This window comes from Pseudomonas sp. AN3A02 (assembly GCF_011765255.1).
GTDB lineage: Bacteria > Pseudomonadota > Gammaproteobacteria > Pseudomonadales > Pseudomonadaceae > Aquipseudomonas.
On record NZ_JAARNI010000012.1, the window covers coordinates 1 to 164,390 of the forward strand.

Annotated in this window: 161 protein-coding genes, 2 tRNA genes, 1 rRNA gene and 3 pseudogenes; 74 read left to right on the plus strand and 93 right to left on the minus strand. The window is 60.9% G+C overall.

Annotation, left to right across the window (positions count from 1 at the left end):
• The first annotated feature begins 110 nt into the window (after window positions 1-110).
• The 4 genes from rrf to HBJ59_RS27565 all read left to right on the plus strand — a co-directional run bounded on the left by rrf (window position 111) and on the right by HBJ59_RS27565 (window position 3,962).
• Window positions 111-226: ribosomal RNA gene (gene rrf / locus HBJ59_RS27550) — 5S ribosomal RNA — on the plus strand.
• A gap of 170 nt (window positions 227-396) precedes the next feature.
• Window positions 397-1,056 carry a paraquat-inducible protein A gene (locus HBJ59_RS27555; protein WP_063033189.1) on the plus strand — a complete coding sequence of 220 codons (660 nt, stop codon included), beginning with the start codon at window positions 397-399 and terminating at the stop codon, window positions 1,054-1,056.
• Window positions 1,043-1,666 (plus strand): paraquat-inducible protein A, encoded by a 624-nt coding sequence (locus tag HBJ59_RS27560; protein WP_003214366.1) that lies wholly within the window; start codon window positions 1,043-1,045, stop codon window positions 1,664-1,666. Before HBJ59_RS27555 ends, HBJ59_RS27560 begins: the two co-directional genes overlap by 14 nt.
• Complete coding sequence (locus tag HBJ59_RS27565; RefSeq protein ID WP_167665392.1) at window positions 1,659-3,962, plus strand: PqiB family protein; 2,304 nt, start codon at window positions 1,659-1,661, stop codon at window positions 3,960-3,962. The genes HBJ59_RS27560 and HBJ59_RS27565 overlap by 8 nt, the downstream gene beginning before the upstream one ends.
• A gap of 172 nt (window positions 3,963-4,134) precedes the next feature.
• Here HBJ59_RS27565 and mksF read toward each other — a convergent pair whose 3' ends face one another.
• Genes mksF through mksB form a run of 3 tightly spaced genes read right to left on the minus strand, consistent with a single transcriptional unit; the run spans window position 4,135 to window position 8,961 of the window.
• Window positions 4,135-6,975 (minus strand): Mks condensin complex protein MksF, encoded by a 2,841-nt coding sequence (mksF, locus tag HBJ59_RS27570; RefSeq protein ID WP_076014909.1) that lies wholly within the window; start codon window positions 6,973-6,975, stop codon window positions 4,135-4,137.
• On the minus strand, window positions 6,972-7,679 hold the full coding sequence (mksE, locus tag HBJ59_RS27575) for an Mks condensin complex protein MksE (protein WP_076014910.1): 708 nt from the start codon (window positions 7,677-7,679) through the stop codon (window positions 6,972-6,974). Before mksE ends, mksF begins: the two co-directional genes overlap by 4 nt.
• Window positions 7,669-8,961, minus strand: a complete 1,293-nt coding sequence (gene mksB, locus HBJ59_RS27580) for an Mks condensin complex protein MksB (protein WP_063033185.1) — start codon at window positions 8,959-8,961, stop codon at window positions 7,669-7,671. Before mksB ends, mksE begins: the two co-directional genes overlap by 11 nt.
• A gap of 206 nt (window positions 8,962-9,167) precedes the next feature.
• Between mksB and HBJ59_RS27585 the strand changes: the two genes are divergently transcribed.
• A complete protein-coding gene (locus HBJ59_RS27585) occupies window positions 9,168-9,905 on the plus strand; it encodes an energy transducer TonB (protein ID WP_076014911.1) in 738 nt (245 codons plus the stop codon).
• Window positions 9,898-10,350: a ribosomal protein S18-alanine N-acetyltransferase gene (gene rimI, locus HBJ59_RS27590; protein ID WP_003214382.1), complete on the plus strand. Its 453-nt coding sequence runs from the start codon at window positions 9,898-9,900 to the stop codon at window positions 10,348-10,350. Before HBJ59_RS27585 ends, rimI begins: the two co-directional genes overlap by 8 nt.
• Window positions 10,351-10,470: 120 nt before the next feature.
• On the opposite strand, the gene HBJ59_RS27595 is transcribed toward rimI, so the two are convergent.
• Window positions 10,471-10,875, minus strand: a complete 405-nt coding sequence (locus HBJ59_RS27595; RefSeq protein ID WP_076014912.1) for a serine kinase/phosphatase — start codon at window positions 10,873-10,875, stop codon at window positions 10,471-10,473.
• A gap of 152 nt (window positions 10,876-11,027) precedes the next feature.
• On the opposite strand from HBJ59_RS27595, the gene can reads away from it, so the two are divergent.
• On the plus strand, window positions 11,028-11,672 hold the full coding sequence (gene can / locus HBJ59_RS27600; protein WP_003214385.1) for a carbonate dehydratase: 645 nt from the start codon (window positions 11,028-11,030) through the stop codon (window positions 11,670-11,672).
• On the opposite strand, the gene HBJ59_RS27605 is transcribed toward can, so the two are convergent.
• From HBJ59_RS27605 to acpA, 3 genes are all read right to left on the minus strand, one after another.
• A complete protein-coding gene (locus HBJ59_RS27605; RefSeq protein WP_167665393.1) occupies window positions 11,669-12,193 on the minus strand; it encodes an SET domain-containing protein-lysine N-methyltransferase in 525 nt (174 codons plus the stop codon). The two genes, can and HBJ59_RS27605, sit on opposite strands and share 4 nt — an antisense overlap.
• A 171-nt stretch (window positions 12,194-12,364) precedes the next feature.
• Window positions 12,365-13,534: a hypothetical protein gene (locus tag HBJ59_RS27610; RefSeq protein ID WP_076014914.1), complete on the minus strand. Its 1,170-nt coding sequence runs from the start codon at window positions 13,532-13,534 to the stop codon at window positions 12,365-12,367.
• A 122-nt stretch (window positions 13,535-13,656) separates the two neighbouring features.
• Entirely contained in the window at window positions 13,657-15,357 is a 1,701-nt protein-coding gene (acpA, locus tag HBJ59_RS27615) for an acid phosphatase (protein WP_167665394.1), read from the minus strand.
• A 158-nt stretch (window positions 15,358-15,515) separates the two neighbouring features.
• Between acpA and HBJ59_RS27620 the strand changes: the two genes are divergently transcribed.
• Both HBJ59_RS27620 and HBJ59_RS27625 read left to right on the plus strand, forming a co-directional pair.
• Window positions 15,516-15,806 (plus strand): nucleotidyltransferase family protein, encoded by a 291-nt coding sequence (locus tag HBJ59_RS27620; protein ID WP_076014916.1) that lies wholly within the window; start codon window positions 15,516-15,518, stop codon window positions 15,804-15,806.
• Window positions 15,803-16,147 (plus strand): DUF86 domain-containing protein, encoded by a 345-nt coding sequence (locus tag HBJ59_RS27625; protein ID WP_076014917.1) that lies wholly within the window; start codon window positions 15,803-15,805, stop codon window positions 16,145-16,147. The genes HBJ59_RS27620 and HBJ59_RS27625 overlap by 4 nt, the downstream gene beginning before the upstream one ends.
• A 23-nt stretch (window positions 16,148-16,170) precedes the next feature.
• Here HBJ59_RS27625 and HBJ59_RS27630 read toward each other — a convergent pair whose 3' ends face one another.
• Window positions 16,171-17,589: a short-chain fatty acid transporter gene (locus HBJ59_RS27630; protein ID WP_076014918.1), complete on the minus strand. Its 1,419-nt coding sequence runs from the start codon at window positions 17,587-17,589 to the stop codon at window positions 16,171-16,173.
• 189 nt (window positions 17,590-17,778) lie between these two features.
• Between HBJ59_RS27630 and HBJ59_RS27635 the strand changes: the two genes are divergently transcribed.
• Complete coding sequence (locus HBJ59_RS27635; protein ID WP_063033178.1) at window positions 17,779-19,062, plus strand: MFS transporter; 1,284 nt, start codon at window positions 17,779-17,781, stop codon at window positions 19,060-19,062.
• 106 nt (window positions 19,063-19,168) lie between these two features.
• On the opposite strand, the gene HBJ59_RS27640 is transcribed toward HBJ59_RS27635, so the two are convergent.
• Window positions 19,169-20,539, minus strand: coding sequence for a gluconate:H+ symporter (locus tag HBJ59_RS27640; RefSeq protein ID WP_023659163.1), 1,371 nt, complete (start codon window positions 20,537-20,539; stop codon window positions 19,169-19,171).
• 217 nt (window positions 20,540-20,756) lie between these two features.
• Between HBJ59_RS27640 and HBJ59_RS27645 the strand changes: the two genes are divergently transcribed.
• Window positions 20,757-21,662 (plus strand): cation diffusion facilitator family transporter, encoded by a 906-nt coding sequence (locus HBJ59_RS27645; RefSeq protein ID WP_167665395.1) that lies wholly within the window; start codon window positions 20,757-20,759, stop codon window positions 21,660-21,662.
• Between the two features lie 3 nt (window positions 21,663-21,665).
• On the opposite strand, the gene HBJ59_RS27650 is transcribed toward HBJ59_RS27645, so the two are convergent.
• Window positions 21,666-22,340, minus strand: a complete 675-nt coding sequence (locus HBJ59_RS27650) for a heavy metal response regulator transcription factor (protein ID WP_008437506.1) — start codon at window positions 22,338-22,340, stop codon at window positions 21,666-21,668.
• A 160-nt stretch (window positions 22,341-22,500) separates the two neighbouring features.
• Between HBJ59_RS27650 and HBJ59_RS27655 the strand changes: the two genes are divergently transcribed.
• The 3 genes from HBJ59_RS27655 to HBJ59_RS27665 are packed head-to-tail and all read left to right on the plus strand — an operon-like array spanning window position 22,501 to window position 28,040.
• The gene (locus HBJ59_RS27655; RefSeq protein ID WP_167665396.1) at window positions 22,501-23,724 is read left to right on the plus strand and encodes a TolC family protein; all 1,224 of its coding nucleotides are present in this window, start codon (window positions 22,501-22,503) and stop codon (window positions 23,722-23,724) included.
• A 17-nt stretch (window positions 23,725-23,741) separates the two neighbouring features.
• Complete coding sequence (locus HBJ59_RS27660) at window positions 23,742-24,860, plus strand: efflux RND transporter periplasmic adaptor subunit (protein WP_076014921.1); 1,119 nt, start codon at window positions 23,742-23,744, stop codon at window positions 24,858-24,860.
• Window positions 24,861-24,878: 18 nt separating this feature from the next.
• Complete coding sequence (locus tag HBJ59_RS27665) at window positions 24,879-28,040, plus strand: CusA/CzcA family heavy metal efflux RND transporter (RefSeq protein WP_167665397.1); 3,162 nt, start codon at window positions 24,879-24,881, stop codon at window positions 28,038-28,040.
• Window positions 28,041-28,179: 139 nt separating this feature from the next.
• On the opposite strand, the gene HBJ59_RS27670 is transcribed toward HBJ59_RS27665, so the two are convergent.
• The 4 genes from HBJ59_RS27670 to HBJ59_RS27685 all read right to left on the minus strand — a co-directional run bounded on the left by HBJ59_RS27670 (window position 28,180) and on the right by HBJ59_RS27685 (window position 32,223).
• Complete coding sequence (locus HBJ59_RS27670) at window positions 28,180-29,583, minus strand: heavy metal sensor histidine kinase (protein WP_076014923.1); 1,404 nt, start codon at window positions 29,581-29,583, stop codon at window positions 28,180-28,182.
• Window positions 29,580-30,254: a heavy metal response regulator transcription factor gene (locus HBJ59_RS27675; protein WP_076014924.1), complete on the minus strand. Its 675-nt coding sequence runs from the start codon at window positions 30,252-30,254 to the stop codon at window positions 29,580-29,582. The genes HBJ59_RS27670 and HBJ59_RS27675 overlap by 4 nt, the downstream gene beginning before the upstream one ends.
• Window positions 30,255-30,472: 218 nt before the next feature.
• On the minus strand, window positions 30,473-30,658 hold the full coding sequence (locus HBJ59_RS27680; protein ID WP_167665398.1) for a hypothetical protein: 186 nt from the start codon (window positions 30,656-30,658) through the stop codon (window positions 30,473-30,475).
• A 236-nt stretch (window positions 30,659-30,894) separates the two neighbouring features.
• The gene (locus HBJ59_RS27685; RefSeq protein ID WP_167665399.1) at window positions 30,895-32,223 is read right to left on the minus strand and encodes an OprD family porin; all 1,329 of its coding nucleotides are present in this window, start codon (window positions 32,221-32,223) and stop codon (window positions 30,895-30,897) included.
• Window positions 32,224-32,461: 238 nt separating this feature from the next.
• Here HBJ59_RS27685 and HBJ59_RS27690 point away from each other — a divergent pair, with 238 nt between their 5' ends.
• From HBJ59_RS27690 to HBJ59_RS27700, 4 genes and pseudogenes are all read left to right on the plus strand, one after another.
• The gene (locus HBJ59_RS27690) at window positions 32,462-32,794 is read left to right on the plus strand and encodes a DUF2790 domain-containing protein (protein ID WP_076014927.1); all 333 of its coding nucleotides are present in this window, start codon (window positions 32,462-32,464) and stop codon (window positions 32,792-32,794) included.
• A gap of 107 nt (window positions 32,795-32,901) precedes the next feature.
• A pseudogene (locus HBJ59_RS32115) lies at window positions 32,902-33,678 on the plus strand (PAS domain-containing protein); the annotation flags it as partial.
• A 108-nt stretch (window positions 33,679-33,786) separates the two neighbouring features.
• Window positions 33,787-34,218: pseudogene (locus HBJ59_RS32120) on the plus strand (methyl-accepting chemotaxis protein); the annotation flags it as partial.
• Between the two features lie 54 nt (window positions 34,219-34,272).
• Window positions 34,273-34,851: a flavin reductase family protein gene (locus tag HBJ59_RS27700; protein WP_076014929.1), complete on the plus strand. Its 579-nt coding sequence runs from the start codon at window positions 34,273-34,275 to the stop codon at window positions 34,849-34,851.
• 174 nt (window positions 34,852-35,025) lie between these two features.
• Here HBJ59_RS27700 and HBJ59_RS27705 read toward each other — a convergent pair whose 3' ends face one another.
• Window positions 35,026-35,910, minus strand: a complete 885-nt coding sequence (locus tag HBJ59_RS27705) for a LysR family transcriptional regulator (protein WP_167665401.1) — start codon at window positions 35,908-35,910, stop codon at window positions 35,026-35,028.
• 121 nt (window positions 35,911-36,031) lie between these two features.
• Here HBJ59_RS27705 and HBJ59_RS27710 point away from each other — a divergent pair, with 121 nt between their 5' ends.
• A complete protein-coding gene (locus tag HBJ59_RS27710; RefSeq protein WP_167665463.1) occupies window positions 36,032-37,402 on the plus strand; it encodes an MFS transporter in 1,371 nt (456 codons plus the stop codon).
• Window positions 37,403-37,524: 122 nt separating this feature from the next.
• Here HBJ59_RS27710 and HBJ59_RS27715 read toward each other — a convergent pair whose 3' ends face one another.
• The gene (locus HBJ59_RS27715) at window positions 37,525-38,328 is read right to left on the minus strand and encodes an AraC family transcriptional regulator (protein ID WP_076014932.1); all 804 of its coding nucleotides are present in this window, start codon (window positions 38,326-38,328) and stop codon (window positions 37,525-37,527) included.
• Between the two features lie 203 nt (window positions 38,329-38,531).
• On the opposite strand from HBJ59_RS27715, the gene HBJ59_RS27720 reads away from it, so the two are divergent.
• From HBJ59_RS27720 to ddlA, 4 genes are read left to right on the plus strand one after another with little or no spacing between them, the layout of a single operon-like run.
• Window positions 38,532-39,086, plus strand: a complete 555-nt coding sequence (locus tag HBJ59_RS27720) for a DUF2975 domain-containing protein (RefSeq protein WP_167665402.1) — start codon at window positions 38,532-38,534, stop codon at window positions 39,084-39,086.
• 7 nt (window positions 39,087-39,093) lie between these two features.
• Window positions 39,094-39,309: a helix-turn-helix transcriptional regulator gene (locus HBJ59_RS27725; protein ID WP_010177071.1), complete on the plus strand. Its 216-nt coding sequence runs from the start codon at window positions 39,094-39,096 to the stop codon at window positions 39,307-39,309.
• Window positions 39,310-39,349: 40 nt separating this feature from the next.
• Complete coding sequence (locus HBJ59_RS27730) at window positions 39,350-39,988, plus strand: LysE family transporter (protein WP_076014934.1); 639 nt, start codon at window positions 39,350-39,352, stop codon at window positions 39,986-39,988.
• Between the two features lie 43 nt (window positions 39,989-40,031).
• On the plus strand, window positions 40,032-41,126 hold the full coding sequence (gene ddlA, locus HBJ59_RS27735; RefSeq protein WP_076014935.1) for a D-alanine--D-alanine ligase: 1,095 nt from the start codon (window positions 40,032-40,034) through the stop codon (window positions 41,124-41,126).
• Here ddlA and HBJ59_RS27740 read toward each other — a convergent pair.
• From HBJ59_RS27740 to ggt, 3 genes are all read right to left on the minus strand, one after another.
• Window positions 41,116-41,271: a hypothetical protein gene (locus HBJ59_RS27740; RefSeq protein WP_256670912.1), complete on the minus strand. Its 156-nt coding sequence runs from the start codon at window positions 41,269-41,271 to the stop codon at window positions 41,116-41,118. The two genes, ddlA and HBJ59_RS27740, sit on opposite strands and share 11 nt — an antisense overlap.
• Window positions 41,272-41,566: 295 nt before the next feature.
• On the minus strand, window positions 41,567-42,295 hold the full coding sequence (locus tag HBJ59_RS27745) for a polyphenol oxidase family protein (RefSeq protein WP_167665403.1): 729 nt from the start codon (window positions 42,293-42,295) through the stop codon (window positions 41,567-41,569).
• Window positions 42,296-42,318: 23 nt separating this feature from the next.
• Window positions 42,319-44,145: a gamma-glutamyltransferase gene (gene ggt / locus HBJ59_RS27750; RefSeq protein ID WP_167665404.1), complete on the minus strand. Its 1,827-nt coding sequence runs from the start codon at window positions 44,143-44,145 to the stop codon at window positions 42,319-42,321.
• Between the two features lie 139 nt (window positions 44,146-44,284).
• On the opposite strand from ggt, the gene HBJ59_RS27755 reads away from it, so the two are divergent.
• Window positions 44,285-45,229 carry a bifunctional helix-turn-helix transcriptional regulator/GNAT family N-acetyltransferase gene (locus HBJ59_RS27755; RefSeq protein WP_167665405.1) on the plus strand — a complete coding sequence of 315 codons (945 nt, stop codon included), beginning with the start codon at window positions 44,285-44,287 and terminating at the stop codon, window positions 45,227-45,229.
• Window positions 45,230-45,271: 42 nt separating this feature from the next.
• Here HBJ59_RS27755 and HBJ59_RS27760 read toward each other — a convergent pair whose 3' ends face one another.
• The 3 genes from HBJ59_RS27760 to HBJ59_RS27770 all read right to left on the minus strand — a co-directional run bounded on the left by HBJ59_RS27760 (window position 45,272) and on the right by HBJ59_RS27770 (window position 49,212).
• Entirely contained in the window at window positions 45,272-47,680 is a 2,409-nt protein-coding gene (locus HBJ59_RS27760) for a TonB-dependent siderophore receptor (protein WP_167665406.1), read from the minus strand.
• A 75-nt stretch (window positions 47,681-47,755) separates the two neighbouring features.
• Window positions 47,756-48,700, minus strand: coding sequence for a FecR domain-containing protein (locus HBJ59_RS27765; protein ID WP_076014940.1), 945 nt, complete (start codon window positions 48,698-48,700; stop codon window positions 47,756-47,758).
• Window positions 48,697-49,212 (minus strand): sigma-70 family RNA polymerase sigma factor, encoded by a 516-nt coding sequence (locus HBJ59_RS27770; RefSeq protein WP_167665407.1) that lies wholly within the window; start codon window positions 49,210-49,212, stop codon window positions 48,697-48,699. Before HBJ59_RS27770 ends, HBJ59_RS27765 begins: the two co-directional genes overlap by 4 nt.
• A 161-nt stretch (window positions 49,213-49,373) precedes the next feature.
• Between HBJ59_RS27770 and HBJ59_RS27775 the strand changes: the two genes are divergently transcribed.
• Window positions 49,374-49,925 carry a hypothetical protein gene (locus tag HBJ59_RS27775; RefSeq protein ID WP_178124298.1) on the plus strand — a complete coding sequence of 184 codons (552 nt, stop codon included), beginning with the start codon at window positions 49,374-49,376 and terminating at the stop codon, window positions 49,923-49,925.
• Here the strand turns inward: HBJ59_RS27775 and rimJ are convergent.
• Window positions 49,922-50,476: a ribosomal protein S5-alanine N-acetyltransferase gene (gene rimJ / locus HBJ59_RS27780; protein ID WP_167665408.1), complete on the minus strand. Its 555-nt coding sequence runs from the start codon at window positions 50,474-50,476 to the stop codon at window positions 49,922-49,924. The two genes, HBJ59_RS27775 and rimJ, sit on opposite strands and share 4 nt — an antisense overlap.
• 145 nt (window positions 50,477-50,621) lie before the next feature.
• Here rimJ and HBJ59_RS27785 point away from each other — a divergent pair, with 145 nt between their 5' ends.
• Window positions 50,622-51,662: a DMT family transporter gene (locus tag HBJ59_RS27785; RefSeq protein ID WP_167665409.1), complete on the plus strand. Its 1,041-nt coding sequence runs from the start codon at window positions 50,622-50,624 to the stop codon at window positions 51,660-51,662.
• 80 nt (window positions 51,663-51,742) lie between these two features.
• Here HBJ59_RS27785 and HBJ59_RS27790 read toward each other — a convergent pair.
• Window positions 51,743-51,819: transfer RNA gene (locus tag HBJ59_RS27790), tRNA-Met, on the minus strand.
• Between the two features lie 268 nt (window positions 51,820-52,087).
• Complete coding sequence (locus HBJ59_RS27795; RefSeq protein ID WP_063033154.1) at window positions 52,088-52,408, minus strand: DUF6124 family protein; 321 nt, start codon at window positions 52,406-52,408, stop codon at window positions 52,088-52,090.
• Window positions 52,409-52,834: 426 nt separating this feature from the next.
• Between HBJ59_RS27795 and HBJ59_RS27800 the strand changes: the two genes are divergently transcribed.
• Window positions 52,835-54,052: an MFS transporter gene (locus HBJ59_RS27800; protein WP_008430708.1), complete on the plus strand. Its 1,218-nt coding sequence runs from the start codon at window positions 52,835-52,837 to the stop codon at window positions 54,050-54,052.
• A 108-nt stretch (window positions 54,053-54,160) separates the two neighbouring features.
• On the opposite strand, the gene HBJ59_RS27805 is transcribed toward HBJ59_RS27800, so the two are convergent.
• On the minus strand, window positions 54,161-54,712 hold the full coding sequence (locus HBJ59_RS27805; RefSeq protein WP_076014944.1) for an RNA polymerase sigma factor: 552 nt from the start codon (window positions 54,710-54,712) through the stop codon (window positions 54,161-54,163).
• Window positions 54,713-54,976: 264 nt separating this feature from the next.
• Between HBJ59_RS27805 and sctW the strand changes: the two genes are divergently transcribed.
• Genes sctW through sctU form a run of 11 tightly spaced genes read left to right on the plus strand, consistent with a single transcriptional unit; the run spans window position 54,977 to window position 65,110 of the window.
• Window positions 54,977-56,071 carry a type III secretion system gatekeeper subunit SctW gene (gene sctW, locus HBJ59_RS27810; protein WP_167665410.1) on the plus strand — a complete coding sequence of 365 codons (1,095 nt, stop codon included), beginning with the start codon at window positions 54,977-54,979 and terminating at the stop codon, window positions 56,069-56,071.
• On the plus strand, window positions 56,068-58,164 hold the full coding sequence (gene sctV / locus HBJ59_RS27815; RefSeq protein ID WP_076014946.1) for a type III secretion system export apparatus subunit SctV: 2,097 nt from the start codon (window positions 56,068-56,070) through the stop codon (window positions 58,162-58,164). The genes sctW and sctV overlap by 4 nt, the downstream gene beginning before the upstream one ends.
• A 10-nt stretch (window positions 58,165-58,174) precedes the next feature.
• Window positions 58,175-59,074 (plus strand): FHA domain-containing protein, encoded by a 900-nt coding sequence (locus HBJ59_RS27820; protein WP_178124300.1) that lies wholly within the window; start codon window positions 58,175-58,177, stop codon window positions 59,072-59,074.
• Complete coding sequence (locus tag HBJ59_RS27825) at window positions 59,071-60,429, plus strand: FliI/YscN family ATPase (protein WP_167665412.1); 1,359 nt, start codon at window positions 59,071-59,073, stop codon at window positions 60,427-60,429. Before HBJ59_RS27820 ends, HBJ59_RS27825 begins: the two co-directional genes overlap by 4 nt.
• Entirely contained in the window at window positions 60,416-60,856 is a 441-nt protein-coding gene (locus tag HBJ59_RS27830; protein ID WP_167665413.1) for a YscO family type III secretion system apparatus protein, read from the plus strand. Before HBJ59_RS27825 ends, HBJ59_RS27830 begins: the two co-directional genes overlap by 14 nt.
• On the plus strand, window positions 60,828-61,286 hold the full coding sequence (locus HBJ59_RS27835) for a type III secretion system HrpP C-terminal domain-containing protein (protein ID WP_076014950.1): 459 nt from the start codon (window positions 60,828-60,830) through the stop codon (window positions 61,284-61,286). Before HBJ59_RS27830 ends, HBJ59_RS27835 begins: the two co-directional genes overlap by 29 nt.
• The gene (locus HBJ59_RS27840) at window positions 61,283-62,296 is read left to right on the plus strand and encodes a FliM/FliN family flagellar motor switch protein (RefSeq protein ID WP_167665414.1); all 1,014 of its coding nucleotides are present in this window, start codon (window positions 61,283-61,285) and stop codon (window positions 62,294-62,296) included. Before HBJ59_RS27835 ends, HBJ59_RS27840 begins: the two co-directional genes overlap by 4 nt.
• A complete protein-coding gene (sctR, locus tag HBJ59_RS27845; protein ID WP_076014952.1) occupies window positions 62,293-62,946 on the plus strand; it encodes a type III secretion system export apparatus subunit SctR in 654 nt (217 codons plus the stop codon). The genes HBJ59_RS27840 and sctR overlap by 4 nt, the downstream gene beginning before the upstream one ends.
• 7 nt (window positions 62,947-62,953) lie before the next feature.
• Complete coding sequence (gene sctS, locus HBJ59_RS27850; RefSeq protein ID WP_010177045.1) at window positions 62,954-63,217, plus strand: type III secretion system export apparatus subunit SctS; 264 nt, start codon at window positions 62,954-62,956, stop codon at window positions 63,215-63,217.
• A gap of 10 nt (window positions 63,218-63,227) precedes the next feature.
• On the plus strand, window positions 63,228-64,016 hold the full coding sequence (gene sctT / locus HBJ59_RS27855) for a type III secretion system export apparatus subunit SctT (protein ID WP_167665415.1): 789 nt from the start codon (window positions 63,228-63,230) through the stop codon (window positions 64,014-64,016).
• Window positions 64,013-65,110: a type III secretion system export apparatus subunit SctU gene (gene sctU / locus HBJ59_RS27860; RefSeq protein ID WP_076014954.1), complete on the plus strand. Its 1,098-nt coding sequence runs from the start codon at window positions 64,013-64,015 to the stop codon at window positions 65,108-65,110. Before sctT ends, sctU begins: the two co-directional genes overlap by 4 nt.
• On the opposite strand, the gene HBJ59_RS27865 is transcribed toward sctU, so the two are convergent.
• From HBJ59_RS27865 to HBJ59_RS27955, 19 genes are all read right to left on the minus strand, one after another.
• Window positions 65,107-65,469, minus strand: a complete 363-nt coding sequence (locus tag HBJ59_RS27865; RefSeq protein WP_076014955.1) for a transcriptional regulator — start codon at window positions 65,467-65,469, stop codon at window positions 65,107-65,109. The two genes, sctU and HBJ59_RS27865, sit on opposite strands and share 4 nt — an antisense overlap.
• Before the next feature lie 5 nt (window positions 65,470-65,474).
• Entirely contained in the window at window positions 65,475-65,678 is a 204-nt protein-coding gene (gene hrpT, locus HBJ59_RS27870) for an HrpT family type III secretion system protein (protein WP_167665416.1), read from the minus strand.
• Entirely contained in the window at window positions 65,675-67,813 is a 2,139-nt protein-coding gene (sctC, locus tag HBJ59_RS27875; RefSeq protein ID WP_167665417.1) for a type III secretion system outer membrane ring subunit SctC, read from the minus strand. Before sctC ends, hrpT begins: the two co-directional genes overlap by 4 nt.
• Before the next feature lie 15 nt (window positions 67,814-67,828).
• Window positions 67,829-68,233 (minus strand): hypothetical protein, encoded by a 405-nt coding sequence (locus HBJ59_RS27880; protein WP_076014958.1) that lies wholly within the window; start codon window positions 68,231-68,233, stop codon window positions 67,829-67,831.
• Complete coding sequence (locus HBJ59_RS27885) at window positions 68,220-68,456, minus strand: hypothetical protein (protein WP_167665418.1); 237 nt, start codon at window positions 68,454-68,456, stop codon at window positions 68,220-68,222. The genes HBJ59_RS27880 and HBJ59_RS27885 overlap by 14 nt, the downstream gene beginning before the upstream one ends.
• A 104-nt stretch (window positions 68,457-68,560) precedes the next feature.
• Window positions 68,561-69,187 (minus strand): type III secretion system stator protein SctL, encoded by a 627-nt coding sequence (sctL, locus tag HBJ59_RS27890; protein ID WP_306109874.1) that lies wholly within the window; start codon window positions 69,185-69,187, stop codon window positions 68,561-68,563.
• Entirely contained in the window at window positions 69,129-69,614 is a 486-nt protein-coding gene (locus tag HBJ59_RS27895; RefSeq protein ID WP_178106615.1) for a type III secretion protein, read from the minus strand. Before HBJ59_RS27895 ends, sctL begins: the two co-directional genes overlap by 59 nt.
• Before the next feature lie 88 nt (window positions 69,615-69,702).
• Window positions 69,703-70,482, minus strand: a complete 780-nt coding sequence (gene sctJ / locus HBJ59_RS27900) for a type III secretion system inner membrane ring lipoprotein SctJ (protein ID WP_076014962.1) — start codon at window positions 70,480-70,482, stop codon at window positions 69,703-69,705.
• A gap of 4 nt (window positions 70,483-70,486) precedes the next feature.
• Entirely contained in the window at window positions 70,487-70,858 is a 372-nt protein-coding gene (locus HBJ59_RS27905; RefSeq protein ID WP_178124299.1) for a hypothetical protein, read from the minus strand.
• A 78-nt stretch (window positions 70,859-70,936) separates the two neighbouring features.
• Window positions 70,937-71,104, minus strand: a complete 168-nt coding sequence (locus HBJ59_RS27910) for a hypothetical protein (protein WP_159442634.1) — start codon at window positions 71,102-71,104, stop codon at window positions 70,937-70,939.
• A gap of 268 nt (window positions 71,105-71,372) precedes the next feature.
• On the minus strand, window positions 71,373-72,296 hold the full coding sequence (locus tag HBJ59_RS27915; protein ID WP_167665419.1) for a sigma 54-interacting transcriptional regulator: 924 nt from the start codon (window positions 72,294-72,296) through the stop codon (window positions 71,373-71,375).
• Window positions 72,297-72,716: 420 nt separating this feature from the next.
• Window positions 72,717-73,817: a redox-regulated ATPase YchF gene (gene ychF / locus HBJ59_RS27920; RefSeq protein WP_076014965.1), complete on the minus strand. Its 1,101-nt coding sequence runs from the start codon at window positions 73,815-73,817 to the stop codon at window positions 72,717-72,719.
• 23 nt (window positions 73,818-73,840) lie between these two features.
• The gene (gene pth / locus HBJ59_RS27925; protein WP_017475979.1) at window positions 73,841-74,425 is read right to left on the minus strand and encodes an aminoacyl-tRNA hydrolase; all 585 of its coding nucleotides are present in this window, start codon (window positions 74,423-74,425) and stop codon (window positions 73,841-73,843) included.
• A 165-nt stretch (window positions 74,426-74,590) separates the two neighbouring features.
• The gene (locus HBJ59_RS27930) at window positions 74,591-75,190 is read right to left on the minus strand and encodes a 50S ribosomal protein L25/general stress protein Ctc (RefSeq protein WP_076014966.1); all 600 of its coding nucleotides are present in this window, start codon (window positions 75,188-75,190) and stop codon (window positions 74,591-74,593) included.
• Between the two features lie 138 nt (window positions 75,191-75,328).
• Complete coding sequence (locus HBJ59_RS27935) at window positions 75,329-76,270, minus strand: ribose-phosphate pyrophosphokinase (protein WP_003208392.1); 942 nt, start codon at window positions 76,268-76,270, stop codon at window positions 75,329-75,331.
• A gap of 45 nt (window positions 76,271-76,315) precedes the next feature.
• Window positions 76,316-76,390: transfer RNA gene (locus HBJ59_RS27940), tRNA-Gln, on the minus strand.
• 36 nt (window positions 76,391-76,426) lie between these two features.
• Window positions 76,427-77,278: a 4-(cytidine 5'-diphospho)-2-C-methyl-D-erythritol kinase gene (ispE, locus tag HBJ59_RS27945; protein WP_076014967.1), complete on the minus strand. Its 852-nt coding sequence runs from the start codon at window positions 77,276-77,278 to the stop codon at window positions 76,427-76,429.
• Between the two features lies 1 nt (window position 77,279).
• A complete protein-coding gene (gene lolB / locus HBJ59_RS27950) occupies window positions 77,280-77,897 on the minus strand; it encodes a lipoprotein insertase outer membrane protein LolB (protein WP_063033130.1) in 618 nt (205 codons plus the stop codon).
• A gap of 4 nt (window positions 77,898-77,901) precedes the next feature.
• Window positions 77,902-79,626 carry a tetratricopeptide repeat protein gene (locus HBJ59_RS27955; RefSeq protein WP_076014968.1) on the minus strand — a complete coding sequence of 575 codons (1,725 nt, stop codon included), beginning with the start codon at window positions 79,624-79,626 and terminating at the stop codon, window positions 77,902-77,904.
• Between the two features lie 303 nt (window positions 79,627-79,929).
• On the opposite strand from HBJ59_RS27955, the gene hemA reads away from it, so the two are divergent.
• From hemA to HBJ59_RS27985, 6 genes are all read left to right on the plus strand, one after another.
• A complete protein-coding gene (hemA, locus tag HBJ59_RS27960; protein ID WP_076014969.1) occupies window positions 79,930-81,219 on the plus strand; it encodes a glutamyl-tRNA reductase in 1,290 nt (429 codons plus the stop codon).
• Window positions 81,216-82,298 carry a peptide chain release factor 1 gene (prfA, locus tag HBJ59_RS27965; RefSeq protein ID WP_003208405.1) on the plus strand — a complete coding sequence of 361 codons (1,083 nt, stop codon included), beginning with the start codon at window positions 81,216-81,218 and terminating at the stop codon, window positions 82,296-82,298. Before hemA ends, prfA begins: the two co-directional genes overlap by 4 nt.
• Complete coding sequence (prmC, locus tag HBJ59_RS27970; RefSeq protein WP_076014970.1) at window positions 82,299-83,129, plus strand: peptide chain release factor N(5)-glutamine methyltransferase; 831 nt, start codon at window positions 82,299-82,301, stop codon at window positions 83,127-83,129.
• Window positions 83,123-83,878, plus strand: a complete 756-nt coding sequence (locus tag HBJ59_RS27975; protein WP_076014971.1) for a molybdopterin-synthase adenylyltransferase MoeB — start codon at window positions 83,123-83,125, stop codon at window positions 83,876-83,878. Before prmC ends, HBJ59_RS27975 begins: the two co-directional genes overlap by 7 nt.
• Complete coding sequence (murI, locus tag HBJ59_RS27980; RefSeq protein ID WP_167665420.1) at window positions 83,871-84,665, plus strand: glutamate racemase; 795 nt, start codon at window positions 83,871-83,873, stop codon at window positions 84,663-84,665. Before HBJ59_RS27975 ends, murI begins: the two co-directional genes overlap by 8 nt.
• Window positions 84,666-84,776: 111 nt before the next feature.
• Entirely contained in the window at window positions 84,777-85,295 is a 519-nt protein-coding gene (locus HBJ59_RS27985) for an acyloxyacyl hydrolase (protein WP_076014973.1), read from the plus strand.
• Window positions 85,296-85,431: 136 nt separating this feature from the next.
• Here the strand turns inward: HBJ59_RS27985 and HBJ59_RS27990 are convergent, their stop codons facing one another.
• From HBJ59_RS27990 to HBJ59_RS28045, 12 genes are all read right to left on the minus strand, one after another.
• The gene (locus HBJ59_RS27990; RefSeq protein ID WP_063033124.1) at window positions 85,432-85,737 is read right to left on the minus strand and encodes a YkgJ family cysteine cluster protein; all 306 of its coding nucleotides are present in this window, start codon (window positions 85,735-85,737) and stop codon (window positions 85,432-85,434) included.
• Window positions 85,738-85,791: 54 nt separating this feature from the next.
• A complete protein-coding gene (locus tag HBJ59_RS27995; RefSeq protein WP_076014974.1) occupies window positions 85,792-86,283 on the minus strand; it encodes a DUF2878 domain-containing protein in 492 nt (163 codons plus the stop codon).
• The gene (locus tag HBJ59_RS28000; protein ID WP_167665421.1) at window positions 86,276-87,547 is read right to left on the minus strand and encodes a cyclopropane-fatty-acyl-phospholipid synthase family protein; all 1,272 of its coding nucleotides are present in this window, start codon (window positions 87,545-87,547) and stop codon (window positions 86,276-86,278) included. The genes HBJ59_RS27995 and HBJ59_RS28000 overlap by 8 nt, the downstream gene beginning before the upstream one ends.
• Window positions 87,534-88,340 (minus strand): DUF1365 domain-containing protein, encoded by an 807-nt coding sequence (locus HBJ59_RS28005; protein ID WP_167665422.1) that lies wholly within the window; start codon window positions 88,338-88,340, stop codon window positions 87,534-87,536. Before HBJ59_RS28005 ends, HBJ59_RS28000 begins: the two co-directional genes overlap by 14 nt.
• Complete coding sequence (locus tag HBJ59_RS28010) at window positions 88,337-89,584, minus strand: FAD-dependent oxidoreductase (RefSeq protein WP_167665423.1); 1,248 nt, start codon at window positions 89,582-89,584, stop codon at window positions 88,337-88,339. Before HBJ59_RS28010 ends, HBJ59_RS28005 begins: the two co-directional genes overlap by 4 nt.
• Window positions 89,581-90,363, minus strand: a complete 783-nt coding sequence (locus HBJ59_RS28015) for an SDR family oxidoreductase (protein WP_076014978.1) — start codon at window positions 90,361-90,363, stop codon at window positions 89,581-89,583. The genes HBJ59_RS28010 and HBJ59_RS28015 overlap by 4 nt, the downstream gene beginning before the upstream one ends.
• Window positions 90,360-90,782, minus strand: coding sequence for a nuclear transport factor 2 family protein (locus HBJ59_RS28020; RefSeq protein ID WP_167665424.1), 423 nt, complete (start codon window positions 90,780-90,782; stop codon window positions 90,360-90,362). The genes HBJ59_RS28015 and HBJ59_RS28020 overlap by 4 nt, the downstream gene beginning before the upstream one ends.
• Window positions 90,775-92,220 carry a deoxyribodipyrimidine photo-lyase gene (gene phrB, locus HBJ59_RS28025; RefSeq protein ID WP_167665425.1) on the minus strand — a complete coding sequence of 482 codons (1,446 nt, stop codon included), beginning with the start codon at window positions 92,218-92,220 and terminating at the stop codon, window positions 90,775-90,777. Before phrB ends, HBJ59_RS28020 begins: the two co-directional genes overlap by 8 nt.
• The gene (locus HBJ59_RS28030; protein ID WP_167665426.1) at window positions 92,221-93,150 is read right to left on the minus strand and encodes a MerR family transcriptional regulator; all 930 of its coding nucleotides are present in this window, start codon (window positions 93,148-93,150) and stop codon (window positions 92,221-92,223) included.
• A 3-nt stretch (window positions 93,151-93,153) separates the two neighbouring features.
• Complete coding sequence (locus HBJ59_RS28035) at window positions 93,154-94,125, minus strand: DUF523 and DUF1722 domain-containing protein (protein ID WP_256670914.1); 972 nt, start codon at window positions 94,123-94,125, stop codon at window positions 93,154-93,156.
• A gap of 112 nt (window positions 94,126-94,237) precedes the next feature.
• Window positions 94,238-94,453, minus strand: coding sequence for a TIGR02450 family Trp-rich protein (locus HBJ59_RS28040; RefSeq protein ID WP_003208432.1), 216 nt, complete (start codon window positions 94,451-94,453; stop codon window positions 94,238-94,240).
• Complete coding sequence (locus tag HBJ59_RS28045; protein ID WP_076014983.1) at window positions 94,450-95,436, minus strand: NAD(P)/FAD-dependent oxidoreductase; 987 nt, start codon at window positions 95,434-95,436, stop codon at window positions 94,450-94,452. Before HBJ59_RS28045 ends, HBJ59_RS28040 begins: the two co-directional genes overlap by 4 nt.
• Window positions 95,437-95,645: 209 nt before the next feature.
• Here HBJ59_RS28045 and HBJ59_RS28050 point away from each other — a divergent pair, with 209 nt between their 5' ends.
• Together HBJ59_RS28050 and hemH are read left to right on the plus strand one after the other, a co-directional pair.
• Window positions 95,646-96,545: a TIGR01777 family oxidoreductase gene (locus HBJ59_RS28050; protein WP_076014984.1), complete on the plus strand. Its 900-nt coding sequence runs from the start codon at window positions 95,646-95,648 to the stop codon at window positions 96,543-96,545.
• A 14-nt stretch (window positions 96,546-96,559) separates the two neighbouring features.
• Window positions 96,560-97,585 carry a ferrochelatase gene (gene hemH, locus HBJ59_RS28055; protein ID WP_167665427.1) on the plus strand — a complete coding sequence of 342 codons (1,026 nt, stop codon included), beginning with the start codon at window positions 96,560-96,562 and terminating at the stop codon, window positions 97,583-97,585.
• Between the two features lie 548 nt (window positions 97,586-98,133).
• Here hemH and HBJ59_RS28060 read toward each other — a convergent pair.
• The 3 genes from HBJ59_RS28060 to algW all read right to left on the minus strand — a co-directional run bounded on the left by HBJ59_RS28060 (window position 98,134) and on the right by algW (window position 102,240).
• Window positions 98,134-98,853, minus strand: a complete 720-nt coding sequence (locus tag HBJ59_RS28060) for a DUF4198 domain-containing protein (RefSeq protein WP_167665428.1) — start codon at window positions 98,851-98,853, stop codon at window positions 98,134-98,136.
• Window positions 98,854-98,865: 12 nt separating this feature from the next.
• Window positions 98,866-100,977, minus strand: coding sequence for a TonB-dependent siderophore receptor (locus tag HBJ59_RS28065; protein WP_167665429.1), 2,112 nt, complete (start codon window positions 100,975-100,977; stop codon window positions 98,866-98,868).
• A 108-nt stretch (window positions 100,978-101,085) separates the two neighbouring features.
• A complete protein-coding gene (gene algW / locus HBJ59_RS28070; RefSeq protein WP_017476007.1) occupies window positions 101,086-102,240 on the minus strand; it encodes a Do family serine endopeptidase AlgW in 1,155 nt (384 codons plus the stop codon).
• A 102-nt stretch (window positions 102,241-102,342) separates the two neighbouring features.
• Between algW and HBJ59_RS28075 the strand changes: the two genes are divergently transcribed.
• From HBJ59_RS28075 to cysN, 3 genes are all read left to right on the plus strand, one after another.
• Window positions 102,343-103,101: a Nif3-like dinuclear metal center hexameric protein gene (locus tag HBJ59_RS28075; RefSeq protein ID WP_010177002.1), complete on the plus strand. Its 759-nt coding sequence runs from the start codon at window positions 102,343-102,345 to the stop codon at window positions 103,099-103,101.
• A 289-nt stretch (window positions 103,102-103,390) separates the two neighbouring features.
• Window positions 103,391-104,308: a sulfate adenylyltransferase subunit CysD gene (cysD, locus tag HBJ59_RS28080; RefSeq protein WP_016971196.1), complete on the plus strand. Its 918-nt coding sequence runs from the start codon at window positions 103,391-103,393 to the stop codon at window positions 104,306-104,308.
• Window positions 104,309-104,317: 9 nt separating this feature from the next.
• Entirely contained in the window at window positions 104,318-106,216 is a 1,899-nt protein-coding gene (gene cysN / locus HBJ59_RS28085) for a sulfate adenylyltransferase subunit CysN (protein WP_167665430.1), read from the plus strand.
• A 174-nt stretch (window positions 106,217-106,390) separates the two neighbouring features.
• On the opposite strand, the gene HBJ59_RS28090 is transcribed toward cysN, so the two are convergent.
• Genes HBJ59_RS28090 through HBJ59_RS28100 form a run of 3 tightly spaced genes read right to left on the minus strand, consistent with a single transcriptional unit; the run spans window position 106,391 to window position 109,783 of the window.
• Window positions 106,391-107,284 (minus strand): acyltransferase, encoded by an 894-nt coding sequence (locus tag HBJ59_RS28090; RefSeq protein ID WP_167665431.1) that lies wholly within the window; start codon window positions 107,282-107,284, stop codon window positions 106,391-106,393.
• A complete protein-coding gene (pta, locus tag HBJ59_RS28095) occupies window positions 107,285-109,384 on the minus strand; it encodes a phosphate acetyltransferase (RefSeq protein WP_017476010.1) in 2,100 nt (699 codons plus the stop codon). It abuts the gene before it with no gap.
• A 60-nt stretch (window positions 109,385-109,444) separates the two neighbouring features.
• Window positions 109,445-109,783 carry a DUF3565 domain-containing protein gene (locus HBJ59_RS28100; protein WP_167665432.1) on the minus strand — a complete coding sequence of 113 codons (339 nt, stop codon included), beginning with the start codon at window positions 109,781-109,783 and terminating at the stop codon, window positions 109,445-109,447.
• On the opposite strand from HBJ59_RS28100, the gene HBJ59_RS28105 reads away from it, so the two are divergent.
• The 3 genes from HBJ59_RS28105 to HBJ59_RS28115 all read left to right on the plus strand — a co-directional run bounded on the left by HBJ59_RS28105 (window position 109,752) and on the right by HBJ59_RS28115 (window position 112,230).
• The gene (locus HBJ59_RS28105; protein WP_003208457.1) at window positions 109,752-110,237 is read left to right on the plus strand and encodes a peptidylprolyl isomerase; all 486 of its coding nucleotides are present in this window, start codon (window positions 109,752-109,754) and stop codon (window positions 110,235-110,237) included. The genes HBJ59_RS28100 and HBJ59_RS28105 overlap by 32 nt on opposite strands.
• Window positions 110,238-110,372: 135 nt before the next feature.
• Window positions 110,373-110,855 (plus strand): glutathione peroxidase, encoded by a 483-nt coding sequence (locus HBJ59_RS28110; RefSeq protein ID WP_076014991.1) that lies wholly within the window; start codon window positions 110,373-110,375, stop codon window positions 110,853-110,855.
• Window positions 110,856-111,126: 271 nt separating this feature from the next.
• Window positions 111,127-112,230, plus strand: a complete 1,104-nt coding sequence (locus tag HBJ59_RS28115) for an NADH:flavin oxidoreductase (RefSeq protein WP_167665433.1) — start codon at window positions 111,127-111,129, stop codon at window positions 112,228-112,230.
• A 64-nt stretch (window positions 112,231-112,294) separates the two neighbouring features.
• Here the strand turns inward: HBJ59_RS28115 and HBJ59_RS28120 are convergent, their stop codons facing one another.
• The 3 genes from HBJ59_RS28120 to cysZ all read right to left on the minus strand — a co-directional run bounded on the left by HBJ59_RS28120 (window position 112,295) and on the right by cysZ (window position 115,414).
• The gene (locus tag HBJ59_RS28120; protein WP_167665434.1) at window positions 112,295-113,038 is read right to left on the minus strand and encodes a hypothetical protein; all 744 of its coding nucleotides are present in this window, start codon (window positions 113,036-113,038) and stop codon (window positions 112,295-112,297) included.
• 377 nt (window positions 113,039-113,415) lie between these two features.
• Complete coding sequence (locus tag HBJ59_RS28125; protein WP_076014994.1) at window positions 113,416-114,594, minus strand: glycosyltransferase family 1 protein; 1,179 nt, start codon at window positions 114,592-114,594, stop codon at window positions 113,416-113,418.
• 64 nt (window positions 114,595-114,658) lie between these two features.
• Window positions 114,659-115,414: a sulfate transporter CysZ gene (gene cysZ, locus HBJ59_RS28130; protein WP_076014995.1), complete on the minus strand. Its 756-nt coding sequence runs from the start codon at window positions 115,412-115,414 to the stop codon at window positions 114,659-114,661.
• Window positions 115,415-115,707: 293 nt separating this feature from the next.
• Between cysZ and trxB the strand changes: the two genes are divergently transcribed.
• On the plus strand, window positions 115,708-116,670 hold the full coding sequence (gene trxB / locus HBJ59_RS28135) for a thioredoxin-disulfide reductase (protein ID WP_063033099.1): 963 nt from the start codon (window positions 115,708-115,710) through the stop codon (window positions 116,668-116,670).
• Window positions 116,671-116,852: 182 nt separating this feature from the next.
• Here the strand turns inward: trxB and HBJ59_RS28140 are convergent, their stop codons facing one another.
• The 6 genes from HBJ59_RS28140 to HBJ59_RS28165 are packed head-to-tail and all read right to left on the minus strand — an operon-like array spanning window position 116,853 to window position 119,790.
• Window positions 116,853-117,194 (minus strand): HopJ type III effector protein, encoded by a 342-nt coding sequence (locus tag HBJ59_RS28140; RefSeq protein ID WP_167665435.1) that lies wholly within the window; start codon window positions 117,192-117,194, stop codon window positions 116,853-116,855.
• Complete coding sequence (locus HBJ59_RS28145; RefSeq protein WP_008432302.1) at window positions 117,187-117,483, minus strand: DUF1244 domain-containing protein; 297 nt, start codon at window positions 117,481-117,483, stop codon at window positions 117,187-117,189. Before HBJ59_RS28145 ends, HBJ59_RS28140 begins: the two co-directional genes overlap by 8 nt.
• A 23-nt stretch (window positions 117,484-117,506) precedes the next feature.
• Window positions 117,507-117,878 carry a dihydroneopterin triphosphate 2'-epimerase gene (folX, locus tag HBJ59_RS28150; protein WP_003208474.1) on the minus strand — a complete coding sequence of 124 codons (372 nt, stop codon included), beginning with the start codon at window positions 117,876-117,878 and terminating at the stop codon, window positions 117,507-117,509.
• Between the two features lie 2 nt (window positions 117,879-117,880).
• The gene (folE, locus tag HBJ59_RS28155) at window positions 117,881-118,441 is read right to left on the minus strand and encodes a GTP cyclohydrolase I FolE (RefSeq protein ID WP_076014997.1); all 561 of its coding nucleotides are present in this window, start codon (window positions 118,439-118,441) and stop codon (window positions 117,881-117,883) included.
• A 20-nt stretch (window positions 118,442-118,461) separates the two neighbouring features.
• Window positions 118,462-119,172 (minus strand): dihydromonapterin reductase, encoded by a 711-nt coding sequence (gene folM / locus HBJ59_RS28160; RefSeq protein ID WP_167665436.1) that lies wholly within the window; start codon window positions 119,170-119,172, stop codon window positions 118,462-118,464.
• A 57-nt stretch (window positions 119,173-119,229) separates the two neighbouring features.
• Window positions 119,230-119,790 (minus strand): antibiotic biosynthesis monooxygenase, encoded by a 561-nt coding sequence (locus tag HBJ59_RS28165; RefSeq protein WP_167665437.1) that lies wholly within the window; start codon window positions 119,788-119,790, stop codon window positions 119,230-119,232.
• A 216-nt stretch (window positions 119,791-120,006) separates the two neighbouring features.
• Between HBJ59_RS28165 and HBJ59_RS28170 the strand changes: the two genes are divergently transcribed.
• Window positions 120,007-120,963 carry a MerR family transcriptional regulator gene (locus HBJ59_RS28170; RefSeq protein ID WP_372241510.1) on the plus strand — a complete coding sequence of 319 codons (957 nt, stop codon included), beginning with the start codon at window positions 120,007-120,009 and terminating at the stop codon, window positions 120,961-120,963.
• Between the two features lie 2 nt (window positions 120,964-120,965).
• Here HBJ59_RS28170 and HBJ59_RS28175 read toward each other — a convergent pair whose 3' ends face one another.
• Both HBJ59_RS28175 and HBJ59_RS28180 read right to left on the minus strand, forming a co-directional pair.
• Window positions 120,966-121,571 carry a hypothetical protein gene (locus tag HBJ59_RS28175; RefSeq protein ID WP_076015001.1) on the minus strand — a complete coding sequence of 202 codons (606 nt, stop codon included), beginning with the start codon at window positions 121,569-121,571 and terminating at the stop codon, window positions 120,966-120,968.
• Between the two features lie 58 nt (window positions 121,572-121,629).
• A complete protein-coding gene (locus tag HBJ59_RS28180; RefSeq protein WP_076015002.1) occupies window positions 121,630-122,097 on the minus strand; it encodes a PAS domain S-box protein in 468 nt (155 codons plus the stop codon).
• Between the two features lie 113 nt (window positions 122,098-122,210).
• On the opposite strand from HBJ59_RS28180, the gene HBJ59_RS28185 reads away from it, so the two are divergent.
• Window positions 122,211-122,666, plus strand: a complete 456-nt coding sequence (locus HBJ59_RS28185) for a flavodoxin (RefSeq protein ID WP_003208486.1) — start codon at window positions 122,211-122,213, stop codon at window positions 122,664-122,666.
• Here HBJ59_RS28185 and HBJ59_RS28190 read toward each other — a convergent pair.
• Complete coding sequence (locus HBJ59_RS28190; protein ID WP_076015003.1) at window positions 122,647-123,543, minus strand: LysR substrate-binding domain-containing protein; 897 nt, start codon at window positions 123,541-123,543, stop codon at window positions 122,647-122,649. The genes HBJ59_RS28185 and HBJ59_RS28190 overlap by 20 nt on opposite strands.
• A gap of 99 nt (window positions 123,544-123,642) precedes the next feature.
• On the opposite strand from HBJ59_RS28190, the gene HBJ59_RS28195 reads away from it, so the two are divergent.
• The 4 genes from HBJ59_RS28195 (at window position 123,643) to HBJ59_RS28210 (ending at window position 126,555) form a co-directional block, all read left to right on the plus strand.
• Entirely contained in the window at window positions 123,643-124,029 is a 387-nt protein-coding gene (locus tag HBJ59_RS28195) for a CidA/LrgA family protein (protein ID WP_167665438.1), read from the plus strand.
• Window positions 124,019-124,705 carry an LrgB family protein gene (locus HBJ59_RS28200; RefSeq protein WP_167665439.1) on the plus strand — a complete coding sequence of 229 codons (687 nt, stop codon included), beginning with the start codon at window positions 124,019-124,021 and terminating at the stop codon, window positions 124,703-124,705. The genes HBJ59_RS28195 and HBJ59_RS28200 overlap by 11 nt, the downstream gene beginning before the upstream one ends.
• 165 nt (window positions 124,706-124,870) lie before the next feature.
• A complete protein-coding gene (locus tag HBJ59_RS28205) occupies window positions 124,871-125,653 on the plus strand; it encodes a class II aldolase/adducin family protein (RefSeq protein WP_167665440.1) in 783 nt (260 codons plus the stop codon).
• A complete protein-coding gene (locus HBJ59_RS28210) occupies window positions 125,653-126,555 on the plus strand; it encodes an alpha/beta fold hydrolase (protein ID WP_167665441.1) in 903 nt (300 codons plus the stop codon). Before HBJ59_RS28205 ends, HBJ59_RS28210 begins: the two co-directional genes overlap by 1 nt.
• An 842-nt stretch (window positions 126,556-127,397) precedes the next feature.
• On the opposite strand, the gene HBJ59_RS28215 is transcribed toward HBJ59_RS28210, so the two are convergent.
• The 7 genes from HBJ59_RS28215 to HBJ59_RS28245 are packed head-to-tail and all read right to left on the minus strand — an operon-like array spanning window position 127,398 to window position 133,846.
• Complete coding sequence (locus HBJ59_RS28215) at window positions 127,398-128,429, minus strand: ABC transporter substrate-binding protein (RefSeq protein ID WP_167665442.1); 1,032 nt, start codon at window positions 128,427-128,429, stop codon at window positions 127,398-127,400.
• Window positions 128,430-128,446: 17 nt separating this feature from the next.
• Window positions 128,447-129,550 carry an FAD-binding oxidoreductase gene (locus HBJ59_RS28220; RefSeq protein ID WP_167665443.1) on the minus strand — a complete coding sequence of 368 codons (1,104 nt, stop codon included), beginning with the start codon at window positions 129,548-129,550 and terminating at the stop codon, window positions 128,447-128,449.
• Complete coding sequence (locus tag HBJ59_RS28225; RefSeq protein ID WP_167665444.1) at window positions 129,547-130,890, minus strand: NAD(P)/FAD-dependent oxidoreductase; 1,344 nt, start codon at window positions 130,888-130,890, stop codon at window positions 129,547-129,549. Before HBJ59_RS28225 ends, HBJ59_RS28220 begins: the two co-directional genes overlap by 4 nt.
• On the minus strand, window positions 130,887-131,177 hold the full coding sequence (locus HBJ59_RS28230; protein WP_076015746.1) for a (2Fe-2S)-binding protein: 291 nt from the start codon (window positions 131,175-131,177) through the stop codon (window positions 130,887-130,889). The genes HBJ59_RS28225 and HBJ59_RS28230 overlap by 4 nt, the downstream gene beginning before the upstream one ends.
• Window positions 131,177-131,971 carry an ABC transporter permease gene (locus HBJ59_RS28235; RefSeq protein WP_003218275.1) on the minus strand — a complete coding sequence of 265 codons (795 nt, stop codon included), beginning with the start codon at window positions 131,969-131,971 and terminating at the stop codon, window positions 131,177-131,179. Before HBJ59_RS28235 ends, HBJ59_RS28230 begins: the two co-directional genes overlap by 1 nt.
• 4 nt (window positions 131,972-131,975) lie before the next feature.
• Window positions 131,976-132,821 carry an ABC transporter permease gene (locus HBJ59_RS28240; protein WP_003218273.1) on the minus strand — a complete coding sequence of 282 codons (846 nt, stop codon included), beginning with the start codon at window positions 132,819-132,821 and terminating at the stop codon, window positions 131,976-131,978.
• The gene (locus tag HBJ59_RS28245; RefSeq protein ID WP_167665445.1) at window positions 132,818-133,846 is read right to left on the minus strand and encodes an ABC transporter ATP-binding protein; all 1,029 of its coding nucleotides are present in this window, start codon (window positions 133,844-133,846) and stop codon (window positions 132,818-132,820) included. The genes HBJ59_RS28240 and HBJ59_RS28245 overlap by 4 nt, the downstream gene beginning before the upstream one ends.
• Window positions 133,847-134,087: 241 nt before the next feature.
• Here HBJ59_RS28245 and HBJ59_RS28250 point away from each other — a divergent pair, with 241 nt between their 5' ends.
• Window positions 134,088-134,918, plus strand: coding sequence for an IclR family transcriptional regulator (locus tag HBJ59_RS28250; RefSeq protein ID WP_167665446.1), 831 nt, complete (start codon window positions 134,088-134,090; stop codon window positions 134,916-134,918).
• A 118-nt stretch (window positions 134,919-135,036) separates the two neighbouring features.
• On the opposite strand, the gene HBJ59_RS28255 is transcribed toward HBJ59_RS28250, so the two are convergent.
• Together HBJ59_RS28255 and HBJ59_RS28260 are read right to left on the minus strand one after the other, a co-directional pair.
• Complete coding sequence (locus tag HBJ59_RS28255; protein WP_008430557.1) at window positions 135,037-135,735, minus strand: response regulator; 699 nt, start codon at window positions 135,733-135,735, stop codon at window positions 135,037-135,039.
• Complete coding sequence (locus tag HBJ59_RS28260) at window positions 135,710-139,096, minus strand: ATP-binding protein (protein ID WP_167665447.1); 3,387 nt, start codon at window positions 139,094-139,096, stop codon at window positions 135,710-135,712. The genes HBJ59_RS28255 and HBJ59_RS28260 overlap by 26 nt, the downstream gene beginning before the upstream one ends.
• A 314-nt stretch (window positions 139,097-139,410) precedes the next feature.
• Between HBJ59_RS28260 and urtA the strand changes: the two genes are divergently transcribed.
• From urtA to urtE, 5 genes are all read left to right on the plus strand, one after another.
• Window positions 139,411-140,619, plus strand: a complete 1,209-nt coding sequence (gene urtA, locus HBJ59_RS28265) for an urea ABC transporter substrate-binding protein (protein ID WP_017475234.1) — start codon at window positions 139,411-139,413, stop codon at window positions 140,617-140,619.
• A 170-nt stretch (window positions 140,620-140,789) separates the two neighbouring features.
• Window positions 140,790-141,707 (plus strand): urea ABC transporter permease subunit UrtB, encoded by a 918-nt coding sequence (gene urtB, locus HBJ59_RS28270; RefSeq protein WP_063028859.1) that lies wholly within the window; start codon window positions 140,790-140,792, stop codon window positions 141,705-141,707.
• Window positions 141,708-141,717: 10 nt separating this feature from the next.
• Complete coding sequence (gene urtC / locus HBJ59_RS28275) at window positions 141,718-142,878, plus strand: urea ABC transporter permease subunit UrtC (RefSeq protein WP_167665448.1); 1,161 nt, start codon at window positions 141,718-141,720, stop codon at window positions 142,876-142,878.
• The gene (urtD, locus tag HBJ59_RS28280; RefSeq protein ID WP_017475231.1) at window positions 142,875-143,633 is read left to right on the plus strand and encodes an urea ABC transporter ATP-binding protein UrtD; all 759 of its coding nucleotides are present in this window, start codon (window positions 142,875-142,877) and stop codon (window positions 143,631-143,633) included. The genes urtC and urtD overlap by 4 nt, the downstream gene beginning before the upstream one ends.
• A 10-nt stretch (window positions 143,634-143,643) precedes the next feature.
• Window positions 143,644-144,333 (plus strand): urea ABC transporter ATP-binding subunit UrtE, encoded by a 690-nt coding sequence (gene urtE / locus HBJ59_RS28285; protein WP_167665449.1) that lies wholly within the window; start codon window positions 143,644-143,646, stop codon window positions 144,331-144,333.
• A gap of 784 nt (window positions 144,334-145,117) precedes the next feature.
• On the opposite strand, the gene HBJ59_RS28290 is transcribed toward urtE, so the two are convergent.
• Window positions 145,118-146,422 carry an ATP-binding protein gene (locus HBJ59_RS28290; RefSeq protein WP_167665450.1) on the minus strand — a complete coding sequence of 435 codons (1,305 nt, stop codon included), beginning with the start codon at window positions 146,420-146,422 and terminating at the stop codon, window positions 145,118-145,120.
• The gene (locus tag HBJ59_RS28295) at window positions 146,419-147,159 is read right to left on the minus strand and encodes a response regulator (protein WP_063028866.1); all 741 of its coding nucleotides are present in this window, start codon (window positions 147,157-147,159) and stop codon (window positions 146,419-146,421) included. Before HBJ59_RS28295 ends, HBJ59_RS28290 begins: the two co-directional genes overlap by 4 nt.
• A gap of 216 nt (window positions 147,160-147,375) precedes the next feature.
• Between HBJ59_RS28295 and HBJ59_RS28300 the strand changes: the two genes are divergently transcribed.
• From HBJ59_RS28300 to HBJ59_RS28335, 8 genes and pseudogenes are all read left to right on the plus strand, one after another.
• Complete coding sequence (locus tag HBJ59_RS28300; RefSeq protein ID WP_167665451.1) at window positions 147,376-147,621, plus strand: DUF2790 domain-containing protein; 246 nt, start codon at window positions 147,376-147,378, stop codon at window positions 147,619-147,621.
• A 10-nt stretch (window positions 147,622-147,631) separates the two neighbouring features.
• Window positions 147,632-147,811 (plus strand): hypothetical protein, encoded by a 180-nt coding sequence (locus HBJ59_RS28305; RefSeq protein ID WP_167665452.1) that lies wholly within the window; start codon window positions 147,632-147,634, stop codon window positions 147,809-147,811.
• Window positions 147,812-147,888: 77 nt separating this feature from the next.
• Window positions 147,889-148,407 (plus strand): annotated as a pseudogene (locus HBJ59_RS28310) (thioredoxin family protein); the annotation flags it as partial.
• Between the two features lie 86 nt (window positions 148,408-148,493).
• Window positions 148,494-149,531, plus strand: a complete 1,038-nt coding sequence (locus HBJ59_RS28315) for an isopenicillin N synthase family oxygenase (RefSeq protein WP_167665454.1) — start codon at window positions 148,494-148,496, stop codon at window positions 149,529-149,531.
• Between the two features lie 14 nt (window positions 149,532-149,545).
• Window positions 149,546-150,340, plus strand: a complete 795-nt coding sequence (locus HBJ59_RS28320; protein ID WP_076015734.1) for a MetQ/NlpA family ABC transporter substrate-binding protein — start codon at window positions 149,546-149,548, stop codon at window positions 150,338-150,340.
• Complete coding sequence (locus HBJ59_RS28325; protein WP_076015733.1) at window positions 150,337-151,083, plus strand: methionine ABC transporter ATP-binding protein; 747 nt, start codon at window positions 150,337-150,339, stop codon at window positions 151,081-151,083. Before HBJ59_RS28320 ends, HBJ59_RS28325 begins: the two co-directional genes overlap by 4 nt.
• Window positions 151,080-151,745: a methionine ABC transporter permease gene (locus tag HBJ59_RS28330; RefSeq protein WP_167665455.1), complete on the plus strand. Its 666-nt coding sequence runs from the start codon at window positions 151,080-151,082 to the stop codon at window positions 151,743-151,745. Before HBJ59_RS28325 ends, HBJ59_RS28330 begins: the two co-directional genes overlap by 4 nt.
• 99 nt (window positions 151,746-151,844) lie before the next feature.
• On the plus strand, window positions 151,845-152,924 hold the full coding sequence (locus tag HBJ59_RS28335) for a sigma-54-dependent Fis family transcriptional regulator (RefSeq protein ID WP_167665456.1): 1,080 nt from the start codon (window positions 151,845-151,847) through the stop codon (window positions 152,922-152,924).
• A 656-nt stretch (window positions 152,925-153,580) separates the two neighbouring features.
• Here the strand turns inward: HBJ59_RS28335 and HBJ59_RS28340 are convergent.
• The 7 genes from HBJ59_RS28340 to HBJ59_RS28370 form a co-directional block, all read right to left on the minus strand.
• Window positions 153,581-154,723: an LLM class flavin-dependent oxidoreductase gene (locus tag HBJ59_RS28340; protein ID WP_167665457.1), complete on the minus strand. Its 1,143-nt coding sequence runs from the start codon at window positions 154,721-154,723 to the stop codon at window positions 153,581-153,583.
• Window positions 154,713-155,705: an LLM class flavin-dependent oxidoreductase gene (locus HBJ59_RS28345; RefSeq protein ID WP_167665458.1), complete on the minus strand. Its 993-nt coding sequence runs from the start codon at window positions 155,703-155,705 to the stop codon at window positions 154,713-154,715. Before HBJ59_RS28345 ends, HBJ59_RS28340 begins: the two co-directional genes overlap by 11 nt.
• Before the next feature lie 159 nt (window positions 155,706-155,864).
• A complete protein-coding gene (locus HBJ59_RS28350; protein WP_167665459.1) occupies window positions 155,865-156,851 on the minus strand; it encodes an LLM class flavin-dependent oxidoreductase in 987 nt (328 codons plus the stop codon).
• Window positions 156,848-157,837: an LLM class flavin-dependent oxidoreductase gene (locus tag HBJ59_RS28355; RefSeq protein ID WP_167665460.1), complete on the minus strand. Its 990-nt coding sequence runs from the start codon at window positions 157,835-157,837 to the stop codon at window positions 156,848-156,850. The genes HBJ59_RS28350 and HBJ59_RS28355 overlap by 4 nt, the downstream gene beginning before the upstream one ends.
• The gene (locus tag HBJ59_RS28360; RefSeq protein WP_167665461.1) at window positions 157,834-158,751 is read right to left on the minus strand and encodes a 5'/3'-nucleotidase SurE; all 918 of its coding nucleotides are present in this window, start codon (window positions 158,749-158,751) and stop codon (window positions 157,834-157,836) included. Before HBJ59_RS28360 ends, HBJ59_RS28355 begins: the two co-directional genes overlap by 4 nt.
• Window positions 158,748-160,085 carry an LLM class flavin-dependent oxidoreductase gene (locus HBJ59_RS28365; RefSeq protein WP_076015725.1) on the minus strand — a complete coding sequence of 446 codons (1,338 nt, stop codon included), beginning with the start codon at window positions 160,083-160,085 and terminating at the stop codon, window positions 158,748-158,750. Before HBJ59_RS28365 ends, HBJ59_RS28360 begins: the two co-directional genes overlap by 4 nt.
• Window positions 160,086-160,143: 58 nt before the next feature.
• Window positions 160,144-162,582: a TonB-dependent siderophore receptor gene (locus HBJ59_RS28370; RefSeq protein WP_076015724.1), complete on the minus strand. Its 2,439-nt coding sequence runs from the start codon at window positions 162,580-162,582 to the stop codon at window positions 160,144-160,146.
• 306 nt (window positions 162,583-162,888) lie between these two features.
• On the opposite strand from HBJ59_RS28370, the gene HBJ59_RS28375 reads away from it, so the two are divergent.
• Complete coding sequence (locus tag HBJ59_RS28375; protein WP_167665462.1) at window positions 162,889-163,881, plus strand: P1 family peptidase; 993 nt, start codon at window positions 162,889-162,891, stop codon at window positions 163,879-163,881.
• Window positions 163,882-164,390 lie beyond the last annotated feature (509 nt).

Consider the following 164,390-nt stretch of genomic DNA (forward strand, 5'->3'; position numbering starts at 1 on the left):
TGTGAAGACGAAACGAACCGAAAGTTCGAGATACTCACAAACACCGAAAGCTATCACATACCCAATTTGCTGAAGCGAGACCAACTGGTCACGACTCAGTACCCGAATTTCTTGACGACCATAGAGCATTGGAACCACCTGATCCCATCCCGAACTCAGCAGTGAAACGATGCATCGCCGATGGTAGTGTGGGGTTTCCCCATGTGAGAGTAGGTCATCGTCAAGATTAAATTCCGAAACCCCTGATTGCTCACGCAATCAGGGGTTTTGTTTTGGGCGGTCGGAAAGTTTACCGACATGCTCGATATACAGCGGTACCCCGACAAATTTGCACAGTTATTTCTGAACCAGAACACTAGAATAGGCACCTAACCTTTTTTAGAGTCCGAGCCCTATATGCCCGACCCGGTTGATGCCCTCGAGGTGTCAGACTTACCGCTGGACGAACTCGTGGCATGCCATGAGTGCGACTTGTTGATGCGCAAGCCGGAGCTTGCCCGCGGTGAAAAGGCCCAATGCCCACGCTGCGGCTACGAGCTGTACGCTCACCGCCACAACGTCGTTGAACGAAGCCTGGCGTTAGTGATTGCCGCGCTGCTGTTGTACGTCCCCGCGAACTTTTTACCCATCATGCAGCTCAATCTACTCGGGCAGTCCTCGCAGGACACCGTATGGACCGGCGTGGTTGGTCTGTTCGACACCGGTATGCAAGGCGTCGCCGTGGTGGTGTTCCTCTGCAGCATGGGCATTCCGTTGCTCAAGCTCCTGTGCCAACTGGCGGTATTGCTGAGCATCCGCTGGAACATCGGCCGCAGCTACGGCCTACTGTTTTATCGCATCTACCACCATCTGAAAGACTGGGGGATGCTCGAGGTTTACCTGATGGGCGTGCTGGTGGCGATCGTAAAACTGGCCGACATGGCCACCATCACTGTTGGGCTGGGCCTGGCCTGCTTCGTAAGTCTGTTAATGGTCCAGATACTGCTGGAGGTGGTCATGTCACCTCACCAGATCTGGGAAGCGCTGTCAGGAGAGGATGCTCATGCGGGCGATTGATGCGGGCATTCTGATCTGTACCGAATGCCATGAACTAAACAAACAAGACCCGGACACCGATGAGCAAACCTGCACCCGTTGCGGTGCGCTGGTCCACGCCCGTCGTCCGAACAGCCTGACGCGCACCTGGGCGCTGCTGATCACGGCAGCCATCTTGTACATCCCGGCCAACCTGCTGCCGATCATGACCGTCAGCTCCCTGGGCCAAGGCGATCCGAGCACCATCATGTCCGGCGTGATCCAACTGATGCAGCACGGCATGTTCCCGATCGCCGCTGTAGTGTTCATCGCCAGCATCTTGGTGCCCACCTTCAAGCTGGTGGGCATCGGCTTGTTACTGTTCTCGGTGCAACGTCACCAACCACTTTCCGCGCAACAACGCATTATCATGTACCGCTTTATCGAGTTCATTGGCCGCTGGTCGATGCTGGATATCTTCGTGATTGCCATCCTGGTGGCGGTCGTAAACTTTGGGCGACTTGCCAGTGTCGAGGCCAATCTCGGTGCCGTGGCGTTCGCCAGTGTGGTGATCTTGACGATGCTTGCCGCAGTAACTTTCGATCCCCGACTGATTTGGGATAACACGGAGTCGGACGACGACCATGAGTGATTTGCCTAAGGCTAAAACCCGCCCAGCTTCCAACTGGTCGGCCATTTGGGTGCTACCCCTGATTGCCCTGATTATCGGCGGCTGGCTCGGATGGCGTGCCTATAACCAACAAGGTATCGAGATTCAGGTTCGCTTTGAAAGCGGCGAAGGCATCCAGGCCAACAAGACCGAAGTGGTCTACAAAGGCATGTCCGTGGGTAAGGTGAAAACCCTCGCCCTGGATGACGAAGGTAACAATCGCGGGGTGATTGCCACCATCGAGATGAACAAGGATGTGGAGCAATACCTCAAGACCAACACCCGCTTCTGGTTGGTAAAGCCGAGCGTCAGCCTGGCCGGGATCACCGGCCTGGAAACCCTGGTATCGGGTAACTACATCGCCGCCAGCCCGGGCGATGGTGAGCCGACACGCAAGTTCAAGGCCCTGTCCGAAGAACCCCCGTTATCCGACGCCAAGCCCGGCCTGCACCTGACGATCAAAGCCGATCGCCTCGGCTCGCTGAACCGCGGCAGCCCGGTGTTCTACAAGCAGATCCAGGTCGGCCAAGTCAAAAGCTACCTGCTCTCCGAAGACCAGACCACCGTTGAAATCAAGGTCTACATCGAACCGACCTATGCCAGCCTGGTGCGCAAACACACGCGTTTCTGGAACGCCAGCGGCATCAGCATCGACGCCAACCTTTCCGGCGTAAAAGTGCGCAGTGAATCCCTGGCCAGCATCGTTGCCGGCGGTATCGCCTTCGCCACGCCAGAGAACCGCAAGGACAGCCCACCGACGGATCCAAGCCTGCCGTTCCGACTGTACGAAGATTTCGACGCCGCCGCGGCGGGCATCAAGGTCAAGATTAAACTCACCGACTTCGAAGGCCTCCAGGCGGGTCGCACACCCGTGATGTACAAAGGCATCCAGGTCGGTAGCCTGAAAACCCTGAAGATCGACCCGGACCTCTCCAGCGCCAATGCCGAGTTGACCCTCGACCCACTGGCCGAAGACTACCTCGTCCAGGACACCCAATTCTGGGTGGTCAAACCCTCCATCTCCCTGGCAGGCATCACCGGCCTGGAAGCCTTGGTCAAAGGTAACTACATAGCCATTCGTCCCGGCGACAAGGGCAGCGCCCCACAACGGGAGTACGTCGCCCGGGCCAAGGCGCCGCCACTGGACCTGCGTTCCCCCGGCCTGCACATGGTGCTGTTCACCGACAACCTCGGTTCCCTGGACGTCGGTAGCCCGATCCTCTACAAGCAGGTCAAGGTCGGTTCCGTACAGAGCTACCAGTTCTCCCGCAAGAACAAGCAACTGGTGATCGGCGTCCACATCGACAAAGAATATGAAGGCCTGGTCAACGGCTCTACCCGATTCTGGAATGCCAGCGGCGTGACCCTGACCGGCGGACTCACCGGCGGCATCCAGGTGAAGAGTGAATCCCTGGCCAGCCTGATGGCGGGCGGTATCGCCTTCGAAACCCCGGAGCCGAATGTACCGCTGAAAAAGCGCATCCCGCGTTTCCGTTTGTTCCCGGACCGCGAAGCCGCCAACCAGCACGGCACGCTGGTGACCATCAAGGTCGACCGCGCCGACGGCCTGCGTCCCGGTACGCCGGTACGCTTCAAAGGCCTCGACGTCGGCAAGATCGAAAGCGTCGACTTGAGTGCCGACATGCAATCGGTCCTGCTCAGCGCGCGCATCACTCAAGTGGCCGATCGCATCGCCCGGGCCGGCAGTCAGTTCTGGGTGGTCAAGCCTGAACTCGGTCTGATGAAAACGTCGAACCTGGAAACCCTGGTCACCGGTCAGTACATCGAAGTGCAGCCAGCGGTGAAAAACGCCGGCCCGCAAAAGAGCTTCGTTGCCCTCGACCAACCGCCGGAAGCTGTCCATCAGGAAGCGGGCTTGAGCCTGGTGCTCAGCGCTGCGCGTCGTGGTTCGCTGAAGGAAGGTGTGCCGGTGACCTATCGAGAAGTTACGGTAGGCAAGGTCACAGGCTACGAGTTGGGCCAGACCGCCGACCGCGTGCTGGTCCACATCCTGATCGAGCCCAAGTACGCGCCGCTGGTGCGCAGTGGCAGCCGGTTCTGGAACACCAGCGGTTTCGGTCTCGACTTCGGCCTGTTCAAAGGCGCGACGGTACGCACCGAATCCCTGGAGACCCTGGTCGCCGGCGGAATCGCCTTTGCCACGCCAGACGGCGAACGCATGGGCAGCGCTGCACGGCCCCAGCAAACCTTCCCGCTGTTCGACAAGTTCGAAGACGAATGGCTGACCTGGGCCCCTAAAATCCCACTCGGCAAATAGACCGAGGCGCGGCCTTCGCGAGCAAGCCCGCTCCCACATTTGACCCGGTTCCCCCCCTGAAGGAACCCGATTGAATGTGGGAGCGGGCTTGCTCGCGAAGAGGCCCTCAAGAACACCAAAAAAAGGCCGCGATCCAGAAGATCGCGGCCTTTTTGCATTTCAGCGCAGTTGATTAAACCTCATCCAACTCCGGCTCATCCGCCTGCACATTCACCGTCGCCTTCACCACATCGTGACGACGGATGTATTTCCAGTCCGCCTCATCAATGTAGATCCCGTTCGGCCCGCTGCCGCCTTCCAGGTCAATCGCCACCTGGGCGGAAACCTGTGGCTTCACACTGGCCAGAATCGGCACGAAGCCCAGTTGCAAGCTGGTTTCCAGCAACGCCGCCTGGTTCTTCTCATCGATATCCGCCGCCTCGTCGAGGTAGTAAGGCAAGCGCACGCGCCCGGCCTGGTCGCGGTCCATCAAGTGCAGCAACAAGTACATGTTGGTCAGCGCCTTGATGGTCATGGTGGTGCCGTTGGAGGCGGCGCCATCAATGTCGGTGTGAATGATCGGCTGACCGTTGACCTTGGTGATCTCGAACGCCAATTCGAACAAGTCCTTGAGGCCCAACTGGTTATGGTTGGCCGCCACCAGGCGCGCCAAGTACTCCTTGGCTTCCTCGTTCTTGTTGTCCTGCTCGGCGCTCTGGCTCAGGTCGAATACCGACAGGGTTTCGCCTTCTTCATACTGACCGGCACTGTGGATGATCTGGTCGATATGCTTGAGGGCTTCCTTGTTCGGCGCGAGCACGATGCGGAAGCTCTGCAGGTTGGACACCTGGCGCTTGTTGATCTCGCGGTTGAACAACGCCAACTGGTGCTCAAGGCTGTCGTAGTCGCTGCGGATATTGCGCAAGGTGCGCGCGATATCTGTGACCGCCGCACGCCGTGCCTTGCCCAACGTCAGGGCTTCATCGGTACGGTGCGCGTAAGCGTTGATCAGCAGGTGCAGGCGGCGCTCCATATCGTCTTCACTGTCGAACTTGGCCACGCCCTTGAGGCGCACCTGTGCATACAGCGCGTCGATCTGGCCGTCAGCCCGCAGCAAACCCTGCCAACTGTCCTGATAGTCATTAAGCAGTGGCAGCAGGTTTTCCATGGAGTCGTCGACCGGGTCCATGAACGGCGTACCAAACGGCAAGTCCGCCGGCAGCAGCTGGCGACGACGCAACGCGTCATCCAGCGTGCGCTGCTTGGCTTCCATATCACCAATCTGGCGGCCTACCAGTTGCAGCTTGGCCGACAGTTGTTGGACGCGTTCGGTAAACGCATCGCTGGAACGCTTCAACTCGTCCTGGGCCGCTTCCATCTGCGCCAGGCTTTCCAGCTTCTCGCCTTCTTCTGCGCTCAGGGTTTGCGAGCGGCGGAAATCTTCCAGCGCCTTCTGCGCGTCCAATACCTGTTGGTACAGCGCTTCAGTCTGGGTCTTGCTCGCCGCGCGGTCAGACGCCACGGCGTGCTGGGTTTTCAGTTGCTTGAGTTCTTTTTCCAGACGCTCTTTCTGGTCACGCAATGCAGCGCGGTCAGCCAGGGCCTGCAATGCCGGCGGCTCGATATGCGAGATGTCGATGGCCAACCCCGGCACTTCAAAACGCTCGCCCTTGAAGCCGTCGAGAATCTGCTCCAGGGATTTCACCCACAGGCCGTCTTCATCCAGGGTGATGCCATGCTCACCCAGCGGCAAGCTGAACAGCGAACTGTTGAACAAGCGCATCAGACGCTCGACATCCTGCTGCGAGAATTCTTCCCGCAGCTTGGCGTAGCTGTTGTTGTCGGCGTGATCGAGTTGTTGCTTCACCGACTTCAGGCGTTTTTCCAGGTCCCGCAGACGCTCGTCCAGATCCTCGGCGCTGAACTGACGCGACTGCGCCAAGGCACCGGCCAATTCATCGTGAGCATCCTTGGCCGCCAGCAGTTGCTGCTCGAGCACCTTGACGTCATCCACCAGGGCGAAGCGATGCTTAAGTACCGACAGTTCACCGAGCCAGCGCTGAATGCCGCTGATTTCCCGCTCCAGGCGCATCAGCTCCTGAGTGCCGCCGCGCTGGTCGTTCTGCAGTGCGTCTTGCTCGTTGCGGTAATGCTCGGCCTGGATCGTCAGCTCTTCCTTGCGCGCACTGGCGTAGTCCGACCAAGTGCCCAACAACGAATCCAGCAGCGGCGACAGGCGATGCAGTTTGCCCCGCAGGATTTCCCGCTGTTTCACGCCATTGGACAGCGCTTCCACCAGCGGCCCGGCGGCTACCAATGAGTTGTAGTCCTGCTCCATGCGTCGTACATCACGGAAGGCTTCTTCACACGCCGCGATGTAATCGACACTGCCGGAACGCAGGCTGTGTTCGAAGGCATCCAGGAACAGCTGCTTCAACTTGGCCGCGGTAATTTCCCGCATGTGCAGCAAGTTGATAAACAGCGCCCGGAAGGTCTTCAGGCTCTGCTCGCTGGTGGAGCGCAGCGGAATCAGGGTCAGGTCCAGCGGGATCGACGTGTGGCCGCCCACCAGCAAACGCCGCAGTTCATCCGGCTTCAGCTCGTAGGCCTTCAGGCCTTCACGCTCAAGGTTGGTGAACAGCTCTTTCTGGCGCAGGCAGGTGTCGTTCTTCTGGTAGTGAGCCAGGTCCAGCTTGCCCGCATAGGCAAAGAACTGGTGACCGAAACCACCGCCCGGGCCGCGACCGACCACGCCGATCACGTGCGGGCCATGGGGCAGGGCCACTTCCACCAGGATGTAGCTGGTGTCGGTAGCAAAGTAGAAACGCCGGGATTGCTCCAGGGTGTACTTGCCGAAACTCATGTCCGACATGCGCGCCAGAATCGGGAACTGCAAGGCGTTGATCGACGCTGATTTACCGAGGTTGTTCGCGCCATACACCGACAACGGTTCTTCCAGCGGGAACAAACCCAAGCTGTAACCGGCAGTGTTCAAAAGGGCGAAGCGGCGAATGCCGTAGCGTTCCTTGCTCATGCATCGGTCTCCTGTTCTTCGGCAATGGCACGGGCCATGGCGTCTTCTTCGCTTTCTTCTGCGAAGTCACTCAAGTCCAGCGGGTCATCGGTCTTCAGCAGTTTTTCATCGCTGTCTTCGTCGATGATCACCGGGGCCGGCAACGGCAACACGCTGTGGATACTCGCGGCGAGGTCACGGTCTTGCTGTACCGAGAGACACACATCGAGGAAGCGGTGCATCGGCGGCAGGAAGCGGTAGATACCGTTCTCTTCACTGGCAAAACCGAGCTGGGTCATGCGACGCATGATTTTTTCTTCCAGTTCCTCAACGGTTGTCACTTCAGCCTGGATAAACAGGTCGCGGTACTTTTCCAGCAACGACGGCAGCTCATCTCGGCCCAGGCTGCCACCGTCAAGCACAGCGATCGGGTCGCGGCCCTGGTCGGCCAGGTGCTCGACGATGATGAAGGTGAACAACGCCAGGCGCTGGGCGGTCTTGTTGACCTGCGCGGCGGCCACGGCCGAGTCCGGTACGAAGTAGTAGAAACCCCGGGTATCGCACACCAGCTCGAAGCCCAGGGCTTTGAACAGCGTGCGATATTGGTCTTGGAAGTTCGACAGTTGGGCGTACAGCTCCGGGTCGCGGCGGCTGACGTGGTAACCCTTGAACAGCTCGCGAAAGATCGGCGCCAACTGGGACAGTTCGGATAGATCAAGTTGCATGCGAAGTCCTTACATAAGCAATGCTCGCAGAATTCTCGGCAGAGTCAGGCGTGGCCGGGAGCAGGGCGAATGAGCGCAGGCTGACCTGGTGCTCGTGAGTGTGGTAATCCCGTCGTTCCAGACGTTCGCGCTTGAAGCGTTTCTCCCGCGAGAGGCGTGAGAACCAGTACAGCAACTCGTCGGTTGCGCCGTCCGGTTCCTGCTCCAGCAGCCAGGTCATCAGGTCGGGCATCGGCAGCGCGTCTTCGCAGCGTTCGAGCATCTCCTTGACCGTGCGCGGTGCGCGAGGGGCTTCGCCCTTGTGGGACTTGTGCGCCTTGGGAAAACGCGCCGGTTTCGGCTCGAAATTGGCCAGGGCGTACACGTAGGCTTCGACCTGGCTGGCACTGCCAAGGAAGGTGCTTTGCGGCCGGGTGAACATCGGCATCGCCGCTTGCGGCACCGCGTCCAGGCCCTTGCGGCGAATCGCCGACAAGGCCAGCGCCGCGCCACGGGTCACGGCGTTGTGTCGGCGCGCTTCTTCACGCAGCGGTAGCAGCAGTTCCCGGGCGTGACGCAAGGTCAACTGGGCGCTGGTTTGCATTTCGAGGATGCGCGCGTGGGTGCGCAGCAGCATGTCGTCGTCCACCAGGTGGCCGAGGCGCTGCTGTTCGGTAAGCATGCGCAACAGCACGTTCTCGACCTTGCGCACGCCTTGTTCGAAGGCGCCGTCGGCATTCACCAGTTGAATCATCGGTTCGACGTATTCGTCCCAGGTCGCGAGGACTTCGGCGTAGCGCTGGCGCAACGGGATCTGCCGGTCGCTGGTCTTGGCGCGGTCGGCCACGGCCGCGAGGGCTTGTTCGTCGTTGGCGAGTTTTTTCAGCACATCGCGCACGCGCATGTCCAGCAGGCGCAATTGGCGCGCCAGGTCATGGCCATCACGGATGTCGAAGGCGTCCTGGATATAACCCGCCAGGCGCTCAAGGTGGCGCAGGTAGGCTTCGATTTCCAGGCACAGGCCTAGCCGGTGCTCCTTGCGAAGATAAGCCAGGAAGTCGTGGATCTGCGCATTGAGCTCGAAACGGTTCGGGCTCTTGGCGACAGGCACCAGGATATCCAGGCGAATCCACACGTCCAGCAGGCTGGTGATGTCCTGTGGCGTGCTGTCCAGTTGTTGGGCGGCCAGTTGGGCGCGCAGTTCGCTGAGGCTCAGAGTGCCTTGGTCGAAGTGTTCGCACAGTGGCTCAAGCAGGGCCCAGTGTTCGGCGAGGGCGCGCAAGACGCGCTTGGGTTCGATCATCGGAATGGCCGGCTGGTTAGCGATTAAAAGCAGCGATTGTACTGCATCGGTGGTGGGATTTATCCACAGCCGGTCGTGAGGCACCCACTTGCACGATCAACTGCGGGCGATCTTCGTCGAAGGGCGGTAGAATCCCCGTTCTTTAGTTATCCACAAGTGGCCGACCTTTGCTTATCGAGTCCCGACGTCGCGCTTACTTGACCGCCATGCAGGTGGTCAACTGGCTGCCGCGCACTGAATTACCGTTCGCCGCCCCCTCTCGGCCCGAGCTGCTGGAGGCCCCGGAACCGTTCGAGGCTTTCGAGCCTTCGGGTGAGGAGGCGGCGGCGCCCGTGCCGCTGGTCAAGCCTGTGGCTGAAACCCCGGTGGTTCGGCCAAAGGTCGAAGTCCCCCGCCCGTCGCCGGTTGCCAAGCCGGTCGTCGCCGAGGACGCGCCTGCCGTGGCCAAGGCCCCGGTCGTGCCGCCGCCGCGCTTTGCCCTGCAACTGCTGCGGGCCGGGCGTTGCCTGTTGCTGGTGGAGTTGCCGACCGGCGAGCGCTTCCAGACCCGTGACCCGGCCTATCTGCTGCTCAAGGACATGTTGCGCGCCGCCGGCCTGCCCGACAGCCCGCAAATCGTCGGCGAGCCGGTACGCTGGCCGCTGCTGGCTCGGGGCACCATGGACCAGGGGCCGGAAGCCGCGCGGGATTTTGTGCAAGGTTTCGTCTCGGCACGGCTGGAAGACGAACCCTGCGTATGCCTGTGGCTGATCGGCCTGCCCGCCGTGCGTTTTGCCGGCGAAGCCGACGCCGAGGCCTGGTACCGCGAACTGCAGGTCGAAGGTCTGGGCTCCGTCTGGGCCTTGCCGGGCCTGGAACTATTAATGGAAGAGCCACAGCGTAAGGCTGATGTCTGGCAAGCCATGCGCCGGCTGATGGCGCGCTGGAAAAGTACCGATGAGTGAAGCTTTATCCTTCCGCCCGATGACCGAGGCGGACCTCGACGCTGTACTGAAGATCGAATACGCAGCGTTCAGCCACCCCTGGACCCGCGGGATTTTTCTCGATGGGCTGGGCAAGTACCAGATCTGGCTGATGTTCGAAGGTGAGCAGCAGGTGGGCCACGGGGTGGTGCAGATCATCCTCGATGAAGCGCATTTGCTGAACATCACCGTCAAGCCGGAAAACCAGGGTCGTGGCCTGGGTTTGAGCCTGTTGGAACATCTGATGTCCCGGGCCTACGAGGCCAAGGCGCGGGAATGTTTCCTGGAAGTGCGCGACAGCAATACCGGCGCGTTCCGGCTGTATGAGCGTTACGGTTTCAACGAAATTGGCCGCCGGCGGGACTATTACCCCGCCGTCGGTGGTCGTGAAGATGCGGTCGTGATGGCCTGCACCCTGGTCGACTAAACACAGGGCCCAATGTGGGAGCGGGCTTGCTCGCGAAGGCGGTGGTTCAGTCGCCCGATGTATTGACTGACACACCGTATTCGCGAGCAAGCCCGCTCCCACATTTAGTTCAGCAGAGTGTCAGCGGTTGCCGTCTACGGGATCGATATCGGCCAGCTCGGCCTCATCCAGGCCATTGCCGCCGCCAATCTCGTCTTCATCGACGATGCTCAGGTCCCAATCGGCCTGTCCATCTTCACCTTCTTCCCGCGCATCCCGCGCACCATCTTCGCGGATCAGCGTTTCCGGGCTCATGTCATCATCGGTTGATTCATGATCAGCGGTGGAAGCCCCGGTCATCCCGGCTTCGCGTACCCGTTCGTCGGGCATCAGATGCTCGCGTTCGCGAGGTGGAATCTCGTCGCCGATCTCCGCCGTCGGCTCTTCCTCGTCAAAATCCAGTTCGTGCATCGAACCCATGCGGTCTTCGTTATCATCAATCGGCTCGGGTTGGGTGGCGCCGAAAGGACGTCGTGAATCAGTCATGGCGATTCCTCATACTGTGGGGCTTATAGTGTGTGGACAGGCATGGCTCCCCAAGATTCAAGTAATTGCCCGCCGGCTATCTTTAATTTCCGGCGTGACCCGGATGGGCGGTCGTCTGTCAAAGCTGCGCATCATTCCTGAGGCTTTCCCTGATGAACGAACTACAAGACCTGCTTGATAACAACGAACGCTGGGCGGATGCGATCAAACAGGAAGATCCCGAATTCTTCGCCAAGCTCGCCCGCCAGCAAACCCCGGAATACCTGTGGATCGGCTGTTCCGACGCCCGCGTACCGGCCAACGAGATCGTCGGCATGCTGCCAGGCGACCTGTTTGTGCATCGCAACGTGGCTAACGTGGTGCTGCACACCGACCTCAATTGCCTGTCGGTGATCCAGTACGCGGTCGACGTGCTCAAGGTCAAACACATCCTGGTCACTGGCCACTATGGCTGTGGCGGTGTGCGCGCCTCGATGCAGGACAACCAGTTGGGCCTGATCGACGGCTGGCTGCGCACCATCCGTGACCTGTACTACGAAAACCGCGACGTGCTGGCCCAGTTGCCCACGGAAGAGGAACGCGTAGACCGCCTGTGCGAGCTGAACGTGATTCAGCAAGTGGCCAACGTCGGGCACACCAGCATTGTGCAAAACGCCTGGCACCGCGGGCAGAGCCTGTCGGTTCACGGCTGTATCTACGGGATCAAGGACGGTCGCTGGAAAAGCCTGAACACCACCATCAGTGGTTTCGAGCAGTTACCGCCGCAATACCGCCTGCGCCCGCTGGGTGCGGTTTAAGGGCTTTTGCGTTTGCGCCACTGCTCCATGAACTGTTGACCCTCGGTGTTCAGCGGCTCGTTCATGCCGGTGATCCATCCCCGGCAGTTGAGTTCGCCACATTGGCAGCGAAACTGTCGGAACAACACTTCCTCGGTGTGGGCGTAATCCATGGTCAGCAGGACGCCTGCGGGCACTGGCTGAACGGACCACAGTTCCAGGTACGTCATGTCGAGAAACACGTTCGGGTTGCACGAGTGCGACAGCAGACCGCTGAACCACGGGTCGTACAAGTGGATTCGCGAGGATATCTGCACCGTATGCAGGCGCCGCTCACTCAGGGCATAGCCGGACACCTTGGCGATGCACAGACGGCTGTCAAAGGCGACGCGGGTCTTGATGCCATCGCCTGAGCCGTCCCGGGCACGCACCACTTCGTAGTCGCGGGCGCGGGGGTAGGCGTGTTCGGCGAGCACGGTCGCAAACGGGTAAAGACAGTCACTCACAACGGTTTTAGCCTGATCCATGGCTTGAGTTTTCATGACTCTCCAAGAGGGGCTGCATCGACCTGCCGAGGGTGTCTGGACTGCCAGTCTTGCAGCGGATGGGCACGGCTCAAGCCTCGCCTAAGCGGGAGCCGATTTCTACTGTCAAATCTGACAGTAGAAATCGGCTATTTTTTCTGTACGAAAACGCCCTCCTTGCAGCTTGTGTCAAAGCGCCGGTGCATCAACCGACGATGCTGGCACTGTGCCCTTCAATTGCCTTAGCTGAGTTTTGATCGCCGGTTGGGCGCACTTGGCGTTCGCTTGTTCGGGCGTCAGTTCGCGGATCGAGGTGTAGAACAGTTCGCAGGTCTGCTCTTTGCGTGTTACCTGCCAGGTGTTCATGCAGCCCTTGAGCTGCACATTCGGATCGCTGGCGGGTTTCTGGCCCATGGAGGCCTGCCAGCAGGCGGCGCTCAAATCCTGGCCCATCACCTTCAAACCGGCCTCATCGGCCTTTTGCTCGTCACCGTCATAAGTGTCGGGGTTGGCGGCGTACCAGATGTAGCTCGGGTGATTGGCCCCCAGCACGGCGACCTTGCTGCCATCGACCGGACTGATCTGCGCCAGGCCCAACACACCTACGGTTTGCCCGTATTGCTGCTTGATCCAGCTGCGCACTGGCGCCCCGAAGGCCACCATCGGCAGTGCGCCGCCCGCGTGCAGGCTCAGCTCCTTGACCATGCGCGTCTGGTAGTCGGTGAAGTAACCGTACACGCCTTCCAGGTCCTTGCCCGCGGTGGCGGGGGCGGCGATCGGGGCGATATCGATGATGGTCTGGTATTCCGGCGTCTGGGTTGCCGGGATGCCGTTGGCCGTGAGCAGGGTCGCCCAGCGGTCGGTGGTGGCCGACTCCAGGTAGTCCTGGAAGTGGGTCAGTGAGTAATCCGGCGGGAAGTGCAGCAGTTCGATGCTCTTGCGGTTTTCCAGGGCCATGCCCAGCGGCAGGAACAGGTACCAGTTGAACTGCCACTTGCCATCGCCATTGAGTTTGCTGGCGCCCTGGTAAGCCAGGTCGGCGGTGTCGAGCAAGGTGGTCAGCGGCTGGCCATAACCGTCCGGTACGCCGCTGAAGGTGGCAAGCACCTGGTCATGCTCGGTTTTTACGCTGACTTTGCCTCGGCTGTAACCGTCTCGTTGCAGGCTTTGGTTCAGGTAGTGCTCGACGGTCTGCTCCAGCGTCCAGGGACGAAAGCAGATGACGTTGCAATTGTTCGGGTACGCGAACAACTGGGTGACCCGTTGCGGGGTACCCAGCGGTACGGTGACGTCAGCGTGTACGACCGCACTCAAGGTCAGTGCGGCCAGGGTGAAGGACAACCTGGTGAGTTTAAACATGGATGGTTCCCTGTCAGCGAAAGCCCGTCTGCGCGGGGTGAATGCCCACCCTCACACAGTAGCGGTTGACCGGGAAAAGCGCGTAGAAAAACTGCGCGCTTGTCGCTTTTGAGCAAGAGCGTCTACACCTTGAAGTGCAGCGCGTTGGTCAGGTCACCCATAGGTTTCTGGCCACGTGCGACCATCGATTCGTCCCGCAGCTTGATGCCATCGAGTTTCTCCAGCTGGAACACCCGGGTGATCAGGCGCAGGATCGACGCCGTGTCATACACCGTATGGTCCACCGTGCGCTTGCGTGCGAACGGTGAAATCACCAGCGCCGGAATGCGCGTGCCCGGGCCCCAGCGGTCGCCTTTTGGCGGTGCCACGTGGTCCCACCAGCCGCCGTTCTCGTCGACGGTGATGATCACCACCATGTTTTTCCACTGCGGGCTTTCCTGCAGCATCTTCAACGTACGGGTGATATGCCGGTCGCCCGAAGCCACATCGGCGTAACCGGCGTGCATGTTCAGGTTGCCCTGGGGCTTGTAGAAACTCACCGCCGGCAGCGTGCCGGCCTGGGCGTCGGCCATGAAGTGGTTGGTGCTCGGGTCGTCGCCCAGGCCACCATCGCGCAGGCGTTTCTTGCGCTCTACCGGGTTTTCCGGACCTTGTTGCTTGAAGTAGTTGAACGGCTGGTGGTGGTACTGAAAGCTCGGGATCTTCGGAATCGCTACCGAATCCTTGTGCTCATCAATCGTCGCCTGCCACGCGCCGCCGTACCAAGCCCAGTCGACGTTCTTCTTCGACAGCTTGTCGCCGATGTGCTCGTGGGATTGTGGCACCAGTACGCTGGGCAGGTCCGGCTTGGCGTAGTCCGGACGTTCCGGGTCGCGGATCCAGGTGGGCCAGTAGGGCGGCGCCATGGTGTTAACTGCATAGCCATCCGGGGTCAATGCGCTCGGACCGAATTGCGGCGGGCCGGTCATCGCGCTGGCCGGGGATTTGTCCAGCGGCTTGAGGCGTGTGTCGGTCGGGTCATCGCTTTGCAGCGTAGCGATCTGCGACTTGGCCACCGAGTTGGCGGCGTCCGGGTAAAACGGCACCTGGGCGCTGATCAAGTACTGGTGGTTGAGGTACGACCCGCCAAAGGCGCCCTGGAAGAAGTTGTCGCACAGCACAAATTCCCTGGCCACATCCCACAGGCGCAGGGAATAGCGGGTTTGCGGGTAATGGCCGAAGGTCAGCGCGCCCGAGTCGGCCCAGGCGACGAAACGGTCGTTCTTGCCGCCGTTGATCTGCATCTGGTTTTGATAGAACACGTGCCACAGGTCGCGGGTGACCAGGGCCAGCGGCAGGTCTTCACCGTCCGGGCCTTTCAACGCGAAAGGCGCGTTGGGCAGGTGTTGCTGATATTGGGTGGCGCTGGGGTAGATCACCCCGTCGATGGTCTGCGGGCCCAACTGGGTCACGCCTCCCCACACTTCAGGCAAGGTGTCCAGCAGGCTGCCGTCACGGTCGTGTTGCTGGTAGTCGGCGGGCTTGAGCGCGGAGAGCGGGCTCTCCACGCCGGGGAAGTCGGCAAAAAGATTATTGAAGCTGCGGTTCTCGCCGTAGATCACCACCACGTTTTTCACGTTGTCGTGCAGGGCCTTGTCCAGTTCTGCAGGAGTCAGTTCGCGGTCGACCGGCGGGCCCGGCTGCTCAGCTGTGCCGCCGCAGGCGCTCAGGGTGGCTCCGACCCCCAGTACCGCCGCACCACCCAGAAAACGCCGACGGCTAGTGTCTATTGGCGGCTTTTCAGCATTATCGGAAGAAGGGCGATCTTGGTGCTCGTCACTCATTACTGGGGATCCCTACTGGATAGTTGTTGCAATATGTTTCGCGGAAACGGTATCAGCGGATTGTGACGGATGGAAGACACGAGTGGGATGACGCCAGCATGTTTACCCATCCCAAGCACTGCTAGACTGGCACGATATTGCATGCATCGAGGTGAATCATGAAACCTTCAACCGCCCTTGATCTCAAGAGAGTGGCCGTGCGTGAAGTGGTCGGGCGCTTTCGCACCTCCAATCCCAGGGTATTCGGCTCTGTTTTACTCGGTACCGACAAAGAGGGCAGCGATCTCGATTTGCTGGTTGATGCACTTCCGGGTACCACGCTTTTTGACCTTGGCGGGCTTCAAGTTGAGTTGGAGGATTTGTTGGGGGTCAACGTTGACTTGCTGACGCCTGGCGACCTGCCATTGAAGTTTCGTGCCCAAGTCTTGGCAGAGGCCAGGCCTGTATGACGTCAAATCGTATTGGTGATTACCTGGAGCACATACGCCAGGCATCATCTGACGCGATTACCTTTGTCGACGGTTTGAGCAAGCCTGAGTTTTTTGAAGACAAGCGTACTCAGCAAGCCGTGATCATGAGTTTGGTCATCATCGGCGAAGCGTCGACCAAAATAATGGATCAACATCCAGAGTTTGCAGCTGCCCAACCGCAGGTGCCTTGGCGCAGTATGCGAGGGATGCGCAACCGGATTGCCCATGGTTACTTCGATATAAATCTTGAAGTGGTATGGGACACGGTCCAGCACGCGCTACCTGAGCTGCTGAGCAACCTGCCAGCCGCACCCGCCTGAAGAGCGGGTGCAGCTTCGGAAAATTAAGGCATCACCGGCGGCAAATATTTAAGCGTCGTGCCCAACGCCCACAGCAAAAACAGCACCAGCGGCGTATGCACCAGCAACTGCACGAACGAAAAACCGATCAAGTCCCGCGCCTTCAACCCAAGCACGCCCAGTAGCGGCAGCATATAGAACGGGTTGATCAGGTTCGGCAGCGCTTCGGCGGCGTTGTAGATCTGCACCGCCCAGCCCAGGTGATATTCCAGGTCATTGGCGACCTGCATCACGTACGGCGCCTCGATGATCCACTTGCCGCCGCCCGACGGGATAAAGAAGCCCAGCACCGCCGAGTACACACCCATCAACAGCGCGTAGGTGTCGTGGGACGCAATCGAGGTGAAGAAGGTCGAAATATGATGCGCCAGGGTCGCGCCGTCACTGCCTTTCACCACGGTCATCAGCGCGGCAATCGAGCCATATAGCGGGAACTGGATCAGCACCCCGGTGGTGGTGGGTACCGCACGGGCCACTGCATCGAGAAAACTGCGCGGACGCCAGTGCAGTAGGGCACCGACCATCAGGAACAGGAAGTTATAGGTGTTCAGCCCCGAGATTGCGCTGATCGCCGGCTTGGTCGAGAACTCGTGGAACAACCACCCGGCCGCCAGCAACGCCAGCAGGATGGTCAGCAACGGGCTGTGTTCCAGCCATTCGCCCGGGCGCGTCGGCGGTTGCGGCTTGGGCAGGTTGAAAGCCGGGTCGACACCGCAGGCCTTGGCGTCACGGGCGGAGTTCGGCCCGGGCGCGGTGGCGTAGGCGATGATTAGCGAGACCACGATCAGCGCCAGCAACAGCACGCCGGACTGCCACAGAAAGATGGTGTCGGTGAACGGGATCATCCCGGTAATCGACAGGATCGACGGCGGCAAACTGGCCGGGTTGGCCTGCAACTGCGCCGCCGACGACGACAGCCCCAGCGCCCAAACGGCGCCGAGACCGAGGTAGGCCGCAGCACCGGCCGCGCGATAGTCCATGCGCAAATCCGTACGACGGGCCAGTGCACGCACCAGCAAACCGCCGAACACCAGGGACAATCCCCAGTTGAGCAACGAGGCGACCATCGAAATCAGCGCCACCCACGCCACCGCAGAGCGGCCGTTCTTCGGGATGCGCGCCAGGCGGTCGATGAGTTTCACGGCGGGAGGGGAGCTGGCGACCACGTAACCGCCAATCACCACAAAGGCCATTTGCATGGTGAACGGGATCAAACTCCAGAAACCGTCACCAAAGGCCTTGGCGGCCTCGGTCGGCGCGGCGCCCATGCTCAGGGTCGCCACCGCGACAATGATCACGGCGAGGGCGGCAAACACCCAGGAGTCCGGAAACCAGCGCTCGGCGAAGTTTGAACAACGCAGGGCGAATCGGGCGTAGCGGCTGTCTTCGATAGCATCGGCCACGTTCAGTACCTCTATTTGTATTTATTATGGGGGGCGGCAGTTTTGCTGCATGTTCCTCTACGGCTATTCATTTGGGAATGTAGTTATCTTCATTGATCAATGAGTAAAGCAAATATATCCAGCGTGATTGCCATCACTCGGCCCAGCTCATAACCTGCATTCCATTTCGTTTGTCTGCCGAGCTTTCACATGACTGCCACCTCTTATCCACAGGCGCAGCGTTTCTCCCGCTCCGACTACAAAACCCTGGGCCTGGCCGCCCTGGGCGGGGCCCTGGAAATCTACGACTTCATCATCTTCGTATTTTTCGCGCTGACCCTCAGCCAGCTGTTCTTCCCGCCGGAAATGCCCGAGTGGCTGCGCCTGCTGCAAAGCTTCGGCATCTTCGTCACCGGCTACCTCGCGCGCCCGCTGGGCGGGATCCTGATGGCGCACTTCGCCGATCACCTGGGGCGCAAGCGGGTGTTCAGCCTGAGCATCCTGATGATGGCGCTGCCGTGCCTGCTGATCGGGATCATGCCCACCTATGCACAAATCGGTTATTTCGCGCCGTTGATCCTGCTGGCGCTGCGCATCCTCCAGGGCGCGGCAGTGGGCGGGGAAGTGCCCAGCGCCTGGGTGTTTGTCGCCGAACACGCCCCGGATAACCATCGCGGCTATGCCCTCGGCTTCCTGCAAGCCGGGCTGACTTTCGGCTACCTGCTCGGCGCGCTGACCGCGACACTGCTGGCGCAAGTCTTCACCCCGGCAGAAATCCTCGACTACGCCTGGCGCTTCCCGTTCCTGCTGGGCGGCGTGTTTGGTGTGATCGGTGTCTGGTTGCGCCGCTGGCTCAGTGAAACCCCGGTATTCCTCCAGATGCAGGCTCGTCGCCAGGCAGGCGCCGAACTGCCCCTGCGTACCGTCTTGCGAGAGCACCGCAGCGCGCTGCTGCCGGCGATGATCCTCACCTGCGTACTCACCTCGGCGGTCGTGGTGCTGGTGGTCATCACCCCGACCATGATGCAGAAAACCTTCGGCATGAGCCCCAGCCACACCTTCGCCTTGAGCGCGCTAGGCATCGTGTTCCTGAACATCGGTTGTGTGCTGGCCGGGCTGCTGGTGGACCGCATCGGCGCCTGGCGCGCGGTGTTGGTCTACAGCCTGTTGCTGCCGGTGGGGATTGCCGTGCTGTATGCCAGCCTGATTGCCGGCGGCGTATGGCTGGGCGCGGCGTATGCGATTGCCGGATTGAGTTGTGGGGTGGTGGGCGCGGTGCCGTCGGTGATGGTCAGCCTGTTCCCGGCGCAGGTGCGGGTGTCGGGAATCTCCTTCACCTACAACATTGCGTATGCGCTGTGGGCGAGTACCACGCCGCTGATGTTGATCGCACTGATGCCCACCAGCCCGTGGATCTGCGTGGGATATTGCGTGGTGATGGGCGCGGTGGGTGCAGTGAGTGCGGCGCATTTTGGCAAGCGCCAACCCACCTGATCGTTCCCACGCTCTGCGTGGGAACGCCTCCCTGGACGCTCCGCGTCCGCTCTTGTGACGCGGAGCGTCACGGAATGCATTCCCACGCGGAGCGTGGGAACGATCATCAGGTCAGGAAGTGCCACATCAGCAGCGTGCCGACCAAACCGACCACCGACACAATGGTCTGCAACACCGACCACACCCAGATCGTCTGCTTCAACTGCAAGCCGAAGTACTCGCGCACCATCCAGAAGCCGGCGTCGTTGACGTGGCAGAAGAACACCGAGCCGGCACCAATCGCCAGGGCAACCAGTGAGCTTTGCGTCGCCGCCAACCCCGCCATCATCGGCGCCAGAATGCCCGCCGTGGTGGTCGTGGCAACGGTCGCCGAACCGGTGGCCTGACGCAGCGCCACGGCAATCAACCAGGCCAGCAGCAGGTACGGCATGTGTGCGCCTTCGGCCACCTTGCTGATGGTCTGGCTCACGCCGGCATCCAGCAGGGTTTGCTTCAACCCGCCGCCCGCGCCTATGGTCAGCAACAGCACCGCGATCGGCGCCAGCGCCTTGCGCAAGGTATTGCCGACATCGGCCCGGGGCATGCCGCTGGCCCAGCCCAGGCAAATCACTGCGGCAATCACCGCCAGGCCCAGCGCGATCAACGGCTCACCGAGGAATTTCAAGGTCAACGCCACCGGGCTTTCCGGCGACATGGCGACCTTGGCCAAGGTGCTGCCGAGCATCAGGATCACCGGCAACAGAATGATCAGCAGCGACACACCAAAGCTCGGCTGGCGCGGGGCCTTGGGCGGTGCACTGAACAGCGCGCCAATGTCGGCCGGCTCGTCCACGTGCATGCGCTTGGACAGCCAGTTACCGTACAACGGGCCCGCCAGAATCACGGCCGGTACCGCCAGGCAGAAACCCAGCAACATGGTCAGGCCCAGGTCGGCGTGCAACGCGCCCACCGCAATCAGCGGGCCCGGATGCGGCGGCATCAACGCGTGCAGGGTGGTCATGCCCGCCAGCGCCGGGATCGCGATTTTCAGCAGCGGTTGGTTCGAACGCTTGGCCATCACAAAGATGATCGGCACCATCATCACCAGGCCGACTTCGAAGAACAGCGGCAAGCCAATCACCATCGCCACCAGCGCCATCACCCAGGGCAACGACTTGCCCTTGCCCAGCCCGAGCAGGGTGGTGGCGATACGGTCGGCAGCGCCGGACTCGGCCATCAACGCGCCGAGCATCGAGCCCAGGGCAATGATGATCCCGGCTTCACCGAGGATCGCCCCAGCGCCTTTGCTGAACGCCTTGGCCACTTCTTCCGGCGGCAAGCCGGCGCCGACACCGGCGATAAACGTGCCGATCAGGATCGACAGGAAGGGCGGCAGCTTGGTCGCGCTGATCAACACAATGATGCTGGCGATGGCCAGTAATACGCAGAACATGAGGCGGGTGTCGTGAACCATCCACGCGGCAGTCGATAACTCCAAAACGGGACTCCTTATCGAACAGGTTGGCTAATATGTTTCTTTTTGTTTCCTGCTCGAAAAGCATACCTGATACAACGGTTCCAGAGCGTTCATGTTCAATTTTGGTGCGCATGGCGTAACGTTCGGCTGACGGCGGGATGACAATTTCGCAACCCATGCCGGTGGTTTTGGCCTATAGCTCTATGATCAACCAGACCACGACCCACGAGGACATTTCATGAGTGCAGGACACAGCCACGCCCAAGTACGCGCCGGCCACGAACGCAAGTTATGGATGGCCCTGGGGCTGACCTCAAGTTTCATGATTGCCGAGGTGATCGGCGCCTTTATCACTGGCAGCCTGGCGCTGTTGTCCGACGCCGCGCACATGATGACCGACGCCCTGGCCCTGGCAATTTCCCTGGTGGCGATCCAGGTGGCCAAGCGCGCCGCCGACCGCAAGCGCACGTTCGGCTATGCGCGTTTCGAAATCCTGGCGGCGGCGTTTAATGCGCTGCTGCTGTTCGCCGTGGCGTTCTACATCCTGTATGAGGCCTATCAACGCCTGCAGGCGCCCGCTGAGATCCAGTCCACCGGCATGCTGGTGATCGCGGTGCTGGGGCTGATCGTCAACCTGATTTCCATGCGATTGCTGAGTGCGGCCAGCGGCGAAAGCCTGAATGTGAAGGGCGCGTACCTGGAGGTCTGGAGCGACATGCTCGGCTCCGTCGGCGTGATCATCGCGGCGCTGGTGATCATGTACACCGGCTGGGGCTGGGTGGATTCAGTGGTGGCGGCAGCGATTGGCTTCTGGGTGTTGCCGCGCACCTGGACACTGCTCAAGGAAAGCATGAACGTGCTGCTGCAAGGTGTGCCGGACGGAATCGATATCGACAAGGTGGAACAGGCGATTCGCGGCGTTCCCGGCGTCAAGGACGTGCACGATCTGCATATCTGGGCCCTCACCAGCGGCAAAAATGTGCTGAGCACTCACTTGGTGGCGGATTCGGCGCAAGGCACCGAGCAACAGATCCTCAGCCAGGTGACGGAGTTACTGCATGAACAATTCGATATTTCCCACGCCACGATCCAGATCGAAGGCGAAGGTTTTCAGCATGACGAGCACGACGAGGTGCACGCCTGACCGTCATTCACGGTCTTCCAGCACATAACCCACGCCGCGCAAGGTATGGATCAACTTGCGCTCGAACGGGTCATCGATCTTCGCCCGCAGGCGGCGGATCGACACTTCCACCACATTGGTGTCGCAATCAAAGTTCATGTCCCACACGAACGAGATGATCTGCGTGCGGGACAGCACCACGCCGCTCTGGCGCATCAGCAGGTGCAGCAGGGCGAATTCCTTGGTGGTCAGGTCGATGCGCTGCAAGCCGCGAAATGCCCGGTGGCGGCCCTGATCCAATTCCAGGTCAGCCACCCGCAACACATCCGGCACCGGCGAGTGCACGCTACGGCGCATCAAGGTACGCACTCGAGCGAGCAATTCGGGGAATTCAAACGGCTTGACCAGGTAATCATCGGCGCCCAGGTCCAGACCCTTGATCCGGTCGGCGAGGCGGCCCTGGGCGGTCAGCATCATGATCCGCGTGCTGCTGTTCTGGCGAATGCGTTGCAACACATCCCAGCCATCCATCAGCGGCAGATTGACGTCGAGCATCACCAGGTCATAGGCGTGCTGGCGGGACAAATGCAAGCCGTCGGCACCGGTGGCGGCACAGTCGACGATATAGCCACTTTCACTCAATCCCTGATGTAAATAATCGGCGGTTTTAGGTTCGTCTTCGATGACCAGAATACGCATGTCGGGGATCCCGCTGGGCAGTGGAAAGTTGCCGGGAGCTTAAAGCAAAAGCCCGCGCCAGAGCCGTTGCTAACGGATTTGTAATGTTCTGGCCACTCCTCTGATAAGTACTGAAAGTTACATTGCCCACCTGTTAATTCATGGGCATGGAACTCTGGTTATGCCAACTTTTATAAGCACGTTCATTGGGCCCGCCGTTCTATTGCTGATGACGGTTCAGGGCGTCAATGCGCAAACCCTGACCCTAGAATCGGCCCTGCAAACCGCCTTCGCCAACAACCCGGATATGGCCGCTGCACAGTGGGAAATCGACATCGCCCAGGGCGGTCGCCAACAGGCCGGTTTGATCCCGAACCCGGTCGCCTCCTGGGATGCCGAAGACACCCGTCGCAATTCGCGCACCACCACCGTCAAGCTGAGCCAGACCCTGGAACTGGGCGGCAAGCGCGGCGCACGGATTGATGTCGCCACCCGCGCCCAGGAAGCCGCCGCACTGACCTTGGAGCAGCGCCGCAACGGGCTGCGTGCGGATGTTATCGACGGTTACTACGGCGCGCTTCGGGCCCAGGAACGTCTCGACCTGGCTCAGCGTTCGCTGGCGCTGGCCGAGCGCGGCCTGGTGGTTGCCAACGGTCGCGTCACTGCCGGCAAATCGTCGCCAGTGGAAGCTACCCGGGCCCAGGTGCAGCTCTCGGAAATCCGCCTGGAATTTAACCGCGCGCAGATGGGCCTGACCGACGCCTATCGCCGCCTCGCTGCCAGTACCGGCGCGGCCAGTACCGACTTTCAGGCGGTCGCCACCCAAGCCCAGGCGGCACCTGAACTACCGCCGACCGCGCAGTTGCTCGGGCGGCTTGAGCAAACCGTCGAACTGCGTTTGGCCGAGCTGCAAATCGTCCAGGGTGAAGCGGCTTTGGGCCTGGAAAAAGCCCAGCGCATTCCCGATCTCGACGTGTCCATCGGCAGCCAGTACGACGCCGGCGTGCGTGAGCGGGTCAACGTGGTGGGCGTGTCGATGCCCATCCCGCTGTTCAACCGCAACCAAGGCAACGTGCTCGCCGCCAGTCGCCGTGCCGACCAGGCCCGCGACCTGCGCAACGCCGCCGAACTGCGCCTGCGCACCGAAACCCGCCAGGCCCTGGACCTCTGGCAAACCGCAAATACCGAAGTGCGCTCGTTCAACCTACAGATCCTGCCCGCCGCCCAAAGCGCCGTGGACAGCGCCACCCGTGGCTTCGAAATGGGCAAGTTCAACTTCCTCGAGGTGCTCGACGCCCAGCGCACCTTGATTGCGGCCCGCACCCAATACCTCGCGGCGACCGCCCAGGCCACTGAAGCCTGGGTGCGTATCGAACGGATTTACGGCGACCTCGCCCGGTTTTGAATTTCCAGGAGCATTCCATGAACAACACACAAAGTAGGGCACTGGCGATTGCGCTGGGGCTGATGCTGGCGTGGCCGGCCATCAGCGGTGCGGCAGAGGCGGAAGAAGAAGGCAAACTCGAGCTGACCGAACAGCAGATCCAGGCCGCCGGCATTCAACTTGCCCCGGCGCAATCCCGGCAGATCAGCACCGTGCTTTCACTGCCGGGCGAGGTGCGTTTCGACGAGGACCGCACCTCCCACATCGTCCCGCGTGCCGCTGGCGTAGTGGAGTCGGTGAAGGTCAACCTCGGCCAATCGGTAAAGAAGGGCGAGCTGTTGGCGGTGATCGCCAGCCAGCAGATTTCCGATCAGCGCAGTGAACTGGCAGCCAGTGAGCGCCGGGTTGTGCTGGCCCGCACCACCTTCCAACGCGAACGCCAGTTGTGGCAGGACAAAATCTCTGCCGAACAGGATTACCTGCTGGCGCGCCAGGCGCTGCAAGAGGCAGAAATCGCCCTGAACAATGCTCGGCAAAAGATGAACGCCCTGAGCGGCAGCGCCGTATTGGTCGGCGGCAATCGCTACGAATTACGCGCGCCATTCGACGGCGTGGTGGTGGAAAAACACTTGGGCGTCGGCGAAGTGGTGAGCGAGACCAGCAACGCCTTCACCCTGTCGGACCTGTCCCAGGTGTGGGTCACCTTCGGCGTGTTCCCCAAGGATTTGAACAAGGTCCGAGTCGGCAAACCGGTGAAGGTCACCTCCTCGGAAATGGGCACCGAAGTGCTCGGCACCGTGGCCTATGTCGGCAATTTGCTGGGCGAGCAAACCCGCACGGCCACCGTGCGCGTCACGGTGCCGAACCCCGACGCCTCGTGGCGCCCTGGGCTGTTCGTCTCCGTGCAAGTTGCCACCGACACTTACCAGGCCAAGGTCACGGTTCCGCAGGAAGCGATCCAGACCGTCGAGGACAAACCCTCGGTGTTCGTGCGCACCGGCGACGGCTTCATGACCCGGCATATCGAACTGGGCGTCAGCGAAAACGGTTTCGTCGAAGTCCGCCAGGGCCTCGACGCCGGAGCGCAGGTGGCCACCGTCGGCAGCTTCATCCTCAAGTCCGAGTTGGGCAAGGCCTCGGCCGAGCACGCCCATTGACCCTGCGAGTGATTTCCCATGTTTGAGCGCCTTATCCAATTCGCCATCGAGCAGCGCATCATCGTGTTGCTGGCGGTGCTGTTGATGGCCGGTGTCGGCATCGCCAGTTATCAGAAATTGCCCATCGACGCGGTGCCGGATATCACAAACGTCCAGGTGCAGATCAACTCGGCGGCGGCGGGGTTTTCGCCGCTGGAAACCGAGCAGCGCATCACCTTTCCCATCGAGACCGCCATGGCCGGGCTGCCGGGTTTGCAGCAGACCCGCTCGCTGTCGCGCTCAGGCTTGTCCCAGGTCACGGTGATTTTCAAGGACGGTACCGACCTGTTCTTCGCCCGCCAATTGGTCAACGAACGCTTGCAGGTGGCCCGCGAGCAATTGCCGGATGGCATTGAAACCATGATGGGGCCGATTTCCACCGGGCTCGGGGAAATTTTCCTGTGGACCGTGGAGGCGAAGGACGGCGCCCGCAAGGAGGACGGCTCAGCCTATACGCCGACTGATCTGCGGGTGATCCAGGACTGGATCATCAAGCCGCAACTGCGCAATGTGCCGGGCGTGGCCGAGATCAATACCATCGGCGGCTTTGCCAAGGAATACCAGATCGCCCCCGACCCCAAGCGCCTGGCGGCCTACAACCTGACCTTGGGCGACCTGGTCACGGCGCTGGAGCGCAACAACGCCAACGTCGGCGCCGGTTACATCGAGCGCAGCGGCGAGCAATTGCTGATCCGTGCGCCGGGGCAAGTCGGGTCCATCGACGACATCGCCAACATCGTGATCACCACCTCTGACGGTACGCCGATTCGGGTGCGCAACGTCGCTCAGGTCGATATCGGCCGTGAGTTGCGTACTGGCGCCGCCACTGAAAATGGCCGCGAAGTGGTGCTGGGCACGGTGTTTATGCTGATTGGCGAAAATAGCCGCACCGTGTCTCAGGCGGTCGCGAAAAAACTCGAAGAGATCAACCGTTCGCTGCCTGAAGGTGTGGTCGCCGTCACCGTCTACGACCGTACCAACCTGGTGGAAAAAGCCATCAGCACCGTGAAGAAGAACCTCTTCGAAGGGGCACTGCTGGTGGTGGCGGTGTTGTTCCTGTTCCTGGGTAATATCCGCGCCGCGCTGATCACCGCGATGGTGATTCCCCTGGCGATGTTGTTCACCTTTACCGGGATGTTCACCAACAAGGTCAGCGCCAACCTGATGAGCCTCGGCGCGTTGGATTTCGGGATTATCGTCGATGGTGCGGTGGTGATCGTCGAAAACTCCATCCGCCGCCTGGCCCATGCCCAGCAGCGCCACGGGCGATTGTTGACCCGCAGCGAGCGCTTGCATGAAGTGTTCGCGGCGGCCAAGGAGGCGCGGCGCGCGCTGATCTTCGGGCAACTGATCATCATGGTGGTGTACCTGCCGATCTTCGCCCTCACCGGGGTGGCCGGGAAGATGTTCCACCCGATGGCGTTCACCGTGGTGATCGCACTGCTGGGTGCGATGATTTTGTCCGTGACCTTTGTACCGGCAGCGATTGCGCTGTTCGTCACCGGTAAGGTCAAGGAAGAAGAAAACCTGGTGATGCGCACCGCACGTCGCGTCTACGCGCCGGTGCTGGATTGGGTGATGGCGCGCCGCCCGTTGGTGTTCGGCCTGGCGGTGCTGACCATCGTCGTGTCGGGGGCGGTGGCCAGTCGCATGGGCAGCGAATTTATCCCCAGCCTGAGCGAAGGTGACTTTGCCCTGCAGGCCATGCGCGTTCCGGGCACCAGCCTCACGCAATCGGTGCACATGCAGCAACAGTTGGAAAAAACCCTGATGGCCGAAGTGCCGGAAATCGAGCGGGTATTCGCCCGCACCGGCACCGCGGAAATCGCCTCCGACCCGATGCCGCCGAACATCTCCGACAGCTACGTGATGCTCAAGCCCAAGGACCAGTGGCCGGATCCGAAGAAGTCCCGCGAGGCGATCATCGCCGACATCCAACGTGCCAGCGCGATTGTGCCGGGCAGCGTGTATGAACTGTCGCAACCGATCCAGCTGCGCTTCAACGAGCTGATATCCGGGGTGCGCAGCGACGTCGCGGTGAAGGTGTTTGGTGATGACATGGCGGTGCTCAACAAGACCGCCGGGGAAATCGCCGAGACCTTGCAAACCCTCAAGGGCGCCTCGGAAGTGAAGGTGGAACAGACCTCCGGCTTGCCGGTGCTGACCATCAATATCGACCGCGACAAGGCCGCACGTTTTGGCCTGAACGTGGGCGATGTGCAAGACACGATTGCCGTCGCCGTGGGGGGGCGCCAGGCCGGGACGATGTACGAAGGCGACCGGCGTTTCGACATGGTCGTGCGTTTGTCCGACGCCCTGCGTACCGACATCGAAGGCCTGTCGCGGCTGTTGATCCCGATTCCGGCATTGGCGAATAACGCGGCGGGGCAGTTGGGGTTTATCGCGCTGTCGGAAGTCGCCAGCCTGGACCTGGTGCTCGGCCCCAACCAGATCAGCCGAGAAAACGGCAAGCGCCTGGTGATCGTCAGCGCCAACGTGCGTGGGCGGGATATCGGCTCGTTTGTCGAGGAAGCCGGGACTGCCATCGGCACCCAGGTGAAAATTCCTGCGGGCTACTGGACCAGCTGGGGCGGCCAGTTCGAGCAGCTGAAGGAGGCCTCCGAACGCTTGCGCATCGTGGTGCCGGTGGCGTTGCTGCTGGTGTTCGGGCTGTTGTTCATGATGTTCAACAACCTCAAGGATGGGCTGCTGGTGTTTACCGGGATTCCCTTCGCGTTGACCGGTGGGATCATGGCGCTGTGGCTGCGGGATATTCCGCTATCGATCTCGGCGGGCGTGGGCTTTATCGCGCTGTCGGGGGTGGCGGTGCTTAACGGGCTGGTGATGATCGCGTTCATCCGTAGCCTGCGGGAGGAAGGGCGCTCACTGTCGGTGGCGATTAACGAAGGCGCCCTGACGCGCTTGCGCCCGGTGTTGATGACGGCACTGGTGGCGTCGCTCGGGTTTATCCCCATGGCCCTCGCCACCGGCACCGGCGCCGAAGTACAGCGCCCGTTGGCGACGGTGGTGATTGGCGGGATTATCTCGTCGACGCTGCTGACCCTGCTGGTATTGCCGGCGCTGTATCACTGGGCGCATCGGCGTGAGGAACCGGAAGACCGCGTGATGTCTGACCAATAACCTGTGGCGAGGGAGCTTGCTCCCGCTGGGCTGCGCAGCAGCCCCAACACTGGTGACCTATTTTCAGCTGAAAGAATGCGGTGGGCTTTTTAGGGTTGCTGCGCAACCCAGCGGGAGCAAGCTCCCTCGCCACAATGATTTATTGGCAGATAGCGTTGGTGTGAAGAGGAAACACCAGTCGAAACTCAGTGAAACTTTCAGGCAAGCTGCTGACTTCAGCCCGCCCCTGATGCAGCACCATGATCGACCGCACAATCGCCAGCCCCAGCCCGGTGCCACCTTCGGAGCGGGCGCGGCTGCTGTCGACGCGGTAGAAGCGTTCGAACAGGTTCGGCAGGTGTTGCGCTTCAATCCCCGGGCCGGGATTGCCCACCGACAGCGATACTTGCTCGGTGTGAGTCTCTACCTGCAACGAAATATTGGAGGCTGGTGGACTATGACGAATGGCATTGGACAGCAAATTGGAAATCGCCCGCTGAATCATCAAACGGTCGCCATGCACGAAGGCATCGCCGTCGAGGCTCAAGGTCAATTGCTTGTCTTCGGCACTCAACGCAAACAGCTCCATCACCCGGCGCGCTTCAGCGGCCAGGGACACCGGCGCAAACGAAACCCGCGCCGCAGGGTGGCTGACCTGCGCCAGGAACAGCATGTCGGAGACGATCCGCGCCAGGCGTTCCATCTCTTCAGTGCTGGATTCCAGCACCGCTTTGTATTCCTGCGGCGGGCGCTCTCGGGACAACGTCACCTGGGCCTTGCCCATCAAATTGGTCAGCGGCGCGCGCAGCTCATGGGCGAGGTCATCGGAGAACTGCGACAGCTGCTGCACGCCGCCGTCCAGGCGCTGCAACATGAAGTTGATGCCTTGCGCCAACTCGCCCAGCTCCTTGGGCAAGTTATCCACAGCCAGGCGGTGGGTCAGGTCCTGCGTGGTGACTTTTGCGGCGACGCGGCTGAACTGCTGCAGCGGCGCCAGCCCGCGTTGCACCACCCACCAGGCGCCGATGCCGATCAGCAGCAACAGCAGCGGCAGGGCGATCACGGTGGAACGCAGGTAGGCACTGAGCAGCGCCTGATCGTCCCTGCGATCCAGCGATAACAGGACCCGCACGCGCTCGCCACTGGCCAGGCGCATCAGGCTGGAGGCACTGAGTACTTGATTGCCGTTGCCGTCGTCCCAGTTCAGGTAACCGAGGTTCTGGGACGGGGCGAAGTCGGTCAGCAACGGTTCCTGGGGCTTGGCGCCGATGCTGAGCAGCACCGCTTCATTGGGCGCAGTGCCAACGATGGTCAGGTAGAAATTATCGTGCCCCATCACCAGGTCCATCAGCGAGTGCGGGCGGGCTTGGATGTCGCGGGTGTCCAGGCCGAGGGCGAGGCTGTGCTGGATCTGTTCCATCTTGCTTTCCAGGCCCTTGCGCGCCAGTTTCTCCAGCTCGTGAGTCAGCGCCAGGTACGCCAACGTTGCGAGCAACACCACCAGGCCGGCGCCCATCAGGCTCACCGTCAGCCCAAGGCGCATCGACAGGCTGCTGGCTTTCATTGACGGGCCTCCAACACATAACCCACGCCGCGAATGGTGTGGATCAGCTTGACGTCACTCTGGTCATCGACCTTGGCCCGCAAGCGGCTGATGGAGACTTCCACCACGTTGGTGTCGCAGTCGAAATTCATATCCCAGACCAGGGAAATAATCTGCGTGCGGGTCAGTACTTCGCCGGACTGGCGCATCAGCACGTGCAGCAGTGCAAATTCCTTGGTGGTCAGGTCGATACGTCGGGTGCCTCGGTACGCGCGGTGGCGGCGGGGGTCAAGTTCAAGGTCCGACACCTGGAACACTTCCGGCACCGGTATGTGCTCACTGCGACGCAGCAGGGTGCGCACCCGGGCGAGCAACTCGGGAAACTCGAAGGGTTTGACCAGGTAATCATCGGCGCCCATGTCCAGGCCCTTGATCTTGTCGGCCAACCGGCCACGGGCCGTCAGCATCATCACCCGCTGGCTGCTGTCGCGGCGCAATTGCTCAAGCACTTCCCAGCCATCCTTGGCCGGCAGATTGACGTCGAGAATCACCAGTTCATAGGCGTGTTGCGCGGCCAGGTGCAGGCCGTCTACGCCGCTGGCTGCGCAGTCGACCACGTAACCGCTTTCGGTCAGGCCCTGCTGCAGGTAGGCGGCGGTTTTTTGCTCGTCCTCAACCACAAGGATACGCATGGGAATTTACCTTTTATTGATAGAGAGAGGCTGCGATTCGGATTTTCGAAGCCTGAAGGCTGAAGTAGCTACAGGGTCAACCGGGCAGTTTGTGACTGCTTGTTGCGCTGCAAAACCGGCAGGCAAAAAAAACGCCCCATGCGGGGCGTAAAAAATTCATCTCTTTCCAAAGGAGCTACACAAAAGCTTCAGAGATGAATGTGCTCGGTGTGCGCCGTTCAGATCGACTGCTTCTGTGCGTCGGCGGGCGCGGTCTCGGCCACGGACTGTTCGCCGTGGACCTGCTGCTGTTGCTGGCGGAACTCGGCGAGGAACTCCCGGGAACGGTCGGCACCGTCGTCGGCCAATGCGAGGCTGGAAGTGGCGCCGAGAAAACTGATCAATAACAAGTGAGATGGCTTCATGACGTGTCTCCAAATAAGGCGGGTGCCGTTAGTTGTAGCCAGTATAAGAAGCGCAACTTAACGAGAAGGTGAGGCGCATATTACAGTTCTGACAGGCTTCAAATTGTGAACAGATGTTATTCTATTGTAGGAGCGAGCTTACTCGCGAAAGTCGTTAACGATAACGCGGGGCTTCTGGTTTAACGCAGCGCTCTCAGGTTCTTCGCGAGCAAGCTCGCTCCTACAAAGGGCGTCGTTTAGAGAATTGCCAATGGATATTCGACAATCAGCCGAACTTCTTCCAGGTCCGACTCAAAGGCACTTGAACGAACCGTCGCCTGGCGCAATCGCAGTGACAGATCTTTCAAGTTGCCGCCCTGCACCACGTACTTGGCCTCGATATCCCGCTCCCAGCGGCGTTGATCGGTCAACGGGTCGCCGGCCGCGTCACGGCGCATGTATACCGAGTTGGCGTTGCTGTAGTCGGCGCCGGTGCCTTTGCCGTAGCGGGTCATGAAGGTCAGCCCGGGAATGCCGAAGGCCTGCATGTCGAGGTTATAAGCGAGCATCCACGAGCGTTCCTTGGGCGAGTTGAAGTCGCTGTACTGGATCGAGTTGTTGAGGAAGATCGAGTCGGACATGCGCAGGTAGTCAAAGTCGTCATCACCGTTGTTGCGCTGGTGGGACAAGGCCAGGCTGTGGGCGCCCACCTTGACTCCGACCCTGGCGCTCCAGATGTTGTTATCGAACTCGCCCAGGCGTTTCTTGCCCTCGTCCTCCGCCTTGTAATAGTTGAAGTCGCCAAACAGCGACACATCATCGTTCAGCGGGTAGCTGGCGGCACTGCCGAAGTAGTACTGGTCCCAGGCATCCTTCAGGCGGCTGGTGTACAGGCTGACGCTGAAGTGTTTGTTCACCTGGTAGTCACCACCGGCATAGCCGATCCAGGGTGAATCCACCTTGCCCGCATAAAACGTCGCAAAGCCTTTATCCATGCCGCTCTGGGTGGGCTGGCTCATGCCGCTCAGGTGTCCGCCTTGCAGGCTCAGGCCTTCAATGCTGGTGTTTTGTGCGGTGACGCCACGAAAGCTTTCCGGCAATACCCGCGAGTCGCCATAGGCCACCACCGGGGTCAGCGGGAACACATCACCGGCCTTGATCACGGTATCCAGCAGGCGCACTTTTACCGCGCCGCCGAGCTTGCTGTAGCCGTCCTCCGGGTGGTTGTCGCTGTCTACCGGCAGCACGCCGAACGAGCCCTTGCCGCCGCTGCGGCCGGTGCCGGAGTCGAGTTTCAGGCCGTACATCGCAAACGCGTCCAGGCCGAAACCCACCGAACCCTGAGTGAATCCGGACTCGAACTTGCCGATAAACCCCTGGGCCCAGGCTTCCGAGTAGCCATTGCCGGTAGGGCTCGACTGGCCCTTGCGATCGTCCCGGTTGAAGTAGAAGTTGCGGGCCAGCACGTTCAACGTGCTGCCTTCGATAAACCCTTCAAGTTTATCTTCCACGGCCATGCTTGAAAGCGGGGTAAGCCCCGCGAGTGCGGCAATCATGGAAAGCGAAAGTGTGCGGTGAGTACTCATGTAGCGCTCCTCGGTAGTGGCAGCTATTAGCTTCTTATCGATGGGGCATTCTTGTTTTAGTGGTGCCCGCGCAGATAGTTGCAAACACGAGATAACGACGAGGTGGCGCACAGATTACAATTTTGGAATTTCAACAGAACATAACGGATAAGTAATCGTTCGGTGAACTTTGCGACAGGCTTGGTTAGTTACTCTTGCTCTGAACTTTCAATCAATGAAATCAGACGAGGACGCCCTCATGAACACCCTGAAAACCACTGTCGCTGCATTGGCCCTGATCTTTTCCGTCGGCGCGATGGCGGAAGGCGGCGGTGATCGCACCTTCGCCCAGTTGATGCAAAACAACGAGCAAGCCATGGCCGCCTATGCCGCGAAAAAAGGCAAGGCGATGCCCGTGGTCCAGGACTATCGCTACGGCATGAAGCTGGACATTGCCAAGGTGGTCAACGTTACGCCGCCGATCCGTTCGTGCAACGCGGTGCCGTCGCGCATGACCTATGAAGATTCCACCGGCAAGCTCAACACGCTCCAGTACCAGGTCATGGGCATCTGCCGTAACAACGGCAGTTGAGGGGCCGCAAAAATATAGTTGAGCAACGCACTAAAGCACTCTTCAGAAAATGCCGGCAGCGCCGATGCAGGTCAGACCCACGTCCTTACTTGCCCACCGGTGCCTCCATGTTCAACACCCGTCTCAAGCAGGAGCTGTCTGCTCTTCGCGAAGAATTGTCCAGCCTGCAGCAAGTGAGAGAGAGCCTGGAAAGCGAAATGATTGCCCTGACCCTGGATCCCGAAGGGCGTATCGAGTCGGTCAATGCCATCTTTCTTCAAGAGATGGGTTACCAGGGCAGCCAGCTGCAAGGCCGCTTGATCGAAGACCTGGTACCGGCGCACGTCAAGCAGGACGCGTTTCAACTGCGCTTCAAAAACGCCCTGGTGCGTGGCGAACATTTCGCCGGCACGGTGCGCCTGACGCGGGGCAACGGCAACGAGGCGTGGTTGCGTTCCATCGTGCAACCGGTGCGCAGCAGTGACGGGCGTATCAAGCATATTTCGATGTTTTCCAGCGACCTGACTCGCACCATCGAGGCCTCTCGCGAGCACGAAAACCTGATCACCGCGCTGGTGCGCTCTACGGCGGTGATCGAGTTCGACCTCAACGGTAATGTGCTGACGGCCAACGACCGTTTCCTCAACGGCATGGGATACAGCCTGGCGCAGATCCAGGGCAAACATCACCGGATATTTTGCGAACCGCAGGACGCCAACAGCGTCGAGTACCAGCAGTTCTGGAAACGTCTGAACGCCGGCGAATTCGTCGCCGGCCGCTTCAAGCGTGTGGACAGCCACGGGCGGGTGGTGTGGCTGGAGGCCTCGTATAACCCGGTGCTCGACGCCAATGAGCGGCTGTACAAAGTGGTCAAGTTCGCCACGGTGATCACCGACCAGATCAACCAGGAACAGGCCGTGGCCGAAGCGGCCAACATCGCCTACAGCACCTCGCTGCAAACCGACAGCAGTGCCCAGCGCGGTACCACCGTGGTCACCCAGGCGGTGGACGTGATGCGCGACCTGGCCAAACACATGCAACAGGCGGGCGAGGGCATCGAAGCGCTGAACGCCCAGTCCCAGGTGATTGGCAGCATCGTCAAGACCATCAGCGGCATCGCCGAACAGACCAACCTGCTGGCGCTCAACGCCGCCATCGAAGCCGCCCGCGCCGGTGAGCAAGGCCGTGGTTTTGCGGTGGTGGCCGATGAGGTTCGGCAACTGGCTTCGCGTACCAGCAAGGCCACTGAAGAAATCGTTGGCGTGGTGCGCCAGAACCAGGACATGGCCCGCGATGCAGTGGCGCTGATGACCGATGGCCGCCTGCAAGCCGAGCAAGGCCTGGCGTTGGCGGCCGAGGCGGGCACGGTGATCGTCGAGATCCAGGACGGTGCCCAAAAGGTGGTCAGCGCGGTGGGGCAGTTTGCCAATCAACTGAGCAGCTAGTCACCGGGGCTCATGCTTGAGGTATCGTAGGTTTTTTTTCCGAGCCTTTCGTCCATGAGCCCTAACCATCGCCGTCCCGTCCCGCTGTCCAAGGCCTACCGCTTGCTCAACCACGGCCCGACCGTGCTGGTCAGCGCTGCGCACAACGGCCAGCGCAACATCATGGCGGCGGCCTGGGCCATGCCGCTGGATTTCGAACCGCCCAAAGTCGCCGTCGTACTCGACAAGGCCACCTGGACCCGGCAACTGCTGGAAAGCGCCGGCACCTTCGTGCTCAACGTGCCGTGCGCGGCCCAAGCCGATATTGTGCAGACCGTGGGCAACACCACCGGCAGCGAGACGGACAAGTTCGCGGCGTATGGCTTGCAGGCGTTCAGCGGCGAACACACCGAAGCACCGATGCTCGAAGGCTGCGTGGCGTGGCTGGAGTGCCGGTTGCTGCCGGAGCCGCATAACCAGCAGACCTACGACTTGTTCCTCGCCGAAGTGGTGGCGGCCGAAGCGGATGAGCGGGTGTTCAGCGACGGTCGTTGGCATTTCGAAGGGCACGATGCGCTGCGTACCTTGCACCATGTGGCGGGTGGGCATTTCCTGACGATTGGTGAGCCGCTGGACGGTAAAAACCTGGCTTGATGCTGCACCGAACCTGTGGCGAGGGGGCTTGTCCTGTGGCGAGGGGGCTTGTCCCCCGTTGGGCTGCGTAGCGGCCCCAAAAAGAACGGGAGCGCTACGCACTCCAACGGGGGACAAGCCCCCTCGCCACAAGAGCCCCCTCACCAGACAAGCCCCTCAACACAAGAGGTTGTGTTACCACTGGGTTTTGCTGAGCGCCTCGGCAAACGCCATCAACTTCGGTGAGTACTGCCGCGATGGCGGATACACCAGGGATATCGCCCGACTGCGCCCGGCAAAGCCCTCCAGCAAGGGCACCAGGCGCCCGGCCGCCAGATCTTCCCGCACCGCAAAATCCATCACCTGGGCGATGCCAAACCCGCCCAGTGCGCCGTCCACCAGCGCATCGCCAATATCAAAGATCAACCGCCCCTCGACGCCCACGTCCTGCACCTTGCCCTCCAGCATGAACTGCCAGTCCACCAGCCGGCTGGTGCGCAGGTTACGCACGGTCAGGCAGTTGTGGTCTCTCAGTTCATCGACGGTTTGCGGTGTGCCAAAACGCGCGAGATAAGCCGGGGCGGCAACGGTGACCCAGCGCAGCGGCGGCAGTGCCCGGGCGATCAGGCGTTGGTCCTGGATATCGCCGGTGCGCAGCAAGGCATCAAAACCTTCGTCGACGATGTCCACCAGGCGATCAGTCATCACCGCTTCGATACGCAGTTCCGGGTATTGCAAGGTCAGTTCGCCGATCACCGGCATCACCACTTTGCGGCCAAACAACGATGGCGTGCTGATCTTCAGCAAACCGGAGGGTGAGGCGCGGCGGTCGAGCATTTGTCGTTCGGCTTCGGCCAGTTCAGCCAGCAACGGCGCGCTGCGTTCATACAGCATCTGGCCGTCGGGTGTGAGGCTGACGCTGCGGGTGTTGCGTTGCAGCAGGCGTACGCCCAACTGGTTTTCCAGGCGGGAAATGGCGCGGGACAAGCCCGATTGGGTCAACCCCAAGTCTCCGGCAGCCCGGGTGAAACTGCGGGTTTCGGCGACGCGCACCAGCAGGCGAACAGCGTTCAGATCCATGATTAAATTCATTACTGAAAGAGTGATAAGGCTATTTATCATCTGTTGGGCATGAAAGACACTGGCGCCTCTCACTTTTTGGCAGGACGCTGTGATGTCTTTATCTCGACCCTCAGGCTGGATGCTGTTGCTGCTGGCGACCGCGCAACTGATCATCGCCCTCGACGCGACCATCGTGTTTGTCGCGCTGCCGCAGATCGGCAACCACCTGGGTTTTTCCGCCCAGCAATTGCAGTGGGTGGTCAGCGCCTACAGCGTGGCGTTCGGTGGCTTCCTGTTGCTGGGCGGTCGCGCCGCAGACCTGCTGGGCAAGCGGCGGTTGTACATTCTCGGCCAGTCTCTGTATGCGCTGTCTTCCCTGGCGGCGGTGCTCGGCGGCAGCGCCTTGTTGCTGGTGCTGGCCCGGGCGGTACAGGGCGTGGGCGGGGCGCTGTTGTTCCCGGCGACGCTGGCGCTGATCAACACCCATTACGCCGAAGGGCCGGCGCGTAATCGTGCATTTGCGGTGTGGAGCGCGGCGTCAGCGGCGGGCCTGGCATTGGGCGCGTTGCTCGGCGGCGTGCTGACCCAGGCGTGGGGCTGGCAGGCGGTATTCCTGGTGAACGTGCCGCTGGCCGGCGCCTGCGCCCTGGCGGCGCGTTACTGGATTCCCGCCGATGGCGAGCGGGCCCGGGGGCGCAACTTTGACATCAGCGGCGCGTTGACCGTGACGGTAGGCGGCACGCTGCTGGTGTTCTCCCTGGTGCAGGGGCCGGAGTGGGGCTGGGCGGCGCCGTCGACCCTGGGTTGCATGGCCTTGGCGCTGGCGCTGCTCGGGTTGTTTGCCTGGATCGAACATCGAGGGCGCGATCCCCTGATGCCGCTGCGGTTGTTGGGCTATCGGGAGTTGCGCATGGCCATGGTGTTGACGGCGGTGTTCATGAGCAGCTTTGGCGTGCAGTACTACTTTCTGGCGGTGTATTACCAGCAGGTCTACGGCTACAGCGTATTGCAGGCGGGCTTGGCATTTTTGCCGGCGACCCTGGTGTGCACCGGCGGTATCTGGCTGGCGGAACGTTCGTTGGCACGCCTGGGATTGCGCACCACCCTGGTCAGCGGCCAGTTGGCGGGTGCGGTGGGCATTGCCCTGGTGTGCCTGGCGTTGCCGACGGGGGCGGGGTTCTGGTCATTGCTGCCGGGGATTTTCATCCTGAGCATCGGCCAGGGCATGACCTGGACGGCGATGTGGGTGGCCGCCGGCTTGGGCATACGCCCGGGAGAGCAAGGTGTGGCGGCGGGCATGGCGTCCACCAGCCAGCAGATTGGCGGCGCATTGGGGTTGGCGTTGCTGGTGTCGCTGGCGAATGCCGGCGGGTCGACGGGTGCGGCGCAGGCGGGCGGGATTGAACTGGCGTTGTGGTGGAGCGCGGCGATTGCCCTGGCGGGGGCGGTGCTGGCGTTGACCCTTAAAGAACGAGCTCCAGCGTCGAATACGATTTCGGCAGCGACATAGTTCAAATGTGGGAGCGGGCTTGCTCGCGAAGGCGGTGGATCAGTCAATGCATTCAGTAGCTGACACACCGCATTCGCGAGCAAGCCCGCTCCCACAGGTTGATCGCATTTCAAGGCGGAATTTCAGCGCCCGAGCATCTTCACCCAGCGCGACGGCGGCATGCCGAAGGTGCTGCGAAACTGGCGGGTCATGTGGCTCTGGTCGGTGAAGCCGGCGGTCAGTGCCGCATCCACCAGTGACTGGCCCTGGCCCAGCAAGCTGCGCACCAGGTCCAGGCGGCGCATGGTCAGGTAGCGATAGGGGCTGGTCCCGAACAACAACCGAAAATCCCGCGACAGCGCCCAGCGGTCGCGGTTGGCGTACTCCGCCATTTCATCGAGGGTGATTGGCCGGCCCAAGGCGCTGTGGATAAATTCCCGCGCGCGTTCGGCAGCGCGGTAGTCGAAAGTCTTACGATTCACCGTGATCCCCGAGGCATTGTTCAGCGCCTGGGCCAGGTCGAACATCGCGTCCTGTTCCTGCAACGGATCAATCGGGCAATCCAGGCTTTGCAGCAACACTTCACTGGCGCGGTACAGCCACGGGTCGCTGGACAATCCGCCGGGGATGAACGGCAGCGGCTTGCCACCGAGCACTTGCTGGATCAGCGCCGGCTCCACGTAAATCATCCGGTATTTGAAACCTTCCTCGCTGCCGGCCCACCCGTCATGCACTTCATCGGGATGAATCACCATGGTCCGCCCCGGCAGGCTGTGGGTCATGCCGCCGCGATAGTGAAAACTCTGCACACCGAACAGGGTACGGCCGATGGCGTAGGTGTCGTGGCGATGAGGGTCGAAGCCAAACCCGGCAAAATACGCCTCGATACGCTCCAGGCCACTGGCGTGGGGCGCGCGGTGCAGCCAGTCGAGAGAGGGTTTGATCATGGTGTCAGTCGCAGGTCGGGACGCAAATACGTTACCCCAGTGTGACCGGGCTGTCTGCTGCGGTCTTGAACGATTGTGCCACTGCTGAAATTTCGGAGGGCAGTATCGGTTTTGTGTCCAGGTATCGCTAATCATTAAAAAATGATTGTTTTACGATAATTAATCGTTTATTTTTCCGCCTCAAATTTCTGAGAGGCTTCCCCATGAATTCCCAACGTCTTGCCCAGCTCAGCCAGCGCATGGCACTGCTTACCCTGTTGATGATTGTCGCCATACTGCTGCTCAATACCGCCGCGTGGCTTTACCCGCAACAAAGCGCTTCGTCCGGATTTGGTTTCGCCTTGAGTGGCCAACAAATCGAGGGGCGGGCGGAGATGGTGGCGGCTTTCCCTTGGTGGCAGACACTGGGCGGCGTCCTGTTCTCCAGCATTCCCTTGATGGCGCTGGTGTCCGGTTTGAATCATTTGCGCCAGCTGTTCCAGAACTATGCTCGTGGGGAGTATTTTTCCTGCGCCGCCGCGCAGCACTTGGGTAAAGTAGGCCGGGCCGTGGCACTGTGGGTGTTGCTGGATTTTCTGTGTGAGCCCTTGCTCAGTGTCTGGGTCACGATGAACGAGCCGGTTGGCCAGCGGCTGCTCACCTTGAGTTTTACTCCGCCCAGCATCGTGGCGCTGTTTCTCGCCGGCTGCATTTCGGTGATCGCGCGTATCCTGTGGCAGGCCAGTGAAGTGGATTCTGAAAACCGCACGTTTGTTTGAGAACAGCATGTCTATTGTGATTGAGTTGGACGTTATGCTCGCCCGGCGCAAGGTCAAGTCCAAGGACCTGGCCGCCGCCATTGGTATCACCGAACAAAACCTGTCATTGCTCAAGCAAGGCAAGGTCAAGGGCATACGGCTGGCGACCCTGGATGCAATCTGCAAGTATCTGGAGTGTCAGCCGGGCGACCTGCTGGTGCATGAACCCGAACCTGAGCTGTAAACGGCAAGGATCTTTAATTCCCTGAAGGATGGATCAACCGATGCTTTTCCCAAGCCTGCCGTACGCCGCGCCTCTTCTGTCGCTGGCCTTGCTCTGGACCGTCGCGGTCGTCACCCCCGGCCCGAACTTCTTCAACACGGCGCAATTGGCCGCCAGTTGCTCGCGCCGCCATGGCGTGGTGGCGTCCGCTGGCGTGGCCACCGGCACCGTGATGTGGGGCCTGGCCGGCGGCTTGGGGATCAAGTCATTGTTTACCGCAGCGCCGATGCTGTACCTGGCGTTCAAGATCATCGGCGGCTGCTACCTGATTTACCTGGGGTTGAAACTGTTCCGGCGCTCGGCACCGGCCATGGCCCAGAACCTGTTGCCCGACGAACCTCGGCGCTCGCTGTTTTCCGCCTGGCGCCTGGGTTTATTGGGCAACCTGTCCAACCCCAAGGCGGCGCTGTTCGTCGCGACGATCTTTGCGTCCACCATGCCCCCATCACCGTCGCCGATGCTGCTGACCCTGGCTGTGATCACCATGGCGACGCTGTCATTCAGCTGGTATTCCTGCGTGGCGCTGGTGTTTTCCAGTGAACGGATGGCCAACGTCTACAGCCGCTCGCGCAAGTGGCTGGACCGGTTTGCCGGTGGTTGTTATGTGCTGTTCGGGGCCACGCTGGTAGCGAATCGCTGACGGCTCATGGTAAGAAGCCTTACTTTCAAACGTGAGGCCGATCATGAGTAAGCTGCGGGTAGGGATTATTTTTGGTGGCCGTTCGGCCGAGCACGAAGTGTCGCTGCAGTCGGCGCGCAACATCGTCGATGCGCTGGACCGTTCGCGCTTCGAGCCGATCCTGATCGGCATCGACAAGGCCGGCCACTGGCACCTCAACGACACCTCGGGCTTCCTGCTCAACGAAGAAAACCCGGCGCTGATCGCCCTCAATCAATCTAATCGTGAACTGGCGGTCGTGCCGGGCAAGGCCAGCCAGCAACTGGTGGAAACCGCCAGCCAGGCCTCACTGGAACACGTCGATGTGATCTTCCCGATCGTCCACGGCACCCTCGGCGAAGACGGCTGCCTGCAAGGCCTGCTGCGCATGGCAGACCTGCCGTTTGTCGGCTCCGACGTGCTGGGTTCGGCCGTGTGCATGGATAAGGACATTAGCAAACGCCTGCTGCGCGATGCCGGGATTGCCGTGACGCCGTTCATCACCCTCAACCGCAGGAATGCGGCGCGTACCACCTTCGACCAAGCCCAACAGAAACTCGGATTGCCGATGTTCGTGAAACCGGCGAACCAGGGATCGTCCGTGGGGGTGAGCAAGGTGGGCAGCGAGGCTGAGTATCACGCTGCTGTAGAACTGGCACTCGGGTTTGATGAAAAGGTGCTGGTGGAGTCGGCGGTAAAAGGCCGGGAAATCGAATGCGCCGTGTTGGGCAACGAGAATCCCATCGCCAGCGGTTGTGGCGAGATCGTGGTGCGGGACGGGTTCTATTCCTACGACAGCAAATACATCGATGACCAGGCGGCCCAAGTGGTAGTGCCGGCGGATATCAGTGTTGAAGCCAGCGAGCGCATTCGTGCGTTGGCCATCGAAGCGTTTGAAACCCTGGGCTGCGCCGGGCTGGCGCGGGTGGATGTGTTTCTGACGGATGAGGGCGAGGTGCTGATCAACGAAATCAACTCGTTGCCTGGGTTCACCCGCATCAGCATGTACCCGAAGTTGTGGCAGGCGGCTGGCATGAGCTACAGCGAGCTGGTGAGCCGGTTGATCGAGCTGGCGCTGGAGCGGCATGCGGGGCGTAAGGGGTTGAAGATTAGCCGGTGATTTTTACGGATTTAGATCTGGGCGGGCTGGAATGCTGTACCTGCCCATACCGGCCAGCTTTGATGTCGACAATTGCAGCGAGTAATTCCTCGCCGATGTTGCGTTTGGTGTCGCGTTTTTTAAGTCGGTGCTTGGTGAGCGGCATGAGGGCCTGCCTTCGATTTTTTGCGAAGGATCTTCGCAATTTGCATGATCAGCAAGACCAACTTTGTTACCGGCCGAAGATTGGTTTGGGAATCTGATAAATACCTTTTCATGAGTAAGATCTCATTGTGGCGAGGGAGCTTGCTCCCGTTGGGCTGCGCAGCAGCCCTGAAACTGAGTTTGGTGCTCTTGCTGAAAAAACGCATCATCTCATTCTGGGGGCGCTTCGCACCCCAACGGGAGCAAGCTCCCTCGCCACAAATATGGTGTTGCCGGAGAGGTTGTATTCGGCCGCTTTATCGTTGCGTTTTTCGCGAAATCCACGAATACAACAACGTCTTCCTTTCCGTACTGTCATGGGTCCTTCTGCGATAACTCGCGAATGCCGGCGAGGTGCAATACGTACACACTTCACTGACCTCCACCTGCTCACGCTTTATCCCCGCAGCCTCCAGCAAAATCAGTGCGTACTGGCTCAAATCGAACCATGCACTCGACGCCTGCCTCGGCTCAGGCGGCGCAATCTGTGGCGTCAACAGCGGCCCCGGCTGCTCAAACGTCCACGGCGCATTTCCATCCCGCCACAAATGCCCCTGACTCGCCTGCAACTGCGCCACAAACTCGCCACTCACCTCATAACAACAAGGCTTGATCGAAGGCCCAATCGCAATCCGCAACTGATCCAGCGCCACACCCTCGGCGGTAAAACGTTGCATGGCATTGGAGATGATCCCGCCTTGCAGTCCCTTCCAGCCGCCATGAATTGCCGCGACGAGATCCCCGTTCTCCGAGGCCATCAGCAACGGCAGGCAGTCGGCGGTGATCACCGCAATCGGCTGCGCATCCCGGCTGAAAACCCCATCCGCTTCAACCGTATTGGCTTCCATCTCCGGGCGCCATTCAAGGGTCGTGGCGCTGTGCACCTGTTTGCAGATGAACACCTCGTCAGGCCGCAATGGATCGTCAATCGAACAAAACCCATGATCGACGCCAGCAAGGGCGCCGAGGTTATTTGCCTTGTGCACGCGCAGCTCTCCAATGAGTCAACTCAATCCCCCAGCGCTTCGCCTTCACGGCGTGGATCAGCCCCGCCGATCAACGACGCTTTGCCCTGCGCATCGCGCACCCGGACGATCGCCTGGGCGCCGCTGGTCATGTCGATTTCGCTCAGGGCGTGGCCTTTGTCCTTCAGCGCCTGTTTCAACGGTGCACTGAACAACCCGGCTTCCAGCTCGGTCGCGCCGTTGCGGCTGCCGAAGTTGGGCAGGCCGACGGCGGCTTGCGGGTCGAGGTTCCAGTCGAGCATGGCCACCAGGGACTTGCTCACATATTCGATGATCTGCGATCCGCCCGGGGAACCAACCGTGGCCACCAACTCGCCGCTCTGACGATCAAACACCAACGTCGGCGCCATGGACGAACGCGGACGTTTGCCCGGCTCGATCCGGTTGGCTACCGGCTGGCCGTTCTCTTCAGGAATGAAGGAGAAGTCGGTCATCTGGTTATTCAGCAAAAAGCCCTGGACCATCACATGGGAACCGAACGCCGCTTCCACCGTAGTGGTCATCGATACCGCGCCACCTACGTCATCCACTGCCACCACTTGCGAGGTGGAAATGCGCAGCGGCGAGCGATCCGGCGCATAGGCCACTTCAATCCCGGCCGGCTTGCCAGGCTTGGCGACGCCCATGCTGCGTTCACCAATCAACGCGGCGCGGCTGGCCAGATAGTTCGGAGCGATCAGCCCGGCAACCGGCACCGGCACGTAGTCCGAATCGGCCACGTATTGGGCGCGGTCGGCGTAGGCCAGGCGATCGGCCTCGGCGATCAGGTGCACCGCTTCGGGCACCGGCTCCAGGCCTGCTGGTGAGTCGCTCTTCACCGGCTTCAACGGCGCGAGGGCCATGCGCGGGTCGCGGGCTTCCAGGGCCTGCAACGTACCGAGGATCTGCGCAATGGCAATCCCGCCCGACGACGGCGGTGGCATGCCGCAGACTTTCCAGCGCTTGTAGTCAGTGCACAACGGCGCCCGCTCAACCGCGTTGTAGCCTTTGAGGTCGGTCAGCGTCAGGCTGCCGGCGTTGCTGTTGCCCTGCACCTTGCGGGTAATTTCTTCAGCAATTGGGCCGTAGTACAGCGCGTCCGGCCCTTCCTTGGCGATGCGTTTGAAGACGTTGGCCAGCGCCGGGTTTTTCAGCAGTGTGCCGGTGGCCTTGGGGCTGCCGTCGGCGTTCAGAAAGTACGCGGTCATTTCCGGCGAGCGGGTGATATAGCGGTCGGCGGCAATCAGGCTGTGCAGGCGCGTGGAGATCGGGAAGCCCTGTTCAGCCAGGCGAATGGCCGGCTCGAATAAGGTTGCCCATTGCAGATGGCCGGTCTTTTTGTGGGCCATCTCCAACGCGCGCAACACGCCCGGAGTTGCCACGGACCGCCCGCCAATCTGTGCCTCGGGGAAGGCCATCGGCGTACCGTCGGCCTTCAGGAACAACCGCTCGGTAGCGCCCGCTGGTGCGGTTTCGCGACCGTCGTAGGCATGCACCTGCTTGCCGTCCCACAGCATGATAAAAGCGCCGCCGCCGATTCCGGACGACTGCGGCTCCACCAGCGTCAGCACGGCCTGCATGGCAATCGCGGCATCGATGGCCGAGCCGCCCTTGCGCAAGATTTCCCGCCCGGCTTCGGCGGCCAGCGGGTTGGCGGCGGCGGCCATATGGCGCTCGGCATGGCGGGTGCTCATGTCGGTGCGATAGCCCGAACCGAGTTCCGGGGCGGGCGGCAGTTCAGGCGCGGTGGCGCTGTGGCAGGCGGCGAGGGTGAGGGCGGCGGTGATCAGCGAGAGGGTGGTAAGGCGTTGGCGGTGGAAAATCGAAAACACGCGATGACTCCGTTCATTTGAGAATGATCTGTTGTCCGTGTAGGGAATGTACCTCAGTGCTTTGGGAGAGGGGAGATTGATCTGTATTTGGTTGTGCGGTACAACTATATCTCTCTTCATTCGGGCAAGAGGTTTCCCCGTGAACCGTTCCAGGCCAGACCTTATCGATCAGATCCGCTGTGCGTCGCGCCTTATAGTGCGGGAGCTGGGCTTCATGCAGCCGAAGTTGGCAGCCAGCCGTTATCCACCGTCATCAGTGCACACGATTGTTGAAATCGGCGAGCGTGGCGCACTGACGGCGGCTGAACTGGTCACCTTGCTGGGCCTGGAAAAATCGTCGGTGAGCCGTATGGTGCGCAAGCTGATCGAGGCGGGCGAGCTGGAAGAGTTTGCCAACGAGGACGATGCCCGCTCGAAAAAGCTGCGGCTCACCGTGCGAGGCCAAAAGACGTTAGGTGACATCGAAACGTTTGCCCGGCGCCAGGTGGGCGAGGCCATTGGCGACTTGTCCAGCGAACAGCAACAAACCGTCAGCCGCGGGCTTGATCAGTACGCCGCAGCCCTGCAAACCCAACGCACCGGCGCCCGGCAGCCAAGGCACTACAGCATTGCCCGTGGCTACCGGCCAGGGGTGATTGGGCGCATCGCGCAGATGCACGCCGAGTACTACGCCAAACACGCCAATTTTGGCCAGCCGTTCGAAAGCCTGGTGGCGACGGACATGGCCGAGTTGATGGGACGCTTGGCCAACCCGCGCAACGAAGTGTGGGCGGTACTGGATGGGACGCAGATTGTGGGTTCGATTGCCATTGATGGCGAGGGCGAAAACGGCGAGGCGATCCTGCGCTGCTTCATCCTGGACCCGTCGGCCCACGGCCAGGGTTTGGGCAAACGGCTGTTGCAAGAGGCGCTGGATTTCTGTGACGGGCACCGGTTCCCGGCGGTGCGGCTGTGGACGTTCAAGGGTCTGGATGTGGCGCGCAAGCTCTATGAAAATGCGGGCTTTGTGCTGGAGTCCGAGCAGGAAGGGCAGCAGTGGGGCAAGTCGGTGGTGGAGCAGTGTTTTGTGCGGCACGCTGTTTGACGCAACAGCGCCCCATATCACGGGGCGCTGGCGCCTGGCGGGTTAAAAGTCCCAGCGCGTGGTGAGCATCACATTGCGCGGGGTGCCGTAATAGGCCGTGTTATAGAACCCGATGTTGGTGTAGTACTGCTTGTCGAACAGGTTGTTGACGTTCAGCGTCGCGGAAAGATGTTCGCTGACCTGGTACTTGGCCATCGCGTCCACCACCCAATACGCTTCCTGCGAGAACTCTTCGTTTTGCGCCTTGGGCCGGTTGTACACCACTTGCCAGCTTCTGCTCTGCCAGCGTGCGCCGCCGCCGAGGGTCAGGCGGTCCAGCGGGCCCTTGAGCTTGTACGAGGTGAAGAAACTGAGCTGGTCTTCCGGCTCCCAGGTCGAAGCCTTGTCGCCATGTTCATCCCGCAGGATCTTGTGGGTGTAGCCGGCCTGGGCCTGCCAGCCGGGCGCCAACTCGCCGGACATCTCGGCCTCGAAGCCTTTGGTCTTGGCCTTGATGCCTTTTTCGGCATAACCCAGGGACGGATTGGTAGGCGCGGCGTTGTATTCAGCGTCCGGCTCCGCGCGGTTGGTTTCATGCACTTCGAAGTAGGCCATGCTGGTGTTGAGCCGGCCCTCGAAGAACTCGCCCTTGAGGCCGGTCTCGTAGTTCTTGCCTTCATCCGGTTCCAGCAATTTGTTGTTCCGGGAGCGGCTGTAGCTCGACGGCATGAAGATGTCGGTGTAGCTGGCATACGCGGTGAAGTTATCGTTCAGGTCATAGGTGACCCCGGCGTAGGGCACCAGCTTGCCGGTCTCGGTAGAGTCGTCGTCGCCGCGCAATGTGTAGTTGGCCACGCGGCTGCCGAGGAACAGGTTCAGGTCGTCCGTGAGGTTGAAACGTGCGGCCATGTAGCCGGCGGATTGCCGGGTGGTGGCATCGATGGTGCGGGTCGGCGCGCCCCAGTCTGGCTCCGGCACATTGCCGTCGAAATTCCAGAAATCGATCTGGTTGTTGCCCACATAAGTGGGGGCGCCGTAGTCCTTTCCGGTCCAGTGGGAGTTCGAGGCCGACGCGCCAATCACCAGTTCATGGGTACGGCCCAGCAGGCTGAACGGACCGCTGGCGTAGACATCGCCCGAGTCGGCGCGGGTATTGCCGGTGAACTTGTTCGCGTACAGGGACGACAGTCCGGTGGCGGCGAACGGACCACTCATGATCGAGCCCAACGGCGCGTCGTAACCCATCAGTTGGTGCGTGTACTGGCCCTTGATCACCCAGCCATTGTCGAAGTTGTGTTCCAGGGTGGAAAACGCGCTGCGGGAATACTGCTCCCAACGGCTCCACTTGGCGCCGTTGTTATAGGAGCGTTTCACGTCGATGCGGTTGCCGCTGCGGTCGAACAACGCCCGGCTGCCGGACCAGCCCGAGCCTTGCGGGTCACTGTTCTGGTAATCGAAGCCGACGGTGAGCAGGGTGTCTTCGGTCAGGTCGGCTTCCAGCGTGCCGAAATACACATTGGTGTTGCGCTGGTAGTGGTCCATGAACGAGTGCTTGTCCTGATACGCCGCCACTGCGCGGCCACGCACGTTGCCGCTGTCGGTCAGCGGGCCACTCACGTCGATCTGGGAGCGATAGTTGTCCCAACTGCCGGCGCCGAGTTCCACGCTGGCCTTGAAGTCGCGGGTGGGCTTTTTGCGGATCAGGTTGATCGTCGCGCCAGGGGCGCCAGCGCCGGTCAGCAGGCCGGTGGCGCCCTTGAGGATTTCCACGCGGTCATAGATCGCCATGTCGGTCAGGGTCTGGCCGGACGAGTAGGCGGAGTTGCGCAGGGTAGGAATGCCGTCGTACTGGAAATTCTCCACCGAGAAGCCGCGTGCGTAGTAGTTATTGCGCTCGCTGTCGAAGGTCGACACGGTGATGCCCGGCGTATGGCGCATCACGTCATCGATTGAGGTAAGCGCGAAGTCATCCATATGCTGGCGCGTGATCACGGTGATCGACTGCGGGGTTTCCCGTGGGGTCAGCACCATGCGCGTGGCGGTGGCGATGGTGCCCGGAGTATAGGAACCGCTGCCCTCCGTGATGGTGCCCAACTGGTTGGCAGTGATCTCTGTGGCGCCCAGCGACAGCGCGCCGCCGGCTACCGGCAGGCTTTCCAACTGATAGCCATCGGCATTGCCGGCTGCGGCAAAACCGGTGCCGGCCAGCACCTGCGCGAACCCGTCCGCCACGCTGTAGCTGCCGCGCACACCGGGGCTGTTCAACCCGGCCACCTGTTGCGACAGGAACGAAATCGGCACACCGGCGGCCTGGGCGAAGCGGGTCAGTACATCACCGAGTTTGCCGGGCGCGACGTCGAACACCTGCACCTGCTGTTGCGCGTAAGTCAGGCCCGGCACCGCCAGCGGCAGGCAGCCAAGCAACAGTCGACTGGCCAGTAACAGGCCGCCGCGAGTGGGGGTTGAAGACATGTTATCGGTGCTCCTTTGGATGTTGGCCAAGGGAAGGACGCGGTAAAACCGAAAACACGCAGCGAGGCGCAAAAATTATTCGGCCGGTACTTTCAAGCGCACACGGGTAAGCCACGGGGTGTAGGTGCTGACTTCAATCGGCAGGGTGCGCGTGAGCAGGCGCAACGCGCGGTCGCTGTCGTCCGTCGGCAGCATCACGCTCACCCGAATGCCTTGCAGCGCCTTGCGATCAAACATCAGCACACCTGGGCGATGCCGCGCCAGGCGCTCAAGCACATCCGCCAGCGGCTCGTCATTGGCCAGCAACTGGTGGGCCGTCCAGGCTTGCTGCTGCGCCTGCACGTCGACGCTTTTCGGCGTGCCCGGCCCGTTTGCATCCAGGCGCACTTGCTGGCCGGGGGCGAGGGTGATCGTGTGCCCGGCACTGTCGATGCGGGTTGAAGATTCGAGCATCTTGACCACGGTGGCTGTGTCGCTGAGTTCGACGATAAAGCGCGTGCCCAGGGCGCGAATGCTGCCTTGCGGGGTGTCGACATAAAACGGCCGCTGGGCATCCTTGGCCACCGCCACCAGGAGTTCGCCGTGCAGCAGTTGCACGCGGCGCTCGGTAGCGTCCAGGTGCAGGTTCACGGCGGAGTTGCCTTCCAGTTCCAGGTCACTGCCGTCGGCCAGCAGCGTCTGATGCCATTCGCCACGGTCGGTACTCAGGTCGGCGAACAGATAGCCACGTTGCTCGTACTGGTACGCCGGCACGCCCGCTAGCAGCAGGGCCAGGGCGAGACACTTGACCAGCGTTGCCGCGTGGCGAGGCTGCCGGGCGCGGCGCAATGCGGCACGGGCCGGGGCTTGTTTAAGAGGCTGCAAGTGGCCCTGAAGGCGGGCAATGGCTTGGGGGTGCTGCGGGTCGGCGGCCAGCCAGGCGCGAAACGCCTGTTCGCTGGCGTCGTTGCCTTCGTGATCCAGCCGCACCAGCCATTCGGCAGCCTGGCGAAGCACAGCGTGGGGCAGAGGCTGGTTCATGGCTGGGCGCACGCATCGCACGCCAGCAAGGCTTCCACCAGGTCGTTCTGTACCGTGCGCACCGAGACCCCGAGGCGCAGGGCGATTTGCGCCTGGTCCAGGCCTTCGAGGTAACGCAGGATGAAGGTGTCGCGTATCCGCTTGTTCATGCGCGCCAAGGCCCGATCGATCGCTTCAAGCATTTGCGCGGCTTGCAGGATCTGCTCCGGCGATGGGGCTTGCTCAAGGTAGGCGGCGCAGCGTTCGAGCTCTTCGCGGTAGGCCTGTTCCAGGCGTCGGCGGCGGCCATTGTCCATCAGCAACCGGCGCGCGATGGTGGCCAGATAAGCCCGTGGCTCACCCGGCGCGATGTAAGTGCCCGATGCCAGCAAGCGTACGAAAGTGTCTTGCGCCACGTCGGCCGCCTGATGGGAGCAATGCACGCGACGCCGCAACCAGGTCAACAACCAGCCGTGGTAGCCGCGGTACAGCGCATCGAGCGTAGGAGCGTCGGTGGGCGAAGACAGCTTCATGAGAGAGAATCGTAAGTGAGAATTAATCCCATTCTAGTGGTTTAAAACTTCGGGCTGCAATAGACGGCACATGATCGGTTGAGAGAGACTTTTTCGAGGTGATGGCATTAAGCTATCTGCCACTTAACCTTCGCGGCATCTAACAGGACTTGAGTTTATCTATGGATCGTTCGTTTGCTTGGGTCATTCCGTTGTGTGTGGTGGCCGTTTTTGGTGTGGGTTGTTCCTCTCAAAAAGGCCCGCCACCGGCCAAGCCCAAGCCAGTCGTGCTGATGGCAGACGACCACCATGCGAAGGTGATTTTCAGAATGCTCAGCACGGAATCACAGGTGAGCTTCAGCTCCGGCCCCGTAGGGAAATTGAGTAGCGTAGGGGTTGTTTATAACGATGCCCAAGAGCAGCAAATGCCGGCGTTTGCCCGAGGGTTGTACAAGGGCCTGGCCCATGGAATTTATCGCGCCAGGCCGTTCCGGGAGACGCTGGTGCCGGCGGATCAGTTGACCGTGGTGGAGGGCGTTGCGAACTGGCGCAGCGATCACGGCACGTCGTACACCCTGGAAAAGTGCGGGCCGTTATCGCGCAGCTTCTTGCCGAAAGCGAACAAGACCTACCTGGTGGAGTTTGATTTACAGGGGTTCTCAGTGTGCAGCGAGAAGATTTATGACGTGACGGTGGAAGGGCAGAAGGACCTGGTTTTACCGGTAGGGATTTAGTCGCTTGCCGGATTGATCAGTGCAGTTAACACATGGTCCGCCCAGACCCCGTTGATCTTCAGATACGCCCGCGCCTCACCCTCTTTTTCAAACCCCAGCCGCGCCAGCAGGCGCGCACTGCGCTCATTCTCCGGGCGGTAGTTAGCCATGATGCGGTGCAGCTGCATGGCGTCGAACACATGGGCAATCGCCGCCGTCAGCGCTTCATGCATCAGGCCCTTTCCTTGGGCGGACTCAGCCAGCGCATAACCCAAGTGGCAGGCCTGAAACGCACCGCGCACGATGTTGTTGAAGTTGCAGGCACCGATGATTTGGTCCTGGCTGAATATCAGCAGGTGCAACGCTTCGCCGCTGGCGGTTTTGTCGGCCATGGCGTGGAGGCGTTCGGTGATGGCGTCCAGTTCAAAAAAGGCGTCGTCACGCGAAGGCTCCCACGGCTGCAGAAAGGCGCGATTTTGCAGCAGGTACCTTTGCAGGGCGCGAGCGTGGGAAGGGTGGGCGCCCAGCAGTAAGAGGCGGTCAGTGCTGATGCCGGTAGCGGGGAATGTCATGCGTCACCTTCTTGTGGTTTGCCAGCCGGGCTATCCTGCCGCTTCAGTCGTACAGAATCCAGCCAGGCTGGCGTTCACATAATTCTTACCCGGGCATAGCTATGATGCTCGTCCTTATCCAATAAGCCTGACAGGGCGACCGATTATGAATGTGAGCGTTCTCTACGCGTTGGCGGCGGCGGCGCTGTTCGGCGCCAGCACTCCGCTCGCCAAGCTCTTGGGGGTGGATACGCCGCCCATCCTGTTGGCAGGGCTGCTCTATCTGGGCAGCGGCCTGGGCCTGGCCATCGTTCGGTTTGCCCGCGACCACGGCTGGAAACGGCCCGGGCTTGCAGCCGGAGAGTGGCCCTGGTTGATGGGCGCCATTGTCTTTGGGGGCGTGCTGGCGCCTGTGGCGCTCATGTATGGCCTCACCCGTACCGCGGGCGCCACCGCATCGCTGATGCTCAATCTTGAGTCAGTGCTCACGGCCGTGCTGGCGTGGGTCGTGTTTAAAGAGAACGCGGATCGCCGGATTGTGATCGGCATGATCGCCATTGTTTTGGGCGGGCTCGTTTTGTCGTGGCCGCAAGGGACAGCGACGGCTCATGATTGGATGGGGCCGCTGGCCGTGGCGTTTGCCTGTTTTTGTTGGGCCATCGATAACAACCTGACCCGTAAGGTCTCTGCCTCAGATGCGCTGTTTATCGCCGGGAGCAAAGGCTTGGCGGCGGGTGTGGTCAATTGCTGTTTGGCGTTGGCCATCGGGTCGCAACTGCCAGCCTTGGCCACGCTGGGGTCCATCATGGTGGTGGGGCTGCTTGGGTATGGCGTGAGTCTGGTGTTGTTTGTGCTCGCTCTGCGCGGGCTTGGCAGTGCGCGTACCGGGGCCTATTTTTCCACGGCTCCCTTCCTTGGCGCGGTCATCTCGATCCTGATCCTGGGCGAGTCGGTCTCGCTGATGTTCTTGCTCGCTGCCGCCTTGATGGCCATCGGAGTGTGGATTCATTTGATGGAACATCATGCGCACGAGCATCAGCATGATCCCCTCACACACGGCCATCGCCATACACACGACGAGCACCACCAGCATGTGCATGGCTTTGAGTGGGACGGTACCGAGCCACATAGTCATGCGCATGAGCACGCACCGATCCTGCACAGTCATGCGCATTTTCCCGATGTACACCATCGGCATAAACACTGACTTTTCTAGGGTATAGGGCCGTGTACTTTTCTTCAGGCATAAAAAAACGGCCTACCTTTCGGTAAGCCGTTTTTAGTACTTGGTGGCTACACAGGGACTTGAACCCCGGACCCCAGCATTATGAATGCTATGCTCTAACCAACTGAGCTATGTAGCCAAGTGGCGCGCATTATTCGCGGAGAACGGGAATGCGTCAAGCGCTTTTTTTGAAAATTTATCTACGCTATCAACTGTTTAACGGGAAACACCGGGTTTGGTGACGAGCGGTTGGGGTTTGCGCAGGTCCCAAGGCGGCGAGATTAAAGTGTGGGAGCGGGCTTGCTCGCGAATGCGGTGTGTCAGTCAACAGAGGTATTGGCTGGTCTACCGCATTCGCGAGCAAGCCCGCTCCCACATTTGATCTGTGGTGTTCTGGCGTTCGTGCGTCAGGTTTTGCGCGGGTGCAGGCACTCTATCGAGCGATCCACCATGGCTTTGGCCATTTCCAGCAGGTGCCACACGGCAAGCACTTTGGCACGCTCGGGGCTTTGCAGTTGTTCGCCACAGTCGAGCGCGGTGGCAGAGGCGCTGTGCAGCAGGTCGGCGGTGTAGAGCAGGGAGTCTTCGAAGCTGATTTCGTCGCTGATGGCGTAGAAGTTTGTCGACGGTTGCGGCGGGTCGGTCGGCAAGTAGTGGTCGAGCGCTCGGTTGAAGGCGGCGCGGTCTTTGGCTTGGTCACGGGGTGGATCGGGAACGATCTTGAACATGGTGTAGCTCCTGATTAACTGGGAGCCGTACCGTTCGCGACTAAACGAAGGGTGGCGGCTGTACGCAGGTTAGTCGACCGGCTAATCAGGAAAACCCGGCGCACCCGAAGGTGCCCTGCGCACAGCCACCATGAAACCTCATGAAAGCATGCGCCTGATATAAGTCCGGGCGACTAAACCCGATCACTGAAAACCAGCGACGGACCGAAGACTAGTCACCGACTCCCCCAGGCACAAGGCCGAAAGATTCTCTAGGAAACGTCCCGCAAATTAAAGGGATTCATCTTGCTGGCCCTTTACAAGCCATGACCGCTGCATCGATTCACCTACTCGTTAGCCTGCTAACGGGATAGCCTTCCTGCACCCAAAAGTGGCACATTGTCGCACCTGCACCTGTGCATCCATCTGCTGTATGGAAAACCTCCCATGGCTCTGAGCAATTCCCAGCCCTCCGTGGCTACGGCGCCTGCCGCCGGGCAAACCAGCCCGTTGGTGATGCGTGTAATCGGCGCGGTGGCGCTGGCGCATTTGATCAATGACTTGATTCAGTCGGTACTGCCTTCGATCTACCCGATGCTCAAGGCCAATTACGGCCTGACGTTCACCCAGGTCGGGCTGATCACTCTGACGTTCCAGCTCACCGCTTCCCTGCTGCAACCGTGGGTGGGTTATTACACCGACCGCCATCCCAAGCCGTACCTGTTGCCCTGCGGGATGATTTGTACGCTGGTGGGCATTTTGATGATGTCCCAGGTGGGCAGCTTCCCGTTGATCCTGCTGGCGGCGGGGTTGATTGGTATCGGGTCGTCGACCTTCCACCCGGAAGCGTCCCGCGTGGCGCGCTTGGCTTCCGGCGGGCGTTATGGCCTGGCGCAGTCGACCTTCCAGGTGGGCGGTAACGCAGGCTCGGCGTTCGGTCCTTTGCTGGCGGCGGCGATCATCATTCCGTTCGGCCAGGGCAATGTGGCCTGGTTCGGTCTGTTCGCGGTGTTTGCGTTGTTTGTGCTGTATGCGATCAGCCGCTGGTACGCGCACCACTTGAATCTGTTCAAGCTCAAGCAAGGCCAGGCGGCCACCCATGGCCTGTCCAAAGGCCGGGTGCTGAGTGCATTGGTGGTGCTGGGCCTGCTGGTGTTTTCCAAGTACTTCTACATGGCCAGTTTCACCAGTTACTTCACCTTCTACCTGATCGAGAAGTTCGACCTGTCGGTGGCCAGTTCCCAGTTGCATCTGTTTCTGTTCCTGGGTGCGGTGGCGGCGGGTACGTTCTTTGGCGGGCCGATTGGCGACAAGATCGGCCGTAAGGCAGTGATCTGGTTTTCGATCCTCGGCGTTGCGCCGTTCACCTTGCTGCTGCCTCACGTGGACCTGTTCTGGACCAGCATTCTGAGCGTAGTGATCGGCTTTATCCTGGCCTCGGCGTTCTCGGCGATTGTGGTGTACGCGCAAGAATTGGTGCCAGGCAATGTGGGGATGATCGCCGGGGTGTTCTTCGGATTGATGTTCGGGTTTGGCGGGATTGGTGCAGCGTTGCTCGGGCACCTGGCAGACATCCACGGCATCGAGTACGTGTACACGCTGTGCTCGTTCCTGCCGCTGTTCGGGGTGTTGGCAATTCTGTTGCCGCGTACCAAAAAGGCCTGATACCAGGTCAATCGAGTCGGGCAGATATCCTTGCTGCCCAACGCTTGCGTCAAACGGGGTAAATCAATTGCTCCTGCAAAGGGTGTCGGCGTTGCGCCAGGCCCTGATTTACGGTTGTAGCGGGTTGTACGTGGCTCGCTTCAACTGTTCGCGCGCCCTGGACAAACGTGAGCGTACGGTGCCGATGGGGATGTCCATGGCGTCGGCGGTGTCTTGGTAGCTGCCGTCGGTTTCCAGCGAGGCGTAGAGCGTTTTACGCATTTCCGGCGGCAAGTGCGTGATCGCCCGCAGGGTCTTTTCCAGTTTGCGGTTGATCTCGAACTGCCAGTCCAGGCTGTTGTTTTCTTCCTGCCCATGCCACAGCGCCTCATCGAATTCGCAATGCACCGGTTTGGCATACATGCGCCGGAAGTGGTTGCGGATCAGGTTCTGGGCAATCCCGCACATCCAGGTGCTGAGGGTGGCCTGGCCACTGAAGCGGTCCCGGTTGCGCCAGGCCTCCAGGTACGTCAGTTGCAGAATATCGTCTGCGTCTTCCGGGTTCAGTACGCGTTTATGAATGAAGCGGCGGAGTTTCTTGTGGTGGTCTTCCGACAGGTTCTGGATGGAGCGGTGCGGGTCAGGTGTAAGGTGAACTAAAACATCGATAGGGATATCCATGATTTTTTCCTCAGGGTAGACACGATCGGAATAATTCCGACGGGAACCCCCTTAGCACTGCCTGTGCCAAGCACTAATTACTCATAAGTTATTGATATATATAGCGAAATATCTTGTTTTCATGCTTTTTTACGCAAGGTTTTGCACAAACCTTCGCAGGGTTGTGCCGGTTTTTTCATAAGCCTCGCAATCGCCGATAAGTTGGAACCGTAACGGGTTTGCCCGCCACACAAGGACACGAATCTCCCCGTCCTGGCATTCCCCATGAAAGTCGATCCCCATATTGATGTGCAAAAGCCCCAGAGCCTGGAACAGCCTGCGCCTGCAAGGGTTGATCACCGGCCACCCTCCACGGCGAGCGCCGCGCCGATCGGCGACGACCTCGGTTCGCTGTTCAACCAAGAGGTCGAGCTCAACAGCCGTGCGCTCGGACGGCGGCAGATAGGCCTGCGTGTTATGCCGGTCGAGCAACTGGCGCAACTCTATGAACAGTTGGGGCATCCGGCTCAGGCAACGCTGGCGACCGTCGCGCGTAATGTCAGGGTTCAACTGTTGGTGAACTCCAGCGTCGAGAAGTTTTTGGAGATCACCGGCAATGACCCGGCCCGGGCCTACGTGGTGCTCCAGCAAGTGGCCGCGCAGGCCGATGCCGAGGTGCGCAGCAACGAGGCGAAGCTGGCCCGTGAGGCGCTGGTGAAGCTGGAGATGCGCTTCAAGCCGCAGATCCAGGCGGGCCTGAACACGGCATTGGCGCTGCAGGCCAGCAGTGATGACCCGCAACTGCGGCAGGCGGTGCGCGGTGTGTATTACGCCAGCGTGGTCACCCGGCAATCCCTGGCAACGATGCTGCAAGCGCTGCTGGGGTTGTTCGGTGGCGATGACTTCGGCCTGGGGCTGAAGCTGATGCGTCGTGCCCTGGCCGACGATATTGCGGCGCTGACCCCTTCGATTGCTTCGGCAAAATTGCTCACGCTGCTGGTGGGGTTGCGCGGCTGCGACCAACTGGGTGGCATCCTGTGTAATTGCCGGGACCTGATCGAGCGCCTGGCCCTGACCTATCCCGACGTGACACGGGACGCGGTGGCGCTGCTCCAACGCTTGCTGGCCTACTCGAACACCGGGATTGCGGCTGCCGAGATCCAGCGTCTGGCCAATGAATTGGGCGGTGCTGACGTACTCAATCAAGTGATTTCACTCAATAGCGTTTACCCCGTTCTCAAGAGCCTGCCGCTGGCAGTGTGGCGTGATACGAGGGGCCGTGAAGAGTGCCTGAACAGCTTTTTGCTGGTGATGGACGAGTACGCCCGCACCGAGCGCGGCGCCCGGCAGGGTATGGCCTTGCAGGGCCCCGATGCATGAGCGCATTACGGGTCATCAATGGCGTGCTGCTGAAGGTTGCACAACGTGCCGAAGTCTTGGGCGCGGTGGTTATCATGGCCATTGTGTTTATCTTTATTGTGCCGCTGCCCACCTGGCTGGTGGACATCCTGATTGCCCTCAATATCTGTATCTCGTGCCTGTTGATCGTGCTGGCGTTGTACCTGCCGGGGCCGCTGGCGTTTTCCTCGTTTCCGTCGATCCTGTTGCTGACCACGATGTTTCGCCTGGCCCTCTCGATTGCCACCACGCGATTGATTCTGCTGGAGCAGGACGCCGGCGATATCGTCGAGGCCTTCGGCAATTTCGTGGTGGGCGGCAACCTGGCGGTGGGGTTGGTGATCTTCATGATCCTGACCATCGTCAACTTCCTGGTGATCACCAAAGGTTCCGAGCGTGTTGCTGAAGTGGCGGCGCGGTTCAGCCTGGACGCCATGCCCGGCAAGCAAATGTCCATCGACAGTGATTTGCGTGCCGGCCTGATCGATGGCGAGCAGGCCCGGGACAAACGTGAGCAGTTGTCCCGCGAGAGCCAGCTGTTCGGGGCCATGGACGGGGCCATGAAATTCGTCAAGGGCGACGCGATTGCCGGGCTGATTATCGTGGTGATCAACTTGCTGGGCGGTTTCTCCACCGGCATGTTCCAGCACGGCATGAGCGCCGGCGATTCCATGGCGCTGTACTCGGTATTGACCATCGGTGATGGCCTGATTGCGCAGATTCCCGCGCTGCTGATTTCCTTGACCGCCGGCATGATCATCACCCGCGTGGCGCCGTCCGGGCGTAACAAGGGCGCCAACAACATGGGCGCCGAGATCGCCCGGCAAATGACCAGCGAACCCAAGAGCTGGATCATCGCCTCGGTCGGGATGCTCGCGTTTGCGGCGCTTCCCGGGATGCCGACGATGGTATTCATCCTCATTTCATTGATCACCGGTTCCCTGGGTTATTACCTGGTACGCAAGCGCCAGCGGCTAGAGCAGCCGGAGCAAACGAATGCCGATACGGTCGCCCCGCAAGACAATGGTGAAGAAGACTTGCGCGGCTTTGATCCGTCGCGGCCTTACCTGTTGCAGTACCCCGCAGCTTTGCACGGCAGTGCGCAGGTGGCGCAGGTCACCCATGGCATTCGCCAGGCGCGCAATGGCCTGGTCACGCAAATCGGCCTGACGCTGCCGCCGTTTGAAGTCGAGTTCGCACCGGCACTGGCCGACGATGAGTTCCGCTTTTGCGTGCATGAAGTGCCGATGATCAAGGCCACTCTTGGCAATCGCATGGCGGTGGTCCGTGACACCCTGGCCGCTGAGCCCGAAGACGGCGCCAAGGGACTGCCTGAGCGCGACGAACAGGAATGGGTGTGGTTGGCGCCCGATGATCCATTGCTTGACGATGAGCAATTGGAGCGCTTCACCGCAGAGAGCTTGATCATCGAGCGCATGACCCGCGCGATGCTGCTGAGCGGGCCGCAGTTCCTCGGGATTCAGGAGAGCAAGTCGATCCTCAGTTGGCTCGAATTCAACCAGCCGGAACTGGTGCAGGAACTGCAACGCATCATGCCGCTTTCACGTTTCTCGGCGGTGTTGCAGCGCCTGGCCAGCGAGGGTGTTCCGCTGCGTGCCGTGCGTCTGATCGTCGAGGCCTTGATCGAGTACGGCCAGCATGAACGTGAGCCGGACGCCTTGGCCGACTACGCGCGCATCGCCCTCAAGTCGCAGATTTTCCATCAGTACAGCGAAGCCGATGGCCTGCATGCCTGGCTGTTGTCGCCCCACACCGAAAACGTGCTGCGCGATGCATTGCGCCAGACTCAAACGGGGGTGTTCTTTTCCCTCGACAACGACAGCAGTGCGGTGCTGGTCAGCCTGCTCAAACAAGCCTTTACCGTGCGGGCCAAGAGCAAGAGCGTGCTGTTGGTCGCGCAGGATTTGCGCAGCCCTTTGCGTACCTTGCTGCTGGAAGAATTCAACCATGTGCCGGTGCTGTCGTTTGCCGAGTTGGGCAGCTCCTCGAAGGTGAAGGTACTGGGGCGTTTTGATCTGGGTCAGGATGATCTGTTGCACGGCGCAGTGGCATGAGGGCTTGATGATGTTTGAGTTGCGCGTGCTGGATGGCCAGCACCAGGGGGCGGCGTTGCCGCTGTTTGGCGAGCAGTGGAGTATTGGTGCCGCTCCTGACGCGGACCTTTCGCTGTTCGACCCGGGCATTGCCGAGTGGCACGTGTGGTTGCGCCTTGCAGGCGGGCAATGGTTGCTGCAGGCCGAGCAAGGGCTGGTGCAGAACGCCGAGGGTCAGCTCGTCGCTCAGATCAGTGACTTGCCACTCAACGTGCCTTTTTCGATTGGCCAGATTCGGCTCTGCGTCACCCGGGCCGATCAGCCCTGGCCCAAGGCGCCTGTCGTTACGGCGACGGAGCCGGCATCCGTCAGTGAGACGCCGCCGACGCTGACGTTGTCCTCGATTTCGAGGTCGCAGCAGAAGCGTTTGATCAGCCTGGTGGTGGTGGGGGCGGTCATCATCACGGCGATCGGTATGGCTACCAATGGTGAACGCCAGGCACAGGCATCGCTGATGCCACCAGAGGTCCGCAAGCCCGAGTTGGGCTCGCCCTACGAGGTGCGTCAGCAGTTGCTCAAGATGCTCGGCGAGCGAGAGTTGGGCCACCGTGTGAGCCTGCAAGTGATCAATGGCCAGGTCAGCCTCAACGGCGATGTGTCCCGGGACGACGTGGAATTGGTATCGCGCATGCTCAGCCGTTTTGGTGAGCAGTTCGAAACCTCGGTGCCGGTGCTCAGCCGTGTCAGCGAACGCAACAGTGAACTGCCCTTCAAGATTTTGCAGATCGTCGGCGGGCCTCATGGGCATGTGGTTCTGGAGCAGGGCAACCGGCTGTTCGTCGGTGACGAGGTGGAGGGTCTGCGGCTGGTGCTGATCGACAACACCAAAGTGGTATTCGATGGCAAGCAACGGTTCGAGGTGCGCTGGTGAGTGAGCAGATACAGGCCCGTCTTGAGGCTTGGCAGCAGCGCCAGTCGAGTGCGCTGGCCAGCTTTGCGCCGGTGGCGGTGCGCGGTCGTATCCAGCGGGTCAACGGCATGTTGCTGCAATGCCGGCTGCCTCAGGCGCGCATCGGTGACTTATGCCAGGTCGAAAAAACCGTGGGCGATTACATGCTCGCCGAGATCATCGGTTTCGATCAACAGGATGCCGTGCTCAGTGCCCTGGGCAACTTGGAAGGCGTGCGGGTGGGCGCCAGCGTGCAGCGCCTTGGGGTGCCGCATCGGGTGCGGGTGGGGGACGATTTGCTGGGGCAGGTGCTGGATGGCTTTGGCCGGCCGATTGCGGGCGAAGGACCGAGTGCGTTTGTCGAGGATGACGCCGAGGATGCGAGCCCTGTGCTGTGCGAGGCACCCTTGCCCACCGAGCGGCCGCGGATCAACCGGGCGCTGTCTACCGGGGTGCGCTCGATCGATGGGTTGGTGACGCTGGGGGAAGGTCAGCGTGTCGGCCTGTTCGCCGGTGCCGGCTGTGGCAAGACCACCTTGTTGGCCGAGATCGCCCGGAACGTGGAGTGCGATGTGATTGTGTTCGGCCTGATCGGAGAGCGCGGCCGCGAGCTGCGCGAGTTTCTCGACCATGAGTTGGACGATCAGCTACGAGCCAAGGCGGTGCTGGTGTGTGCGACCTCTGATCGCTCCAGCATGGAACGGGCGCGCGCCGCCTTCACGGCGACCGCATTGGCCGAAGGGTTTCGACGCAAGGGCAAACGTGTGTTGCTGCTGATTGACTCCCTGACCCGGTTCGCCCGGGCCCAGCGCGAGATCGGCCTGGCCGCCGGTGAGCCACTGGGCCGTGGCGGCCTGCCGCCGTCGGTGTACAGCCTGATGCCGCGCTTGGTGGAGCGCGCCGGGTTGACCCGCGACGGGGTGATCACCGCGATCTACACCGTGCTGATCGAGCAGGACTCGATGAACGACCCGGTGGCCGATGAAGTCCGCTCGCTGCTCGATGGCCATATCGTGTTGTCCCGCAAGCTGGCCGAGCGCGGCCACTACCCGGCGGTGGACGTGTTGGCCAGCCTTTCCCGAATTTTAAGCAACGTGGCCCAGCCCGCGCACATCAAGGCCGGCACCGCATTGCGGCGTTTGTTGTCGGCCTACCAGCAGATCGAGCTGATGCTCAAGCTGGGCGAGTACCAGCCTGGCAGCGATGCCCTGACAGACCTGGCGGTGAACAGCCGCCAGGCAGTCGATGGTTTCCTGCGCCAGGACTTGCGTGAGCCGGCGCCGATGCAAGCCACCCTTGATCTGCTGATGGAGCTGACCTGCGATGTCCCTTTCTGAAATAGACACCCTGCGGCGCCTGCGCAAGCATCGGGCTGATCGCGCCGAGCGCACGTTGCGGGCGGCCAAGCGGCTTCAGCAAGCGCTGCTGTTGCAGATCCAGCAGGCACAGGACGTGCTTGAGCACACCCGCCAGGAGGAGGCGCGCAAAACCGCAGAGCTGTTGGGCCAGCATCAAGGGCAAGTGATCTCGTTTCGCGACCTCAAGTCCTGGAATACCCAGGAGCGCACGTTCTCCGCCGACACCCGGCGCGAGGAAGGGCAGTTGCATGCGTTGCACGGTCAGCGCGAGGAACAACTCACCCATGTCGACGGCGCACAGCGGCACGTTACCCAGTGTTTGCGCGAAGTTGAAAAACTCCAGGAGCTATCCCTTTTGTTGGTGCAGGAAGAGAACGATGACGCAAGTTCCAGTGAACAAACCTGAGCGTCCGCGTCCGCGCGAGCCTCGGGATGAACGTGAGCCCGGTACGGGGGCGTTCGTGCCCGTGGAGCAGAGGCTGTTATTTACCCAACTGTTTACCCGCGACCGTGAGGGGGGCGGCTATGGTTCCTCCCGCACGGCACTGACAGCGCCAACCGAGGCGCTGATGATCGAGGCGATGACTGAGCAATTGGCGCCCCGGATACAGGCCGCTGCGCAGTGGCCGTTGCAAGCGATGTTGTACCTGCCGCGCCTGGGGCGGATCACCGCGAGCGTGCGCCGCGAACAAGGCGCCTGGAACGTTGAGCTGACGGCTGAGGAAACGCACACCGCACGTTGGCTGCCAGGCGTGCGGCAACGCCTTGAGGACGGCTTGGCCGGAGCGCTGGCCCAACCAGTGCACGTGCACCTGGCACACATGGCCCCGGCATGATCATGCCGGTTTTGAGCGTGCCCGTGGTCAACGCAAACACAGTGGCGGCGCGGCGCAGATTAGGGCGTGGCATGCGCATGTCATTTCAGGTCTCTGGGCAGCACGGTGAGTTGCTGATGGTGCCCGGTCGTGCGCCCGTGGGGGGCAAACCGCTGTGTTTCGAGAGTACCAGCGGGGTGCTGGCGTTCGCCGAGCCCGGGCCGCTGTTCAGCCTGCTGGGGGAGTGCCCGGTGACACTGGCAGAGGCCGGCAACGACCCGGATTCCTGGTTCTGGGAATTGTTCCAGCACCACCTGAGTCCCGAGGTGCGAGCGCTGTTCGGTTACCTGCGGTTGTTGCCTGTCCCCAGGAAGTTGACGTTCGGCTGCCGGTTGACGGTGACGCTGGGTGCGTCCCGCGTGGTGGGTTACCTGTGGCTGGCGCCCGAGACCTTGCTGGCGCTGTGCGACGCCGGCCCCTGGCGGCCCATAGCTGCGCCGCTGCCCGCGTCGTTTCAACTGGCGCTTGCGGTGACGCTGGGGTACCTGCGGCTGCCGATTCTCCAGGTGCGCCACCTGCGTGCCGGTGATGTGGTGATGCTTGAACAACCCACGTTCGACCCTCAGGGAAACGGCCTCCTGCACGTTGGCAGGCACCGGCTGCACGGCCGTATTGATGATGAATCCGGGCCGTTGTGCCTGACGCTTATTTCGATTGAGGAAACGTCCGTGGACGAGGATTTTGCAACACAACAATACCCTGGACATGCGGATGATCAGCCCGTGGTGGACGTCTTCGGCCATGAGCCCTTCGACGAGTTGAGCATGGCTCTGAATGTGCGCTGTGGCACCCTCAGCCTGACCCTCGGCGAACTGCGCAACTTGGCCCCCGGCGCGGTATTGGGCATCTCCGGTTACGCCCCCGGCATGGCGGGGCTCTATTACGGCGATCGGCCGATTGGCCAGGGGCAGTTGGTGGAAGTGGACGGGCGCCTGGGGTTGCAGTTGTCTCGCGTGGTTTTTGCCCGATGATGTTCCAAGGGATTGACCCCCTGATTCTCGCGGTTTTTTTCGGTGCGCTGTCGTTGATGCCGATGCTATTGATCATCTGCACGGCCTTCTTGAAGATCGTCATCGTGCTGATGATTACCCGCAACGCCATTGGCGTGCAGCAGGTGCCACCGAGCATGGCTATCAACGGTATAGCACTGGCCGCGACGTTGTTTATCATGGCGCCCGTGGGGTATGAAATTGCTCAGAACGTGAAAGCCTCCCCTGTGGACACGAGCAATGTGCAGACGCTTATGGACACAGGGGTTGAGGCCATCGCGCCGTTGCGCGCATTCATGCTGCGCAACACCGATCCGGATGTGTTGACTCACCTGCTGGAAAACAGCGCACGCATGTGGCCGCCTGAAATGGCACAAAGCACTCAACGCGAAGACCTGATCCTGTTGATCCCGGCGTTTGTGCTTTCCCAGTTGCAGGCGGGGTTCGAGATCGGCTTCCTGATCTATATTCCGTTCATCGTCATCGACCTGATTGTCTCCAATCTGCTGTTGGCCCTGGGGATGCAAATGGTTTCGCCCATGACCATTTCCCTGCCGCTCAAACTGCTGTTGTTCGTCATGGTTTCCGGGTGGTCGCGATTGCTCGACAGCCTGTTCCTTTCTTACCTCTGAGTGACCTATGGAACCGATCGTGCTGTTCAAGCAGGGCATGCTGCTGGTGGTGGTGCTGTCGGCACCGCCGTTGATCGTAGCGGTGATTGTCGGCGTGCTGACGTCACTGGTGCAGGCCCTGATGCAGATCCAGGACCAGACGCTGCCCTTCGGCATCAAGCTGGTGGCGGTGGGCATTACCCTGGTGTTGACCGGTCGCTGGATCGGCCTGGAGTTGATCCAGCTGATCAACCTGATGTTCGACATGATCGCCCGTTCGGCATTGAACTGAGGGACTGCGCGTGCTGCTTTATCTTGAATATTTGCCAAGCCTGCTGGTGGCCATGGCGCGCATTTATCCCTGTGCGTTCCTGGTGCCGGCGTTCAGTTTTCAACATATCCGCGGCCTGCCCCGGCACGTGATTGTGATGGTCATGGCGTTGATTCCGGCGCCCGGTATTCATGCCGTCATGAGTGGCCAGGACTACTCCGCGCTGATGATCTGCGCGCTGCTACTCAAGGAAGCGGCCCTGGGTATTTTGCTGGGTGTCTTGCTGGCCATGCCGTTCTGGATGTTCGAGTCGGTGGGCGCGCTGCTGGATAACCAGCGCGGCGCCTTGGCGGGTGGCCAACTCAACCCGTCGCTGGGGCCGGATGCCACCCCCATCGGGCACCTGTTCAAACAGTTGGTGATATATCTGCTGATCGTCATGCTGGGGCTGAGCGTGTTGACCCAAGTGATCTGGGACAGCTACCTGATCTGGCCGGCCACCGCCTGGCTGCCGTTGCCGGCCACCAATGGCTTCAGCGTTTTCCTCGGCGTGCTGGGCGACACCTTTACCCACATGATGCTGTATGCCGCACCGTTTATTGCGGTGCTGCTGTTTCTGGAATTCGGCTTCGCGGTGCTCGGTTTGTACAGCCCGCAGCTGCAGGTTTCCACCTTGGCAACGCCGGTCAAGAGCCTCGCCGGGCTTGGGATTCTGCTGCTGTATTTTCCATTGCTGCAGGATTTGATCGTCACCCGTATGGCGCAGCCGGCAGACCTTAAACATTCCATCGGCCTGATGTTTCAGGGGGTTGCACCATGAGTGATTCGGGGGAGAAAAAACACGCCGCCACCCCCAAGAAGCTCAAGGACCAGCGCAAGAAAGGCCAGGTCGCGCAGAGCCAGGATGTCGGCAAGTTATTGGTGCTGACCGCCTTGAGTGAAATCGCCTTGCTCACCGCTGAAACTAGCATGCAGCGCCTCCAGCAATTGATCATGCTGGCGATGTCGGGCATCGGCCGGCCCTTCGTGCGGGCCCTGGAAGAAGTGCTGATGGAAGGCCTGCTGATGTTTTTCTCGTTCGCCCTGTTGATGGCCGGGGTGGCGATTGCCGTGAAGCTGATCAGCGGCTGGTTGCAGTTCGGCTTCCTGTTCGCGCCGGATAACTTGGCACCGAACTTCAGTCGCCTTAACCCGCTCAGCCAACTCAAGCAGATGTTCTCCGCCCAGTCGGTGATGAACCTGTTGATGGGGCTGGCTAAGGCGCTGCTGCTGACCCTGGTGTTGTACGTGGTAATCGAGCCGTCGTTGGCGGCGTTGATCAACCTGGCCACCAGCGATTTGCAAAGCTACATCCTGGCACTGATCACCTTGTTCCGGCACTTGCTGCATGCCTGCCTTGGATTGTTGCTGGTGCTGGCGCTGATCGACATGGCGATGCAGAAGCACTTCTTCGCCAAGCGCATGCGCATGACCCAGGTGGAGGTGATGAAAGAATACAAGGACATGGAAGGCGACCCCCACGTCAAGGGTCAGCGGCGTCAGCTGGCGTATCAACTGGCCCAGGAAGAGCCGAAGGTCAAGCTGCCCAAGCTTGAAGAGTCCGACATGCTGGTGGTCAACCCGACGCATTTTGCCGTCGCGCTCTACTACCGCCCCGGGAAAACCCCGCTGCCAATGTTGGTAGACAAGGGTACGGATGCCGAGGCCCGCAAACTGATCGACCGCGCCAAGGCGGCCGATGTACCGGTGATCCAGTGCGTATGGCTGGCGCGTACGCTCTATGAGAAGAAACTGGGGGCGCCCATTCCACGGGAGACACTGCAGGCGGTGGCCCTCATCTACCGTACGCTGCGTGAGCTGGATGATGAGGCCAAGCGCGACACCCTGCATTTGCCGGAGCTGGAACAGCGTTAACGCGTGCGGCGTACATCCAGCGCTTCGAGCCTGGCCAGGGACAGTATTCGGCTGACGATGTCACTGAGCGCAGCGTCGCCCACCGGCAACGCGTGCCAGATTACCAGCGCACCCTTGGCATCAAGGTAGACAAAGCACCCGTCGAACGCCTGCGCATGTTCAAAGCGCCGTTCAAGCACGTGTTGCAACTGCCTGGCCTGTAAAGTCTCGGGTGTTATCTGCAAGGCCAGGCCCCGCTGGGTACCGGCCTTGATGGGGAGCAGGGTAATACCTGGAGACAGGGGCAGGTGAGCGTCATTGCCGCTCACCAGCTGGTCCAGGAAAACCTGGCGATGTTGATCATCGTCGGGTAATCCCATGGGGTTCACCGCTCCAGGGATATGGTCTGATAATCCGACCGCTCGCCGGCCGGGCCGGCTTCTACGCGCATCTGTGGCGGCCACCAGACCACCATTTTATCGGCGCTGGATTGCGGGCGTGAGCAGGAGTCGCCCTTGCACGTTGGCGTGCAACCGACGACGAGCAGGGCGAGGCCGATCAACGTGGCGCAGGACAGTTGTCGTTTCATTGTGGGTTGCTCCGGGCAGGCGTGAGCAGGGAAGGGCGGGGCACGCCGATGTGCTCGTCTTTGATGACAGGGCGGATGGCGATAAACACTTCAGCCTCTTCGCCCGGCTTGAGCCAGGCACGTGGCCAGACGCTGACTGCCAGGGTCTGGGAGTTGCTGCATTCCTTTTCATCAATGCGCACGTGGCGATTGAACTGGTTGCGCAACACCACCACCGCTACGTTGAACTGCGGGCCGGCGTACCACTGGCTGCGCTCGGTATTGAGGGCCAACAGGTCCCGGGTGGCGCACAAGGTATTCAGGCCAAGTGGCATCGGCGCGGCCTTGAACCCCCTGGGCACTTGCCCGCTGACGAGGTGAGCCAGGGTGCTGGTGATGTCGCTGCGCTTGATCACCGGTTGATGCTCGGCATAGCGCCTGGCCAGAGGCTTGAGCGCCGCCTGCAGTTCGGCCTGGTCTTCCTGTGGCAAGTAGCGTGAAGGGTCGGCCTGATCTCCGATGACCCGCGGGGTCAGGATAAACAGGCGCTCGCGCCGGTTGTTCTGGCGTTCGGTGGAGGAAAACAGCGCTTTGCCCAGCAGCGGTATGTCGCCCAGCAGCGGTATTTTGTTCTGCTTGTCGGTTCTTTCGGTGACATGGAAACCACCGACCACCAGCGAGCGCTTCTCCGCCATCACCGCCTGGGTACTGACCTTGCCCCGGCGCACATCGGGGCCGATACGCTCGGGGTTCGATTCATCGAAGTTACCGTCTTCGATGTCCACCACCAGATGAATCTGGTGTTGACCCCGGCTTGTGATCACCCTGGGCACAACCTGAAAACTGGTGCCAACGGTGATGGGCAGGATGGTTGCGACTTCCGCGCCGGCAGTCAGGTATTGAGTGCGATTGAAATCAATCACCGCCGGTTGGTTTTCCAGGGTGAGCACCGACGGGTTGGACACCATCGTCGCCAGACCACGCTGCTCCAGGGCGCGTACATCGGCATAGAAGCGGTCGCGGTTTTCGATCGACAGTTGCGATGACGTTCCGGGGGCCATGTTCACGCCGCCACGAAAGCGGCTGTTTTGAAAGCCCCAATTGACCCCGAATTCGCGTAATTGAGTGCGTTCGATATCGAGGATGATTGCGTCGATTTCTACCAGCTTGCGCGCTACGTCGAGCCGGGCGATCAGATCGCGGTACATCGCCTGGCGTTCCGGCAGGTCATAGATCAGCACGGCGTTATTGCGCACATCGGCTTCGACCCGGATTTTACTGCTGGGAGCCGGTGCCCGTGGAGTGAGCGACATGCCGCTGTCCAATTGCCCCGGGTTGATTGCCGTGCCGAGCATCTGCCCCAGCATCGGGTTGCCCAACCTTGGAAAGCTCGGCGTGATGGGCGAGGGTTGTGAGGCTGAGGTGGGGCGTTGGCTCAGCGTCGAGAGCGTAGAGGCGGGGCGAGGCTCCAACAAACCGCGCAGCATGGTGGCGACGCCGGGAATGATCAGTTTTTCACCGCGATAATCAATCGGACGGTCCGCGGCATTGGCGAATTTCAGCGGGTAACTGAGGATGCTCTGCTTTTCATCGGGAGATTTGCGCTGGCTGCTGAATTGCTTGATCTGCTCGATATAGCGCTTGGGGCCCGAGACCAGCACCACGCCATCGTCGGACAACTCTCCCCAGCCAAACCGGCTGTCGAGCAGGCCAATATCGGTCAGGGCCTGCTTGAGGTCGGCGAGGGTCTCGGAAGAGACTTCCAGTCGCGCTGACTCTTGTTGGTCCAGGGTGCTGATGTACAGCGTGTTGTTGTACAGGTACCACTGGAAGCGATGCTCTACGCCAAGCCTGTCGAGCAGCGATTGCGGGGTATTGGCGCGTATCTTGCCATTGACGTTGCCTTCCAGCAGGCCGTCGATTTGCAGTTGCGTGCCAAACGACTGGGCGAAGTCTTCCAGCACATCCCGCAGCGGCTTGTGTTCGGCTTCATACGCGAAGGCGGTGTTTTTCCATTCGGCGGGGACGGCGGCGAGGGTGCTTTCCAGGGGGGCCAAGCAGAGCAGCGCGAACAGGCAACGCCAGTGAGCGCGTTTGGCTACACCAATGGGCGAGCGTAATCGCAAGACAGTGCGCTTGTGGGTCTTGTTATACATGACGGACTCTCTGTTTCAGTGCGGCAGTTTACGTAATGAGGTGGGCTGGAACTTGCGCTCGGGCCTTGTCAGGCGCGCAACGACACTGCGCCAGGTGTCGCGTTGGTTGAGAAGGGCTTCAAGGGATTTCAACACGTGTTCCTGGCTGCAATCCCGTGGCAGGGATTGCTGCAACCAGAGGTAGCCGGTTGTGGGAGCCAAGGCCAGCGCGCCCTGGAAATGTGCCAGGCTGGACTGGCCCAGGCGGCTCCAGGATTGCAGCGGGATTTCGAGGTGCGGTTCGGTCAGCTGAACACGTAGCAATACGTGTTGTTCATCGCGATACATGTTGACCTCGTCATTCTCCTCAAGCAGCAGAACCTGCTGTTCGCGACCACGCAAGCAGTCGAACAACGTTTGGTGCCAGCTACTGGACGACATTGATGGCAGCTTTCAGCGTTTCTTGCCTGTAGCTGGAATAGGTCGAACTCAGCGAATAGTTGGTAACAAGGTTGGACTTCGTTTCAAGCAACTGTTCGAAGAGTTGCATGCTTTCTTCGTGCACTTGACTATTCAGCGCATCGGCCTTGATTTGATCGAGGTGTTTTTCGCTATGGACTTGTTGCCTGTAGAGCTTTTTGAGCAAGTAGTCATTGCTATTCATTGATGTATCTCCGGTGGGTTTCTCCCTCTGTGTGGTGCCTGATTTGTGACCGGTTCCATCGATGGACCTATTTATTTACAAAACGCTTTTACGCAGAAAAATCCTCACTTGGTTTTTGCCTTGGCGGGAGGTGCCATCAGGTTATTCAGGGCATCCGTCCAATTGATGTGAAACCCACCATCGTCGGTTTCAAGCACCAGCGACCGGGCGGGCAGCCCGTTTTCAACCCGAAGCGTCCATGGCACACCGCAATGGCGACCGAGCCATTGCTCGACATGTTCGCGGTCCAACGGATTGCACAGCAGGCTTGCCTTGACCGTTGGCAATTGGGCATCCAGCAGTTTATTGAGCAGCGCACTAACACATTGAGCGGGCAGGGTGTCTTCCAGCAAGTTTCGAATGGCGCTGTTAATGACTGAGGTGGCGGTGTGTTCCAGGTTGTCGTGCATCGCCTGGCGTTCTAACTCCCAGTGAAGCAGCTGGGCATTGGCGCGTTGCCAGAACGCGTTGCCTGCGCTTTCCAGTATGTGCTCGCAATGGGCTTCGGCTTGGCTTATGAGCGTTTGCGCCTGGGCTTCGGCGCGTTCGAGCAGGTGACGGGCCTGGGCATGCTCAGCCAGCATTTCTTTAGGAATCAGGGCCGCCGGAAGGTTGGAGGGTACGGTGTGCAGCTCAATCTTGCGGGTACAAAACATGGTCGGCGTTCTCGCTACGCGCCCGCAGGGCATCATCGGAAGGGTTGGAGGCGGTGCGCCAAAGCGCGGCTTGCCAAAGGGTATCCAGGCGGCCATGGGGGTCTGTCAGCTTGGGATGCTGCTCCACCTGAAGTATCCGTGAGCGGGCAAAGCTCAAGCGCAGTCGCTGCCAGATCACGGGGGCCACCCATGCACGCAGGTACTGCAACGGATCGTCGACGTTGACGGGTATTGGGTCTGGTCCCAGGGCTTTGGCCAGTCGCTGGCACCAAATAAGCTGTTCCTGATTCAACCCACTGTCGCCGGGAGCGTTGCACACCTCATTGACCAGTATCAGGACGAGGTCGCGCTGTTGTGCGCAGATCAGCACCAGTTGCAGCAAGGTCGGAGAAGGGGACGGGGGGAGTTCGGGGTTTATGCCGAACAGGTGACTCACCCGTGCATGGTGGCTGCGTGAAAGCACCGCTGTTTCCACAAAGCCTGTTTGCGTGCGCCAATCCTGGTGGGCCTTCTCCCAGGGGGAAGCCCACCACCGTACCCAAGTCAGATTTTCACTCATGGGCATGGGCTATTGCGGGCGCGGGTGCGCGCGTTGCCCTGCGGCGCCAGACCAGCCACGCAATGCCTCCCAGCACAAGGGCCACCAGAGGCGCCATGATGCTGGTGCGCCAGAATCCAAGGTCTTGCTCCGGTACCAGAAAAGGGCCGAGGTAGGTGAGCTTTTGCTTCTCGGTATAGGCGGTGGCCGGTACGAAAATGACGGTCAGTTTTGTCGTGTTTTCGAGGGCTGAGGCCATGCCGGGAATACCGCTGGCTACCATCCTGCGCACCCGCGCATTGATATTGTCAGGGTCCAGCCGCAGATCATGCTTGATGAACACGGAAGCGGATGCCGGCTGTACCGGCTCGCCGGGCGCCACCCGCTCAGGCAGCACCACATGTACGCGTGCAACGATCACACCGTCTATATTTGACAAGGTCGCTTCCAGTTCCTGGGACAGCGCGTAGATGTAACGTGCGCGCTCCTCCAGCGGCGTGGAGATCACGCCTTCCTTGCGGAAGATGTCCCCCAATGTCGAGCGGGCCACCTTGGGCAGTCCGACAGCTTCCAGAGTACGCACAGCCCGGCTGATGTCCCCCGTCCTGACGCGAACAGTTACTCCGTCCTTTGCCGGAACCTTCTGGGCACGGATCTGTTTGTCTGCCAGTTCCGCGATGACTTCATTGGCTTCCTGCTCGGATAGATTGCGGTGCAGCTCTACACTTTCTCCGCAGCCTGCCAGCATCAGCAGTGCCGAAAAAAGTAATGTGGTGCTTAGACGGCGGTACATGCACCTACCCCATGTTCGAGACTTTTTCGATGCCTTTTGTAACCGCGCTCAGTACCTTCACCTTTGCCGTCACCTCGAGGTGCCCGTCGACAAGCGACTGGGGAAACTCGTTGGCTTCCCTGGTGTTCTTGTTCTGGCTCGCATCCCGAAACCCCTTGGCGATGCGGCTTGGCAGCGTCGTCGACGCCGTGGCGCCCAAGAGTGAAAGGGGCGCCGCCAGGGTAGTCGCGCTTTCTCTTCCAGGCGGTTTGGTCTGGCTTAGCTCTGCGTTGAAAAAATGAGTGTCGGAAGTCCGGTTGATTGCGGTTGGCGTATCAGGCCACGTGGTGATGTTCCTGCGTTGTGAAAACTCTATGTCGGTGTGGGGAATATCCACATGAACCTCCAGCGAATGTATCGATTGCTGCTCCTGTGAAGATCTCCTCAGCCGTTGAGCTGAGGAGAGCTTCCTTACTTAGGCGAATCTCAATGATTTAACGCGCCCTGCTTTCGCTGTAGTAAGTTCTTGCTCGGCCGTTTTTGCAGCTTCTTCGACAATTTTCTTTTCTTTATCTGCGTTGAGCCGGTCCAGTTGTGCTTGGTTGCCGGCACTAAGGCCGCCTGCGGAACCGATTGTGGACATATGTCACCTTTCGTATGTGTTAAGAAAAGATTCAGATAGCGCGCATACTCGCTATCGTAACGGGGTGAGCGACGATGTTGCTCAATTTATAGGTGGTTGAGGAGGTATGGAGCGTTCCAGTTTGACTGAGTGGACTTGTTTTAAATTGTTTCTTGTATAGATTGAGGCCGATGGTTTATACAGGTTTGCGAGTGACGGCCGAGCCGATAATGTTTCTGCATTTGTGCAAAAAGTTACGAAGAGAGCACTTCCGTCACGCTCCAGACGCTCATGCCAGGGATATTTCGAGCTGCTTCATCCGGTAGTAGAGCGTTCGCTTGGCAACCCCCAATTCGACGGCGACTACGTCCACATTGCGCCCGTGCCGTCGTAAGGCATCTTCAATCAATGACTTCTCGATTTGTTGCAGTCGTTCCTTGAGGCCTGTTTCTGTCTCCTGGTGGTCCTGTGTCGACTCTGAAAGCGGCGGCAGGCCCAACACAAATCGCTTGGCCGTCGAGCGCAGTTCACGGACGTTGCCCGGCCAGGGATGGCACAGTAATCGTTGCAGCAGCGCGCTGGGCGGCGAGGGAGCGGGGCACTTAAAGTGCTCTGACTCTTCGCGGATCATGTTCAGAAACAACGGCACAATCCGCTCACGGCGTTCGCGCAATGGCGGGAGCTTGATATCGACTACGTTCAGGCGAAAGTAAAGGTCGCGCCTGAACGCTCCCTGTTCGACCATTTCATGCAGTGACTGCTGTGCAGAGGCGATGACCCGCATGTCCACCGGGATAAACCGCGTGGAGCCCAGGCGTTCTACACCCCGGCACTCCAATACGCGCAGTAGCTTGGCCTGCAGGTTGAGCGGCATGCTGTCAATTTCATCAAGATATAAGGTACCCAAGTGGGCGGCCTCGACAAATCCGGCCCGGGATTGCATCGCACCGGTATAGGCCCCGCTGTTGACACCAAACAGTTGGCTTTCAGCCAGGCTTTCCGGTATCGCCGCGCAGTTGACGGCAACAAAGTTGCCCTTTCTCCGAGACAGGATATGTATGCGGTGTGCCAACGTGTCTTTACCTGTTCCGGTTTCTCCCAGCAGTAGCATATCGATATTAAGGGTGGCGGTATTACGGAGAGTGGCTTCTATACAAGGGCATTCGGTAAGGGGTGAGTTTGATACATCCTCAGTGTGATAGGAGACCGACATATTGTTATTACTCCAATATTGGATCGCATCACTGTTGTTAGACTTTTTGAGTCCTTTCGAACGTCCGGAAGTAAATCGGAAAATATCGGGTTTGTCATCTTGAGCGGGTAGTTAAGCCGTAGCGCTCGATGCGCAAGAAAGGTTAAGGGTGGGCGAGGTAATAAGAAGGCAAGTAACGGTGTGAGTTATATTTCTCATTGTGTTAAGGATAAATCCGAAAGTGACTGCGGATTTTTGAATCTGAAGATCTTTTTTGCTACCTATTGGTTGTCAATTAGTGTTGTGAGTGTTTTTGTTTTTTAATATATAAAGTTAATAACTGTGTCGCCGCGCCTTTTATCTATTCAAAAGCGTTTGTCCACAAAAAAGCCGATGCAGTGCATCGGCTTTTTGTTTTGCGGCATAGGCCGCAGGTGTCGCTTACACGTTGAAGCGGAAGTGCATCACGTCGCCATCCTTGACGATGTATTCCTTGCCTTCCAGGCGCCATTTACCGGCTTCCTTGGCACCGGCTTCACCCTTGAACTGGATGAAGTCGTTGTAGGCGATGACTTCGGCACGGATGAAGCCTTTTTCGAAGTCGGTGTGGATCACGCCAGCGGCTTGCGGGGCAGTGGCACCGACCTTGACGGTCCAGGCGCGGACTTCTTCAACACCGGCGGTGAAGTAGGTCTGCAGGTGCAGCATTTCGTAGCCGGCGCGGATCACGCGATTCAGGCCAGGCTCTTCCAGGCCCAGGGCCTCGAGGAACATGTCTTTCTCTTCGCCGTCTTCCAGCTCGGCGATTTCCGCTTCGATCTTGTTGCAGACCGGAACAACGATCGCGCCTTCTTCTTCGGCAATGGCCAGGACCACGTCGAGCAGCGGGTTGTTCTCGAAACCGTCTTCAGCCACGTTGGCGATGTACATCACAGGCTTGGTGGTCAGCAGGTGGAAGCCCTTGATCACGGCCTTTTCGTCGGTGCTCATGCTCTTCATCAGGCTGCGTGCCGGCTTGCCCAGGGTGAAGTGGGCAATCAGCTGCTCCAGCAAGGCTTTCTGGACCACTGCGTCCTTGTCGCCGCCCTTGGCGTTGCGCGTGACCTTTTGCAGTTGCTTTTCGCAGCTGTCGAGGTCGGCGAAGATCAGTTCCAGGTCGATGATCTCGATGTCGCGTTTCGGGTCGACGCTGTTGGAGACGTGAATCACGTTCTCGTCTTCGAAGCAGCGGACCACGTGCGCGATGGCATCGGTCTCACGGATGTTGGCGAGGAACTTGTTGCCCAGGCCTTCACCTTTCGACGCGCCGGCTACCAGGCCTGCGATGTCGACGAACTCCATGGTGGTCGGCAGGATGCGCTTTGGATTCACGATGGCCGCCAGGGCGTCCAGGCGTGTATCGGGCATCGGCACGATACCGGTGTTCGGCTCGATGGTGCAGAAGGGGAAGTTCTCCGCCGCAATACCGGATTTGGTCAGGGCGTTGAACAGGGTGGACTTGCCGACGTTAGGTAGGCCGACGATGCCGCAATTGAATCCCATGGTGTTTCCCCTCGGGTAAAGAGTCAGGCCTTCTGGCTGTGCAGGTTTTTCATCGCACGGTTCCATTCACCGGCGAAGATATCCGGCAGCACGCCGAGGGCAAAATCGATGCTGGCATCGAGTTTTTCCTGTTCGGCGCGTGGCGCACGACCCAGGACGAAATTTGAAACCATACTGGCAACGCCCGGGTGGCCAATGCCAAGCCGCAAGCGGTAAAACGTATTCTGATTGCCCAACTGCGCGATGATGTCGCGCAGGCCATTATGCCCGCCATGCCCGCCGCCTTGCTTGAGCTTGGCAACGCCGGGTGGCAGGTCAAGTTCGTCATGGGCCACCAGGATTTCTTCGGGTTTGATCCGGAAGAAGCCCGCAAGCGCCGCGACAGCCTGGCCGCTGCGGTTCATGTAGGTGGTGGGAATCAACAGACGAACATCCTGACCCTGATGCGAAAAGCGTCCGGTCAGGCCAAAATATTTGCGATCGGCCGTAAGGTTTACACCTTGTGCGTGGGCGATGCGCTCAACAAAAAGGGCCCCCGCGTTATGCCGGGTCTGTTCGTATTCGGCGCCTGGATTTCCCAGGCCAACGATCAGTTTAATGGCAGTCACGACAGGGGCCCTTCCTTTGGAGTTGTGGATAACATCGCCGTTGGTGCGGCGAAAGTGGACGACAAAAGCTTAGTAACCGTTAGAGGCCAACTTCGCATTCTCGCCCGCTTTCTCGCTACGTTCCGGTCCGCGATGTTTCCTCAAGCTCCGGCATTACAGAGTGAATTACTCTGCAGCGCCTTCTTCAGCTTCTGGTGCAACGCGTGGAGCGTGTACGTTTGCAACAGCTTTGTCGTCACCGTGAGCCAGTGCAACGAACTCAACGCCTTTAGGAGCCTTGAGGTCGGACAGGTGAACGATCGCGCCGATTTCCAGAGCCGACAAGTCGACTTCGATGAACTCAGGCAGATCTTTCGGCAGGCAGGTCACTTCGATGTCGGCGATAAGGTGCGAAACTTCGCCGCCTTTCTTGACCGGAGCTTCTTCACCAACGAAGTGCACAGGCACGATAGCGGTCAGTTTCTGACCAGCTACTACGCGTACGAAGTCAGCGTGCAGCACGTGGCCTTTAGCTGGGTGGCGTTGCAGTGCCTTGATGATGACGTTCTGCTTGGTGCCGCCAACGTTCAGCTCGATGATGTGGCTGTAAGCCGCGTCGTTTTCGAGCAGTTTGGCGACTTCTTTAGCCAGCATGCTGATGGATTCAGGGGCTTTTTCGCCACCGTAAACTACAGCTGGAACCAGGCTTGCGAGACGACGCAGGCGGCGGCTCGCACCTTTCCCCAGGTCGGAACGCAGTTCAGCATTCAAAGTAAAATCGTTCATGTTGTATCTCCAAAATAACCACATTCGCCCTAGCGTTTGCGACCAGCGCTAAAGGCGATATGGGCAAAAAAGCCCCGCCCCAACAGAATGCTGGGGCGGGGCGCTTTTCGTCAGGTTGATGTCGCTAAGGTTTTACCCTTAACGGAACATCGCGCTGATCGATTCTTCGTTGCTGATGCGGCGAACCGCTTCGGCAACTACCGGTGCGATATCCAGTTGACGGATACGCGAACAGGCTTGAGCGGCAGCGGACAACGGGATGGTGTTAGTCACCACCAGTTCGTCCAGCATTGAGTTCTCGATGTTCTCGATCGCTCGGCCCGACAGCACAGGGTGTGTGCAGTAGGCGAAGACTTTTGCTGCACCGTGCTCTTTCAAGGCTTTCGCCGCGTGGCACAGGGTGCCGGCGGTGTCGACCATGTCATCAACCAGAATACAGGTACGCCCTTCGACATCACCGATGATATGCATCACTTCAGAGTGATTGGCTTTCTCACGGCGTTTGTCGATGATCCCGAGATCCACGCCCAGGGATTTGGCAACAGCCCGTGCACGCACGACGCCACCAATGTCCGGGGACACGATCATCAGGTTTTCAAAGCGCTGGTCTTCGATGTCATCCACCAGGACGGGGGAGCCGTAGATGTTATCTACTGGAATATCGAAGAACCCCTGGATTTGGTCAGCGTGCAGGTCAACCGTGAGAACACGGTCGATGCCTACCACGGTCAGCATGTCAGCAACGACTTTCGCGCTGATAGCCACACGTGCGGAACGCGGACGGCGATCCTGACGGGCATAACCAAAGTAAGGGATTACAGCTGTGATTCGAGTCGCTGAGGAGCGGCGGAAGGCATCAGCCATCACGACGAGTTCCATCAGGTTATCGTTGGTCGGAGCGCAAGTCGGCTGAATAATGAAGACGTCTTTACCGCGAACGTTTTCATTGATCTCGGCTGTAATTTCGCCGTCGGAGAATTTACCGACAGAGATGTCACCGAGAGGGATATGCAGCTGACGTACAACACGCCGAGCCAGATCGGGGTTGGCATTCCCCGTAAAGACCATCATCTTGGACACGCGCAGTACCTAGAGGCTGAGGGTAACCTGGATGAGTATAGAAAATGGCAGGGGCGGCTGGATTCGAACCAACGCATGGCAGGATCAAAACCTGCTGCCTTACCGCTTGGCGACGCCCCTGTATCTGTTGCAACGAGTACCCAGTACTCGGTTCCTTTAGAGCAGACTTTGCAGCTTGCGATGCAACATCGAAACGTTGCTTCCCTTTGCTACAAACCCTGTAAGGGTCTCTGTAAGAAGGGCCGAGACTTTATCAGCTTCAGCTTTGCTTGGGAAGCCCCCAAACACACAACTTCCAGTTCCGGTTAATTTTGCTTCGGTAAAATTACCTAGCAAATTCAAAGCGTTACGTACATCTGGATAACGCCTTGCTACAACCGGTAAGCAGTCATTTCGACTGTTTCCCTTGGGAACGGGGCGCACTTTAATGGGAGGAGAGTTACGTGTCAACAGTGGATCTGAAAAAATTTCTGCTGTACTTACAGATACTTGCGGAACAAGCACCACATACCACGGCTCTTCGGGGTCTACAGGGGTGAGTTTCTCCCCCACGCCTTCGGCAAAAGCGGCGTGCCCACGCACGAAAACCGGGACGTCCGCGCCCAGTGTCAGGCCCAGCGCCGCCAGGCGATCGTGGTCCCAGCCCAGCTGCCACAAGTGATTCAGGCCGAGCAACGTTGTCGCGGCATTCGAGCTGCCGCCACCGATGCCGCCACCCATGGGCAGGATTTTTTCGATCCAGATGTCGATGCCCAATGGGCAACCGGATTGTTCCTGAAGTTTTTTTGCGGCCTTCACAATCAGGTTGCTGTCGTGAGGCACGCCTTCGAATTCGGTGTGCAGTTGAATCACGCCGTCATCACGAACGGCGAAAGTCAGCTCATCGCCGTAGTCAAGAAATTGAAAAATAGTCTGCAGCTCGTGATAGCCGTCTTCACGGCGACCGAGAATGTGCAGCATCAAATTCAGTTTGGCCGGGGAGGGCAGGGTCAGACGTTGCGCGGTCATGTCACTGCCCCAGTTTGCGAGGTTGCCAGTCCTTGATCACCAGCGTGACGTCAAGGTCGGTGCCGTGCAGCTTGATGCGCTCGGGCAGCCAGTAACCGTTCTGTTGCACATAGCTCAGGTACTCGACCTGCCAGCCATCCTGCTCCAGCGAAGCCAGGCGGCTGTCGCCATTGAGGCTCAGGCGGCTCTTGCTGTCTGGCGCGGGAAGACCGCGCACCCACCACACCAGGTGCGATACGGGGAGTTTCCAGCCCATCTGTTCTTCCAGCAGGGCTTCCGGTGTCGGCGCCTCAAAGCGGCCCTGATTGGCCACTTCCAGGCTGACTTGCCCCGGTCGGCCGGTCAGGCGTGCTGCACCGCGGCCCAGCGGGCCGGACAGACGAATGTCGTAATAGTCCTGGCGTTGCAACCAGAACAGGGTGCCGCTGCCCGAATCTTTCGGGGCGCGAATGCCGACCTTGCCCTCGATCTGCCAGCCATCAAGGCTGCTCAGTTGATCCTTGTGCTGCTGCCATTGCGCCGGGTTGCCCGGGCCTTCGACAGATTCACGGGTGCCAAGGCCTGAACAGCCGGCGAGCAGGGCGATAAAGCTGAAAACGATGACGTGGCGCAAAAACATAAAATTAAAGGGTCTCGGATCCGGTCAGGCGCTTGATGGTGCTGCGCAGGATTGGGCTTTCGGGTTGTTCCTTGAGGAACTTCTCCCAGATTTGTCGCGCTTCGCGCTGTTTGCCATTGGCCCAGAGCACTTCGCCCAGGTGCGCGGCCACTTCCTGGTCGGGGAAGCGCTCCAGCGCCTGGCGCAGCAAGCGTTCGGCTTCGTCCAGGTTGCCCAGGCGGTAATTTACCCAGCCGAGGCTATCGAGTACGGCCGGGTCTTCCGGGTTCAGCTGGTGAGCCTTTTCAATCAGCTCCTTGGCTTCGGCGTAGCGCGTTGTACGGTCGGACAAGGTGTAGCCCAGGGCGTTCAGTGCCATGGCGTTGTCCGGGTCGCGCTTGATGATCAGGCGCAGGTCTTTTTCCATCTGCGCCAGGTCATTGCGTTTTTCCGCCTGCATGGCGCGGGTGTACAGCAGGTTCAGGTCGTCCGGGTATTGCAGCAAGGCTTGCTGGAGGATTTTCCAGGCGCGATCGCCTTGCTTGTTGGCCGACAAAGTCTCGGCCTGGATCAGGTACAACTGAATCGCGTAGTCCGGCTCGGCATCCCGTGCGGCAGCCAGGCGTTTTTCCGCCTCGTCGGTGCGGCCGTTGTTCATCAGGATATCGGCCTGGCGCAGTTGCGCCGGCAGGTAATCATTGCCGGGGCCAACCTGGGCGTACTCAAGCAGTGCGGCCTGCGGGTCGTTACGCTCTTCAGCGATGCGGCCAAGGTTCAGGTGCGCCGAATCGACGTGGCTCTCGCGGGCGATCAAGTCTTCCAGGTAACCCTTGGCCTCATCCCACGCCTTGGCTTCCAGGCACACCAGCGCCAGGGAGTAACGCAATTCATCATCGTCCGGGTATTGCTGGACGAGATTGGCGAACTGCACTTTGGCGTCTTCCATGCGGTCCTGTTCAACCAGCATGCGTGCATAGGTCAGCAACAGGCGTTTGTCGCCCGGGTACTTCTTGATGCTTTTTTCCAGCAGCGGAATCGCTTCCTTGCCGCGGTTGAGGTTTTGCAGCAGGCGGGCACGCAGCAGGATCGGCGCTATCTCGCCGTCTTCCGGTGGATGCTGCTCCAGCAGCTTCAACGCGGCCTCGGGCTCGTCATCCTGTTGCAGCAACAGCGCCTTGCCGAAAATCAGCTGGCTGTTGTTCGGGTGTTTCTGCAGCAGGCGGTCGAAACTCTTCATCAGGCCGTTGCGGGTGTCCTGATCGGTGTCGGCGGCCGACAGCGCGAGGAAATCGAAATGCGTGTCGCCCTTGCCCTGCAGGACTTTCTCCATATACACCATGGAGTCGTCATAGCGCCCGGCGCGGGCCAGTTGAATGGCGGCTGCCCGTTGCGCTTCGAGATCGTCCGGCGCGTTTTTCGCCCAGATCAGCGAGGTGTCCAGGGCGGCCTGATCGGCGCCCAGGTACTCGGCGATACGAAATGCGCGCTCGGAAATCCCCGGATCCTGAGTGTTGATGGCCTGGGTCACGTAGTTGTCCAGTGCAATGTCGAAACGATTGCGCTGGCCGGCCAGCTCCGCGCTCAGCAGACTGAAGACCGTCTCTTCACTGAACGAGGAATAAACCTTGGGCTTTTCAGGGGCGGGGGTGCTGTCTTCTACCGGCGGCGTACCGTCCGGCGACACGGGTGCCATGGCCTGGCAGCCGCTGAGGAAGACAAAAGCAAGGAGCAACGCGGAAGATCTATTCATATAGGAAGAGGACGACTAACCTGCGGTCGGATCATCATGACACAAGCCTTCGGCCAAACATAACCGGGGCGCCCGTAATACGCTTATTGCTTTCCCTGTAGGAGCGAGCTTGCTCGCGAAGCTCGTCAACGATAACGCGTTCATTCTGGATTGACGCGTTGTGTGAGCGTTTTTCGCGAGCAAGCTCGCTCCTACAGGATGCCTTTATAGACACAAGGCATTAGGACAATAGCCTACGGTGGTTGTTCTGAATCATTCGAAGTAGGACAATTGTCGGCTTCCCGACATCATCAGCGATATTGAATGGCCTTCCTTGCACTCGGTATTAACCACAAGACTGCTTCTGTAGACGTCCGCGAGCGCGTGGCTTTTACTCCCGAGCAGTTGGTTGAGGCCTTGCAGCAGCTCTGCCGGCTCACCGACAGTCGCGAAGCTGCGATCCTTTCGACCTGCAATCGCAGCGAGCTCTATATAGAGCAGGAACATCTTTCAGCGGATGTGGTGCTGCGCTGGCTGGCCGATTACCACCATTTGAGCCTCGATGAGCTGCGCCAAAGCGCCTATGTGCACGAAGAGGATGCGGCAGTTCGTCACATGATGCGCGTCGCCTCCGGGCTCGATTCGCTGGTGTTGGGCGAACCGCAGATTCTCGGCCAGATGAAATCGGCCTACGCCGTGGCCCGCGAGGCCGGCACTATCGGCCCGCTGCTGGGGCGCCTGTTCCAGGCTACCTTCAATTCCGCCAAGCAAGTGCGCACCGACACCGCCATCGGTGAAAACCCGGTGTCCGTGGCGTTTGCCGCCGTCAGCCTGGCCAAACAGATTTTCAGTGACTTGCAACGCAGCCAGGCCCTGCTGATCGGCGCCGGCGAGACCATCACCCTGGTCGCCCGCCATCTGCATGAGCTGGGGGTGAAGCGCATTGTCGTCGCCAACCGCACCCTGGAGCGCGCCAGTATCCTCGCCGAACAGTTCGGTGCCCATGCGGTGTTGCTCTCGGACATCCCGGCCGAGCTGGTGCGCAGCGACATCGTCATCAGTTCCACCGCCAGCCAGTTGCCGATCCTCGGCAAGGGTGCGGTGGAAAGTGCCCTGAAACTGCGCAAGCACAAGCCGATCTTCATGGTGGATATCGCCGTTCCCCGGGATATCGAGCCTGAAGTCGGCGAGTTGGACGACGTTTATCTCTACAGCGTCGACGACCTGCACGAAGTGGTCGCCGAAAACCTCAAGAGTCGTCAGGGCGCAGCCCAGGCCGCCGAGGAAATGGTCAGCACCGGTGCCGACGATTTCATGGTGCGCCTGCGTGAACTGGCAGCGGTGGATGTGCTCAAGGCCTACCGTCAGCAAGGCGAACGCCTGCGGGACGAGGAATTGATCAAGGCCCAGCGTATGCTCGCCAATGGCAGCAGCGCCGAAGACGTGCTGATGCAACTGGCGCGCGGCCTGACCAACAAATTGCTGCACGCCCCCAGTGTTCAGTTGAAAAAGCTTACCGCCGAAGGCCGCCTTGATGCGCTGGCCATGGCCCAGGAACTCTTTGCCCTCGGTGAGGGCGCGACAGAAAGCTCTTCGGATAAAAAACCGCAATGAAAGCGTCACTGCTCAATAAACTGGACGTCCTTCAGGACCGTTTCGAAGAACTGACCGCCTTGCTCGGCGATGGCGAGGTCATCTCCGATCAAACCAAGTTCCGCACTTATTCCAAGGAATACGCGGAAGTTGAACCGATCGTGGGCACCTATAAACAGTTGCTCAAGGTTCAGGCTGACCTCGAAGGCGCCCAGGCGCTGCTCAAGGATAGCGACCCGGACATGCGTGAAATGGCCGTTGAAGAAGTGCGAGAGGCCAAAGACAAGCTGATCGAACTGGAAGGCGACCTGCAACGCATGCTGCTGCCCAAGGACCCGAATGACGGGCGCAACGTGTTCCTCGAAATCCGCGCAGGCACCGGTGGCGACGAGGCGGCGATTTTTTCCGGCGACTTGTTCCGTATGTACTCGCGGTATGCCGAGCGTCGCGGCTGGCGGGTCGAGATCCTGTCCGAGAACGAGGGCGAACATGGCGGCTATAAAGAAGTCATCGCCCGGGTTGAAGGCGAGAATGTCTACGGCAAGCTGAAGTTCGAGTCTGGCGTGCACCGCGTGCAGCGGGTTCCGGCGACGGAATCCCAGGGTCGCATCCACACTTCCGCCTGCACCGTGGCCGTATTGCCCGAGCCGGACGAACAGGAAGCCATCGAGATCAACCCGGCAGACCTGCGGGTCGACACCTACCGCTCATCGGGCGCCGGTGGCCAGCACGTCAACAAGACCGACTCCGCGATCCGCATCACTCACTTGCCTTCGGGCATCGTGGTGGAATGCCAGGAAGAACGTTCCCAGCACAAGAACCGTGCGCGGGCCATGTCCTGGCTGTCGGCCAAGCTGAATGACCAGCAAACCAGCGCCGCCGCCAACGCGATTGCCAGCGAGCGTAAATTGCTCGTCGGTTCGGGCGACCGGTCCGAGCGTATCCGTACCTACAACTTTGCCCAGGGTCGGGTCACCGACCACCGCGTCAACCTGACGCTGTACTCCCTGGACGAAATCCTCGCCGGTGGCGTTGACGCGGTGATCGAGCCGTTGTTGGCCGAATACCAGGCCGACCAGCTCGCGGCGATAGGTGAATAAATGACCATTATCGCCAGCCTGATACGCGCCGCCGACCTGCCAGACTCACCCACAGCGCGCCTGGACGTGGAATTGTTGCTGGCCGCAGCCTTGGGCAAGTCCCGCAGCTACCTGCATACCTGGCCGGAAAAAATCGTCAGCAGCGAAGATGCACTGACCTTTGCCGCCTACCTGCAACGCCGCCGCACCGGCGAGCCTGTGGCCTACATCCTCGGTCAGCAAGGCTTCTGGAAGCTGGACCTGGAAGTGGCGCCACACACGCTGATCCCGCGTCCGGAAACCGAGATGCTGGTGGAAGCCGCCCTGGAATTGCTGCCTGCCACACCGGCCAAAGTCCTCGACCTCGGCACCGGCAGCGGCGCGATTGCCCTGGCCCTGGCCAGCGAACGCCCGGCCTGGCAAGTCACGGCTGTCGACCGCGTGCTGGAAGCCGTGGCCCTGGCCGAGCGCAACCGCCAGCGCCTGCACCTGAATAACGCCACGGTGCTGAACAGCCATTGGTTCAGCGCCCTTGAAGGCCACACCTACAACCTGATCATCAGCAACCCGCCTTATATAGCCGACACCGATCCGCATCTGGTGGCCGGTGATGTGCGCTTTGAGCCGGCCAGCGCGCTGGTGGCCGGCCATGACGGTCTGGACGACCTGCGGCTGATCATCGCCCAGGCGCCCGCGCACCTCGACGCCGCGGGCTGGCTGTTGCTGGAACACGGTTACGACCAGGCGGCCGCCGTGCGCGACCTGCTGCTGGGGGAAGGCTTCGAGGAAGTCCACAGCCGCATTGACCTGGGTGGCCACGAACGTATCACCCTGGGGCGCCGGCCGTGCTGAATGATCAGGAGCTGTTGCGCTATAGCCGACAGATTCTGTTGCAGCATGTCGACATCGAAGGCCAGTTGCGTCTGAAAAACAGCCGTGCGCTGATCGTCGGGCTCGGTGGCCTTGGTTCGCCGGTGGCGCTGTATCTGGCGGCGGCGGGTGTGGGTGAGCTGCATTTGGCGGATTTCGACACCGTCGACCTGACCAACCTGCAACGCCAGATCATCCATGACACCGACAGCGTCGGCCTGAGCAAGGTCGATTCGGCGATTCGTCGCCTGAGTGCGATCAATCCTGAGATACAGCTGGTCGCTCATCGCCGCGCGCTGGATGTCGATTCCCTCGCGGCTGCCGTGGCGGCGGTCGACGTGGTGCTCGATTGCAGTGACAACTTCTCCACCCGCGAAGCGGTCAACGCTGCCTGTGTTGCCGCCGGAAAACCTCTGGTCAGCGGCGCCGCGATTCGGCTCGAAGGCCAACTGTCGGTGTTCGACCCACGACGCGCCGAAAGCCCGTGCTACCACTGTTTATACGGGCATGGCAGCGAAGCCGAACTGACCTGCAGCGAAGCCGGCGTCATCGGCCCGTTGGTGGGCCTGGTCGGCAGCCTGCAAGCCCTGGAAGCGTTGAAGTTACTGGCTGGTTTCGGCGAGCCGTTGGTGGGAAGGCTGTTGTTGATCGACGCCCTGACCACGCGTTTTCGCGAGCTGCGGGTCAAGCGTGATCCCGGTTGCAGCGTCTGCGGTAGCCACCATGGTTAAGGACGCGCCGATTGGTGTGTTCGATTCCGGCGTCGGCGGCCTGTCGGTGCTGGACGAAATCCAGCGTCTGCTGCCCCACGAATCGCTGCTGTACGTTGCGGATTGCGGGCACATCCCTTACGGCGAGAAAACCCCGGCCTTCATCCTTGAGCGCTCGCGGCGGGTGGCGGAGTTTTTTCGCCAGAAGGGCGCCAAAGCCTTTGTGATTGCCTGCAACACGGCGACTGTCGCTGCGGTCGCCGACTTGCGCCAGGACTATCCCGACTGGCCGCTGGTAGGTATGGAGCCGGCGGTCAAACCCGCCGCCGCCGCGACTCGCAGCGGCGTGGTCGGAGTGCTCGCGACCACCGGCACCCTGCAAAGCGCCAAGTTCGCCGCCTTGCTCGACCGCTTCGCCACCGATGTACGGGTGATTACCCAGCCGTGCCCGGGCCTGGTGGAACTGATCGAGACCGGCGATCTGGGCAGCCCGGCCTTGCGTGTGATGTTGCAGGGTTATGTCGAACCGTTGATCGCTGCCGGTTGCGACACCATTATCCTCGGCTGCACCCACTACCCATTCCTCAAGCCGCTGCTCGCTGGGATGCTCCCGCCGACGATCATTCTGATCGACACGGGCGCTGCGGTAGCGCGTCAATTGCAGCGCCTGCTAAATGATCGTGAGCTGCTTTCCACAGGCAGTCCGCAGCCTGCAAAGTTCTGGACCAGCGGCGATCCAGAGCACTTCAGAAATATCCTACCGACCCTATGGAAATTCCCCGGCGTTGTGCGTAGTTTTGGCGTGTGAAAAAAACGTGAAATAGCACTGTTTTTCGCTGAACTTCCGCCTATGCGGCAGCTTCTATAGCAAGTTAGCCTGTACAAAACCATACAACTTCGTTCGGAAAGGATGTTTCTTATGAAGCGCTTGTTCTGTTTGGCTGCGATTGCGGCCGCCATGTTGGGGCACTCTTTTTCCGCTCAGGCAGCGGGTCTGGAATTTGGAGTGGGGAGCACCAGCGATTCGACCATGACCTATCGCCTGGGGCTGACGTCGGATTGGGATAAAAGCTGGTTGCAGAGCAACACTGGTCGTCTCACGGGTTACTGGAGCGGCGCGTATACCTATTGGGACGGTGACAAGCGCGCCAGTGTCAGCAGCCTGTCGTTCTCGCCGGTGTTTGTGTATGAGTTTGCCGGGGAGAAGGTGAAGCCATACATAGAGGCCGGGGTCGGCGTGGCGGTATTCTCCCGCACGCGGGTTGAAGACAACAACATCGGCCAGGCTTTCCAGTTTGAAGACCGACTGGGCTTTGGCCTGCGCTTTGTCGGTGGGAGTGAAGTGGGGATTCGGGCCACCCATTACTCCAATGCCGGGATCAGCAGCAACAACGATGGTGTCGAGAGCTATTCGCTGCACTACACGATGCCGCTGTAATTCTTCAGAACACCGCAAAACCATTGTGGGAGCGGACTTGCTCGCGAAAGCGGTGTATCAGCCACGAATCAGTTGACTGACACACCGCTTTCGCGAGCAAGCCCGCTCCCACATTTGCTCATCGTTGGTTTCAAAATCAGCGATACACCGTCGCAAGCCCCTGGCGCTCATCGATGCACTCCGGGGCGCCCATCTCGAACTCCCGGCAGATCAGCGGCCGTTTCTCGTAAATCGTGCACATCATCGTGTCGCGATCCAGCGCCGCGCACCAACCATCATCCAGGCGCAGCATGACTTCGCCGCCCCAATCGTCGGTATCGATAAAGCGGTCAGGCACGCCGGTGTCGGTGATCAGCATGACTTCCAGCTGGCAGCAGCACGCGGCGCAGGTGGAGCAGGTGACGGCGGGTTCGGCGATTTGTGTGTGGGGGATGTTGGTCATAGGCGCGCAGTGTAAGGCAAGCGGCTTGCATGTGTGTAAAAGGCCTGACGGACGTCAGTGTGACAACTGCCTGGCGACCCAGTGCAGCAACGGGAAGATCATGCCCCAGAGCAACGCGAGACCGATGACGGTCGGCACCGTGCCATAGCCGAAACTGACGCCGGCCAACTGGCTGCCTGCGTAATAGGACAACGGTCCGCCCACCGCGCCCAACAGACTGGCGCGCCACCAGGGTTGGGCGCTCCAGGCCAGGCAATGGCGCAGGGTGGTTGCCAGCAGCGCCCACAACAGGATCAGCCACAAAGGCGCCAGCGGCCCAGGCAGGCTGAAATGAAACACACCAAAGGCGCGCAACGCGGTGTCGACCACCGTGCCCAGCAGGGTGACCGCGAGAATCACCTGGCCTTCCTCGGACCACGAACTTATCCACAGCAGGTGGACCGCCAGCACCGCCACTCCCACCAACAGCCACAGGCTGTCGCCGCCCAGCACACAGGCAAACCAGCCGCACTGGAACAGCACGGCATTCGCCAGTGGTTTAAGCATCAAAGCGCCCGAGCAGCGGCTGGGTCAACGCCGCCGGCTTGGCCAGCAGCATCTGGGCGGTGCCGATGGTGCGCTCCATAAAGCCGCCCTCGCAGTAGCACAGGTAAAACTCCCACAGGCGCAGGAAGTATTCGTCGTAGCCCATTTCCGTCAGGCGGCTGTGGGCGCGGCGAAAGTTCTCATGCCACAGGCGCAGGGTTCGTGCGTAGTGCAGGCCGAAATCTTCCATGTGCAGCAGGTTCATGTCGGTGTCGCGGCTGACGATCTCGAGCATCTTCTGCACACAGGGCAGGGCGCCGCCGGGGAAGATATAGCGCTGGATGAAATCCACGCTGCTCTTGGCCTGCTCGTAGCGCTGTTCACGAATGGTGATGGCTTGCAGCAACATCAGGCCGTTGCTCTTGAGCAACTGCGCGCATTGTTTGAAATAGGTCGGCAGGAAGCGATGGCCCACGGCTTCGATCATCTCGATGGACACCAGCTTGTCGTACTGGCCGGTCAGGTCGCGGTAGTCCTCCAGCAGCAACGTCACCTGATTCTGCAAACCCAGGGCCTCGATGCGTTTTTCGGTGTAGGCAAACTGCTCTTTGGACAAGGTGGTGGTGGTGACCTTGCAGCCATACTGCTGCGCGGCATAGATCGCCATGCTGCCCCAGCCGGTGCCGATCTCCAGCAGATGGTCCGACGGTTTCAGCGCGAGCTTCTGGCAGATGCGCTCCAGCTTGTTCAGTTGTGCCTGTTCCAGGGTGTCGTCGGCGGTGAGGAACTGTGCGGCCGAATACATCATGGTCGGGTCGAGGAATTCTTCGAACAGGTCATTGCCCAGGTCGTAGTGGGCGGCGATGTTTTTCTGCGAGCCCTTGCGTGTGTTGCGGTTGAGCCAATGCAGCCCTTGGGTGAAGGGCCGTGCCAGTTTCGCCAGGCCGCCTTCCAATGCATCCAGCACGTCGAGGTTGCTGACCATCACCCGCACCACGGCGGTCAGGTCGGGGCTGCTCCAGTAACCATGAATAAATGCCTCGCCCGCGCCGATGGAACCGTTGGCCGCCACCAGCCCCCACGCGGCCGAATCGAGGATCTGGATTTCCCCCAGCAGGTGCGCTTCCCGTGCGCCGAAGACTTGCCGCTCGCCGTCCTCGACCACCACCAACTGGCCGTGGCGCAGTTGGCCGAGCTGGCGCAGCACCGCTTTGCGCAGCAGCGCTGCGGTCATGCCGTTGACGTTCAAGCGATTGGATTTGACCGATAAGCTAGGGGATTTCATGGCGGCGATCCTTGGTGTACCCGACTGCGGTGCGAGAAGCGCCTTCGGCGGCGTGATGGGAAAAAATCGGCGTGCGTTTAAGCAGAAGGCGCAGGGCCTGCCAATAAATGGCCAGGCAGGTCTTGGCGGTCATCCACGGGAAGCGCCACAAATAACGGTGCAGGCTGGCGCGGTTCAAGTCTTCACGTTGCAGACTCAAGGTGGCGTCGAACACTTTCAGTTCGCCCTGCCAGTCGGCCATGTGCACGCCGAGTCTGGCGGCGGGCGGGCTGAAGCTCATGCGGTATTCCAGGTCCCGGGGCAAAAACGGCGAGACATGAAAGGCCTTGGCCACGGCGAAGTGCTGATGCTCACCAGCAGGCAGCGCCATGGCCGGCAGCACGTAGTGATAGCGTTCGCGCCACGGCGTGTTGGTCACTTCACACAGAATCGCGGCCAAGGTGCCATCGGCCTCGAAGCAGTAGAAGAAACTCACCGGATTAAAAGCCAGGCCCCAACTGCGGGCCTGGGTCAGCAGGCAGATTGCGCCCTCGGGGATGCGCCCGAGGGCCTTGCCGACTTCTTGGCGCACGGCATCGGTCAAGCTCATGCCGTGACGGGTAAATTCACGCAGGTAGTCCTGCTGGCGAAAAGCAAACGGTGCCCAGCGGTCGCCGGCCAATGGCGACAAGCCGAAGACTTCGTCCTGTTCACTGAGGTCCAGGTACAGCAGGCCAATCCGATAACGGAAGGCGTGGCCCTTGGGCGTAAACCGCCGATGGGCAATCCAGCCGCTATACAGGGCGCTGTTCACAGCGCTTCCCCAAATGCCTTGGCCACGCGCAACGCGCTGACCACACCGTCTTCGTGAAACCCGTTGGCCCAGTAGGCGCCGCAGTAATAGGTGTGCTGCGCGCCGTGCAATTCTTCCCAGCGCGCTTGAGCAGCCACGGCGGCCAGGCTGTATTGCGGGTGGGCGTAGGTGTAGCGGGCGAGGATTTTTAGCGGGTTGATCATCGCCGTCTGGTTAAGGCTGACGCAAAAAGTGGTGGCGCTGTCGATGCCCTGCAGGATGTTCATGTCGTAGGTCACGGCAGCCTGTTTTTGCGTGCTGCTGTCCAGGCGGTAATTCCAGCTGGCCCAGGCCAGTTTGCGCTCGGGCAGCAAACGAGTGTCGGTGTGCAGGACTACGTCGTTGTCGGCGTAGGGCAAGGCGCCGAGGATCTGTTGCTCGGCCAGGCTCGCATCCCCCAGCAATGCCAGGGCCTGGTCGCTGTGGCAGGCGAACACGACTTTGTCGAACGCCTCGCTGCCTGCCGCGCTGTGGATAAGTACGCCGATTGATGTGCGCTCAACCCGGGTGACGGGGCAATTGAGGCGAATTTTTTCACGGAAGGGCTGGGTCAGCGGCTCGATATAGCGGCTGGACCCGCCTTCGATCACGCACCACTGCGGCCGGTTACTCACCGATAACAAACCGTGGTTCTTGAAGAACCGCACGAAGAATTGCAGGGGAAATCCGAGCATGTCAGCCAGCGACATCGACCAGATCGCTGCGCCCATCGGCACGATGTAGTGCTGGATAAATCGCTGGCCGTAGCCGCCCGCTTGCAGGTACTCGCCCAGGGTCATCTCGGTGCTGATGCGTTGCTCTTGCAGGTCCAGCGGCGCCTGGCGGTTGAAGCGCAGGATGTCGCGCAACATGCCCCAGAACCCCGGCGACAGAATATTGCGGCGCTGGGCAAACAGGCTGTTGAGGTTGTTGCCGTTGTACTCGAACCCGGCGTTCGGGTCGCACACCGAAAAGCTCATCTCGGTGGGTTTGAACGTCACGCCGATCTGCCCCAGCAGCTTGATGAAGTTGGGGTAGGTCCAGTTGTTGAACACGATGAAGCCGGTGTCCACTGCGTAGCTTTTGCCATCCACCGTGACATTCACCGTGTGGGTGTGGCCGCCGATGCGGTCACCCGCTTCGAAAAGGGTGATGTCGTGGCGGCGACTGAGCAGATAAGCGCTGGTCAGCCCGGCTATGCCGCTGCCGATAATCGCGATCTTCACAGGTCGTCCTTCCTCGGCGGCGGGCTGCGCAGCATGCGTTTGCCGATGATCAGCTTGACGCGGTTTGGCAGTTTCGACAGCGGCCATAGCGCGGCAATAAACAGGGCCGGGAAGGCAATTTCCAATGGGCGGTTTTGCAGCTTGGCGAAGATATGCCGTGCGGCCTTGTCCGCCGGCCAGCTCAAGGGCATCGGGAAATCATTGCGGGCGGTCAGCGGTGTGTCGACAAAGCCCGGGCTGACCACGGTGACGTCAATGCCTTCGGGCGACAAGTCGATGCGCAGGGATTCGAACAGATAACGCAGGCCGGCCTTGGAGGCACCATAGGCTTCAGCCCTGGGCATTGGCAGGTAAGTCACCGCGCTGGCTACGCCGACCAGGTGGGGTGTATGGCCGGCACGCAACAGTGGCAGCGCGGCTTCGATGCAGTAACTGCTGGCCAGCAGGTTGGTGCGCACCACGTGCTCGATGATCGAGGAGTCAAACTGCTTGGCGTCTACGTATTCGCAGGTGCCGGCGTTGAGAATCACAGTGTCCAGCGAGCCCCAGACCACGGCGATATGCTCGCCGATTTCGCGTACGGTCTGGCTGTTGGTCAGGTCGCCTGCCACCACCAGCACTTGCCCGGGGTATTGCTGCGCGAGCTGTTCCAGCGGCTCTTTGGAGCGGGAGCTGACAGCCACGTGGGCGCCGCTGTCGAGCAGCGCTTTGGCCAGTTCGGCGCCGATGCCACTGCTGGCACCGGTCAACCAGTAACGACGAGGCGGCACGAGGTTCATCCCATTCTCCTTTTTAGCCAGCTGACCACGCCGCCGAGGACCGGCACGTGTTCATACAACAGCGCACCCGCATCAAAATAATCCCGGTGGTGGTACACCTGCTCGCGCCATAACAGGTGCGAGCAGCCTTCGACACGAATCACTTTACCCCCGCCCAGGCGGGGGTGGCAGAAGCTCATTTTCCAGCGCAGGTAGCCCTCACCTTCAGCCACTTGATCGAAGCCATGAAAGTCAAAGCGCAACTGGGTCACGTTGTCGTACAGCTCGGCGAAGTAACGCTGCAGCGCCGGCAGCCCGTGCACTTCGTGCAGCGGGTCGGTGAAGCTGATGTCCTTGCTGTACAGGCTGTCGAGCAGGTGCAGATTGTGTTTGTCCACACTGGCAAAGGCCTGGGCGAAGCGGCGCAGGAAGTCACTCATAACCACCCCCGACTGCCTGGCGTGAAGGCAGGCTGCGGAAGGCGGCGAGGGCGCGCTCGCGGGACTTTTTCAGATCGACGATAGGACGAGGATAGTCGGCCACGCCAAACAAGCCGCCCACGGCATCGGGGTTGTGCACTTCCTTTTTGTTCAGCGCTGCCAGTTGTGGCAGCCAATGCTTGATAAACACGCCTTCGCCGTCGAATTTTTCCGACTGGCTCAAGGGGCTGAAGATCCGGAAGTACGGCGCCGAGTCGGTGCCGGTGGACGAACTCCACTGCCAGCCACCGTTGTTTGCTGCCAGGTCGCCATCGATGAGGTGGCGCATGAAAAATCGCTCGCCTTCGCGCCAGTCGATCAACAGGTTTTTGGTCAGGAACATCGCCACCACCATGCGCAGGCGGTTGTGCATCCAGCCGGTTTCGAGCAATTGGCGCATGGCCGCGTCGATGATCGGCAGGCCGGTGCGTGCTTCCTGCCAGGCTTTCAAGTCTTCCGGGCTGTTGCGCCAGGCCACGGCTTCGGTTTCCGGGCGGAACGCGCGGTGGCGCGAGACCCGTGGGTAACCCACCAGAATATGTTTGTAGAACTCGCGCCACAGCAGCTCGTTGATCCAGGTAATCGCGCCGATGTCGCCGCTTTCGAATTCACCCTGGTTGCTTTGCAACGCGGCATGCAGGCACTGGCGCGGCGAAACCACACCGGCGGCCAGGTAGGCCGACAGCTGGCTGGTGCCGGGCTTGGCCGGGAAATCGCGTTCGTCCTTGTAATAGCTGATTTGCGCGTCGGCGAACTGATCGAGACGGCGCCGGGCTTCGGCCTCACCCGCCGGCCACAGGGAGCGCAAGGCCTCGGTCGGCGTTGCAAAACCCTCGACGTGATCCGGGATCGGTTCGCTTTTGAGCTTGAGTGCCGCCTGTGCCTTGGGTGTGGCGACCAGGCGCGGCAAGGCGCCGTGCAGACGGTTGTAGCAGACCTTGCGGAACTGGCTGAACACCTGGAAGTACGTGCCGGTCTTGGTCAGGACGCTGCCGGGCTGGAAAAACAGCTGGTCCAGGTAATTGTGAAACGTGATGCCCCGGGCTTCGAGGGCCTTGGCCACGGCGGCGTCGCGGCGCTCTTCGTGGATGCCGTATTCGTCATTGACGTGTACCGACTGGATCGACAGCTCCTGGCACAGGTCTCCCAGGACGTGCGGTGCCTGGTCCCAGGTCGAGGCATGGCGGATCAATAGAGGAATGTTCAACTCCCCCAGTGCCACGCTCAAGCTCTTCAGGTTGCGCAGCCAGAAGTCGACTTTGCACGGCGCGTCATCGTGGGCCAGCCATTGCTCCGGGCTGATCAGGTAGACAGCCACCGTCGGCCCGCGCTGTGCGGCGGCGGCGAGGGCGGTGTTGTCATGTAGGCGCAGGTCGGTGCGCAGCCAGATCAAGTGCATTTAAATAAGTCCACGCTGGATCAGTACCTGATGGGCCGACAAAGGGTCTTCGGCCAGGAGCAATTCAGGAATGTCTTGGGTTAATACGGACAGCTCCGCCTGGTGGATGCATACCGTTGGTCCGGTTATCAGTTTTGGGCAACTGAAGCCGCTCAACAGTTTGCCCAGTGCCGACACATGGAGTGCCTTGCTCGAATACAACAGCACCGCGCGGGGTTGCAGGTGTTCGACGGCCAGGGCCAGTTCGCCGGCCGGCAATGGCCAGTCGAAGACTTCCACCGGGCAATCGGCACTGCTGGCGAGCCAGGCGGTGAGCCACAGGTGCGGCTCCAGCGGCAGGTCGGAATGGTTGATCAGCAGCAGCGGGGCGCCGTTGAGCTGGCGGTTGTTGTGATACATCCGCGCGCCGAATTTGCTGCGCAGCCAGGAATAGAAAAATACCCGCTCCATCTGCGCACCGAATTGGCCTTGCCAGCGCAGCTCAAGTTCCTTGAGCAATGGAAGCAGAAGTTGCTCGCACAGGGTGCGCGGCGGGTACAGCGCCATCGCCTGGTTGAAGGCGTCATCCACCCGGCGCTCGGCCAGCTCGCTGACGGCCTGCAACAGGTGCTGGCGGCGGTTGTGCCATTCATTTTCCACCGGCGGTTCGCTGGCGGTTGGTGCGGTGTCGATCAGGCTCTTGACCTGGCTGACCGGCACCCCGCGGTTGAGCCAGGTCAGGATGGTGTGGATGCGTTGTACATGCTCGGCGCTGAACAGGCGGTGCCCCTTGGGCGTGCGCTGGGGCACGATCAAACCGTAGCGCCGCTCCCAGGCGCGCAGGGTCACAGCGTTGACACCGGTTTGGCGCGCCACTTCGCGGATCGGCAGCCAGCCTTGTTCGAGGGCCTCGGCGATGTCTTCCACAGGTGCTTGCAGGGGGAAAGTCATAGGTTAAATCGCATTACGCAGGCTGAGGTTTTCCGGGTGCGGTTGCAGGTAGGCCTGCTGCGCGATGTAGCGGTCCGGATGCTGGCGAAAGTGGTGCTTGAGCAGCGTCAGCGGCACCACCAGCGGCACGATGCCCTGGCGGTATTGGCTAATGATGGTCTGCATTTCCTGTTTGTCTTCGGCGCTGATGGCTTGCTTGAGGTAGCCGCTGATGTGTTGCAGCACGTTGGTGTGGGTGCCGCGTGTGGCGCACTGGGTCAGGGCGCTCATCAGTTCGCTGAAGTAGCCGGCGGCCAAGGCGTCGAGGTCGACGTCCTTGGGCATGCTGCCCAGCAGGTTGCCCAGGCTTTTGTAATGCACCGGGCTGTGGGCCATCAGCAGGTATTTGTAGCGTGAGTGAAATTCCAGCAGGCGGTGACGGGTCAAGCCTTCGGCGAGCAGTTGCTGCCAGGTGGCGTAGACGAACACCCGGGTCAGGAAGTTTTCCCGCAGCACCGGGTCATTCAGCCGACCGTCTTCTTCCACCGGCAGGTTGGGATGGCGTGCGCAAAACGCTTGGGCGTAGATGCCGCGCCCGCCACCGTCGATGGGCATGCCGTTGTCCTGGTAGACCTTGACCCGCTCCAGGCCGCAGGACGGGGATTTCTGCATGAAGATATAACCGCAGAGATCGGTGTGTTCAGCGGCCATTTGTTGGCCGTAGTCATCCAGTGGCTGGGTCACGTTGAGTTCGCGGTGCACGGTGCCGACAGCCTGCGGATTAAGCGGGTCGCCCACCAGGCGAATCGGCTCGCGGGGAATGCCCAGGCCGATGGCGACTTCGGGGCACAGCGGCACGAACTCGAAATAGTCGGCGAGGGTCTGGCTGCACAGTTGGGATTGTTTGTGCCCGCCGTTGAAGCGCACGTTCTCGCCCAACAGGCAGGCGCTGATGGCGATTTTCGGTTTTCCGGTGGCGGGCAGGGTGCTGGACATGGCCAAACCTCAGTGAAATTCCTGTACAGAGTTAAATTTCTGTACAACTTGATCTCATCATAGGTTTGAAGCTGTACAAGTCAAATAATTTGTACAGGTATTTGCAGGATGGTTATTTCCAACCGATTTTCCAGTCTTCGGCGTTTTGCAGGGTTTGCCAGGCCAGGCGCTGAACCCGATGGCTCATCACCGCTTCCAGTTCGATTTCCTGCACATCGCCTTCGTCGTCGCGCAGCAGCTTGGTCACCAGGAAGTGTTTTTCCTTATGCTGCGGACGGGCTGCTGTCCATTTCGACAGCAGCAACTTGGCGGGATTGATCCGGTTCATTGCAGGTGCTCGATCAGCCGCCGTGCCGCTTCCTGGCCGCTGAGCCAGGCGCCTTCCACGCGACCCGACAGGCACCAGTCGCCGCACACGTACAAGCCCAGGTCGGCGTCGGCCAGCACGCCAAATTCATGGCTGGTGGACGGCCGCGCATACAGCCAGCGGTGGGCGAGGGTGAAGGACGGCGCCGGCATGGCGCTGTGCAACAGTTCGGCGAAAGCGCCGTGCAAGTGCTCGACCACCGCTTCCTTGGACAGGTCCAGGTGTTGCTTGCTCCAAGTGCTGGTGGCGTGCAGTACCCAGGTGTCGAGGCGGGTGTCGCGCCCGGGTTTGCTGCGGTTGCGGGCCAGCCAGTCAAGCGGGCTGTCCTGCACGAAGCAGCCTTCCATGGGCGTATCCAACGGTTTGTCGAAGGCCAGGGCGACGGCCCAGGTCGGGTCCATTTTCACCCCGGCTGCGGCACTTGCCAGCTTCGGCGCGGCGGCCAACAGGGCGGTGGCTTGTGGTGCCGGCGTGGCGATAATCACGTGGCTGAACGGGCCGTGGTTTTCGCCGTCGGCGTCCAGCAGGTTCCAGTGGTGTTTGCCCTGGAACACTTCGGTGATGCGGCAACCGAACTGCACCGGCAAGTCATCCAGCAGGGCGCGGGTGATTGCACTCATGCGCGGCGTGCCGACCCAGCGGATCTGTTCATCGGGGGAGGGCGTCAGTTGCCCGGACTTGAAGTTGTACAGCTGCGGCTTCCATTGCTCGGCACAACCATCGGCCTGCCAGCGTTGCACCTCGTTGACGAAGCGCCGGTCGCGGGCGGTGAAGTACTGCGCGCCCATGTCCAGTGCTCCCGCATCGCTGCGCTTGCTGGACATGCGGCCGCCACTGCCGCGGCTTTTATCAAAGAGTTGTACAACGTGCCCCGCGTCTTTTAACGCTCGGGCGGCGGAGAGACCGGCGATGCCGGTGCCTATGATCGCGATGGGAACAGTCATGGGAGGCCTCGTTTTACCGTTGTGTACAGACTACGCCGACACCAATAGCTGTACAATATTGTTTTTTGGTATAAGTTTTGGCGTACCTGATCGTTTGGCGTGACCTATGGTTAACCCTGAGGGTTTAACCACCGTTGCGCCCGATTAGAACATCCCTGTCTATAAAATAGACTAACGGTGGTCGGCGAACGTTACACGAGGAACAACTCATGCACATTTTGCTGACCGGCGGTACGGGTTTGATCGGCCGCCAACTTTGCCAATACTGGCTTACTCAGGGCCATCACCTTACGGTCTGGAGCCGTCACCCGGAACAAGTGGCCAAGTTGTGTGGCGCTCAAGTGCGCGGCATTGCTCGCCTGCAAGACGTAAATGAGCCGGTGGACGCGGTGATCAACCTCGCCGGCGCGCCGATTGCCGATCGGCCCTGGACGCATAAACGCAAGGCGCTGCTGTGGAGCAGCCGCATCGGCCTCACCGAAACGTTGCTGGCCTGGTTTGAGGGGCTTGAGCAAAAACCGGCGGTATTGATCTCCGGTTCTGCGGTGGGCTGGTATGGCGACGGCGGCGAGCGTGAGCTGACCGAAGACAGCGGCCCGGTACAGGACGATTTCGCCAGCCAGCTCTCTATCGCCTGGGAAGAAACCGCCCAGCGCGCCGAGGCTTTGGGGATCCGCGTAGTCCTGGTGCGTACCGGGCTGGTGCTGGCGGCCGAGGGCGGCTTTTTGTCGCGGCTGTTATTGCCGTTCAAACTGGCGCTGGGCGGGCCGATCGGCAATGGTCGGCAGTGGATGCCGTGGGTCCATATAAAGGATCAAATCGCCCTGATTGATTTTCTTCTGCACAAGAGCGATGCCCGCGGTCCTTATAATGCCTGCGCGCCACACCCGGTGCGCAACCTCGAATTCGCCAAGACCCTGGGCAAGGTGCTGCACCGCCCGGCGTTCATGCCCATGCCGGCGTTTGCCTTGCGCATCGGCCTGGGCGAGCTGTCCGGTTTATTGCTGGGTGGCCAGCGGGCGTTGCCGCAGCGGCTGCTGGCCGCCGGTTTCACTTTTCAGTTCACTGAGTTGCACGCGGCCCTGGACGACTTGTCCAGCCGCCTCTAGAGATAGGATGTTGCATGACGGATCACGCGTTGTTACTGGTCAACCTGGGTTCACCAGCGTCCACTTCGGTGGCGGATGTGCGCAGCTACCTTAATCAATTCCTGATGGACCCTTACGTCATCGACCTGCCATGGCCGGTGCGGCGCTTGCTGGTGTCGCTGATCCTGATCAAACGCCCCGAGCAGTCGGCCCATGCCTACGCCTCGATCTGGTGGGACGAAGGCTCGCCGCTGGTCGTCCTCAGCCGCCGCCTGCAACAACAGATGACCGCGCAATGGACCCAAGGGCCGGTGGAACTGGCAATGCGTTATGGTGAGCCGTCGATTGAAAGCGTACTGACCCGCCTGGCGTCCCAGGGCATCAAGAAAGTCACCCTGGCGCCGTTGTACCCCCAGTTTGCAGACAGCACCGTGACCACGGTGATCGAAGAAGCCCGACGCGTGGTGCGGGACAAAAAGCTGGCGATCGAGTTTTCGATTCTGCAGCCGTTCTACGATGAGCCGGAATACCTTGATGCCTTGGCCAACAGTGCCAGGGCCTATGTGGAACAGGATTTCGATCACCTGCTGCTGAGCTTTCATGGATTGCCCGAGCGTCATCTGAAAAAGCTCGACCCTACCGGGCAACACTGTTTCAAGGACGCCAACTGCTGCCAGAACGCCTCACCCGAGGTGCTTGCCACGTGCTATCGCGCGCAGTGTTTCAGCGTTGCGCGGGACTTCGCGGAGCGCCTGGGGTTGCCGGATGGCAAATGGTCGGTGGCGTTCCAGTCGCGGTTGGGCCGGGCCAAGTGGATCGAACCCTACACCGAGGCACGGCTTGAAGCGTTGGCTCAACAAGGCGTGAAGAAGTTGCTGGTGATGTGCCCGGCGTTTGTCGCGGACTGCATCGAAACGCTGGAAGAGATCGGCGATCGCGGCCTGGAACAATTCCGCGAGGCGGGGGGCGAGGAGCTGGTGTTGGTCCCTTGCCTGAATGACGACCCGCAGTGGGCGGTGGCTCTCAATACCTTGTGTGAAAGATCGCCGGTTGCACTGTAATCAAGCCGAGTGAGGACTAAATGTGGGAGCGGGCTTGCTCGCGAATACGGTGGGTCAGTTAATGAAGATGGCGACTGACACACCGCCTTCGCGAGCAAGCCCGCTCCCACATTGACTGTGCCCACTCTGAATTTTCGGGGTTACTCGTGATGCGGCTCGCCCAGGAAGGTCAGGGAGCTGGAAAGAGCGCCGGTTGCACTGTAATCAAGCCGAGTGAGGACTGAATGTGGGAGCGGGCTTGCTCGCGAATACGGTGGGTCAGTTAATGAAGATGGCGACTGACACACCGCCTTCGCGAGCAAGCCCGCTCCCACATTGACTGTGTCCACTCTGAATTTTCGGTGTTACTCGTGATGCGGCTCGCCCAGGAAGGTCAGGGAACTGGAAAGAGCGCCGGTTGCACTGTAATCAAGCCGAGTGAGGACTAAATGTGGGAGCGGGCTTGCTCGCGAATACGGTGGGTCAGTTAATGAAGATGGCGACTGACGCACCGCCTTCGCGAGCAAGCCCGCTCCCACATTGACGGTGCCCATCCTGAATTTTCGGTGTTACTCGTGATGCGGCTCGCCCAGGAAGGTCAGGGAACTGAACAGTCCGCGAGTCGCGACATCAGCATTGTCTTTAAGCGGGATCTCCACCTGCGCCGCAATCACATTCAACCCTTCATTCCGCACCATCACCTGGGCGCGACCGTCTTTATCGGTCTCGGTGCTCAAGGTGTTCGGTGCATTGCGATAGTCCCCGATCAGCTTGATTCCTGCCGCCGGCTTGCCATCCAGCAGCACTCGTACGGGCAGTGATTTACCCGGGCCTACGGTCAGCGGATCAACTTCCGGCAAGATCAGCAGTTTGATCTGATCCAGCTTCGGCAACTTCGCTCCCGGCTGGTAGATCGCCAGGCTGTACTTGAAGGTCTGGGTCGACTCAACCGCCCCCGGCACTTTGCTGCGGCCCTCGTTGATCCATTTCTTGTCAGCCGTCTGTGACCACATGCCGTTATCCAGGGCGACCGCCAAAACAGCCGGCGATTTGAGCGGCTTCAGGCGTGCATGGTCGGGCAGGCGTTCCACGGTCACCGGGATCATTTTGCCGCTGGCGTCATAGGCCCAGGCGCCGCTGATTTTCTGCGCCTTGAACGCGTTGTCTTCGGCGCCGTGGCCGTAGATCACTTCGATATTGCCGCGCCGTTGTTCGGTCCACAGCCCGTGGGCCGAGACTTGGGTGGCAAACAACAGGCCGAGCACGGCCAGGGATTTGAAGGCTTGCATGGAGACGTCCTTTTACAGGTTGAGGGTCAGGCTGACGGTGAAATTGCGCGGCTCGCCGGGGTTGACCCAGTAATTGCTGTAGGAGCGCTCGTAGTACTTTTCATCGAACAGGTTGTTGAGGTTCAGGCCCACGGTGACGTTGTCGCTGGCCTTGTAATGGGCCAGCAAATCGACGGTGTGGTAGGCCGGCAATTCAAAGCTTTTGCCGGCTTCGCCGGAGCGGTCGCCGACGTAGGTAAAGGCCGCGCCGAGGTCGGAGCCACGCAACAGGCCGTCCTGGAATTCATACACCCCGAGTAAACTGCCGCTCCGTTTGGCCACGCCGAGAATCCGGCTGCCCGCGGGGATGTCTTTGTCACCTTTAGTCACTTCGGCGTCGATGTAGGCAAAAGCGCCGATCACCCGTACGGCGTCAGTCACTTGCCCGGTCAGTTGCAGGTCAAAACCCTGGCTGCGTGCCTTGCCCATGGCCCGCTGCATGTCGGTGGCCGGGTCTTTGGTCAGGACATTTTCCTTCTCGATATGGAAGGCGGCGAGGGTGGTGCTCAGGCGGTCGTCGAACAGCTCGCTCTTGATCCCGATTTCATAACCCACGCCTTCCTCCGGCTTGAAGGTTTTGCCGCCGGCGTCCAGGCCATTGTTGGGTTTGAACGAGGTGGAGGCGTTGGCGAACAGGCCCACTTCGGGCGTCAACTGATAGAGCAGGCCGGCGCGTTGGGTCAGGGCGTCATGAGTCTGCTGGCTTTTGGCGTGGTTGCGGGCGAAGTCGTCGGTGTGTTGCTCGAAGTGTTCGAAGCGCGCGCCGATCATCCCGCGCAGGCGGTCGGTGAAGATGATCTGGTCCTGCAGGTTCAGCGCCTGGCTTTTCACCTGTTCGAAAAAGTCGGTGCCCGAGCGTTCGCCGTTGGGTTTTGGCTTGCCGTAGACCGGCTTATAGATGTCGATGGTGTAGTCGCCGCCAGCAATCGCGGTCACCCGTTCTTTCTTGCGGTAATCCTCGTATTCGGTGCCGATCAGCAACTCGTGCTGCCAGCTGCCAATGTCGAACCGGCCGCGCAGTTCGAGCTGGGTGATGCTGTCGTGCCAACCGGTGGACCGTTCGCGGTAGCGGCGGTTGAGGGTGTGGCCGTCGGCACTCAGTGGGCGGTTTTCCGAAGCGTCGCCCCACAGGCTGCCCTGTTTGTAGTGGCTGGCCAGGCGTAGCTGCCAGGCATCGTTGAGGTGATGTTCGAGGGTAGCTTGCAGGCGGTTGTTGTGGTTGCGGATATCGCCGTCGTTGGGCTCGCCGAGGAAGGTCGAGCGGGAAACGCCGCTCCAGCGATTGTTCGGCGCGACGATGCCACGGTCGAAGGTGGAGCGGTGGCGCACGAATTCGCTTTCTACCAGCAGGCGCGTGTCCGGGTCCAGTTGCCAACTGATGGAGGGCGCGACGAAGACCCGTTTGGCCTCCACGTGGTCGCGGAAGCTGTGGTTGTCCTCCACCGCCAGGTTGACCCGTGACAACACGTTACCCTCGCTGTCGAGCGGCGTGTTCACGTCCAGCGCGGTGCGATAGCGGTCCCAACTGCCGGCGCTGGTCTGCACGGTGGTGAAGGCTTCGGGTTGCGGCTTCTTGCTGACGATATTCACCGTGCCGCCCGGATCTCCACGGCCATACAGGCTGGCGGCGGGGCCCTTGAGCACTTCGATGCGTTCGATATTGGCCGCATCCGGCGTGCTCGGGTAACCGCGGTTGGCGCTGAAACCGTCCACGTAAAACTCAGAGGTGGTGAAGCCGCGAACACTGTATTCGTAGAGCGTCAGGCCGCCGAAGTTGTTCTGTCTGGATACGCCGCCGGCAAATTCCAGGGCGCGCTCGACGTTGGTACTGCCCAGGTCCGTGAGCACCGAGGCGGGAATTACGCTGATGGATTGTGGGATGTCTCGCAAGGCGGTGTCGGTTTTGGTAGCGCTGGCAGAGCGGGTGGCGCGATAGCCTTTGACGGGGCCAGTGGCGGATTCATACGCCTCACTGGTGATGCGGGTAGCCTCCAGTTCTAAGGTGGCAGTGTCTTCGGCGTAGACCGGGTCCACCAGCAAACCCAGGGCGATTCCCGCCAGCGGGGCAAATCTTCGAGACGGCATGATAGAACGTTCCAATAGCGATATTGAAACAATATAACATCTCTATTGAGAGTGATTTCCTTCTGAAACATTAGGTAACAGGAGCCCGCGAGCGGGCTCCTTCCCAGATTATTCTTCTTCTTTCACCGGCGCCGGAGGCGGACGCAGGCCGATTTCTGCCGACAGCTTGATTTCCTTGCCATTGCGCATTACCTGGATCGCCACCTTGTCGGTCGGCTTGATCCGCGCCACCTGGTTCATCGACTTGCGGCCATCACCGGCCGGCTCGCCGTCGATGCTGAGGATCACATCCCCCAGTTGCAGGCCGGCTTTCTGCGCCGGGCCGTCGCGGAAAATCCCGGCGACCACGATGCCTGGGCGCCCGGTCAGGCCAAACGACTCGGCCAGTTCCTTGGTCAGCGGTTGGACTTCAATCCCCAGCCAGCCACGAATCACCTGGCCATGCTCGATGATCGATTTCATCACTTCCGTGGCGAGTTTGACCGGGATGGCGAAGCCGATGCCCTGGGAACCGCCGGACTTGGAGAAGATCGCGGTGTTGATGCCGGTCAGGTTGCCGTTGGCATCCACCAGCGCGCCGCCGGAGTTGCCCGGGTTGATCGCCGCGTCGGTCTGGATAAAGTCTTCGTAGCTGTTGAGGCCCAACTGGTTACGCCCGGTGGCGCTGATGATGCCCATGGTCACGGTCTGGCCCACACCGAACGGGTTGCCGATGGCCAGCGCCACGTCACCTACGCGCAAGCCTTCGGAGCGGCCGATGGTGATCGAGGGCAGGTTTTTCAAATCGATTTTCAGGACGGCGAGGTCGGTTTCCGGGTCGCTGCCGACCACCCGGGCCAGGGTTTCCCGGCCATCACGCAGGGCCACGACAATCTGGTCGGCGCCGGTGGTCACGTGGTTGTTGGTGAGGATGTAGCCTTCGGGGCTCATGATCACCCCGGAGCCGAGGCTGGATTCCATGCGTCGCTGCTTGGGCGAGTTGTCGCCGAAAAAGCGCCGGAATTGCGGGTCTTCAAACAGCGGATGCGCCGGTTTGTTGATGACTTTGGTGGTGTACAGATTCACCACCGCGGGCGCGGCGATCACCACCGCGTCGGCGTAAGTCACCGGGCCTTGTACCACCGCGCTGGTTTGCGGTGCCTGTTGCAGGTTGACATCGAGGGTCGGCAGGCCGACCAGTTGTGGATAACGCTGAATAATCAGCATCGCGATCAGCACGCCAGCCAACAATGGCCATCCAAAAAAACGCAGTGCCTTGAGCATTAAGAAAATCCTGACGGGTTGCAGGGGGCGGGAGAGCGCCCATAATGTCGCGCATTATACGAGGCCGTGAGCGCCTCTGAACGGGATATTTAGGAGTCTTTTATGGCCGTCGCCCTGAGCACCTTAGTCGAGGAAGCGGACCGCTACCTTAATAGTGCAAAAATCGCCGATTACTGCCCCAACGGCCTGCAGGTCGAGGGCCGGCCGCAAGTGCTGCGCATCGTCAGCGGCGTGACCGCCAGCCAGGCATTGCTGGACGCAGCGGTCGAAGCCCAGGCCGACCTGGTGCTGGTGCACCACGGTTACTTCTGGAAAGGCGAAAGCCCGTGCATCACCGGCATGAAGCAGCGCCGCCTGAAAACCCTGCTCAAGCACGACATCAGCCTGCTGGCCTACCACTTGCCCCTCGACCTGCACCCGGAAGTCGGCAACAACGTGCAACTGGCCAGGCAATTGGACATCACCGTCGAAGGCCCGCTGGACCCGGACAACCTCAAGGTCGTCGGGCTGGTGGGTTCCCTGGCCGAACCGGTGTCGCCCCGCGACTTCGCCCGCCGCGTGCAGGAAGCCATGGGCCGTGAACCGCTGCTGATCGAAGGCAGCGAGATGATCCGCCGCGTGGGCTGGTGCACCGGTGGTGGCCAGGGCTACATCGACCAGGCGGTGCTGGCCGGCGTCGACTTGTACCTGAGCGGCGAAGCCTCGGAACAGACCTTCCACAGCGCCCGGGAAAACGACATCAGCTTTATCGCGGCCGGGCATCACGCCACTGAGCGATACGGTGTGCAGGCGTTGGGTGACTATCTGGCGCGGCGTTTTGCCCTGGAACACCTGTTCATTGATTGCCCCAACCCGATCTGACAAACACCGCCGGACACATGTGGGAGCGAGCTTGCTCGCGAATGCGGTGTGTCAGTTAATGCATGTGGCGACTGGTGCACCGCATTCGCGAGCAAGCCCGCTCCCACATTTGACCGTGTTTTGCCTTGGTAACCCTCATTCATCCGCCCGACCCAGCCAAACCCAGCGGTATATTCATATACCGTTTCGATCTAGCCGGCGCCCTCAATAGAATCAGGTGCTGTGCTAGCATGCCCCGCTCGAACACGGCCCGCTGGCCGTCCACAAGATCGTTTTTCCGTGAGTAGCCATGGTCGACAAACTGACGCATCTGAAACAGCTGGAGGCGGAAAGCATCCACATCATCCGCGAGGTCGCCGCCGAGTTCGATAACCCGGTGATGCTCTACTCGATCGGTAAAGACTCCGCCGTGATGCTGCACCTGGCACGCAAGGCATTTTTCCCGGGCAAGCTGCCGTTTCCGGTGATGCACGTCGACACCCGCTGGAAATTCCAGGAGATGTACAAGTTCCGCGACAAGATGGTCGAAGAACTGGGCCTGGACCTGATCACTCATATCAACCCCGATGGCGTGGCGCAGAACATCAACCCGTTCACCCACGGCAGCGCCAAGCACACCGACATCATGAAGACCGAAGGCCTCAAGCAGGCCCTGGACAAGCATGGTTTCGACGCAGCATTCGGCGGCGCCCGTCGCGATGAAGAGAAATCCCGCGCCAAAGAGCGCGTGTACTCGTTCCGCGACAGCAAGCACCGCTGGGACCCGAAAAACCAGCGCCCGGAGCTGTGGAACGTCTACAACGGCAACGTCAACAAGGGCGAGTCGATCCGCGTGTTCCCTCTGTCCAACTGGACCGAGCTGGACATCTGGCAGTACATCTACCTTGAAGGCATCCCGATTGTTCCGCTGTACTTCGCCGCCGAGCGCGAAGTGATCGAGAAGAACGGCACGTTGATCATGATCGACGACGACCGCATTCTCGAGCACCTGTCCGACGAAGACAAAGCCCGAATCGTCAAAAAGAAAGTACGTTTCCGTACCCTTGGCTGCTACCCGTTGACGGGCGCGGTGGAGTCCGAAGCCGAGACGCTGACGGACATCATTCAGGAAATGCTCCTGACGCGAACTTCCGAGCGCCAGGGCCGGGTCATCGACCACGATGGCGCAGGCTCGATGGAAGATAAAAAACGTCAAGGCTATTTCTAAGGGGCTGTCATGTCGCACGTATCTGATTTGATCAGCGAGGACATCCTCGCCTACCTGGGCCAGCACGAGCGCAAGGAAATGTTGCGCTTCCTGACCTGTGGCAACGTCGACGACGGCAAGAGCACCCTGATCGGGCGCCTGCTGCACGACTCCAAGATGATCTACGAAGATCACCTGGAAGCCATCACCCGCGATTCGAAGAAGTCCGGCACCACCGGTGACGACATCGACCTGGCCTTGCTGGTCGACGGCCTGCAGGCCGAGCGCGAGCAGGGCATCACCATCGATGTTGCCTACCGCTACTTCTCCACCGCCAAGCGCAAATTCATCATTGCCGACACCCCCGGCCATGAGCAGTACACCCGAAACATGGCCACCGGTGCCTCCACCTGTGACCTGGCGATCATCCTGATCGACGCCCGCTACGGCGTGCAGACCCAGACCCGTCGCCACAGCTTTATCGCCTCGTTGCTGGGGATCAAACACATCGTGGTGGCCGTCAACAAGATGGACATCAATGGCTTTGACCAAAGTGTGTTCGAGTCGATCAAGGCCGATTACCTGAAGTTTGCCGACGGTATCGCGTTCAAGCCGAGCACCCTGACATTCGTGCCGATGTCGGCGCTCAAGGGCGACAACGTGGTGAACAAGAGCGAGCGTTCGCCTTGGTACACCGGCCAGTCGCTGATGGAAATTCTCGAAACCGTCGAGATCGCCAACGACCGCAACTACACCGACCTGCGTTTCCCGGTGCAGTACGTCAACCGTCCGAACCTGAACTTCCGTGGTTTCGCCGGCACCCTGGCCAGCGGCATCGTGCACAAGGGCGACGAAATCGTGGTGCTGCCGTCGGGCAAGAGCAGCCGCGTGAAATCCATCGTCACCTTTGAAGGCGAGCTGGAAAACGCCGGCCCAGGCCAGGCCGTGACCCTGACCATGGAAGACGAGATCGACATCTCCCGTGGCGACTTGCTGGTACATGCCGACAACGTGCCGCAAGTGACCGACGCCTTCGACGCCATGCTGGTGTGGATGGCTGAAGAGCCGATGCTGCCGGGCAAGAAATACGACATCAAGCGCGCCACCAGCTACGTGCCGGGTTCCATCACCAGCATCGTGCATCGCGTCGATGTGAACACCCTGGAAGAAGGCCCGGCGAGCGCCTTGCAGTTGAACGAGATCGGCCGGGTCAAGGTCAGCCTCGACACGGTCATCGCCCTGGACGGTTACGCGAGCAACCGCACCACCGGTTCGTTTATCGTCATCGACCGCTTGACCAACGGCACCGTGGCAGCCGGCATGATCATCGCGCCGCCGGTGACTCACGGCAGCGCGGCGCAGCATGGCAAGTTGGCTCACGTGGCCACCGAAGAACGCGCCCAGCGCTTCGGCCAGCAACCGGCGACCGTGTTGTTCAGCGGCTTGTCGGGCGCCGGCAAAAGCACCCTGGCCTACGCGGTTGAACGCAAGCTGTTCGACATGGGCCGTGCAGTGTTTGTGCTGGATGGCCAGAACTTGCGCCATGACCTGAACAAGGGCCTGCCGCAGGACCGCGCCGGGCGTACCGAGAACTGGCGTCGTGCCGCGCATGTGGCGCGTCAGTTCAACGAAGCCGGCTTGCTGACCCTGGCGGCGTTCGTTGCCCCGGATGCCGAAGGGCGTGAACAGGCCAAGGCGTTGATCGGCGGTGATCGTTTGCTGACCGTCTACGTGCAGGCTTCGCCGCTGGTGTGTGCCGAGCGGGATCCGCAAGGCCTGTACGCGGCGGGCGGGGATAACATCCCGGGTGAGTCCTTCCCGTATGACGTGCCGTTGAATGCTGATCTTGTGATCGACACCCAGACGTTGTCGTTGGAAGACAGCGTCAAGCAAGTGCTGGACCTGCTACGCCAGCGCGGCGCGATCTAAGCGTCACGCGCACAAAAAAGCCCGCCACCGATCACTCGGTGGCGGGCTTTTTCATGCGAACCGTGATCTCTGTAGGAGCGAGCTTGCTCGCGAAAAACCTGAGTGCGCCGCGTTGAATCAGGATGCCAACGTCATCGTTAACGACCTTCGCGAGCAAGCTCGCTCCTACAGGTGTCAGGCAGGAAAGTCGCGGTGAAGCTGTTCCAGCAACACATCCTTCTCTTCCCACAACCGGTTGATCCAGCCCTGGAACGCCAACCGATACTCCCCATCCTGCTCATAATTCTTGCCGATAAACTCGGCCGGAATCTGCACCTCTTCAAACTGCACCACCACGTCCTTCACATTCCCGCACAGCAAATCCCAATAACCGGGGCGCCCACCAGGATAGTGAATGGTCACGTTCACCAGCGACTTTAGCTGTTCACCCATGGCATCCAGCACAAACGCGATACCACCGGCCTTCGGCTTGAGCAGATAACGAAACGGTGACTTCTGCTGTGCATGCTTGCCGGGGGTAAACCGCGTGCCTTCGGCAAAGTTGAAAATGCCCACCGGGTTGTGGCGAAACTTCGCGCAGGTCTTGCGGGTGGTTTCCAGGTCTTTGCCTTTCTTTTCCGGATGCTTTTCCAGGTACGCCTTGGTGTAGCGCTTCATGAACGGGAAGCCCAGTGTCCACCACGCCAGACCGATCACCGGGACCCAGATCAGCTCTTGCTTGAGGAAGAACTTCAGCGGGCGAATACGCCGGTTGAGCACGTATTGCAGCACCATGATATCGACCCAGCTCTGGTGGTTACTGGTCACCAGGTACGAGTGTTCATAGTCGAGGCCTTCCAGGCCCTTCAAGTGCCAGCGGGTGCGACATACCAGGTTCATCCAGGCCTTGTTGTTGCTGATCCAGGCCTCGTGGGTCTGGTTCATCAGCCATTCACTGAAGCGCTTGGCAAACGGCAACGCCTTGAACAGCGCCACGATAAACAGGAACGAGCACAGCAGGATCGTGTTCAACGCCAGCAACAGCGAGGCGATCACCCCACGCACGGCAGCAGGTAGAAAATCCAGCATTTAGACATCCATAGGTCGGTTGGCGGCTTGAATCGCGGTCAATGCGATGGTGTACACGATGTCGTCCACCTGCGCCCCACGGGGCAGGTCGTTCACCGGTTTGCGCAGGCCTTGCAGCATCGGCCCCAGGCTCACGCAATCGGCACTGCGCTGCACGGCCTTGTGGGTGGTGTTGCCGGTGTTGAGGTCAGGGAACACGAACACCGTGGCCTTGCCCGCTACCAGGCTGTTAGGCGCCAGTTGCCGGGCCACAGTTTCGTTGGCAGCGGCGTCGTATTGCAACGGGCCGTCGATCAGCAGTGAGCTTTGGGCTTCGTGGGCGAGCAGGGTGGCTTCGCGGACTTTCTCGACTTCTTCGCCCGTGGCGGAATCACCGCTGGAATAACTGATCATCGCCACCCGTGGCGTGATGCCGAACGCGGCGGCCGAGTCGGCGCTTTGCAGGGCGATTTCCGCCAGCTCGGCGGCGCTGGGGTGCGGGTTCATCACACAGTCGCCGTACACCAGCACTTGCTCCGGGAACAGCATGAAGAACACCGACGAGACCAGGGTGCAGCCCGGCGCGGTCTTGATCAACTGGAGGGCTGGGCGAATGGTGTTGGCGGTGGAGTGGATGACGCCGGAGACCAGGCCGTCGACTTCATCCAGGGCGAGCATCATGGTGGCGATCACCACCGTGTCTTCCAGTTGCTGCTCGGCCATCGGTGCGTTGAGGCTTTTGGTTTTGCGCAGGGCCACCATCGGCTCTACGTAGCGCTGGCGAATCAGGTCGGGGTCGAGAATCTCCAGGCCTTCGGGCAGCTCGATACCATGGGCGCGGGCCACCGCTTCCACGTCCGCCGGCTTGGCCAGCAGCACGCAGCGGGCAATCCCCCGTGCCTGGCAGATGGCCGCAGCCTGCACGGTCAGCGGCTCGCTGCCTTCCGGCAAAACGATACGCTTGTTGGCAGCCTGGGCGCGCTGGATCAGTTGATAACGGAATACGGCCGGCGACAGGCGCATCTCCCGCGGCGTGCCGCAGCGTTGATGCAGCCAGCGGGCGTCGAGGTGGCTGGCGACGAAATCGGTGATGATCTCCGCACGTTCGCGGTCATCAATCGGGATTTCCTTGTTCAGGCTGTTGAGCTGGTTGGCGGTGTCGTAAGAGCCGGTGCTCACCGACAGCACCGGCAGCCCGGCCTGGAACGCGCCCCGGCACAGGTCCATGATCCGTGGGTCGGGCAGGGTGTCGCTGGTCAGCAACAGTCCGGCCAGCGGCACGCCGTTGATGGCGGCCAGGCTGACGGCGAGGATGATGTCGTCGCGGTCGCCGGGCGTCACCACCAATACGCCGGGCTTGAGCAGCTCCACGGTGTTGCGCATGGTGCGGGCGCAGATGATGATTTTGGTCATGCGCCGGGTTTCGTAGTCACCGGCGTTGAGGATCTGCGCGCCCATCAGGTCGGCCACGTCGCGGGTGCGCGGGGCGTTGAGTTCCGGCTGGTACGGGATGCAGCCCAACAGGCGGAAATCGCCACTGCGCAACAACGGCGAATGCTCTTTGAGGCGCGCCGAGAATGCTTCCATGCTTTCGTCGGTGCGCACCTTGTTGAGGATCACGCCCAACACTTTTGGATCTTTCGGGCCGCCGAACAACTGGGCCTGCAATTCCACGCGGCCGGAGAGTTCGGTGAGCACTTCGTTTTCCGGGGCCGAGACCAGGATCACTTCGGCGTCCAGGCTCTTGGCCAGGTGCAGGTTCACCCGGGCCGCATAGCTGGCGCTGCGGGTCGGCACCATGCCTTCGACAATCAGCACGTCCTTGCCTACGGCAGCTTGTTGGTAAAGGGTGATGATTTCTTCCAGCAGTTCATCCAGCTGGCCGTCGCCGAGCATCCGCTCTACATGGGCCAGGCCCAAGGGCTGGGGCGGTTTCAGGCCGTGGGTACGGGCCACCAGTTCGGTGGAGCGCTCGGGGCCGGTGTCGCCGGGATGTGGCTGGGCAATCGGTTTGAAGAAGCCGACTTTCAGCCCGGCCCGTTCAAGGGTACGCACCAGCCCAAGGCTGATGGAGGTCAGACCCACACCAAAATCGGTGGGCGCGATAAAAAAAGTCTGCATGCGAATTCTCTGGAGGTGCATGGCTTCGGTGGCGGCCTATGGCTGGCTGCCTACCGGGAATCAGGTGCCAAGGTTATCTCTATCTGAGCCTTGCGCACACCAGCCGCACGTAAAGGGCTTGTCTATTTTTTCAAGGCGTTGCGCCGGGTCCGTGACCCAGGCGCGGGATTGCCAGGGTGGCTGGTGGCGCAGGTGCTGGGTGTGGCCGCAGGAAAGCTCGACGACCCAGTGCTGGTCTTCGTCCTGGTGAAATCCGACGACCGTCGGGTCAGTTGTTCGACCCCGTCCGTCCGGGTTGTGTTCGCTTTCGGGCAAATCCTTGTTTAGACTTGTCCGTTCTTCATTCTTCTGCAAAAGGTCTCGCCCCATGCCGATCGCCGCCAATAAGGCTGTCTCCATTGACTATACCCTGACCAACGACGCTGGTGAGGTCATCGACAGTTCTGCCGGCGGCGCGCCGCTGGTCTACCTGCAAGGTGCAGGTAACATCATCCCGGGCCTGGAAAAGGCTCTGGAAGGCAAAGAGGTCGGTGACGAACTGACCGTTGCCGTAGAACCTGAAGATGCCTACGGCGAATACGCTGCCGAACTGGTCAGCACCCTGAGCCGCAGCATGTTCGAAGGCGTTGACGAGCTGGAAGTGGGCATGCAGTTCCACGCTTCCGCTCCGGACGGCCAGATGCAGATCGTCACCATCCGCGACCTGGACGGCGACGACGTGACCGTCGACGGCAACCACCCGCTGGCGGGCCAGCGCCTGAACTTCCAGGTGAAGATCGTCGCTATCCGTGACGCTTCCCAGGAAGAAGTGGCCCACGGCCACGTGCACGGCGAAGGTGGTCACCACCATTAATTGATAGAGCGACGCTCTGTCAGTTGGAAAAAGGCGCCTTCGGGCGCCTTTTTCATTTGGCGGCTATTCTTGCCGACTTGGCGGCTGTAATCTCGAATGGCCGTTACAAAGAACATAGGATATCTGGAGTTCGTCATGAGTGCTTTCCACGACCTTAAACTCAAAGCCCTGGATGGTCAGGAGCTGCCTCTGGCGCCCTTCAAGGGGCAAGTCGTGCTGGTGGTCAACGTCGCCTCCAAATGTGGTTTGACACCACAGTACGCCGCGCTGGAAAACCTCTATCAGCAATACAAAAGCCAGGGTTTCACCGTACTCGGGTTGCCGTGCAATCAATTTGCCGGGCAGGAACCGGGTACTGAAGAAGAAATCCAGGAATTCTGCAGCCTCAACTACGGCGTGACCTTTCCCCTGGGCAGCAAGCTCGACGTGAATGGTCACGATCGCCACCAGCTGTATCGATTGCTGGCGGGCGAGGGCGCCGAATTTCCCGGGGACATTACCTGGAACTTCGAAAAATTCCTGCTGGGTAAAGACGGCCGGGTCCTGGCGCGTTTCTCACCGCGTACACCGCCGGATGATCCCACCATCGTGCAGGCAATCGAAAAAGCCTTGAGCTGAGCGCGCTTGTCCTGTGGTGGGGGGGCTTATCCTGTGGTGAGGGGGCTTGTCCTGTGGCGAGGGGGCTTGTCCCCCGTTGGAGTGCGAAGCGCTCCCGCTTTTTTTGGGGCCGCTACGCAGCCCAACGGGGGACAAGCCCCCTCGCCACAAAAGCCAATCGCCAAAGTTTTCCCGCTTTTACCCCTTAATCACCCCAATCAATAGTGCTATCCAGTACGCTGCTCACTCCATATTATCCACATCATAAATTCCTTTCTGATGGAGTGCTCCCATGCCTGTCCAAGCCTTGTTCAAACCGTTCCAGCTCGGCGCACTGCAACTGCCGACACGCGTGGTGATGGCGCCGATGACCCGTTCGTTCTCCCCGGGCGGCGTGCCTAACGCCAAAGTTATCGAGTACTACCGCCGCCGCGCCGCTGCCGGTGTCGGCCTGATCATCACCGAAGGCACCGTGGTCGGTCACCCGGCCTCCAACGGCTACCCGAACGTCCCGCATTTCTATGGTGAAGCCGCCCTGGCCGGCTGGAAGAAAGTGGTCGACGCCGTACATGCCGAAGGCGGCAGGATCGTTCCGCAACTGTGGCATGTAGGCAGCGTGCGGCGCATCGGCACCGAGCCGGATGCCAGCGTGCCAGCTTACGGCCCGACCGAAAAACTCAAGGACGGCAACGTCGTCGTCCACGGCATGACCGTGCAAGACATCAAGGACGTGATCGCCGCGTTCGCCCAAGCCGCCAAGGATGCCCAGAGCATCGGCATGGACGGCGTGGAAATCCACGGCGCACACGGTTACCTGGTGGACCAGTTCTTCTGGGAAGGCACCAACCTGCGCACCGACGAATACGGCGGCAGCCTGGCCAACCGTTCGCGCTTTGCCATCGAATTGATCCAGGCCATCCGCGCTGCCGTGGGCCCGGACTTCCCGATCATCTTGCGTTTTTCCCAGTGGAAGCAGCAGGACTACACTGCGCGTCTGGTGCAAACCCCGCAAGCGCTGGGTGAATTCCTCAAGCCGCTGTCTGAGGCCGGCGTGGATATTTTCCACTGCTCCACCCGCCGTTTCTGGGAGCCGGAATTCGAAGGCTCCGAACTGAACCTGGCTGGCTGGACCCGCAAGCTCACCGGCAAGCCGACCATCACTGTGGGCAGCGTCGGCCTGGATGGTGAGTTCCTGCAGTTCATGGTCAACACCGACAAGATTGCGCAACCGGCCAGCCTGGAAAACCTGCTGGAGCGCCTGAACAACGACGAGTTTGATCTGGTGGCGGTTGGCCGTGCGTTGCTGGTGGACCCGGATTGGGCGCTCAAAGTGCGCGAAGGGCGTGAGGGCGACATCTTGCCGTTTAGTCGTGAGGCGTTGACGACCCTTGTTTGAGCGCGATTCTGCGCTTTCACCAAGGTTTCTGACAGGAAGCCGGTTACCCGGCTCCCTGTGATTTTCAGGTCGTAAATGAGCCATCTACCCCCATAGTGGGGATGTCATGAGGTTTACGTAAAAGGGCGCCGGCCTGTGAGTGCGGACGGTTGGCGCTCGGAATAACTGTCATAGGCGGAATTCGCCTGGTGTGCAGGCATGAATCGCGATTGTGACGATTGCTCGTCGGCTTGAAGGCTGTGATTGCGCAACAGCGGTTGCTGGTTGTTTCTGCTGAGGTGAGCAGGGTATCCGCCGTTTTCAGGCCGTGGGCGTGCGGGATTTGCGCCGTAGTCGGGTTGCGGGCGTGCGGGATTTGCGCCGTAGTCGGGTTGCGGGCGTGCGGGATTTGCGCCGTAGTCGGGTTGCGGGCGTGCGGGATTTGCGCCGTAGTCGGGTTGCGGGCGTGCGGGATTTGCGCCGTAGTCGGGTTGCGGGCGTGCGGGATTTGCGCCGTAGTCGGGTTGCGGGCGTGCGGGATTTGCGCCGTAGTCGGGTTGCGGGCGTGCGGGATTTGCGCCGTAGTCGGGTTGCGGGCGTGCGGGATTTGCGCCGTAGTCGGGTTGCGGGCGTGCAGGATTTGCGCCGTAATCGGGCCGTGGGCGTGCGGGATTTTCGCCGTAATCGGGTTGCGGGCGTGCGGGATTCGCGCCGTAGTCGGGCCGTGGGCGTGCAGGATTCCCGCTGCCGGGTTGCGCAGGGCGAGCGGGTGAGCACTTGGAACGTCTGCCGCGATCATCCGGCGGTGCGGGTTGCCAGGCGTTTCCACTCGGTTGGGTATCCTGTCGGTCCCACCCTGACATTGGCTGTTTGCCGGAAGGCTGTTGCGCTTGCGTGGGGTTTTCAAAGCGAGTAACGCTGGCAGGGTTTGATACGTGATTCAGTATAAACATCGTTGATCTCTATATTGGGTTGTTGCTTATAGATTTTCCCCGCTTGTTTTGGGATTTTTCCCATGCCCAAGCTGGCGCCTCTTTGATAAGTAGGCGTCACTTGGGTGGGTAACCCGTAAGGTCGCGTTCCCGATATATTCAGTCATGAAACTGCGCTTTTCGGTGCGGCTGAGGCTTTTTTTCAGGGCAGGCCGCGTAACTCAGGGGATAGCAGAACGAGTTGGTAAAGTTGCTGACTTTCCTTGTCGTCTAATCATCGCGTCACAGGTGCAGGTGTAACGGGCAAGTGGGCCCCACACACACCTCGTAACTGAATCTCAAACTGTTCGACAATCGCTGGCCAACCTTGACGGCTGGCGTGTTGCCGGGCATTGAGCCGCACCCGCCGTAAACTCTCGCGCTCTTCCAACAGCCAGTTCGCGGCATCGCAAAACGCCTCCTCATCCCCCGGCATTGCCAGCACGCCACTGTAGCCATGGCGAATATGCTGGGTCGCGGCCGCCTGGTCGTACGCCACTACACCCAACCCTGACGCCATGGCTTCCAGCACCACGTTGCCGAAGGTTTCAGTCAGGCTGGGGAACAGGAACACATCCCCGGATGCGTAATGCCTGGCCAACTCTTCACCGCGCAGGGTGCCGCAGAAAATCGCCTCCGGCAGTTCCTTTTCCAGCATCGCCCGTTGTGGGCCGTCACCGACGATGATCAGTTTCATCTGGCGCAGTGGGTAGGTGTCCTGCAGCGTTTCAAAGCAGCGCTTGAGCAACCCGAGGTTTTTTTCCTGGGCCAGGCGGCCCACATGCAACACCGCAGTTTGCTCACTGGTCAGTGCCCAACTTTCACGCAGCGCATTATCGCGTTTGGCCGGATGAAACAGCTGGCTGTCGACACCTCGCGCAAGCATGCCCAGGCGCTCGAAGTGGCGCCGCTCGAGCTCCATGCGTTGGCTGGCGCTGGGCACCAGGGTCAGGGTCGAACGGTTATGGAACCAGCGCAGATAGTGGGTCAACGCCCGGCTCAACATGCCCAGGCCGTACTGGTTGGAATACTGCTGGAAGTTGGTGTGGAAGCCACTCACCACGCTGATCCCCAAGCGCCGCGCCGCCCTGAGTGCGGACAAACCCAACGGCCCTTCGGTGGCGATGTACAGCACATCCGGGCGCTGGCGGGTCCAGCGCCGCAACAACTTGTGCATCGACGACTGGCCCCATTGCAGCCCCGGATAACCCGGCAACGGCCAACCCCGGCAAAGCATCAGGCCGTCGTCGCTGGGCCGGCTCTGGTCGCTGCCCTGGCGCGGGCGAACCAGTTCGACTTGATGCCCGCGCGCGCGCAAACCGTCACACAGGCGGCCAAGGGTATTGGCCACCCCGTTGATCTCGGGCGGGAAGGTTTCGGTAATCAGGGTGATGTGGAGCGAAGCTGTCGTCATGACCCACAGTGTCGGTGTGGGCCATGTCGTCATTGTGTCTTTTGGATGATGGATTTGTGACGGCTCAGGCCTTTTTAACGGCCATCGCCTCGGCGCCTTGCTCACGCACCCAGAACAACGTCGCCCCGGCCACCGCCGCCGGCATCATCAGCAGGTTCACCACCGGCACCAGCAGCACCAGGTAAACGATGCCGCCAAAACTCATGCTCTGCCAGCGCTTCTGGCGCAGCCAGGCGAGCATTTCGTTCCAGCCCAGCTTGTGGTTGTCCGCCGGGTAGTCGATGTACTGGATCGCCATCATCCACACGCCGAACAGCAGCCACAGCGGCGCGGCCACCAGGTTGACCACCGGGATGAACGACAGGATAAACAGGCCGATGGCCCGTGGCAGGAAGTAGCCCAGTTTGCGCATTTCCCGGGCCAGGGTACGCGGGACCATGGCCGCCAGTTCGGCCCAGCTGAATGCCGGGAAGTCATCGGTGCCGCGCACCACCACTTCGACTTTTTCCGACAGAAAGCCGTTGAACGGCGCGGCGATGATATTGGCGAGCATGGTGAAGGTGAAAAACACCATCAGCACCACCAGCACCACGAATAAAGGCCACAGCAGATAATTGAGAAAGCTCAGCCAACTCGGCAGCGTCGGCATCAGCGTGTCGACCCACAGGCTGAACTGATGGCCGGCGAAGTAGATCAATCCGACGAACAGGATCAGGTTGATCGCCAGTGGCAGCAGCACAAACAGGCGCAAGCCAGGGCTGAGTACCAGTTTGAGGCCTTCGCGCAGGTACTGTGGGCCTGAAAGAACGGGGGCGGGCATGGATAACTCCGGGCAATGGGGGCGAACGCGCCGACCTTACCGGCTTTGGGAGTACCGGGAAAGCACGGCCCGCGTCGCGACATTAACGGTAACAAAGGTGTCGATTAATAGAGGGCACGGGATAGAGACCACCTATGAGCTGGATTGTTATTCCGTATTTCCTTAATCTTGCCTCCCTCTATACGCTGCACCCATTATTTTCAGGATCTGCGAGTTCAAGCCTTCCCCAAGTGCTTCGCGTTCCTTTTTTATTCCAGCCGTTCTGTAGTCCGGGCGGTCGATAGGAGTGAGTCATGTCTGATACCCGTCATTCGCGAGTGATTATTCTCGGTTCCGGCCCTGCCGGTTACAGCGCTGCCGTCTACGCTGCCCGCGCCAACCTCAAGCCGCTGCTGATCACCGGCATGCAAGCGGGCGGTCAGTTGACCACCACCACCGAAGTCGACAACTGGCCAGGCGACGTTCACGGCCTGACCGGCCCGGTGCTGATGGAACGCATGAAAGAACACGCCGAGCGTTTCGAAACCGAAATCGTGTTTGATCACATCAACGCGGTCGACTTCTCGAAAAAGCCATACAGCCTGACCGGCGACAGCGGTGTGTACACCTGTGACGCGCTGATCATCGCCACCGGCGCCAGCGCTCGTTACCTGGGCCTGCCGTCGGAAGAAGCGTTCATGGGCAAGGGCGTTTCAGCCTGCGCGACCTGCGACGGTTTCTTCTACCGCAACAAGCCAGTGGCTGTGGTCGGTGGCGGCAACACCGCGGTGGAAGAGGCGCTGTACCTGGCCAACATCGCCAGCACCGTGACCCTGGTTCACCGCCGCGAGACCTTCCGCGCCGAGAAGATCCTGATCGACAAGCTGCATGCCCGCGTTGCCGAAGGCAAGATCATCCTCAAGCTCAACGCCACCCTGGATGAAGTCCTGGGTGACAACATGGGCGTGACCGGTGCTCGCCTGAAGAACAACGACGGCAGCTTCGACGAACTGAAGGTCGACGGCGTGTTCATCGCCATCGGCCACACCCCGAACACCTCGTTGTTCGAAGGCGTGCTGGATGCAAAAGACGGTTACCTGATCGTGCAGGGCGGCCGTGAAGGCAACGCGACGGCCACCAACATCGAAGGTATCTTCGCTGCCGGTGACGTGGCTGACCACGTCTACCGCCAGGCGATCACCTCCGCCGGCGCTGGCTGCATGGCGGCACTGGATGCCGAGCGTTACCTCGACGGTTTGAAAGACGCTGCGTTCTAAACCGCTGAAACAAAAAAACCGGCTGCGAGGCCGGTTTTTTTACGTCTGCGATTTATGCAACACCGCAGCTCAAATGTGGGAGCGGGCTTGCTCGCGAATGCAGAGTGTCAGGCAATACATCGGGTGACTGATACACCGCATTCGCGAGCAAGCCCGCTCCCACATTTTGATCTATGCCTGACTCAGGATTTGCGGGTCAGTGGCTGTGCGGCAAACTTCACACCCGCCAACCCATGCTCGATCAGCGCACGAATGTTGCCGTGGTCACTGCCTTCAGGCGTGGCCAGCACGGAACGGTAATGCTCGCCAAACGCCAACAGCGCTTCCTGGTCGCTAAAGCCTTCCAGCAGTGCCAGGCCCAGGGTCTTGCACGATCCTTCGTTCTGCCCGGCGGCGTTTTCCACGCTGGCGTTGGTGAAGGGTTGTGGCTGGTAGTCGTAACCGGCGGCAACAAAAGCCAGGGTGTCGGCGAAAGCGTGTTCGCCGCTGTTGAGGCTGGCGCGCAGGGTGTTCAGGTCAGTCATGGGTTTTTCCTTTGGCGAATGCCGCTTGCTGTTCGGCACTGGCTTCTTGCTGGTATTGGGCTTTCCACTCGGCGTACGGCATGCCGTACACCACTTCACGGGCGTCATCGAGGCTCAGCTCAATCTGGCGCTCGTCGGCCTCGGCCTTGTACCACTTGGACAAGCAGTTGCGGCAGAAGCCCGAGAGGTTCATCAGGTCGATGTTCTGCACATCCTTGCGGCTGTCCAGGTGGGCTACCAGTCGGCGAAAGGCGGCGGCTTCGAGTTCGAGGCGTTGTTGATCGTTCATGGTACTCACTGCAAAGGTAAGGGTTAGCGACTGGCCGCCAGGGTGATCGACACCGATTCGGCAAAACGCAACGCATGGGGCTTGTCGACTTCGACTTCGGCGTACAGCACCGACGTATTGCTCATCACCAGGTCGAGGATCTCCTGGGTCAGGCGCTCCAGCAGGGCGAAGCGGTTGCCTTCCACATGGGCGATGATCGCCTTGGTGATGGTGCGGTAGTTCAGCGCGTGGTCGATGTCGTTGTCGCGTACGGCTTCCTGGGCGGCATACAGGATGGTCAGGTTGATCAACACATCCTGCTTGTTGAGGATTTCATCCTCGTTGATCCCGATAAACGTGCGCAGGCACAGGTCTTTGACCCGGATGCGCGCCATGCCTGGCTGAAGTTGTGGCATTGCTACTTGCTCCGTCCAATCAGTTGCAGGAACTCCATGCGCGTGGTGTTCGACTCGCGGAACGCGCCGAGCATCACCGAGGTGTTCATGGTTGAATTCTGTTTTTCCACGCCGCGCATCATCATGCACATGTGCTTGGCTTCGATCACTACCGCCACACCTGCTGCTTGAGTGACTTCCTGGATAGCGTCGGCGATTTCCCGCGTGAGATTCTCCTGGATCTGCAGGCGCCGGGCGAACATGTCGACGATCCGCGCCAGCTTCGACAGGCCGAGGACCTTGCCGGTCGGAATATAGGCCACATGGGCCTTGCCGATAAAGGGCAGCAGGTGATGCTCGCACAGCGAATACAGCTCGATGTCCTTGAGGATCACCATCTCGTCGTTGTCGGAGGCGAACAGCGCACCGTTGACGATTTCCTCCAGGTTCTGCTCGTAACCATGACACAGGTACTGCATGGCCTTGGCGGCCCGCTTCGGCGTGTCGAGCAAACCTTCGCGCTCCGGGTCTTCGCCCAGGCCCTTGAGGATCTCGCGGTAATGGTGGGGCAGGGACAAAGTCATACAACATCCTCGCAAACGGCTTACTTGATATGCCGCCCGCCGTTGACGGTCAGGGTGGTACCGGTGACATACGGGTTATCCAGCAGGTAACGCACGCTCTGGTAAATCACCTCGGGGCCGGGTTCGATACCCAGTGCCGCTTTGGCCAGGACCTTGGCGCGGTAGGCCGCGTCGTCGCCCTCGTTGAACATCACCATCGCCGGGGCAATGCCGTTCACCTTGATTGTCGGTGCAAGTTGCGCGGCAAACGACAAGGTCAGGCTGTCGAGCCCGGCCTTGGTGGCGCAGTAGGCAATGTGCTGGCGGCTGCCCTTGCGGATCACGTCATCGCTGATGTGCACGATATCCGCAGGCGTGGAGCTTTGCAGCAGGTAAGCACAATGCAGGTTGATCAGGTACGGCGCAAGCATGTGCACGCTGAACATGTCGGTAAAGGCGCGGCTCTCGTCCCCGGGCGTTTCCGCCTCCCAGGCCGACGCATTATGGATGATCGCGCGCAGGCTCTGGGTGTGCGTCTTCAGCTCGTCGATGAAGGCGAGAATACCTGCCTCGCAGGAAAAGTCGGCAAACACGCCAATCGCACCCCGCTCGCGCAGGGTCTGCACGCCGGGACGTTCGCTGCGGTAACTGAAAATCACCGGCTGCCCTTCGTCCAGCAGGCGCAGGGCGCAATGCAGGCCGACACGTTGGCCGGCACCGGTGATCAGGATCGGGGCGGGAGTTGAAGACATGGGAAGCTCGAGTCGCTGGCAGGCTAAAACTATACCAGCGCGCGGCCTCCCTTGTACTCAAGCAGCGGCTTCGGTGGCCTTTACCCGGGCCGGAGCCGGATGCAGCCAGTTGGCCAGCAGGTGGGTCGACAACGGAATAAAGAAGTAAACCATCAGCGGCGTCAGCGCGAGGGTGCTGACCAGCACACGGCTCAACAAACCCAGCTCGCTGAGCAGCGGCTCAAGGCCGAAGTTGAACAGCAGCGACACCGGGAAAAACGCCAGCCAGATGGCCACGGCCTGCTTCCAGCGTGGCGGTCGTGCGGCGGCGGCGCCAAACCAGCCGTCGATACCGCGTACACGATGCTCCGAGGGCGCAGCAAAAAGCTCACTGCCACGACCGAGCCATGCACCACGAGACGCGGAAAACTCCCAGGCATGCAGGGTCTTTTCGTCGGCGAAGCGGAAAATAATCTGGAATTCATCATCGTTGGGCGGCGGGGCAAGCACGCCGGAGCCCAGGTAACCGGGAAAGTCCGTGGCCAATTGCTCGCCTTCGCGCAGCCAGGCCATCAACTCTTCATAACGACCCTTGGCCACGCGGCGCGCAACCATCAGGGTGACGGGGGAGGTAGACATTGTGTATCTCCATAAGGATCAGGTGCGCTTGGCCGGGTAGGTGGCGCACGAACGAAGCTGCGGGGTAAGCAGCCACGTTGAAAAAACAGGCAAGGATTATTCCTGTTTTGAAAAAATACACCAGCGGCATTGGTCGGCTGGCCGAAGACCTTGAAACGGACAGCTGTATGGGCGTTAAATGGGATCCAAATTCCTCACGGTGTTTTTAGTGCGCTGATGTCTGTAATGACTGCTCCATCCCCTGATATGACGCTTGGCAACCCCGCCGATTCCGACGAGTTGTTCCCGATTCGTGAAGTGGCAAGATTGACAGGCATCAACCCCGTCACCCTACGTGCCTGGGAACGTCGGTATGGGCTGATTCAGCCGGTTCGCACCGAAAGCGGGCACCGCCTGTATTCGCGCACCGATATCGACACTGTTCATCGTATTCTTGACTGGATCGAACGCGGTGTGGCGGTGAGCAAGGTGGGGAAAATCCTCGCCCGGGATGATCAGCAAGTCGAAGTTGCAGCCGTCGCACCCGCCGGTGCGGAACATGAATGGAGCCAATGGCAGCAACAGTTGCGAACGGCCGTCGGTGCCTTCGACGATCGGCAACTGGACCGGTTGTATGGCCAAATTTTCGCAGCCTACCCGGTGAGCGTGGTTTTCCAGGACATCCTGATGCCGCTCTGGCAGCAGTTATTGCGTCACCAGGGACTTTTTGGCCAGACCAGCGAATGGCTGTTTTTTGATGGGTTCCTGCGCAGCCGCACCTGGAAACGCCTGCAAACCGGCTGCGCCTCTGCGGCGCCGCGGGTGCTGCTGGCGGCCATCGCGGGAGAATGTCGGGAGCTGGAATTGCTCGTCGCAGGCCTGCTGATGAGCGGTGACGAATTAGCGGTCAAGGTCTTGGCCGTGGGCCAGCCGATGGATGAATTGACACTCGTCTGTGAAAAAACCAAGCCCCAAGCCCTTGTGGTGTTCTCCAATCACTCGCCCACCAGTGAGTTGCCCCGGCGCCTCGAGCGGCTTGCCCTGACCATCGACTGCCCGCTTTTGTTAGCCGGTGATGCGGCGGAATTGGCTCAGGAGCAACTGAAGGGGTCGCCGGTCGGATGCTTGGGCAATGAAGGGCGATTGATGCAGCGCCGCCTGCAGCAGTTTCTGCGCGGCGGCCTGGATACCTGAATTCAGGCGTGGACTTCGGGGTGGAACAAGCGATGTTGCTGCAGGATAAACTGGCGCAGGCGCTCGGTTTCATCCGCATCACTCTGGCTTAGGCGATAGGCGAACAACCCTCGGGCATTTTCCCGCTCCAGCGTGCCGCGTACCGAGATACGCTCATACCCGGACGGGCTGAACCACAGGGAAAAGGTTTTAGGCGCCTTGACCCGCCCGCGAATTTCCACCAGCAACCCTTTGAACGACACCTCATGCACCCACAGCGCACTCGGCTGCCCCTTGATATTTTCCAGCGGTACCGGCTCTTCAAGTGCCAGGCGCCACGGGCGAATCATCGGGCCGTCTTCGAAAATACTCGGCACACCCAGGCGCAAATGCACGGCATGAAACTCGTCTTCCACTAATTGCAGCGGAAAGGTCATTTGCTGGTTATCGAATTGTGCCTGGAGGGTGACATGGTCGTGAGCCGCCAAGCGGGTGAGCAAATCACGAATCTGCGCACCGCCATTGACCGTCAGGCTCGACGACGCATCCCGCACGTTCAGTTGCGGGTTGTGGTGCATGGTCTGAATAAAATCCAGCTCGTCCTGCGTCAAAAGCGCGTCGCGTTGCATTGATCTTGCTCAAGGAAAAGGTATTAAAACGCCATTATCTCTTTAAAGACCGCGTTTTCTAGTTTTTGTTAGATCCGCTCGTCGCCTTGAGTGCCTCAAGCTCCGCCCTGAGGTCCGCCAACTGGGCTTCCAATTGCGCGACACGCTGCTGGGCCTTGACCTGAGCGGTCACATCTTTCTGCACGCCGACAACGTAGGTCTGCTTGTCGGCCGGGTTGTAAACCGTCGATAACGACAGCTCATTCCAGAAGTGGGTGCCATCCTTACGGTAATTGCGCAGGATTTCCCGGCAGGGCTCACCGCTCTCCAAAGCTTCGCGAATCGCCATAAGCCCTGGCTGGTCACGGTCTCCCGATTGCATGAAGCGGCAATCCTGATAGAGGATTTCGTCGAGGGTGTAGCCGGTCATGCGCTCGAACGCCGGGTTTACGTAAATCAGTGGCATATCCTTGCCTTCGCGCTCGGCAATTACGATGCCGTCGTTGGAGGCGTTGATCACCAGTTGCATCAGCTTGGCGTTAATCATTGAGCGGTCCATGGCTTGTCTTCGGAATTCGCAGTTTAAGACATGCTGGCAGCCTTTCCACTGGCCCCAGCTGTTAATATCCCAGGCTTTTAGTCAGTTACAGGATCAGATTGATGAAAGTCGCCATCCTTTCCGGCTCGGTGTACGGCACGGCTGAAGAAGTCGCCCGTCACGCTGCAAGCATTCTCAACGCTGCCGGTTTCGACGCCTGGCACAACCCGCGTGCCACCTTGGCTGACGTGCAGGGCTTCGCGCCCGAGGCTTTTTTGGCGGTGACTTCCACCACCGGCATGGGCGAGTTGCCCGACAACCTGCAGCCGCTGTACTCGACCATCCGCGACCAATTGCCCGCTGCCTGGCGTGGCCTGCCGGGCGCGGTGATCGGCCTGGGCGACGCCAGCTATGGCGACACCTTCTGCGGCGGTGGCGAGCAAATGCGCGAGCTGTTTGCAGAGTTGGGCGTGCATGAAGTACTGCCGATGCTGCGCCTGGACGCCAGCGAAAGCGTGACCCCGGAAGCCGACGCCGAGCCATGGCTGGCGGAACTGGTCACTGCACTGCGCGGTTGACCGGGAATTCTCGCAACAATGCCAGCCAGGCCTGGGCGGCTTTCGACAGATAGGCGCCCTCACGCCAGATAAAGGCAATGTCCCAGCGCAGGTATTCCGGCGCCTTGAGCGTCAGACGTACCACCCCGGGCCGCACCAGGCCCCGGGCTACCACGCTGGGCAACAACACCACGCCTTGGCCGGCGGCCACCAATGCGGCGAGAAAATCCGCCTGGCCACTGCGCCCGCTTTCCTTCGGGGTAAAGCCCAGTTGCTGACAGGCCTGCAACAGGCGGTCGTTCAATACAAAACTACGTTGGTACATCAGGAAAGGCGTGTCAGCCAATTCCTCCAGGCGGATTTGCGCGTTATCGGCCAGCGGGTGATCCATGGGCAGCAGGGCGTCCAGCGGCTCATCACAAAATGCCTGCCAGGCGAACGCCGGGTCGCTGGGCATCAAGCTACCGCCCACCTCCAGTTCTCCACTCAAGATTGCCTGCTCGATATTGCGGCTGCCGCCTTCCAGCAGTTGAATCGTGACGTTCGGATAGCGCCGGCGGTATTCGGCAAACAACCCGGCAAACAGCGTGTCGCCACCCAACTGCGGCAAGCCCATACGCAGTTCGCCACGGGTCAGTTGATTCAAGTCATCCAGCTCGCTGAGCAACTCGGCTTGCTGGCGCAGCATCGCCTCTGCCCGCTGTAACACCACTTGCCCGGCCGCCGTCAGGCGAATCTGCGAACCCAGGCGATCCAGCAGCGGTGTGCCCAGGCTTTGCTCCAATTGCGCGACCTGCTTGCTGACAGCGGACTGGCTGATGTGCAGGGTTTTGCCGGCTTGGGTAAAACCGCCGCGGTGGATCACTTCGACAAAGCTGCGCAGCTGTTTAAATTCCATCGACCTGATTCCAGTTTGGAATAGATTGCAGTCTAACAATTCGCTGTGGGGATGACAGGCGCCTCTTTAAAATAGAAGCCCTGCGAGGACCCAAAGCTCATGAAACGTTTAACTTTCAAACTCGTCGGTCGGTTGCTGGTTGAACTGATCGTCCTGCTGGCCATTTACTTTCTGGGCTGCGAATTGGCCGCCTGGCTCAACTGGCCCATTCCTGGCGGTGTGGTCGGCCTGGGCCTGTTGCTGCTGACCTTCGCCACCGGCCTGGTAAAACCGGCGGCCCTGCAATTGGGTGCCGGTGTGCTGATGGCGGAGATGCTGCTGTTCTTTATTCCTGCGTTGATGAGCCTTCTGGACTACGGCGGCCTGGTAAAGCACGACGGCTGGCGGATCATGCTGGTGATCGGCTTCAGCACCTTGTCAGTGATGTTGGTGACCGCGTTTACCGTGGAATTCGTTTGCCGTTGGAAGTTGCGCCATGAAGCTTGAGCTGATGCCGATGTTCTGGCTGGCGCTAACCCTCGGCGCCTACGCCTTCAGCCGCTGGATCTACCTGCGCACCGGGCGTTACCTGCTGTCGCCGCTGATCCTGGTGCCCGCGCTGTTGTTGGCGGTGGCCGTGCCGATGAAGACTGCCTATGCCGAATACTCCACCGACACCCACTGGCTGATGCTGGTGCTGGGCCCGGTCACCGTGGCATTCGCCATTCCGATCTGGCAGCAGCGCCAGTTGCTGATGCGCCACTGGTCAGCGTTGTTGCTGGGGATGGTGGCGGGCAGCGCGGCGTCCATCGCCACTTCGTATGGCCTGGCCAAAGCCTTGGCGCTCGACAGCTCGGTGACGATGTCGTTGGTGCCCCGTTCGATCACCACGCCGTTCGCCATGCCGGTGTCTTCCGACCTGGGCGGAGTGCCGGAACTGACGGCCGTATTCGTGATGTTCACCGGTGTGTTTGGCGCCATGCTCGGCGGCGTGTTGCTCAAGTGGCTGCCGCTGCGCACACCGTTGGCTCGTGGCGCATTGTTTGGCGTGGGCGCTCACGGCGCAGGTGTCAGCCGGGCCCATGAAGTGGGTGGCGAGGAAGGCTCGGTGGCGGGTCTGGTGATGGTGCTGACCGGATTGCTCAACCTGTTTGCCGCGCCTTTATTGGCGTCGCTTCTCTGACGCAATTTGAGCGAGTTGCAACTATCCTCATGACTGACCCGCTCGGTCATCAAGGTGGCTGCCAATGCAACTACGGCAGCCTCGGCGTCTGACTAGACTGGCCCTTCTGCCTGGATTGCCCCTTCACTCAAAAAAATAATAAAGCGCGCCAAGGAGGTCATTGCCGTGAGCCTAGCCACTGTTCAATCGACACACAGCGTAAAAGATCAGGTCAGCGCTGCCGAATGGCAGACCCGCGTTGACCTCGCCGCGTGCTATCGCCTGGTAGCGATGCACGGTTGGGACGACCTGATTTTCACCCATATCTCAGCCAAGGTGCCGGGCACCGAAGACTTCCTGATCAACCCTTATGGGCTGATGTTCCACGAGATCACCGCATCGAGCCTGGTGAAGGTCGACCAGGCCGGCAACAAGCTGATGGACAGTCCCTACGAGGTCAACCCGGCGGGCTACACCATCCACAGCGCGGTTCACGAAGTTCGCCACGACGTGGTCTGCGTGCTGCACACCCACACCGCTTCCGGCATTGCTGTTTCCGCGCAGAAGCAGGGCGTATTGCCCATCAGCCAGCAGTCCTTGTTTGTGCTGTCCAGCCTGGCCTATCACGCCTACGAAGGGGTGGCGCTGAACCACGAAGAAAAGGCCCGCTTGCAGGCCGACCTTGGCGAAAATAATTTCCTGATGCTGCACAACCACGGCTTGCTGACTTGCGGTGGCAGCATCGCCGATACCTTCCTGATGATGTTCATCTTTCAGCGCACCTGCGATATCCAGGTGATGGCGCAGAACGGTGGTGCGGAATTGATCACGATTGCACCACCGATATTGGCCGGTGCCCGGGCGATGATCGCCGGGGTTACCAAAAGCGCCCAAGGCATGGGCGGCGCGCTGGCATGGCCGGCGCTGCTGCGCAAACTCGACGCACTCGACCCCGGGTATAAAAGCTGATGCCACTCGCCGAGATTCCGCTGCGTATCTGGCGCCAGCGCGCCCAGAGCTTCGAGTTTCGCGGCCGCACCATTCGTTATTGGGTGGCGGGGCAGGGCGAGCCTTTGCTGCTGATCCATGGGTTCCCCACGGCCAGTTGGGATTGGCATTACCTCTGGCAGCCGTTGGCCCATCGCTATCAAGTGATTGCGTGCGACATGCTGGGGTTTGGCGATTCGGCCAAGCCGTTGGATCACACCTATTGCCTGCTGGAGCAGGCGGATTTGCAGCAGGCGTTGCTGGAGCATCTTTGGGTGCAGCAGCCGGTGCATGTGTTGGCCCATGATTACGGTGACAGTGTGGCGCAGGAGCTGTTGGCGCGGCATTACGAAGGGCGGTTTCAGATGGCCAGTGGTGTGTTTCTCAACGGTGGGTTGTTTCCGGAGACGCATCGTCCGGCGTTGGTTCAGAAGCTGTTGCTGAGCCCGTTGGGGTGGATGATCGGGCGGGCGTTTGGGCGTAACGCGCTGGCCAACAGTTTCGGGCAGATTTTTGGGCCTTCGACCCGGCCCAGTGAAAGTGCGTTGGATGATTTCTGGAGCTTGATCGAGAGCCAGGATGGGCCGCGGATTTTGCACAAGTTGATTGCGTATATTCCTCAGCGTAGGCAGCAGCGGGATCGATGGGTGGAAGCGATGCAGCGGGGGGAGGTGCCGTTGCGGGTGATTGATGGGGAGGTTGATCCGATTTCTGGGGGGCATATGGTTCAGCGCTATCGTGAACTGGTGCCGCATGCGGATGCGGTGTTGCTGGCGAATATTGGGCACTATCCGCAGATTGAGGCGCCGGTGCAGGTGTTGAAGCATTATCTGGCGTTTCGGGAGGGGCTTGGGGTGGGGGCTTCTCGGGTGGCTTATTCTTGAGGTTTTGATGGGGGGCATATCCGTTATTTAGGTAACGGCCTCCTATGGTTCCGCTCTTACAGCGGGTCACTTTTGAAAAGCGCAAAAGTAACCAAAACGCTCTGCCCCGCCTGTCGGCGCCTCGCTGTGGCTCGGCGTTCCCTCACTCCGGCATTGCTCCGCGGGCCGCCGCGACGGGCCATCCATGGCCCGGCGCGGCTAAACCGGCGTCCTGCCGGTTTACCCGCTCCTCAATGCCTGCGTTCGGCCTCGGGCTGAATGGGGCAGTCAGATCAAGATCAAAAGCAAAAGCACAGCGGCCTACCGGCCGGCTTGAGTGTTAAAAGCAAAGGCAAGATCCAGAGCGAAAGCAGAGCTGCTTTTCTGTGGGAGCGGGCTTGCTCGCGAAAAACCTGAGACCGCCGCGTTCATTCAGAATGCCCGCGTCATCGTTAACGACCTTCGCGAGCAAGCCCGCTCCCACATTTGGACCGTGCCCGCTTTAGCTTCTGATTTTGCTGTTGCTGTTGCTTCACCACACTCAAGCCGGCCGGTAGGCCGCTGTGCCCTTGATCTGCTTTTGATCTTGATCTTAGGCGCCCCGTTAAACCACGCTGGCCGAACGCAGGCTTTGGAGCGTGGGTAACCCGGCAGGACGCCGGGTTAGCCGCGCTGGGCCAAGGATGGCCCATCGCGGCGGCCCACGCTCCAAAGCCGGAGTGCGGGCACACCGAGCCTAGGCGAGGTGCCGAGTGGTGGGGCAAGAGCGTTTTGCTTACTTTTGCGCTGTTCAAAAGTGAGCCGCTGTAAGAGCGGAACCAATATCAGCCATCACCCAAATAACGGATATTCACCCCCAAAGCCTACCGCTCAATCGACCGACTCCACCGCGCATTCCACTCGGGCCGCGCCTGGTTCACCTGATCCCAATCAATCGAAATCGCCGTCTGCAAATAGCTGTTCATCGCCTCCACCCGAGCCCGAGTCTTATCCGTGGTCGGCGTAGTAGGATTCGAAGGAATCTGATCCCCCAACTCCAAAGCCGGCGCCTGCGCCTCTGCAGTCAACAAAAACTGCGCCAGTTTCTGCGCCAACTCCGGCTGGTCATTACGCGCAATCACACACTCCGCTACGTTCAACACCACCGCCCCTTCCTTGGGCTGCGCATACTCCATCGGCACACCCAACAACTGCTGCGTGGTCACCTGCGTCGGCGTCAGCGGAAAGATCGCCGCCTCATCCGTCTGCACCATCTCGGAAATCTTCGCCGAGCTGGCGATGTACTCCAGCACATTCGGCCCAACCGTCTTCGGCCACGCCTTGAACCCCGGCTCCACGTTGGTCTCGCTACCCCCCTGAATCCGGTTGAACATCAGGAAACCATGCAACCCAAATGTGGAGGAGGCCAGGGACTGAAACACCACCTTGTCCTTGAACCGTGGATCCGCCAGGTCCATCCACGACGTCGGCGCCGCCCAGCCCTTTTCCTTGAACATCTTGGCGTTGTAACCCAACCCGGTCACCCCGAGCGTCACCGCAACCGCTTCTTCCTTGATCTTCGCCTTGGCCGGAATCTGATCCAGGGTCGGGTTGGGCGTGAGCTTCTCGCACAACCCCATGGAGATGGCGCGGTACATGATGCCGTCGTCGAGGAACATCACGTGCATCTGCGGGTTGTCTTTGTTGGCCTGCACCTTGGCCAGGATGTCCGACGAGGTGCCTGGCACGATCACCACCTTGACGTTGTTGGCTTTCTCGAATGCAGGCAGCACCTTGTCGGCGTAGACCCGTTCCATGGTCCCGCCGTTCATGCCCAGGTACAGCGTCGGTGCGGCATGGGCCGCCGTGCTCAACAGGGCGAGGGACAGGCAAGACAGCGCAGTACGTTTGATCATGTGCATAAATCTTCCTCTCAGGCTTGGAAACGACGGATGGAAAATGCTTCGATGGGCTGCCGGCTGGCCCCCGTGCAGACGATTTCTGCCAGGGCTTCACCGACCGCAGGGCCGAGCTGGAACCCGGCGCCGGCGAAGCCGAAACCGTGAAGCAGGCCGGGTTGGGTGCTGCTGTCGCCGATCACCGGTTCGTGGTCGGGTAGATAACCTTCGGTGCCGCTCCAGGTGCGAATTGCCTGGGCACCTTTAAGGAACGGGTACAACTCGCCGGCGTTGCGCAGAATCTCCAGCACCGCCGCTTGCCCCGGCCGGGCTTGTTGCGGGCCCAGCGCAAAGCCGCGACCGCCACCGAGGATGCAATTGCCCCGGGCAACTTGCCGCGCATAGATTCCGCCGCCTTCGACGCCGGTGCTCACGTCCATCACCACCGGCAACGGCTCGGTCACCAGCATCGCCGGGTGCGCCGAGGTCATCGGCACCGGTTCGCCAAATTGCGCGGCCACGGTACTGGCCCAGGCGCCGGCGCAGTTCAACAGCCAGCGGGCTTGCAGCTGCACACCATTGGCACAGCGCACCTGAAACAGCAGGCCGTCATGTTCAACCTGGGTGACTTCGGTTTGCTCCATCACCCTCGCACCGTGGCGTTGCGCGGCGCGGGCAAAGGCGGGGGAGACCAGGCGCGGATTGGCGTGGCCGTCTTCGGGGCATAACGAAGCGCCGACCGCCACATCACCCACCCACGGAAAACGCGCCCGCAATTGAGCGTGATCCAGCATTTGCAATCCCAGCCCAAAGCCCCGAGTGGCGTCGGCGTAAACCTGCAAGGCGGCCAGGTCCTCGTGACTGCGGGCCAGTTTCAAATGCCCGGAGCGCACGTATTCGCCATCGATCCCAATCAGCCCCGGCAAGTCGGACCACAGCTCATGGGCACGTTGCGATAACGGCAACTGATGCAATGGCCGCCCCTGGCGTCGCACGCCGCCATAGTTAACACCGCTGGAGTGCGAGCCACAAAAGTCCCGCTCCACCAGCACCACGCGTCGACCTTTCTGCGCCAGCATCAAGGCCGCTGAAGCGCCGACAATCCCACCGCCCAACACGATCACTTCGCTGTCGATCATGGCTGCACCTCCACGCCAAACGGCAAGGGTTTGATCGGTGCCTGGCCCCGTAGGCGGCCAACGTTTTGAATCTCGCGCCCACTGCGTTCGGCAATGATTTCTGCCGTTGCGAGCCCACACATCCGGCCCTGGCAACGGCCCATGCCAATCCGGCAATGGGCCTTGACCCGGTTCACTTCCCAGTGGCCTTCATCCACCACCGCGCGTACTTCGCCGACACTGACTTCTTCGCAGCGGCACAGGATCAATTCATCCGGGGCTCCAGCGGCCCATTTTTCAGGGAACGGGAAGGCGGTTTCCAGGCCATGGCGAAAGCGCTGGATCCTCGCCAATTGTTGTTCAAGCACCGGCGGCCGACGAGAGTCGATGGCAACGCCGGTGTCTTCCAGCAAGGCCAACGCCGCTCGCTCGCCCGCCATTTGCGCCGCATCGGCGCCCATGATTCCTGCACCGTCGCCAGCCAGATACACGCCCGCGACACTGCTACGCCCGGCCGCATCTCGCTGGGGCAACCAGGCGCGGTTCAATGCATTCCAGGCAAATTCACAGCCGAGTAAATCCGCCAGTTGGGTCTCGCTACGCAGGGCATGGGCGAAGGCCACGGCATCACAGGCGATTTCCTGTTGATCCCAGTGGATGCCCGTCACTCGTTGCTCGCCGCCGATGTGCGACAGCGTTGCCCCTTGATGCACCGGGATGCCATGGGCCGTGAGCCAGGCGCGGTAGTACAAACCCTTGGCCAGGGTCGCCGGCTGGCCGAGCAATGCCGGCAAGGCGCGGCATTGGGCGCTGAATGGCGCACTGTCGAGTACCGCCACCACCTTGGCCCCGGCCTTGGCGTACTGATACGCCACCAGGTACAGCAACGGCCCGCTGCCGCAAAACGCCACGCGCTCGCCGATGGCGCAGCCTTGATACTTCAGTGCGATTTGCGCAGCGCCCAGGCTGTACACGCCGGGCAAGGTCCAGCCCGGCACCGGCAGGATGCGGTCGGTGGCGCCCGTGGCGACGATGATTTGCGCGTACTCGATGCTCTCGGCGTGGCCGTTATTGAGCATGTCCAGACGGCCATTTTCCGCATTCCACACCAGGGTTTCAGGCCGGTAGTCAACAAGCGTGGCTAGCTCATCCATGGTGCGATGCAGCGCCGTCGCCTTGCCCGCTTCAAACCCATACAACTGCTTGGCCGAGCGCTGGAAGTTCGCCGGTTGGCGCCGATAGATCTGGCCGCCGCCGCGCAGGCTTTCGTCCACCAACACCGGGGTTACGCCATGGTCCAGCAAGGTCCGGGCTGCGGTAATGCCCGCCGGGCCTGCGCCTACTATCACCACTGTCTTCATGCCTGGCGCCCCGGATCACGGCGAATCGCCTGGCCGTCTTCGAGCAAGGTCGAACACGCGCGCACCCGGCGACCGTCCTCAAGCCGTACCCAGCAATCCTGGCAGGCGCCCATCAGGCAGAAACCGGCGCGGCGTTCGGCGCTGAAATCACTGCCCCGCAGGTGCTCGGCGCAGGTCAGTACGGCGGTCAGCAAGGTGTCCCCAAGCAAGCCCGTGGCAGGCTGCCCGTCGAGGGTGAAGGTGAGGGTGGGCCGCTCGGTCTCGGCCAGTCGTTTGAACAGCGCCATCAATGCTTCCCTACCAAAACGCGATCCAGGCCGTAGACCCGGTCCAGCAGAATCATCGCCGCCGCTGTCAACCCGATCACCAGTGCCGACACGGCCGCCATCATCGGGTCGATGGATTCGGTGGCGTACACGTACATGCGCACCGGCAAGGTTTGGGTGGCCGGCGAGCTGACAAAGATCGACAGGGTCACTTCATCGAAACTGTTGATGAACGCCAGCAACCAGCCGCCGGCCACGCCGGGCAAAATCATCGGCAAGGTGATCTGGCGAAACAGGGTGAAGCGGCTGGCGCCGAGGGATTCGGCGGCCTGCTCGGCGCTGCGATCGATGCCGATGGCGGCGGCCAATACCAGGCGCAATACGTAAGGGGTGATGATCACCACGTGGGCCAGCATCAACCAGGTGAAGCTGCCGTTGACGCCCATCATTGCGAACAGCCGCAGCATCGCCACCCCCAGCACCAGGTGCGGGATGATGATCGGCGAGAGGAATAGCGCACTGAAGAAGTTGCGGCCGGGGAACTGGTAGCGACTGATTGCCAGGGCCGCCGGTACCGCAATCAAGGTCGCCAAGGTGGCGGCCACGAACGCCAGCACCAGGCTGTTATAGAACGCCTGGATAAAGTCGGCGCGTTCGAACACCGCATGAAACCAGCGCAGGGAGAAGCCCGACGTCGGCAGGCTCAAGGTGTTTTCCGGGGTGAAGGCCACCAGGCACACCACCACCAGCGGCGCCATCATGAACAGCACCACCAGGCCGTGAAAGCCCAGGGCCAAAGGACCGTTTCTGGACATCGTCTTATACTCCCAGGGACTTTTTGTAGCGGCCTTCGACCATGCGGTTCCAGCTCAGCATGATCAGCAAGTTGACTAACAGCAGCACCACCGCGATGGTCGCGCCCATGGGCCAGTTGAGTTCCGAGAGGTATTGGTCGTAGACCACCGTGGCGACCATCTTCAGCCGGCGTCCGCCCAACAGGCCGGGGATCGCGAAGGAGCTGGCGGCCAGGCCGAACACGATCAGGGTGCCGGAGAGCACGCCGGGCATCACCTGTGGCAACACGATCTTGCGCATCACCGTGGCCTGGCTGGCACCCAGGGACAGCGCCGCCTGTTCCGCCGACGGGTCGAGCTTTTGCAGGGAGGTCCACACCGGGATGATCATGAACGGCAGCATCACGTGCACCAGTGCGATGATCACCGCGAATGAGGTGTAGAGCAGCTTCACCGGTTTGCCTCCGAGGGCCTGGATCACCTGGTTCACCAGACCATCGGCACCCAGCAGCAGGCTCCAGCCAAACGCCCGCACCACCACCGAAATCAGCAGCGGGGTGAGGATCAGGATCAGGAAGATCGAGCGCCACGGCGTGCCCATGCGGCTGAGGATGTAGGCCTCGGGCACCCCGATCACCACGCACAGCAAGGTCACCAGGGCACTGATCCAGAAGGTGCGCCAGAAGATCTCGTAGAAGTAAGAATCGCTGAACAGCGACAGGTAATGGGCGAAGGTCCACTCATCGGCCTTCACCCCCACCTGATAGTCGAACACGTTGAATGACAGCACCAGCGTCAGGCCCAGGGGCAGGATCAGCAGCCCGAAAAACAATACCAGCGCCGGCAACGACAACAGGTAGCCACGGCTCATGCGCGCACCTCATCGGCGGCCAGTATCCGCAGCAGGCTCGACTCCCAGTCCAGGCCTACCGCTGCGCCGCAACCCAACGGCGCACTGCCGTCGTTGCGGCGGACCACGGTCAGCTCGCCGATCTGGGTCTTGATGCGGTATAGCCATTGGCTGCCGAAGAAATAGCTGTCGAGGATCTTGCCTTGCAGGCGCCCTGAGCCGGCGGCCACCAGGTCGATTTTTTCCGGGCGCAGGCTCAGGGTCAGTTCACCGCTGCCTGGTTCGAAGCGCACTTGCGGCGCGCCGAGTTGATCGAAGTCGCCCGTCAGCAGATTGGCCTTGCCGACAAAGTCCGAGATAAAGCGCGTGCGCGGGTGTTCATAGAGTTTGTACGGTGCGTCGATCTGGGTGACGCGCCCGGCCTGCATCACCACCACGCGGTCGCTGATGGACAGCGCTTCGGCCTGGTCGTGGGTGACCATCAAGGTGGTGATCCCGACTTCGCACTGGATGCGGCGGATTTCGAACTGCATCTCTTCCCGCAGGTTGGCGTCGAGGTTCGACAGCGGCTCGTCCAGCAGCAACACCGGCGGTTCGATCACCAGGGCACGGGCCAGGGCCACGCGCTGGCGCTGGCCGCCGGAGAGTTCCCGCGGGTAGCGCTCGGCGTGAGGGGCCAGGCGCACCAGTTCCAGCACGGTCTTGACTCTGCTTGCGATCTCGCCGGCGGGCACCTTGCGCATCTTAAGGCCGAATGCGACGTTGTCGCGCACGCTCATATGGGGGAACAGCGCGTAGCTCTGGAATACCACGCCGAGGCCACGGCTGGCGGGTTTGGCGTGGGTGATGTCGCGACCATCGAGGAGGATCTGCCCACCGGTGACGTCGACGAAGCCGGCGATCATTTGCAAGGTGGTGGTCTTGCCGCAGCCCGAGGGGCCGAGCAGGGACACGAATTCGCCTTTTTCCACCGCAAGATCAGTGGCGACCACCGCGTCGACGGCGCCGTAGCGTTTGCTCAAGGCGTTGAGTTGGAGAAAAGCCATGTCTGCGTTCCACCTTTTTGAGTCGCGTCGAAACGCGCTTTTTTGTTTTGGGCAGATGCGAAAAGGGTGTTGCGGGTGCGTTGGCGCTCGATCTTGAGTCGGCTGCCGTTAGTTGTTCATTTCGCCCCTGTGGACGCAGATTAGGGCGAAAGACTAGGATGGCGGAAGATGGAATTTCACTGTATAGAGTACTTTTTTCAGTTTCATTCACTGATCAGAATTTAGTGTGAGATATCGGCTTATGGATTCCACTGAGCGGAACGAAAGTGTCAAGGAAGTCGGCGCCGGTGGCGTCTCCCGATTGTTTGCATTGCTGCGCATCCTCGGCGCGGCACCGGACGGTGGTGAACGGGTGACGCAACTGGCGCAGCAGGTGGGGTTGTCGCAACCTACCACCCACCGACTGCTGCGCAGCCTGCTGGACGAGGGCATGGTGGAGCAGGATGCGCGCAGCAAGCGCTACCGGCTGAGCCTGGAGTTCTTCGCGCTGGCAGCGAACGCGGGCAACACCGGCAACCTGCGGGACCTGGTGCGGCCGAGCATGTTGCGCCTCAGTGCTTCGCTGGGGGATTCATTGTTCCTGCTGGCGCGCAGCGGGTTTGATGCGATCTGCCTGGACCGCAGTGAAGGGCCGTACCCGATCCGTACCTTTACCGGTGACATCGGCGGGCGCGTGGCGTTGGGCGTGGGGCAGGGCAGCCTGGCGATCCTGGCGTTCCTGCCGGAGGAAGAGCGTGAGACGGTGATCCGCTACAACTTGCCACGGCTCAAGGATTTTCATCTGTACGACGAAGTGTTTTTGCGCTCGGAGGTGGAGAGTGTGCGGCGGTTGGGGTATGCGGCGCGCAATACCGGAGTGCTGGAAGGCATGGCCGGGTTGGCGGTGCCGATCCTGGACCGCAATGGGCATGCGGTGGCGGCGTTGAGTGTGGCGACCATCAGTGACCGGCTGGGGCCGGGGAGGTTGCCGACGGTGGTGGAGTTGTTAAAGCGCGAAGCGGCGGCGATCGGGCCGAGGATCAACCCGTTTGATCCGACGTTGAGGCGGCCTTCACAGATCTTCGGTGGGTAGGTAATACCAGTAACGACACAGATCAACTGTGGGAGCGGGCTTGCTCGCGAATGCGGCGTATCAGTAAAAAATTTGGTGACTGATACACCGCATTCGCGAGCAAGCCCGCTCCCACATTTTAGACCGTGGCCATCTGTGGGATCCGGGTTGGACTCATCGCTGCCATCGCCACCGAAGTCGCCGCCGTCCTGGTCTCCACCCCCAACTTCACATACACATGCTCCAGATGCTTGTTCACCGTCCTCGGGCTCAACCCGAGAATGTCGCCAATATCCCGATTGGTCTTGCCACACGCCACCCAGCGCAACACCTCGACTTCCCGCTCCGTCAGCTGAAACCGCGCCGACAACAGCTTATGCGCCGGCTCATCCTCCAGGGTGATCACGCTCGGCTGCGTCGCCGCCCGCGCCGACAATAGAATCCGCGAGGTACGCAAATGCGCCGCCACCCGCGCCAGCACTTCATCCGTCTGGATCGGCTTGGTCACGTAGTCACTCCCGCCCACCTCAAACCCCTGCACCACATGCTTGCTGTCGGTGAGCCCGGTCATGAACACCACCGGAATGTCCGCGCTGGCCGGTTGCGCCTTGAGCCGGCGGCAGGTTTCAAAGCCGTCCAGGCCGGGCATCACCGCGTCCAGCAGGATCAAATCCGGGCGCCGGCGTTGCACGCGGTTCAGGGCGCTGAGGCCGTCCAGCGCCACCAGCACCATGTAGCCGGCGTCGTCCAGGGCGTCGGAGAGCATGGCCAGGTTGTCCGGGGTGTCGTCGACAATCAGCACCACGCCGGGCTCAGCGCTGTGGGTCAAGGCATTCATCTTCGGCCTCCTTCAGGATTCGGTTGAGTTCTTCCAGGCGAAAGCTTTTCAGCAGCGCCCGGAGCTTGTTGATGAACGGTGCGGTGCCTGGGCTTTCCAGCACGATGGCGTCGAGCTTTTCATGCAAACCACGCACATAGCCGATGGCGTTCAATTCGGCGAGCACGGCGAGTTCTTCAGCGCTGGGTAGCGCACCCTCTGTAGCGACCGGCGCGGCAATCGGTGTCCGGCGGCGCAGCCATTGCAAATCCAGGTGCAGTTGCACGCGCCCGAGCAATTCCGAAGTGCGCACCGGCTTGGCCAGGTAGTCGTTGCAGGCGCCGGCGATACTGCGTTCGCGGTCGTCGGTGAAGGCGTTGGCGGAGATGATGATAATGGGCGCGGTGGACAGCGCGTTACGCCGGATCAGCCTGCTGGTTTCCCAACCGTCCATGGTCGGCATCGACAGGTCCATCAGGATCAGGTCCGGCGACAGCAGCGCCACCTGGCGGATCGCCTCCTGGCCGTTACTCGCCTGGGCGACTTCGAAGCCCAGGGGCGTGAGCATGCCGCTGAGCACCTTGCGATGGTCCACGTGGTCGTCCACCACCAGGATGCGCCGCCGTTCGCCGTGGTAGCCGATGATGTCGTGTTCAACATGCACCACGGCCTGCGGCACCCGGACCTGGGACAGGAACAGCCGCACCTGGAAGCAGGTGCCCTTGTCCAGTTCGCTGACCACCCGTAATTCGCCGCCCATCAACGAGGTCAGCATGCGCGTGATGGTCAAGCCGAGACCTACGCCTTTGTCCTGGCGCATCAGGTCGCCACGTTCAAACGGCTGGAAAATCCGCTCGATCTGCTCCGGGTCAATGCCGATGCCGGTGTCGATGATCTCGAAGTTGGCGGTCTCGCGCATGTAGCTGACCCGCAGGCGCACCTCGCCGCTGTCGGTGAAGTTGATCGCATTGCCCAGCAGGTTGATCAGGATCTGCCGCACACGTTTTTCATCGCCACGCACCACGGCGGGAATCTTGCCCACGCAGTCCAGGCGAAAGCGCAGGCCCTTGTCTTCGGCCTGGGGGGTGAACATTTGTTCCAGGTCGTGGATCAGTTCCGGGAAGGGGATTTCGGTGAGTTCCAGGCGCAACTTGCCGGCCTCGATCTTCGCCACGTCCAGCAGGCCGTCGATCAGCGACAGCAGGTGCGAGCCGCTGCGCAGGATGGTCGCCAGGGCATCCTGGTGCTGCTCGGGCATGGCGCTGTCACGCTGCAGAATCTGGGTGAAACCGAGGATGCTGTTGAGGGGCGTGCGCAGTTCGTGGGACAGCCCGGTAACGTAGCGACTCTTGGCAGCGTTCGCGGCTTCCGAGGCTTCCTTGGCTTGTTGCAGGGCCTGGTCGGTGAGGCTGTGGGCAGCGATCTCCTGCATCAGCAGCGAGGTTTGCCGGTCGGATTCTTCCTGGGCGACCCGCCGGCTTTCGCGGGTGAGTACCACCCACCAGGCGAGTACGGCGGCCAATACCGAGAGCGTCAGGAAGGCCTTGAAAAACGCCTGGTACAAGGTCTGCGAATGGGGCAAACCCTGGGCGGCCTGCATATAGATCAGCGCCAGTGCTCCGGCGAGCATCAGTACCAGCGCCATCAACAATCCGAGGTAATGCGCCAGTCGGGTATGCAGGCGCGGCACCAACGTTGTCGGCAGCAACCAGCGCAACACGCCTTCGAACTGACTGGCCAGCCGCGCATGGGGTTTGCAGCGGTCGCCACAACGCGCATCCAGTGAGCAGCAGAGCGAGCAGATCGGTGTGCTGTAGGCCGGACAGAACGCCATGTCGGCAGTTTCAAACGGGTTGCTGCACAGCCCGCAGATCACCAGGCCGCTGCCGGGTTGCGGATGAATCAACTGCGCTTCGCTGCTGCGGGCAATGTAGTAGCGGCCTTTGGTCAGCCATGCCAGCAGCGGCGCCATGACCAGCGCCGTGCCCAGTGCGACAAACGGTGGCGCTGCCTGGGCCAGGGCGCCGAACAGGCCGAAGTGGGCGAGGATCGACAGCAGCGAGGCAATCAGCATTGAGCCGACGCCCACCGGGTTGATGTCGTAGAGGTGCGCGCGCTTGAACTCGATGTGCTTGGGCGACAGGCCCAGGGGCTTGTTGATCACCAGGTCGGCCACCAGGGTGCCGATCCACGCGATGGCGATGTTGGCGTAGAGCCCCAGCACCTGCTCGATCACGTCGAACACCCCCAGCTCCATCAGCATCAAGGCGATTGCCACGTTGAACACCAGCCACACCACGCGGCCGGGGTGGCTGTGGGTCACGCGGGCGAAGAAGTTCGACCAGGCCAGGGAGCCGGCATAGGCGTTGGTCAGGTTGATCTTCATCTGCGAGATGAACACGAACAGCACCATCGCCCCCAGCGCCCATTCGGGAGAGGAGAACACATAGCCGAACGCGACGAGGTACATCTGGGTCGGCTCGGCGGCGCGCTCCATGGGGATTTCATGTTGCAGGGCAAGAAAGGCCAGGAACGCCCCGGCGAACATCTTCAACGCGCCCGGCACGATCCAGCCGGGCCCGGCGCACAACAGCGCGGCCCACCAGCGCTTGCGATTGGCGGCGGTTTTTTCCGGGAGGAAGCGCAGGTAGTCCACCTGTTCGCCGATTTGCGTAACCAGGGACAGCGCCACGGTGCAGGCGGCGCAGAACGACAACAGGTTGAAGTCACCGCCGTCGCTGCTGCGGCCGACGAAGCTGGTCCAGTCGCTGAAGGCTTCGGGGTTTTTCCACAATACAAAGCCGTAAGGCAGCACCAACAGCACCAGCCACAGCGGTTGGGTCCAGAGTTGCAGGCGGCTGATCAGGGTTACGCCATAGGCCACCAGCGGGATCACCAGCACCGAGCAGATGACATAGGCGATGGCCAGCGGGATATGGAAATACAACTCCAGGGCCAGGGCCATGATCGCCGCTTCGAGGGCGAAGAACAGGAAGGTGAAGCTGGCGTAGATCAGCGAGGTGATGGTCGAACCGATGTAACCGAAGCCTGCGCCACGGGTCAGCAGGTCCATGTCCACGCCATAGCGGGCGGCGTAGTAGCTGATGGGCAGGCCGGTGAGAAAGATCACCAGGCTGATGGCGAGGATCGCCCAGAAGGTGTTGGTGAACCCGTAGCTTAAGGCCAACACCCCGCCGATGGCCTCCAGCGCGAGGAACGACACCGCGCCCAAGGCGGTGTTGGCGATGCGCAGTTCCGACCATTTGCGGAAGGACTTCGGGGTGTAGCGCAGGGCGTAGTCTTCCATGGTCTCGTCGGCGACCCAGGAGTTGTAGTCGCGGCGAATCTTGACGATGCGCTGGGTGCCGGGGAGGGGATGCAAGGTGGGTGGCTCCAGGAAGTGGGCAAGGTTGGATGAGCAAGTTCCATGCCCTGGAGGCGCCGCGGGTCCAAATGTGGGAGCGGGCTTGCTCGCGAATGCGGTGGATCAGTGAATACATTCGTTGCTGACCCACCGCATTCGCGAGCAAGCCCGCTCCCACATGGGATCTCCACAGTTTGTGAAGGGCGCGATCCTGCTCGAAAATGGTGCGCAACGGCATACGTCAAATGACGTACGCCGTTACGTCAGGCTGCGTATACCCGCCGTGGCCACCTGCCGCCATGCTGAACCCCTCATTGCAGAGGAGTCGCCCCATGGAATCACGATTGATCCGCTCCAAACCGTTGTTGGCGTTATCACTGCTGGCGGCCAGTCTGTTCAGCCATGGCGTCATGGCCGACAACGAAGGCCTGGCGGTGACGCCTACCGAAGTCACCGTGGGCCAGCTGCACTCGGCCACCGGCACCATGGCGATTTCCGAAACCGGTTCGATCCAGGCCGAACGCCTGGCCATCGAGCAGATCAACGCCTCGGGCGGGATCCTCGGGCGGCAGATCAAGGTGATCCAGGAAGACGGCGCGTCCGACTGGCCGACCTTCGCCGAAAAGGCCAAGAAACTGCTGGTCAACGACAAGGTGGCGGCGGTGTTCGGCTGCTGGACCTCAGCCTCACGTAAAGCCGTACTGCCGATCTTTGAAAAAGAGAACGGCCTGCTCTACTACCCGACCTTCTATGAAGGCCTGGAACAGTCGAAAAACGTGATCTACACCGGGCAGGAAGCGACTCAGCAAATCCTCGCCAGCCTCGACTGGATCGCCAAGACCAAGGGCGCCAAAACCTTCTACCTGGTGGGCTCGGACTACATCTGGCCGCGCACCTCGATGAAGATCGCGCGCAAGCACATTGAAAACGTCCTGCACGGCACCGTGGTCGGCGAAGACTACTACCCGCTGGGCAACACCCAGTTCGGTTCGCTGATCAACAAGGTCAAGCTGAAAAAGCCTGACGTGGTGTTCGCGGCGGTGGTGGGCGGCTCCAACGTGGCCTTCTACAAACAACTCAACGCGGCGGGCGTGAATTCATCCAAGCAAACCCTGCTGACCCTGTCGGTGACCGAAGACGAACTGCTGGGCATCGGCGGCGAAAATATGGCCGGCTTCTACGCCTCGATGAAGTACTTCCAGAGCCTCGACAACCCGAACAACAAAGCCTTCGTGGAAGCGTTCAAGGCCAAGTACGGCAAGGACGCGGTGATCGGTGACGTGACCCAGGCGGCCTACCTCGGCCCATGGTTGTGGAAAGCGGCGGTGGAGAAGGCGGGCAGTTTCGACGTGGATAAAGTCGTCGCCGCCTCCCCGGGCATCGAGCTGAAAAACGCGCCGGAAGGCTACGTGAAGATCCACGAGAACCATCACCTGTGGAGCAAGTCGCGCATCGGTGAAGTGCAGCCAAACGGGCAGTTCAAGGTGATCTACGAGTCGGATCTGATCGAGCCGAATCCGTTCCCGAAAGGCTACCAATAAGCCTGGATCTGGCGCTGATCTAAAGGTGGGAGCGGGCTTGCTCGCGAAAGCGGAGTGTCATTCACAGATGTATTGACTGATGCACTGCATTCGCGAGCAAGCCCGCTCCCACATAAATCAAAAGCAGACCTTGGTTTTCATCATTACCTCCCGCTCAGGAGACCATCATCATGGAATGGCTATCGGAATTTGGAGCCATCGCGGCGATGCAGGGGTTCAACGGCTTGTCCGTGTTCTGCGTGCTGTTGCTGATGGCATTGGGACTGGCAATCATCTTCGGCCAGATGGGCGTGATCAACATGGCCCACGGTGAGTTCCTGACCATTGGCGCCTACACCACTTACGTCTGTTCCAGCCTCACCGCGCACTTCGCGCCGAGCTTTCAGCCGTATTACTTTTTCATTGCCATTGCCCTGTCTTTCCTCGTCGCCGGTGCCGTCGGCTGGCTGGTGGAATGGGCGATGATCAGCCGTTTGTACAAGCGCCCACTGGACACCTTGCTCGCCACCTGGGGTTTGTCCCTGGTCATGCAGCAAACCTTCCGCTCGGTGTTCGGCGCCCGTGAAGTCAGCGCCGAACCGCCGGCCTGGCTGATGGGTTCGGTGAACCTCACCGACGCCATCGAAATCCCGCGCAACGGCCTGTTCATGATGGGCCTGACCCTGCTGCTGACCGGCGCGATTTTCGTCATGCTCTACCGCTCGCGCTGGGGCCTGCAAGTGCGCGCCACCGTGCAAAACCGCTTGATGAGCCGCGCCGTGGGTATCAATACACGCAAGGTCGACCGCATGACCTTCGCCCTCGGTTGCGGTGTGGCGGGCGTGGCCGGTGCGGCCTTCACCACCATCGGTTCCACCGGGCCGACAGCCGGTTCGCAGTACATCGTTGACACCTTCCTGGTCGTCGTATTCGGCGGCGCGCAAAGCCTGTTCGGCACCATTGCCTCGGCATTCGTGATTGCCCAGACCCAATCGCTGTCGGAGTTTTTCCTCAGTGGCTCGATGGCCAAGGTGCTGACGTTGTCGTCGGTGATCCTGATCCTGATGCTGCGCCCGCAAGGGTTGTTCTCCATCAAAGTGCGCAAGTAGAGGCGAACCGATGAAGGCTCTAGACAAACTGCTGGGCGGCCAGCAAAACCTGATCGGCATCGTGCTGCTGGCGGTGTTGATCCTCGTGGTGTTTCCGCTGACCCTGGATGCGTTTCGCCTGAACATGGTCGGCAAGTACCTGACCTACGCGTTCGTCGCCGTGGGCCTGGTGCTGTGCTGGGGCTATGGCGGGATTCTCAGCCTCGGGCAGGGTGTGTTTTTCGGCGTCGGCGGCTACTGCATGGCGATGTTCCTGAAGCTGGAAGCGTCCGATCCCGAAAGCACCAGGATCCAGTCGACGCCGGGCATTCCGGACTTTATGGACTGGAACCAGATCACCGAACTGCCGTGGCTGTGGCAGCCATTCCACAGCTTCACCTTCACCCTGTTCGCGGTGATTGCGGTGCCGGTGTTGCTGGCATTCATCATCGGCATGGCGCTGTTCAAGCGGCGGGTGGGCGATGTGTATTTCTCCATCGTCACCCAGGCGATTGCGCTGATTCTCACGGTGCTGATCGTCGGCCAGCAAGGCCTCACCGGTGGCGTCAACGGCATCACCGACCTCAAGACCCTGCTGGGCTGGGACCTGCGCGGTGACGGCGCGAAGATGATCCTGTATTTCATCAACGCCGGGCTGCTGTTTGGCTGCATCTTCATCGGCCGTTTCATCCTCGCTTCAAAGCTGGGCCGGCTGTTGATGGCCATGCGTGACAAGGAAGAGCGGGTACGGTTTTCCGGGTATGACGTGGCCAGTTTCAAGATCTTCGTATTCTGCGTGGCGGCCGCGTTCTCGGCGATTGGCGGGGCAATGTTTGCCTTGCAGGTGGGCTTTATGTCGCCGTCGTTCGTGGGGATCGTGCCTTCCATCGAAATGGTGATCTTCGCGGCGGTGGGCGGGCGCATGTCGCTGCTGGGCGCGGTATATGGGGCGTTGCTGGTGAACTACGGCAAGACCTACTTTTCCGAATCCTTCCCCGAGCTGTGGCTGTACCTGATGGGCGGGTTGTTTATTGCGGTGGTCATGTACTTCCCCAACGGCTTGGCCGGGTTGTGGGACAGCCATGGTCGCCAGGCCCTGGCCCGACTGTTGCGGCGCAAGCCGGTGGTCAAGGCCGAACCCGCGAAGATCAAGCCCAAGGCTGAAGCCAAGATCCTGGAGACACAACCATGACCGCCGTCGGTTTTGAAATGAAAAAGCCCGTGTTGGCCATTGAAGGGCTGACCGTGTCATTCGACGGCTTCAAGGCGGTCGACAACCTCAACCTGTACATCGACCGCAATGAAGTGCGGGTGGTGATCGGCCCCAACGGTGCCGGCAAAACCACGGTGCTGGATCTGATCTGCGGCAAGACCCGCGCCACCAGCGGCAGCATCCAGTTCGACGGCCAGGAACTGACCAAAATGCGTGAATACAACATCGTGCGGGCCGGGGTAGGGCGCAAGTTCCAGAACCCGTCGATCTACGAAAATCTTACGGTGTTTGAAAACCTTGAAATGTCGTATCCGGCCGGACGCAAGGTCTGGGGCGCGCTGTTTTTCAAGCGCAATGCCCAGGTGGTCGCGCGGGTCGAGGAAGTGGCGCGGGAGATCTTCCTCGGTGATTTGTTGCAGCAGCAGGCGGACCTGCTGTCCCACGGGCAAAAGCAGTGGCTGGAGATTGGCATGCTGCTGATGCAAGACCCTGAATTGTTGATGCTCGATGAGCCGGTGGCCGGGATGAGCGTCAACGAGCGGGCGCAAACTGCCGAGTTGCTCAAGCGCATCAGCCAGGGCCGTTCGGTGCTGGTGATCGAGCATGACATGGAGTTCGTCAAGAGCATTGCCCACAAGGTCACGGTTTTGCATCAGGGCAAGGTGCTGGCCGAGGGCAGCATGGAGTCGGTGCAGAGCAATCCGAAAGTCATTGAAGTGTATTTGGGCCACTGAGGAGTCGGGCATGTTCAAGATCGACAAACTGTCGTGTGGGTACGGGCAGAGCCAGATTCTTCACGACCTGGAACTGGATGTGGCGAAGCGTGAGATCGTCGCGGTGATGGGGCGTAACGGGATGGGCAAGACCACGCTGTTCAAGAGCCTGATGGGGATTCTGCCGCAGTGGCAGGGGCAGGTGAGTGTGGATGGGCATGATGTGTCTGGGCTTGAAACCCATGAGCGGGTGGCGCGGGGGATTGCCTATGTGCCGCAGGGGCGGATGATTTTTCCCAGCATGAGTGTGTTGGAGAATATTCAGACCGGGTTGCCGGCGGCGGCACGGGGCAGGGTGCCTGAAGATTTGTATGCGCTGTTTCCGGTGTTGTATGACATGCGTTCGCGCAAGGGTGGGAATTTGTCTGGGGGGCAGCAACAGCAATTGGCGATTGCTCGGGCGTTGGCGACGAATCCTAAGGTGTTGTTGTTGGATGAGCCGACTGAGGGGATTCAGCCTTCGATCATCAAGGACATTGCTCGTACGCTTAAGGAGATTCGCAATTTGCGGGATTTGACTATTGTTGTTTCTGAGCAGGTGTTGTCGTTTACGCTGGAGATTGCTGATCGGTTTTTGGTGATTGAGAAGGGGAGGTTTGTGATTGAGGAGACTCGGGATCGGGTGGATGAGGCGACCATTAGTCGGTATTTGTCGGTGTGACTTGGTTGAGTACATATCCGTTATTTAGGTAACGGCGGCTTATGGTTCCGCTCTTACAGCGGGTCACTTTTGGCAAACGCCCGGAATGCCGGCCCAGCCAAAAGTAACCAAAAGGTCTTTGCCCCACCACTCGGTGCCTCGCCTGGGCTCGGCATGCCCGCACTCCGGCCCGGTTCCGCGGGCCGCCGCGACGGGCCATCCATGGCCCGGCGCGGCTAAATCGGCTTCCCTGCCGATTTACCCGCTCCACCGTGCCTACTTGCGGCCATCGTGGTTAACGGGGCCCGCAGATCAAGATCAAAAGCAGATCAAAAGCAGAGCACAGCGGCCTACCGGCCGGCTTGAGTGTGGTGAAGCAAAGGCAACAGCAAAATCAGAAGCTAAAGCGGGCACGGTCCAAATGTGGGAGCGGGCTTGCTCGCGAAGGTCGTTAACGATGACGCTGGCATTCTGGATGAACGCGGCGGTCTCAGGTTTTTCGCGAGCAAGCTCGCTCCTACATAAAACAGAAAAGCAGCTTTGCTTTCGCTCTTAACACTCAAGCCGGCCGGTAGGCCGCTGTGCCCTTGATCTGCTTTTGATCTTGATCTTAGGCGCCCCGTTAAACCACGCTCCAAAGCCGGAGTGCGGGCACACCGAGCCCAAGCGAGGTGGCGAGTGGTGGGGCAAGAGCGTTTTGCTTACTTTTGCGCTGTTCAAAAGTGAGCCGCTGTAAGAGCGGAACCCATAGTCGCCGTTACCTTAATAACGGATATACACGCAACCCAGCTCAGCCCATGCCCAGTCACAGCACCAGCCGAACCTCGGCACACAATCCACCCCCATCCCGATTGCTCAAGGTCAACTCCCCACCAATCGCCACCGCCAGTTGCTGGGCAATCGCCAGCCCCAGCCCTGTACCACCGGTGCCGCGATTACGCGAACTCTCCACCCGATAAAACGGCTGCATCACCTGCACCAGCTCATCCGCCGCAATCCCCGGTCCCCGGTCCAGCACCTTGATCGAAAGCTCACCCGCCGCCGTCGACCCCACCTGCAACTGCGCCGCCCCGGCGAACTTCAGCGCATTGTCCACCAGGTTTACCAGCACCCGACGCAACGCATGGGGCCGCGTATCCAAAACCACCGCGCTTTTACCGGTCAGGCTCACCTGCTTGTTCATGTCCTGGTAATCAAACACCAGGCTGTCGAGAAACGCATCCAGGTCGATCCGGCAACTGGCCTCGGTGGACCCATGCACACTGCGGGCATAAGCCACACCCTCGCGTACCAGATGCTCCATTTCCCCCAGATCACTCCAGAGCTTTTCCCGGTCCACCGAGTCCTCCATGAACTCGGCGCGCAATTTCATGCGGGTGATCGGCGTCTGCAAATCATGGGAAATCGCCGCCAGAATCTGCATGCGCTCCTTGAGGTACTCGGCAATCCGCTTCTGCATCTCGTTGAACGCCGCCGCCGCATGCGCCACCTCGGTGGGGCCGGTTTCGTCCAGCGGTGTCGGGCGCGCATTCGGGTCGAGGGTTTCCACCGCCCGTGCCAGGCGTGTCAGCGGGCGGATGGCGATGCGTACGGCGACCCAGGTGCATATCAGCAACACCAACAACTGCAGCACCAGCACCACCGGCAGCCAGAAGGCAAACGGGATGGGCTTGGGGTGTACATCAATGGTGATCGGGCTGCCATCGGCCAGGGTCAGGTGCGCCTGGAAGTGTTTTTGCAGGCCCGGGATGTCGCGAAAGGTCAGCGGGTAATGCTCGCCCAAGGCATCGGCAATCGAGGTGGCGGCCATGGGCACGTCGTCGCTGGCCATCGGCTCGCCGGGTTCACCGGCATTCAGCAGGTAGCGGTAGGCGTTGCGGTCGAGGCGCGGCAGCCAGCTGGCGCGCTCGGCGGCGGGCAGGCGGTCGAGGATCGCGATCGACGTCGACACGTCGTTCTCCAGGTTACCCAGCATCACGCTCCGGGCACTCACGTAGCGCTCATAGAACTGCGCGCTGAACGACAGGGCGTTCGCGCACAGCAGGCTGACGATGAAAATCACCGACAGTTGCGCCGCCAGTGTGCGCGGCCAGCGGAACGTTAGGGTCATGCCGAGTCCCCAAGGATTTCCACCGCCAGGGAGAACACATAGCCTTCGCTGCGCACGGTCTTGATGTAGGCCGGCTCGCGGGCGTCGTCCAGCAGGCGCTGGCGCAGGCGGCTGACCAGCAGGTCGATGGAGCGGTCGAACAGGTCCGCGTCCCGGCCCTGGGTCAGGTTCAGCAATTGGTCGCGATTGAGCACGCGCTGCGGATGGTCGAGGAAGACGCGTAACAGGCGGTATTCAGCGCCGCTCAGGGCCACCAGGGTGTTGTCTTCGTCCAGCAGATGGCGGGCGGTGGTGTCCAGGCGCCAGCGGCCAAAGCGGATCAGCCGGCCGCTTTCGGTCACCACCAGGTTTGGCGGCAGCATCCGCGTGCGGCGCAGCACGGCGTTGATGCGGGCCAGTAGTTCACGGGCGGCGAAGGGCTTGACCAGGTAATCATCGGCGCCCATTTCCAGGCCGATGATGCGGTCGGTTTCATCGTTGCGCGCGGTGAGCATCAGGATCGGCGTGGCCTTGTGCTTGCCCACCCGCAGTTCGCGGCACAGCTGCAAGCCGTCGTCGCCGGGCATCATGATGTCCAGCACGATCAGGTCCACGGGCGTGGTGTCGAGGAAGCTGCGCATCTGCCGGCCGTCAGCCACCACGGTGGTGCGCAGGCCATTCTTTTTCAGGTAGTTGCCCACCAGTTCGCGGATCTCCCGATCGTCATCGACAATCAGAATGTGATCGACGTGATCCATGCTGCCTTCCTCGTTGAATAGTCATTGATGCGCAGTCTAGCCACTGCCGGTGGGCTTGCCTTGTGCCCTTTGTATTGCAGTGTATCTGGCAGTGACCAGATACACATCGACGCAAAAATCCGGGCTTGGCCGACACAATCGAGATACCTCGCAAAGTTCAAATGAGCTCATCGAGGTAATCCGCCTCGGCCCACTTGAAACCCCGGAGAACCGCACATGAATCTCAAAGCTACCTCTGCCGCCTGCCTGTTTGCTGCACTCACGGGTTTGAGCATTACCGGCCATGCCGAAACCACCGCCAGCCAGCCGGATATACACCAGGTGGTGTCCATCACCGAAGAAGCCGGCAGCAGCGCCCTGTGCGGCATCGTCAATTCGCACCTGACCTACCTCGATTCCCAAGGCCAGCGCCACGTCCTCGACTACCGCAAATTTTCCAGCAACTGCCTTGAAGGCAGCTGAAGAGACTGCCATGACCCGACTCAACAGCTTTCTCAGCGCCTTGGCATTTTCCATGGCGGGCGTGGCGGCGGATGTGAACGCCGCTACCGCGAAAAAACTCACCGGCAGTGAAACCTGCTTCCAGAACACGCCGGTGGCGCAAAACGGCGCGGGTCGCAAACGCGCCGAAACACCCCCGGCCACGAGGTGACACCCATGAATTTCATCCAATACCTGCGCCGCTCAAAAAGCCTGATGCTGTTGGCACTGGTGGTTGCCTTGGTCGGCGTGCCCAAGGCGGTGAACTACCTGATCAATAACGTCGATGCCGAAAGTTTCAACCAGTCCGATGAGCGCATGCCGTCCCTCGACGGCGCGGTGGCCTGGCTCAACTCGCCGCCGCTGACGGCCGAGGGCCTGAAGGGCAAGGTGGTACTGGTGGATTTCTGGACCTACGACTGCGTCAACTGCCAGCGCAGCCTGCCGTACGTCAATCAGTGGGCGAAGAAGTACGCCAAGGACGGGTTGGTGGTGATCGGAGTGCACACGCCGGAAAACGGCTACGAGAAAGTCCTGGATAACGTACGCAGCCAGGTCAAGAAGCTGGACATCCATTACCCGGTGGCCATCGACAATGACTATCGGATCTGGCGCGCCTTCGATAACCAGTACTGGCCGGCCCATTACTTCTTCGATGCCACCGGTAAAGTGCGCTACAGCCATTTTGGCGAGGGCCGCTACGACAATCAGGAAAAAGTCATCCAGGCCTTGCTGGAAGAAGCCCGGGCGGCTAACGCGCCAACCTAAGCTAATGCCAAAAAGGTATTTATTGCGAGATTTTTAGATCGTTTAGCTTCACCACTCCACGTACCTGTTCATGGAGTGAGCACCCAATGTCGCACCCGCTGGCAATCAACACCTTGCCCCTGCTGGACCTGGCGCTGCTCGACGGCAGCCCGGCCCAGCGTGGGCAGTTTCTCGATGACCTGCGCCACGCTGCGCGGCATATCGGTTTTTTCTACCTCACCGGCCACGGCATCGACGCCGGGTTGCTCACCCAGGTGCAGCAGCAGGCGCGCCAGTTTTTCGCCTTGCCGGAGGCCGACAAACTTGCTGTCGGCATGATCAACTCCCCGCATTTTCGCGGCTACAACCGCACCGCGTCGGAGATCACCCGGGGGCAGCCGGACCTGCGTGAACAGTTCGACCTCGGCGCCGAGCGCGAGCCGTTGCAGCAAGGCCCGGATTCACCGGCCTGGTCGCGCCTGCAAGGTCCCAACCAGTGGCCTGCCGCGTTGCCTGAACTCAAGCCCTTGTTACTGGCCTGGCAGCAGGCGATGACTCAGATGTCCCTGCGCTTGTTGCGCGCCTTTGCCCGGGCCTTGTCGCTGCCGGAAAACGCTTTCGACCCGCTGTATGGCGACAAGCCCAACGAACACATCAAGCTGATCCGCTACCCCGGCCGCCACGCCCAGCAGAGTCGCCAGGGCGTCGGTGCCCACAAGGATTCCGGCTTTCTCAGCTTCCTCCTGCAAGACCAGCAGGCCGGCCTGCAAGTGGAAGTGGAGGAGGGCCGCTGGATCGACGCCTCGCCGCGCCCGGACACCCTGGTGGTGAACATCGGCGAGTTGCTGGAGCTGGCAACCAACGGCTACCTGCGTGCCACGGTGCACCGGGTCGAATCGCCGCCCCTGGGCAGCGAACGTTTGTCCCTGGCGTTTTTCCTCGGTGCGCAACTGGACGCGGTGGTGCCGGTGTATCAGTTGCCGCCCGAGTTGCTGCGCGATGCCCACGGCCCCACCAGTGACCCGCGTAACCCGCTGCTGCGGGACGTCGGCTGGAACTACCTCAAGGGTCGCCTGCGTTCCCATCCGGATGTCGCTCAACGCTTTTACGCCGACGCCACGATTCCCCAAGCCCTGTCCGCCTGATAAGGAACATCACCATGCTCAAGAAAACAGCCCTGGCCCTGGCCGTCCTGATTGCCTCCTTCGACGCCCAGGCCGCCGAGGCCCTGCGTGTGGCGGCGGACCCGATTCCCCACGCGCAAATCCTCGAATACGTGCAGAAGCTCGACCCGCAGCTGCAGCTGAAAATCATCGAAATTCCCAACGGCGTGAACTCCAATGAACTGCTGGCCCACGGTGATGTGGACGCCAACTACTTCCAGCACTTGCCGTACCTGCACTCCCAGGAACAGGCTCTCGGCCAGAAATTCACAGTGGCAGCCACAGTACATATCGAGCCGCTGGGTATCTATTCCCATCGCCACACCAGCTTTGCCCAGGTGCCGGATAAAGGCACCGTTGCCGTGCCCAACAACGTCACCAACCTGAGCCGTGCGCTGTACCTGCTGCAAGCCAACGGCCTGATCACGCTCAAGCCCGGTTTCAACGATCCGGCCAAGGACCAGGCAACGCCCAAGGACATTGCCGAGAACCCCAGGCACCTGAAGATCCTCGAGATCGAATCACCACAGATTCCTCGCGCCCTGGATGACGTCGACCTCGCTGTGATCAACGGCAACTACGCCCTCGAGGCCGGCCTGTCACCGGCCAAGGACGCCCTTGGGCTGGAAAAAGCCCAGGGCAATCCCTACGCGAATATCCTCGTGACCACCCCGAAATTGCAGGACGACCCACGGATCAAACAGCTGGCCAAGGACCTGAATTCGCCGGAGGTGGCCAAGTTCATCACCGAGAAATACTCAGGCTCGGTGATCCCGGTAGCTGTCGAATGATCGTCGTTGAGCAGGTCAGCAAAACCTACGCCGATGGCCAGCCGCCGGCGCTGGATAACGTGTCGTTGCAGATTGCAGACGGTTCGATCTTCGGGATCGTGGGGCGGAGCGGGGCGGGCAAGAGTACTTTGCTGCGTTGCCTGAACCTGCTGGAACGCCCGACTTCCGGGCGCATCCTCATGGACGGCCAGGACCTGACACTGCTCAGTGACAAGCAACTGCGCCAGCAACGCCAGCGCATCGGCATGATCTTCCAGGGTTTCAACCTGCTGCATTCACGCAACGTCGCCGACAATGTGGCGGTGCCCCTGGAAATCGCCGGCCAGCCGAAGGCCGAACGCGTTGCCCGGGTCGAGGAATTGCTGGAGCTGGTCGGCCTGAGTGACAAGGCACTGGCGTTTCCGTCGCAACTGTCCGGCGGCCAGAAGCAGCGCGTCGGCATCGCCCGGGCACTGGCGGCGCGCCCGGATTATTTGCTGTCGGACGAAGCCACCAGCGCCCTCGACCCGGAAACCACCGCGTCGATCCTGGAACTGCTGCGCAGTATCAATCGGCAACTGGGGGTGACCATCGTGTTGATCACCCACGAGCTGGATGTGGTCAAGGCTATCTGCGACAGCGCGGTGTCCCTGGCCAATGGGCGCGTGGTGGAAAGCGGCAGCCTGATTCAATTGCAGGCGGACCCCGCCTCAAGCCTGGGTCGGTCACTGGCACCCAACCTGTCAGCGGTGAGGGCGGTATGAAAACGGACTGGAACGACGTCCTGCAACTGCTGCTCACGGCCACCGGCGAAACTCTGTACATGGTGCTGCTGGCGGCGGTCTTTACCTTGCTGATCGGCCTACCCCTGGGGGTGCTGCTGTTTGTCAGCCGCCGCGGCGGGCTGTTCCCGCTGCCAAGGGTGAACCGTGTGCTGGGTGCGGTGATCAACCTGGGCCGCTCATTGCCCTTTGTGGTGATGCTGATTGCCTTGATTCCACTGACCCGGCTGATCGTCGGTACCACATTGGGCAGCACTGCCGCCGTGGTGCCGATCACCATTGGCGCCTTTCCGTTTTTTGCGCGGATTGTCGAGAACGCGCTGGACGAAGTGGACAAGGGTCGCATCGAAGCCATCGTCGCCATGGGCGGGGATATTCGGCATGTGATCTTCAAGGTGCTGCTGCCGGAGGCGCTGCCTGCGTTGCTTGCGGGGTTGACCCTGACCCTGGTGATGCTGATCGGCTTTTCGTCCATGGCCGGGGTGATTGGTGGTGGCGGCCTGGGCGACCTGGCGATTCGTTATGGGTATCAACGTTTCAACAATCAGATCATGGTGGTGACGGTGATCGTGTTGGTGGTGCTGGTTCAGGGCGTGCAAAGCCTGGGGGATCGTTGCGTGAGGTCGCTGGCGCATCGTCGATAAACAGTTATGTACTAATGAATTTTTAATATTTCTAGTTATATACATGACTGAGTAAAGTTCTCCTTCGTACCTCCACCTCGTCGCCGGGAAATACTCTTCATGAACCGTCCCCACGGGCATCCCACGCCGATCCTGACTTTACCCCAGGGCGAAAAAGACCCGTTGTCGATTCGCGCCAAGGCACTGGTCTTTGCCGACCCGCGTTCCCTGCAACTGCTCGAATATTTGCAGCGTGTCGGCCCCAGTGAAGCGCCAGTGTTGATCAATGGCGAGACCGGCACCGGCAAGGAGCTGGTGGCGCGCTATATCCACAGCGCCAGCGGCCGCACCGGTGCGTTTGTGCCGGTGAACTGTGGGGCCATCAGCGAGAACCTTGCGGAAAGCGAATTTTTTGGGCATGAGGCCGGCTCGTTTTCCGGGGCCTCGGGGCGGCGGATCGGCTGGTTTGAAGAGGCCGATGGCGGGACCCTGTTCCTCGATGAGATCGGTGATTTGCCGCTGCCGTTGCAGGTGAAGCTGCTGCGGGTATTGCAAGAGCAGGAAGTGGTGCGGGTGGGGTCTCGCAAGCCGATCAAGATCAATATCCGGCTGGTGACGGCCACCAACATCGACCTGGAGCAGGCGGTGGAGGCGGGCAACTTTCGGCTTGACCTGTTCTATCGCATCAACGTGGCGCAGGTGCAGGTGTTGCCGTTGCGTGAGCGGCCGCTGGATATCCTGCCGCTGGTTGAGCATTTTCGGCGGCTCTACAGTGCCAGGCTGAAAATCGCCGAGCCGATGTTGTCGGAGTCGGCGACCCAGGCGTTGCTGGATTATCCGTGGCCGGGGAATATTCGTGAGCTGGAGAATGTGGTGCACCTGGCGCTTTTGGTGGCTGGGGACAGGCCGATCATGCCGTCGCATTTGAAGTTTTCTGCGGGGCTGAGTGCGATGCATGCCAGCGTTAACAGCGGGGCGCCGAGGATTCCGCAGGAAGTGGTGCGGGAGCAGTTGCTGCGGTTGTTCGAGGTGCCGGGGGATTCGTTGTTGCACGATATCGAGGATTTGATCGTGCGGGAGGCGTTTGGGTTTTGTGGGTTTAATCAGTTGCGTACGGCGGAGTTGTTGGGGGTTACGCGCAATGCCATGCGGACGCTTTTGGTGAATCATGGGATGCTCAAGGGGCGGGTGAAACCCTGATTTTTTGATGATGTACATATCCGTTATTCAGGTAACGGCGGCTTATGATTCCGCTTCTTACAGGGTCACTTTGCAAAAGCGTGCAAAGTAAGCAAAACGCTCTTGCCCCACCACTCGGCTCCTCGCCTAGGCTCGGAGTGCCCTCACTCCGGCTTTGGACCGTGGGCCGCCGCGATGGGCCATCCTTGGCCCAGCGCGGCTAACCTGGCGTCCTGCCGGGTTACCCACGCTCCAAAGCCTGCGTTCGGCCAGCGTGGTTTAACGGGGCGCCTAAGATCAAGATCAAAAGCAGATCAAGAGCACAGCGGCCTACCGGCCGGCTTGAGTGTTAAAAGCAGAAGCAAAGACCAGAGCGAAAACAGATCTGCTGTTATGTGGGAGCGGGCTTGCTCGCGAAAAACCTGAGGTCGCCGCGTTCATCCAGAATGCCAACGTCATCGTTAACGACCTTCGCGAGCAAGCCCGCTCCCACATTTTTTGGACCGTGCCCGCTTTAGCTTTTGATTTTGCTTTTCAACACTCAAGCCGGCCGGTAGGCCGGAGGTGCCGAGTGGTGGGGCAAGAGCGTTTTGCTTACTTTTGCGCTTTTCAAAAGTGAGCCGCTGTAAGAGCGGAACCAATATCAGCCATAACCGAAGAAACGGATATGTACTCAATCAACCCCGACCCACCTCAACAACCCTCCCCGAAGCCCCAATCCTGCGCAACAAAGGCAACACCTCCGCCCCCACATGAATCGACTCTTCCAGATGCGGAAACCCCGAGAGAATAAAGCTGTCCACCCCGAGCTGGTGATACTCCTCGATCCGCTCCGCCACCCGCTCATAACTCCCCACCAACGCCGTCCCGGCCCCGCCCCGTACCAGGCCCACACCGGCCCAGAGGTTGGCCGAGACCTCCAGCTCCCGCGCCCCACGCCCACGGCCTTTCATCAACTCGGTCTGGCGACTCTGACCCACCGATTCATACTTGGCCATCTGCCGCTGCGCCCGGTCAATGGCGTCCTTGGGTATCTCCTCCAACAGCCGCTCCACATGCGCCCAGGCCGCCTCGTCAGTGCGATCGGCAAAGATGTGCAAGCGCAACCCAAAGCGCAACGTCCGGCCCTGCATCGCCGCCAACTCACGCATCCGCACCACCCGCTCGGCAATCATTGCCGGCGGCTCACACCACATCAGGTACGTCTGCCCATGGGCAGCCCCCACCTGCTCGGCAGCCTCGGAGGCACCCCCAAAATAGATCGCCGGCACCTCGGCCCCAGGCGCCACCGGCGTGCTGATCCCACTGCGGTAGTAGCGTCCCGGATGCGCCGGCTGCTTGCCAGCCCACACCGCCTGGAACACCTGCAAAAACTCCGCAGTACGCGCATAACGCTCATCGTGTTCGAGAAAATCCCCCAACGAACGCTGCTCAAAACGGCTGGACCCCGTCACCACATGCAACGCCAGGCGATTCTCGCTCAGCAACTGCAAGGTCGCCGCACGGTGGGCGGTATAGGCTGGCAGCTCCATGCCTGGTCGCAACGTCAGGAGGAATTTAAGCCGTCGCACTTCCTGGGCCAGCACCGCGGTAATCAGCCACGGATCCTCGAAACCGCTGGCGGTGGGCACCATGATCCCGTCGAATCCGGCCTGTTCGGTAGCCCGCACAATCTGGCGCAGGTAATCGAGGGTGGGGGCACGTTCGCCTTGCTGGAACAGCCCGACCTTGGGCAGGCCACTGCTGGTGAGGTGGCGACCGTCGCCATTGGTGGGCAGGAACCAGTCGAGCTGGATCGGGGGGCGAACCTCAGTGTTCATGGTGCAGTCGCTCCTTGCGCAGGCCGTGTTGAAAAAGCAGCGGCAGGATCTGTTCACCAAAGCGCAGCACTTCGCCGACCGCCGGGCCGCCTTGCAGGATGATGTGGCCAAGGCCCAGGCCGTGCAGTTCCTGCAGGCGCGTGGCGATTTGGCGGGGCGTGCCCACCAGGATCAGCGGTTGGCCAGGGTGCAGTTGCAGCAGGTTCGGGTGGATCTCCCACTGGCGCAACGGGTGTCGGTCGCGGGGCACGGTGGCGATGCGGTGGTTGGGCAGGTCCTGGGTCGGCAGCAGGGCGGCGGCGGTTTCCCAGGCCAGGTCCTCGCTGTCGCCGATGACCAGGCCGAAGGTGCAGGCAAAGGCCAGGCCCGGCTGAAGCTGGCGCCAGCGTTGTATCTCCTGGGCCAGCCACTGCGGATGCCCAGGCCGCAACAGGCACACCTGGGCGTGGCCGGCCACCAGCGCGTGGCTTTGGCTGTCGTCCAGCACCAGTGGCGGCGCGGGCAGTTCGCGGCGGGCGACGCCGGCGTTTTCCAGTTGGAAATAGCGGCCTTGATAATCCAGGCCGCCGTCATTCGGTGCCAGCAGTTGTTGGAGAATCTCCAGGTATTCGCCGATGCGTTCGCTGCGCTGGTCGCGGTTCAGCCATTCGCCAAACGCACTGCGCAGGCTGCCTTGTTCGCCGTCGGGCAAGTGCAGGCGCACCCGGTGGCTGCTGATCGATTGCAGGCTTTGCAGGGTGGTGGCCAGGGCCGCCGGCAGCATGACTTCCGGCGGTACGCTCACCGACAATTGCATTCGTCGGGTGTGGGCGCACAACGCCGCCGCCACCCCGAGGCTGTCGGCACACAGCGCGCCGCCGGGGATCCACAGGCCGTCGATGCCGGCGTATTCCACCGCCTGGGCCAGCTGGATCCATTGCCCCGGCCGCGCCGCCCAGTCGGGGGTACAGAGGGGCATCAACCAACTGAATTCAAGGGGCATACACGGGCTCCATAGTTTGGCATCAGCATCACGCGTCGTCGTAGCAGCTGTCGAGCCCCGGCGAGGCTGCGTTCGCGGTGTATCTGACACACCGCTACGCAGCCTCGTTTCACTCGACAGCTGCTACGGGAGCTGACGCTTTCAGGGCGTTTGATCATCCTACTCTCGTCCTCGCCATCCGAGGGCCGGGGCGATGTCCCGGGCGATGATTTCCAGGCGCTTGAGGATCTGCGCCTGGGTCGAGCTTTCAGCCTGGACCACGGCGATCACGTAGTCAGCATAGGGCAGCAGGGATGGGTCCTGTTGCAGGCTGGCGATCACTTCGTCGGGATGGCCGTGGTGCACGTTCATCAGGCGCAGGTGCTCCTGCAGGTCCACGGCTTGATCAATCAGGCCCTCGCGTTGCAGGCGCGGGATGTGGCGCTCGATATCCACCGCCAGTTCCGCTTGGGCACTGGCGCGATCCGCTGCCGGGAAAATTGCGCGCACCACGCCGATTCTCGGTGGGCGATCGGTGCGGGTCCAGGCGTTCAAGTAAGCATCGGCCAGGGGTTTCTGCACCGTCAGCGGATCGTGGGTGGCGGTGCCTAGCAGCAGGCCGTTGCCCTGGCTGGCGGTGTATGCCGCGCCTTCGAGGCTGCCGTGGGAGTGCCACAAGCGGCTGCTCAAGCCGGTTGCTGGCGGTTGCAGGGTCAGCGGGCTGTGGGGCGTCAACGGCTCGCCGTCGAGTAACTGCTGGGCCTGCTGCTGGTGGTCGCTGAAGTCGACCTGGCGTAGCACGGCATCACGGCCAAACGCGCTGAAATTGTCGAGGTTGGCGCCGCCGCTGCCCAGGCCCAGTTGCACCCGGCCGCCGCTCAGGGCATCGAGCACACTGGCGTCTTCCGCCAGGCGGATCGGGTCTTCGAAAGGCAGCACGATCACTCCGGTGCCCAGTTCGATATGCCGGGTTCGCTCGGCCACCGCCGCCAGCAATACCAGCGGCGACGGCAGCCGGCCAAAGCCATTGCTCAGGTGGTGCTGGGCAATCCAGCCACCGTCGAAACCCAGGGCCTCGGCGACTTCGAATTGTTCGATCAGGTCGCGGTAGACCTGCTGTGGATCGTCACCAAAGGCGTGGCTGAGAAAGCCCAGTTTGAAGCTCATGTCAGGGTTCCTTGGGGCAGCGTCGGTTGCCAGCCGAGGGCCGGGGCGATCTGTTCGCGGATGATTTCCAGGGCGCGGATCGCATCCCGCAGCGGGGTGCTGGCGGTCTGTACTTGCAGCACCAGGTGGTCGTTGGCCGTCAGGCTCGGGCCTTGCTGCAACTGCTCGATGATCTGCTCGACCGGGCCGTGCAGGATGCCGAGGCGCCTGAGGGTGGTGTCGAAATCATCATCCACCGGCGCCTTGTACACGCCGATGCTCTGTTGGCGTTGCACGTAGGCCTGGATATCGTTGCGCGTGGCGGCGTCCGGGTTCGGGATCAGCGCCTGTACCCGGGTGACGCGGGGCGGGGTGCCGTTGTCACCGGTCCAGGCGTTGCGATAGCGGTTGACCAGTTCTACCCCGGCTTCAGGCGGCAGGTGCGGGTTGGGCGCCATGATCAGGCCGTGGCCGCGCTCGGCCACCAGTTCCACCCGTGAGGTGGCTTCCCAGATTCGCTGCCCAAGGCCGGCTGCCCGTGGCAACAGGCGCGAGCCGCTGTCGGTCAGTGGTGCGTTGCCCAAGGCATGGATTAACTGTTGCAGGTGCTGCTCATAGTCGCGGTGGCGCGCCTCAGGCTCACGACCGAACGCCGTGAACGTGTCGGGATCAAAACCCGCACCCAGGCCCAGCTCCAGCCGGCCATTGCTCAACAGGTCCAGCACCGAGGCGTCTTCCGCCAGGCGCAGCGGCGCTTCCTGGGGCAGCACGATTATCCCGGTGCCCAGGCTGATCCTGCGGGTGCGCTGGGCGATGGCGGCGAGCAATACCAGGGGCGAGGGCAGGCGGCCGTTCTCGCTGGCGAAGTGGTGCTGCGCCACCCAGCCACTGTCAAAGCCCAGCTCTTCGGCGACCTTGAACAACTCCACGGTGTCGCGGTAGACCTTGGGCTCGAAGCCGGGGCTGTAGACCCGGCTGAGAAACCCCAGGGAAAAACTCGAACTCATGGCAGCACCTCGCGGGCCAGTTGTGTTTGCAGCGCGGGACCGGCATTGATCGACTCCGGCAGGCCGCTGAACGGGCTGATGGTCAGGTAACCCTTGTTGAGCCATACCGCCTCATCCTGCTTCTGCTGCTCGGCGGTGGCGGCGGGGCTGTACTGGAAGCCGATGCCCGGCTTGCCCGGCAGCTTGAATTGCTTGAGGTCGTCGGTGTACACCGCTTCAAAACCCACATAGCTGCCGATGCGGGTGAGTTTCACGCCCTTGATCTGTGGGGCTTTTGGCAGGTTGATATTCAGGCCCAGGCCCTTGGGCAAGAGCGCGCCGTCGGGCTGGCGATGCTGGTCCAGGGCATTGACCAGCTTCGCCACCAGCAGTGCCGCGCGTTGTGGGTCTGTCTCTTTCAAATCGGTGCTGACCGCCAGCGCCGGAATGCCCGCCTGCACCGCGACACTGGCGACGTTGAAGGTGCCGGAAGCGCTGTTGATCGCCCCCAGGTTATTCCCGGGGTTAGGGCCGACGATCACCAGGTCGGGGTGGGGCATGACTTTTTTCAGGCCCATCAGCAAGGCCATCACCGGCGTGCCGCTGATTTCGATCTGCACGTCTTTGCCGGCGCATTCGGGGCTTTGGCACACGCCGTTTTCAGTGGTGCTGATGTAGTAACTGTCGGGGTAGGCCGGGTCGTCGTCATGGCCAACGGTGACTTCGCGACCAAAGAAAAACGCACCGCCCCGTGCGCTCTGGTCGGCCTGCGGTGCGGCAATCCGCACTGTATGCCCCTGGGCCTTGAGCTCGGTGTACAGGGCGCGAATATTGGGGTGCTGATAACCGTCGTCGTTGCTCAGCAAAATGTTCAGGGCAAAGGCCTTCGAGACGAACAGGCTGCCGACGGCCAGCATCCATGCGCTGTGCTTCATGGTGTGACTCCCTGGGTAAAGCGATTGGCCGGGCGCGGCAGGCCGAGGTTTTCCCGCAGGGTGGTGCCTTCGTATTCGGTGCGGAACAGCCCGCGTTGCTGCAGCAGTGGGATCACCTGCTCGACGAACAGGTCGATACCGCCCGGGAAGTACGGGAAGAACACATTAAACCCGTCACAGGCACGGGCTTCGAACCACTGCTCGAAGAAGTCGGCGATGTCTTCGGCGGTGCCGATCACCGGGTTGCCGGCGGTCAGGTGCAGGTACAACTGGCGGATGCTCAGGTTCTGGCTGCGGGCCAGTTCCAGTAGTTTGTCGCGACGGCTGCCGCGCTGGCCTACCGGGGTTTCCGGCAGCGGGCCGTCGAGGTCGTGGCCCGACAGGTCGATGTCATCGCCCAGGGTGTCGGCCAGGAAACGCAGGCCCAGCACCGGGTCCACCAGGGCCTGGAATTCTTCGAACAGCGCCTGGGCCTGTTCGCGGGTTTCGCCAATAAACGGGGTGACACCGGGCAGGATCTTGATGTGGTCGGGGTCACGGCCAAAGGCGGCGGCGCGTTGCTTGATGTCTTGATAGAAAGCCTGGGCGCCCGTGAGGTCATGGTTGACCGCAAAAATCAGCTCGGCGACGCGGGCGGCGAGGGCCTTGCCGGGTTCCGACGCACCGGCCTGTACCAACACCGGATGGCCCTGTGGAGGGCGCGCGACGTTGAGTGGGCCACGTACGGAAAAATGTTCGCCGCGATGATTCAGGGTGTGCAGTTTGGCCGGGTCGAAATACTCCCCGCTGGCCTTGTCGCGGGTGAAGGCGTCGTCGTCCCAACTGTCCCAGAGGCCCTTGACCACGTCGTGGAATTCTTCGGCGCGCTGGTAGCGGTCGCCATGGTCGATATGGGTTTCGCGGCCGAAGTTCCAGGCCTCATCCGAGACCACCGAGGTCACCAGGTTCCAGGCGGCGCGCCCCTTGGACAGGTGATCGAGGGAGGCGAACTTGCGGGCGATATGGTACGGCTCGTTGTAGCTGGTGGTGGCGGTGGCGATCAGGCCGATGTTGCTCGTGACGGCTGCCAAAGCGGCCATCAGGGTCAAGGGTTCGAAGTGTTCGGCACGGGCAGTGCGGCTGAGGGCGTCGTGATGATGGCCCCATAAGGCGACCACGTCGGCGACGAACAAGGCGTCGAATTTGCCGCGTTCGGCGGTTTGCGCGATGTGTTTGAAGTGCTCGAAATCCAGGCTGGCATCCGCCTGGGCCAGGGGGTGGCGCCAGGCCGATACATGGTGGCCGCTGTTGGCCAGGAAGGCCCCCAGCTTGAGTTGATCGGTACGTCGGGTCATGGACAGGCTCCCGCAAAAGGTCAGGCGCAGGGCCGGCGAACCGGCCCCGCGGGCTGGGTCAAAAGGCGTACGTCACGCCGGTGTACCAATAGCCACCGGTGGTGCCGTAAGGCGAAAAGGTACCGTACGGGAAGCCGCCGGAGCTGCTTACCAGGTCGGTGCGTTTCGGGTATTTGTTGAACAGATTGTTGGCCCCCGCATTCAGGGTCACGGCTTTGGTCAGGTGGTAGTCGATGTTCAGGTCGGTGATCCAGGTCGGCGCGAAGTTGCGGTCGTAGATCTCGGCGGTGCCGTACTCGGTGTACGAGCCGTAGCGGGTCAGGTTGAGGCTGGTTTCGACTTTGTCGTAGGTCCAGGTGGTGCCCAGCAGCAGCTTGGATTGCGGCAAGCCGTACTTGAGGTTGCCCTGGCGCTGGCGGCCATAACCACCGTCCGGGCCGAGGGCCTGTGTGGCCACGGTCGAGGCGTGGATCGAGTCAATCTGGGTGGTGTTCCAGTTGAAGCCGGCGCTATATTTCAGGCTGCCATAGGCACCGATGTCCTGGCGGTAGTCACCCACCAGGTCGACGCCACGGGTCGTGGTGTCGAGGGCGTTGGTGAAGTAGGTCACCGCCTGGTTCGGGTTGAGCCCGGCTGCGGCGAGGATCGCGCTGATCTGCGGCGTACCGCCCAGGTAACCGGTCTGGGCGATGCGGTCCTTGATCACGATCTGGTAGGCATCCAGGGTGATGTTGGTGTTGTCAGTGGGTTGCAGGGTCAGACCGATGCTGTAGTTGGTCGACTTTTCAGGCTTGAGGGTGGTCGCGCCCAAGGCCTTGGCCACATCGGAGTTCACCGCCACGTTGCGGTAGTCGAACAGTTGCCCGTTGACGCTGGTTTGCGAGGTGGAGCTGTAGATCTGCTGGGCCAGGGACGGTGCGCGGAAGCCGGTGCTGACGGTGCCGCGCAAGGCCAGGATCGGGGTCAACTGGTAGCGGGTGGAGAACTTGCCGTTGGTGGTGGTGCCCGAGCCGTCGTTGTAGTGCTCGTAGCGCCCGGCCAGGTCCACATGCCATTTGTCGGTGAGGTCCTGGCCGATCTCGCCGTAGCCCGCGAGGCTGATGCGGCTTTTTTCGGCGGCGTCGGCCGGGGTGGTACCGGCACCGGAAATGGTCCCGGGTGGAATGATCGCGCCGTTGGCACCGGTGTCGAACGGCCCGCTGGCGTAGGAGGCGAGGTCTCCCTTGCCGATCTTGTAGTCTTCGTAGCGCTGTTCCAGGCCCCAGGAAATCTGCGTCGGCTTGTACAGGCCGAGGTCGAAGGCGCGAGTCAGGTCGAGGTTGTTGGTCCACTGGCTGAAAGTTTTTACGCCGGTGTCGACCGAGGTCGGTGAGTTCGGGCCGTAGCTCAGGTTGTAGGTGTCGGTGAGGGTGGCCCGGGCATGGTCCTGGCCGTAGGTGCTCGACAGGTCATAGTCCCAGCCGGCGGCCTGGCCCTTGCCGCCGAACGCCACCTGGAAGTCGTCTTCGATGAAGCGCAGGTTGTCTTCGATACCTTCCGGGTACGGGGTCTGGATGCCGTTGAACGACGGCGGCTGGTGGAACGCCAGGGGCTTTTCCGAGTTGCGGTGGGTGTAGGTCGAGAACGAGTACAGGGTCAGCGCGTCGGCGACCGGCAGCTCGGCGTTGTAGCCCAGGCTGAAGTTCTTCGCCTCGGGCAAGCCGGTGCCGTAGTAGGTGTGGCGTTGGCTGGTGTTGCCGGCACTATCGGTATATGGCGCCGCATCGGAACGGTCCGAGACGTCCTGTTTCTTCACGTCCAGGGCGAGGTTGATGAAACCGTCGTTGGGCAGGGCCAGGCCGACATTGCCGGTTTGACGCACGGTTTCGCCGTCGCCGTTTTCATAGTTCTGGCCGTAGGTGGTGGACAAGCTGCCGCCGTGGTCGGTTTGCTTGAGCACGATGTTGATCACGCCGCCGATGGCGTCCGACCCGTATTGCGCCGAGGCGCCGTCACGCAGGACTTCGATGTGATCCACCAGGGCGGTGGGGATCATGTCCAGGTCCACCGGTTGCGAGCCGGAGTTGAGGGAGGTGGCGTTGTTCAGCAGCGCACTGTTGTGGCGGCGCTTGCCGTTGACCAACACCAGCACCTGGTCGCCGTTCAAGCCGCGCAGGCTGATGGGGCGCACGATCGAGGTCGAACCGAAGCCCGACGAGGCCGGCTGGTTGAGGGACGGCAGCACCTTGCTCAAGGCACGGGTCAGGTCGCCCTGGCCGGTGGCGAGCAATTGCTTGGAAGAAATCACGTCCACCGGCGCCGGGCTGTCGGCCAGGGTGCGGGCCTGGCCACGGTTGCCAATTACCACGACGGTGTCCAGGGGGTTATCACTGGCCGGGGCGTCGGCGGCGAGGGTCAGGCTGCTGTAGCTGACGGCCTCGCACAGGGCGAGGAACAAAAGGGTATGGGCGAAGGCCTTGCCGGGTTGGCGGCGGCCTGCGGCGCGGGATGGATTCATGATGTGCAACACTCCAGTGTGGTTAGGCAACGGGCCTTGTTCGAGGGTGGCTTGTTAAGTTCAAGCTCTGGTGGAGGCAGGAGAGCAAAGGCTGTGCCATCGCTGAAAAGTCTTGGATAACAAGGAGTTGTTGGAGGGTTTGCGGGGCGGGTGGTGTTTTTCTAACAGGCGGGAGGGCAGGGTGTTGGTTTTTGTGCAGGGGATTTTTTCGCGAAGCTGCTAGCGTACGCTGGGCCGGGGGAGCGCCTCCTTGGCACACCCCTTGCTCTCCCCACGCCATACCTAAACCCAAGGAAGCTTTTCTGTATGCCTAGACCTGGCCCGCGCAACGCCCTCACTGATATTCCCGGCCTGGAGGTTGGCCACGCCACAGACCTGTACGCCGACACCGGCGTCACGGTGATCCGCCCGGATGGTTTCTGGACTGCCAGTATCGACATTCGCGGTGGAGGCCCAGGTGGTCGCGAAACCGCGGCGCTGGAGCCGGAGAACATGGTGGGTCAGCTGCACGCCTTGGTGTTTGCCGGTGGCTCGGTGTTTGGCCTGGGGGCGGCGGATGCGGTGGCGGCGAAGTTGTCCCAGGACCAGGTGGGGTTGCATTTGAAGCCGGGTGCGCCAGCGATTCCTATCGTGCCGGCGGCGGTGTTGCATGATTTGGCGAATGGCGGGGACAAGGATTGGGGCCTGGAGCCACCTTACCGACGGCTGGGGTTTGAGGCGCTGGCCAATGCCGGTCCGGAGTTTGAGCTGGGCTCTGTCGGGGCCGGGCGTGGGGCGATGGCCGGGGTGTTGAAAGGTGGGCTGGGGACGGCGTCCCTGGATTTGGGGGATGGGTTGGTGGTTGCCGCTTTGGTGGTGGCTAACCCGATTGGTTCGGTCTACATGCCGGATGGGGAGACGTTCTGGGCGTGGCCCTGGGAGGTGGCGGGGGAGTTTGGTGGGGGGCGGCCGGTGACGGAGATGGATTGCAGTGATCCGATGCCGGAGTTGTCGCGGCTGGATTCCATGGGGCGCCTGCAAGCGGGGGCCAATACCACGCTGGTAGTGGTCGCGAGTACGGCGCGGTTGACGGTGGCGGAGTGCAAGCGGGTGGCGATCATGGCGCAGGACGGGATTGCCCGGGCGGTGCGGCCGGCGCATTTGCCGTTTGATGGGGATACGGTGTTTGCTCTGGCCTCTGGGGCGGTGGAGGTGGCGGATGGGCCTCGGCGGCAGGTGGATATTGGGCGGATTGGGTCGGCGGCGGCTGATTGTGTGGCTCGGTCGATTGCTCGCGGGGTGTTTGCTGCGCGGGCTTGAGGGCTGAGTACATATCCGTTATTTAGGTAACGGCCGCCTAGGGTTCCGCTCTTACAGCGGGTCACTTTTGAAAAGCGCAAAAGTAACCAAAACGCTCTGCCCCGCCTGTCGGCACCTCGCCTAGGCTCGGTGTTCCCTCACTCCGGTATTGCTCCGCGGGCCGCCGCGACGGGCCATCCATGGCCCGGCGCGGCTAAACCGGCGTCCTGCCGGTTTACCCGCTCCGCAATACCTGCGTTCGGCCTCGGGCTGAATGGGGCAGTCAGATCAAGATCAACAGCAAGAGCACAGCGGCCTCCCGGCCGGCTTGAGTGTTAGAAGCAGAGGCAAGATCCAGAGCGAAAGCAGAGCTGCTTTTCTGTGGGAGCGGGCTTGCTCGCGAAAAACCTGAGAGCGCCGCGTTCATTCAGGATGCCCGCGTCATCGTTAACGACCTTCGCGAGCAAGCCCGCTTGTATGGTTAGACTTGTAGGGGTGGTGGGACTAAAAGCCAGCATCTGACTCTAGCC

What these genes read in the sequence shown, in the direction of transcription:
- HBJ59_RS27555 (WP_063033189.1), top strand. Translation starts at nt 397, where the DNA reads ATGCCCGACCCGGTTGATGCCCTCGAGGTGTCAGACTTACCGCTGGAC.
- HBJ59_RS27560 (WP_003214366.1), top strand. Translation starts at nt 1,043, where the DNA reads ATGCGGGCGATTGATGCGGGCATTCTGATCTGTACCGAATGCCATGAA.
- HBJ59_RS27565 (WP_167665392.1), top strand. Translation starts at nt 1,659, where the DNA reads ATGAGTGATTTGCCTAAGGCTAAAACCCGCCCAGCTTCCAACTGGTCG.
- mksF (WP_076014909.1), bottom strand. Translation starts at nt 6,975, where the DNA reads ATGAGCAAGGAACGCTACGGCATTCGCCGCTTCGCCCTTTTGAACACT.
- mksE (WP_076014910.1), bottom strand. Translation starts at nt 7,679, where the DNA reads ATGCAACTTGATCTATCCGAACTGTCCCAGTTGGCGCCGATCTTTCGC.
- mksB (WP_063033185.1), bottom strand. Translation starts at nt 8,961, where the DNA reads ATGATCGAACCCAAGCGCGTCTTGCGCGCCCTCGCCGAACACTGGGCC.
- HBJ59_RS27585 (WP_076014911.1), top strand. Translation starts at nt 9,168, where the DNA reads ATGCAGGTGGTCAACTGGCTGCCGCGCACTGAATTACCGTTCGCCGCC.
- rimI (WP_003214382.1), top strand. Translation starts at nt 9,898, where the DNA reads ATGAGTGAAGCTTTATCCTTCCGCCCGATGACCGAGGCGGACCTCGAC.
- HBJ59_RS27595 (WP_076014912.1), bottom strand. Translation starts at nt 10,875, where the DNA reads ATGACTGATTCACGACGTCCTTTCGGCGCCACCCAACCCGAGCCGATT.
- can (WP_003214385.1), top strand. Translation starts at nt 11,028, where the DNA reads ATGAACGAACTACAAGACCTGCTTGATAACAACGAACGCTGGGCGGAT.
- HBJ59_RS27605 (WP_167665393.1), bottom strand. Translation starts at nt 12,193, where the DNA reads ATGAAAACTCAAGCCATGGATCAGGCTAAAACCGTTGTGAGTGACTGT.
- HBJ59_RS27610 (WP_076014914.1), bottom strand. Translation starts at nt 13,534, where the DNA reads ATGTTTAAACTCACCAGGTTGTCCTTCACCCTGGCCGCACTGACCTTG.
- acpA (WP_167665394.1), bottom strand. Translation starts at nt 15,357, where the DNA reads ATGAGTGACGAGCACCAAGATCGCCCTTCTTCCGATAATGCTGAAAAG.
- HBJ59_RS27620 (WP_076014916.1), top strand. Translation starts at nt 15,516, where the DNA reads ATGAAACCTTCAACCGCCCTTGATCTCAAGAGAGTGGCCGTGCGTGAA.
- HBJ59_RS27625 (WP_076014917.1), top strand. Translation starts at nt 15,803, where the DNA reads ATGACGTCAAATCGTATTGGTGATTACCTGGAGCACATACGCCAGGCA.
- HBJ59_RS27635 (WP_063033178.1), top strand. Translation starts at nt 17,779, where the DNA reads ATGACTGCCACCTCTTATCCACAGGCGCAGCGTTTCTCCCGCTCCGAC.
- HBJ59_RS27645 (WP_167665395.1), top strand. Translation starts at nt 20,757, where the DNA reads ATGAGTGCAGGACACAGCCACGCCCAAGTACGCGCCGGCCACGAACGC.
- HBJ59_RS27650 (WP_008437506.1), bottom strand. Translation starts at nt 22,340, where the DNA reads ATGCGTATTCTGGTCATCGAAGACGAACCTAAAACCGCCGATTATTTA.
- HBJ59_RS27655 (WP_167665396.1), top strand. Translation starts at nt 22,501, where the DNA reads ATGCCAACTTTTATAAGCACGTTCATTGGGCCCGCCGTTCTATTGCTG.
- HBJ59_RS27660 (WP_076014921.1), top strand. Translation starts at nt 23,742, where the DNA reads ATGAACAACACACAAAGTAGGGCACTGGCGATTGCGCTGGGGCTGATG.
- HBJ59_RS27665 (WP_167665397.1), top strand. Translation starts at nt 24,879, where the DNA reads ATGTTTGAGCGCCTTATCCAATTCGCCATCGAGCAGCGCATCATCGTG.
- HBJ59_RS27670 (WP_076014923.1), bottom strand. Translation starts at nt 29,583, where the DNA reads ATGAAAGCCAGCAGCCTGTCGATGCGCCTTGGGCTGACGGTGAGCCTG.
- HBJ59_RS27675 (WP_076014924.1), bottom strand. Translation starts at nt 30,254, where the DNA reads ATGCGTATCCTTGTGGTTGAGGACGAGCAAAAAACCGCCGCCTACCTG.
- HBJ59_RS27680 (WP_167665398.1), bottom strand. Translation starts at nt 30,658, where the DNA reads ATGAAGCCATCTCACTTGTTATTGATCAGTTTTCTCGGCGCCACTTCC.
- HBJ59_RS27685 (WP_167665399.1), bottom strand. Translation starts at nt 32,223, where the DNA reads ATGAGTACTCACCGCACACTTTCGCTTTCCATGATTGCCGCACTCGCG.
- HBJ59_RS27690 (WP_076014927.1), top strand. Translation starts at nt 32,462, where the DNA reads ATGAACACCCTGAAAACCACTGTCGCTGCATTGGCCCTGATCTTTTCC.
- HBJ59_RS27700 (WP_076014929.1), top strand. Translation starts at nt 34,273, where the DNA reads ATGAGCCCTAACCATCGCCGTCCCGTCCCGCTGTCCAAGGCCTACCGC.
- HBJ59_RS27705 (WP_167665401.1), bottom strand. Translation starts at nt 35,910, where the DNA reads ATGGATCTGAACGCTGTTCGCCTGCTGGTGCGCGTCGCCGAAACCCGC.
- HBJ59_RS27710 (WP_167665463.1), top strand. Translation starts at nt 36,032, where the DNA reads ATGCTGTTGCTGCTGGCGACCGCGCAACTGATCATCGCCCTCGACGCG.
- HBJ59_RS27715 (WP_076014932.1), bottom strand. Translation starts at nt 38,328, where the DNA reads ATGATCAAACCCTCTCTCGACTGGCTGCACCGCGCGCCCCACGCCAGT.
- HBJ59_RS27720 (WP_167665402.1), top strand. Translation starts at nt 38,532, where the DNA reads ATGAATTCCCAACGTCTTGCCCAGCTCAGCCAGCGCATGGCACTGCTT.
- HBJ59_RS27725 (WP_010177071.1), top strand. Translation starts at nt 39,094, where the DNA reads ATGTCTATTGTGATTGAGTTGGACGTTATGCTCGCCCGGCGCAAGGTC.
- HBJ59_RS27730 (WP_076014934.1), top strand. Translation starts at nt 39,350, where the DNA reads ATGCTTTTCCCAAGCCTGCCGTACGCCGCGCCTCTTCTGTCGCTGGCC.
- ddlA (WP_076014935.1), top strand. Translation starts at nt 40,032, where the DNA reads ATGAGTAAGCTGCGGGTAGGGATTATTTTTGGTGGCCGTTCGGCCGAG.
- HBJ59_RS27740 (WP_256670912.1), bottom strand. Translation starts at nt 41,271, where the DNA reads ATGCCGCTCACCAAGCACCGACTTAAAAAACGCGACACCAAACGCAAC.
- HBJ59_RS27760 (WP_167665406.1), bottom strand. Translation starts at nt 47,680, where the DNA reads ATGTCTTCAACCCCCACTCGCGGCGGCCTGTTACTGGCCAGTCGACTG.
- HBJ59_RS27765 (WP_076014940.1), bottom strand. Translation starts at nt 48,700, where the DNA reads ATGAACCAGCCTCTGCCCCACGCTGTGCTTCGCCAGGCTGCCGAATGG.
- HBJ59_RS27770 (WP_167665407.1), bottom strand. Translation starts at nt 49,212, where the DNA reads ATGAAGCTGTCTTCGCCCACCGACGCTCCTACGCTCGATGCGCTGTAC.
- HBJ59_RS27775 (WP_178124298.1), top strand. Translation starts at nt 49,374, where the DNA reads ATGGATCGTTCGTTTGCTTGGGTCATTCCGTTGTGTGTGGTGGCCGTT.
- rimJ (WP_167665408.1), bottom strand. Translation starts at nt 50,476, where the DNA reads ATGACATTCCCCGCTACCGGCATCAGCACTGACCGCCTCTTACTGCTG.
- HBJ59_RS27785 (WP_167665409.1), top strand. Translation starts at nt 50,622, where the DNA reads ATGAATGTGAGCGTTCTCTACGCGTTGGCGGCGGCGGCGCTGTTCGGC.
- HBJ59_RS27795 (WP_063033154.1), bottom strand. Translation starts at nt 52,408, where the DNA reads ATGTTCAAGATCGTTCCCGATCCACCCCGTGACCAAGCCAAAGACCGC.
- HBJ59_RS27800 (WP_008430708.1), top strand. Translation starts at nt 52,835, where the DNA reads ATGGCTCTGAGCAATTCCCAGCCCTCCGTGGCTACGGCGCCTGCCGCC.
- HBJ59_RS27805 (WP_076014944.1), bottom strand. Translation starts at nt 54,712, where the DNA reads ATGGATATCCCTATCGATGTTTTAGTTCACCTTACACCTGACCCGCAC.
- sctW (WP_167665410.1), top strand. Translation starts at nt 54,977, where the DNA reads ATGAAAGTCGATCCCCATATTGATGTGCAAAAGCCCCAGAGCCTGGAA.
- sctV (WP_076014946.1), top strand. Translation starts at nt 56,068, where the DNA reads ATGAGCGCATTACGGGTCATCAATGGCGTGCTGCTGAAGGTTGCACAA.
- HBJ59_RS27820 (WP_178124300.1), top strand. Translation starts at nt 58,175, where the DNA reads ATGTTTGAGTTGCGCGTGCTGGATGGCCAGCACCAGGGGGCGGCGTTG.
- HBJ59_RS27830 (WP_167665413.1), top strand. Translation starts at nt 60,416, where the DNA reads ATGTCCCTTTCTGAAATAGACACCCTGCGGCGCCTGCGCAAGCATCGG.
- HBJ59_RS27835 (WP_076014950.1), top strand. Translation starts at nt 60,828, where the DNA reads ATGACGCAAGTTCCAGTGAACAAACCTGAGCGTCCGCGTCCGCGCGAG.
- HBJ59_RS27840 (WP_167665414.1), top strand. Translation starts at nt 61,283, where the DNA reads ATGATCATGCCGGTTTTGAGCGTGCCCGTGGTCAACGCAAACACAGTG.
- sctR (WP_076014952.1), top strand. Translation starts at nt 62,293, where the DNA reads ATGATGTTCCAAGGGATTGACCCCCTGATTCTCGCGGTTTTTTTCGGT.
- sctS (WP_010177045.1), top strand. Translation starts at nt 62,954, where the DNA reads ATGGAACCGATCGTGCTGTTCAAGCAGGGCATGCTGCTGGTGGTGGTG.
- sctU (WP_076014954.1), top strand. Translation starts at nt 64,013, where the DNA reads ATGAGTGATTCGGGGGAGAAAAAACACGCCGCCACCCCCAAGAAGCTC.
- HBJ59_RS27865 (WP_076014955.1), bottom strand. Translation starts at nt 65,469, where the DNA reads ATGGGATTACCCGACGATGATCAACATCGCCAGGTTTTCCTGGACCAG.
- hrpT (WP_167665416.1), bottom strand. Translation starts at nt 65,678, where the DNA reads ATGAAACGACAACTGTCCTGCGCCACGTTGATCGGCCTCGCCCTGCTC.
- sctC (WP_167665417.1), bottom strand. Translation starts at nt 67,813, where the DNA reads ATGTATAACAAGACCCACAAGCGCACTGTCTTGCGATTACGCTCGCCC.
- HBJ59_RS27880 (WP_076014958.1), bottom strand. Translation starts at nt 68,233, where the DNA reads ATGTCGTCCAGTAGCTGGCACCAAACGTTGTTCGACTGCTTGCGTGGT.
- HBJ59_RS27885 (WP_167665418.1), bottom strand. Translation starts at nt 68,456, where the DNA reads ATGAATAGCAATGACTACTTGCTCAAAAAGCTCTACAGGCAACAAGTC.
- sctL (WP_306109874.1), bottom strand. Translation starts at nt 69,187, where the DNA reads ATGATGCCCTGCGGGCGCGTAGCGAGAACGCCGACCATGTTTTGTACC.
- sctJ (WP_076014962.1), bottom strand. Translation starts at nt 70,482, where the DNA reads ATGTACCGCCGTCTAAGCACCACATTACTTTTTTCGGCACTGCTGATG.
- HBJ59_RS27910 (WP_159442634.1), bottom strand. Translation starts at nt 71,104, where the DNA reads ATGTCCACAATCGGTTCCGCAGGCGGCCTTAGTGCCGGCAACCAAGCA.
- HBJ59_RS27915 (WP_167665419.1), bottom strand. Translation starts at nt 72,296, where the DNA reads ATGTCGGTCTCCTATCACACTGAGGATGTATCAAACTCACCCCTTACC.
- ychF (WP_076014965.1), bottom strand. Translation starts at nt 73,817, where the DNA reads ATGGGATTCAATTGCGGCATCGTCGGCCTACCTAACGTCGGCAAGTCC.
- HBJ59_RS27930 (WP_076014966.1), bottom strand. Translation starts at nt 75,190, where the DNA reads ATGAACGATTTTACTTTGAATGCTGAACTGCGTTCCGACCTGGGGAAA.
- ispE (WP_076014967.1), bottom strand. Translation starts at nt 77,278, where the DNA reads ATGACCGCGCAACGTCTGACCCTGCCCTCCCCGGCCAAACTGAATTTG.
- lolB (WP_063033130.1), bottom strand. Translation starts at nt 77,897, where the DNA reads ATGTTTTTGCGCCACGTCATCGTTTTCAGCTTTATCGCCCTGCTCGCC.
- HBJ59_RS27955 (WP_076014968.1), bottom strand. Translation starts at nt 79,626, where the DNA reads ATGAATAGATCTTCCGCGTTGCTCCTTGCTTTTGTCTTCCTCAGCGGC.
- hemA (WP_076014969.1), top strand. Translation starts at nt 79,930, where the DNA reads ATGGCCTTCCTTGCACTCGGTATTAACCACAAGACTGCTTCTGTAGAC.
- prfA (WP_003208405.1), top strand. Translation starts at nt 81,216, where the DNA reads ATGAAAGCGTCACTGCTCAATAAACTGGACGTCCTTCAGGACCGTTTC.
- prmC (WP_076014970.1), top strand. Translation starts at nt 82,299, where the DNA reads ATGACCATTATCGCCAGCCTGATACGCGCCGCCGACCTGCCAGACTCA.
- murI (WP_167665420.1), top strand. Translation starts at nt 83,871, where the DNA reads ATGGTTAAGGACGCGCCGATTGGTGTGTTCGATTCCGGCGTCGGCGGC.
- HBJ59_RS27985 (WP_076014973.1), top strand. Translation starts at nt 84,777, where the DNA reads ATGAAGCGCTTGTTCTGTTTGGCTGCGATTGCGGCCGCCATGTTGGGG.
- HBJ59_RS27990 (WP_063033124.1), bottom strand. Translation starts at nt 85,737, where the DNA reads ATGACCAACATCCCCCACACACAAATCGCCGAACCCGCCGTCACCTGC.
- HBJ59_RS27995 (WP_076014974.1), bottom strand. Translation starts at nt 86,283, where the DNA reads ATGCTTAAACCACTGGCGAATGCCGTGCTGTTCCAGTGCGGCTGGTTT.
- HBJ59_RS28000 (WP_167665421.1), bottom strand. Translation starts at nt 87,547, where the DNA reads ATGAAATCCCCTAGCTTATCGGTCAAATCCAATCGCTTGAACGTCAAC.
- HBJ59_RS28015 (WP_076014978.1), bottom strand. Translation starts at nt 90,363, where the DNA reads ATGAACCTCGTGCCGCCTCGTCGTTACTGGTTGACCGGTGCCAGCAGT.
- HBJ59_RS28020 (WP_167665424.1), bottom strand. Translation starts at nt 90,782, where the DNA reads ATGAGTGACTTCCTGCGCCGCTTCGCCCAGGCCTTTGCCAGTGTGGAC.
- phrB (WP_167665425.1), bottom strand. Translation starts at nt 92,220, where the DNA reads ATGCACTTGATCTGGCTGCGCACCGACCTGCGCCTACATGACAACACC.
- HBJ59_RS28030 (WP_167665426.1), bottom strand. Translation starts at nt 93,150, where the DNA reads ATGACTTTCCCCCTGCAAGCACCTGTGGAAGACATCGCCGAGGCCCTC.
- HBJ59_RS28035 (WP_256670914.1), bottom strand. Translation starts at nt 94,125, where the DNA reads ATGTCCAGCACCCTGCCCGCCACCGGAAAACCGAAAATCGCCATCAGC.
- HBJ59_RS28040 (WP_003208432.1), bottom strand. Translation starts at nt 94,453, where the DNA reads ATGAACCGGATCAATCCCGCCAAGTTGCTGCTGTCGAAATGGACAGCA.
- HBJ59_RS28045 (WP_076014983.1), bottom strand. Translation starts at nt 95,436, where the DNA reads ATGACTGTTCCCATCGCGATCATAGGCACCGGCATCGCCGGTCTCTCC.
- HBJ59_RS28050 (WP_076014984.1), top strand. Translation starts at nt 95,646, where the DNA reads ATGCACATTTTGCTGACCGGCGGTACGGGTTTGATCGGCCGCCAACTT.
- hemH (WP_167665427.1), top strand. Translation starts at nt 96,560, where the DNA reads ATGACGGATCACGCGTTGTTACTGGTCAACCTGGGTTCACCAGCGTCC.
- HBJ59_RS28060 (WP_167665428.1), bottom strand. Translation starts at nt 98,853, where the DNA reads ATGCAAGCCTTCAAATCCCTGGCCGTGCTCGGCCTGTTGTTTGCCACC.
- HBJ59_RS28065 (WP_167665429.1), bottom strand. Translation starts at nt 100,977, where the DNA reads ATGCCGTCTCGAAGATTTGCCCCGCTGGCGGGAATCGCCCTGGGTTTG.
- algW (WP_017476007.1), bottom strand. Translation starts at nt 102,240, where the DNA reads ATGCTCAAGGCACTGCGTTTTTTTGGATGGCCATTGTTGGCTGGCGTG.
- HBJ59_RS28075 (WP_010177002.1), top strand. Translation starts at nt 102,343, where the DNA reads ATGGCCGTCGCCCTGAGCACCTTAGTCGAGGAAGCGGACCGCTACCTT.
- cysD (WP_016971196.1), top strand. Translation starts at nt 103,391, where the DNA reads ATGGTCGACAAACTGACGCATCTGAAACAGCTGGAGGCGGAAAGCATC.
- cysN (WP_167665430.1), top strand. Translation starts at nt 104,318, where the DNA reads ATGTCGCACGTATCTGATTTGATCAGCGAGGACATCCTCGCCTACCTG.
- HBJ59_RS28090 (WP_167665431.1), bottom strand. Translation starts at nt 107,284, where the DNA reads ATGCTGGATTTTCTACCTGCTGCCGTGCGTGGGGTGATCGCCTCGCTG.
- pta (WP_017476010.1), bottom strand. Translation starts at nt 109,384, where the DNA reads ATGCAGACTTTTTTTATCGCGCCCACCGATTTTGGTGTGGGTCTGACC.
- HBJ59_RS28105 (WP_003208457.1), top strand. Translation starts at nt 109,752, where the DNA reads ATGCCGATCGCCGCCAATAAGGCTGTCTCCATTGACTATACCCTGACC.
- HBJ59_RS28100 (WP_167665432.1), bottom strand. Translation starts at nt 109,783, where the DNA reads ATGGAGACAGCCTTATTGGCGGCGATCGGCATGGGGCGAGACCTTTTG.
- HBJ59_RS28110 (WP_076014991.1), top strand. Translation starts at nt 110,373, where the DNA reads ATGAGTGCTTTCCACGACCTTAAACTCAAAGCCCTGGATGGTCAGGAG.
- HBJ59_RS28115 (WP_167665433.1), top strand. Translation starts at nt 111,127, where the DNA reads ATGCCTGTCCAAGCCTTGTTCAAACCGTTCCAGCTCGGCGCACTGCAA.
- HBJ59_RS28125 (WP_076014994.1), bottom strand. Translation starts at nt 114,594, where the DNA reads ATGACGACAGCTTCGCTCCACATCACCCTGATTACCGAAACCTTCCCG.
- cysZ (WP_076014995.1), bottom strand. Translation starts at nt 115,414, where the DNA reads ATGCCCGCCCCCGTTCTTTCAGGCCCACAGTACCTGCGCGAAGGCCTC.
- trxB (WP_063033099.1), top strand. Translation starts at nt 115,708, where the DNA reads ATGTCTGATACCCGTCATTCGCGAGTGATTATTCTCGGTTCCGGCCCT.
- HBJ59_RS28140 (WP_167665435.1), bottom strand. Translation starts at nt 117,194, where the DNA reads ATGACTGACCTGAACACCCTGCGCGCCAGCCTCAACAGCGGCGAACAC.
- HBJ59_RS28145 (WP_008432302.1), bottom strand. Translation starts at nt 117,483, where the DNA reads ATGAACGATCAACAACGCCTCGAACTCGAAGCCGCCGCCTTTCGCCGA.
- folX (WP_003208474.1), bottom strand. Translation starts at nt 117,878, where the DNA reads ATGCCACAACTTCAGCCAGGCATGGCGCGCATCCGGGTCAAAGACCTG.
- folE (WP_076014997.1), bottom strand. Translation starts at nt 118,441, where the DNA reads ATGACTTTGTCCCTGCCCCACCATTACCGCGAGATCCTCAAGGGCCTG.
- folM (WP_167665436.1), bottom strand. Translation starts at nt 119,172, where the DNA reads ATGTCTTCAACTCCCGCCCCGATCCTGATCACCGGTGCCGGCCAACGT.
- HBJ59_RS28165 (WP_167665437.1), bottom strand. Translation starts at nt 119,790, where the DNA reads ATGTCTACCTCCCCCGTCACCCTGATGGTTGCGCGCCGCGTGGCCAAG.
- HBJ59_RS28170 (WP_372241510.1), top strand. Translation starts at nt 120,007, where the DNA reads ATGTCTGTAATGACTGCTCCATCCCCTGATATGACGCTTGGCAACCCC.
- HBJ59_RS28175 (WP_076015001.1), bottom strand. Translation starts at nt 121,571, where the DNA reads ATGCAACGCGACGCGCTTTTGACGCAGGACGAGCTGGATTTTATTCAG.
- HBJ59_RS28180 (WP_076015002.1), bottom strand. Translation starts at nt 122,097, where the DNA reads ATGATTAACGCCAAGCTGATGCAACTGGTGATCAACGCCTCCAACGAC.
- HBJ59_RS28185 (WP_003208486.1), top strand. Translation starts at nt 122,211, where the DNA reads ATGAAAGTCGCCATCCTTTCCGGCTCGGTGTACGGCACGGCTGAAGAA.
- HBJ59_RS28190 (WP_076015003.1), bottom strand. Translation starts at nt 123,543, where the DNA reads ATGGAATTTAAACAGCTGCGCAGCTTTGTCGAAGTGATCCACCGCGGC.
- HBJ59_RS28195 (WP_167665438.1), top strand. Translation starts at nt 123,643, where the DNA reads ATGAAACGTTTAACTTTCAAACTCGTCGGTCGGTTGCTGGTTGAACTG.
- HBJ59_RS28200 (WP_167665439.1), top strand. Translation starts at nt 124,019, where the DNA reads ATGAAGCTTGAGCTGATGCCGATGTTCTGGCTGGCGCTAACCCTCGGC.
- HBJ59_RS28210 (WP_167665441.1), top strand. Translation starts at nt 125,653, where the DNA reads ATGCCACTCGCCGAGATTCCGCTGCGTATCTGGCGCCAGCGCGCCCAG.
- HBJ59_RS28215 (WP_167665442.1), bottom strand. Translation starts at nt 128,429, where the DNA reads ATGATCAAACGTACTGCGCTGTCTTGCCTGTCCCTCGCCCTGTTGAGC.
- HBJ59_RS28220 (WP_167665443.1), bottom strand. Translation starts at nt 129,550, where the DNA reads ATGATCGACAGCGAAGTGATCGTGTTGGGCGGTGGGATTGTCGGCGCT.
- HBJ59_RS28225 (WP_167665444.1), bottom strand. Translation starts at nt 130,890, where the DNA reads ATGAAGACAGTGGTGATAGTAGGCGCAGGCCCGGCGGGCATTACCGCA.
- HBJ59_RS28230 (WP_076015746.1), bottom strand. Translation starts at nt 131,177, where the DNA reads ATGGCGCTGTTCAAACGACTGGCCGAGACCGAGCGGCCCACCCTCACC.
- HBJ59_RS28235 (WP_003218275.1), bottom strand. Translation starts at nt 131,971, where the DNA reads ATGTCCAGAAACGGTCCTTTGGCCCTGGGCTTTCACGGCCTGGTGGTG.
- HBJ59_RS28240 (WP_003218273.1), bottom strand. Translation starts at nt 132,821, where the DNA reads ATGAGCCGTGGCTACCTGTTGTCGTTGCCGGCGCTGGTATTGTTTTTC.
- HBJ59_RS28245 (WP_167665445.1), bottom strand. Translation starts at nt 133,846, where the DNA reads ATGGCTTTTCTCCAACTCAACGCCTTGAGCAAACGCTACGGCGCCGTC.
- HBJ59_RS28250 (WP_167665446.1), top strand. Translation starts at nt 134,088, where the DNA reads ATGGATTCCACTGAGCGGAACGAAAGTGTCAAGGAAGTCGGCGCCGGT.
- HBJ59_RS28255 (WP_008430557.1), bottom strand. Translation starts at nt 135,735, where the DNA reads ATGAATGCCTTGACCCACAGCGCTGAGCCCGGCGTGGTGCTGATTGTC.
- urtA (WP_017475234.1), top strand. Translation starts at nt 139,411, where the DNA reads ATGGAATCACGATTGATCCGCTCCAAACCGTTGTTGGCGTTATCACTG.
- urtB (WP_063028859.1), top strand. Translation starts at nt 140,790, where the DNA reads ATGGAATGGCTATCGGAATTTGGAGCCATCGCGGCGATGCAGGGGTTC.
- urtC (WP_167665448.1), top strand. Translation starts at nt 141,718, where the DNA reads ATGAAGGCTCTAGACAAACTGCTGGGCGGCCAGCAAAACCTGATCGGC.
- urtD (WP_017475231.1), top strand. Translation starts at nt 142,875, where the DNA reads ATGACCGCCGTCGGTTTTGAAATGAAAAAGCCCGTGTTGGCCATTGAA.
- urtE (WP_167665449.1), top strand. Translation starts at nt 143,644, where the DNA reads ATGTTCAAGATCGACAAACTGTCGTGTGGGTACGGGCAGAGCCAGATT.
- HBJ59_RS28290 (WP_167665450.1), bottom strand. Translation starts at nt 146,422, where the DNA reads ATGACCCTAACGTTCCGCTGGCCGCGCACACTGGCGGCGCAACTGTCG.
- HBJ59_RS28295 (WP_063028866.1), bottom strand. Translation starts at nt 147,159, where the DNA reads ATGGATCACGTCGATCACATTCTGATTGTCGATGACGATCGGGAGATC.
- HBJ59_RS28300 (WP_167665451.1), top strand. Translation starts at nt 147,376, where the DNA reads ATGAATCTCAAAGCTACCTCTGCCGCCTGCCTGTTTGCTGCACTCACG.
- HBJ59_RS28305 (WP_167665452.1), top strand. Translation starts at nt 147,632, where the DNA reads ATGACCCGACTCAACAGCTTTCTCAGCGCCTTGGCATTTTCCATGGCG.
- HBJ59_RS28315 (WP_167665454.1), top strand. Translation starts at nt 148,494, where the DNA reads ATGTCGCACCCGCTGGCAATCAACACCTTGCCCCTGCTGGACCTGGCG.
- HBJ59_RS28320 (WP_076015734.1), top strand. Translation starts at nt 149,546, where the DNA reads ATGCTCAAGAAAACAGCCCTGGCCCTGGCCGTCCTGATTGCCTCCTTC.
- HBJ59_RS28325 (WP_076015733.1), top strand. Translation starts at nt 150,337, where the DNA reads ATGATCGTCGTTGAGCAGGTCAGCAAAACCTACGCCGATGGCCAGCCG.
- HBJ59_RS28330 (WP_167665455.1), top strand. Translation starts at nt 151,080, where the DNA reads ATGAAAACGGACTGGAACGACGTCCTGCAACTGCTGCTCACGGCCACC.
- HBJ59_RS28335 (WP_167665456.1), top strand. Translation starts at nt 151,845, where the DNA reads ATGAACCGTCCCCACGGGCATCCCACGCCGATCCTGACTTTACCCCAG.
- HBJ59_RS28340 (WP_167665457.1), bottom strand. Translation starts at nt 154,723, where the DNA reads ATGAACACTGAGGTTCGCCCCCCGATCCAGCTCGACTGGTTCCTGCCC.
- HBJ59_RS28345 (WP_167665458.1), bottom strand. Translation starts at nt 155,705, where the DNA reads ATGCCCCTTGAATTCAGTTGGTTGATGCCCCTCTGTACCCCCGACTGG.
- HBJ59_RS28350 (WP_167665459.1), bottom strand. Translation starts at nt 156,851, where the DNA reads ATGAGCTTCAAACTGGGCTTTCTCAGCCACGCCTTTGGTGACGATCCA.
- HBJ59_RS28355 (WP_167665460.1), bottom strand. Translation starts at nt 157,837, where the DNA reads ATGAGTTCGAGTTTTTCCCTGGGGTTTCTCAGCCGGGTCTACAGCCCC.
- HBJ59_RS28360 (WP_167665461.1), bottom strand. Translation starts at nt 158,751, where the DNA reads ATGAAGCACAGCGCATGGATGCTGGCCGTCGGCAGCCTGTTCGTCTCG.
- HBJ59_RS28365 (WP_076015725.1), bottom strand. Translation starts at nt 160,085, where the DNA reads ATGACCCGACGTACCGATCAACTCAAGCTGGGGGCCTTCCTGGCCAAC.
- HBJ59_RS28370 (WP_076015724.1), bottom strand. Translation starts at nt 162,582, where the DNA reads ATGAATCCATCCCGCGCCGCAGGCCGCCGCCAACCCGGCAAGGCCTTC.
- HBJ59_RS28375 (WP_167665462.1), top strand. Translation starts at nt 162,889, where the DNA reads ATGCCTAGACCTGGCCCGCGCAACGCCCTCACTGATATTCCCGGCCTG.